Below are 227,398 nucleotides of genomic sequence, written 5' to 3'. Positions count from 1 at the left end.
TCTCGGCACGGGCCCGGTGCACCGGCTTCAGGTGCCGTCGACTCCGGATCCGTACGACGACACGGCGAGCGAGGGGCACCGCAGCGCGGTGCTGGCGCTGCTGCCGCCGCGGATCACGCCGGCCGACCAGGAGTCCGCCGACGCCAAGCCCCTCCCCGCGGTGCCCGTCGAGGCCGTGCCGGTCGAGGCGGTACCCATCGACGACGACCCGGCCGAGGCAGAACCGGTGCCTGCGGAGGCCATGGCGGCGGAGGCGCCCTGAGGCCCCACCGCCGGATGCCCGAGGCCTGGAGAACGGCGCCTCGGCCCATGGCTACGCCACGAACGTCCGCGGCGACTCCCCGCCCCCCGACGCCCCGCTCGCCACCAGCCGAGCCGCCGCGGCCAGCCGCATCGCCGCCTCGTCGGCGACCGCGCCGCCCACGGTGAACGGCAGCCGCACATATCCCTCGAAGGCGCCGTCGACCCCGAAGCGCGGACCGGACGGCACCCGCACCCCGACCCGCTCCCCCATCTCGGCGAGCCGGGAGCCCGACAGTCCCCCGGTCCGCACCCACAGCGTCAGTCCGCCCTCCGGGACCTCGAACTCCCAGTCGGGCAGCTCCCTCCGCACCGCGGTGACCAGCGCGTCCCTGTTCTCCCTGGCCTGCCCGCGCCGCAGTTCCACGGCCTCCTCCCAACCCCCCGTGCTGAACAGCCAGTTCACGGCGAGCTGCTCCAGCACGGGGGTGCCCAGATCGGCGTACGCGCGCGCGGCGACCAGGCTGCGGATCACATCCGGTGCCGCCCGCACCCAGCCGATGCGCATCCCCGCCCAGAAGGCCTTGCTGGCCGATCCGACGGTGATCACCGTGGACCCGGCGGGGTCGAAGCCGCACACGGGCCGCGGCATCTCGACACCTTCGTCCAGCCACAGCTCGCTCATCGTCTCGTCGGCGATCAGCACCGTCCCCGCCGACCTGGCCGCCTCCACGAGCTGACGCCGCTGGTCGTCGTCGGCGAGTGCGCCCGTCGGATTGTGGAAGTCGGCGACGATGTACGCGATCCGGGGTGCCGCGTCGCGCAGCACCTGCCGCCAGCGGTCCAGGTCCCAGCCGGCCAGGCCCTCGGCCATCGCCACGGGTACCAGCCGCGCCCCCGCCTCCCGCATCAGCTGGAGGATGTTGGCGTACGACGGCGACTCGACGGCGACGCGCTCGCCCCGGCCGGCGAAGAGGTGACAGATCGCGTCGATCGCCCCCATGGCCCCCGTCGTCACCATGATCTGCTCGGGCATCGTCGGGATCCCGCGCGCGGTGTACCGGTCGGCGATCATCGAACGCAGCGCGGGCAGCCCTGCCGGGTAGTCGCCGTGCGTGTGCGCGTACGGCGGCAGCTCCTCCAGGGCGCCCTGGACGGCGCGGGTCAGCCAGGGCTCGGGCGCGGGCAGCGCCGCGGTGCCCAGGTCGATCATCGACCCCAGGGCCTCGGGCGGCAGGGGCTCCAGGCCGCGCGCGGGCAGCGGGTTGCCGGCCGGAACGGCGGTCCAGCTGCCGGCGCCGCGCCGGGACTCCAGGAATCCCTCGGCGCGCAGCGCCTCGTAGGCCGCCGCGACCGTCGTACGGCTGACGGACAGGGCCAGGGCCAGCTCGCGCTCGGCGGGCAGCCGGGCGGCCACCGGAACGCGGCCCTCCAGCACCAGCAACCGGATGCCGTCGGCCAGCGCGCGGTAGGCGGGCGGGCGGCGCGTGCCGGGCCCGGCCGGGCGGTCCTGCTGGGAGTTGAGCAGCCGGGCGAGCTGCGCCGCCCCGATCGCCGAAGTCCACGTGGCCATGGAAATCAGTCCACCTTCCCCGAATTGGCCATGGATGATGCTTCCACCCAAGCCACAGGGTGTCACGAACCAGGCCACTGCGACCACAGGGGGGCACTTCTTGTCCACGAGGAACCGTCTCGGGCGACGGTTGATCCAGCTCTACGTCGGCCTCGCGCTGTACGGCGCGAGTTCCGCGCTCCTCGTCGAGGCGGGCCTGGGCCTCGAGCCCTGGAACGTGCTGCATCAGGGCCTGGCCGAGCTCACCGGACTGACCATCGGTGTCGTGTCGATCGTCGTGGGCGCGGCGGTGCTGCTGCTGTGGATCCCGCTGCGCCAGCGCCCTGGCACGGGCACGGTCTCCAATGTCTTCGTCGTGGGCATCGCCATGGACGGCACGCTCGCGCTCGTCCCCGACGTGCGCTCCCTGGCCGTACGGATCCCTCTCCTGTTGGCAGGCATCCTGCTCAACGGCATGGCCACCGGCCTCTACATCTCCGCCCGCTTCGGGCCGGGCCCGCGGGACGGACTGATGACGGGCCTGCACCGGCGTACCGGCCGCTCGATCCGTCTGATGCGGACGGCGATCGAGGTGGCGGTCGTCGCCACGGGCTTCATCCTCGGCGGCACCGTCGGCATCGGCACGGTCCTCTACGCGGTGTCGATCGGCCCGCTCGCCCAGCTCTTTCTGCGGGTGTTCGACGTCCCGCCGGCATCCGGCGGCAGCACGGTCGTTGCCGAAGGGCAACCCCGCGGGGCGATACTTCGACGGTGACCACCCGGATACGCCATCCCTATCTCGACCATCCCGGCCCGATCGCCTTCGCCCACCGGGGCGGGGCCGCGGACGGTCTGGAGAACACCGTGCTGCAGTTCCGGCGGGCGGTGGAGGCGGGCTACCGCTACATCGAGACCGACGTCCACACCACGGCGGACGGCAAGCTGGTCGCCTTCCACGACTCGACCCTGGACCGGACGACGGACGGCGCCGGGCGCATAGCCGACCTGCCGTGGAAGGACGTGAGCCACGCGCGCGTGGCGGGCAGGGAGCCGGTTCCGCTCTTCGAGGAGCTGCTCGAGACCTTCCCCGAGGTTCGCTGGAACGTCGACCTCAAGGCGGAGTCCTCGCTGCACCCCTTCCTGGACCTGATCGAGCGCACGCGCGCGTGGGACCGGATCTGCGTCGGCTCGTTCTCCGAGGCACGCGTCGTGCGCGCCCAGCGGCTGGCCGGGCCGCGGCTGGCGACCTCGTACGGCACCCGTGGCGTGCTCAACCTGCGGCTGCGCTCCTGGGGCGTCCCGGCCGCACTGCGGGCCTCCGCGGTCGCCGCCCAGGTGCCCGAGTCGCAGTCCGGCATCCAGGTGGTCGACCACCGCTTCGTCCGCGCCGCCCACGCGCGCGGGCTGCAGGTGCACGTGTGGACGATCAACGAGCCCGATCGCATGCACCGGCTCCTGGACCTGGGAGTCGATGGCATCATGACCGATCACATCGACACGTTGCGCAAGGTCATGGAAGAACGCGGCGTCTGGGTCTGAGCGCCCGGCGACCCCCTCCCCCGAGCCTTCGCACGGCACTTCAGCGGGGAAGCGAGGGCACGGGTGAGCACCGACACCGTGCGGACGGACGTCATCGACCGGCAGCGCGAACAACGCGGCTGGTACTTCTACGACTGGGCCTGCTCCGTCTACTCGACGAGCGTGCTCACCGTGTTCCTGGGCCCCTATCTGACGGCCGTCGCCAAGTCCGCGGCGGACACGGACGGTTTCGTGCATCCGCTGGGCATCCCCGTGCGGGCCGGCTCGTTCTTCGCGTACTGCGTCTCCGCGTCCGTGATCGTGTCGATCCTCGTGATGCCGCTGGTGGGCGCGGCCGCCGACCGCACGGGGCGGAAGAAACCCCTGCTGGCCGCCTGCGCCTATGTGGGCGCGACGGCCACCACGGGACTGTTCTTCCTGTCCGGGGACCGCTATCTGCTGGGCGGCCTGCTGCTGATCGTCGCCAACTCGTCCGTGGCCGTCTCGATGGTCGTCTACAACTCCTACCTGCCGCAGATCGCACCGCCCGAGGAGCGCGACCGGGTCTCCTCGCGCGGCTGGGCCTTCGGCTATGCGGCCGGCTCGTCGATGCTGATCGTGAACCTGGTGCTGTTCACCGGGCACGACTCCTTCGGCGTCTCCGAAGGGACGGCCGTCCGCATCTGCCTGGCCTCGGCGGGCCTGTGGTGGGGCGCCTTCACCCTCGTACCGCTGAAGCGGCTGCGCGACCGGCGTACGACGTCCTCGGCATCCTCGGCGCCCGCCGTGCACGGCTGGCGGCAGCTGGCGTCCACCGTCCGGGACATGCGCGGCAAACCGCTCACCCTGGCCTTCCTGCTCGCCTACCTCATCTACAACGACGGCATCCAGACGGTGATCTCGCAGGCGTCGGTGTACGGCTCCCAGGAGCTGGGCCTGAGCCAGTCCACGCTCATCACGGCCGTACTGATGGTCCAGGTGCTGGCGGTGGCGGGCGCGCTGGGGATGGGGAGGCTGGCCCGGACGTACGGAGCCAAGCGCACCATCCTCGGCTCACTGGTGGCGTGGACGGTGACCTTGGCGGCGGGATACTTCCTGCCGGCCGGGGCGCCGGTGTGGTTCTTCGTGCTGGCGTCCGGGATCGGCCTCGTGCTGGGCGGCAGCCAGGCCCTGTCCCGCTCCCTGTTCTCGCATCTGGTCCCGCCCGGCAAGGAGGCCGAGTACTTCTCGGCGTACGAGATGAGCGACCGGGGCATGAGCTGGCTCGGACCCCTTCTGTTCGGGATCACCTACCAGCTGACCGGAAGTTATCGCGACGCGATCATCTCGCTCGTGGCCTTCTTCGTCATCGGATTCGCCCTGCTCGCAAGGGTTCCGGTACGGCAGGCGATCCTTGATGCGGGCAATCCGGTTCCTGAGAGGATTTAGCGCTCATGGCGAAAGGGCTGTAGTGTACGCGTTTGGCCTGCCAGGCGTACCGTTACTGCGCGTCAAAGATGCCGAAACGCTGGGTGACATCTGCTAGCAGATGTGACAAACCGGGCGCTGGTGGGTACAACAAGGGGCGGCTACGACGGCGACGCATGACCCGGAACGGGACACGGAACGGGAATCTTTACCGCCGACCGGACGTTGACCGGATGACGACGACAGCGACACCTGTCCTGTGGGCGACAAGCCCGGGAGGCACGATTCATGAGTGAGCGAGCTCTTCGCGGCACGCGCCTCGTGGTGACCAGCTACGAGACGGACCGCGGCATCGACCTGGCCCCGCGCCAGGCCGTGGAGTACGCATGTGAGAAGGGGCACCGGTTCGAGATGCCCTTCTCGGTCGAGGCGGAGATCCCGCCGGAGTGGGAGTGCAAGGTCTGCGGGGCCCAGGCACTCCTCGTTGACGGCGACGGCCCTGAGGAAAAGAAGGCCAAGCCCGCGCGTACGCATTGGGACATGCTGATGGAGCGGCGCACCCGCGAGGAACTCGAAGAGGTCCTCGAGGAGCGCCTGGCCGTTCTCCGTTCGGGCGCGATGAACATCGCGGTTCACCCGCGGGACAGCCGCAAGTCGGCCTAGTTCCTGCCGGGGTCGGGCGGACCAACTACGCACGCAAGCGACTGCGGGCGTCCACGTGGATTCACGTGGGCGCCCGCAGTCGTGTGTCCTGCCGCGGCTCTCAGTGGGTCAGCGGCGGGCGCGGACCCTGCGGGGTGTCGCCACCCGGCTCGTCCCTGATGACCTCGCCCTGGACGACCTTGCCGTCGGGGCGGTGGATGCGCGCCTGCTGGAAGGCGTCACCGAAGCTGCCGGGACCGGCCTCGCGCAGCTTGCGGTCGAGCGTGCGCCCGGTGAAGCGGCTCAGGGCCTTCTGGACCGGGGGGATCAGCAGAAGCAGGCCCACCGCGTCCGAGATCAGGCCGGGGATCATCAGGAGCAGACCGCCGAGCATCAGCAGGCCGTTGCCGCCGCCGCTCTGCGGGGTGCCGCCGCGCTGCAGCGCTTCGTTGAGGTTCTGGAAGGCCCGCCGGCCCGCCTTCTTGATCACCGCAGCTCCGAGCACGAAGCCCGCGACCAGCAGCAGAAACACCGTGAAGCCGCTCGACGCGCCCGCGACCACGGTCAGCAGCCAGATCTCCAGCACCAGCCAGGCCGCGACGCCGAGCGGCAGGAAGGTCCGCAGCCTGGAGCGCCGGGGCCGGGCGGGATACGTGGGGGTCGGAGCACCTGTCGTCATGCGTCCAGTGTGCCTGGACCCGCCTCAGTGCGGCATAAGCGGATGATCAACCGTGCCTGTGAGGCCGTCAGCGGCCCTGTGCGGACGGACGACGGTCAGGCCTTCTGGCCGCGGCCCGTGACCTTGGCGACCCGTTCGCCCACGCCCCATGCCGTGACCCGCCACAGGGCCTCGACGAGGATGTCGCGGCTCATCTTGGAGTCGCCCAGCTCTCGCTCGACGAAGGTGATGGGCACCTCGACGACGTGGTAGCCGGCCTTGACCGCGCGGCGGGCCAGGTCGACCTGGAAGCAGTAGCCCTGGGAGGCGACCTCGTCCAGGCCGAGGCCCTCGAGGGTCTCGCGGCGGAAGGCGCGGTAGCCGCCGGTGATGTCGCGCAGCGGCAGGTCCAGGGCGAGGCGGGAGTAGAGGCTGCCGCCGCGGGAGATGAACTCGCGGCTCTTGGGCCAGTTCACCACCCGGCCGCCGGGCACCCAGCGGGAGCCGAGGACCAGGTCGGCGTTCTTGAGCGCGGTGAGCAGCCGGGGCAGTTCCTCGGGCTGGTGGGAGCCGTCGGCGTCCATCTCGACCAGCACGCCGTAACCGTTGTCCAGGCCCCAGCGGAAGCCCGCGAGGTAGGCGGCGCCGAGGCCCTCCTTGCCCTTGCGGTGCAGTACCTGGACATGGTCGTCCTCGGCGGCCAGTTCATCGGCCAGCTTGCCGGTGCCGTCGGGGCTGTTGTCGTCGGCCACGAGGACGTGAGCCTCGGGGACCGCCTTCCGCACCCGGCCGACAATGGACTTGATGTTCTCCGCCTCGTTGTAGGTCGGAATGATCACCAAGGCCGTGCCGAGCGGGCCGAACTGCCTCCCCCGGGCCTTTGCCGCGAGGGTCCCGTCGCCGTCGTTCACTGCTGCCCCTTCGTGTCCGTACGCAGACGTCCACCATAGTGGCCACGGCCTGCGATGACGCGACAGGACGTTCGTATAGTGGTGTCGATTCCACAAGAGCGGGGTAAGAGCGCGTTTTCGGGCATGTTCGCGGTTCTGCGGATGGGGGCCCGGCGCCCTTCGGGCCGACCTGGGGCCCGCTGGCTGCGGGTCGACCGAAAGCCGTTGTCTACTGAGCCCGGGCCCCACCCGGGTCACACCTCCCGACCGGCCAAAACGGTCCCCCCGTCGCGGCGCGGGCGCTGAGCCTGGCTCCCAGTGGCGGTGCCCCGGTGCGGCACACCGTCCCTGACCCAGCGGCGCTGCGACGAGTGCGCGGAAGTTCCCCGGTCGGGCGTCCGGTGGTGGACTCGGCCGAACCTACCGGCCTCCTGCCATCGGCTGTCAACAGCCGTTTGACCTGCGCATTTTGCATCAATGCCCTGGTCAGGGCGGAGGATACGCAGGTCGTGCGACGCCGCTGGGCGCGTCGATCGGCGCCGCGCCACCCCGGGAGATCACTCGCCCGGCCGTACGAACACCGTCCGCCCGCCGACCACGGTGCGCAGACAGACCGGCAGGTCGCGGCCGGGGCTGAGGTCGGGCAGGCCCGGGGTGCCGGAGCGGGGATCGGTGGACCAGCGGGCGACCCGGTCGTCGGGGGCCTGGACGACCAGTTCGTCGGTGCGCCACACGGCGTAGTCGGCGGGTGCGCCGGGCACCAGGACGCCCGCGTCGTCCCGCCCGATCGCCCGCCAGCCACCGCGGGTGTGGGCCGTGAACGCGGCCCGTACGGAGACGCGGTGCTCGGGCGTGCGGTGGAAGGCGGCGGCGCGGACCGTGCCCCAGGGGTCGAGCGGCGTGACCGGGCTGTCGGAGCCGAACGCGAGGGGGACGCCCGCCCTGAGCAGGGCCGCGAAGGGGTTCAGGGTGCGGGCCCGGTCGGCGCCCAGGCGCTGGGCGTACATGCCGTCCTCTCCACCCCACAGCGCGTCGAAGGCGGGCTGCACGGAGGCGGTCAGGCCGAGCTCGGCGAAGGCCGCGATCGTTTCGGGGCTGAGCATCTCGGCGTGCTCGACGCGGTGGCGGGCGGCCCTGACGCGGGACAGTCCGATCTTCTCGGCGGCGGCGCGCACACCGTCCACGACCGTGGTCACGGCCGCGTCGCCGATCGCGTGGAAGCCCGCCTGGAGGCCCGCCTCGGTGCAGGCCACGACATGGGCGGCCACCGCGGCGGCATCCAGATAGGCGGTGCCCGTGTGGTCGGCGTCGGTGTACGGCGTGTGCAGACAGGCGGTGTGCGAGCCGAGGGCGCCGTCGACGAAGAGGTCACCGGCGGCGCCTACGGCACCCAGTTCGCGCGCCTTCTCCACGTCCTGTTCCGCCCAGTACCCGATCACTCGTGGCGCCGTCTCCTCGGCCGCGAGCCGGAGCAGTCCGGTGAAGTCGTCCTCGGAGGAGATCTCCGGTCCCGCGCACTCGTGGAGCGAGCCGATACCCAGCGAGGCGGCGTGCGCGAGCGCGGTGCGCTGGGCGTCGGCGCGCTGGGCCGGCGTCACGGCTGCGAACGCGGCGGCGCGTACGGCGTGGTGGGCGTCGGCGGTCAGCGGGCCGTCCGCCGCGCCGACACCGTGGGCCAGGTCGAGCAGGGCCGTGGAGACGACCGCCGAGTGGACGTCGATGCGGGAGAGATAGAGGGGACGGCCTGCGGCGGCCTCGTCCAGTTCCGCGCGTGTCGGGGGCCGGCCGCCGGGCCAGCGGGCGGCGTCCCAGCCGTGCCCGAGCAGCACCCTGTCCTGCGGGCGGGCCGCCGCGAAGTCCCGTACCAGAGCGAGGGCGGCCTCCAGGGAGGGCGCGTCGGACAGGTCGAGGCCGGTGAGCGCGAGGCCGGTGGAGGTGGTGTGCACATGGGCGTCGGTGAAGGCCGGGGTGACGAGGGCGCCGTCCAGGTCGACCACCTCGTCGACACCGTCCGCGAAGGCGTCCGCGGCGCCCTCCGAACCGACCCAGGCGACCTGGCCGCGCTCCACGACCATCGCGGTCGCGAAGGGGTCGGCGGGGCTGTGGACCTCTCCGCGGCGGAGCAGGACGGTGTTCGGCTGGTCGGTGCGATCGCTCATGACCGACAGTTTCTCGCGCCGGGCCACCGGCGCCGCACCTGGGGCCGGGCGGAGACGGCGCCCGGCGCTGTCGGCTGTGCCCACCCGTTGCGCCGCAGCGGAAGCAGCGGTCTGCCGCCGTCCCGGCCTCAGATGCGCGGCGGCCGCGCCTCGTACGGCGTGGAAAGGACCACCGTCGTACGCGTCGAGACACCCGCCAGCGTGCGCAGGCGCGCCAGCAGCTCCTCCAGCTCGTGCGGCGTGGCCACCCGCACCTTGAGGATGTAGTTCTCGTCGCCCGCGACACTGTGGCAGGCCTCGATCTCCGGGACCCCGGCCAGGCGGTCCGAGATGTCGTCGGGGGCGCTGGGGTCGAAGGGTTTGACCGAGATGAACGCGGTCATGGGCAGCCCGACGGCCTCGGGGTCGACCACCGCGGCATAGCCGCGGATGACGCCACGCTGTTCCAGCCGGCGCACCCGCTGGTGCACGGCCGACGTGGACAGCCCCGTGGCCTTGCCCAGGTCTGTGTAGCTCATCCGCCCGTCCTTGACGAGCAGCTGCACGATTTGACGGTCCAGCTCCTCCATGACGCAAGAACCTACAGTGCGCTTGATCTCCTCGGATACCTGAGCAGTCCAGGTCATACCCGCTTTGTGATGTGCCCGAGAGCTGTCTGTGAGCCCTCCGTGAGCCGTCCGAGGGACAAAACGTCCGCCCCCGGGCACCTGCGGGCGGCATGTGACGAAGGACACAGCCGTCGAGACGTCTCCGTGATGCTCCCGTGATTACCGCCGAGACGGGGCGGGAAGTGCTTGCTGTGGTCGAGGCCGCAGTGCCCGAACGGCCCAGCCCGAGGGGGAGAACCCATGCAGAGTCTTAAGCGCCCTGGTCGTACCGCACCCAAGCGGCTCCAGGCCGTCGTCGAGCCCGAGCCGGAGGGCGTCGAACCCGACGCCTTCGAGGACGAACTCGACGCGTACGACACCTTCGAGATGTACCGGGTGATCTGCCCGGACTGCGCGCAGCCCATCGCCCTGCTGGCGGACGAGCAGGTCCTGCCGGAGCACGCGCTGTGCGCCTCGCCGTGGAACCCGTTCGGCCTCACGGTCTGCCCCGGCACCGGCCGCGGGGCGACCGAGGCCCGCTCCGCGGACGAGTCCGCCGAGCCCCAGGAGCAGGACACCGCCCTCCTGTTGACGCTCCCTCAGGGCCTCGACTGGCGGACGCAGCCGTTCTCGCACGTCGGTGGCCCGGGCTCGCGCCCGATGCGCGTGCCGGCGATGCGCCGCCAGGCCGCCTGAACCGCCTCGCTCAATTCCAGTAGCTGCCCTGCACCATGGCCCGCAGGCTGCCGTGGTGCAGGATCAGTGTGTCCGGATCCGCCGGAACGGCCGCCTCCCCGAAGTGCACCTGCCGGTAGGCGACCCGCAGCATGACGATCGCGTGCCGCAGCGCGGCGTACAGGGTGTGGAAGTCCATGTCGCGCGGTGTGTGGCCGGTGAGTTCGGCATAGCGGGCCTCGATGCGGTCGCGGCGCAGGAAGTCCGGCAGACCGCGCTGGCCGAAGGCGACCGTGAGGTCCTGGAAGAAGCGGTGCAGATAGACGGTCCAGCCGAGGTCGACCTCGCGCGGGGCCAGGGCGGCCATCTCCCAGTCGAGGACGGCGGCGGGCTCGAACCCGTCGTAGACGACGTTCCCGATGCGTGCGTCGCCCCAGTTGAGCACCGGTGTGCCCGGATCGCCCGGCCAGAGTTCCTCCAGCCGGTCGAACGCGGCCTCGATGAGCGGTGAGCGGGGGCGGCCGTCGACGACCCAGTCGTAGTAGGCGCGTTGGGCGGTCACATGGCGGCGCAGGGCGTCGCCCTCGCCGGGGAGCGCGAGGAACTCGGAGGCCTCCGGCGGCACTTGGTCGTGCAGTCGGGCCAGCAGTCCGATGGAGGCAGCCTCCAGGTGCTCGCGCTCGGCGTCGCTCGCCGCGTGCAGCCAGTTGCCCTCGTAGGTGTAGGGCATGACGTCGGGCGGCACACGTCCCTCGACGCGCTCCATCACGAAGAAGGGCGCCCCGAGCGGCCCGGGGTCCTCCTCCAGCCACAGCACCTTCGGCACGGGCAGGTCCGAGTGCTCCGCCACGACGCGCATCGTGCGGTACTGGCGCGGCATGTCGTACACCGGGAAGACGGTGTACGCCGCCGGGTCCGCCGCGAGTCTCAACGCGCAGCGGCGCACCGGTGGTTCGGGGTGCTCGATGTCGAAGAGCAGGGTCTCGCTGGACATGCCGTTGGACTCGGGGACGGCGACGCCGGCCGCCTTGGCGCCGGGCAGACGGGTGGAGAGCCAGGCGGTGAGGCGGCGGGCGAGCTCCTCCGGGTCCCGGGTGGTGGTGCGGGGGCGGGGCGTAGTGGGTGCCATGTCGGATACCGCCTACGGTGCGACCGAAGTGAAGTCCGTGAACCCGCTCGGATCGTGCCGCCCGAACGAGCCGTGCTCGAAGATGCCGTGGCCGATCCGGCCGTCCAGCCGGAAACGGGCGGCATGGTCGGTGACCCCGTAGGCGGCCAGGGCGTGCGGCTGCGTCAGGTCGTAGGTACGGCGGTCCGTCCAGCCGCGGCCGCGCCAGGTGCCGTGCTGCCAGTCGTCGGCGGGCGGGTAGCCGGCGCCGATCGCGAGCGGCGAGGAGGTGAGGATCTCGACCTCCAGCTCCTGCGGTTTGCGCAGGTCTCCGAGGTGAATGAGGGCGCGGTCGGGGTGGCGGGTGCCGGAGCGGTACGTGATCTCCGGCTGGGGCCAGCCGAGTTGGCGGTCGCGGTGGCCGGGGCGCACCAGGGTGGCGTCGTTCAGGGAGCGGTAGCCGTCGGCGTCCTCCTGGACGACGACCATGAGGAAGCGGTCCTCGAAGCGCACCGGGCACCACAGCCAGTGGAAACCCTCGGTGGGGTGCTCCTCCGCCAGTCGGCCGCCCTCCTCCCCCGGTATGGGCCGCACGCCCCAGCTGCGGTCGCGGGTGCCGGTCCACCCGCCGGCGGTGACCCGGAACTCCTCACCCGCGGCGCGGATCACGCCCTTCACGCCGCCCGCCTGGACGAAGCGGCGCCCTTCGAGGGTGAGCCGGTCTCCGCGGCGCTGGAGGTGGTGGGGTTCCCACAGGGCGGGGAAGCCGGCGGTCCAGGTGAGGTCGTACGACAACAGGTCGTCGTCGGCCGTCAGCCGCAGCCGCCGCAGCGGCTCCTCGACCTCGATCCTGAGCGGACCGACGGCGAGCCGCATGCGGTCCTCGCCGAGGGCGTCGGAGGCGCGCACCGCGTGCAGGGCGTCTCCGGTCCGCAGGGTCGCGTAAGCGTCGATCACACCGAGGTTGGGGTAGACGCCGAGGCCCACGATGAGCAGGGCGCGCCCCTCGTGGTCGAAGACGTGGAAGATGCAGCGGTCGTAGGCGTTCCGGTCCCCGGTGGCCACGTGCTTCATGGATAGCGGGACCTGGTGCACGGGGTACTCGTCGAGCGGTACGGGGCGGTCGTCGGCCACGCCAAACCTCCCTGGAGACGGCTGGGCTGACGGTACGTCAGACAGCTGGCGGAGGCCAGAGCCCGGAGCCGGACGTCCGGGAACTCACGCTCGATTCCGCGGATGGGTGACCTGTCCGCCTACCTCCGCGTTGCCCTGGTATGACCCCCACCTATTCCGTGATCGGGCGTCAGCGCCGCGTGTTCGTTCCGCCGCCCGCAGGAACGGCCGCGCCGGTGCCGCCGCACCTGCAGGATCCGCCGATCTACCGCGCTCTGATGCGCGCCTGGGCCGACCGGGGCCGCACCCTGCCGGGCCGCCACGATCCGGAGTGGATCAGGCTGGCGGCCCCGCAGGTCACCCGAGGCCAGTTCAGCGCGTTTCAGGACCCGCAAGGTGACGGGCGATGACCATGCGCTGGATCTGGTTGGTGCCCTCGACGATCTGCAGCACCTTGGCCTCGCGCATATAGCGCTCCACCGGGAAGTCCGCGGTGTAGCCGTAACCGCCGAGGACCTGGACGGCGTCCGTGGTCACCTTCATCGCGGTGTCCGTGCAGTGCAGCTTGGCCATGGCCGCCTGCTTGGCGAACGGCCGCCCCGCGTCGCGCAGCCGTGCCGCCGCCAGATACAGGGCCCGGCCCGCCTCGATCTGGGTCGCCATGTCGGCGAGCATGAAGCGCAGCCCCTGGAAGTCGGCGATGGGCCGCCCGAACTGCTGCCGCCCGGTGGCGTACGCGACCGCCTCGTCCAGCGCCGCCTGGGCGAGGCCGATCGCACAGGCGGCGATGCCGAGCCGGCCGGAGTCGAGCGCGGACAGGGCGATCGCGAAGCCCTGCCCCTCCTCGCCGATGCGCCGCTCGTCCGCCACCCGCACACCGTCGAGGTGGACCTGCGCGGTGGGTGAGCCCTTCATCCCCATCTTCTTCTCGGGCATCGCGCCGCTCAGCCCCTCGGCGTCACCCGGGACCAGGAAGGCGGTGATGCCGCGCGGCCCCTCCTCCCCCGTGCGGGCCATGACCGTGTAGAAGTCGGCGATCCCGCCGTGCGTGATCCAGGCCTTCGTGCCGTTGATCACCCAGTGGTCGCCTTCGCCCACCGCCTTCGTACGAAGAGAGGCGGCATCGGAGCCGGACGACGGCTCGGACAGGCAGTAGGCGCCCAGCAGGCCGCCGCCCAGCATCGCGGGCAGGTGCTCGACCTGCTGTTCCTTGGTGCCGTAGGCGGCGAGCGCATAGCAGGCGAGCGTGTGCACGCTGACGCCGAGGCCGACGGTGAGGCGGGCCGCGGCGAGCTCCTCGAGGACCTGGAGATAGACCTCGTAGGGCTGGTCGCCGCCGCCGTACTCGGAGTCGTACGGCAGGCCGAGCAGTCCCGACTCCGACAGCAGTGTGAAGACCTCGCGCGGGAAGCGTCCGGCGTCCTCCTCCTCGGCCGCCTTCGGGGCGATCTCGCGCTGGGCGATGTCACGGACGAGCGAGATCAGATCCCGGGCCTCGTCCGTGGGCAGTTGACGGTCCACCGGCTGCGGGGCGCGGTCGGGCATGGCGACGCTCTCCTCCCTGTTCGGGCACATCGGCCGACGTGCGCCTTGGGTGTGGGCGGCTCCGCCGGGTCTGACTGGGGCCGGCCGATGCTCTGCTCTCCCGGGTCTCGGAAGCTGCTGACCAGCGGCTGTGCGCTGTGAGTATGCCCGATTGCCGGCATCCCGTCACCAGTTAACGACCGCTCACTTCAAGAATATCCCGGACACTCGCCGCACGCGATGCGCGGCGGAACGTGACGGGTCGCGCCTGGGCCTCGGCGCGACGAGGCGGCGTAGAAGAACCAGCAGGTACGGGCGTGCGCGAGCCTGCGCTCCTCGCTCAGGCGTCCCGGCGGGCCGGGGCCGGAGCGGGGTAGGCGGGGTCCAGTTCCTCGATGGCGCGCATGGCCCCGCCGAGCTGCTTGACCAGGAGTTCGCGCATCTGTTCGCGGGACAGCCGGGGCCGGTCGATCCAGTCGAGGGTGGCGCCCTCCACTCCGCACACCCAGGCGAACAGGCCCATCCGGGCCAGCGGGGCGATGTCCGTGCGGCCGTACGCCCCTTCGGCGACGGTCGCGACTATCGCCTCACGCACACCGTCGCGGATGGCGTGCACCTCGGCGTCGAAGCCGACGCCGCCGCTGACGACTGCACGGAAGGCGGCCTGGTTGTGCTCGGCATAGCGCAGATAGCCCTCCATCGTGCGATGGACGCGGTCCAGTTGCTCCAGTTCGATCTCGCTCGCCGCGAAGGTGACCAGGTCGGCGACCGAATCGTTGATGATCGCCAGGTAGTAGCCGCGCTTGGACTGGAAGTAGTAGTAGATCAGCCCCTTGGCGACATGCGCCTGCCGTGCGATGTCGTCCATCGAGAGCGCGTCGTACGACGTGTCGGCGAACAACTTCCGCCCGATGGCGATGAGTTCGGCTCGGCGCGCCAGCGAGCGCTCGGTGCCGCGCGCCCGGGGCCGGGTGGCGTCGCTCTGTTCGCTGATCTTCAATTTCGACCCTGGTCTCGGGCAGGCTGCGGGACATCCGCAGTATGTCAGAACGACAACGTCCACTCGTTCGAGTCCATTCGACGTGTGGCCGCCGGGAAGAGCGGGGCTCTGCTTGGGTCAGATCACAGCAGGCCGAGCTGGGTGACGAGCATCGCGACGACCATGACGAGGGTCCAGCCCATGACGTGCTCGAGGAGCTTCGGGCCGTCGTTCTCCGGGCCGCCGGTGCGGGTGCGGGCGGCGGTGGCGGAATGTGCGGTCATGGCGTCTCGCTGAGATCGGGCGGGCGGTGGACTCCCCCAGGGCTTCTGTCCACCTTGCCATCGGGAGGGGCTTTTGCGGCGGAGACGTCGGTCACAGGCGGAAGGTCCCGGCCCCGGGCCTTCCGCCTGGCGTTCAGCGGACGCCGACCCTCGCGAGCGCCTTGCGCCGGCGGGGCGTGGGCCGCGCCGGGAAGTACAGGTAGCAGACGCCGCCGGTGCCGGAGACGACCTTGCCGGAGGCGTTGTACCGCTTGGTCCTGAGCCAGATGTTCTCAAATTCGCGCCGCTTGTAGACACGGCGTACCGCGTCGTCGCTCGGCGAGAACGGATCGTTGGCGATCACATCGCCGTCGGCGGTGAAGCCGATGACGGTCATCAGGTGTCCCGCGGTGCCGTAACCCGCCCCCGTCAGCTCCTCCTTGAGGAACGACTGGGACGTTATGGCCGGGATGCCGGCCGCGATCAGTGTCTCCAGGTCGGTGAGCGAGCCGAGCCGGGTGACCACGCCCTGAAGATCCTTGTACGTGGCCGCGTAGGCGGCGTTGAACGGCCAGTTGCCGCAGCCCTGGTACTGGTAGTCGTAGGTGAAGCGGGCCGCGTGGTCGACCTGGGGGTCGGCGTAGCTCGGGTCCACCCAGGCCAGTTGCTCGCGGGTGAGCCTGCCTCCCCAGTACTCGATGATCATCTGCGAGGAGGTGGGGCTGCACCAGGCCTCGCCGCCGTTGTCGTACTCGGGGTACTGGCCCTTGTGGATCTCCTGCGAGTAGCGCGGGACGATCAGTTCCTTTGCGAGGCCGGGCGTGGAGGCCGGGACGGTGAAGCGGTCGGGGATGTCCGAGCCCATCGCACCGAGCCGCCACACGGTGGGGGTGAGCTTGGTGCCGGACTTGCGGTAGAGGGTGAGACGGAGGCGGTACGAGATCAGACGCAGGCCGGTCGAGGCGTCGTCGATGGCGAAGGTGTCCGTCCAGACGGCGCTCTTGCCGTCCTTCTGGTCGTCCACCGAGGTCCGCTTGATGTCCTGGTCGCCGGCCGCCCAGCGGCCCATCACGTACCAGGGGGTCCGCGTGCCGTCGGAGTACGTGCCGTGCAGCTCGGCCTGGAGCCAGGTGCCGGCCGGGGTGTGCGCGTTCCAGGAGGCGATCGCCTCGGTGGCCGGGACGCGGAGCCGGTGGACGGGGGACGTCCAGGTCGCGTACTCCCAGGTGGCGGTCTTGCCGGTGTGCGGGTCGGTGTAGTCGGTGGTGCCGGCCGGGGCGGCGATCACCACGCCGGGGCGGGCACCCGCGACGGCACGAGTGCCGTGCGCGGCGCCGGCGCGCCAGTCCTGGTAGGAGGTCCAGGAGCGGTAGTCGACCGTGGAAGGCCCCGCGGAGTGGGGGCGGTTCGGGATCACGGCGGACTCCTCGGCGTCGGCCACGTCGGCGGTGACGGCGGGGCCCACCACCGCGGCGGCCACCGCGGCGGCGAGGACGGTTCTGCGGGACGGCTGTTCGGCTCTGCTCATGGGTGGAACGACCCCCGGGTCTCCGAGTCGGGCAGGTCCAAATGCGCGGTTCGTGCGCCAACTATGGCCGCAGGGGGCACCTCCTGCCAGCACTTCGGGCCATGCCACGCCCACCAATATTGGTCCTGACCACTGGCATGACCTGCCGGTCCGTCCGTCCCGGCGCACAGGGGCGCGCGCCGGGCCCGGGGCTCAGATCAGGTCCATCGCCGCGACCTCGTCGGGGCGGCCGTAGCTGACCGGCCCCTGGAAGCGGCTGCGGGCGGTGGCGAACCACCAGACGGTGGCGACGACCAGGACGACGGCGAGGGCGATCGGCGCGTAGTTGAAGGAGTCGACGGTGATCGGCGAGGCCTGCGGGAGCATGAACAGCACGCTGCTGAGCAGGATCCAGGCCACCGCGATCACCCCGACGGGCGTGCTCCAGCGGCCCAGGTGCCACGGCCCCCGCTGGAACTCGTCGCCGAGGCTCAGCCGGAGCAGGATCGGCACGGCGTAGGCGAGGAAGAGCCCGACGACGTTGACGCTGACGATGGCGGTGAACGCCGTGTGCGACCACCAGCCGGGCAGGACGAGCGCCAGCGAGCAGGCGACCGCGAGCCAGACGGCCTTGACGGGGGTACGGGTGCGCGGCGAGACCGAGTGCCACAGCCGGGAGCCGGGCATGGCGCCGTCGCGGGAGAAGGCGAAGATCTGCCGGGTGTTGCTGGTGAGATTGGCGAGACCACAGAAGAGCATCGCGCCGATCACGATCAGCAGGAGCACCTTGGCGGCGGTCAGGCCGAGACCGTCGATGAGTATCTGGACGGGCGGGGCGGATGCGCTCGCCACATGGTCGTAGTCGTGAATGCTGTAGACCAGTGCGAGCATCAGGATCAGACCGGTGATCGCGGAGTAGCCGATCGCACGCGTGATCCCCTTCGGCGCGTTGACCGTGGCCCGCACCGTTTCCTCGGACATGTGGAAGCTGCCGTCGAAGCCGGTGAAGGTCCAGCTGGTCACGAGCAGGCCGAGCATCCCGCCGTAAAGCCCGTTCGTGAAACCGGTGTTGTTCGCGAAATGCGTGACGAACGAGGCCGACTGGTGCCGGTCGGGTCCGACGATCAGGGCGCCCACGATCACCACGAGACCGATCAGCAGCCACCACACGGAGATCCGGTTGAGCAGCGCGACCAGCTGGACGGTGTAGGTGTTGGCCAGCCCTTGCAGCACGATGAGCAGTGCCGTGATCAGCACCGTCTGGTGGGTGGTCGGCACATAGGAGGGCCACTGCAGGGCGAAGAAGGCCTGGATGAAGGTGGCGGCGGCGTAGCCGGTGGCGGCGGTGCCGCCGATCTGGCCCACGAAGTTCAGCCAGCCGGTGTACCAGGACCAGGCCCCCTTGTGCCGTCTGGCGAGTTTCCCGGCGGAGAAATACAGGGCGCCGCTCGTCGGATAGGCGGAGGCGACTTCCGCCATGGCGAGACCGACGAAGAGCACCATGACGGAGACGCCGATCCAGCCGAAGACGAGAATGCGGGGGCCTCCGGCATTCAGCCCGAACCCGAAGCTGGAGAAGATTCCCGAAATGATGTTGATGATGGTGAATGAGATGGCGAAATTGTCGAACGCCTGAAAGCGACGGGTGAGTTTTCTCGGGTAGCCCATCTCATGAAGTACGGCGTCGTCGTCCGATATCCGTTCCGGCACAGTTCGGCCTTTCTCTCTGCGGGGGGTCTACGGGGGGACGGGGAGGCCGCAGGCGCGGCGGGCGCGGGACAGCTGGTCGGCCGGCTCCCCGAAGGCGGACCAGGGCATACGGGAGGCGTACGGCCCCATCGCCGCGAAGACCGCGCGGGCCTCGAACTCGCGCTTGCCCATGACCAGCGCGTGCGCCAGGTAGGCCAGGTCGAGCACCGGGGTGAAGCGGTAACCCGGCATCGTGGGCAGCCAGTTCTGGTAGATCGCCAGGGCGGTGGAGCGCCACTGCGGCTGCTCCCAGACCCGGTCGGCGAGCAGCTGGGTCGGGTTGTAGCTCTCGACGAGGGCGACGAGGGGCAGCAGCCGCAGCGGGGAGTCGGCGGGTGCGCGCTGACCGAGGAAGGCGGCGACGTCCCAGGCCGCGTTCACGGAGCCGCCGTGGCGGGTGAAGAAGCATGCCAGGAAGCGGTGGTGGGCCTCGCGGTGCCATGGGTCGAGGGACAGGACGTGCGCGAACAGCCGCCAGGGGCCGGGCGGCGCGGTGAGCAGCCCGCGTGGGGCGGGGTCGGTCAGCCGGTGCAGCCGGGCCATGGCCAGCCGGGCCGCCCAGGGCGTGGGATCGGCCGGGTTCATCGCCGCCGCCCGGTCGCAGGCGGTCAGCGCGATCCGCTCCAGGGCCTCGGCCCGATCGTCCCTCGCGTCGGCGGCGCGCACCGCCCGCAGCACCGCCACCCGCGCCCACAGCAGCGCCGCCTCGGGGCTCGGCTCCTCGGCCAGCCAGCGCTCGGCGAGGTCGGAGTCGGCGGCCTCGGAGGCGAGGACCAGGGAGCGGTGGGCGCGCAGACCGAAGTCGCCGCGTGTTTCGGCGAGGGCGTCATGGGCGCTCCGGTATCGGCCGGCGCGTACGTCGACGCATACGCTCGCGAGCAAGCGGTCGTCGGCCGCCGGATGCCACACATACTGCCCCTCGAATAACCCAGCGGCCATCTGCTCCTGTCTCCCCGTTAGACGCCTCGCAGTTGTGCACTCAGCACCTTACTCAGCGACGAGCGCAACCGGAACGCGGTTTTCGAGATGGCGGCCCGGGTTTCGGTCCCGGATTAACACTGGCTCACAGCCAGCCAACGACTGGTTCAATGTGGCACTATTTTTCGTCCCACCCATTCGCCCCTATTTCGCCCACCACTAGAATGTTCCCGTCGAATATGCCCAACTCTCCGACCGGCCAAGGAACGACCATTCACGACCTCGCCTCCCGGCTCCGCCGACTGCCCCCGTCCTGCGGCCCGGTCCGCCTGATCGGCATCGACGGACATGCCGGCTCGGGAAAGTCCACGTTCGCCGGGCGGTTGTCCCGTGCCCTGGACGGGGCGCCCGTGCTGCACCTCGACGACATCGCCAGTCACGACGAGCTGTTCGAGTGGACCGGACGGCTGCTGGCCCAGGTGATCGAACCACTCAGCCGCGGCGAGAGCGCCCACTACGCCCCCTACGACTGGCATCTGCGCCGCTTCGGACCGCCCCGCACACTGCCGCCCGCCCCGGTGGTCCTCGTCGAGGGCGTCGGAGCGGGCCGCCGCGCACTGCGCCCGCACCTCGCGGCGCTCCTGTGGATGGAGTTGCCGCACGAGGAGTCCTGGACGCGCGGACGGCAGCGGGACGGAGAGGAGCAGCGGGAGTTCTGGGCCGATTGGGTCAGGGCGGAGCGACGACACTTCGCCGAGGACCCCTCGCGACCGTTCGCCGACCTTTTGATACGGCAGTCGGAGAAGGGGTACGAGGTGCTGCCGGGACCGGTGAAGACCATTGGACCGGACCAGACACTCACGCACGGTGACGGGCCATCGGCAGTGTGCTGAACTTGTGAAGACGCCCGCCGGGGAACTTCCCGGAGTGCCTCAACTCCGCTTGACCGAGGGGCCGTACAGGACTTACGTTCTCAATGTGCGGCCATTCGAAGCCGCCCACCTTCGCGAAGCCCCCGGTTGTTCCCCCGTGATCGGGGGCTTCGTTCTGCCCACACCCCGTTTTCCGGACGCTCCGCGGCACATTTCGCTCACACACCGTTACCGTCCGAAGTGCGCCCCGTCTGCTCCCACCTCGCCAAACGGCCCGTGCGGCACCCTTCGGCGGGCGACACCCCCGCAGGTACGATGCCCTCGGTGCGACCTGATGGACGGCTGCGCGCACCGCAACTCCGGTCCGCGGCACGGCGGTTCGATCAAGGCGGCCGGCGGGCATCGGTCCGGCGGTCAACCGACGGGGGCACGGTTTGTGGGGGACGTGATGGATTTCGGCACGCAGGGCCCCGAGGCCCCGGCCGACCTCGCCTGGCTGCGAGGTGTGGACGCCTACACGATGGGCGCCTATCCACAGGCGGAGGAGGAGTTCCGGACCGCGGTGCGGATGGATCCCGGGATGGCCGACGGCTGGCTCGGACTGCACGCGCTGCGCGTCGACACGACGACCGCGCTGTTACGGATGTTCCGGCACCGCGACCGCTTCGGCGAACAGCGAGCACGGCACCGCCGCTCCCTCAACTCCTGGTACTGGCTCGGCTGGTGGGTGCAGCCCGTGCTGGAGAGCCCGCGCGACCTGCTGCTCGCACACGCCTCCCACTGGCTGGACGGCCGCCATGTGCCGGAGCTGGACCGGGCGCTCGCCGGACTGCCGCCCGTGGACACCGACCCGCAGGTCCGCTTTCTGCATGCCTGCCGCGCCTATCTCGTCAAGGACTGGGACCAGCTCGTCCGCCACACCGACCCGCTGATCGACGACGCCCTGCTCGGTATCGAAGCGGGCCTGTTCGGCGGCATGGCGCGGGTCCGCCTGGAGATGTACGGACAGGCCGAGCCGCTGCTCTCGGCGGCCCTGATGCGCTGCCGCAGCGAGCAGCCGCAGCGCAAGGAGCTGCGCTACTGGCTGGCGCGCGCCCACGAGGGCACGGGCCGCTCGGCCGCCGCCCTCCCCCTCTACCGGGCCGTGCACCGCGTCGACCCCGCCTTCATGGACACCTCGGCCCGGCTCGCGGCGATCGCAGAGGGCGACGGGTACGACGAGGCCACCGACCTCGCCGCGATCACGCTCTCCGGCGGCCAGGACGCCCTGGAGGGCCCCGACACCCTGGACCCGCTCTTCGGCGCCGAGGGCCGGGACCTGAGGCTCTCCGAGTCCGACCTCCCGCCGGTGGCCCCGCTGCCGTCGTCGATCGACCCGACGGTGCGCGAGAAGACCGCCGGCCCGCCGGGGTCCCCGCTGCCGGCAGGCCCCACCGACCCCGCACTGCTCGAGGAGGCGCTCGCCGAGCTGGAGCGCATGGTCGGCCTGGAGCCGGTGAAGCGGCAGGTCAAGGCACTGTCGGCGCAGTTGAACATGGCGCGGCTGCGCGCCGGCCAGGGCCTGCCGGTCCAGCCGCCGAAACGGCACTTCGTCTTCTCCGGCCCCTCCGGCACCGGCAAGACCACGGTCGCCCGCATCCTCGGCCGCGTGTTCTACGCCCTCGGACTGCTCGGCGGCGACCACCTCGTCGAGGCACAGCGGGCCGACCTGGTGGGCGAGTACCTGGGCCAGACGGCCGTGAAGGCCAACGAACTGATCGACTCCGCGATCGGCGGTGTGCTGTTCGTCGACGAGGCCTACTCGCTGTCCAACTCCGGGTACGGCAAGGGGGACGCGTACGGCGACGAGGCGCTTCAGGTGCTGCTGAAGCGTGCCGAGGACAACCGCGACCACCTCGTGGTCATCCTGGCCGGCTACCCGGAGGGCATGGACCGCCTCCTGGCGGCCAACCCCGGGCTGTCGTCCCGCTTCACCACCCGCGTCGACTTCCCCTCGTACCGGCCACTCGAACTCACCTCTATCGGTGAGGTGCTGGCTGCCGAGAACGGCGACGTCTGGGACGAGGAGGCGTTGGACGAGCTGCGGTCGATCGCCGGGCATGTGGTGGATCAGGGCTGGATCGACGAGCTGGGGAACGGGCGGTTCTTGCGGACGCTGTATGAGAAGAGCTGTGCTTATCGGGATCTGCGGCTGTCCACGTATCCCGGGGTTCTGTCGCGGGACGACTTGTCGACCTTGCGGTTGCCCGATCTGATGCAGGCGTATGGAGAGGTGCTGTCGGGGCGGGGGCCGCAAGACCCTTCGGCGATGTGAGCTGCGCCCACGGGCCCGGTCGAGTCTGATGTCTTGCGGGTGCGTCGTGGCTTGCCGCGCCCACGCGGCGGAGCCGCAAAGTGACACAGCCCCGCGCCCCTTTCGGGGCGCGGGGACCCGGCGCTAACCTGCCAGGGCCTGTTCCGGCTCGCCGCTCGCCCGTGGCTCCGTCACCCGTACCTCCGGCACGTCCCGGTGGGCCGGGTCCGTGACCTCGCCGACCAGGAGTTCCAGTACGTCCTCCAGGGCCACCAGGCCAAGGACCTTGCCGGAGGCGTCGGCCACCTGGGCCAGATGGGTGGCGGCGCGGCGCATCACCGTCAGGGCGTCGTCCAGGGGGAGTTCGGAGCGCAGTGTCGTCATCGGACGCCACAGCTGCTGCGGCACCGCCCGCTCCGAGTCCTCCAGGTCCAGTACGTCCTTCACATGCAGATAGCCCATGAAGGCGCCGTTCTCCGCGGCGATGGGGAAGCGGGAGTACCCGGTGCGCGCGGTGAGTTCGACGATGCGGCCCGGGGTGACCGACGGAGGAACCGTCACCAGGGACTCACGCCGCAGCAGCACATCCGTCACCGGGCGGGAGCCCAGTTCCAGGGCGTCCTCGAGGCGTTCCTGCTCCTCGGGGTCGAGCAGGCCCGCCTGGCCGGAGTCCTCCACCAGGCGGTTGAGCTGCTCGCTGGTGAAGACGGCCTCGACCTCGTCCTTGGGCTCGACCCGGAAGAGCCGCAGGATCGCCTGGGCGACGGCGCCGAGGGCGACGGTGATCGGCTTGCACAGGCGGGCGAAGGCGACCAGGCCCGGGGCGAGCCACAGTGCGGCCTTCTCCGGGGCCGCCATCGCGAGGTTCTTCGGGACCATCTCGCCGATGACGAGGTGGAAGAAGACCACGGCGGCGAGCGCGATGACGTAACCCAGCGGGTGGATCATCCCGTCCGGGAGGTGGATCCATTCGAAGACCGGTTCCAGCAGGTGCGCGACGGTCGGTTCGGCGACCGCGCCCAGGGTCAGCGAGCAGACGGTGATGCCGAACTGGGCCGCGGCCATCATCTGCGGCAGCCGCTCCAGGCCGTAGAGGACCTGGCGGGCGCGGGCCGTGCCGAGCGGTTCGATCTGGCTGCGGCGTACGGACACGAGGGCGAACTCGGCGCCGACGAAGAAACCGTTGGCGAGCACGAGCAGGCCGGCGAACAGGAGTTGGAGCACGCTCATCGGGCGACCTCCACGACCAGGCCGGTCCGCACCAGCCGGACCCGCTCGGCGCGGTAGTGGCCGACGCGGCGCACGGTGAGCCGCCAGCCGGGCAGTTCGGCCTTGTCGCCGACGGCCGGGATGCGGCCGAGGCGATCGGCCACCAGTCCGGCGACGGTCTCGTACGGCCCCTCGGGCACGTCGAGTCCTATGCGCTGCAGGATGTCGACGCGGCAGCTGCCGTCGGCGTCCCAGGCGGGCCTGCCGTCCTCCGGCGGGGCGGCGGCGAGCTCGGGCACGTCCTGCCCGTCGTGCTCGTCGCGGACCTCGCCGACGATCTCCTCGACGATGTCCTCCAGCGTCACGACGCCCGCCGTGCCGCCGTACTCGTCGACGACGACGGCGATGGGCTGCTCGCTGCGCAGCTGGGCGAGGAGCGGCTGAACCGGCAGGGTCTCGGGGACGAGCAGCGCGGGACGGGCGATGCGGCCGACGGGGGTGCGCAGACGCTCGTGCGCCGGGACCGCCAGGGCGTCCTTCAGATGGACCATGCCGACGATTTCGTCGATCCGCTCCTTGTAGACGGGAAAGCGGGACAGGCCGGTGGCGCGGGTCAGGTTCACCACGTCCTCGGCGGTCGCCGTCGACTGCAGCGCGCTCACCTTCACCCGCGGGGTCATGACGTGCTGCGCGGTCAGCTCGGCGAGCGACAGCGTCCGTACGAAGAGGTCTGCCGTGTCCTGTTCCAGGGCGCCGGCCTGCGCGGAGTGCCGGGCCAGGGACACCAGTTCGCCGGGGGTACGGGCGGAGGCCAGCTCCTCGGCGGGCTCGACGCCCAGGGCACGGACGAGCCGGTTGGCCACCGCGTTCAGGGCGGCGATGACCGGGCGGAACAGCCGGGCGAACCGGTGCTGCGGGCCGGCGACGAAGCGCGCGACCTGCATCGGCTTGGACACCGCCCAGTTCTTGGGCACCAGCTCGCCGATCACCATCTGCACGGCGGAGGCCAGCAGCATGCCGACGACCACCGCGACACCGGAGACGGCGCCTTCGGGGATGCCGATCGCGGTGAACGGGCCGTGCAGCAGCTCGGCGAGTGCGGGCTCGGCGAGCATGCCGACGACGAGGGAGGTGATGGTGATGCCGAGCTGGGTGCCGGAGAGCTGGAAGGACAGCTCCCTGAGCGACTCGGCGACCCTTCGGGCCCGTTTGTCGCCTTCGGCGGCGGCCTTCTCGGCGTCCGTCGACTCGACCGTGACCAGGCCGAACTCGGCGGCCACGAAGAAGCCGTTGGCCAGGATCAGCAGGAGGGCCGCTCCGAGGAGCAGCAGGGGGGTGGTCATGATGCCGCCGCCTCGATATGTCGTGAGGGGGCGGCGCAGGTACTACAGGACGATCCGTCCATCGCTGGAGGGAGTCACTCCTCGGGTAGCAGGGGGCCTCTGAAGCCCGGCGGGAACTTCAGCGGCGGAGGCGCGACGAAAACGCCTCCGCCAACAGATTAATCAAGACAGGGGCCGTTACGGCAGATCCCTTGTCGAGCGGGCCTCGGCGAGTGCACGCAGGGTGCGCGCATCGGCGATGGCGCGCTCCTTGGCGATGCCCGGCTGGATGCCGAGCGCGGGCAGACTCGTACCGTCGCTGAGGTTGAGGAATACCCAGGGATCACCGGGGCGCAGGTTCACATGGAGGATCTCGGCCCACTCCAGGTGCCGCCTGCTGGCGATGTTGACGACCGTGACGCCTGTCTCGTCGGCGACGACCTTCACCCGGGCGAGCAGCGCGAGGACACCGAAGAGGATCGCTCCGGTGAAGACGAAGCTGAGCTTCTCGCCGGGGCTGAGCTGCTCGAGGAGCAGCGCGACGGTCGTGATCACCGCGAAGATCACCGCACCGGACGTGAGCAGGACGGCGCGGGTGCGGCCCGGCCGGAAAGTGACGGGAAGAGCGGGCAGGTCGGACATCTCTGTGTGCCTTTTCTCGTGCTCTCAGAGACGGCAGGCGTGGATGGCCGTGGTCAGGATGGCCCGGGCGCCGATGGCGTACAGGTCGTCCATGATCCGCTGGGCGTCCTTGGCGGGCACCATGGCGCGGACGGCGACCCAGCCCTCGTTGTGCAGCGGCGAGACGGTCGGCCCTTCCAGGCCGGGGGTGATGGCGACCGCTTCTTCCAGGTGCTCGGCGCGGCAGTCGTAGTCCATCATCACGTACGTCCGCGCCACCAGGACGCCCTGCAGACGGCGCAGGAACTGCTGGACCTTGGGCTCCTCGCCGTTCTCGCCGGTGCGGCGGATGACGACGGCCTCGGACTTCATGATCGGCTCGCCGATGACCTCCAGACCCGCGTTGCGCAGGCTGGTGCCGGTCTCGACGACGTCCGCGATGACCTCGGCGACGCCCAGCTCGATGGCGGTCTCGACGGCCCCGTCGAGGTGCACGACGGAGGCGTCGACGCCGTTGTCGGCGAGGTGCTTGGCGACGATGCCCTCGTAGGAGGTGGCGACCGTCATGCCGTTCAGGTCCTCGACGCCCTTCGCCGTGCCCGGCTTGGTGGCGTAGCGGAAGGTGGAGCGGGCGAACCCGAGCGGGAGGATCTCCTCGGCGTTGGCACCGGAGTCGACCAGCAGGTCGCGGCCGGTGATGCCGATGTCGAGGCGGCCGGAGGAGACGTAGATCGCGATGTCGCGCGGGCGCAGGTAGAAGAACTCGACCTCGTTGGACGGGTCGACGATCCTGAGCTCCTTGGACTCCCGGCGCTGCTGGTAGCCGGCCTCATGCAGCATCTCCGCCGCAGGGCCTGACAGGGAACCCTTGTTGGGGACGGCGATGCGCAGCATGAGGTCGGCTTCCTTTGTTCGTGCGTACGGAGATGTGTGCGGGGTCTCTTGCGGCTGTGACGGCTCAGAGGTGGGCGTAGACGTCGTCCAGGGAGATGCCGCGGGCGACCATCATCACCTGGACGTGGTACAGCAGCTGCGAGATCTCCTCGGCGGCCGCTTCCTTGCCCTCGTACTCGGCGGCCATCCAGACCTCGGCGGCCTCTTCGACGACCTTCTTGCCGATGGCATGGACGCCCTTGCCTACCAGCTCGGCGGTACGGGAAGTGGCGGGGTCGCCGGTGGCGGCCTTGTGCTGGAGCTCGGTGAAGAGCTCCTCGAACGTCTTATTGGACATGGTGACGCTCAGCCTATGCCAAACCCCGCATACCTCAGTGCCACGGTTCAGATACTGAGCGGAGGGTCGCCGCGGTCGCCACCGCCGCGGTCACCGCCTCGTGCCCCTTGTCCTCGTTGGAGCCCTCGATGCCGGCCCGGTCCAGGGCCTGCTCCTCGGTGTCGCAGGTGAGGACGCCGAAGCCGACGGGGACGCCGGTCTCGACGGAGACCTGGGTGAGGCCCTGGGTCACGCCCTGGCACACGTACTCGAAGTGCGGGGTGCCGCCGCGGATGACGACACCCAGGGCGACGATCGCGTCGTAGCCACGGCCCGCGAGAACCTTGGCGACCACCGGGAGCTCCCAGCTGCCGGGGACCCGGAGCAGGGTCGGCTCGTCGATGCCGAGGTCGTGCAGGGCGCGCAGGGCGCCGTCCACCAGGCCGTCCATCACCTTTTCGTGCCACTGTGCCGCGATGACGGCGACCCGCAGGTCACCCACATTGCGTACGGAAAGCTCCGGTGCGCCCTTGCCGCTCACGTTCTCGTGTCTCCTCGGTGTGCTCTGGTCTTACTGGTTGCTGCAGGTGGACACGGGGGTGTCCAGCCAGGGCAGGTCGTGTCCCATCCGGTCCCGCTTGGTGCGCAGGTAGCGGAGGTTGTGCTCGCCCGCCTGTACGGGCATCGGCTCGCGGCCGGTGACCTTGAGGCCGTGGCGGACGAGCGCGTCGGTCTTGTCGGGGTTGTTGGTCATCAGGCGAACGCTCGTGACCCCGAGGTCCTCCAGGATCTGCGCGCCCGCGCCGTAGTCCCGGGCGTCGGCCGGCAGGCCGAGCTCCAGGTTGGCGTCGAGGGTGTCGCGACCGCGCTCCTGGAGCTCGTACGCCCGCAGCTTGGACAGCAGGCCGATGCCGCGTCCCTCGTGGCCGCGCAGATAGACGACCACTCCCCTGCCCTCTGCCTGGATGCGCTCAAGGGAGGCGTCCAGCTGGGGGCCGCAGTCGCAGCGCAGGGAGGAGAAGATGTCGCCGGTCAGGCACTCGGAGTGCACACGGACCAGGACGTCCTCGCCGTCGCCGATCTCGCCGTGGACGAGGGCGACGTGCTCGACGCCGTCGACGGTGGAGCGGTAGCCGTAGGCCGTGAACTCGCCGTGGGCCGTGGGCAGTTGGGTCTCGGCCTCGCGGCGGACGGTGGGCTCGGAGCTGCGGCGGTAGGCGATCAGGTCCTCGATGGAGATGATCGTCAGGCCGTGCTTGCGTGCGAAGGGGATCAGCTCGGGCAGCCGCAGCATGCGGCCGTCCTCGCCGGCGATCTCGACGATCGCGCCGGCCGGGCGCAGTCCCGCGAGGCGGGCGAGGTCCACGGCGGCCTCGGTGTGGCCGTTGCGTACGAGCACACCGCCGGACCTGGCGCGCAGCGGGAAGATGTGACCGGGGCGGACGAAGTCGTCGGCGTGGGTCTCTCCGCTCGCCAGCAGCTGGAGGGTGGTGGCGCGGTCGGAGGCGGAGATGCCGGTGGTCACGCCGTGCGCGGCGGAGGCGTCCACGGAGACCGTGAACGCGGTCTTCATCGACTCGGTGTTGTCCTCGACCATCTGCGGGAGCTTCAGCCGCTCCAGCTCGTCGGCCTCCATGGGCGCGCAGATCAGGCCGCGGCACTCGCTCATCATGAAGGCGACGATCTCGGGGGTGGCCTTCTCGGCGGCGATGACGAGGTCGCCCTCGTTCTCGCGGTCCTCGTCGTCGACGACCACGACCGGACGGCCGGCCGCGATGTCGGCGATGGCCTGCTCGACCGGGTCGAGCGACCAGTCCTCGATGCCGTCGGTGCTGTACAGGATCGGTGCCGTGGTCATGCCGGCGCTCCTTCCAGGACGGGCTGCGACGCCCTGCGGGAGCGCAGCCACCAGTCGCGCATGCCCCACAGGACGAGTGCGCCGTAGATGACGTAGACGAAGCCGGAGAAGGCGTAGCCGTTGGCGAAGTTGAGGGGGACGCCGACCAGGTCGACCAGGAGCCAGGCGATCCAGAACTCGGTCATGCCGCGGGCCTGGGCGTACATGGCGACGATGGTGCCGACGAAGATGTAGGCGTCCGGCCAGGGGTCCCAGGAAAGGGACGGGTAGGCCTTGAAGAGCAGGGCGACGGCGACCGTGCCGACCGCCGCGGCGGCGATCATCGCGCCGCGCTCGCGCCAGGTGGCGAAGCGCGGGGCTATGTGACCGTCCTCCGCCTGCCCCTTGTTGCGGTTCCACTGCCACCAGCCGTACAGCGCCACGACCATGACGACGACCTGCTTGCCTGCGCTGCCGGCGAGATGGCCGTAGAAGGCGATGAACAGGACCAGGCCGGAGAGGAACTGGACCGGCCAGGTCAGCAGGGACCGGCGCCAGCCGAGGGCCAGGGTGATCAGGCCGAGGATGTTGCCGATCATGTCCGACCAGATGATGCGCTGGCCGAGGAGGGTGAAGGCCTGCGAGTTCAGCCAGTTCACCGGTCCGCCCCCTGACCGGCCCCGAGCAGGCGCTCGACGTACTTGGCGACGACGTCCACCTCGAGGTTGACCGGGTCGCCGGGCTGCTTGATGCCGAGCGTGGTCAGGGCGAGGGTGGTGGGGATGAGGCTGACCGTGAAGTAGTCCGGGCCGGCGTCGACCACGGTGAGGCTGATGCCGTCGACCGTGATGGAGCCCTTCTCCACGACGTAGCGGGTCAGCTCCGCGGGGAGGGAGATCTTGATGATCTCCCAGTGCTCGGAGGGCTTGCGCTCCAGCACCTGGCCCGTGCCGTCGACATGGCCCTGGACGATGTGGCCGCCGAGGCGGGCGCCCACGGCCATGGGGCGTTCCAGGTTGACGCGGGAGCCGACGCCGAGGGCGCCGAGGCTGGAGCGGTCGAGGGTCTCCGCCATGACGTCGGCGGTGAACTCGTCGCCCTCGTGCTCGACGACGGTGAGACAGACGCCGTTCACGGCGATGGAGTCGCCGTGCTTTGCGCCATCGGTGACGACGGGGCCGCGCAGCCGGAAGCGGGAGGCGTCGCCGAGGTTTTCGACGGCCGTGACCTCGCCCAGCTCTTCGACGATTCCGGTGAACACTTCCCGGGTCCTCCTGCCTCTTCGGGCACGGACTCCGGGGCCTGTCGATGACGACAGAATGAACGAGCGAGGACACCGGGTGCGGCGCCGGACGGGACCCGCCCCGAGGACGAGCCCAGATACGGCGGCGCGCATACGTGGATGCCCGCCCGCCGCGCACTGCCTCCCATCCGGACTTTAACCGTCGGTCCAGGAATTTCACCTGGTCAACCGGCCGCTGGAAGCGGTCGGGTCGCGGACTGTAACCGCCGGTTCGGACTTTCACCGACCCCGGAGTGCGCTGCTTCTGGTACAGGGCCAGTGTGCCACGCCTGATCGAGGTCCATACGGGCGAACGGTGTGGGTTGGCTCACAGGCGCTGTCGATGGACTTCTCAACCCGGCCCACCTGGTGGACCCTTTGGTCTAGTCCTTTTCGGATCTTCGCAGACCGGTCCGGCGGTGGTGACGACGGCCCTTGCCCACCGCCGGGCCTCTCAACTCCCCCGCGCACGGGCTCTGGCAGGGTGGTGCGCATGAGCAGCGCGACCGCCGACGAGTTCGAGACGCACCGCCCACGGCTGTTCGGCCTCGCCTACCGCATGCTGGGCTCGGCCGACGAGGCCGAGGACGCGGTACAGGACGCCTATCTGCGCTTCAGCGGGGCCGACCGCACGGGCATCGAGTACCCGGCGGCCTGGCTGGCCAAGGTCGTCACCAACCTCTGTCTCACCCGTCTGACCTCGGCCCGCGCCCGGCGCGAGCACTACGCCGGAACCTGGCTGCCCGAGCCCGTGATCACCTCGGACGGCACGCTCGGCCCCCTGGAGTCGGCCGAGCAGCGCGATGCCGTGTCGATGGCGATGCTGATCCTGCTGGAGCGGCTCAGTCCGACCGAGCGCGCGGTGTACGTGCTGCGGGAGGCGTTCGGGTACGGCCACCGCGAGATCGCCGGTGTACTGGACCTGAGCGAGGCCAACTGCCGTCAGCTGTACCGCCGGGCGGTGCAGCGGGTGGGCGAGGAGCGGCCCCGTTTCGAGCCGGCGCCCGAGCGGCAGGAGGAACTGGTCAGGTCGTTCCTCACGGCGGCCCGGGACGGTGATCTGGCCGGGCTGGAGAAGCTGCTGACCGCGGACGTGGTCTGGTCGAGCGACGGCGGCGGCAAGGTCAGCGCGGCCCGGCGGCCGGTCGTGGGGCTGGACAAGGTGGCGCGGCTCTCGGTGGGCGGCGCCGAGCGGTTCGCAGCCGGGCTGGACTTCACGGCGGCCGAGGTCAACGGCGAGACGGGGCTGGCCGCGTGGGCGGGCGACACGCTGGTCGGCATGGTGGCGTTCGAGGTGCGGGACGGCCGGATCTCGCATGTGCGGGTGGTGGTGAACCCGGACAAGCTGGGCTTCGCGCGCCGGCAGCTCACGCGGGCGGCGTAGTGGCATGTCACATTCCACGCGGCTGCCCGGTCTCAGCTGACACAGGGCGCTCCACCCCGGGGCGCCCGGCGTCCGAAGGGGCTGAACAGCATGACCACGATCCTGGTGACCGGCGGCACCGGAAGCCTCGGCCGGCTCGTCACCGAGCGGCTGCGTGCGGAAGGGCACGAGGTGCGGGTGCTCAGTCGTCACAGCCGGCCGTACGCCGTCGATCTGCGCGAGGGCGGTCCCGGACTGGATGCGGCGGTCGCGGGCGTGGACACGATCGTGCACTGTGCGACGACGCAGACCGGCGGTGACGAGAAGGCGGCCGGGAACCTGGTCGCGGCGGCGCGGCGGGCCGGGGTGGGGCACCTGCTCTACATCTCGATCGTCGGCGTGGACCGGGTGCCGTATCCGTACTACCGGACCAAGTTCGCCGTCGAGAAGCTGATCGAGGAGTCGGGGCTCGGCTGGACCGTGCTGCGTGCGACCCAGTTCCACGACCTGCTCGTGATGGTCTTCAAGGCACTGGCGAAGCTGCCGGTCATGGTGCTGCCAGGGCATGTGAGCGACCAGCCGGTCGAGGTGGCGGAGGTCGCGGAACGGCTGGCCGAACTGGCCGCCGGTGCTCCCGCCGGACGGGTCGAGGACATGGGCGGGCCGGAGATCCGGACGTTCGAGTCGCTGGCGCGGGCGTATCTGAAGGCGACCGGGCGGCGGCGGGCGGTGGTGAACGTGCCGCTGTGGGGCAGGGCGTACCGGGCGTTCCGCAGTGGTGGACACCTCGCACCGGAACACGCCGTCGGCAAGGGCACGTTCGAGGAGTACCTCGCCGACCACCACGGATGAGCCGACGCGACCGGAGCCGCGGGGGCCTGGGTCTCGCTGCGCCCGCCCAGCGACGACCATCTGCTGCGGGACTTCGCGGGGACGAACCTCGCGCTCGCGGCGTGGTGAGCAGCGCTCCGCGGAGTACGGCGCAGCACTGCCGTGACCGGCGGCAGAGACCTCCACCTTCGCGGCACCCGAGCCCATCGCCCATCACCCAGGAGACACGCAGCACCACGCGGACTACCGGCCGGGCGGCGCGAACAACTCGTCCTGGGCACGCTCCCGCGCGGTGAGCAGGGCTCCGCGGAGTACGGCACTGCCGCCGAGGGCACTCGCGCGGACCTCGGTGGGCAGCGGGGACATACGGCGGACCCGTTCGGCCACGCGGGCGGCGAGTTCGTCGCCGCCGGCCTGGCCGACCTCACCGCCCAGGACGAGGCAACCGGGGTCGAGGACCGCCACCACGGAGGCGACCCCTACGGCAAGCCGATCGGCGAGGGCGTCGAGGAAACGGCCGGCGGAGGGGACATCGGGGCCGCGGACGCCGTCACGCGTCGGCGCTGCGCCCCTGGTGTCACCGGTCTCCCCGGCGCGCTCGCCGCCTCCGGCCGACGCGGGCCCGACCGCCCCCTCGGCCTCCGAAAGCAACCCCACCGCCGCCCGCACCACCCCCGCGGCAACCGGCTCATGTCCCGGGTCCTGCGCCGTCAGGCCGTGTTCGCGCGCCAGGGACACGATCGCCGCCGAGCCAGCCAGGGAGTGGAAGCCCCCCTCGCAGTCCGTCGCCGAAGGCAGGGCGGTGGTGCCCGGGACGGGCAGGAAGCCGATCTCCCCCGTGCCGCCGGAGGCGCCGCGGCGCAGGGTGCCGTCCAGGACCACGGCCGCGCCGGTGCCGTGTCCGAGCCACAGCAGGACGAAGGTGTCGCGGTCCCGGGCCGCGCCGTCGCGCTGCTCGGCGAGTGCCGCGAGGTTGGTCTCGTTCTCGACGCTGACACGGGCCTCGGGAAGGCGCTCCTGAAGGGCGGCGACCAGACGGCGGTGCCACTCGGGCAGGCCCGAGGAGTCGCGGAGTTCTCCGGTGGACGGGTCGATCAGGCCGGGGGCTCCGATCCCGACGGTGTGGAGCCGGTCGGCGCCGGCCTCCTTCGCCACCCGCTCGACCAGCGCGACCGCCTGTTCCACCGCCGGGCCCGTTCCCGTGTCGCCGCCGATCGGCAGGGACGCCTCGGCGAGCACCCGGCCGAGCAGGTCGGAGACGACCACGGCCACGCCCTCGGTACGGACGTCCAGGGCGGCGAGATGCGCGCGGTCGGCGACGATCCCGTACAGCTTCGCGTTCGGTCCGCGCCGCTGCTCCCCCGCCTCCCCGACCACGGTGATCAGGCCGGACGCGGTGAGGCGCTCCACCAGGTCGGCGACCGACGGCCGGGACAGACCGGTCAGCTGCTTCAACTGGCCTGCCGTCAACGGGCCCTCCTGTTGCAGCAGACGCAGGGCGAGCCGGTCGTTGATGGCCCGGGCGGTGCTGGGGGATGCGGGCATGCCGGGATCCTTCCAGATCGGCGGGGCCGGTCGGACGAGGCAAGCGAGCGCCCGGGGCGGCCGTAAATCCCCTATCTATCAGGCAGGGTTCCTGATAGTTTACGCGACGCCGAGGGGAACCGTGCGGGAGAGGGTGGGGCCGACAATGGGCGACGTGGTCTACGACCTGCGCGAGGTGAGGCGGAGCCGGTACGCCGTGGCCGCCGTGTTCACCGTGCACGGGGCTGTCACCGGTTCGTTCGCGACCCGCGTGCCGTGGGTCCAGGACCATGCCTCGCTGAGTGCGGGCCAGCTCGGCTTCGCCCTCGCCTTCACCGCGTTCGGCGCGTCCTGCTCCATGCCGCTGGCCGGGCGGATCACTCACCGCTTCGGCAGCCGTACGGCGCTGCGCGGCCTGATCGCGCTGTGGACGCTGTCCCTCGTCCTGCCGTCGCTCGCGCCGAACATGCTCACGCTGTGTCTGGCGATGTTCACCTACGGGGCGAGCGCGGGCATGGCCGACGTCGCGATGAACGCGCTCGGTGTCGAGGTGGAGCGGCTGCTCGACAGGTCGATCATGTCGAGCCTGCACGGCATGTGGAGCGCGGGTGCGCTGATCGGCTCGGCGGCGGGCACTCTCGCCGCACACCTCGGTTCGGACGCGCGCCTGCACTTCGCGCTGGCGGCGGCCACCCTCACCCTGCTCGGCGTGCTGGCCTGCCGCTGGGTGCTCGACGTACAGGCCACCGAGGACGAGGAGCCGCCGCCGAGGTTCGCGCTGCCGCCGAAGTCCGCGCTGCTGATCGGCACCGTCGGTTTCTGCGCGGTGTTCGCCGAGGGCGCCAGTCTGGACTGGTCGGCGGTCTATCTGCGCGACCAGCTCGACACCTCGGCGGGCCTCGCCGCCGCGTGCACGACCGGTTTCATGCTCACCATGGCGGTGGCCCGGCTCGTGGGTGACGTGGTGGTCGACCGCTTCGGCGCGGTCCGCACCGTGCGGGCGGGCGGCGCACTGGCGGTCCTGGGCGGGCTGCTGATCGTCGTCGCGGGCCATCCGGCCGTGGCGATGGGCGGTTTCGCGCTGCTCGGCCTCGGCATCGCGGTGGTCGTGCCGCTGTGCTTCGCGGCGGCGGGTCGCAGCGGCCCGAACCCGAGTCAGGCCATCGCGGGCGTCGCAACCATCACGTACACCTCGGGCCTGGTCGCACCCAGCCTCATCGGCGGGGTGGCGCAGGCGACGAGCCTGGTGGTGTCGTTCGTGCTGGTGACCGTTCTGGCCTGCGGTCTTGCGGCCTTCGCGGGCGTCCTGCGCACCGGCGACCGCAGCCGCTCGGAGGTCAGCCGTCCGAGCGCAGCAGTTCCCGACCCGCGGCCCTGAACCGCTCGCTCCACGGCGCGGGGCGCATCGTCTCGGGGTCGAGCCGGACCAGCACCCGGATGCCGTGCGCGTAGGTCACCGAGCCGTCCGCGGAGCAGAACCGGAAGCCGTAGGTCAGTCCGGTGGTGCCGAGCCGTTCCAGCCAGAGGTGGACGGCGTAGGGGCCCGGCCGGGTGACCGGGGCCTCGTAGCTGATCCGGAGTTCCTTGACCGCGTTGCATGCGTCCCCCGCCGCGGCCCAGTCGCCCTCGAAGCTGAACCCGTACTCCTGGAACAGCTCGGCCCAGGCCCGCTCGACCATCAGCGGGTAGCGGGCGTTGTGGAGCAGGCCGAGAGCGTCCAGGTCGTCGAAGTGGACGGTGACGGGGATCAGCCGGCCGTGCGAGAGGACGGGGGCGATCGTGGCTTCGGCGGTCACGGGTGGGGCTCCTGAGCAAGGGGACGAAGCGGTGGGGACGCTCCATCCTAAGCGGATGCTCAGGAGCCCCGGCCGGAAGGGCCGCCGGGAAGACCCTGGTCAGCCCGCTATCGAGTCCAGCTGCTCGGCCGCCGGGCGCAGCGCCCAGAGGTCACCGCCGGGCGGTGCGTCCAGCTTCGGGACGGCCTGCTGCGCGGCTTTGTCGCCCGCGTCCGCCGCCGCGTGTACGACGTCGCTCGCCGCGTAGCGGTGGAACTCCAGCTCCGGGTGCGGCCATGCGGTGGAGCCGGTGGCGGCGGGCAGGAGGTAGTCGACGGCCTTGAACAGGCCCTGCCCGTCCGGGCCCTGATGGGCCCACAGGTTCACGCCGACGTCCCGGCCGATCGCCGCGAGCCGCGTGTACGCGACCAGGTCGAAGGTCGAGTAGTGCCAGCTCCGCGTCCGGGCGAGCTCCTGCGGCTGGCTGCCGTCGGCCGCGATCTGCGCGTCAATGCGTTTGGTGCGCGCGTCGACGACGGTTCGCCGGGCCAGCGCCCGGTCGCCGGTCGCGTAGGCGAGGGCGGCGAGCTGCATGTCGTAGAAGGTGCCGTGGTTGTTGGCCGCCGCACGCTCCTCCTTGCCGAAGGCGCTGTTCTTCAGCCAGCCGAGGAAGTCGGCGTTCCACTGCGCCATCCCCGTCCGGTCGGCCTTCGTCCAGCCGGGGGCGCCCGTGCCGAGGATCGCGAGGGCGTCGACGACGCTGGTGTACGACTGCGAGAAGTCGATGATGCCGATGGCCCGGCCGTCGTACTTGCACGGGATGAACTGGGCGTGGGCGAGGTGGGGGTTCATGCGCGTGGACGGGTCGAGGAACCAGGTGCGCAGGACCTGGGCCGCCTTCTCGGCGTATGCGCGCCTGCCGGTGTAGTACCAGGCCAGGGACAGGTCGTACGTCGAGTCGAAGACCTTCTCGACGTCCTGCCGGTCGGTGCCGGAGTCGACCTCGGGGTTGCGCTGTCCGTCCCTCTGAACGTACGGGCAGCCCCACGGGTTGTCGGCCGTCGGGGCCCGGGTGGGCCACCAGTAGGGGGCCTGGCTCAGATAGTCGTGGCGGTCGCCGCCGGGTGCCGGTCTGGGTTTGTCGACGACCGTCCACGGGCCCTGGGTCAGCCAGTTGTCGGCACGAGCCGTCAACTCCCCCAAGGCCCGGTGCAGTTGGGGATCTCCTTGATCCAGGAGGAGTTTCGTCCGCTGCAGCCGGGCGCCGTCGAGGACGGCGGTGTCGGGAGCCCTGGGTGCCGCGTGGGCGGAGGGGACGAGGACGGATGCGAGGGTCACCACCGCGGCCAGCAGGACGGCGGCACGGGATCTTCCACTCATCGAGCACTCCGATCCATCGAACGAAGGGTCAGGAATGTGAACGCAGTTCATGAGAAGGACCGTGCGAGCGTAGAGGCGCCAGGTGGCCGTGACAATGGTCCGGACCGTCTTCATGCGCAGGGAAAGAGAGACCCCACCGTGGATCTCGGCGTGCGAGGGCACGTCCTGCTACGACGAGGCCAAGTCGTAGGCGTACGACGGGCTGAACGCGCCCGGGGCCCCGTTGCAGCCGTCCGACTCCCCCGGCAGCTTCACCCACAGATAGGCGTCGATGCGCGCCTCGCCGGTGCTGAGCGTCGGCGTCCGGCCGATCCTGCGGCCCGCCGGGTCGCACCACTCGCCGTCGGCCGGGGCGCCGTTGCCGTTGCGGCTGGTGTCGATGACGGCGCCAAGACCCGCGGGGCCGCCGAGGGCGGCGAGGACCTGACGGTCGTAGGCGATCTCGTCGGGTGTCGTGTGGAAGTTGGAGACGTTGCTGAAGATCCCGTCGGAGGACACGGCCGAGGCGGCGCCCGCCTGCTTCAGCAGCGCCGCCTGTTGCGCGGCCGGGTGCCAGCCGGAGTGCCCGGCGTCGTAGTAGACCCGGGCCTTCGGGTCCGCGGCCTTCAGGACGCGGCCGGCGCGGGCCAGTGAGGCGAAGCGGTCGGCGCGGGCGCGGTCGGAGAGGCAGTCGGACTGGGCTATGGAGTCGGGCTCCAGGACGACGACGACCTCGCCGGAGCCGAGCCCCGCCGCGAAGCTGTCGATCCAGGCGTCGTACGCGGCGAGGTCGGGCGCCCCGCCCCTGGAGGCGCCCCCGCAGTCGCGGCCGGGTATCGCGTACGGCACGACGACGGGCACCCGGCCCTGCGCCGCGGCGTCCGAGGTGACCGCGCGGACGCGGGAGGCGATGGTCGCCGGTGTGTAGTCGGCGAACCACACGGCGGCCGGCTGGTCGGCGATACGGGACTCGATGACCGGTGTGCGCGGGTCGTCCGGATGGGCGCGGACCCAGTCGAGCACCTTCGAGTCGGAGTGGCGGTAGAGGCGGGCGGACACCGTGGCGGGCTGCCGCTTCTGCTCCGTCCTGGTGGGCGACGGACTGGCCTTCGGGGACGAACTCGGCTTCGGGGGCGCGGACTTGGTGGCCGTGGCCGACGCGGAGGGCACCACCGGCACCTGCTGGAGCCGCGGCGAACTGGTCACCTCCGGCTTCGCCTGCCGCGTGCCGCGTCCGTCGTCGAGCGCCGACATCATGCCGGTCGCGGTGCCGACGGCGACCACCACGGAGGCCACCGCGACCATGGCGCCGCGCCGGTGGGCCCGTCTGCGTTCGGCCCTGCGTGCGGCCAGCCGCTGCGCGCGTAAGCCTGACACGGTGCTGCTCCCCCCACTCCGTTCCCCCGTTCTGGGGAAGCGCCGGGCCCGCCGACACCTCCGTCAGCCTAGGACTGGGACCCTTCCCCCATGGCGCAATTGGAACAGTTCACCACTTCTGTAGACGCAGTCGTCTCCCGGATGCGCGCCCTCGACGCGGCCCTGCCCGAACGGGACGGTGTCGCGGTCTTCAACCGCGTCTACCTCGCCGTCACGGAGGCCGTCGACCGGAGCATCGACGCCCATCGGTTCGCGGACGCGCGGGCGGCGACCACGCTGGACGTACGGTTCGCCGAGCGCTATCTCGCCGCCGTCGACGCGGTCACCGCCGAGCGGCACCCGCCGGCCTGCTGGCGGCCGCTGTTCCAGCTCCGCCGCCATCCGGGAGTACGACCGCTGCAGTTCGCGCTGGCGGGCATCAATGCGCACATCGGCCACGATCTGGCGCTCGCCGTCGTGGACAGTTGCCGTACGTTGGACTGCGAACCGGCCGAGCTGGAGGACGAGTTCGACCGCGTGGGCGACCTCCTCGTCTCGCTGGAGGAGCGCATCCGCGAAGAGCTGATGCCGGGCCCGGACCTGCTCCAGATCGCCGACCCGCTCACCCATCTGCTCGGCGCATGGAGTCTCGAGCGCGCCCGGGACGCCACCTGGACCGCGGCGCGGGCGCTGTGGGCGCTGCGCGGACTGCCCGAGGTCGCCGCGGAGTTCACCGAGCGCCTCGACGCGGCGGTGGGCTTCGCGGGACGCATGCTGCTGACGCCACTCCCGAGTTAGGTTGAGTGTTGAACTGACGCAAAGGAGCGGACGTATGGCCATTCGGCTGGGACTGAGCCTTCCTCAGGCGCGGCAGTACGACATCGGACGCGATGTGCCCGACGTGGCACGCACCGCCGAACAGATCGGCTACCAGAGCCTGTGGGTCTATGAGCGTGCCCTCTTCCCCGAACCCGCGACCCAGGGTCTGTACGGCGTCGAGGGCCTGCCGTGGCCCGACGTGTACCGGGGCGTGCCGGACCCGCTGGTGACGCTGACCCTGGCGGCCGCGGCGACCGAGCAGGCCCGGCTCGGCACGAGCATCCTGGTGGCCCCGCTGCACAACCCCTTCCAGCTGGCCAAGTCGCTCGCCACGCTGGATGCGGCGAGCGGCGGCCGGGTGCTGGCGGGCCTCGGCACCGGCTGGTCGCTCGACGAGTACGCGGCCGCGGGCGTGGCGCCCTTCGAGGAGCGGGGCCGGGTCCTGGACGAGATCATCGACGTCTGCCGGGCGGTGTGGGGCCCGGACCCGGTGAAGTACGAGGGCCGGATCACCAAGATCGCCTCGGCCGTGGTCGGCCCCAAGCCCGCCCGTCCCATCCCGATCCTGCTGCCCACCAACAGCAGGAAGGCGATGACCCGGCTCGTCGACCGCGCCGACGGCTGGATGCCGATCGCCATGGGGGCCGGGCAACTGGCCGCGCAGTGGCGTCAGTTGCAGGACCTGGCGGCCGAGCGCGGCCGCACCGCGCCGATCGAGACGGTGGTCCGGGTGAACGCCCGGTACACGCCCAAGGCGTACGACGGGGACGACCGCTCCCCGTTCCAGGGCAGCGTCGCCCAGCTCGTCGAGGATCTCGCCGCCCATGCCGAAAGCGGCCTCGACGAGTTCTTCTTCGAGCTCCAGGGCGGCGCGCGGGACGCCCAGGAGCTGAAGGACGTGGCCGCCGAGCTCTACGAGTCCGTGCGCGCCGCCGGTCTCTAGTCCTCCGGCAGCTCGACCGGCGCGATCTCGTCGTACACGTCGCCCGGCCCCGGGTTGGCCGCGTCGGTCTCGCCGCCGAAGTGGTGCATGACGCCCCAGACCGCGTTCAGCGCGGTCTGGATCGCGCCCTCGGCCCAGCCGGCCGTCCAGGAGATGTCGTCACCCGCGAGGAAGATGCCCCGCTTGTCCTCGGGCAGCCGGTCCTGCATGAAGTGCGTGAACAGGCGCCGCTGGTAGCGGTAGTGGCCGGGCAGGTTGGCCTTGAACGCGCCCATGAAGTAGGGCTCGTTCTCCCAGGAGACGGTCACCGGGCTGCCGATGATGTGCTTCCTGATGTCGACCTTCGGGTAGATCTCGCCGAGCGACTTCAGCATGACCTCCATCCGCTCGTTCGCGGACAGCGGCAGCCACTTCAGGCTGTCGTCGCACCAGGTGTAGGAGAGGCAGATGACGGCGGGCTTGTCCGGGCCGTCGTCCAGCAGGTAGGTGCCGCGGGTCATGCGGTCGGTGAGCGTCATCGACATGACGTCCCGGCCTGTCTCCTCGTCCTTGTCGAGCCAGAAGGGCCGGTCGACCGGGACGAAGAGCTTCGAGCTCTCCATGTAGTGGGTGCGCTCGATCGCCGTCCAGTGGTCGATCGGGAAGAGCGAGTCGTCGCAGGCGATCTTCGACAGCAGCATCCAGGACTGGGCGGTGAAGATCGCCGCCCGGTAGGTGCGGATGTCGCCGTTCGCGTCGGTCACGGTGATCCGGTTGCCCGCCGTGCGGTGCAGCCGGGTCACGGCCGGGCGGGGCTCGCCGTCCACGTGCAGGGACTTCAGGGACGTCCCGTAGGGCCAGTGGACGATCTTCTCGGGCTCGCGCTCCCAGAGCCGCAGCGGGAGCTGCTGGCTGCCGCCGACGATGCCGCGGTGGTGGTCGTCGGCCTCCGTGTAGACGACCCGCAGGATCTCCAGGATGGAGTTGGGGAAGTCGGTGTCCCAGCCGCCCGTACCGAAGCCGACCTGTCCGAAGATCTCGCGGTGGCGGAAGGACTTGAAGGCCTCGGAGTCGCAGAGGAAGCCGTAGAAGGTCTGGTTGTCCAGCTTCTCGACCAGCTTCGCCCAGATCTCGCGGATGCGCGGCACGTCACGCTCGCGCAGGGCACGGTTCATGTCGGAGAAGTCGGCGCCCTCTTCGAGGCACCTGTTCCAGGCCTCGGCGACATCGCGGTAGACCTGCGGCAGGTCCTCGACCGTCTCGGCGTAGTGCGACTCCCCCTTGAGGTCGACGACGGTCGAAGGGGTCGCCTCCGCAAGGGGGTTGGGGAAGGGCCGGGTCTCCAGTCCCACCAGGTCGATGTAGTGCTGAAGCGCGGTCGAGGACGGCGGGAAGCGCATCGCGCCCATCTCGGCGGTGAGGGACGGGTCGCAGCCCTCGAACCCCACGGTCCTCAGACGCCCGCCGATCCGGTCGGCCTCGTACACGACCGGCTTGAGGCCCATCTTCATCAGCTCGTAGGCGGCCACGATGCCGGACAGTCCGCCGCCGATGACCGCGACCTCGGCGCCGTGCTCGGTCGCCGGTATCTGGCCGAGACCCGCGGGATGGGCGAGGAAGTCGTCGTACGCGTAAGGGAAGTCCGGGCCGAACATGGTGATCGGCGGCAGCTGCTGCTCGTCTGCGTGCTCGACGGCGTTGGGCACGGTGGACGTCATGGGGTACGGACTCCTTGCACGGAAAGACAGAAAGTTCGGGTACGGGGTGAGGGGTTCAGACGAGGGACCCGTAGAGGCCGGGGCGGCGGTCCTTCAGATATGGGTTCGCCTCGCGGGAGGCGGCGAGGAAGGCGGGGTCGGCGTCCGCGAACACCAGCTCCTCGCCGCGTCCGGCGCGGGCACGGGCGACCCCGTCGGGACCGGCCAGCGCGGAGAGCCCGACGAAGTCGAACTCCCCTTCCTGACCGACCCGGTTGACGTACGCGACGTACAGCTGGTTCTCCCAGGCCCGGACCGGGATCATCGACTCGGCGACGAACTGGAACGGGTGCATCTGGGCCGTCGGGACGACGAGGAGGTCGGTGCCGGCCAGGGCGTGGGCGCGGACGTTCTCCGGGAACTCGACGTCGTAGCAGATCATGAGGCCGACGGTGAGCCCGCCGAGCTCGGCCTGGACGACCGGCTGCCCGCCCGGCGTGAAGTGGTCGCGCTCGAAGCAGCCGAAGAGGTGGGTCTTGCGGTAGTTCGCGAGGCGGATGCCCTCGGCGGAGATCATCTGCGCGGAGTTGAAGACGGTCTCGCCGTCCCGCTCCGGATACCCGTACGCGATCGCGAGCCCGTGCCGCCCGGCGATGTCGGCGATCGCGTCGGCGGAGTCGCCGTCGGCGGGCTCGGCGAGCCGGCCGATGTCGTCGCCGATCGCGTACCCGGTCAGGAACATCTCCGGCGCGGCCAGCAGCAGGGCACCCGCGGCAGCGGCCCGCCCGGCAGCCGCGTCGAGCACCTTGAGGTTCTCGGCAACGGACCCGGGACGACCGGAGCTCTGGAGCAGGGCGGTACGCATGCGTGTTCCTCAGCGGTACGGAGGGGTTCTGGGGCCATTTAGACGGTACGGTCGCGGGGCTGGGCCCAGCAAGAAGGAGCCGTTGCGCGCCGGTAAGCAGTTCGTTGCGTACGAGGCCGGTCAGACGGCGATTCGTTGCGTGCCCCGAGCGGGCGCGGGGCTGTGACATCAGCGGCTCCGCCGCGGGGCGCGATCAGCCACGACGCACCCGCGGACAACCGACGATCCCGCCCCGCGCTAAAGCTCCCGCAACCGCTCGATGATCTCCCGCAGCAACGCAGGATCACCCGCGGGCCCGCCCGCAGGCACGCGCCGCGGCGCATCGACCCGCACAAGCCCGGCCTCGGCCAGATCACCCAACAGCACCCGCACCACCGTCAGCGGCAGATCCGCGTCCGCGGCAAGCTCGACGACGGGCCGGGGCCCGTGGCGCACGAGCGCGAGCAGGGCGGCACCGACATGGTCGACACCCGGCCGCAGCTCGCTGTGCACGGCGCTGACCTGCGACATCAGATCGATCGGGTGTCGTTCGGACGGCCGGGTCCGCCCCCGCGTGACGGTGTACGGCCGAACCATCGCCCCCGTCTCGTCCTCGTACCAGTGCTCGTCGCTCACGGCACTGACGCCCGCGCCGCCACATCCTCTTCCGCCAGCACCCCCTCCGGCAGGGTCACCATCGCCGTCGTCCCGCCGTACGGCGACGGGCCGAACGCCACCTCGATCCCGTGCCGGGCGGCGAGGCGCCCCACGACGTACAGCCCGAGCCGGTCGTGCCGGGTCGGATCGAAACCGGCGGGATTCCTGATCGTCCGTTCCGCCTCCGCCAGCTGCCCGGCGTCGAACCCGAGCCCCCGGTCGTCGATCTGCAGGACGAAGCCGCCGTCGGCCCGTGCGGTGCGCATGGTCACACGGGTGTCCGGCGGCGAGAACACCGTGGCGTTCTCGACGAGCTCGGCGATCAGATGAACGACGTCGGCGACGGCGTCCGCAGCGACGCCCACCGGGGCCATCGGCGGCACCTCGACCCGGGCGTACGCCTCGATCTCGCCGACCGCTGAGGCGACGACGTCGGCGACGGGCACGGGGCGCCGCCATCTGCGGCCGGGCGCCGAGCCGGACAGGACGATCAGGTTCTCGGCGTGGCGCCGCATCCGGGTGGTGAGATGGTCGATGCGGAAGAGCTGTTCCAGCACGTCAGGGTCGTCCGTGCGCCGCTCCAGGGTGTCGACCAGCTTCAGCTGCCGGTGCACGAGCGATTGGTTGCGGCGGGCGATGTTGAGCAGCACCGCGGAGAGCCCGCGGCGCAGGTTCGCCTGCTGCACGGCCGCCTCGACCGCGGCGAGACGCGCGGAGTTGAAGGACCGACCCACGTCGCCGATCTCGTCGGCGCCCGCCTCCCCGTCCGCGAGCGGCGGCGCCTCGGTGACCGCGTCCACGTCCTCGCCGGCACTCAACCTGGCCATGACGTCGGGCAGTTGGCTGGTGGCCAGCAGATCGGCGGCATCCCGCAGCGATTCGAGCCGCCGCGAGATCCGCCGCGCACCCCGCACCGCGAACCACAACGACAGCCCTACGGCGGCCAGCCCGACCACCCCGACCACGGCGGCCCTGGCCAGCTCGCGGTGGGCGAACTCCCGCCCGCGTCCGGCGGAGTTCATGGCGGACCGGGTGCACAGCCGCATGTACTGCTTGACCGCCCGGTCGGTGGTGGAACGCCAGGAGTCGGCCGCGACGGCGTCCCCGGCGCCGGCCGCTCCGGCCCGCAACAGCGCGTCCTCACTCGTCACCAGCTTTCGGTGCAGCTGCCCGTGCTGGAACCCCTCGAACAGCGCCCGCGAGTCGCCCGGCAGGTCGGGAACATACGTCCGCTCGAAGACCCGTCGGTCCTCGACGGTCGCCGTGAGCGTGTCGTACTGCCGGTCGGTCAGGGTCCCGGCGGCCCGCGCTCCGGCGACCAGGGCGTCCTCCCGCGAGACGAACTCCCGTACCCGGACCAGCTCGACGACGACCTGGGCCTCCCGCGCGAGCTGCCCGGCCTGCAGGGCGGTGAGCGTCGACTCGACGTCGAAGCCGGGTTCCACCAGCGCGCTGTACTCGCTCACCGCCAGGTCCCAGGAGATGTCCCGGGACAGCACCCGCTCCCGCAGCCCCTCCAGCCGGCCGGCGGTCGTGACCATGGCGTCCAGCGCCTGACGCTGCCGGTCGGAGAGCTCGTCGCGGTCCCCGGAGCGGATCGCCTCGCGCATGGCGTCCACCGCCCGGTCCGTACGGCGCTGCTGTTCCAGCAGGCCGGCGACGGGCGGCGTACGGCTGTCCGTGCCCAAGTACGCGGCGGACAGCCGCCGTTCGATCTGGATCTGCCCGATCGCCGTGTCGACGGGGGTGCCGAACTCCTCGTAGACCCCCTGCACCCGGACGAGCGCGCGCAGCTCGCCGGTGACGGAGACCATGGCGAAGCTCCACAGCACCAGCAGCGCCAGCACGGGAGCGAACGCGAGCGCGACGATTCGGGCCCGTACCGTGCTGGGACGGCCGATGAGCCGGCGCATGCTCCCTCCCCCGGAGTTACTCGCCAGTGCTACCCGTCGGTAACGACGCCGCACAACCTACGGGAAGCTCCGCCGGGACCGCAATGGCCACTTGAGCACCAGCAGCATCGCCGTCACCAGATAAGCCACCGCGAACAGGGCGAACGCGGTGCTGTGCGCGGCTCTCGTCTCGATCGCCGCGTAGACGCCGTACGCCGCGACCGTGGCCAGGTCGCTGCCCAGGCCCGCGACCGAGGTCAGGGTGGCCCGGCGGGCGTCGTCGATGCGCTGCTGGAGGCGGACGTCGGCCAGTACGGTCGCCAGCTGGAAGCCGCCGAAGGCGAGGGCCAGCAGGACCAGGGCGCCCGGGGTACGGGCCGCGGCGCCCACGGCCATGGCGAGGGCGGCCGCCGCGAGGACCGCCGCCAGTCCGGCCGTGCCCATGCGTTCCCAGGGCCCGGCCAGCAGGCCACCGGCGGTCGCTCCCGCCCAGATCAGCAGCAGCAGATACGGGACTGCCCTCTCCGCCACGCCGGTGTCCCGCACCAGCAGCGGCGTGTACTCGTCGAGCGCTTCCCACACGGCTCCCACCGCCGGGACGAGCAGCAGGGCTCCGCGCAGCGACCGGTCGCGGCGGACCGCGGCGAGCCCCTCCCTCAGGGTCGTGGACCAGTCCTCCGCGTCGGCCTTCGGCAGTGCCCGGTCCTCCGGGAAGCGCGTCGCCGTCGCGGCGCTCGCCAGGCAGGCCAGCACGCTCGCCGCTCCTACGGCGGGGTAGCCGCCCCAGGCGAACACGGGTCCGGCGAGCGCCATGGCCGCCATGATCGCGACATGTCCGGCAGCCCGTGCCCGGCCCATGATCCTGGCGTACCGCTCGGCCTCACCGAGCCGTTCCAGTTCCTCGTACACCAGGGCCTCCAGCGCTCCGGAGCCGAGTGCTCCGCGGGCGCCCCACAGCACGAAGCCGAGGGCGAAGGCCCAGTACGACGGGGTGAGCACCCACAGGGTGAAGCCGGCCGCGGTGAGCAGCGGGCCGAGCCGGAGCAGCCGCCGCCGGGAGACGGCGTCGGCCCAGGCGCCGGAGGGCACCTCCAGCACGACGCCGGTGAGGGACCAGAGGGCGAAGAGGGAGGAGATCTGCCAGACGGACAGACCGGTGTCGCTGAACAGCAGCGCGTACACCGGGTAGAGCAGGACGAAGTCGTCGAGGAACGCGTAGCCGTACAGCGCGGCCGTGAGCCGGCGGACGCCGGCGGTGACGGGCACGCGCGCAGGTGAGAGTGTCATGAGGCCTTCCCGCAGGGACGGATCGGATGCCGGAGGTACGGCGTCCGAGGCGGTCCTCGGGAGGCACGGCTGGTGGATCAATGTCGCCAGGTCATGGCACCGATGGTAGGCGCGTGCGGCGATCCCGTCCGGTGATTATGTCGGTGACCCCGACGAGAAGCGGCGCAGCAGCGGCGACAGCACCAGCACGGACTTGGTGCGCTCGACGAAGGGCTCCCCCGCGATGCGCTCCAGGACCCGCTCGAAGTGGCGCATGTCGGAGGCGAAGACCTGCACGATCGCGTCCGCGTCACCGGTGACCGTGGAGGCGGCCACGACCTCCTGGTAGCGCTCCAGCCCCCGCCGGATGACTTCCGGCGAGGTGTTGTGCCGGCAGTAGATCTCGACGAACCCCTCGGTCTCCCAGCCGAGCGCCCCCGGGTCCACGCGTACGGTGAAGCCGGTGATGGCGCCGGTGGCGCGCAGCCTGTCCACGCGCCGCTTCACGGCGGGCGCGGACAGGCCGACGAGCTGCCCGATGTCCGCGTAGGAGCGGCGGGCGTCCTCGGCGAGGGCGTGCACGATGCGTTCGTCGAGATCGTTCAGCACTGCTGGTGGTTCACTTCTCTGGAGTCGCGAGTACTTCTGGAGTCGCGAGTTCTTCTCGCGTGGCAAGGCGGGAGCGGCGATAGCCGTACCCGAAGTAGAACACGAGCCCGACCGCCATCCAGACCCCGAAGACCACCCAGGTGACGGCGGAGAGGCTGCCCATCATCCAGACGCAGAAGGCGAAGCCCACGGCGGGCAGGACCGGGGAGAGCGGCACCCGGAAGGTGCGGGGCATGTCGGGCCGGGTCCGGCGCAGCACCACGACGGCGACGTTGACCAGGGCGAAGGCGAAGAGCGTGCCGATGCTGGTGGCGTCGGCGAGCTGGCCGAGCGGGATCGCGGCGGCGAGGACCCCGCAGAACAGGGAGACGATGACCGTGCCCGCGCGGGGCGCGCCGGTCTTCGGGTGGACCTTGCCGAACACCTTGGGGACCAGCCCGTCCCGGGACATCGCGAAGAGGATGCGGGTCTGGCCGTAGAGCACGGTCAGCACGACGCTCGCGATGGCGATGACGGCGCAGGCGGCGAGCAGGGTGCCCCAGAAGGACTGGCCGGTGACGTCGCGCATGATCGCGGCGAGTGCGGCCTCCGAGTCGTTGAACCGGCGCCAGGGCCTGGCGCCGACGGCGACGGCGGCGACGAGGACGTACAGCGCGGTGACGATCACGAGCGACAGCATGATGGCCCGCGGCAGGTCGCGCTGGGCGTTCTTGGCCTCTTCACCCGCGGTGGAGGCGGCGTCGAAACCGATGTAGGAGAAGAAGAGCGTGGCACCGGCGGCGCTCACGCCCGCCATGCCGAGCGGCATGAAGTGCTCGTAGTTCCCGGACCTGAAGCCCTGGACGCCGATGGCGCAGAACAGCACCAGCGCGGCGATCTTCACACAGACCATGATCGTGTTGGCGCGGGCGGACTCCCTCGCACCGCCCAGCAGGAACGCCATGGCCAGCAGGACCACGATCAGCGCGGGCAGGTTGAAGATGCCGCCGTCGCCGGGCGGGGCGGACAGCGCGTCCGGGATGGTGACGCCTATGGTCCCGTCGAGCAGTTCGTTGAGGTACTCGCCCCAGCCGACGGCCACGGCGGCGACCGAGACGCCGTACTCGAGGACCAGACACCAGCCGCAGATCCAGGCGATCAGCTCACCCATGGTTGCGTATGCATACGAGTACGAGGACCCGGCGACCGGGATGCTGCCCGCCAGCTCGGCGTACGAGAGGGCCGAGAAGAGCGCGGTCAGACCGGCGATCACGAAGGACAGGGTGACGGCGGGACCGGCCTTGGGCACGGCCTGGCCGAGAACCACGAAGATACCGGTGCCGAGGGTGGCACCAATACTGATCATGGTGAGCTGCCAGAGCCCGAGGGAGCGGCGCAGGGCCCCTCCCTCACCCTGGCCGCCCTCTGCGACCAGGCGTTCCACGGGCTTGCGACGCATGAGGCGCGCGCCGACGCCCGGGGACGGTGGAGCGTTCGTGGTGCGGTCCTGCGGGGGTGCGCCTTGATCGAGCACGCGCTGACTCCTTCGTCACTGCGGTCAGGGCGGCGGGGACCGGCGGCATCCCCGCGCGAGCAGGAACCCACCGAGCGGGGTCCCTGCCACGCCACGTACAGGGCATGACCCTACGGGGCATGACTTCGCAGGCGAAATGCAGCAACCTTGCGCGTCTGTGCAAGTTCGTTGCGTTCATCGGGAGTGCGTGCCCATTCGTTGCGCATGAGCGGGCCGCTACAGCTTCTTGGTCAGGAAGGTGCAGGGTTCGGCATACTCGTGGATCACGCCGTCGCGACCCTCGTACGACCAGCGGGCGATGTAGCCGAGCAGAGGCCGGTAGCCGAGGCGCGTGTAGAGGGCGGCCGCGCGCCGGTTGTCCTCCGCCACGCCCACCCCGACGACCAACAGACCCCGCTCCCGGGCGAGTTCCTCCGCCGCGCCGATCAGGACGGAGCCGATCCCGCGCGAACGGAGTTCCTCGGGCCAGACTCCCAGCGCGCCGATCTCCGGACAGCCGGTACTCGCGGTCAGCACCTGGGGGTCCTCGTTTCCGGTCCAGCGCATCTCCGCGTGCCCGACGGGCCGCCCGTCCAGCCAGGCGACGAGGTATGTGGTCTCCCCCGCCTCCTGCCGCGTGAAGCGCCGGGCGTGGAACGAGGTGGCGCCGGGCGAAGGAATGTACTGGTCGAGCAGCGCCACATCGGCGGCCCGGCAGACGGTGATCTCCATGCGCCCGACAGTAGAGGCCGGGCATGCCGACGGCCCCCGAATTTCAACGGGGGCCGTCGGCAGGGGACTTGGCTCAACTCCAGCTGGCGTGCAGCGGCTTGCCCTCCGCGTAGCCGGCCGCGCTCTGGATGCCGACCACGGCCTTCTCGGCGAACTCCTCCAGGGAGCCCGCACCGGCGTAGGTGCAGGAGGAGCGGACGCCCGCGATGATCGCGTCGATCAGGTCCTCGACGCCGGGACGGGCCGGGTCGAGGAACATGCGGGAGGTGGAGATGCCCTCCTCGAACAGTGCCTTGCGGGCGCGGTCGTACGCCGACTCGTCCGACGTACGGTTGCGGACCGCCCGCGCGGAGGCCATGCCGAACGACTCCTTGTACAGGCGGCCGTTGGCGTCCTGCTGAAGGTCGCCCGGGGACTCGTAGGTGCCCGCGAACCACGACCCGATCATCACGTTCGACGCACCGGCCGCCAGGGCCATGGCGACATCGCGCGGGTGGCGGACACCGCCGTCGGCCCACACGTGCTTGCCGTACTTCTTCGCCTCGGCCGCGCACTCCAGGACCGCGGAGAACTGCGGCCGGCCGACGCCGGTCATCATGCGAGTGGTGCACATCGCGCCGGGGCCGACACCGACCTTGATGATGTCCGCGCCGGCCTCGATCAGGTCGCGCACGCCCTCGGCGGCGACGATGTTGCCAGCGACGATCGGGACCTGCGGGTCGAGGGCGCGCACGACCTTGATCGCGCTGATCATCGACTCCTGGTGGCCGTGCGCGGTGTCGATGACGAGCGTGTCCACGCCCGCGTCCAGCAGCTGCTTGGCCTTGCCCGCGACATCGCCGTTGATGCCGACGGCGGCGGCGATGCGCAGCCTGCCCTGCGCGTCGGTGGCGGGCGTGTACAGCGTGGCGCGCAGGGCGCCCTTGCGGGTGAGGATGCCGGCCAGCCTGCCGTCCTTGTCGACGGCGGGCGCGTAGCGGCGGTTGGCGTGGTCGAGCCGGTTGAACGCCTCACGGGGGTCGATGTCCCCGTCCAGGAGCAGCAGATCCCGGGACATGACGACCTCGAGCTGCGTGAAGCGGTCCACGCCGGTCAGGTCCTGGTCGGTGACGACGCCGACCGGGCGGCCGTCCTCGTCCACGACCACTCCGGCGTTGTGCGCACGCTTGGGCAGCAGGGCCAGCGCGTCGGCGACGGTCTGGTGCGGGGCCAGCACGATCGGGGTGTCCAGGACGTGGTGGCGGCTCTTCACCCAGGAGACGACCTCGGTGACGACCTCGATCGGAATGTCCTGGGGGATGACGACGAGGCCACCGCGCCGGGCCATCGTCTCGGCCATGCGGCGGCCGGCGATGGCGGTCATGTTGGCGACGACCAGCGGGATCGTGGTGCCCGTGCCGTCCGGGGAGCTGAGGTCCACACCCTGCCGCGAGCCCACCGCACTGCGGCTCGGGACCATGAAGACGTCGTCGTACGTCAGGTCGTACGCGGGCTGGATGTCGTTGAGGAAACGCACGTGCTGCACATCCCAGTCGATCAGAGGTGGCCCCCGGACAGGTCAGCCAGGGGGAAGAGCACGTACTTCATTGTCCCATGTCGACCGGAATGCGATGCACGGGCAGATCATCCAGGCTGGTCAGAGGGTCCCTCGGAGGAACCTCCAAGCACTATCGCGCCGCACCCCCGAGAGCCAGCGCCACACAAAGCTCCGGGGTACGGTCCGCCGCCTCGGCGAACACCTCCCGGGCGGTCTCCCACTCCCGCGGGCTCGCCTCGGCGTACGCCTGCCAGTTCCGTACGACGACCAGCAGGCCCTGCTCCACGGCTTGCCGGGGCCAGACGGTGTGGTCGCAGAGGCTGTCGGCCAGGGCGTCCCAGTTGCGTCCGAACCAGTCGGGCAGTTGCAGGGCACGGGCGGAGCGGTCCATCAGGCCCGCCTTGTCCGTGACCCCGTCCAGGTCCAGCGTGACCACGAGCTGCGTCATCTCAGTACCGCCCCGAACGAGTCGCGGTCCTTGTCCTGACCACCCGTCAGAGCCCGTCCGGGTCGGCCCTGTTGAGCGCCGGCTTCGGCGTCGGGCCCGCCGTCATCAGGACGTCCGCGGCCGACGTGTCCGTCACCAGGCTGGTGACGAGCCCGGAGCGCAGCACCGCGTCGATGGCGGACGCCTTGCGCGCCCCGCCCGCGATCGCGACGACCTCGGGGATACGGCGGAGCTGGTCGGCCTTGACGGTGATGCACCGCTCGCCGAGGTCCCGGCCGACCCGGCGGCCCTGGGCGTCGAAGAGGTGCGCGGACATCTCGGCGGCGACACCGAGCGAGGCGTAGTGCGCGCGCTCCTCGTCGCTGAGCATGTCGTGCACCGTCGAGATGCCGGGCTCCCAGGAGCCGATGGAGACGCAGGCGACGGTGACCTTGTCGAAGTACTCGAAGGCCCGGGCGATCCCGGTCTGGTTGCGCAGCGCGGCCGCGGTCGCCGCGTCCGGCAGCAGCATCGGCGCGTAGATGGGGTGGGCGTCGCCGCCGGAGACCTGGGCGGCGCGGCGCACGGCCTCCACGGAGCCGCGTTCGGCGGTCCCGGCGTCGTACACGCCCGTCAGCTGCACCACCGTGCACGGCGGCAGCCGGTCCAGGGCCGCGGCCATGTGGATGGTGGAGCGGCCCCAGGCAAGGCCCAGCACATCGCCCTCGTTGACGAGCTCGCCGAGCAGGTCGGCGGCCACTTCTCCGAGGTTCTCGGGGTCGGGCGTCTCCTCGGCCTCGGCCGGGGACTCCACCACGACGGCATGCCTGAGGCCGTAGCGGGCGCGCAGCGCGTCCGAGCGCTCGGCGTCCAGCTCGGCCGGGACGCGGATCTCGATACGTACGAGATCCCGTTCGAGAGCGGTCTCCAGGACCCGGGCCACCTTGAAGCGGCTGACGCCGAACTCCTCCGCGATCTGGATCTTGGACTTGCCCTCGAGGTAGAAGCGGCGGGCCATGGCCGCCGCCTGCACCAGCTCAGCGGGTCCCATCCGCACTGCTGACCGGCCCGCCGACATACCCGACACGGCGATCTCCTCACTGCTGTTCACACTCTGGATTCGCCGTTCATCCTTGCAGATTCGGCGCACTTGATCCGCCCTGATGGGCGCCGTTCACGTTGTCTTGGCTCAGTGGTCGCAAGCCCAGCTCGCCTGGGCGGTCACCGTCTCCGCCTGGGTGCGCAGTGCACGTACCGCGTGCGCCGGGTCCTCCGCTCCATACACCGCCGAACCCGCGACGAAGACGTCCGCGCCGGCCTCGGCGCAGCGCTCGATGGTGGAGGCGGAGACTCCGCCGTCCACCTGGAGCCACAGTTCGAGGCCGTGCTTGCTGATCAGCTCGCGGGTGCGGCGGATCTTCGGAAGCATGATGTCGAGGAACGCCTGCCCGCCGAACCCCGGCTCAACCGTCATGATCAGCAGCATGTCGAGCTCGGGGAGCAGATCCTCGTACGGCTCGATGGGCGTGGCGGGCTTCAGGGCCATGGAGGCGCGGGCGCCCTTGGCCCGGATCTCCCGGGCGAGGCGGACCGGCGCGGCGGCCGCCTCGACGTGGAAGGTGACGGAGGAGGCCCCCGCTTCGACGTACTGCGGGGCCCAGCGATCGGGGGCCTCGATCATCAGATGGCAGTCCAGCGGGGTGTCCGTCGCACGCGCCAGGGACTCTACGACCGGCACGCCGAGCGTGAGGTTCGGGACGAAATGGTTGTCCATGACGTCGACGTGGAGCCAGTCGGCTCCTTCGACCGCCTTCGCCTCGTCCGCAAGGCGGGCGAAGTCGGCGGACAGGATGCTGGGGTTGATCTGCACGGCCATGCCCCAAGCCTGCCATGTCCGGGCACGTTTGTTCGCGCCGGTCCGGACCTGAGACGTTCATACGATGCTGAGGACGGCGCTCCGGGCAGCCCGCGGGCCGGCGGGGACCGGCCCTGGGCCCTCGCCGTCTCCCCCGCGGCCATCGCGTTGATGGCCCGTGCGATCCCGCACGACGACCCGCCCGAGCAGGCGGGAGCGGCCCGCTCCGAGCCGACTGCGCTGCACTCCGGCCGCCTGCGCCACGGCGACAGCTCCGCGACCTCAGCCCGTCCTGCGGATGAGCGCCAGATACATGGCGTCGGTCCCGTGCAGATGCGGCCACAGCTGTACGTCGGGGCCGTCACCGAGGTCCGGTACGCCCGGCAGCAGGGGCCGCGCGTCGATCAGCTCGGCCTCGGGGTGCTGCTTGAGCAGGTCGTCGACGACGGCCCTGGTCTCGGCGAGGTGCGGCGAGCAGGTGGCGTAGCCGACGACCCCGCCGACGCGTACGGCGTCCAGCGCGGTGCGCAGCAGGGCGCGCTGGAGCGGCCCGAAGCCGTCCAGGTCCTCGGGACGGCGCCGCCAGCGCGCCTCGGGCCGCCGGCGCAGGGCACCGAGCCCGGTGCAGGGCACGTCCATCAGGACGCGGTCGAAGGAGCCGGGCCGCCACGGCGGGCGGGTGCCGTCAGCGGCGATGACCTGGTACGGCCCGGGGTTGCCACGCAGGGCCTTCGCCACCAGACCGGCCCGGTGCGGCTGCTTCTCGGAGGCGAGCAGGGTCGCTCCCCGCTCGGCGGCCAGCGCACCGAGCAGCGCCGCCTTGCCGCCGGGTCCGGCACATCCGTCGAGCCACTTCTCGTCCGGCCCGTCCAGCGGAGCATTGGCCAGCGCCAGGGCCACGAGCTGACTGCCCTCGTCCTGCACGCCCGCGCGGCCCTCCCGTACGGCCTCGATCGCGCCGGGTTCACCGCCTTCGGTGAGCCGCACGGCATACGGCGACCAGCGCCCCGCGACGGCGGCCTCCTCCCGGAGCAGCTCCTCGGTCGTGGCCCGCCCGGGGCGCGCGACCAGGGTCACCTCGGGCCGCTCGTTGTCCGCCTCCAGCAGCCGCTCGATGCCGGCCCGGCCGCCGCCGAGCGAGTCCCACAGCGCGGAGACGACCCAGCGCGGATGCGAGTGCACGACGGCCAGGTGATCCTCGGGGTCCTCGTCATAGGGCGGCGCGACGCGCTCGATCCAGGTGTCCAGGTCGTGCTGCGCGACCTTCCGCAGCACGGCGTTGACGAACTTGGCCCGCCCGTCGCCGAGCACGACCCGGGCCAGCTCGACGGAGGCGGAGACGGCGGCATGGGTCGGGATCCGCGTCCCGAGCAGCTGGTGCACGCCGAGACTCAGCACGTCCAGCACCGGCGGGTCGACCTCGCGCAACGGCCGGTCCACACAGGCGGAGATGACGGCGTCGTACGTGCCCTGCCGGCGCAGCGTCCCGTACACCAGCTCGGTCGCGAGCGCCGCGTCCCGCCCGTCGAACTTGTCGGGTCCCTCCTTCTCCCGCGCCTTGCGCAGCAGGGGCGGGAGCACGAGGTTGGCGTACGCGTCCCGCTCGTCCACGGCCCTCAGCGCCTCGAAGGCGAGGATGCGGACGGGGTCCTTCTTGGGCCGACGGTAGGGCTTGCCGGGCTTACGGGGCCCACGGGAGGTGTCGCTCACGAAAAAGGTGCTCCGGATGTCTGATGTGGATACGCACCAAGGGTACGTCCCGCCCACCGGCCCGCTACCCGCCGAGCGTCTCCCCGTCCGCGATCCGCACCCCGCGCGCCCAGTCCGCCGCCCGCATCGGCTTCTTGCCCTGGGGCTGCACCCACAGCAGCTCGACGGCGTACGAACCGGTGCCGACGTGGACGCTGTTCTTGCCGACGGCCGGCTGCGCCGGTGCGAGGTCGGTCCGGTCCGGCACGGGCGTCACTTGGATGAGCTTGAGCCGCTCGCCGCGGAAGGTGGTCCAGGCGCCGGGCGCAGGCGTACAGCCGCGCACCACCCGGTCGACGCGCAGCGCCGGGGCGGCCCAGTCGACCCGGGCGTCCTCGACGGTGATCTTCGGGGCGAGGGTGATGCCCTCGTTCGGCTGCGGTACGGCCTTCAGCGTGCCGTCCTCGATGCCGTCCATGGTCGCGGCGAGCAGTCCCGCGCCGGCGAAGGCGAGCCGGGTCAGCAGGTCACCGCTGGTGTCGGCGGGCCGGATCTCCTCGGTGACGGTGCCGTAGACGGGCCCGGAGTCGAGGCCTTCCTCGATGAGGAAGGTGGACGCGCCCGTGATCTCGTCGCCCGCCATGATGGAGTGCTGCACCGGCGCCGCCCCCCGCCATGCGGGCAGCAGCGAGAAGTGCAGGTTGACCCAGCCGTGCGCGGGGACGTCGAGCGCGACGCGCGGCAGCAGCGCCCCGTAGGCGACGACGGGACAGCAGTCGGGGCCGATTTCCCGCAGCCGCTCGAGGAACTCCGGGTCCCGCGGCTTGAGCGGCCTCAGCACCTCGATCCCGGCCTCCTGCGCCCGCTGCGCCACGGCCGAGGCGACCAGCCTGCGCCCCCGCCCGGCCGGCGCGTCGGGCCGCGTGACGACGGCGGCCACCTCGTGCCGCCCGGAGGCGATGAGAGCGTCCAGAGCGGGAACGGCGACCTCGGGGGTACCGGCGAAGACGAGCTTCATGGGTGGGCGGGGCCTCTCGGACGGGGGCTGTTGTGGCAACGCACAAGTCTATGACCACGCACGAAAAGCTCTATGCCTGCGCCCGCAACGCTCTGCCACCGCGCCCGCAGCCGCCGGACGGACCCCGAGGCGCAAACCGACTCCACGGGGGGCGTACGCATATGCCCCTACGCCCCCAGACCGTGACCCCCGGAGCAAAAACACGTTGGTCAAGAAAGAGTTGACCACAACGGGCCGCAATCGCGCGGCCCGGATCCTTTTCAACGCCGGTTCGAGAGGCTTGTTCATGGCCGACCACGCAACCCACGACGCCCAGGCTCGGGCCAGCCTGCACTTGCTGGTGCGGGACATCGAGCGGGTCCGCCGGCAGGTGGACGCACTGCGCACGCTCACCGCGCAGTTGGGCAACGTCTACCGCCCGCGCCGCTCCGGCCCCTCCACGGGCTTCGTCGTGTACGGACGCGCTCCCGCCCCGACGGTCCGTCTCGCGCAGGAGCTGCGGGACAGTGTCGAGACCCTGGTCACGGCTGCGGTCGACTTCGACCGCTCCCTCGGCTTCTCGTGGGACGCGGTGGGTTCCGCACTCGGAGTCACCAAGCAGGCGGTGCACCGCCGTTACGGCGCCCGTCGCGCCGCGGCCCAGGCGGCCGCCGAGACCGATCGGGCCACCGAGCCGGCAGGTTCCCGGACGGTCAGTGTGAACACCGGCATCCCTACGGTGCCGACGGTCCCCGCCGCGCGCTCCATGCCGACCCAGCCGACCGCCGGCAGCCCGTCCCTCCGCGACGAGGCCAGGCCCACAGCCTTCCCCGGCCCCCGCAACGGCTGAACCACCACTTCCCCTGCCCTCCCGGACGGCCCCGGGAGGGCAGACGCACGTCGGGGGACGGAGATGGCGTGCACCTCGGGGAACGCGGCAGGGCACGCCTCAGGAAACGAGGCGGGCTGCGCAGCCTGTGCCGCGGCCCGGCAAATTCACCGCAGTCACGCGGGTTCACCCGCCCTCCGGCCGCCTCACTCGATGTTTAACGGCCCAGCGGCCCCGGCCTCCAACCGCCTCACCCGATGTCAGGCGGATCGATCCGCACCCGGACCAATGCCTCTGCCGTCCCCCGTGCCATCCGCGCGGCCTGTGCGGACTTCAGTGCCGAGGCCAGTGCGGCTCCGCGCCCCGGTGGTACGCGAACGAGTGCCCGCTCCCAGTGCTCCCCGGGCGGAGGCGCTCCCACCCGCCGCGGCCGCCCGGCTGCCGTGACCGGCAGCGGCACGGGTCCCAGCACCTCGGCCTCCGGGGGCAGTTCGGCCGTGCGCAGGAATTCGGCGACCGCCTCGCCTTCCCCGGACACCGCCGCCATCCGCGACACCGGCGGGAAGCCCAGCTCGGCCCGCTCGGCGAGCTCCCGCACGGCATGCCCGACGGGATCCCACCGCACCAGCGCCTGCACGGGCCGCAGCGTCGGCTCGGCGACGACCACCACGGTGCCGCCGGCACCCTGCGGCCGGACGAGGGCGGCGGCCGCGAGCCAGCGCCGTAGCGCGTCCTCGCCGGCGCGCAGGTCGGGCCGGCCCAGCATCGCCCAGCCGTCCAGCAGCAGGGCCGCCGCGTAGCCGCCCTCGGCAACGGGCTCCGCCCCCGGTGTGCTCACGACCAGCGCGGGCGCGCCCGGCACGGTGTCCAGCACATGCTCACGCCCCGACGTCCGCACCGGAACGGCGGGAAACGCCCGCCCCAACTCCTCGGCGGTCCGCCGCGCCCCCACGATCTGCGCCCGCAGCCGGAATCCGCCGCACTCCGGACAGTGCCAGCCGCCCTCGTCCTGGCCGCACCATCCGCAGCGCAGCGCGGCCCCTGCCTCCTGTCCCTCCAGGGGGCCCGAGCAGTGCCGGCACCGCGCGGGCGCCCGGCAGTTGGCACAGGCCATCCGAGGGACGTAACCCCGCCGTGGCACCTGCACCAGCACCGGCCCCTGCCGCAGCCCGTCGCGCACGGCCTGCCAGGCGAGGGTGGGCAACCGGGCGGCCCGCGCCGCCTCGTCCCGCGCGAGGTCTCCGTCCCCCACGGTCCGCACCAGCGGCGCGGCCCCCCGCACCTGCTCCCGCCCGGCGACGATCGGCCGGGCCCAGCCACTCTCGACCAGCTGGGCCGCCTCGACGGTGCAGCTCCAACTGCCGAGCAGGAACGCGCACTTGTCCAGGGCGGCCCGCAGCAGCAGCACTTCCCTCGCATGCGGCTGCGGCGCGTGCAGCTCGCTGTGGCTGTCGTCCCCGTCGTCCCAGATGGCGACGAGGCCGAGCTCCTGGACCGGGGCGAACATGGCGGCCCGGGTCCCGATGACGGCCCGGACGGCGCCCCGCCGCACCGCGAGCCACTCCCGGTAGCGCTTCTCGGGACCGGCGTCGGCGGTGAGCACCGCATGCCGCCCCTCCCCCAGCAGCGCGGTCAGCGCGGCATCGACCCGGGCGACCGCCCGCCCGTCGGGCAGCACCACGAGCGCACCGCGTCCGGAGACCAGCGTCGCCGCCACGGCCCGCGCCAGCTCGTCGCTCCACTCGGGCCCCGGCAGCGCATTCCATACCGCACGGGGCGCGCCCCCCGACGCGAGCGACTCCAGAAAGGCCGCCCCCCGCTCGTACCGCACCCAGGAGCCCGCCTCCGGCATCGCCGGCGGCGGCAGCGGCTCGGGCGAGGGCCGCTGCTCGGCCCGCGCGCTGCGCGGCGGCACGGCGAGCTGGAGCACATCGGCCAGGCTCCCCGCATACCGGTCGGCGACGGCCCGGGCCAGCCCCAGCAACTCCTCGCTCAACACCCGCTCGGGAGACACGACCTGGGCCAGGGCGGCAAGCGGCCCGGAGTAGTCCGACTCGGCGAGCCTCTCGACGAGGAACCCGTCGATCAGCCCGCCGCCCTCGCGCCGCCCTTCCCGCACCCGATGCCGCCCGGCCCCGAACCGCACCCGCACCCGCACCCCGGGCTGGGCATCCGCATCGAGCTCCTCCGGCACCGCATAGTCGAAGAACCGGTCGAGGTGCAGCACCCCCTTGTCGACCAGCACCCGGGCGACAGGCAGCTCCTTGGCCAGCGCGGCCCCGCGCCAGGTCCGCGGCTTGGCCCTGGGCACCTCGGCCTTGCGCACGCTCTCCCTGATGAGCGCAAGCTGCTCGGGCGGCGCACCCTCCGCCCCGCCGTCCGTCGGCCCGTTCTCGCTGCTCACGCTTGCATTCTTACCAAACGCCACTGACAACCGACGTCGCCCGAGATCAGTCCGGCCGCGGATCACGAACGCCGTCAGGCGCCTCCGCCTTGGGCCACTCGGCCATACCGATACAGGACCGGCAGCAGGATTCGAACCTGCGAGGGGTCACCCCAGAAGTATCCGCAACCATCGCACCGGACCACGTCGGATCTCCCGAGATCGGCACGGCAGCGGCACACCGTTTCCAGAATCACCGCGCGCTCGGAGCGCACTCCACCGAAGGAACCGCGGCCATCGCACCGGGAGACGATCAGCGTAGGGAGCGACCGGCACCGCGGGCGAGCGATTTACGGCCGGAACGCACCGAGGCCCGGCTCCACGAGGAGCCGGGCCCGGTGAAGAACCGCGGAGCCTACAGCCCCGCCGCCTTGCGCAGCGCGTCCACGCGGTCGGTCTTCTCCCAGGTGAACTCGGGCAGCTCGCGGCCGAAGTGGCCGTACGCCGCCGTCTGGGCGTAGATCGGGCGGAGCAGGTCGAGGTCGCGGATGATCGCGGCAGGGCGGAGGTCGAAGACCTCGTCGATCGCCTTCTCGATCTTCTCGGTCTCGACCTTGGCGGTGCCGAAGGTCTCGACGAACAGGCCGACGGGCTCGGCCTTGCCGATGGCGTACGCGACCTGGACCTCGCAGCGGGAGGCGAGGCCCGCGGCGACCACGTTCTTCGCCACCCAGCGCATCGCGTACGCGGCGGAGCGGTCGACCTTGGACGGGTCCTTGCCGGAGAAGGCACCGCCGCCGTGGCGGGCCATGCCGCCGTACGTGTCGATGATGATCTTGCGGCCGGTGAGGCCGGCGTCGCCCATCGGGCCGCCGATCTCGAAGCGGCCGGTCGGGTTGACCAGGAGGCGGTAGTTGTCCGTGTCCAGCTTGATGCCGTCGTCCAGGAGCGCCTTGAGCTCCGCCTCGACGACGAACTCGCGGATGTCGGGGGCCAGCAGCGACTCCAGGTCGATGTCGCTCGCGTGCTGCGAGGAGACCACCACGGTGTCGAGGCGGACGGCCTTGTCGCCGTCGTACTCGATGGTGACCTGCGTCTTGCCGTCGGGGCGCAGGTAGGGGATGGTGCCGTTCTTGCGGACCTCGGACAGGCGCTTCGACAGGCGGTGCGCCAGGAAGATCGGCAGCGGCATCAGGGTGGGCGTCTCGTCGGTCGCGTAACCGAACATCAGGCCCTGGTCGCCGGCGCCCTGGCGGTCCAGCTCGTCCTCGTCGCCCTCGACCCGGGACTCGTACGCCGTGTCGACACCCTGGGCGATGTCCGGGGACTGCGCGCCGATGGACACCGAGACACCGCAGGAGGCGCCGTCGAAGCCCTTCTTCGAGGAGTCGTAACCGATCTCGAGGATCTTGTTGCGGACGAGGGTCGCGATGTCCGCGTAGGTCTTGGTGGTGACTTCACCGGCGACATGCACCAGGCCGGTGGTGATCAGCGTCTCGACGGCGACCCGGGAGGTCGGGTCCTCGCGCAGAAGCGCGTCGAGAATCGTGTCGCTGATCTGGTCAGCGATCTTGTCGGGGTGACCCTCGGTCACGGACTCCGAGGTGAACAGGCGACGGGACACAACGCTCCCTGGGGTTGCAGCGGCTGCTGGCTGATCATTGGCGGACGGCCCGGAGGCTGCGCCCGTGGTCGTCCGAGAACAGTTTATCGGTCGTGCTCGGCCACCGACCCCCCATCTCGCCCCTCGGGAGTGCTGTGACCTGCGGCACGGGCATTCTGCCCAATTCCGAGCGGCCTTGGCCAGGGTTGCCACGCCCCTGTCGCAGAGGTTTGAGGGGACCGAGAAGCGAATGAAACATTCAGGCGAGCCGCTCCGCCACCAGGTCCCAGACAGTTTCGGCCAGATGTTCCTTCGGCCCGCGCTGCACGGGGGTCTCGCTGCCGTCGGCGCCCAGCACCACCGCCTCGTTCTCCTCCGAGCCGAAGGTCTTGCGCTCCCCCACCTCGTTCACGACGAGGAGGTCGCAGCCCTTGCGCTCCAGCTTGGTGCGGCCGTTGGCCAGGACGTCGTCGGTCTCGGCGGCGAAGCCGACGATCACCTGTCCGGGGTGGGCGCGCTGTGCCGAGATCTCCGCGAGGATGTCCGGATTCCGCACCAGCACGATGGGGTCCGGGTCCTGGCCGTCCTTCTTCTTGATCTTCCCGGTGGCGTAGGTCTCCGGCCGGAAGTCCGCGACCGCTGCGGCCATGACGACGGCGTCCGCGTCCGGGGTCGCCTTCAGCACCGCCTCGCGCAGCTGCACGGCCGTGCCCACCTGGACGACGTCCACGCCCGCCGGGTCCGGCAGACCGGTGTTCGCGGCGATGAGCGTGACGCGGGCGCCGCGCGCGGCGGCGGTGCCGGCGAGGGCGTAGCCCTGCTTGCCGGAGGAGCGGTTGCCGAGGAAGCGCACCGGGTCGAGGGGTTCGCGGGTGCCACCGGCACTGACGACGACATGCCGGCCCTTGAGGTCGGGTTCGGTGACACCCCTGGACAGCACGCGGCGGCAGACCGCGTAGATCTCCGCGGGATCGGGCAGGCGGCCCTTGCCGGTGTCGACGCCGGTCAGACGGCCGACGGCCGGTTCGATGACGACGGCTCCGCGGCGGCGCAGCGTCGCCACGTTCTCCTGGGTGGCCGGGTGTTCCCACATCTCGGTGTGCATGGCCGGGGCGAAGACGACCGGACATCGGGCGGTCAGGAGCGTGTTCGTGAGCAGGTCGTCGGCCAGGCCGTGGGCGGCCTTCGCGAGGATGTCCGCGGTTGCCGGGGCGACGACGACCAGGTCGGCGTGCTGCCCGATGCGGACGTGCGGGACCTCGTGGACGTCGTCCCAGACCTCGGTGGAGACGGGGTTGCCGGAGAGGGCGGACCAGGTGGCGGCGCCGACGAAGTGCAGCGCGGAGGCGGTGGGCACCACGCGTACGTCATGGCCGGACTCGCTCAGCCTGCGCAGCAGCTCACAGGCCTTGTAGGCGGCGATGCCACCGCTGACCCCCAGCACGACCTTGGGCTTGTCCACCGTCTCTCCCCGGCTCGGCAACGTACGAGTCCATCAACGACTCCATCACACACCACAGGCCCGACAGTCGCGCTGTCGGGCCTGTGGAAAAGCCAACTGCAATACGAAAGTACTACTGCGCCGGACCCTCGATGGCCTCGGACGTCAGCAGACCCGCGTTGATCTCGCGCAGGGCGATCGAGAGCGGCTTCTCGTGGACGTGGGTGTCGACGAGCGGACCGACGTACTCGAGGAGGCCCTCGCCGAGCTGCGAGTAGTACGCGTTGATCTGGCGGGCACGCTTGGCCGCGTAGATCACGAGGCTGTACTTCGAGTCGGTGGCCTCGAGGAGCTCGTCGATCGGCGGGTTGATGATGCCCTCGGGCGCGGAGATGGAAGAGGACACGCTCTACCTTCCGATGGATGGGAAAAGATCGGTCGTGATCACATCACTCGTGATCACAGGACATCCATCAAGGCTAGCAGCTCGCGAGCCACGTCCTCGACGGAGGTGTTGACCAAGGTCATGTCGAACTCCGGCTCGGCCGCCAGCTCGATCCTGGCCGCGTCGAGACGGCGCTCGATAACCTCGGGCGGCTCGGTCCCCCGGCCGGTGAGTCTGCGCACGAGCTCCTCCCAGGAGGGCGGAGCCAGGAACACCAGCCGGCCGTCCGGCATGGTCTCGCGGACCTGCCGGGCGCCCTGGAGGTCGATCTCCAGGAGGACGGGCACGCCGTCCTCCAGGTGCTCCAGCACGGCCGCACGCGGCGTGCCGTAGCGGTTGCCGGCGAACTCGGCCCACTCCAGCAGCTCGCCGTTGGCGATCAGCTTGTCCATCTCCTCGTCGGTGACGAAGAAGTAGTGGACTCCGTGCTTCTCGCCGGGGCGGGGCTTGCGGGTCGTCGCCGACACCGAGAGCCAGACCTCGGGGTGCTCCTTGCGCATATGGGCGACGACCGTGCTCTTGCCGACCCCGGAGGGGCCGGAGAGCACGGTCAGCCGCGGACGTACGTCCGGGGGCTCGGGGGTCGTCCCCCGGAATGTTGCAGCCATGCAGCGATTATTCCAGCAATCCCGGAGTGCCCGGGACTCCCGGTCCTCGGGAGCCGGACTCAGGAGCCGGTGCTGCCGAACTCACGCTCCAGGGAAGCGATCTGGTTGGAACCGAGGCCGCGTACACGGCGGCTCTCGGAGATGCCCAGACGCTCCATGATCTGCTTGGCGCGGACCTTGCCCACGCCCGGCAGGGACTCGAGCAGGGCGGAGACCTTCATCTTGCCGATGACGTCGTTCTCCTGGCCCTGCTTGATGACCTCGTGCAGGGAGGCGCCGGAGTGCTTGAGTCGATTCTTGACCTCGGCCCGCTCCCGGCGAGCCGCGGCGGCCTTTTCGAGCGCGGCTGCGCGCTGTTCAGGGGTAAGGGGCGGAAGAGCCACGCCTACGTCACCTCGGATGTCGAACTGTCGGATACGGACCGGTGAGGAACCTAGTCGCCCCACACCTGGGGAGCCACGAGCAACACGCTTGCCCGTTGTCCCCCACTACCTAAGGGTGTGGGGGTGTCCCCACTCGTCGGAGACTAGCGGGCGAGCGCGCCAGAGTCAGCGAGAACAGCGGAAAAGTCCTGGTCAGCCTCTGTCAGGCCGGACATTTAGGACATAATGCCCCGGATTTGAGGATGTATCCAGACTCAAGCAGGCCTGGAAGCGCCCGGCGACCACTCATCGGAGGACTCGAGCGAGCGCCTCGAACACCCGCGACGACCGTCGCGAAAGCCTCACAGGGCTCCGACGGCGGCCCTGATCTCCTCCGCGAAGCGCTCCGCGGCCGCGCGCAGCGCCCCGGCGTCGGGACCGTGCCGCAGCACCCCCCGGCTGACGTTCGGCACGACGTTGCCGACCGCGGTGCCGAAGACGGCGGGAAGGTCGGCCGCGGTGGCGCCCTGGGCGCCGATGCCAGGCGCCAGGAGCGGCCCGTTGATGTCCAGGTCGTACGACGACAGGTCACCCAGCGTGGCGCCGACGACGGCCCCGAAGGACCCCAGGGGCTCCTCCCCCGTGTTCTCGGCGGCGAGATGCGCCAGCATCGTCGCCCCGATGGTCCGCCCGTCCGTGCGCACCGCGTGCTGCACCTCGCCGCCCTCCGGGTTGGAGGTCAGCGCGAGTACGAACAGGCCGGTGCCGCTCTCGCGGGCGAGCGCGACGGCCGGGGAGAGCGAGCCGTAGCCGAGATAGGGCGAGACGGTGAGCGCGTCCGAGAAGAGCGGGGAGTCCTTGTGCAGGAAGGTCTCGGCGTACGCGGCCATGGTCGAGCCGATGTCGCCGCGCTTGGCGTCCATCACGACCAGCGCACCGGCCGCGCGGGCCTCCGCCACCGACTTCTCCAGGACCGCGATGCCGCGCGAGCCGAAGCGCTCGAAGAACGCGCTCTGCGGCTTCAGGACCGCGACCCGGTCGGCCATCGCCTCGACGACCGTGCGGCTGAACCGCTCCAGACCTGCGATGTCGTCGTTCAGGCCCCACTCGGCCAGCAGGGACGCGTGCGGGTCGATGCCGACGCAGAGCGCCCCGCGCTCGTCCATGGCGCGGCGAAGCCGTGCACCGAAGGGTTCGAGGCCACTCATGCGGTCTTCCTCACGTCGGCGCCGACCGCGTCGGCGAGGGTGGCGTACGGGCTGGTGCCCAGACGGGCGGCGAGGCCCTTGTGGATGGCGCGGCCCCAGAAGGGGCCCTCGTAGACGAAGGCGCTGTAGCCCTGGACCAGCGTGGCACCGGCCAGGATGCGCTGCCAGGCGTCCTCGGCGTTCTCGATGCCGCCGACACCCACGAGGGTGATGCGGTCGCCCACGCGCGCGTAGAGGCGGCGCAGCACCTCCAGGGAGCGCGACTTCAGGGGCGCGCCCGACAGTCCGCCGGTCTCCTTCACCAGGGAGGGTTCGGATTTCAAACCGAGACCCTCGCGCGCGATGGTGGTGTTCGTGGCGATGATCCCGTCCAGGCCGAGCTCGACGGCCAGGTCGGCCACGGCGTCGACGTCCTCGTCGGCGAGGTCCGGCGCGATCTTCACCAGCAGCGGGACACGGCGGGAGGTCACCGTACGGTCGGCGGCCTCGCGGACGGCGCTCAGGAGCGGTCGCAGCGCCTCCGTGGCCTGCAGGTTGCGCAGACCGGGCGTGTTCGGCGAGGAGACGTTCACGACCAGGTAGTCGGCGTACGGTGCGAGCCGCTCGGTCGACTTCACGTAGTCGCCGACGGCCTCCGCCTCCGGGACGACCTTCGTCTTGCCGATGTTGACGCCCACGACGGTCCTGAAGACCGGCTCACGGGACGCCAGACGGGCCGCGACGGCCAGGGAGCCCTCGTTGTTGAAGCCCATGCGGTTGATCAGCGCGCGGTCCTTCACGAGCCGGAACAGCCGCTTCTTGGGGTTGCCCGGCTGGGCCTCCCCGGTGACCGTGCCGATCTCGACGTGGTCGAAGCCGAGCATCGACATGCCGTCGATCGCGACCGCGTTCTTGTCGAAGCCGGCGGCGAGCCCGAAGGGCCCGTGCATGCGCAGCCCGAAGGCCTCCGTGCGCAGCTCCTCGTAGCGGGGCGCGAGGGCGGCGGCGACGAAGGTGCGCAGGACGGGGATGCGGGCGGCGAGGCGGATCCAGCGGAAGGCGAGGTGGTGGGCCTGCTCCGGGTCCATCCGTTTGAAAACCAGACGGAAGAAAAGCTTGTACATGTCGGTGTCCTCTTGAAGTCTCAGGCGACCTCATGAAGAGGGGGACACCGTTTCCGGTGTCCCCCTCGGGGCTGCTAGTCGCGGGCCGCGGTCAGGTGTTCCGCGTGTTCCTGGAGCGAACGGACGCCCACGTCACCGTGGTTGAGGGCGTCGATGCCCTGGACGGCCGCCGCGAGCGCCTGGACCGTCGTCAGGCACGGGACCGACCGCGCCACGGCCGCCGTACGGATCTCGTAGCCGTCGAGGCGGCCGCCGGTGCCGTACGGAGTGTTGACGATGAGGTCGACCTCGCCGTCGTGGATGTGCTGGACGATGGTCTTCTCGCCGTTCGGGCCGGTGCCCTCGGACTGCTTGCGCACGACGGTGGCGTTGATGCCGTTGCGCTTGAGGACCTCCGCGGTGCCCGAGGTGGCGAGCAGCTCGAAGCCGTGGGCGACGAGTTCGCGGGCCGGGAAGATCATCGAGCGCTTGTCGCGGTTGGCGACCGAGATGAACGCGCGGCCCTTGGTGGGCAGCGGGCCGTAGGCTCCCGCCTGCGACTTGGCGTACGCCGTGCCGAAGACGGAGTCGATGCCCATGACCTCGCCGGTGGAGCGCATCTCCGGGCCGAGGACGGTGTCGACACCGCGGCCGTGGATGTCCCGGAAGCGGGACCACGGCATGACGGCCTCCTTGACGGAGATCGGCGCGTCGAGCGGGAGCTCGCCGCCGTCGCCGTTCGCCGGGAGCAGGCCCTCGGCGCGCAGCTCGGCGATGGTGGCGCCCAGGGAGATCCGGGCGGCGGCCTTCGCCAGCGGCACAGCGGTCGCCTTCGAGGTGAAGGGGACGGTGCGGGACGCGCGCGGGTTGGCTTCGAGCACGTAGAGGATGTCGCCCGCCATCGCGAACTGGATGTTGATCAGTCCGCGGACGCCGACGCCCTTGGCGATGGCCTCCGTGGAGGCGCGCAGCCGCTTGATGTCGAAGCCGCCGAGCGTGATCGGCGGCAGGGCGCACGCCGAGTCGCCGGAGTGGATGCCGGCCTCCTCGATGTGCTCCATGACGCCGCCGAGGTAGAGCTCCTGGCCGTCGTAGAGCGCGTCGACGTCGATTTCGATGGCGTCGTCGAGGAAGCGGTCGACGAGGACCGGCCGGGAGGGGCTGATCTCGGTCGACTCGGCGATGTAGGACGCGAGGCGGGTCTCGTCGTAGACGATCTCCATGCCGCGTCCGCCGAGGACGTACGACGGCCGCACCAGGACCGGGTAGCCGATCTCGTCGGCGATGGCCTTGGCCTCGGCGAAGGTGGTGGCGGTGCCGTGCTTGGGGGCCGGCAGGCCCGCCTCGGCGAGCACCCGGCCGAAGGCACCGCGGTCCTCGGCGGCGTGGATCGCCTCCGGCGAGGTGCCCACGATCGGCACGCCGTTGTCCTTCAGCGCCTGCGAGAGGCCCAGCGGGGTCTGGCCCCCGAGCTGGACGACCACGCCCGCCACCGGGCCGGCCTGCTGCTCGGCGTGGACGATCTCCAGCACGTCTTCCAGCGTCAGCGGCTCGAAGTACAGGCGGTCGGAGGTGTCGTAGTCCGTGGAGACGGTCTCCGGGTTGCAGTTGACCATCACCGTCTCGTAGCCCGCGTCGCTCAGCGCGAAGGAGGCGTGGACGCAGGAGTAGTCGAACTCGATGCCCTGACCGATGCGGTTGGGGCCGGAGCCCAGGATGATGACCGCGGGCTTCTCGCGGGGCGCGACCTCGGTCTCCTCGTCGTAGGAGGAGTAGAAGTACGGCGTCTTCGCGGCGAACTCGGCGGCGCAGGTGTCGACCGTCTTGTAGACCGGGCGGATGCCCAGCGCGTGCCGGACCTCGCGGACGACGTCCTCGCGCAGGCCGCGGATCTCTGCGACCTGCTGGTCGGAGAAGCCGTGCCGCTTGGCCTCGGCCAGCAGCTCGCGGGTCAGCTCGGGAGCCTCGGCGAGCTCGTCCGCGATCTCCTTGATGAGGAAGAGCTGGTCGACGAACCAGGGGTCGATCTTCGTGTACTCGAAGACCTCCTCCTGGGTGGCGCCGGCGCGGATGGCCTGCATGACGGTGTTGATACGGCCGTCGGTCGGGCGGACGGCCTCTTCGAGCAGCTGCGTCTTGTCGCCGGGCTCGCCGACGAAGGTGAACTGGCTGTTCTTCTTCTCCAGCGAGCGCAGCGCCTTCTGGAAGGCCTCGGTGAAGTTGCGTCCGATGGCCATGGCCTCGCCGACCGACTTCATGGTGGTGGTGAGCGTGGAGTCGGCCTGGGGGAACTTCTCGAAGGCGAAGCGCGGGGCCTTCACGACCACGTAGTCGAGCGTCGGCTCGAAGGAGGCCGGAGTCTCCTGCGTGATGTCGTTCGGGATCTCGTCGAGCGTGTAGCCGACGGCCAGCTTGGCGGCGATCTTGGCGATCGGGAAGCCGGTCGCCTTGGAGGCCAGGGCCGAGGACCGCGACACGCGAGGGTTCATCTCGATGACGATCACGCGACCGTCCTCGGGGTTCACGGCGAACTGGATGTTGCAGCCGCCGGTGTCGACGCCGACCTCGCGGATGACGGCGATGCCGATGTCGCGCAGGATCTGGTACTCGCGGTCGGTCAGCGTCATCGCGGGCGCGACGGTGATGGAGTCGCCGGTGTGCACGCCCATGGGGTCGAAGTTCTCGATGGAGCAGACGACCACGACGTTGTCGTGCTTGTCGCGCATCAGCTCCAGCTCGTACTCCTTCCAGCCGAGGATGGACTCCTCCAGGAGCACCTCGGTGGTGGGCGAGAGGGTCAGGCCCTGGCCGGCGATGCGGCGCAGCTCCTCCTCGTCGTGCGCGAAGCCGGAGCCGGCCCCGCCCATGGTGAAGGAGGGGCGGACGACGACCGGGTAGCCGCCGAGCGTCTCGACGCCCTTGAGAACGTCGTCCATGGAGTGGCAGATGACCGAGCGGGCGGACTCGCCGTGGCCGATCTTCTGGCGGACGGCCTCGACGACCTCCTTGAAGAGGTCGCGGTCCTCGCCCTTGTTGATGGCCTCGACATTGGCGCCGATCAGCTCGACGCCGTACTTGTCGAGGGTGCCCGCCTCGTGCAGCGAGATGGCCGTGTTGAGGGCCGTCTGACCGCCCAGGGTGGGCAGGAGCGCGTCGGGGCGCTCCTTGGCGATGATCTTCTCGACGAACTCCGGGGTGATCGGCTCGACGTACGTGGCGTCGGCGATCTCCGGGTCGGTCATGATCGTCGCCGGGTTGGAGTTGACGAGGATGACCCGCAGGCCTTCGGCGCGCAGGATGCGGCACGCCTGGGTGCCGGAGTAGTCGAACTCGGCGGCCTGGCCGATGACGATCGGGCCGGAGCCGATGACCAGGACGGACTGGATATCGGTGCGCTTAGGCACGCTGGCCCTCCATCGAGACTGTGCTCATCAAAGACGTGAAGCGGTCGAACAGGTAGGCGGCGTCGTGCGGGCCCGCTGCCGCTTCGGGGTGGTACTGGACGCTGAAGGCCGGCTGGTCGAGGAGCTGCAGACCCTCCACCACGTTGTCGTTGAGGCAGACGTGGGAGACCTCGGCGCGGCCGTAGGGGGTGTCGGAGACCTTGTCGAGCGGGGCGTCGACGGCGAAGCCGTGGTTGTGCGCGGTGACCTCGACCTTGCCGGTCGTGCGGTCCTGCACCGGCTGGTTGATGCCGCGGTGGCCGTACTTCAGCTTGTAGGTGCCGAACCCGAGGGCGCGGCCCAGGATCTGGTTGCCGAAGCAGATGCCGAAGAGCGGGGTCTTGCGCTCCAGTACGCCCTGCATGACGGAGACGGCGTGGTCGGCGGTGGCCGGGTCACCGGGACCGTTGGAGAAGAAGACGCCGTCGGGGTTGACCGCGTACACATCCTCGACGGTCGCCGTGGCGGGCAGCACGTGCACCTCGATGCCGCGCTCGGCCATGCGGTGCGGGGTCATGCCCTTGATACCGAGGTCGATGGCGGCGACGGTGAACTTCTTCTCACCGATCGCCGGGACGACGTACGCCTCCTTGGTGGCGACCTCGGCGGACAGGTCGGCGCCCTTCATCTCGGGGGCCTGGCGGACCTCGGCGAGCATGGTGCCCTCGTCGGGCAGCGCGTTGCCGGAGAAGATGCCGACGCGCATGGCGCCGCGCTCGCGCAGATGACGCGTGAGCGCGCGCGTGTCGATGCCGGAGATCCCGACGACGCCCTGGTGGCGCAGCTCCTCGTCCAGGGAGCGGCGGGAGCGCCAGTTGGACGGCACGCGCGCGGGGTCGCGCACGACGTATCCGGCGACCCAGATCTGCTTGCTCTCCGGGTCCTCGTCGTTGACGCCGGTGTTGCCGACGTGCGGGGCGGTCATCACGACGACCTGGCGGTGGTACGAGGGGTCGGTCAGGGTCTCCTGGTAGCCGGTCATACCGGTCGAGAAGACCGCCTCGCCGAAGGTCACCCCCACGGCCCCGTAGGCGCGACCGCGGAAGATCCGGCCGTCCTCCAGGACGAGTACGGCGGGAACCTTGGCGGCTCCCCTGGTGGAGGTTGTCATCGTGCGCCTTCCGTCTTGTTGATCATGTGGTTCAGGGTCTCGACCCACTCGGTGTGCTCGGCCGCACGGTCGGAGCGGAACCCGGAGTCGATCAGCCGCTCGCCGTGCGCCCAGGTCACCACGAGCAGGCCGCCCTCGGTCAGCACCTTGCCGGCGATGCCCTTGTCGAGCCGGGCCTCGCGCAGTTGCGCGGCCGGGACGAAGAAATCGCTCGCACCGGGGCGTACGACATCCAGTCCCGCGTCCGTCAGGGTGAGCTCGACCCGGCTGCGGGTGCCCAGGCCGTGCGCCACGATGCGGTCGAGCCACTGCCCGGCGGTGGTGGAGCCGTGATAGCGGCCGCTCATCGTCAGTCTCGCCTCGCCGGGCTCGTCCGGCGCGCTGGGCAGCTCCGGCAGGTCGCCCTGGAGCGTGCCGCGCCACTTCCAGCCCTCGCGCATCAGCCAGTAGACGAGCGCGATGAACAGGGCGAGTCCCACGAGCCAGCCGACACGGGCGGCCCAGTCGGTGACCTCGGCCGACTTCTTCTCGGCTGCGAGCAGGATTACAGGTGTCACGTGAGCTTCCCGTCGACGAGCGTGGCCTTGCCCCGGAGCCACGTGTGCGTGACACGGCCCGGCAGCTCACGCCCCTCGTACGGAGTGTTGCGGCTGCGCGAGGCGAAGCCCGCGGGGTCCACGGACCCACGGTATTCCGTGTCGACGAGCGTGAGGTTGGCGGGCTCACCAGCCGAGACGGGACGCCCGTGTCCCTTGGCCTGCCCGATCCGGGCGGGCTTGAAGGACATGCGGTCGGCGACCCCGGCCCAGTTGATCAGCCCGGTGTCCACCATCGTCTCCTGCACCACTGACAACGCGGTCTCCAGCCCGACCATCCCCATGGCGGCGGCGGCCCACTCGCAGTCCTTGTCCTCGTGCGGGTGCGGGGCGTGGTCGGTGGCGACGATGTCGATCGTGCCGTCGGCGAGCGCCTCACGCAGGGCCATCACGTCGCGCTCGGTGCGCAGCGGCGGGTTGACCTTGTAGACCGGGTTGTACGTCCGCACCAGCTCATCGGTGAGGAGCAGGTGGTGCGGGGTGACCTCGGCGGTGACGTCGATGCCGCGGGACTTGGCCCAGCGGACGATCTCGACCGAGCCGGCGGTCGAGAGGTGGCAGATGTGGACGCGGGACCCCACGTGCTCGGCGAGCAGCACATCCCGGGCGATGATCGATTCTTCGGCCACCGCGGGCCAGCCCCCGAGCCCCAGCTCGGCGGAGACGATGCCCTCGTTCATCTGGGCGCCCTCGGTCAGCCGGGGCTCCTGCGCGTGCTGGGCGACGACCCCGCCGAAGGCCTTCACGTACTCCAGCGCCCGGCGCATGATCACGGCGTCGTCGACGCACTTGCCGTCGTCGGAGAAGACGGTGACACCGGCGGCCGACTCGTGCATGGCGCCCAGCTCGGCCAGCTTCTTGCCCTCCAGGCCGACGGTGACGGCGCCGATGGGCTGCACATCGCAGTAGCCGTGCTCCTGGCCGAGCCGGTAGACCTGCTCGACGACGCCGGCGGTGTCGGCGACGGGGAAGGTGTTGGCCATGGCGAACACGGCCGTGTAGCCGCCGCTCGCCGCCGCGCGCGTGCCGGTCAGCACGGTCTCGGAGTCCTCGCGGCCGGGCTCGCGCAGATGGGTGTGCAGGTCGACGAGGCCCGGCAGGAGGACCTTGCCGGCCGCCTCGACGACCTCGGCACCCTCGTCACTCAGACCGACGCCCACCTCTGCGATGGTCGGGCCGTCGATCAGGACGTCCTGCGGCTCGCCGCCGAGCACCTTCGCACCACGGATCAGGATCTTGCTCATGGGTCCTACTTCTCCTCGGAACCGGCGGGGCGGGTGTGGGTGACGGCGGGTTCGTTCCCACCGAGCAGCAGATACAGAACGGCCATCCGGATGGAGACTCCGTTTGCGACCTGCTCGACGACGGTGCAGCGCTCGGAGTCGGCGACCTCGGCGGTGATCTCCATGCCGCGGACCATCGGGCCGGGGTGCATCACGATGGCGTGCTCCGGCATCCTCGCCATGCGGTCGCCGTCGAGGCCGTAGCGCCGCGAGTACTCGCGCTCGGTCGGGAAGAACGCGGCGTTCATGCGCTCGCGCTGCACACGCAGCATCATCACCGCGTCGGACTTGGTGAGAGTGGAGTCGAGGTCGTACGACACCTCGCAGGGCCAGGTCTCGACCCCGACCGGCACCAGCGTGGGCGGCGCGACGAGGGTGACCTCGGCGCCCAGCGTGTGCAGCAGGTCGACGTTGGAGCGGGCGACCCGGCTGTGCAGCACGTCGCCGACGATCGTGATCCGCTTGCCGGACAGGTCCTGCCCTATCCCGGCGTCCCGGCCGACCAGGCGGCGGCGCATGGTGAACGCGTCGAGCAGGGCCTGGGTGGGGTGCTGGTGGGTGCCGTCGCCGGCGTTGATGACGGCCGCGTCGATCCAGCCGGAGTTGGCGAGGCGGTAGGGAGCGCCGGAGGCGCCGTGCCGGATGACCACGGCGTCGACGCCCATGGCCTCCAGGGTCTGCGCGGTGTCCTTCAGGGACTCTCCCTTGGAGACGCTCGACCCCTTGGCGGTGAAGTTGATGACGTCCGCGGACAGGCGCTTCTCGGCGGCTTCGAAGGAGATGCGCGTGCGCGTGGAGTCCTCGAAGAAGAGGTTGACGATCGTGCGGCCGCGCAGGGTCGGCAGTTTCTTGATCGGCCGGTCGGCGACCCGGGCCATCTCCTCGGCGGTGTCGAGGATCAGGACGGCGTCGTCGCGGGTGAGGTCGGCGGCCGAGATGAGATGACGCTGCATCTTTCAGGCTCCGTAAGGCAGTTCAGGTTTTCGGGAGGCCGGGGGTCTGGGGGTGTCCCCCAGAAAGCACAGCCGGGCAGACGGGCTCGCGCAGAGCGCACGGAACAGACGTACGGCGGTGACGTACGCGCGCGTGCTACTGCTGCTCGCCCGGGGCGGCCGGCTTCGCACCGAGCAGCACGGTGTCCCGACCGTCCTCCTCGGCGAGCTGGACCTTGACCGTCTCCCGCAGCGACGTGGGGAGGTTCTTGCCGACGTAGTCGGCGCGGATGGGCAGTTCGCGGTGACCGCGGTCGACGAGGACCGCGAGCTGCACCGCGCGCGGACGCCCGATGTCGTTCAGGGCGTCGAGGGCCGCGCGGATGGTGCGGCCGGAGAAGAGCACGTCGTCGACGAGGACGACCAGGCGGCCGTCGATGCCGTCACCTGGGATGTCGGTCCGGGCCAGCGCACGCGGCGGATGCATGCGCAGGTCGTCGCGGTACATGGTGATGTCGAGAGAACCCACCGGGATCTTGCGGTCGGTGATCTCCTCCAGCTTGGCGGCGAGCCGCTGGGCGAGGAAGACCCCTCGGGTCGGAATGCCGAGGAGCACCACGTCGTCGGCGCCCTTGGCGCGCTCGACGATCTCGTGGGCGATGCGGGTCAACACCCGCGCGATGTCGGGGCCTTCGAGAACCGGCCGCGCATCGGACGCCGGAATTCCGGCCGTGTCCTGCTTGTCCATACGAAACGGACCTCCTTCTCCGCCTCACGGGACGGACCTTAAAGGACGTCGGATTTGCGCCATCCACGGTAGCAGGCCACGACGACGCCCCTGATCACCCCCCTGGCGTAATCGGCCACTGCGATCACGGAAGAGTCGGTGTGGACCATTCGGCTTGACGCAGAAGAGTCACGCTGCGTAACCTCACAGTGAGTTACCAGACGCGCGGTTCGGAACCTCTTCGGCCGCGTCGACACAGTGTCCGGGGAGCTATATGTCCAGCGAATACGCCAAACAGCTCGGGGCCAAGCTCCGGGCCATCCGCACCCAGCAGGGCCTTTCCCTCCACGGTGTCGAGGAGAAGAGTCAGGGACGCTGGAAGGCGGTCGTGGTCGGTTCGTACGAGCGCGGCGACCGTGCCGTGACCGTACAGCGCCTCGCCGAACTGGCGGATTTCTATGGGGTCCCGGTGCAGGAGCTCCTGCCGGGCACCACCCCGGGCGGCGCCGCCGAGCCGCCGCCGAAGCTGGTCCTGGACCTGGAGCGGCTGGCGACCGTGCCGGCCGAGAAGGCGGGCCCGCTGCAGCGCTATGCGGCGACGATCCAGTCGCAGCGCGGTGACTACAACGGCAAGGTGCTGTCGATCCGCCAGGACGACCTGCGCACACTCGCCGTCATCTACGACCAGTCCCCCTCGGTCCTCACCGAGCAGCTGATCAGCTGGGGCGTGCTGGACGCGGACGCGCGCCGCGCCGTCGCCCACGAAGAGGTCTGACATCGTCCGAGACCCCTTGGGGGCTCTCAGCAGAAACGTGCCGCCGGGGTGGCTGGAACTTCACGGTTCCAGCCGCCCCGGCGGCTTTCTGCGGCCCTCGGGGGCCACGCGGGTACGGGAACGCCAGGGGGCCCGCAGCAGTCACGCTGCGGGCCCCCTGGCAATGCCTGCCTCTTATGACCTGGAGTGCAAAAGGTCGTTACGCCTCGTCCCGGCGCAGTGAGGGCTTCAGCTCCTTGAGACGGCCGAGCAGGCCGTTGACGAACGCGGGCGACTCGTCCGTGGAGAACTCCTTCGCCAGCTGCACCATCTCGTCCAGCACGACGGCGTCCGGGATCTCGTCGGCCCAGATCAGCTCGTAGGCGCCGAGCCGCAGGACGTTGCGGTCCACGACCGGCATCCGGTCGAGCGTCCAGCCGACCGAGTACTGCGCGATCAGCTCGTCGATGCGCTTCGCGTGCTTCGCGTAGCCCTCGACCAGCTGCATCGTGTACTCGCTCACCGGCGGCTGGCGGGTGTCGTCCCGGGACAGCCGGATCCAGTCCGCGAGGACCGTCAGGACATCGGCGCCGCGCTGGTCGCCCTCGAAGAGGATCTGGAAGGCGCGCTTGCGGGCCGTGTTGCGGGCAGCCACGGTTAGCTGTTCACCCGGCCGAGGTAGTCGCTCGTACGGGTGTCGACCTTGATCTTCTCACCGGTGGTGATGAAGAGCGGGACCTGGATCTGGTGGCCGGTCTCCAGCGTGGCGGGCTTCGTGCCTCCGGTGGAGCGGTCGCCCTGCAGGCCCGGCTCGGTCTCCTGGACGACGAGCTCGACGGCGGCCGGGAGCTCCACGAAGAGCACCTCGCCCTCGTGCTGCGCGACGGTGGCGGTGAAGCCCTCGACGAGGAAGTTGGCGGCGTCGCCGACAGCCTTGCGGTCGACCATGAGCTGGTCGTAGGTCTCCATGTCCATGAAGACGAAGTACTCGCCGTCCATGTACGAGAACTGCATGTCGCGCTTGTCGACAGTGGCCGTCTCGACCTTGACGCCGGCGTTGAACGTCTTGTCGACGACCTTGCCGGAGAGCACGTTCTTCAGCTTGGTGCGCACGAAGGCCGGGCCCTTGCCGGGCTTGACGTGCTGGAACTCGACGACGGACCACAGCTGGCCGCCTTCGAGCTTGAGCACCAGGCCGTTCTTGAGGTCGTTCGTGGAAGCCACGGTTGCGGAATCTCCTGGACTGACGTGGACGACCCCGGCGCACGCACCTGCCTAGAGTGCGAGCAGCTCCTTGGTCGTGATGGTGAGTAGCTCGGGTCCGCCGTCCGCCTCGGGGCGGACGACGAGCGTGTCATCGATCCGGACGCCGCCCCGGCCCGGGAGGTGGACCCCCGGTTCGACGGTGACCGGCACGCAAGCGTCCAGTTTACCCATGGCCGCGGGGGCCAGCTGCGGGTCCTCGTCGATTTCGAGCCCCACCCCGTGCCCCGTCAGGGCCGGGAGCCCCTCCGCGTACCCCGCGGAATCCAGCACCTGACGTGCGGCGCGGTCCACATCGCGGCAGGCCGCGCCGGGCACCAGCGACTCCCGTCCGGCGCGCTGGGCGGCGAAGACGAGGTCGTAGAGGTCGATCTGCCAGTCCGCCGGAGACGTGCCGATGACGAAGGTGCGGCCGATCTCGCAGCGGTAGCCGCGGTAGGCGGCGCCCAGACAGACGGAGAGGAAGTCGCCCTCCTCGACCCGGCGGTCGGTGGGCCGGTGGGCGCGTCTGCCGGCGTTGGGGCCGGTGGCGACGGAGGTCGGGAAGGCGGGGCCGTCGGCGCCGTGGTCGACGAGTCGGCGCTCCAGCTCGAGCGCGAGATGCCGTTCCGTGCGGCCGACGAGGATGGACTCCAGGAGCTCACCGAGGGCCTGATCGGCGATTTCGGCGCCGATGCGCAGGCAGGAGATCTCCTCCTCGTCCTTGACGACCCTGAGCTGCTCCACGGCTCCACCGAGGTCGGTGAGCCGCAGCCGCGGGACGACCGAGCGGATCTCCCGGTGCCGGGCCACCGTGAGGTGGTGTTCCTCCACGGCGAGGGTGTCGGCGCGCTGGGCCTCGGCGAGGTCGGCGGCGGCGACCGCCGGATCACCCGCGCTGCCGGGCAGGGTCTGCACGCGCAGCGCCTCGTCCGGCCGGCCCTCGGCGGGGCGGTCGTCCGGCGGGCCGGCGCACAGCAGCAGATCGTCGGTCTTGCCCAGGAGCAGGACGGCGCCCCGCGGGGCGGTGCCCGCGAGGTAGCGGACATTGGCGGGCCGCGAGATCAGCGCGGCCTGGCTGCCGCCGGCCTTGCAGCGGTCTCGCAGCCTTGCTCGGCGGAGTGCGTACACCTCTGACATGAGATGAGCGTAGGAGCGGTGGGGGATTTGTGCCGGTTGGGGTGCCGATTGGGGGACGGGGGGTGCGACTGGGTGTTGTTTGCCGGGTGCGGGCCGGTGGGGGTTTCTCGCGCCCACGCGGCGGAGCCGCATGTCGAAACAGCCCCGCGCCCCTCAAGGCCCTCCGGTCCCCGGCGGCTACCAGTTCGGGGGGCTTGCAATTGATCGTGCCAGGACGTCGTCCAGGACCCGTGCCGTCTGCGGTACGTCCAGTTGGCTGTTGTCGATGATCGGGAGGCCCGAGCCGTACCAGCCCGCCATCCGGCCGTGGATGCGGGCGACCTCCTCGTCGGTGAGGCGGCGGTTGCCGGAGCGTTCCGCGTTGCGCTCCAGGACGATCTCCAGGCCGGGGAGGAGGACGACCGGGAGGAGACCGGGGCCCACATGGCGCTTCCAGCCGCCGAGGCCGACGACCGGACGGTCGGGGAAGACGGCGTCGTCGAGGATGCAGGAGATGCCGTTGGCCAGGAAGTTCCGGGCGGCGAAGCCGCAGGTGCGGCGGGCCAGGCGGTACTGCGCCTCCGAGTGGTCGTTCCACCCCGACTGGGGGTCTGCGAAGCCGGAGCGGACCCACTCTCGTACGTCGTCGAGGCTGATGTGGGCGGTGGGGACCCGGCGGTGGTCAGCCCAGTACTTGGCGACGCTCGTCTTGCCGGCGCCCGCGGGGCCGATGAGCAGCACGGCGAGGGTCGTGGCGGCGGGGTCGGGCGCGCTGGTGGCGGGCGGCGCGCTGGGCATCGCGACGGGGCCGCCCGGTGGCAGCGGGACATGGCCGGTGGTGTCCGGCGGCGGAGGCCCCGGGGCATGCTGCGGCGGGGGCGAGGGTGCCTGCGGGTAGCCCGGTGCCGGGGGCGGCGGGGGCACGGGGGCGGAGCCCTGGTGCGGGCCCGCCTGGTGCGGACCCGGCTGGTGCGGACCCGGCTGGTGTGCGGCCGGCGACCAGCCTCCGGCCGGTCCGTGCCCCGGCTGATGGGGCGGCGGCAGCGGAGAACCCACTGCGTGCTGCATCCGGTGCCACTCCGTCTCGTTCTTTTGGGCTCGGTTCACCTCCGGGACGCTGCAGCCGGTCCCGGTAGCCCGACCGTGCTCAGCCCTTCGGGCCTCCGCGCGCTCGACCTCTCGACACCGGCGCGTCCCTTCGGCTCGCTCGCCTCAGGCAATTGGCGCTGGCAGCGGGGCCCGAGGCCCGCTCCCTACCGAACGGTACCTGCCCCGGCCGCCGTTTGGTGAACGGCCGGGGGCGGCCCGAAGTGCCCATGTCCGTAAGGCAAATCGGGCGGATGACACTCCGGCGGACCTACTCGCCCACTTCGCCGTACGCGGCCAGCAGGACGGCCGGGTCGGGGCTCTCCAGGACGGTCGGCTTGGCCAGGCCGTCCAGGACGATGAAACGCAGCAGGTCGCCGCGGGACTTCTTGTCGACCTTCATCGTCTCCAGCAGCTTGGGCCACTGGTCGTAGCGGTAGTGCAGGGGAAGGCCGACGGATTCGAGGATCGTGCGGTGGCGGTCGGCCGTGGCGTCGTCCAACCTCCCTGCCAGGCGGCCGAGTTCGGCGGCGAAGTGCATGCCGACCGAGACGGCGGCGCCGTGCCGCCACTTGTAGCGTTCGTTCTTCTCGATGGCGTGGCCCAGGGTGTGCCCGTAGTTGAGGATCTCCCTGAGGCCCGCCTCCTTCAGGTCGGACGAGACGACCTCGGCCTTGACCCTGATGGAGCGCTCGATGAGCTCGGCGGTGTGCGGCCCTGCCGGGGTGCGAGCGGCCTGCGGGTCGGCCTCGATCAGCTCCAGGATGGCGGGATCAGCGATGAAGCCGGCCTTGATGATCTCGGCGAGCCCGGAGACGTAGTCGTTGACCGGCAGGGAGTCCAGGGCCGCCAGGTCGCACAGCACACCGGCGGGCGGGTGGAAGGCACCGACGAGGTTCTTGCCCTCGGCGGTGTTGATGCCGGTCTTGCCGCCGACCGCGGCGTCCACCATGGCCAGCACGGTGGTCGGGATCGCGATCCAGCGCACCCCGCGCAGCCAGGTGGCGGCCACGAACCCGGCCAGGTCGGTGGTGGCACCGCCGCCGACGCCGACGATGACGTCGGTGCGGGTGAACCCGGACTGGCCGAGCGCCTTCCAGCAGTAGGCGGCGACCTCGGCGGTCTTGGCCTCCTCCGCGTTCGGCACCTGGATGGCGACGGCCTCGAAGCCCTGCCCGGCCAGGTCGGCGCGGAGCGCGTCACCGGTCTCGGCGAGCGCCTCGGGGTGGACGACGGCGACCCGCTTGGCCTTGTCGCCGATCAACCCGCCGAGCTCGCCCAGGAGTTGACGGCCCACCAGAACCTCGTAGGGGTCGCTGCCCGCGCTCCCGCCGACCTGGATCCGGGTGACTGCCTCGCTCATGCTTCCTTCAACTCCAGTGCGTCCAGGGCTACTTGGGTGACCTCTTCGGGCGTACGGCCGTCGGTGGCCACGACTGCCGTGGCCACCTCCTCGTACAGCGACCGCCGTGCCTCCATCAGCTCGCGCCACTGCTTGCGCGGGTTGACCGCGAGCAGCGGACGGGCCGCGTTCAGCCCGGTGCGCTTGACGGCCTCCTCGACGTCCATCGAGAGGTAGACGACCCGCTGTCCGGCCAGCAAGGCGCGGGTGTCGGCGTCAAGGATGGAGCCGCCGCCCAGGGCGAGGACGCCGTCGTGCTCGGCCAGCGCCTTGTGCACGGCGGCCTTCTCGATCGCCCGGAAGGCCGGTTCGCCCTCGTCGACGAAGATCTCCGCGATCGAGCGGCCCTGCTCGGCCACGATGTCGTCGTCGGTGTCCCGGTAGGCCACGCCGAGCCGCTCGGCCAGCAACCGCCCGACGGTGGACTTGCCCACACCCATCGGACCGACCAGCACCACCTGCACAGCACTCACCGGATGGCCAGATTGTCGAGGTAGGACTGCACGTTGCGGCGGGTCTCGGTGACCGAGTCGCCGCCGAACTTCTCCGCCACCGCGTCCGCCAGCACCAGCGCCACCATGGCCTCCGCGACGATGCCGGCGGCCGGCACCGCGGACACGTCGGAGCGCTGGTGGTGCGCCTGCGTCGCCTCACCGGTGGTCACGTCGACGGTCTGCAGGGCGCGCGGCACGGTCGCGATCGGCTTCATGGCAGCGCGCACCCGCAGCAGTTCACCGGTGGTCAGACCGCCCTCGGTGCCACCCGAGCGGCCGGAGGTGCGCTTGATGCCCTCGGGCGTGCCCACGATCTCGTCGTGCGCCTTGGAGCCGGGCACCCGTGCCAGCTCGAACCCGTCGCCGATCTCGACACCCTTGATCGCCTGGATGCCCATGAGCGCGCCGGCGAGACGGGCGTCCAGCTTGCGGTCCCAGTGCACATGCGAGCCCAGGCCGACGGGGACGCCGTAAGCGAGGATCTCGACGACGCCACCGAGGGTGTCGCCGTCCTTGTGGGCCTGGTCCACCTCGGCCACCATCGCCTTCGACGCGTCCGCGTCGAGGCAGCGCAGCGGATCGGCGTCCAGCTTCTCGACGTCGGCCGGCGTCGGGTACACACCCTGCGGGGCCTTCACGGAGCACAGCTCGACGACGTGGCTGACGATCTCGATGCCGGCCGTCTCCTTCAGGTACGACCGGGCCACCGCGCCCAGCGCCACCCGGGCCGCCGTCTCCCGCGCCGAGGCGCGCTCCAGGATCGGCCGGGCCTCGTCGAAGCCGTACTTCTGCATGCCCGCGAGATCCGCGTGGCCGGGACGCGGACGGGTCAGCGGGGCATTGCGGGCCAGGCCCGCCAGAATCTCCGGGTCGACGGGATCGGCCGCCATGACCTGCTCCCACTTGGGCCACTCGGTGTTGCCCACCATGATCGCGACCGGGGAACCGAGAGTGAGGCCGTGCCGCACACCGCCGAGGAAGGTGACCTCGTCGCGCTCGAACTTCATGCGCGCACCGCGTCCATAACCGAGCCGGCGCCGGGCCAGGTGGTCCGCCACCATCTCCGTGGTGATCGGCACACCGGCGGGAAGACCCTCCAGCGTCGCCACGAGTGCGGGACCGTGGGACTCCCCCGCGGTCAGCCAGCGCAACCTGCTCAACGGTGCTCCTCAGTCGCTCGCGCCCTGGTACTGCCCTGCGTACGCGCGTCCTCGCGTACGGCGACGGCGCGACCAGGTGCGCGGCCCTGGCCCGCCACCCCCGATCCTCCCACGTCCGGGCGACGGGTCCGATCCGAGTCCGACAAACGGACAGATCAGCCCAGCTGGGCGGCCTCGCGCATGGCGGCGAGCGGAGAGCGCGGGTCGCCGGTGAACTGGCGGAACTGGAAGGCCGCCTGGTGCACCAGCAGGTCGAGGCCGCTGAGCACCTGCCCGCCTCGCTGCTGCCAGGCGGCGGCGAGCGGGGTGGGCCAGGGTTCGTAGAGCACGTCGAAGAGGGTGCCGACCTGTGCGGGGACCTGCGCGGCCAATGCGTCGGTGCCCCCGGCGGGCGTGGTCGAGATGACCACGGGCGCCTCGAAGGCCCGTACCGCTTCCGTCCAGTCGGCCGGGCGCACCTGCACGCCGAGCCGCTCGCCCCACTGCCGCATCTCGTCCGCGCGCCGCTCGCTGCGCACGTACACCGTGACCTCGCCGGAGCAGATCCGGGCGAGCGCGGCCAGGGCCGAGGAGGCGGTGGCACCGGCGCCCAGGATCGCCGCCGACTCGGCCTTCTCCACGCCCCGCTCGTGCAGCGCCGCCACCAGGCCGGGGATGTCGGTGTTGTCGCCGACCTTCCGCCCGTCGGGACGGAACACCACGGTGTTGACCGCCTCCACCGAGGCCGCCGTGTCGGTGATCTCGTCGAGCAGCGGGATCACCGCCCGCTTCAGCGGCATGGTCAGCGACAGCCCGGCCCACTCGGGGCCGAGCCGCGCGAAGAACCCGGGCAGCGCCGCCTCGTCGATCTCGAACCTGTCGTACGACCAGCCGTCCAGGCCGAGCGCCCGGTATCCCGCGTTGTGCAGCTGCGGGGACAGGGAGTGGGCGATGGGCGAGCCGAGCACGGCAGCCCTTCGGGTCGCAGTCATCAGTTCTTATTCCTCGACGCATTGAATTCGTCGACCAGCTTGTTGTGCTCGGCGAGCGTCTTGGTGAACTTGCTGGTCTTGCCGTCCAACGAGATGAAGTAGTACCAGCCGTCGTGCGTCGGGTCGAGCGCACCCTTGAGGGCCAGCTCGCCGGGGTTGTCGATCGGGCCGGGCGGCAGCCCCTTGACGTAGTACGTGTTGTACGGGTTGTTGTACTTCCGCAGCTCGGCGATGCTCAGGTCGATCTTCGTCTGGTTCTTGATGTAGTTGTACGTGGAGTCGAACTCCAGCGAACCGTAGGTCTCGGGGTTGCCCGGCTTGAGGCGGTTGTAGACGACCTCGGCCATCTTGCGGAAGTCGTCGTGGCTGGTGCCCTCGGCCTGCGCCAGGCTCGCCACGGTGAGCAGCTGCCAGGGGCTGCCGAGGCCCAGGCTCTTCGCCTTCTTCGTGAGGCCGAGTTCCTCGTACTTGTCGTTGGCCCGCGTGACCATGTCCTTCAGGACGTCCTCGGGCTTCTGACCCTTGCTGACCGCGTAGCTGGAGGGGTAGAGGAATCCTTCCAGCGGATCCTTCACGTTCGGGTGGTTCAGCGCCCAGGAGGGCAGGCCGAGGTTCTTGTAGTCCTGCTTCGCGACCTTGGCCGTGGTGCCCGCCGCCACGCCCAGACGCGCGTCGATCAGCTTGTAGATCGACGCGTTGCGCAAGCCCTCGGCGAGGACCAGGTTGCTGCGGCTCTTCGGGCTGAGCATCAGTTCGACCGCGCTGGCGGCCGACATCTGCTTCTGCAGCGTGTAGACGCCGTCCTGGATCTTCTTGCCGTCAGGGTTCGCCTGCTGCGCGTGGACGAACGCGTCGACGCTCTCGACGACGCCCATCTCCTTGAGCTTCTGGCCGATAACATAACCGCCGGCGCCCTTGGGGATGACGACGGTGACCAGCTTGCCGTTCCCGTCTCCCGCGTAGTCGGGAGACGGGCCGAAACGATCCTTGTAGAAGTGGTAGCCGAAGTAGCCGACCCCGGCGGTGCCTCCGGCGAAGATCACGACCAGCACGAGGCAGGCGCAGCCGCTGCGGCGCTTCTTGGGCTTCTTGCCGCCGCGGGCCTTGCGGCCGGCGCGCGGGTCGTCGTCCTCGTCCTCGTCGTCCTCGCCACCGGCGAAGAAGGCGTGTTCGCCCTGGTCGGGGCCCGGGTCCCAGTCGGTCTGCGGCGGCTCGGGCTCGGTCTGCCTGCGGCCGGGCGGCTCGGGCGGTGGGTACGCGTCGGGCGTGCCGTAGTAGTCGTGCTGCTCGCCGCCGTACGCGGCGGCCTGCTGGGCATACGGGTCCGAGGGATCCGTGTACTGGACATGCGTGTGCGTGCCGGTGCCCCAGCTGCCCTGGTCGTACGACTGCTGCTGGCCCTGACCTGCGTAGTACTGCTGGTCGTAGCCCTGGTACTGCTGCTGCGGGTAGTGCTGCGCCTGACCGTATGCGGACTGTTCGCCGTTGCCCCAGTCACCGTAGTGCTGCTGCTGCGGCTGCTCCGGATAGTGCTGTGGCTGGCCGCCGTAGGGGGACTGCGGGCCCGCCTGGGCCTGCTGTCCGCCCCATCCGTCGTTCCCGTACGACGACGGGTCCTCCGGATGCCACGGTTCGGAGCCTGGGCCCCGGCCATACTCAGTCATCGATCCCCTAGAGCCGCGAGGCGGCGGTCACGCGGCTTTCGGCCGGGTTCCGTCCCGCCTCTTGCTGTGCAGCCGCTGTTCGAACAGCGGCGCAGACGCGCGGAACGTTACCGTATCGCGATCAGATGACCACTTCGACGCCCTCGCCGGGTGCTTTACCTGACACCCGTTCGGATTCGAGGGCCTGCTGGAGGATGATCACAGCGGCTGCCTGGTCGATGACCGAGCGGCCCTTCTTCGACTTCACGCCCGAGGCGCGCAGTCCCTGACTGGCCGTCACCGTGGTCATCCGCTCGTCCACGAGCCGGACCGGGACGGGGGCGATGCCCTTCGCGAGCTCCTGTGCGAAGCCGCGAACCTTTGCCGCCGCGGGGCCCTCGCCCCCCTTGAGGGAGCGAGGGAGGCCGACGACGACCTCGATCGGCTCGTACTCCTCGACGAGTTGCTTGAGCCGTCGGTGAGCTGCAGGGAGGTCCCGGCCGGGGACCGTCTCCACCGGGGTGGCGAGGATCCCGTCGGGGTCGCACGAGGCGACCCCGATACGGGCGTCCCCGACGTCGATCGCGAGCCTGCGGCCTCTGCGCATCGTCACTTCGCGGTGTCCGTGACCAGCCGCTCGACGGCGTCCACGGCCTCGCCGATCGCGGCCGGGTTCTGGCCGCCGCCCTGGGCGACGTCCGGCTTGCCGCCACCGCCGCCGCCGAGGGTCTTGGCGGCCGTGCGGACCAGGTCGCCGGCCTTGAGACCGCGCTCGCGGGCGGCCTCGTTGGTGGCGATGACCGTGAGCGGCTTGCCGTTGTTGACCGTGAACAGGGCCACGACCGCGGCGCGTCCGCCCTGGATGCGGCCGCGCACGTCGAGGACCAGCTTGCGCAGGTCGTCGGGGGTCGTGCCGTCCGGGACCTGGCCGGTCACGACAGCGACGCCGCGGATGTCCTTGGCGGACTCGACGAGACCGGCGGCGGCCTGCAGCACCTTCTCGGCGCGGAACTTCTCGATCTCCTTCTCGGCGTCCTTCAGCTTGCCGAGCATGGCGGAGACCTTCTCGGGCAGTTCCTCGGGACGGCCCTTGAGCAGCTCGGTCAGCTGGTTGACGACCGTGTGCTCACGGGCAAGGAAGCTGTAGGCGTCGACACCGACCAGGGCCTCGATACGGCGGACACCCGAACCGATCGACGACTCGCCGAGCAGCTTGACCAGGCCGAGCTGGGCGGTGTTGTGCACGTGCGTGCCGCCGCACAGCTCCTTGGAGAAGTCGCCGATGGTCACCACGCGGACCCGCTCGCCGTACTTCTCACCGAACTCGGCGATGGCGCCCTGCTTCTTGGCCTCGTCGATGCCCATGACGTCCGCGCGGACGTCGAGGTCGCGGGCGAGCACCTCGTTGATCTTCTGCTCGACGTCGGTCATCACAGCCGTGGGCACGGCGGACGGCGAACCGAAGTCGAAGCGGAAGCGGCCGGGCTGGTTCTCGGAACCGGCCTGGGCGGCCGTCGGGCCGAGCGCGTCACGCAGCGCCTGGTGGGTGAGGTGGGTGGCGGAGTGGGCGCGGGCGATGGCCTTGCGGCGGCGGGCGTCGATGGAGGCGACGGCCTTGGCGCCGACGGTGACCTCGCCGACCTGGACGGTGCCCTTGTGGACGTAGACGCCCGGGACCGGCTTCTGGCAGTCGCGGATCTCGATGACGGCACCGGAGTCGACCTTGATCTTGCCGGTGTCGCCGATCTGGCCGCCGCCCTCGGCGTAGAACGGGGTGCGGTCGAGGACGATCTCGACCTCGTCGCCCTCGGTGGCGGCCGGCGAGGAGGCACCGTCGACGAGGATGCCGACGATGGTCGACTCGCCCTCGGTGTCGCTGTAGCCGATGAACTCGGTCTCGCCGGTCTTGTCTGCGATCTCACGATAGGCACCGGCACCGGCGTGGCCGGTCTTCTTGGCCTGGGCGTCCGCCTTGGCGCGCTCCCGCTGCTCCTTCATCAGGCGGCGGAAGCCCTCCTCGTCCACGGACAGGCCCTGCTCGGCGGCCATCTCCAGGGTGAGGTCGATGGGGAAGCCCCAGGTGTCGTGGAGCAGGAACGCCTTGTCGCCGGCGAGGACCGTGCCACCGGAGGCCTTGGTCTCGGTGACGGCGGTGTCGAGGATGTTGGTGCCGGCCTTCAGCGTCTTGAGGAACGCGTTCTCCTCGGCGAGGGCGACCTTCTCGATGCGCTCGCGGTCGGTGACCAGCTCGGGGTACTGCTGGCCCATCATGCCGATCACGGTGTCGATGAGGTCCAGGACGACCGGGCCGGTGGCGCCGAGCAGGCGCATGTTGCGGATGGCGCGGCGCATGATGCGGCGCAGGACGTAGCCACGGCCCTCGTTGCCCGGGGTCACGCCGTCGCCGATGAGCATCACGGACGTACGCATGTGGTCGGTGACCACGCGCAGGGAGACGTCCGAGTCGTGCGCGTCGCCGTATTCGACACCGGTCAGCTCGGTGGCCTTCTTGATGACGGCCATGGAGGTGTCGATCTCGTACATGTTCTGCACGCCCTGCAGAATCATCGCGAGCCGCTCGAGGCCGAGGCCCGTGTCGATGTTCTTGCTGGGGAGCTCGCCGAGGATCTCGAAGTTGTCCTTGCCGATGCCCTCGCCGCGCTCGTACTGCATGAACACGAGGTTCCAGATCTCCACGTACCGCTCGTCGTTGACGGCGGGGCCGCCCTCGACGCCGAACTCGGGGCCGCGGTCGTAGTTGATCTCGGAACAGGGGCCACAGGGTCCGGGGACGCCCATGGACCAGTAGTTGTCCTTCATGCCGAGGCGCTGGATGCGCTCCTTGGGCACGCCGACGACCTCGTGCCAGATGCGCTCGGCCTCGTCGTCGTCCTTGTAGACGGTGATCCACAGACGGTCGGCCTCCAGGCCGTAACCGCCCTTGTCCTGGGGCGTGGTGAGCAGCTCCCAGGCGTACTTGATGGCGCCTTCCTTGAAGTAGTCGCCGAAGGAGAAGTTGCCGCACATCTGGAAGAAGGTGCCGTGCCGGGTGGTCTTGCCGACCTCTTCGATGTCCGGCGTGCGCACGCACTTCTGCACGCTGGTGGCGCGCGGGAAGGGCGGCTTGACCTCACCCAGGAAGTAGGGCTTGAAGGGCACCATGCCGGCGGGGACCAGGAGCAGAGTCGGGTCGTCCGCGATGAGCGACGCCGAAGGGACGACGGTGTGACCGCGCTCCTCGAAGAAGCTCAGCCAGCGGCGGCGAATCTCGGCCGACTCCATCAGTGGTCCTCATTCCGGTTGTACGAGTTGTTCGAGTACGTCTGGTACGTCGAGCCCTCGACGTACTTCGGGCTGTTGCGGTTCTCGATGGCGGGGTACCGCCGGGGCGCGGGGAGTTCGGGGGCTGCGTTGATACCGAGGGCCTCCCCCAGCTCCTCCTCGCGCAGGGCCATGTTGTCCCGGACGTCCAGCGCGAAGCCGACCGCGCGGTCCTTGAGCCGGTGACCGGCCTCGAGCGCCTTGTTGGCCGCGGAGGCCGCAAGGTTCTCGGGGGTCAGCTGCTTGAGCTTGCGATTGACCTTGGTGGTGGCCCACACACCGGCGGCGACGCCCGTGGTGAACCAGAACGTACGACGGAACATCGCTGGTCTCAGTCCCTCTTCCCACGGAGGTTTCGCTTGCCCCGCCGCGCGGCCGGGACGGTCCGGCCCACGATCACGGTACGCCTGGACTCCTTGGCGGGCACGTCGTCCCGGCGGGCGCCCAGGGCCCGGCGGACGCCGTAGCCGAACGCCGCGACCTTGACCAGGGGACCGCCGAAGGTGGAGGCGACGGTGGTCGACAGCGCCGACGCGTTCGACGTCACCTCCTGGACGTCCGTGGCGATCGCGTCGACCCGGTCGATCTGGGTCTGCGCGGAGCGCACCGCCGCGGAGGCGTCGGCCAGCAGCGGGACGGCCTGGTCGGTCACGTCCGCCACCAGCTTGGTGGTCGCCTTGAGCGTCTGGGCCACCCTCGCCAGCGCGACGGCGAGGAAGGAGACCAGGATCGCCCAGAAGACGGCCACCAGGATCCCGGCCACCTCTCCACCGGACACCACGCGCACCCGCTCCCTGGAACATGCCTGAACATCGAAAAGTCGTAGGCCGAGCCTATCGCGCCGGGGACGGGGCTCCGCACCGGATTACCGTCAGCGCGCTGCCGAGTTGCGCGAAGCGATTGTACGGACTGAATACGGGTCAGTACGCTCCGTATTTCGTGCGGGATCAGTGCGGCGGCGGCTCCGTGCACGGCAATCTCCCCCTGGGGCTCCATGCGTTCATGGGACGCTCGGCCGAACTCGCCGGGCTGGAGGGGGCGCTCGGCGCGGGCGGCCGTGCGGTGCGCGCCGCGCGAGACGCTGCTCGCGCTCCACCGCCGAGCGTCAACCCCCCGGTCGTACTGGACGTTTCGAGCATCTGGTGGAGGCGTGTGCCGGTCTGGTGGGCGAGTTTGCGCTGGCGCCCGCCACCGGACCCTGTGGCCGGCCATCGGCTGGAGCCATGAACTGTGCACGCCCGAGGAGCGGTTGCCGTGGTCGCGGCCGCACATGCACGAACCCGCCGCCTCCCGCGCCCACAAGGGCGGGGAGACGGCGGGCTGAGGTGGTGCTACCGCCTGCTGGTGATCAGCGGGCGTAGTACTCGACGACGAGCTGCTCGTCGCAGATCACCGGGATCTCCTTGCGGTTCGGCTCACGGTCCAGGCGGAACGCCAGGGCCTTGAGGTTCACCTGGAGGTAGCGCGGGGTCTCGCCCTCGGGGGCGAAGCCGCCCTCACGGGCGATGGAGAAGAGGGTCTTCTCGCGGCTGCGCTCGCGGACCATCACGACGTCGTCGGGACGGACGCGGAAGGAGGGCTTGTCGACCTTCTGGCCGTTGACCTCGATGTGGCCGTGCACGACCATCTGACGGGCCTGGTAGATGGTGCGGGCGATGCCCGAACGCAGGACCAGGGCGTCGAGACGGCGCTCGAGCTCGATGATCAGGGCCTCACCGGTCTTGCCCTGGACCTTGGAGGCACGCTCGTAGGCGCGGACGAGCTGGCGCTCGGACACGTCGTACTGCGCGCGCAGACGCTGCTTCTCGAGCAGACGGACCTTGTAGTCCGAGTTCTGCTTGCGGCCGCGGCCGTGCTCACCCGGCGGGTAGGGGCGGGCCTCGAAGTACTTGACGGCCTTCGGGGTCAGCGCGATGCCGAGGGCACGCGACTTCTTGACCTTGGGGCGGGACTGGTTCGCCACAATCTCTCATTTCTCAGTGTTCGGCTTGTCAGAGTTGAGGGAGGTCGCATCCGCAGCCGGGGAAACCCGCCGGGTCCGTTGCCGGGCCTGGTGGGCAGCCGCTCCCCTGGTCTGGGCACATATGTGCAGCACGCGAGTGGCCCACCGACCGGTCCCGCCGTGCGACGAGTGGTGGTGGGCTGCCCGCGACACCATTCGAACGGTGCGCGACGCTCCTGGAATCCGGTCCGGGGACCGGGCTCCGGCTGACCGTCCCGTTCTGACTGCACGGGACACAGCACTCCAAGGGAGTCTACAGGGCGCTCAGGACCGCTTGCGACCGAGGTGCTGTCGGGTCCATTCGACCGCGTCCGCGTACCGGGCCTCGGCCCCGTGTCTGGTGGGGGTGTAGTACTCGCGGTCCTTGAGGGCATCCGGGGCGTACTGCTGCTCGGCGATGCCCTCCGCCAGGTCGTGCGGGTACACGTACCCCTGCGCGTGCCCCAGCTTGGCGGCGCCCTTGTAGTGCCCGTCGCGCAGATGCGGGGGCACCGGACCCGCAAGACCCTTGCGTACGTCTTCCATGGCGGCGCCGATCGCCGTCGTAGCGGCGTTCGACTTCGGGGCCAGGGCGAGGGCGATGGTGGCGTGGCTGAGGGTGAGGGCGGCCTCGGGGAAGCCGATCATGGCGACGGCCTGGGCGGCCGCGACGGCGATCGGCAGGGCGTTCGGGTCGGCGAGGCCGATGTCCTCGCTGGCGGAGATCATCAGGCGGCGGGCGATGAACCGGGGGTCCTCACCGGCCTCGATCATGCGGGCCAGGTAGTGCAGCGCGGCGTCCACGTCGGAGCCGCGGATGGACTTGATGAGGGCGCTGGCGACGTCGTAGTGCTGGTCGCCGTCACGGTCGTACTTCACCGCCGCCCGGTCGACCGTCTCCTCCAGGGTCGTGAGGGAGATCTCCGTCTCGCCCTTGTCGAGGGCGGCTCCTGCGGCCGCCTCCAGTGCGGTCAGGGCGCGGCGGGCGTCACCGCCGGCGATGCGCAGAAGGTGGTCCTCGGTGTCCTCGGGGAGGGTGACGGCGTCCTTCAGGCCGCGCTCGTCGCTCAGCGCGCGCTTGAGCAGCCCCCGGACGTCGTCGTCGGTGAGGGGTTCGAGGGTGAGGAGGAGGGAGCGGGACAGGAGCGGGGAGATCACCGAGAAGTACGGGTTCTCCGTGGTCGCCGCGATCAGCGTCACCCAGCGGTTCTCGACCGCCGGGAGGAGGGAGTCCTGCTGGGCCTTGCTGAAGCGGTGGATCTCGTCGAGGAAGAGGACGGTCTCCTTGCCGAAGCCGCCCGTGGCCCGGCGGGCGCCGTCGATGACCGCGCGGACCTCCTTGACGCCCGCGGTGATCGCCGAGAGCTCGACGAAGCGCTTGTTGGTGGCCTTGGAGACGACGTACGCCAGGGTCGTCTTTCCGGTGCCGGGCGGGCCCCAGAGGATCACCGAGGACGGTCCCGCGGGCCCGCCCGCGCCCTCGCCGACCAGGCGGCGCAGGGGCGAACCGGGCTTCAGCAGGTGCTGCTGGCCCACCACCTCGTCGAGGGTGCGCGGGCGCATCCGCACCGCCAGGGGACTGCCGGTCGGGTCCTTCTCCTGGCGTTCTTCTGCGGCTGCGGTGAACAGGTCGGGCTCCACGTCCAAAACCCTAAATCACCGGACTGACAATCCCCTCGGGCCCGGGAAGCCCGGAGCCTCGAAGCCGGGGCTCAGCTGGTCCAGAAGTCCCACCAGCGGGTCAGCACCAGCATGCCGATGATGCCGACGTGCAGCACGGGCAGCACCCAGGTGAACTCGCCGAAGAAGCTCTTCAGCCAGCGCGGGGCGGGCAGGAAGCTGTGGCGGATGTTGAACGAGGTCACGTACCAGAACATGGTGATCGTCGCGACCCAGGCCAGGGAGCACCACAGGCACAGCGCGTTGATGCGGTACAGCGACTGGAACTGCAGCCAGGTGCAGAAGCCGACGCCGAAGAGCGTGCCGAAGTTGAAGGTGAGCCAGTACCAGCGCGGGAAGCGGGCGCGGGCCAGCAGGCTCATGCCGACGCAGATGACGATGCCGTAGCAGACCAGGCCCAGCATCGGGTTGGGGAAGCCGAAGGCGGCGGCCTGCTTGGACTCCATCACGCTGCCGCAGGAGACGACCGGGTTGAGGCTGCAGCCCGGGGTGAACGTCTTCCCCTCGACCTTGGCCTCGAGCAGCTTGAACTTGTCGATCGTGATGACCCACGCGGCGAGCAGACCGGCCGCGCCCGTGATGATCAACAGCAGGGCGAAGGCCCGGCTGCCGCCCACTGAGCGTGATCCCTCGGGGCCCCGGTCCCCGGCGGGTTCGGGCTCGGTGGAGACGTCTTTGAGTGTGGTCTTGCTCATCACGCCGATTCCGTCTGCTTGAGAGTTGGACCTTCTTCGGGCAGGGGCCATTGTGCCGCACTAAGGCCACTGTCCACCGTTCGGTGGACATAAGGAAGTACGCACGGTCGTCCCGGAGCGTTCGGTTCCGGCCGAGGCTGAACCGCATGACAGCACACGCAGACGAACTCGCGGTGGACGTACGGGGGCTGCGCAAGCAGTACGGGGACGTGACCGCCGTGAACGGCATCGATCTGGGCATTCGGCGTGGCGAGGTGTTCGGCCTGCTGGGACCCAACGGCGCGGGCAAGAGCACCACGGTGGAGATCCTCCAGGGCAACCGCAGCCGGGACGCGGGCGAGGTCTCGGTACTCGGCTCGGACCCGGCGACCGGCACGCGCGCGTGGCGGTCACGTGTCGGGATCGTCTGGCAGGACGAATCGGCGCCCGCCGAGTTGACGGTCCGCGAGACCGTACGGCACTTCGCCCGCTACTACCCGAGACCGCGCGACCCGGAGGAGGTCATCGGCCTGGTGGGGCTCGAGGCGAAGGCGGGCAGCCGGATCAAGGCGCTCTCCGGAGGCCAGCGCCGCCGTCTCGATGTCGCCCTGGGGGTGATCGGCGACCCCGAGCTGCTGCTCCTGGACGAGCCGACGACCGGTTTCGACCCGGCGGCCCGTCGGCAGTTCTGGGACCTGATCCGGCTGCTGTCCGAGGAGGGCACGACGATCCTGCTGACCACGCACTACCTGGAGGAGGCGGAGGCGCTCGCCGACCGGCTCGCCGTCGTCGCCAAGGGGCAGGTCGTCGCCGAGGGGGAGCCCGCCGCCCTGCGGGAGCGGTACGGCACGGAGGCCACCGTCGAGTGGACCGGGCCGGACGGCGTCACCCGCAGCGAACGCACCGACACCCCCACCAGGACGGTCGCCGAGCTCATGCGCCGCTTCGACGGCGAGATCCCGGGCCTCAGGGTGGCCCGTCCCACCCTGGAGGACGTCTACCTCCGGCTGACCGGGCAGGAAGACGCGCGATGACCACGACCCCCGTAAGGACCAGGGCCGAGGCGCCCGCCCAGCGGCTGCCGGGAGCCTGGGGGCTGGGCCTGCGCCGGGGCGCGCTGGAGATCAAGCAGTTCTTCCGGCAGCGCGACCAGGTGGTGTTCACGTTCGCGTTCCCGGTCGTGTTCCTGTTCCTGTTCGCGTCGATCTTCCACGACGACGTCCACGGCTCCGGCGTCACCGCCTCCCAGCTGTACGTTCCCGCGATGATGGCCTCCGGCATCATGTCGACCAGCTTCCAGTCGCTGGGCATCTCGATCGCGGTCGAACGGGACGAGAAGGTGCTGCGCCGGCTGCGCGGCACACCGATGCCTCCGTCGGCGTACTTCCTGGGCAAGATCTGGCTGGTTCTGTTCACCGGTGTCGTCGAGACCGCGATCCTCCTCCTCGTCGGCACCACCCTGTACGGCGTCGACCTGCCGTCGGACGCGTCCCGGTGGTTCGACTTCGCCTGGATCTTCGTGCTGGGGCTGACGGGGTGCGCGCTGCTCGGCATCGCGATCAGCTCGGTGCCCAAGTCGGCGAAGAGCGCGAGCTCGGTGGTCGTACTCCCCTTCCTGGTGCTGCAGTTCATCTCCGGGGTGTACATCTCCATCGACACCATCCCGGACTGGATGCTGAACATCGGGGCCCTGTTCCCGCTGAAGTGGCTGTGCCAGGGTCTTCGGGGCGTGTTCCTGCCGGATTCCGCGCGGGTCCTGGAGCAGGCCGGGAGCTGGGAGTTCGGGAAGGTCGCGCTGGTGCTGGCCGCCTGGTGCGTCGGAGGATTGGTGCTGTGTCTGCTGACCTTCCGCTGGAAGACCCGGCGCGACGGATGAACCCTCCGGGCGCGGCCCGCGAGGAGCACGCCTGGGACCGGACGATCCGGCTCTGGGACGGCTACTTCGCGGTCGCCTGGGCGGCCACCCTCGCCTTCGTGCTCAACGCGGCCCACCCGGACTCGCCGGTCCGGATGGCCGCCGCGGCCCTGCTGGTCCCCCTCGTGCCCTGGTACGTGGCGGTGGGGCGCCCGCTCCTCCAGGAGGACCCACCGGAGCAGGGCCGGGCACTGCGCTATCTCGGCGGGGCGATGGCGCTGTTCCTGCCGTCGGCCGTGCTGGTGGGCGAGACGCGGCTGATGGCGTTCGCACTGATCCCGCAGTGCTTCATGACGCTGCACACGCGGTGGTCCCTGGTGGCCGTCACCGTGATCAACCTGGTGCCGGTCGCGGGCTGGGCACTGCTGTGGCGGCCCAACGGGGAGGACCTGTTCGGCAACTTCCTCTTCTCCGTCGTCACCCTCGTCTTCTCCGTGGTCATCGGCAGCTGGACCATCCGCATCATCGAGCAGAGCATGGAGCGGGCCGAGCTGATCGCCGAACTCGACGCCAGCCGACACGAGATCTCCCGTCTCTCCACCGCGCACGGCGCCCTAGCCGAGCGCGAGCGGATGGCCCGCGAGATCCACGACACCCTCGCGCAGGGCTTCACCAGCCTGCTGATGCTGATCCAGGCGGTGGAGGCCGAACTCGACCACGACGTGCCGCAGGCCCGCCGCCATCTGGCGCTGATGGACGAGACCGCCCGGCAGAACCTCGCCGAGGCCCGCGCCCTGGTCGCCGGTGCCGCGCCCGCCGACCTCGACGGCAGCTCCCTGCCGGACGCCCTGCGCCGCCTGGCCGCCCGTCACGAGGCGACGCTGGAGGTGGAGGGCCGCGTGCACCCGCTGCCCGCCGCCGCGGAGGTGGTGGCCCTGCGCTCCTGCCAGGAGGCCCTGGCCAACGCCCGTAAGCATGCGGGGAGTTCGGCGGCGGTGGGCATCGCGCTGGCGTACTCCGACGAAGCGCTCACCGTGTCCGTACGGGACGACGGCTGCGGCTTCGACCCCGGTGCCCCCTGCGACGGCTATGGTCTGGCGGGGCTGCGCGCCCGGGCCGGAGAGGTCGGCGGAACGGCTCAGATCCGCAGCGCGCCGGGCGACGGCACGACGGTGACGGTCAGGCTGCCCGTATCAGTGCCCGTCTCACCGGGGAGGAGCTCATCGTGATCCGGATCGTCCTGGCCGACGACCACCCCGTCGTACGGGAGGGTCTACGGGCGATGCTCAACGCCGAGCCGGACCTGGAGGTCGTGGCCGACGCGGCGAGCGGTCCGCAGGCGGAGACGCTGGCGGCCGAACTCCGGCCCGACATCGTGCTGATGGATCTGCGGATGCCGGGCGGCGGGGGCGTGGACTCGATCGTGCGGATGGGCGAGGCGGGGCTGCCGTGCCGGGTGATCGTCCTGACGACGTACGAGACGGACCGGGACATCCTGCGGGCGGTGGAGGCCGGCGCGGCGGGCTATCTGCTCAAGGACATGCCGCGGGCGGAACTGGCGGAAGCGGTACGGGCGGCGGCGCGCGGCGAGACGGTGTTGGCGCCCTCGGTGGCGGCCCGGCTGGTCGACCAGCTGCGCACCAGGCCGGAGCGGCCGCGGCTGTCGGAGCGGGAGACCGCCGTGCTGCGGCTGGTGGCGGAGGGGTGCACGAACGCGGAGATCGGGCGGCGGCTGTTCATCGGCGAGTCGACGGTGAAGACCCATCTTCTGCGGGCCTTCGGGAAGTTGGGGGTGGACGACCGGACGGCGGCGGTGACGAGTGCGATGCGGTTCGGTCTGCTCGACTGAACTCTTTCGCCCCCGCCGCCCCTTCCCTCCCCCAGAGGGGGGACCCCCACTGTCCCCTGGGGGCTGCCGCCCCCAGACTCCCGCTTTCGGCCTGAACGGCCTCGTCCTCAAACGCCGGACGGGCTGAAAAAATTCAGCCCAGCCGGGCTTCCAGCTCCGCCACGATCTCGTTCACACCGACCGCAGCCTGCTCACCGGACTCCATGTCCTTGAGCTGGACGACACCCTCGGCGAGATCCCGCTCCCCGGCGACGATCGTGTACCGCGCACCACTGCGGTTGGCGTTCTTCATCGCGCCCTTGAGCCCCTTGGCCCCGTACGAGAAGTCCGCGGCGATGCCCACCTTGCGCAACTCGGTGACCTTGGCGAACAGCACACGACGCGCCTCCTCGCCCAGCGGCACCGCGAAGACGCTGGTGGTGGAGGGGAGTTCGAGCTCGACCCCCTCCGCCTCCAGGGCGAGAACCGTGCGGTCGACGCCCAACGCCCAGCCGACCGACGGAAGGGCGGGACCGCCGATCATCTCCGACAGACCGTCGTAGCGGCCGCCGCCGCCCACCGCGGACTGGGAGCCCAGACCGTCGTGGACGAACTCGAAGGTCGTACGGGTGTAGTAGTCCAGGCCGCGGACCAGCTTCGGGTCGTCCTCGAAAGCGACGCCCGCCGCCGTGATCAGCTCACGGACCTCCTCGTGGTACGCCTTGCAGGCGTCGCAGAGGTAGTCGCGCAGCAGCGGGGCGTCGCCCAGCTGCTTCTGGACCGACTCACGCTTGTCGTCCAGGACGCGCAGCGGGTTGATCTCGGCGCGGCGCAGGGTGTCCTCGTCGAGGTCCAGACCGCGCAGGAAGTCCTGCAGCGCGGCCCGGTAGACGGGGCGGCACTCCTTGTCGCCCAGGCTGTTGAGCAGGATCCGGAAGTTGCTCAGCCCCAGTGACCGGTACGCCTGGTCCGCCAGGATGATCAGCTCGGCGTCGAGCGCGGGATCCTCCGCACCGATCGCCTCGGCGCCTACCTGCGAGAAGTGCCTGTAACGGCCCTTCTGCGGGCGCTCGTAGCGGTAGTAGGAGCCCGAGTACCAGAGCTTGACGGGCAGGTTGCCCAGCTTGTGCAGGTTGGCCTCCAGCGCCGCGCGCAGCACGGACGCCGTGCCCTCGGGGCGCAGGGCGAGCCTGTCCCCGCCCTTGGTCTCGAAGGCGTACATCTCCTTGGTCACGATGTCGGTGGACTCGCCGACACCGCGCGCGAAGAGCTCCACGCTCTCGAAACCGGGGGTCTCGATGTAGCCGTAACCGGAGTTGCGCAGCGGCGCGGCGATCGCCTCGCGGACCGCCAGGAACTTGGCGCTGTCCGGCGGGATCAGGTCGTACGTGCCCTTGGGGGCCTTGAAGGTGCTCACGGAAAGTCTCGTCACATTCCTCGTCGGGGAGCGTCCACGCTCCCGAGGCCGGCGGCCACCTGCCGCAGATACGGGTTGGTGGCGCGCTCCTGGCCGATGGTCGTCTGGGGGCCGTGGCCGGACAGCACCACGGTCGAGTCCTCGAGCGGCAGGCACACGCGGGCCAGCGAGTCGAGCATCTCGGCCATGTCACCGCCGGGCAGGTCGGTGCGTCCGATGGAGCCGGCGAAGAGCAGATCCCCGGAGAAGAACACGGAAGGGATCTCCGTGGTCTCCGGCATCTGGAAGGTCACCGACCCCTTGGTATGGCCGGGCGCGTGCGCGACGGAGAACTCCAGACCCGCGAGCGCCAGCTTCGCGCCGTCGGTCAGCTCCTTGACCTCGTCGGGCTCCCCCACCGTCAGCTCGCCCATCAGCTGCATGCCGATGGAGCGGCCGAGCGCCTTCTCCGGGTCCGCCATCATGTAGCGGTCCTCGGGGTGGATCCAGGCCGGTACGTCGTGCGCGCCGCACACCGGGACGACCGAGGCCACATGGTCGATGTGACCGTGGGTGAGGACGACCGCGACGGGCTTGAGCCGATGCTTCTTCAGCGCTTCCTCGACTCCTTGGGCGGCCTGATGGCCCGGGTCGATGATCACGCACTCCTCACCGGCGGCGGGGGCGACGAGATAACAGTTCGTCCCCCAGGCCCCGGCGGGGAACCCGGCAATGAGCACGATCGTCCTTCGTTGTGTCGATACGGGCGGCTGCTGCTGACCTCAGAGCCTACCGGCGCTGCCGATTCCTCAGCGAACCCATATACGGTACGGGGCACACGCAGGCGGTCGGCTCACAAGACGCACGCGTACCGCGGTCGACGTACGAGACGCATGAGGAGAGAACCCGGTGGTCACCCAGGAACAGCGCAAGCGTCAGCTCGCCCGGGAGAAGTTCTTGCGCCAGCAGCAGCGGCGTACGGCCGCGCGGCGCAAGGCGAAGATGCGCAACTCTGTGATCGCGTCGGTGCTCGGTGTGGTCGTCATCGGCAGTGTGGCGCTCTACACGACCGGGGTCCTCAAGGGCGACAAGAGCGACGACAAGGCCAACGCGAGCTCGCAGACGTCCCCGAGCGCCGCCCCGACCAGCAAGGCTCCCGACCCGTGCGCGAAGCCGGCCAAGGGCTCGGTGAAGAAGCTGAGCTGGAAGAAGGAGCCGGCGATGACCATCGACAAGTCGGCGAAGTACACGATGGATCTCGCCACCACGTGCGGTGACATAGGCATCGCGCTGAAGGCGTCGGCGGCGCCGCACACCGTCAACTCGTTCAACTTCCTCGTCGGCAAGGGCTACTTGGACCACACCAAGTGCCACCGGCTGACCGATCAGGGCATCTACGTGCTGCAGTGCGGCGACCCGCAGGGAACCGGAATGGGCGGTCCCGGCTACACGATCCCGGACGAGAACCTCAAGGACAAGAGCCTCAAGGGGCAGGTGTACCCGGCCGGCACCGTCGCCATGGCCAACCAGTACAACGCCCAGACGAAGCAGGGACGCAACACCGGCGGCAGCCAGTTCTTCCTGGTCTACCAGGACAGTCCGCTGCCGCCCGACTACACCCCGTTCGGCACGATCTCCCCTGCGGGCATGAAGGTTCTCAAGAAGATCGCCGCCGCGGGGGCCCAGGCCGCCGACCCCACGACGGGCAACACGGCACCCAATGCGACCGTGGTGATCAACAAGGCGACGATCACCAAATCCTGACCGTCAAGTGCGAAATTTCGGTCGCGCGGGATGCGGACAGGCAACCCGCCGGTCGCCTATGTTGGCCGTGACGAAACTGTGGACGATGCCCGGGGCACTGAGGCCCCTCGCAGGCATCATGTGGAGGAGGCGCTGTGAGCAGCGACCCGTGGGGCCGCGTCGACGAGACGGGGACCGTGTACGTGCGTACGGCCGACGGCGAGCAGGTCGTCGGTTCATGGCAGGCCGGCTCCCCCGAGGAGGCGCTGGCCTATTTTGAGCGCAAGTACGAGGGCCTGGTTGTCGAGATCGGCCTCCTCGAGAAGCGAGTGAAGACCACCGACCTGTCCGCGAAGGACGCGCAGACCGCCATCGACCACATCCGCGAGCAGGTCGACGCGCACCACGCGGTGGGCGACCTGGACGCGCTGCGGAAGCGGCTGGACAAGCTCGTGGCGACGGTCGAGGCACGCCGCGAGGAGCGCAAGCAGCAGCGCGCGAAGCAGTCCGACGAGGCGCGCAGCGCCAAGGAGGCCCTGGTCGCCGAGGCGGAACAGCTGGCGCAGTCCGACCAGTGGCGGGCGGCCGGTGAGCGGCTGCGCTCTCTGGTGGACACCTGGAAGGGGCTGCCGCGGCTCGACCGCAAGTCGGACGACGAGCTGTGGCACCGTTTCTCGCACGCCCGGTCGGCGTTCTCCAAGCGCCGCAAGGCGCACTTCGCCTCGCTGGACGCGCAGCGCGAGGAGGCCCGCAAGGCCAAGGAGCGGCTGGTCGCCGAGGCCGAGGCGCTGTCCGGCTCGACGGACTGGGGCCCCACGGCCGCGCGCTACCGCGAGCTGATGACGGAGTGGAAGGCCGCGGGCCGCGCCCAGCGCGAGCACGAGGACGACCTGTGGAACCGCTTCCGCGGCGCCCAGGACGTGTTCTTCGCCGCCCGCAGCTCGGTCTTCGCCGAGCGGGACGCCGAGCAGTCGGAGAACCTGAAGCTGAAGGAGGAGCTGGCCGAGGAGGCCGAGAAGATCCTCCCGGTCACGGACCTCAAGGCGGCGCGTGCCGCGTTCCGCTCGGTCAACGAGCGCTGGGAGGCCATCGGCCACGTACCGCGGGACGCGCGCCCGAAGGTCGAGGGCCGGATGCACGCCGTGGAGCGGGCCATCCAGGAGGCCGAGGAGACCGAGTGGCGCCGGACGAACCCGGAGGCACGCGCGCGTGCCGAGGGTCTGACCGGTCAGCTCCAGGCCGCCGTGGACAAGCTGAAGGGCCAGATCGAGCAGGCCCGCGCCCAGGGCAACAACGCCAGGGCCGACAAGCTGGAGCGCGAGCTGGAGGGCCGCCAGGCCCTCCTGGACCAGGCGCTGAAGGGCCTCCAGGAGTTCGGCGGCTGACCCGCCAGTGGCGCGAGGAAGGGGCCCGTACCGGAAGGTACGGGCCCCTTCTCGTCGTACGTCTGGTTCTACGACCTGCTGCGCGCCGAGGTCACGCGGTACACGTCGTAGACGCCCTCCACGCCACGCACCGCCTTCAGGACGTGGCCCAGATGCTTCGGGTCGCCCATCTCAAAGGTGAAGCGGGAGGTGGCCACCCGGTCGCGGGAGGTCTGGACGGCCGCGGAGAGGATGTTGACGTGCTGGTCGGACAGGACACGGGTGACGTCCGAGAGGAGCCGGGAGCGGTCCAGGGCCTCGACCTGGATGGCGACCAGGAAGACCGAGGACTGGGTGGGCGCCCACTCGACCTCCAGGATGCGCTCGGGCTCGCGGGACAGTGACTCCACGTTGACGCAGTCGCTGCGGTGAACCGATACTCCGCTACCGCGCGTGACGAAGCCGATGATGGGGTCGCCGGGAACGGGCGTACAACAGCGGGCCAGCTTGACCCACACGTCCTCGACGCCCTTGACGATGACGCCCGGGTCGGCGCTGGAGCGCCGCTTGCGACTGCGGCTGCGGGACGGCGGGACCGTCTCGTCGATCTCCTCGGTGGCCGCCTCCTCGCCGCCGAGCGCGGAGACCAGCTTCTGCACGACGTTCTGCGCGGAGACATGGCCCTCGCCGATCGCCGCGTAGAGCGCGGAGATGTCCGGGTAGCGCATCTCGTGCGCGAGCGTGACGAGCGAGTCACCGGTGAGGATGCGCTGGATCGGCAGGTTCTGTTTGCGCATGGCGCGGACGATGGCGTCCTTGCCCTGCTCGATCGCCTCGTCGCGGCGCTCCTTGGAGAACCACGCGCGGATCTTGTTGCGGGCGCGCGGCGACTTCACGAAGCCGAGCCAGTCGCGGGAGGGGCCCGCGCCTGCCGCCTTGGAGGTGAAGACCTCGACCAGGTCGCCGTTGTCGAGGGTCGATTCCAGCGGTACGAGACGGCCGTTGACCCGTGCTCCTATGGTCCGGTGGCCGACCTCGGTGTGCACCGCGTACGCGAAGTCCACCGGGGTGGCCCCGGCCGGGAGCGCTATGACATCACCCTTCGGGGTGAAGACGAAGACCTCGTTGCGCGACAGGTCGAAGCGCAGGGACTCCAGGAACTCGCCGGGGTCCTCGGTCTCCTTCTGCCAGTCGAGGAGCTGGCGCAGCCACGCCATGTCGTTGAGGTGATCGTCCTTGCCGCCGCTCCTGGGAGCGTCCGAACGCACCTTGGAGGCGCCGGCGACGGCCTCCTGCTTGTACTTCCAGTGCGCGGCGATGCCGTACTCGGCGCGGCGGTGCATGTCGAAGGTGCGGATCTGCAGTTCGACGGGCTTGCCGTTGGGGCCGATGACCGTCGTGTGCAGCGACTGGTACATGTTGAACTTGGGCATCGCGATGTAGTCCTTGAACCGGCCGGGGACCGGGTTCCATCGCGCGTGCACGGTGCCGAGGGCGGCGTAGCAGTCGCGGACGGTGTCGACGAGGACGCGGATGCCCACCAGGTCGTAGATCTCCGCGAAGTCACGGCCGCGGACGATCATCTTCTGGTAGACGCTGTAGTAGTGCTTCGGGCGGCCTGTGACGGTCGCCTTGATGCGCGCCGCGCGCAGGTCCTGCTGCACCTCGTCGGTCACTATGGCGAGGTACTCGTCCCGCTTGGGCGCCCGCTCGGCGACGAGTCGCACGATCTCGTCGTACATCTTGGGGTAGAGGATCGCGAAGGCGAGGTCCTCCAGCTCCCACTTGATGGTGTTCATGCCCAGGCGGTGGGCGAGCGGCGCGTAGATCTCAAGGGTCTCGCGCGCCTTCTTCTCCTGCTTCTCGCGCTTGAGGTAGCGCATGGTGCGCATGTTGTGCAGGCGGTCGGCCAGCTTGATGACCAGGACGCGCGGGTCCTTGGCCATGGCGACGACCATCTTGCGGACGGTCTCGGCCTGCGCGGCCTCGCCGAACTTCACCTTGTCCAGCTTGGTGACGCCGTCGACGAGCAGGGCGACGGAGTCGCCGAAGTCGCGGCGGAGCTGGTCGAGGCCGTACTCGGTGTCCTCGACGGTGTCGTGCAGCAGACCGGCCATCAGCGTGGCCGGATCCATCCCCAGCTCGGCCAGGATGGTGGTCACGGCGAGCGGATGCGTGATGTACGGGTCGCCGCTCTTGCGCTTCTGGCCACGGTGCCAGCGCTCGGCGACCTGGTAGGCATTCTCTATCTGCCGCAGCATCGACGTCTCGATCTTCGGATCGTTGCTGCGCACTATCCGCAGCAGCGGCTCCAGGACCGGGTTGTACGGGTTGGAGCGCTGGACGCCCAGGCGGGCGAGGCGGGCGCGGACGCGGTTGGAGGAGCCTGAGCGGGCGGGCTGGCCGGTGTTCGGGCGCACCGCGGGAGAGGGTGTGGGCCGCTCGGGTGGCGCGGGCTTGGGGCGCGACTGCTCGGCCGACTTGTCGACGGGCGCGGACTGGGCGTGCTCGACCGGCCCGCGGGTGTCGTTCTTCGCGTGCGGCGCGGTCGGCGCGGGCTTGGCCGCGGCTGCCGAGGCGGACTCGGGCTTGGCGGCGGTCAGGTGCTGGGCCTCGTCTGGCAAGAGGACTCCTCGTGCGCGATCCGGGTCCCCCGGTCAGGCTCCGGAGACCCCATGGTAGCGATCCTGGGCCGCAGGATCGCCTTCAGGCCAATGTGAGGGCCGTCTACGGGAGAAACACAAGGGGCTGCCGCGGGATTCCGGGAGGCGGCTTCGGGGGGATCCGGGGGTGTCCTGGGGGTGGCCGGGGGCTTGCCACCGGCGTGGAATCGCGGAGGCTTGCGGGGGTCGCGCGGGAGGAGCAGACCGGCGCTTGCGCCGGAGCGGAGCTTCGCGGCGCGACAAGGGCCGCCCACGGAATACCTGCGCAGCGCCACAGCCCAGCGCGGGAAGAGCAGGCCGGGCGATTGCGCGGGAGCGCGGGACGACAGCGCCGAAGCGGAGCTACGCGGCGCGACAAGGGCCCCCCGGAATACCTGCGGAGCACCACAGCCCGGCGCGGGAAACGCAGGCCGGGCGGACTGCGTGGGAGTGCGGACGACAGCGCCGGAACTCGGGCCGGAGCGGCGCTGGGAAGGCGTTATCGCAGGTCGGTGATGCGCGAACGGCCGCCCCGGGGGCCGGGGCGGCCGTTCGGCTGTGGGTGTGTGCCGTGGGGTCACACGGTGAGCAGGGCCTCCAGCGGGGCTCCGGTGAGGCTCGGCTCCAGGCGGGCGCGGCCGCCGAGGAAGCCGAGTTCCATCAGGACGGCGAGGCCGGCGACCTCGGCTCCCGCGCGGCGGATCAGCTGGATGGAGGCCTCGGCGGTGCCGCCCGTGGCGAGGACGTCGTCGACGATCAGGATGCGGTCCTCGGCGAGCAGGTCCTCGGCGTGCACCTCGATCTCCGCCGAGCCGTACTCCAGGTCGTACGACTGGCCGAGGGTCGCTCCGGGGAGCTTGCCCGCCTTGCGTACGGGGATGAAGCCGAGGCCGGCGCGGACGGCGACCGGGGCGCCGAGGATGAACCCGCGGGCCTCCAGGCCGACGACCTTGGTGGCACCCGTGTTCGCGGCGATCTCGGCGAGCGCGTCGGTGAGCGCCGTGAAGGCCGCCGGGTCCGCGAGCAGCGGGGTGATGTCCTTGAACATCACGCCCGGCTCCGGGTAGTCGGCCACGTCACGGATGCGGCTGAGCAGCAGCTCCTCGATGTCCGTCATCGGCGCTTCCCGGAGGGACGGCCACGGCCGCGGTTGCGCGACGCGGGCTGGTGGCGCGGGCCGACCACCGCGTGAGCGGCGTCCTCCGGCTCGTCGTCGTAGCGGTCGTCGGCGGTCTCGGCCTCCAGCGGCCCGCCGTCCGCCGCGGCCTGGGCGCGCTTGGCGAGGACGCGCTTCTTGAGCGCCTTCATCTGCGGCTCGCGCTCCTTGAGGTCGGCGACGAGCGGTGTGGCGATGAAGATCGAGGAGTACGCACCGGCCGCGAGGCCGACGAACAGCGACAGCGAGATGTCGTTGAGCATGCCGGCGCCGAGGAAGCCGCCACCGATGAACAGCAGGCCCGCGACCGGCAGCAGCGCCACGACCGTGGTGTTGATGGACCGCATCAGGGTGCTGTTGATCGAGCGGTTGGCGACGTCGCTGAACGTCCAGCGGGTCTGCTTGGTGATGTCCTTCGTCTGCTCCTTGAGGCTGTCGAAGACGACGACCGTGTCATAGAGCGAGTAACCGAGGATCGTGAGCAGACCGATCACCGTGCCCGGCGTGACCTCGAAGCCGACGAGGGCGTAGATGCCGGTCGTGATGGTGATGTCGTGGATCAGGGCGACCAGCGCGGCGACCGCCATCCGCCATTCGAACGCGATCGCCAGGTAGATCACCACGAGGATCATGAAGATCGCCAGGCCCTGCCAGGCCTTGTTGGCGATCTGGTCACCCCAGCTGGGGCCGACCAGGTCGGCGTTGATGTTCTCGGTGTTGACGTTCAGGTCCTTGGCGAGCTTGTCCTTGATCGCGTCGGACTTGTCGGTGTCGATACCCGCGATCTGGATGCGCAGGCTGCCGTCGCCGAGCTTCTGGACGACCGCGTCGTGCCCGGACGCGTCCTGGGCGTACCCCTCGGCCTTCGCGACCGAGGCGGTCATGTGCTTCGGGGTGGTGAAGACGGCACCGCCCTGGAACTCGATGCCCATGTTCAGGCCGCGCACCGCCAGGCCCAGGACGGCCGTGATGGTGATCAGGATCGAGATGCCGTACCAGATCTTGCGGTTGCCGACGAAGTCGTAGCCGACCTCACCGCGGTGCAGACGGGCGCCGAGGCTGCCGAGTTTCGACATCTCACGCCTCCTTCGGGTCGACGGGGGCGGAGGGACGACGAGTGCGGCGCAGCGGGGGCTTGGCGCCCAGTGCCTTCGGGTCGAGGCCCGACCACTTGTGGCCGCCGTAGAAGAACCTCTTGCGGGCGAGGAGCGTCATCAGTGGCTTGGTGAACAGGAAGACGACGACCACGTCGAGCACGGTGGTCAGACCGAGCGTGAACGCGAAGCCCTGGACCTTGCCGACGGTGACGATGAACAGCACCGCGGCGGCGAGGAACGACACGAAGTCGGAGACCAGGATGGTGCGCCGGGCGCGCGGCCAGGCCCGCTCGACGGCGGGGCGCAGCGATCGGCCCTCGCGGATCTCGTCCCTGATGCGTTCGAAGAACACGATGAACGAGTCCGCCGTGATACCGATCGCGACGATCGCACCGCAGACCGCCGGCAGGTTCAGCGCGAAGCCGATGGCCTCGCCGAGCAGCGACATCAGCGCATAGGTGAGGATCGCGGAGACCAGCAGCGAGGGGATGGCGATGACCGACAGGCCCCGGTAGAAGATCAGCAGGTAGACGACGACCAGCGCGAGGCCGATGGCGCCCGCGATCAGACCGGCGTGCAGCTGCTCGCCGCCGAGCGCGGCGGTCACCGTGGTGACGCTGTCCTCCTTGAAGGTCAGCGGCAGCGCACCGTACGACAGCATGTTGGCGAGGCTCTGCGCCTCCTGCTGGGTGAAGCTGCCGGTGATCTCCGCGTTGCCGCCGGTGAGCGCCTGGTTGACGGACGGGTCGGAGACGACATTGCCGTCGAGGACGATCGCGAACTGGTTCTGCGGGGACTGGTTCTTGGCCAGCTTGCCGGTGATGTCACCGAACTTCTTGGAGCCCTTGCCCGTGAACTCCATGGTGACGGTCCAGCCGGCGGCCGTCTGCGTGTTGAAGCGGGCCTGGGCGTTCTTGACGTCGGTGCCGTCGACCTCGGCGGGGCCGAGGATGTACTTCTGCCACTGGCCCGCGGAGTTCTGGCCGCAGGCGACCGTCGGGTCGCTGGACTTGGCGCCCCTGCCCGCGGTGGCGCGCTGCTTCTTGTCCGTGCAGTCGAGTGCGCTGTACTGCGCCTCGAGCTTGCCGGCGGCCGCGCTGCCGGAGGAGCTGGCGTTCGGGGACGGGGAGGCGGAGGTCTTCGCGCTCGAGGAGGCGGTGGCGCTCGGCGTCGCGTCGGCCTTCAGGGCGCCGGTGACGGCGCGGCCCTGCGAGGTGGCGGTCGCCGACGGCGTCGCGGAGGAGGACGGGGTCGACTTGCCCGTGGCCTTCTCGGTGGCCTTGCCGGAGGGGCTGCCGGAGACGCTCGGCGACGGGCTGGTCGCGGGGCCGCCGGAGACCTCGGTGGCGAGCACCGGGCGGAAGTACAGCTTGGCGGTGGTGCCGACCTGCTGCCGCGCTTCCTTGGAGTTCGTGCCCTTGGGGATGTTGACGATGATGTTCTTGTCGCCCTGGGTCTGAACCTCGGCCTCCGTGACACCAAGACCATTGACACGGTTGTTCATGATCTCAACCGCGGTGTCCATGTTGGTCTTGTTGATCGCGGACTCCTGGCCCGGCTCTGCGACCGCCCGGAGGGTGATGCTCGTACCACCGGCCAGGTCGATACCGAGACGCGGAGTGGTGTTTCCGGAGGCGAACATTCCTCCGGTGAGCGCCACGATGGCGATCAGGATGAGGGCCAGCGAGCGCCCCGGCTTGCTCTGGGCGCTCGCGCTCCGGCCCTTTTTAGGTGCTGCCACCTTCTCGTACTCCCTCTCGGGCCGATCCGCGCCGGGTCAGCGCGGTGTCGGCCATGACATGGTGTCGGGATCCCCGTGTGCGAGATACGCACGTCCCGGGGCGCGCGAGGTCGGCCGCGCGCGCCGGGACGTGACTACTTCGCCTCGGAGTCGCCGTCGGTTTTCTTCGGCTCGTCGTCCGACTTGGCCTCGGCGGCCGGGGTGTCGTCGGCCGGCTCCTCGGGCGCGTCCTTCTTGTCGAGGTCGACGGACTTGTCGTCGGAGGCGGCGGCAGCTTCGTCGGCGGAGTCGTCGGTCTCGGTGAGGGAGGAGGCGTCGTCCGGGACCAGGTCGGAGTCGGACTTCAGGTCGTGCTCGATGCCGTGCACGATGCGGTTGTACTCGTCGTCGCTGAGCACGGAACCGATGGCGTTCTTCGCGAAGAGGAGCTCGACGCCCGGGCCGGCGTCGAGGAGGACCGTGTCCTCGTTGACCTCCTTGACCGTCGCGTACATGCCCCCGATCGTGCGGACGCCGCTGCCGGGCTGCATCTCGTTGCGCATCTGGGCGGCCTGCTGCTGCTTGCGCTTGGCCGAGCGGGTCATGAGGAACATGGCCCCGATGAGCACGATGAACGGGAGGAGCATGGTGATATTCACGGGACGGAATTTCCTTCGCACGACCGCGATGGAGAGCGGCCTCATGGATGGGGGTATGTATACCGCCGACAAAGGCGGCATCGGCGGAGTCTAAGCGAGTCCGCGCGCATGGAACAACGCTCAGCATGGCACCTGGGTTCCTGGCCCGGCCAATGCCCGCGCCGTCACAAAGGCATCACGTCCCGAACAGGTCCTGTTGTCCGTTTCCCGCAGTGGCCGGGCGGGGCGGGGTGAGACCGAGATGCGCCCAAGCGGCAGGCGTGGCGACCCGGCCTCGCGGGGTACGCGCGAGCAGTCCTTCCCGTACGAGGAAGGGCTCGGCGACCTCCTCGACTGTCTCGCGCTCCTCCCCCACCGCGACGGCGAGGGTGGACAGGCCCACGGGCCCGCCGGCGAAAAGCTTGAGCAAAGCCTCCAGCACACCGCGGTCCAGCCGGTCGAGGCCGCGGGCGTCGACCTCGTACACGGCGAGGGCGGCCGCCGCGATGTCCCGCGTGATGATTCCGTCGGCCTTGACCTGGGCGTAGTCGCGCACCCGGCGCAGCAGTCGGTTGGCGATACGGGGCGTGCCGCGGGAGCGGCCGGCGATCTCGGCGGCACCGTCGGCCTGGATCTCGACGTCGAGGAGGTTGGCCGAGCGGTGGATGACGCGCTCCAGCTCGGCCGGCTCGTAGAACTCCATGTGTGCGGTGAAGCCGAAGCGGTCACGCAGCGGGGGCGGCAGCAGTCCCGCGCGCGTGGTGGCGCCGACCAGGGTGAACGGGGGCAGTTCGAGCGGGATGGCGGTGGCGCCGGGGCCCTTGCCCACGATGACGTCGACGCGGAAGTCCTCCATCGCCATGTACAGCATCTCCTCGGCGGGCCGGGACATGCGGTGGATCTCGTCGAGGAAGAGGACCTCGCCCTCCTGGAGGGAGGAGAGGATCGCGGCGAGATCGCCGGCGTGCTGGATGGCGGGGCCGGACGTGATGCGGATCGGGGCGGCCATCTCGGCCGCGATGATCATCGACAGGGTGGTCTTGCCGAGGCCCGGGGCGCCGGAGAGCAGCACGTGGTCGGCGGTGGCGCCACGCGCGCGTGCGGCGCGCAGCACCAGGTCGAGCTGCTCGCGGACCTTCTCCTGGCCGATGAACTCGTCCAGGTCCTTGGGGCGCAGGGCCGCCTCGACGGCCTGGTCCTCACGGTCGGCGACGGAGCCCACCAGCCGCTCGGGGCCGGGGGCGTCGGTCGGGTCGTCCCAGTTCACTGAGATCTCTCCTCACTGGGGTGGCGCAGGTGGGTCAGCGGGCACGGTTGAGGGTCTGCAGGGCCGCCTTCAGCAGCTGACCGACCTGGGGCGTGCCCCCGGCCGCCTCGGCCTGCGGTGCCACGGCGGACACGGCCTCGTCGGCCTCGCGGGTGGCGTACCCGAGGCCGATCAGCGCGGCGTGCAGCTGGTCGCGCCAGCCGGAGGTGACCGCCGTACCGACGGCCGGGGCGCCGATCGGCTCGCCGAGCCGGTCCTTGAGCTCAAGCAGCAGCTTCTGGGCGCCCTTCTTGCCGATGCCGGGGACGGCGATGAGGGCCTTCTCGTCGCTCGTGGACACCGCCCGGCGCAGGGCGTCCGGGGTGTGCACGGCCAGCATCGCCTGCGCCAGCCGCGGGCCCACCCCGCTCGCCGTCTGCAGCAGTTCGAACACCTGGCGCTCGTCGTCGTCCACGAAGCCGTAGAGCGTCAGCGAGTCCTCCCGTACGACGAGGGAGGTGGCCAGCTTGGCCGGCTGGCCGAGACGGAGCGTGGAGAGGGTGTTCGGCGTGCACTGCACGGCCATGCCGACACCGCCGACCTCGACCACGGCGGCGTCGGGGGCGAGTGCGGCGACCGTGCCGCTCACGAAGGCGATCATGCCGTACGGCCTTTCGTTGCGTTGGCTGCGTGCAGGGCGACCGCCTGCTGGAGTCGGTTCTGGGCGGGGGCGCGCCAGATGTGGCAGATGGCGAGCGCGAGGGCGTCGGCCGCGTCGGCCGGTTTCGGGGGTGCGTCGAGCCGGAGCAGACGGGTCACCATGGCGCCGACCTGGGCCTTGTCCGCGCGGCCGCTGCCGGTGACGGCCGCCTTGACCTCGCTCGGGGTGTGCAGGGCGACGGGCAGGCCGCGGCGGGCGGCGCACAGCATGGCGACGGCGCTGGCCTGGGCGGTGCCCATCACGGTCCGTACGTTGTGCTGGCTGAACACGCGCTCCACGGCGACGACTTCGGGCCGGTGCTCGTCCAGCCACTGCTCGATGCCCTGCTCGACGGCGACGAGGCGCTGCCCCAACTCGGCGTCCACGGGCGTCCGTACGACACCGACGCCCACCATGGTGAGCGGTCGGCCCGCGACCCCCTCGACCACGCCGACACCGCATCGCGTGAGCCCAGGGTCCACCCCCAACACCCGCACGCGCCCCTCCCCTCAGTGATCTTTGACTTCACGCCAGGCTAGCCGCTGCCACCGACAACGGCGGCGGGCCGGTGGGACGTGTTGTCCCACCGGCCCGCCGAAACCGCTTCGTTCGCGGCAGCGTTACGCGTCGACCTTCTCCATGACCTCGTCGCTGACGTCGAAGTTGGCGAAGACGTTCTGCACGTCGTCGCTGTCCTCGAGCGCGTCGATCAGCTTGAAGATCTTCTTGGCGCCCTCCTCGTCCAGTTCGACCTGGACGGACGGCACGAAGCTGGACTCGGCGGAGTCGTAGTCGATCCCGGCGTCCTGGAGTGCGGTGCGGACCGCGACCAGGTCGGTGGCCTCGCTGATGACCTCGAAGGACTCACCGAGGTCGTTGACCTCCTCGGCGCCCGCGTCCAGGACGGCACCCAGGACGTCGTCCTCGGTCAGCTCCCCCTTGGGGACGATGACGACGCCCTTGCGGCTGAACATGTAGGACACGGAGCCCGGGTCGGCCATGTTGCCGCCGTTGCGGGTCATGGCGACGCGCACGTCGGAGGCGGCGCGGTTGCGGTTGTCGGTGAGGCACTCGATGAGCACCGCGACGCCGTTCGGGCCGTAGCCCTCGTACATGATGGTCTCGTAGTCGGCGCCGCCGGCCTCGAGACCACCGCCGCGCTTGATCGCGGAGTCGATGTTCTTGTTCGGCACCGACTGCTTCTTGGCCTTCTGGACGGCGTCGTAGAGCGTCGGGTTGCCGTCGAGGTCGACGCCGCCCATGCGCGCCGCGACCTCGATGTTCTTGATCAGCTTCGCGAAGAGCTTGCCGCGCTTGGCGTCGATCACGGCCTTCTTGTGCTTCGTCGTGGCCCATTTAGAGTGGCCGGACATCTGCCTGTCTCCTTCGCGTAACCCATCTATGAACGAACGCCAGAGATCCTACAAGGACTCCGGTGTTACTCGGCTGTCCGGTTCGCGCGCACCATGTCGACGAACAGGGAGTGCACACGGTGGTCGCCGGTCAGTTCCGGATGGAACGACGTGGCGAGCGCGTTGCCCTGGCGGACCGCGACGATGTGGCCGTCGTGCTCGGCGAGCACCTCGGTCTCGGCGCCGACGGACTCGACCCAGGGGGCGCGGATGAACACGCCCTCTACAGGATCGCCCTCGACGCCCCGGACGTCGACCGCCGCTTCGAAGGACTCGTTCTGCCGTCCGAAGGCGTTGCGGCGCACGATCATGTCGATGCCGCCGATGGTCTCCTGGCCCGAGCGCGGGTCGAGGATCTTGTCGGCGAGCATGATCATGCCCGCGCAGGTGCCGTAGACGGGCATACCGTCACGCACGCGCGCGCGGAGCGGCTCCATCACGCCGAAGAGGACGGCCAGCTTGGAGATGGTGGTGGACTCGCCACCGGGGACGACCAGGCCGTCCACCTCGGCGAGTTCCTCGGGGCGCCTGACCGGCCTGGCCACGGCGTCGGCCGCGGCCAGGGCGATGAGGTGCTCCCGTACGTCGCCCTGGAGGGCCAGGACGCCTATGACGGGGGTGTTCATGTGATCCAGTGCCTTACCAGCCGCGGTTGGCGTAGCGCTCGGTCTCGGGCAGGGTGTCGCAGTTGATGCCGACCATGGCCTCGCCGAGGTTGCGGGACGCGTCCGCGATGATCTTGGGGTCGTCGTAGAAGGTGGTCGCCTTCACGATGGCGGCGGCGCGCTTGGCCGGGTCGCCGGACTTGAAGATGCCGGAGCCGACGAAGACGCCCTCGGCGCCGAGCTGACGCATCAGAGCCGCGTCGGCCGGGGTGGCGACACCGCCGGCGGAGAACAGCACCACGGGGAGCTTGCCGAGCTCGGCGACCTCCTTGACCAGCTCGTACGGGGCGCGCAGCTCCTTGGCGGCGGCGTACAGCTCGTGGTTGTCGTAGCCGCGCAGCCTGGCGATCTCGTTCTTGATCTGGCGCAGGTGGCGGACGGCCTCGACGACGTTGCCGGTGCCGGCCTCGCCCTTGGAGCGGATCATGGCCGCACCCTCGGCGATGCGGCGCAGGGCCTCGCCCAGGTTGGTGGCACCGCAGACGAAGGGGGTGGTGAAGGCCCACTTGTCGGAGTGGTTGACCTCGTCGGCCGGGGTGAGGACCTCGGACTCGTCGATGTAGTCGACGCCGAGGGACTGCAGGACCTGGGCCTCGACGAAGTGGCCGATGCGGGACTTGGCCATGACCGGGATGGAGACGGCCTCGATGATGCCCTCGATCATGTCCGGGTCGGACATCCGGGCCACGCCGCCGTCCTTGCGGATGTCGGCCGGGACCCGCTCCAGGGCCATGACGGCGACGGCGCCCGCGTCCTCGGCGATCTTCGCCTGCTCCGGCGTGACGACGTCCATGATCACGCCACCCTTGAGCTGCTCGGCCATTCCGCGCTTCACGCGCGCGGTGCCGGTCTCGGGGGCCTGGTTTTCGGAGAGCGTGCTGGACACGGGTTGACCTCACTGAGTGAAAGAGGGCTTCTGCAAGCACCGAGGAAACGTGAGTGGACCAGTCCACGGCAAGGGCCAATGGAAAGCCGGTGGATCCTTTTCGGGGCCGCGGTGGCGTTACGGCTGCTGGGCGACCCGGTCGGCAAGCGCGGCCGGTGGCTCGTCGTCCATCTCGAAGGCCATCGGGAAGGGGGCGTGGCCGGCCAGGCGGAACCAGCGGACCTTGCGGTGCTCGCGCAGACGGCGGGCCGCGCCCACCGCGTCGTTGTGGAAGCGGCGTGCCATCGGGACCCGTCGTACGGCCTCGGTGAGCTCGCGGGCGGCCGCCTCCCCGCCGGGTGCCTCGCGGACCGCCTCCACCTGGGGCGCCTCCGCGAAGACGGCCCGCAGCGCCTGGCTCAACTCGCTCTCGGCGACCTCCCGTTGCTCCTCCTCGGCCTGCCGGGCGGCGTGCGCCGCCTCGTACAGGACGATCGAGGCCGCAGGGTCGAGGACACCGGAGGTGGCGAGTTCCTGGGCCACGGAGGCCCTGCGCAGCAGCTGTGCGTCGAGCGCGGCCCGGGCGGCGTCGATACGGGCGTGCAGCCGGTCCAGGCGGCCCGCCGTCCAGCTCAGGTACAGGCCGATCGCCAGGAGGGCGACGAGGATCCAGATGAGTGTTGCGGTCACGGGCGGCAACCCTACGCTCCGCCGGGTCGGCCGAAAGACGTGCGGGGCATCGACGCGACCGTCCCCGGGGGCTGCCGCCCCCGGACCCCCGCGTCGGACCGAACGGCCTCGTCCTCAGACGCCGGACGGGCCGCCGACCGGCGCCAGCAAGCGCCCCTCAGTCCCGCGCCAGACCCAACCGCGACCGAAGGCCCGGCCGCTCGTCCTCCGCAGCCGCGACCGCGGCCGCTCCCGCCGTCACCGTCTCGTACACCGACAGGATGTCCGCGCCGACCGTCGACCAGTCGAAACGCCGTACGTGGGCGCTGCCCCGCTCGCGCAGCTCCGCCCGGCGCTCCGAGTCCCCCAGCAGCCGCAGGGCCGCCTCGGCCAGTGCGTCGGAGTCCTCGTTGGCGAACAGCTCGCCCGCCGCGCCCTGGTCCAGGACCTGGGCGAAGGCGTCCAGGTCGGAGGCGAGCACGGGGGCGCCCGCGGACATGGCCTCGACGAGGATGATCCCGAAGCTCTCGCCGCCGGTGTTCGGCGCCACGTACAGGTCGACGCTGCGCAGGAAGCGGGCCTTGTCCTCGTCGCTGACCATGCCGAGGAACTCCACGCGGGGGCGCAGTTCGGCGGGCAGCGACTCGACCGCCTCCTCCTCGTCCCCCCGCCCGGCGACCAGCAGCCGGGTCTGCGGGCGCTCGGCGAGGATCCTGGGCAGCGCCCTCATGAGCACCGGAAGTCCCTTGCGGGGCTCGTCGATGCGGCCGATGAAGCCGATGGTGTCGCCCTGCCACTGGGCCTTGGGCTTGGCCCGGGCGAAGAAGTCGACGTCGACGCCGTTCGGGATGACGACCGCGTCGCCGCCGAGGTGTTCCACCAGCGTGCGGCGGGCGTACTCGCTCACCGCGATCCGGGCGCTGATCTTCTCCAGGGCCGCCTGGAGGATCGAGTAGGCGGCGATCATCGCCCGCGAGCGCGGGTTGGAGGTGTGGAAGGTGGCCACGATCGGGCCGGACGCCGCCCAGCAGGTCAGCAGACCCAGGGAGGGCGAGGTCGGCTCGTGGATGTGCACGACGTCGAACTCGCCGTCGTGCAGCCAGCGCCGGACCCGGGCGGCGCTCAGGAAGCCGAAGTTCAGCCGGGCCACCGAGCCGTTGTACGGCACCGGGACCGCGCGGCCGGCCGAGACGACGTACGGCGGCAGGGGCGTGTCGTCGTCGGCGGGTGCCAGGACCGACACCTCGTGGCCCAGGCGGATGAAGTACTCGGCGAGGTCGCGGATGTGGAACTGGACGCCGCCCGGCACGTCCCAGGAGTACGGGCAGACGATGCCGATCCTCACGACATGCCCTTCTCGGGAGCCGGGGGTTTCCTCGCAGGATCGAGGTCCTTGAGCCACAAGCGCTGGAGCATGTGCCAGTCCTCCGGATGGTCGGCGATCCCGGTGGCGAAGGCATCGGCCAGCGCCTGTGTCATGACAGACGTCTTTTCGGCACGGCTACCTGTCTCGGGTACCTCGACCGGCGGGTGCACACGCCCCTGCATGACGGGCGAGTCGTCGTACCAGAGCGTGACCGGCAGGAGCAGTGCGCCGGTCTGCTGGGCGAGAAGGGCGGGGCCGGCCGGCATCCGGGTGGCCTCGCCGAAGAACTCGACCTCGACGCCCGAGGACGACAGGTCGCGCTCGGCGACCAGGCAGACCAGGCCGCCGTCGCGCAGCCGCCGGGCGAGCGTGCCGAAGGCGGTGCCGCCGCTGTGCGGGAGCACCTCCATGCCGAGGCCCTCGCGGTAGGCGACGAAGCGGTCGTAGAGGGTCTCGGGCTTGAGGCGCTCGGCGACCGTCGTGAACGGCGTCTCCAGCTCGGTGGTGACCCAGGCCCCCGCGAGGTCCCAGTTGGCCATGTGCGGCAGCGCCAGGATGACGCCCTGGTCGGAGGCGATCCCGTCGGTCAGGTAGTGCACGTCCTTGGGGTCGAAACCGGCCCTTATCCGCTCGGCGCTCCACGCCGGGAGCCGGAAGGACTCCATCCAGTAGCGCAGGTACGAACGCATGCCCGCGCGCGAGAGCTCGGCGAGGCGCTCCGGGCTCGCATCGGGCACCACGCGCGCGTAGTTGCTCTCCAGGCGCTGCACGCCCTTGCCGCGCTGCTTCCAGGCCAGGTCCGCGATGGAGCGGCCCAGCCGTACGGCGACCGGCTCCGGGAGCTTCTTGACGGTGCCCCAGCCGAGGCCGTACAGCGCGTCCGTCAGCTGATCTCGGGGGCTCACTTCGCCGCCTCGCTCCCCTGTGAGGCGTTCTCCGGGGCGGCCGCCGCGGCCTCCGCCTCCGCCGACTCGCGACGGACGGTGACCACCCGCTGGATCAGCGTGACCAGGCTGCCGACGGCGACGATCCACAGCGCGACCGGCAACAGGTACTGGATGCCCGGCACACCGAACTTGTGCAGTCCGGCGAACCCGGCCGCGACCAGCGAGATGACCAGGCGCTCGGCGCGCTCGACGAGACCGTTGACGGCGACCGGCAGGCCGATCGACTCGCCGCGGGCCTTGGTGTACGACACCACCTGGCCGCTGGCCAGGCAGAAGATCGAGACGGCGCACAGGACGTTGTCGTCGCCGCTCCCGGCGTACCAGAGGGCGAAACCGCCGAAGATCGCGCCGTCGGCCACCCGGTCGAGCGTGGAGTCCAGGAAGGCGCCCCAGCGGCTGGTGCGGCCCAGCTGGCGGGCCATGTTGCCGTCGACGAGGTCGGAGAACACGAACAGCGTGATCACGACCGTGCCCCAGAAGAACTCACCCCGGGGGTAGAAGACCAGTGCGCCCGCGATCACGCCGGCGGTGCCGAGGAGCGTGACCGTGTCGGGGCTGACGCCCCGGCGGATGAGAAACGCGGCGAACGGCGTGAGGACACGCGTGAAGAATGCACGCGCGTACTTGTTCAGCATGGCCTTCCCGACGGTCGGTGTGGCCGCGGCCCCTGCTGGCCTCCGGCTGGCCCATCGTAGCCACGCGCGCGCGTGTGCGACTGCCGGGCACCCGGACGTCTGCGGGGAGATCCGGCGGAGGGCCCGCGCGGGCGGCGGGCGGCGCGATCACGTCCTTCGTATGGACGCACCGTGACGGGAGTGGAAAGCTCGAAGAACCGCGGGCGTCATCGGAGCCGCCACCGCACGCGGCCCGGCATGCCCGCGCCCACAGTGACCTCACCGTGCACGGGAGGCAAGGCCATGGGCGACAAGGCAAGCGCACACCCCGGAGCCGCCGGCAGGGCTACAGCGGCCGACCACCCCGCGTCCGTACGGAATGTGGTGCTGGTCGGCCACAGCGGATCGGGCAAGACAACACTGGTGGAAGCTCTCGCGCTCACCACGGGAGCAGTGAACCGGGCGGGCCGCGTGGAGGACGGCGGCACCGTCTCCGACTACGACGAGATCGAGCACCGGCAGCAACGCTCGGTGCAGCTCTCCCTGGTGCCGGTCGAATGGGACGGCATCAAGGTCAATCTTCTCGACACCCCCGGATACGCGGACTTCGTCGGGGAGCTGCGGGCCGGTCTGCGAGCGGCGGACGCGGCCCTTTTCGTCGTCTCGGCCGCCGACGGCGTGGACGGCTCGACCCGCATGGTGTGGGAGGAGTGCGCGGCCGTCGGCATGCCACGGGCGATCGTGATCACCCATCTGGAGGCCGCCCGGGCGGACTTCGAGGAGATGACGCGGACCTGCGCGGAGGCCTTCGGCGGGGACGATCCCGACGCCGTGCTCCCGCTCTACCTGCCGCTGCACGGACCGCAGGGTCCGGACGGGCACGCGCCCGTGACGGGGCTGACCGGGCTGCTGTCGCAGAAGGTCTTCGACTACTCGTCCGGCGAGCGCAAGGAGTCGGAGCCGGGTGAGGACCAGCTGCCCCAGATCGAGGAGGCCCGCAACCGGCTGATCGAGGGGATCATCTCGGAGAGCGAGGACGAGACCCTCATGGACCGCTATCTGGGCGGCGAGCAGATCGACTTCAAGACGCTCGTCGAGGACCTGGAGCGGGCCGTCGCACGCGGGGTCTTCTTCCCGGTCCTGGCCGCCGCCCCCGCGGCCGGGGGCGCCCGCCAGGGGCTCGGCACCGTCGAACTGCTGGAGTTGATCACGGGCGGCTTCCCGACGCCGTTCGAGCACCCCACACCCGGGGTCACCACGATCGACGGCAAGCCGCGCGAGCTGAAGGCCTGCGACACGGACGGTCCGCTGGTCGCCGAGGTCATACGGACCACCTCCGACCCCTACGTCGGCCGGATCTCGCTGGTCCGCGTCTTCTCCGGCACGCTGCGCCCCGACGAGACGGTGCACGTGTCCGGGCACGGGCTCGCCGACCGCGGGCACGAGGACCACGACGTGGACGAGCGCATCGGCGCCCTCTCCACCCCCTTCGGCAAGCAGCAGCGCACCGTGACACACGCCATCGCGGGCGATCTGGTGTGCGTGGCGAAGCTGAACCGCGCGGAGACCGGCGACACCCTCTCGGCCAAGGACGACCCGCTGCTCATGGAGCCGTGGCAGATGCCCGACCCGCTGCTGCCGCTCGCCATCCAGGCGCACAGCAAGGCGGACGAGGACAAGCTCTCGCAGGGTCTTTCCCGGCTGGTCGCCGAGGACCCGACCATGCGGCTCGAGCAGAACCAGGACACCCACCAGGTGGTGCTGTGGTGTCTGGGCGAGGCGCACGCGGACGTCGCGCTGGAGCGGCTGCGCAGCCGCTACGGCGTCCAGGTCGACGTGATCCCGCACAAGGTCTCCCTGCGGGAGACGTTCGCGGGCAAGTCGGCGGGCCGCGGCCGCCATGTGAAGCAGTCCGGCGGGCACGGGCAGTACGCGATCTGCGAGATCGAGGTGGAGCCGCTGCCCGGCGGCTCGGGCATCGAGTTCGTGGACAAGGTAGTCGGCGGCGCGGTGCCACGGCAGTTCATCCCGTCGGTCGAGAAGGGCATAAGGGCCCAGGCCGCCAAGGGAGTTGCCGCGGGCTACCCGCTCATCGACGTCCGGGTGACCCTGCTGGACGGCAAGGCGCACTCCGTGGACTCCTCGGACGCGGCCTTCCAGACGGCGGGCGCGCTGGCGCTGCGGGAGGCGGCGGCCGACGTGAAGATCCATCTGCTGGAACCGGTGGCCGAGGTGACCGTCCTGGTCGGCGACGAGTACGTGGGCGCCGTGATGAGCGACCTGTCCGGACGGCGCGGCCGGGTGCTGGGCACGGAGCAGACCACTGGAAACCGGACACTCATTCGGGCCGAGGTGCCGGAGATCGAGATCGGACGGTACGCCGTGGACCTGCGCTCCCTCTCGCACGGCACCGCGCGCTTCAACCGCGCCTACGCACGGCACGAGCCGATGCCTCCGCAGATCGCAGAAAGGATCCGTGAAGAGGCGCGCGACGCCTAGTAGTTGGCGCCGGGCGCTTCCAAGTCGCTTTTGTGGAACGCTCCCCTCCGTCGGCGGGCGGCTTCGGCCGTCCGCCGACGAATGTCCGTGCCTGCGGATACGCTGATGACGTGATCAAGTTGTCGGACGAACACCGTGACGACGTGATCAACAGGTGTGCGGAGCAAGGAAGTCGGGAAAGCCGCAGAAGCGACGTCGGCGGCGATCGGGGGCGGGAATGACCGTTGAGAGCGGCTACGGGGACATCTTCGGCCCTCAGGTGCCCCGCACGGGCAACGAGGGCCAGACGGCCACGTTCGCGCTGGCCTCCGCGGCCTACCGGGACAACCCGGTCGCGGACATCAAGAAGGCGGACAACGAGTGGCATCAGACCACCGTCAAACCGGGCCTGAAGTGGGCGCGGATATTCCGGCCCAACCTGGGTGAGGCCTTCTCGCGGGCGGTGGTGGACCGCATGGTGGGGTCCGGCCGCAAGCCGCTCATCCAGTCCTTCGGCGCCGAGCCGCCGGTCGTCGTCGAGCACTGCCTGGCGGCGAACAACATCCGCAAGGACCGCGACAATCTGCTGACCATCGTGATGGTGCTGTGCGGCCTGCTGTTCCTGCCCGGCCTCCTCGTCTGGCTGCTGGTCTTCTCGATCCGCACCACCATCGCCAAGCGTGACGACAAGCGGGCCGGGGCGCTGGGCACCACCCTGCTGGTGGCCGTGGGCGCGCTCGCCGTGATCTTCCTGATCCGCATGCCGTTCACGGGCTTCTGGGCCTGGTATGCGCGGGCCTCGGTGGTCATGCCCGTGATCGGCTGGTTCTGGGCCAGGCAGATCTGCGAGCGGACGGCGAAGGACCTGCGCGAGCGCTGGGACAGCCTGCTGGCGGGCAGCAGCATCGGGGCCAAGGTGCCCGAGGCGGTGCCGACCAGCCCGGGCGAGACGAAGGCGGACGCGCTGCGCCAGTCGCTGGCCAAGCTGAGCGCCGAGCAGCAGTCCAACTCCGTGTTCTACGCCGGCCCCAAGGGCATCCTCGGCATGGGCACCCGCTGGGGCAGCTGGCAGCTCGCGGAGGACCTGGTGCCCGCCGATCCGACCCGGGAGATCCACCCCTTCCGCAGCTGGGACGTCATCCGCTCCATCCACGACCAGCTGCGCATGCTGGAGCGCAACACGCTGAACACCGGCGGCTTCCCGACCCCCTCCGTACGGCACTGGATCGTCACACCGATCGGTGAGGGCGCGAAGGAGGTGTCCCGGCCCGAGGGCACGGACGTGGACGCGTACCAGGTCAAGTCCCACGCGATACAGGACATCTGCAACAAGCAGCAGTTCGGCGCGGGCGACCGGCACTACCTGGGCGTGCAGTGGACCCTGTGGGACGGGCAGCTGGTCATCACCATGATGATCACGGTGACCGTGCTGCACGAGACGCTGCGCATCGAGGTCACCGGGCATGCGCTCGGCCCCGTGAACTCCCTGTTCACCAGCAAGCCCGAGGCGCCGACCAAGGAGGTCCAGAAGTCGTTCAAGCCGTGGGAGACCCGCAAGGTGTCCCTCCCGCTGGTCACCACCGACGAGGTCGTACGACTGGCCGTCCGCGCCCCGCTCTCCTGGTACCCGCCGCTGCTGAACTGGCTGGGCGGCACGATAGCCCTGCCCGAGCCCTTCGGCCTCCGGCACGCCTGGGCCGACCAGCCCTGGCGCCACCGCTTCATGGCCGACGACGCGCTGCGCGCCGCCACACCGGTGCTGCGGGTGGTGCACGCGGCGGCGATACGGGTCCTCGAGGAGAACGGCGTGGACACGGAGAAGTTCGGCACGAGGTCGGCGTTCCTGAGCACGCAGATCCAGGACCCCACGCCCAAGAAGGCGGACGTGTACGACGCGTAGGGCCTACGCCGAGGGCCAGGCCTCCGCCAGCATCTTCCGGGTGTCCGCCAGCAGCTGCGGCAGCACCCTCGTGTGACCGACGACCGGCATGAAGTTCGTGTCGCCGCCCCAGCGCGGGACGATGTGCTGGTGCAGGTGGGCCGCGATGCCGGCGCCGGCGACCGTGCCCTGGTTCATGCCGATGTTGAAGCCGTGGGCGCCGGAGGCGGTGCGCAGGGCCGTCATGGCCTGCTTGGTGAGGGCGGCCAGCTCGACGGTCTCGGCGTCCGTGAGGTCCGTGTAGTCGGCGACATGGCGGTAGGGGACGACCATGAGGTGGCCGCCGTTGTACGGGTACAGGTTGAGCACGGCGTAGACCTGCTCACCGCGCCGGACGACCAGCCCGTCCTCGTCGGACTTGGCCGGGATCGAGCAGAAGGGGCAGCCGTCGTCGGCACCGGGGCCGGTCGGCTTGTTCTCGCCCTGGATGTAGGCCATCCGGTGGGGCGTCCACAGGCGCTGGAACGCGTCCTGGACCCCTACTCCCAACTGCTGCTCCGGCTCACTCGTCATGCCATGCAGCATATGGCGTCGCCCGTTCGCAGCGTGTCGGCGGGGTTGTGCGAAAAGCCCGCCGGGCCAAGCTGGGCCGGTGGACGATGACACTCGCGCAGATCGCTGGGAGCAGCGGACCGAGCTTCCGCTCGCCGTCGCGTCGCTGGCCTTCCTCGCCTCGTACGCGATCCGCGTCCTGGCACCCGGTCTGACGGACCCCGTGCAGGACCTGGCTCTCGTGGTGCTGCTGGTCTCCTGGGCGTTGTTCGCCTTCAACTACGCGGTGCTGTGGCGACTGAGCGGGCAGGGGCACAGGTTCGTGCGGAAGCACCTGCTGGACACGGCGGTGGTGATCCTTCCGCTGCTGCGGCCCCTTCGGATCGTCAAGGTCTACGAAGCCGTACAGCGGCGGCACGGCAAGCCCCGGCTCGCGCTGCACGCGCGCGTGATCGCGTACTCCGGGCTGGCGACGGTGCTGCTCGGCTTCGCCGGTGCCCTCGCCGTCTACCAGCAGGAACGCGGCGCGAAGGGCACGTCGATGCGGACGTTCGGCGACGCCGTCTGGTGGACCTGCGAAACCCTCACCACCGTCGGCTACGGCGACATCACCCCGGTGACACCGCTGGGCCGGCTGATCGCGGTCGGAATGATGGCCATTGGTCTGGCCCTGCTGGGTGCGGTGACCGGCACCTTCGCCTCCTGGCTGCTGCAGGTCTTCGCCCGCGGGGACGACTGAAGGCCCCCGGGGGGCTGAGCCTCCCGGGGGCCTCGGACACCGGCGGACCAGGCCGACCGGACCGGACGGTCAGACCTGCGTCCGGTCCTCCACGACCTTGGCGATCTTCGCGATGGCCTCGTCGAACGGGATGCCGTTCTCCTGCGAGCCGTCGCGGTAGCGGAAGGAGACGGAACCGGCCGACATGTCCTCGTCGCCCGCGATGACCATGAAGGGCACCTTCTGCTTCTGGGCGTTGCGGATCTTCTTCTGCATGCGGTCGGAGGACGAGTCGACCTCGACCCGCAGGCCCTGCTTCTTCGCGGCCGCGGCGAACTTCTCCAGGTACTCGACGTGCCCGTCACCGATCGGGATGCCCACCGCCTGCACCGGGGCCAGCCAGGCCGGGAAGGCGCCCGCGTAGTGCTCGAGGAGCACCGCGAAGAACCGCTCGATCGAGCCGAACAGCGCGCGGTGGATCATGACCGGGCGCTGCTTGGAGCCGTCCGGACCCGTGTACTCCAGGTCGAAGCGCTCCGGCAGGTTGAAGTCGAGCTGGATCGTCGACATCTGCCAGGTGCGGCCGATGGCGTCCTTGGTCTGGACGGAGATCTTCGGCCCGTAGAAGGCGGCGCCGCCCGGGTCCGGGACCAGGGGCAGGCCCTGCTTCTCGGCGACCTGGCGCAGCGTCTCCGTGGCCTCCTCCCAGACCTCGTCGGAGCCGACGAACTTCTCGGGGTCCTTGGTGGACAGCTCGAGGTAGAAGTCGGTCAGACCGTAGTCGCGCAACAGGCCGAGGACGAAGGTGAGCGTCTTGTCGAGCTCCTCCGACATCTGCTCACGGGTGCAGTAGATGTGCGCGTCGTCCTGGGTGAAACCGCGGGCGCGGGTCAGGCCGTGCACGACGCCCGACTTCTCGTACCGGTACACGGTCCCGAACTCGAAGAGGCGCAGCGGCAGTTCACGGTACGAACGCCCGCGCGCATCGAAGATCAGGTTGTGCATCGGGCAGTTCATGGGCTTGAGGTAGTAGTCCACGCCCTCGTCGAGCTGCATGGGCGGGTACATGCCCTCGGCGTACCAGTCCAGGTGCCCGGACGTCTCGAAGAGCTTCCCCTTCGTCGCGTGCGGGGTGTAGACGAACTCGTAGCCCTCCTCCTCGTGCCGGCGGCGCGAGTAGTCCTCCATCACGCGGCGGACAATGCCGCCCTTGGGGTGGAAGACGGCGAGGCCGGAGCCGATCTGCTCCGGGATGGAGAAGAGGTCGAGCTCGCTGCCCAGCTTGCGGTGGTCGCGCTTCTCGGCCTCGGCGAGGAAGTCGAGGTAGCCCTTGAGCTCGTCCTTGGACGGCCAGGCGGTGCCGTAGATGCGCTGGAGCATCGGGTTCTTCTCGCTGCCGCGCCAGTAGGCGGCCGCGTTGCGCATCAGCTTGAACGCCGGGATGTTGCGGGTGGAGGGCAGGTGGGGACCGCGGCAGAGGTCCTTCCAGCACAGCTCGCCGGTCTTGGCGTCCAGGTTGTCGTAGATCGTCAGCTCACCGGCGCCGACCTCGACGTCGGCGCCGTCGTCGTGCGACGCCGAGCCCTTGAGGCCGATCAGCTCCAGCTTGTACGGCTCGTCCGCCAGCTCCTCGCGGGCCGCCTCGTCGGTCACCACACGACGGGCGAACCTCTGCCCGCGCTTCTGGATCTCCTGCATCTTCTTCTCGATGGCCTTGAGATCCTCGGGCGTGAACGGCTTCTCGACGTCGAAGTCGTAGTAGAAGCCGTCCTTGACCGGCGGGCCGATGCCCAGCTTGGCCTCGGGGAACAGCTCCTGCACGGCCTGCGCCATCACATGCGCGGTGGAGTGGCGCAGGATGTTCAGGCCGTCCTCGGAGGAGATCTCCACCGGCTCCACGACCTCGCCCTCGGCCGGCGCGTAGGCGAGGTCCTTGAGCTCGCCGCCCACGCGCGCGGCGACGATCGAGCGCTCGCCGGCGAAGAGCTCGGCGGCCGTAGTGCCCGTCGTCACCACGCGCTCTTCCCGCTCGGAATCGCGTTGGATGATCACACGGACGTCTGACACCGGTCTCTCCTGACTGAAGGTGGAGTGCGGCGCCATACCAGGAGCGCGCGCAATAGGGGATCGTACCGACCCGGACCCTCCGACCGCGAAACGGTCGCCCTTCGTGCAGGCAGGCCCGCGCTCAGTCGTCGTCCTCCCCGGCGCACGCCTCCTCGAAGAACTCGCCCTTTTCCGCGTGCTCCTGCATCGACTTCATCAGCCGGTCCCGCTCCGCCTCCTCCACCTGCACCGGTGCGACCCCGGCCGCCCCGGTCAGCCGCCGGAAGCCGCCCCGGCTCTCCAGCCGCCCGTGCAGCCGTACGGGCAGCCCCACAAGGTGGGCGTGCCCGGCGATGCGGTAGTCCTCCTCGTCCAGCGTGATCCGGACGTGCGGCACCTCGGCTCCGGCGATCACCCGCAGCCGTACGCTGCCCTCCCCGCGCGGCCCCGACCTGCGCATCCGCACCACCGTGCCGGTGATCCGCACGGGCACGGACGGCTCCTCGCGCAGATAGCGGGCCCCGGCCTCGCGCAGCGCGGGCAGATCGCCCGGTGAGAACTCCACCGGCTCGACGCCCGCCACGCAGTCCTCGGGCACCCCGGCGGCCGGTGCCCACTCGACGGCGATCCTGGCGCCCTCTGTGCCGCGGACCAGGGCGATCAGCGCCTCGGTGAGTTCACGGCTGACGCCCGCCTCGACGGCGCCGTCGAAGGCGTCCATGCCGCCGGTGGCCCGCCGGTAGTCGATGGCCTCGCGGGCGGCGTACAGGGCCTGGTGGAGGCGTACGGGCAGCTGTCGGCCCGTGCCGACGGGCACGAAGGCGGTCAGCCGGCCGCCACCGGCCGCGGAGCCGACCAGGACGCTCTCCAGGAGCGCGGCGGCGGCACGGCGGTGCCGGGCGCCGTAATAGCCCGCACGCGCGCGCGTGGCGAGCGCTCCGGCGAGCAGCATCTGGCGGGCCGAGGCGCGCAGCTGCTCCTCGACCACCCAGGGCGCGGAGCCGGCGGGACCGCCCGGCACATCCCGCCACCAGCGGATCTCGTCGCTGGGCACCGCGAGCCCCACCAGCACCTCGCGGGCGGAGGGCGTGCCGCTGCGGGTCAGCGCGACGAGCGCCTCGCCGAGCAGGTCGTCACTGTCGGGGAAGGCGCGGCTCTCGGGGACGAGCAGGCTCGTCCCGCTGCCGCCGGGGCCGGGCGGGGTCCAGCGGCCGTAGCGTCCGGCGGCCCCGCCGCGCCGCTCCCAGCCGTGCCGGTGCAGCAGGGCGCTGAGCACGGCGGGGTCGACCTCGTCGGGCTCGGGGGGACGGTGCCAGGAGGCGTCGGCCGGGTGCGGCCTCACGGGCCGCAGCGGCTCCTCCAGCGGGCGGTGCGTCATGGTCTGCCTCCGGCCCCGACCCGCGTCATGATCTCGCACAGCGCCCGGTCGTCGAAGATGCGTGAGGTCGGTATCCGCACGGTGGTCCGGGTCCGCCCGGTGACCGGACGGCCGGCCAGGTTGACCCAGTAGCAGCAGTGCCGCAGGTCGAGGCGGTCGTGGCTGGCGCGCAGCCAGTCGTCCTGGGACCTCGGGACGAGCATCACGACCAGGATCTTGTGCACCGAGACCGGCGTGCGCGCCAGCTTGCGCAGATGGTCGTTGTCGAGCGTGAAGGAGAAGAAGCGCCCCGGCGGGTTCGGCGCGATCTGGTACGTGCACTTCAGCTGCACCTTGATGGTCACCTCGTCGTCGACGGTGTGCCCGGGCGAGCCGTGACTGACGTGCCAGTCGATGCCGTTGTCCGGAAACGGCTGCGACAGCGAGCAGCCGGCCGCCGCCGCGACCGCGTGCAGATAACCCACCTGCAGTGTCTCCATGCAGGCGGTGGTGGCGAGTGTGCCGCGAAGGGGGCCCGCACGTTCGGGCAGCAGCCCGCCCCGCTCGGGCTGCGCTATCGCCATGACCAACAGCCTTCCACGCCAAGAGTTTCCCCGCTGCGGGCCGCTGAACTGCAAAGACCCGTACTCCTGTTGTGTCCTTCCGGCGTACGGCGCAAACAGCCCGGGTATCACCAAACAGGCAGAAGACGGGACGTCAGCTGCCGTGGGTGAACGAGGAGTTGTGTAGGCATGACGACCTGGTACGAGGGGCCCCTGGCCGCCTTCGACACGGAGACCACGGGTGTCGACGTCGAGACCGACCGCATCGTGTCGGCCGCCGTCGTCGTCCAGGACGCCCCGGGCAGCCGGCCCCGGATGACTCGTTGGCTGGTCAACCCGGGTGTGCCGGTGCCGGAGGCGGCGACGGCGGTGCACGGGCTGACGGACGAACACCTGCAGCGCAACGGCCGCTGGCCGGCGCCGGTGATGTACGAGATAGCCGAGGCACTGGCCGAGCAGGCGGCGATGGCCCGTCCGCTCGTGGTGATGAACGCGCCGTTCGATCTGACGCTCCTGGACCGCGAGTTGCGCCGCCATCGCGCCTCCTCGCTGGATCGCTGGTTCCAGTCGTCGACGCTGCGGGTGCTCGACCCGCGGGTCCTCGACAAGCACCTGGACCGCTACCGCAAGGGCCGCCGCACCCTGACCGACCTGTGCGCGCACTACGGCGTCACGCTGGAGGGTGCGCACGACGCGGCGGCGGACGCCCTGGCCGCACTGGACGTCGTACGGGCCCTCGGGCGTCGTTTCGCCGCCCGGCTGGAGCGCCTCTCCCCCGCCGAGCTGCACGCCCTGCAGACCACCTGGCACGCGGCCCAGGCGCGCGGTCTTCAGGCGTGGTTCGCGAAGAGCGGCACGGAGGAGATCGTGAACACGGCGTGGCCGCTGCGGCCGGATCTTCCGGCGGCGGCATGAAGCACGCCGACATGCAGAAGGCCGGTCCGCTGCTGCGGACCGGCCTTCTCCCGGTGGGCGATACTGGGTTCGAACCAGTGACCTCTTCGGTGTGAACGAAGCGCTCTCCCACTGAGCTAATCGCCCGGGAACGCACTGAACCATACAGGTCTTCGCGGGTTTCCTTCAAACCGCTTCCAGGTACGCGACCAGGCCTCGCCGCCCGGCCCGCATCATCAGCCGGTGGTTGGCGCGGAACACCGGCCGGCCCGGCACGGCGAACCGCCTGAGCAGCGGCTTGTGCACGACGACGGCCTGCTCGAAGCGAGCGAGGGTGCCGGCGCCCCCGGCGGTGATCGTCCAGCGCGCCCAGCCCTCGAGGTCGCCGGACATGGCGATCTCCAGGACGCCCGCGGCGGGGTCGCGGCGCGTCTCGCGGGCGGTGAAGTGCAGGTTGTACGGGAGGAGGGAGCGGATCCGGATGACGCCGGAGGTGTCGTCGAGCCGGGTCACCTCCCGCACCTGGGGCCACCAGCGGGGGTACTCCTCGGCCCGCTCCAGCACCTCGTACACGGTGGCGGGCGGGGCGGGCAGGGCCCAGAGGCTTCGGAAGCGGTAGTGCGTCCAGTCCATGGCGGGAGTCTGCCCGTACCCAGGGCGTTCGCCCTCGCATCCGAGCCGCGGTGGCGGGATCTGAGTATGTGGCTGAGTACCTGCACTCATGCCGTACGACGTGACGCGGACCACACTCCCAGGCATGACGCATGTTCCGCCCCCGGCCGAGGAGTTGCGGCTCCTCGACGCCGAGCTCTGGCAACTGGACGCCCGCCGGGCCCAGTTGCTCCATCGCCGTGCCTGGCTGGTCGCCGCGCTCCAGGCGGCGCGCCCCGTGCACCCGGCACCGCAGGCCTCGCAGGCGCCCGTGGAGGCGTCTCGCCCGGAGGCCACCGCGCCCGGCGTGCAGAACCTTCTGCTGCTGCTCGGCGGGGTGCTGCTCACCGTCGCCGCGATGGTGTTCACGCTGGTCAGCTGGGGGCATCTCGGCATCACGGGGCGGGCCCTCGTGCTCGGTGCGGTCACGGTGGCCGCGCTCGCCGCGCCGTTTGTCCTGCTGCGGCGCGGGCTGCGTTCGACGGCCGAGTCGGTGGCCGGTCTGGGGCTGGCGCTGACGGTGCTGGACGCGTACGCACTGCAACAGGTCGCCTTCATGGGGACGGACGGCGCGGGATACACGGCCGTCGTGTCGGCGCTGCTGGCGGGGCTCTGGGCGGCGTACGGTCTGCTGCCGCGTGCGGCGGAGCTGCGGCTGCCGCTGCCCGCCGCACTGGCGGCGGCCCAACTCCCGCTGTTCTTCTGGGCGATCTCGGCCGGCGCGGGGTCGTCCGGGATCGCGGCCGCGCTGCTGGTGACGGCCGGGTTCGACACAGGTGTGGCGCTCCGGGTGACCGCCAGGTCCGTAGGCGTCCCCGCCGCCGTCGGCGCGTACGGCACGGGCACCCTGGGTGCACTGACGGCCGGCTGGCTCTCGTGGGATGCCGCCGGTCCGGGCGCCGCCGCCCGTGCGGCGGCGCTCCTCACCCTTGCGGCGGCGATCGCGCTGGGGGCCGCCTGGCGGCTGCCGAAGCCCGCCCTGGCCACGGGCAACGCCGCGACGGGCGGTCTGCTCCTGGTCACGGCGGTCGGTGGCGTGCTGCGGGTGACGCTGCCCGACGGGTGGACCGTACCGGGGTACCTGGCGTGCGGCGTGGCGCTGCTCGCGGCCCTGCGGGTGCGGCTGCCCGAGCCGGTGCGGCGCGGGCTGGTCCAGGCCTCCGCCGCCGTGCAGACACTCGCCGTCGCCTGTGCGCTGCCGCTGTTCGTGGTCGCGCTGCTGGGTCCGCTGGGCCGGGCGGAGCGCTGGTGGACCGGTGCACCCTCGGACGCGCGGGCCGCGGCGGCCGTCCACACGCCGTGGCCGCCGTATCCCGGTCAGCTGCTCCTCGGCCCGGTGGTCGTCGCGGCCCTGCTGGCCCTGCTGGTCCGCGGCGAGACCCGGCGGCCCCAGGCACTGACCGGCGCGGCGCTCCTCGCCTGGGCCACCGTCATGACGCTGCCTGCGGTCCTCCAACTCCCCTACTCCGCGGCCCTGTTGTTGCAGGGGGCGGTGACCGGAGCGGCCCTCGCGGCGGCGGCCTTCCGGCTCCTGCCCGCGACCGCCACCACGCTCGCCCTGGGCGGTTCGGTCTCCCTCGCCTTCCTCTCACTGGCTTCCCAGACGGCCACCCTCACCGTGCTGTCCGTCCTGACGGCACTGTTCGCCGCCGCCTCGCTGCGGGCGCCCCTCGCGCCCTTCACCGCCCCGGCCGGGCTCGTGTACGCCACCGCGCTGGCATGCGCGACAGGTCTGGCGGCTGACTGGCAGCCGCAGCACACCGCGCTGCTGGTCCTGGTGGTCCCGGTGGCCGCGGCCCTGCTCGCCGCGCGCCTCGGCGAGAGCCACGCGCGCGTGCCGGTCGAAGTCACCGGAGCCGCCGCCGGACTGCTGGCCGTCGGCCTCGCGATCACCGCCCCGCCGATGCTCGCCCTGGTGCTTGCCCTGTGCGGAGTGATCGCCGCGGCCACGGCGGTACGGTCCGACCGCCGCCCCGCGAGCTATGCGGCCGCCGCCCTCTTCCTGCTGGCGGGCTGGGTCCGGCTGGCCGCCTGGGACGTCGGCACCGTCGAGGCGTACACGCTCCCGGTCACCGTGCCGGCGCTGTGTGTCGGCGCCTGGCGCAGGTCCCGCGATCCGCAGGCGTCGTCGTGGACGGCGTACGGCGCCGGACTCGCCGCCACCCTGCTGCCGAGCCTCGCCGCGGCCTGGCACGACCCGCACTGGACGCGCCCGCTGCTGCTCGGCACGGCGGCCCTGCTGACCACCCTGCTGGGTGCCCGCCACCGCCTCCAGGCACCCCTCGTCCTGGGCGGCTCGGTACTGGTCCTGGACTCCCTGCACGAACTGGCCCCGTACCTGGTCCAGATGACCGGCGCCCTCCCCCGCTGGGTACCTTTCGCACTCGCCGGCCTGCTGCTGCTCGCACTGGGGGCGACCTACGAACGCCGCCTCAGGGATGTCCGCCGGGTGCGGGACATTCTGACCACCATGCACTGAAGCGCCCCGCCAGGGGCGCGGGGCGCTGTCAATGTGCGGCTCCGTTACGGCATCTTGTCGCCGAGCAGCGCCAGATTCTCAATGGCCGCGAGGCCGTACAGCGCAGTGTCGTTCGACGACACCCAAGCGGCCTCGCTGCCGGCGACCAACGTCAACGGCCCGCTCAGCTTCTCCGTCTTCCACGGCGAAGCCTCCGTATACCCGTCCGAGCTGTAGAACTTCGTCCACGCCCGCCTGGCCAGCGCAGCGTCACCCGTCCGGACGGCGGCGTACGCGTCCAGGCGCGAGTGCCCCTGGAACAGCAGCAGGGTGCCGAAGTCGGAGCCGTAGCGGGCCTTCTGCTCGGCCTTGGTGGCGTTGAAGTAGCGGCAGTAGTCGAAATAGGCCTGGTTGAACTCGGGCATGTCCACGAGGTCGATGAGCTCGGCGCACAGCTCGCCCAGGCCGAAGACGGCCGAGAGATGCGAGACGGAGACCACGGGCGTCGAGGCGACGGCGAACTTGCCCGTGTCGAGGTCGTACAGCCCGCTGCCCTGGACGAAGCCGTTGGGCTGCGCGGCGATGCCCTCCATCGTCGACAGCACCCGCGCCTTCGCCTTCTCCCACTTGGGGCCCCTGCGCTCCCACTCGGTCAGCCACGCGGACACCAGACCGCTCCAGTCGGTGCCGAAGCCGATCGACAGGGCGTGCCGGTCCGGGGTGTACGGGTCCGTCCGCACCTTGCGCTGCGGATCGAGGACCAGGAAGGTCTCGTCGGAGTCGACGTTGGCGTGCATGAGATCGCCCACGCGTTCGTCGGCCGTGAGGAAGTAGTAGTAGCGCCGGTAGGTGGTGTTGGCGATGCGCTGCTGCTTGGCGCTGTCGGCGTAGTGCTGGACGCCGTGCCGGGTGCCCAGGCCCGCCCAGTCGCCCAGGTGGTAGACGTCGACCTCACCCGTGTGCCGGGTGAGGGCCTCGGCGAAGCGGAAGATGTCCGCGCGGCCGGAGCGGAGGTAGGCCATCCAGAGCCAGATGTCCGGCGAGAGCTCGGAGTTGTCCCAGGCGTAACCGCCCACGTCGTACCGCCACTGGTGGCGCACGGTGTCGTAGGAGTGCATGAAGTCGCCGTAGTCCCAGAAGCCGTACCAGCGGCGTTGCTCCACCTGGTCCTTGTAGTAGGTGAAGAGGAAGTCGAGGTGGTCCTCGATCTTCGCCTTGGCCGGCGTGGAACGGTCGGGTTCGGAGTACAGGCCCGGACCGAAGACCTTGGCCTTGATCAGCTGCCTGGGCGGGGCGGCGAGCTGTGGCAGCGCTCGTACGGCCTCGACCTGTGCCGCGAGCTTCTCGGCGGTCGGGGTCGACTCGTTGGCCCAGAAGAGGAGTTCGGAGGTGCGGGCGATGCCGTAGGGGGTGCCGAACTTCGGCTCGTAGTCCTCGTAGGTGATGTTGAGGCCTTCGAGCTGCTTGGCGTATGTGTCCTGGCCCATGCCGTCGTGGTAGAAGCGCAGGTCCATGGGCTGGGCCTCGGGCGACCAGAGCCAGAGGGTGACCTCGGCCTCGTCGGTGTGGGCGTCGCGGATGTCGAGCTGGGCGGGGTGCTTCTCCCAGAAGTCCCTGAGGCCGAAGGAGAATCCGCCGCTCACGCCGCCGACGTAGCCGAAGCCGGAGGCGCGCCTGCCGCCGCCTGCGCCGATCCAGCCGTAGCCCTTCTTGGTCCTCTTCCTCAGCGTGAAGCCGTCGGCGGAGAGCTGGGAGAGGGTGTAGTCGCCCCACTCCGGGATGTACTGCAGCCGGGTCGTCACCCGCTGGTCCCAGGTGGAGGGGTCGGGCAGCTTCCGGCCCGCGTACTGGGCCGCCTGCACGGCCGCGCCCGGGTCGCGGCGCAGGCCCGTGATGCCCTTGACCGCCTCCCGCAGCAGTCCGGTGCCCTCGCCGCCGATGCGGATGTGCCGGTCGTACGACGCGTCCCGCATCGGCACGCCGAAGCGCACCCCCAGCCCGCGGATGAAGTCGCCGCTCGCCTTGCCGGGCTCCTGGGTGCCGTCGTAGGTGATGGTGTGCACCATGCGGAAGGAGTCGGCGCCGGCATAGAAGTACAGCCTGATGGAGAACGGCAGCCAGCTCCGGCCCCCCTTGCGGTGCTTGCCGTCGATGCGGACGACGGCCCGGACCGGCCCCTCCTGCTCGACCGTCACCGCGCCGATCGCGCCGTCGAAGCGCTCGGTCTTGACGGTGCCCTGGTCCCCGTCCTCGATCTCCGGCTGGCGGATGAGGACGAGCCGGCCGTTCCTGGCGATCTCGGTCGAGCCGCGGGTCACCGACTTGATCAGGGTGGAGCCGTTCTTGCCGATCTTGGCGGTGATCACGCCTGTCGAGACGTCGATGGTGCCGCCGCTCTTGTCGACGGTGACGTTCTTGTCGGGGGTCGCCGCGTCACCGGCCGCGAGGGTGAGCTTGCCGGAGCCCGAACTCACCGCGTGCGCCGACCACTTGAGGGAGCCGTCCGGCCAGTACGCGATCGGCCAGGACTGCACGGGCACAGCCTTGCCGTCCGTGTCCGTGAGCGCGAACGTCTGGTCGGGCTGGAAGGCGCCCTTCGGCCAGGGGACGCCGACGGTGGAGCCGGGCGCGGCCCCCAGGCCGCCGTCCTCCAGCCAGTCCAGGGTCACGGGATCGCCGGCCGCGGCCTCGGCTCTGGGCGCGGCCTGCGCGTCCTTGGCTCCTGGGGCCCAGCTGAACTGCGCGGCTACTCCGGCGACGGCGGCCGCCTTGAGGAGGGACCTGCGGGGGATGGGAGACATGAGCGTTCAGCCTTTCCTTATCCGTGCGGGATTTTTCTTCCGTGCGGTTGGTCAGGGGCATGACAGGGAGAGGTACGGGCGCCTGGGGCGCCGACTTTGCGGGAATGCACCGCTCGTCAGCGGCGCCGGTACCGCTCCTCCACGGCGACGGCCGCGGCCGCGACGGCCCCCAGGACGGGGACCGCCAGGGGCGCGATCAGCAGGGCGGAACAGACGACGAGGACCACTCCGCCGACGAGCAGGAAGGATCCGGCGGGATCGAGGACGGTACGGCGGCCGGCTTCGGCGAGCAGCGTCCGCCAGAGCGCCCCCGGCTCCCACACCGCCGCCGCGCGCAGCCCGGCCACGACGAGTCCGATCAGGGCGAACAGGCCGACGGCCCCCACGAACGGCCCCCCGGGCAGCCCGGCCCGCACGGCCTGGACGTCCACCCAGACCACGCCCGCCGCGAGCCACCCGGCGAGCCCGGCGACCCACCCGCCCCGCACGGCCGTACGGAAGTCGGAGGCGAACTCACGCCGGCCGCCGCCCTCATGGCCCGTGCGACGGCGCAGATGCCGCGCCCCGGCGGCGAAGGCGGCCGGGAAGGTCACCACTCCCAACGAGGCCACCGCGATCCACACCCCGGTGAGCAGACACTCGGCGAAGACCCCGAACCGCTCCGCGAACACCGACTCCTTGCGTGCCTTGACCCGCACTCCGGCCATGGTGACCGCCTCAGCCCTTCAGTCCGGAGGTCGCCATTCCGTCGATCAGATAGCGCTGGAAGGCGAGGAAGAACAGCAGCACGGGCAGCAGCGCGACCAGCGACATCGCGATGAGGCCGCCGTAGTTGGCGGCGACGCCGTCGGAGTCGCGGAACATCATCATGCCGAGGGAGACGGTGTACTTGCCGGGCTCGTTCAGGTAGATCAGCGGGCCCATGAAGTCGTTCCAGGCGTTGATGAAGGTGAAGATGGCGCTGGTGATGAGCGCGGGCCGGCACAGCGGCAGCACGATCGACCAGTAGATCCGCAGGTGCCCGCAGCCGTCGATGCGTGCGGCCTCGTCCAGCTCCCTCGGCAGGTTCCGCATGAACTGCACCATGAGGAAGACGAAGAAGGCCTCCGTGGCCAGGTACTTGCCGAGCAGCAGCGGCACATAGGTGTTGATCAGCTCCAGCTTCTGGAACATCACGTACTGCGGGATCAGCAGCACGTGATACGGCAGCAGGAGCGTGCCGATCATCAGCGAGAACAGCAGGTTCCGGCCGGCGAACCTGATCCTGGCGAAGGCGTACGCCGTCAGCGAGCAGGAGATCAGGATGCCGACGACGGCACCGCCCGCGTACAGGAGGGAGTTCTGGAAGAACGTCCAGATCGAGATGTCGGCCATGCCGTCGGCCAGGCCCCTGAAGTTCTCCAGGACGGGATGGGCGGGGAACAGCTGAAGGCTGTTGATGATGTCCTTGCTCGGCTTGAAGGACGCGCCGATCACCCAGACGACGGGATACAGGACGACCGCGAGGACCAGCAGCGAGCCGATGTGCCAGACGAGCGAGCCGGCGCGTTTGCGGCCGAGACCGCCGAGCGGCTTCGGGGCGGCGGGGGTGGTGGCGCTCATCGGGCGTCCTCCGTGTCGTTCTCGTAGTGCACCCACTTCTTCTGGGACCAGAACAGGACGGCGGTCACCAGGGCCACGGCGAGCAGCAGCATCCAGGCCATCGCGGAGGCGAAGCCCATCTGGGCGTTCTTGAAGCCCTGCTGGTAGAGGTAGCAGGTGTAGACGAGCGTGGCGTCGGCCGGTCCGCAGTAGGTGTTGGAGACGACGTAGGCCGAGCCGAAGATCTGGAACGAGTGGATGGTCTCCAGCAGGACGTTGAAGAACAGCACCGGGGAGATCATCGGCAGGGTGATGCTCCAGAACTTGCGGAAGGCCCCGGCGCCGTCCAGTTCGGCGGCCTCGTACAGCTCCCTGGGCACCTGCTTGAGCCCGGCCAGGAAGATGACCATGGGAGCGCCGAACTGCCACACGGTGAGCGCGACCAGGCAGTAGAGGATCCAGTCGGGGTTGCCGACCCAGCCGCCGACGTGGAAGCCGAAGGCCGACATCGCACGGTCGACGACGGCGTTGTCGGAGAAGATCGACCGCCAGACGAAGGCGACCGAGACGCTCGCGCCGATGAGCGAGGGTGCGTAGAACGCGGCCCGGTAGAAGGCCTGTCCGCGGCGGCTCTGCGCGAGGAGCAGGGCGACCCCGAGGGCGAGCAGCAGCTTCAGCGGGGTGCCGATGACGACGTACTTGGCCGTCACCTCCACCGACTTCTGCCAGCGGGGGTCGTCGAACATCCTGGTGAAGTTGTCGAGACCGACCCACTTCGGGGTGTTGAAGAGGTTGTAGTCGGTGAACGCGAAGTAGAGCGAGGCCACCATGGGGCCCGCGGTCAGGAGCAGGAAGCCCGCGATCCACGGGGACATGAAGAGGTAACCGGCGAGGTTCTCCCGCCGCCCCCGCTGTTTGACGGCGGCTGGGGCGGCAGAGCGGGCCCTCCGGGCGGCGGGCGGTGATTCCTTGACGAGCGTCACGGTGCTTCCCAATCGGTTCCAGGCAAGGTGACTGCGGTTGCAGCGCCCCGAAGGGGCGCGGGGCTGTGCCCGATATGCGGCTCCGCCGCGTGGGCGCGACCAGCCACGACGGCGCAGCAGACAAAACTCAACGACCACCGCGCCCCCAGCGGAGCGCCTACGCCTGGAAGGCGGCCTGCGACTCGTCGAAGAACTGCTTCACCGCGGCGGAGGGCTTCGTCTTGCCCTGGGCCAGGTCGCCGCCGATGCGCAGAAAGGCCGCCTCGATGGTGTCGGCACCGGAGGGGTGCGGGGTGATCGTGCCGAGGACGCCGGCCTTGGCGGTGTCCGCCTCGTACTGCGCGATCTCCTTGTTGACCGGGTCGGTCGGCTTGAACGCGTCGTACTGCTGGGTCGAGGCGAGGATGCCCCGGTCGTAGCCCATGATCTTGCCGACTTCCGGGTCGTGGACCATGAAGTCGATGAACTGGGCGACCTCCTTGGGGTGCTGGGTGCGCGCGGAGGCGCTCAGCATCAGCGAGGCCAGGTACTGCCCGGTGTGCTTTCCGTCCATGGTGGGGATCGGCGCGAGGCCGTACTCGCTGCTGCCCTCGGCCGTGTAGCGGACGGTGAAGTTGTCCCAGGTGAATTCCGAGGCCCCGTGCCCGGCGGAGAGGGACGACTTGGGCCGGTCCTGCTCGACGGTCCTGGGGTCGGTGATGATGCCGGCCTTCACGCGGCTGTAGCCGTCCTGCCACCACTCCGTCAGATCGGCCTTGTCGAAACCGAGGCCGTCCTTGGTGTAGAACGCCTTTCCGTTCTGCCGCAGGTACAGGTCGTACAGGTACATGATGCTGAAGTAGCCCGTGTCGCCGGGCACCTTGGTCCTGTCGTGGACGGTCTTGAGGGCCTTGAAGTAGTCGTCCCAGGTCCAGCCCGTGGCCGGCTCGACGCCCGCCTTCTGGAAGACCTTCTTGTCGATGACCAGCGCCATGGTGTTGGAGCCGACGGGGATGCCGAGCTGCTTGCCGTCGACCTCGCCCACCTTGGTGACACCCGCACGGAAGTTGTCGAGGCTGAGATTACCCGCGTCGATCTGGGACCCCAGGTCGAGCAGGACGCTTCTCTTGTCGTACTTCCTAAGGAAAGTGACGGCGTTTTGAAAAACGTCCGGGGGATTTCCGCCGGCCGCCTGCGTCTGGAACTTCTCCCAGAATGAGACGTAGTCCTGGAAGTCCGTCTTCACCTTGATCTTCGGGTACTTCTTCTCGAAGAGCCCGATGGTCTGGTTGATCTTCTTGGCCCGTTCTTCGGCACCCCACCACGAGTAACGGATCGTCACCGTCCCGTCGGCGGAGGTGCCGCTGTCGCCGCCGCAGCCCGTGGTCGCGGCCAGGCCCAGCGCGGCCGCCGACGCCCCGGCGGCCTTGAGGATCGTACGCCTCTCAACATTCCTGCTGGTTCCCACAGTCGGGCCCCTCCCCGGCATCATTGCCAGCTGCATGAATCGTTTCAAGTAAGCGCTTGCCGCCACAAGCTACGGAGGGCCTCGGGGTGCGTCAATGATTCGGACAGGAATTTCTTACCGGGCGCCCCGACGGGTTGACGGCACATCGGCATCAGAACGCGCCGCGAGAGGGGTGATGTCGCAGGTGAGAGGCGTGCGCTCGACGGACCGGACATCAACTGGCCATCCGTGCACGGACGTTGCCCGGCCGAAACTCACCGGAGTACGGGACCCGTCCGAGGGGGCTCACACGACGGCGGCCCGCCTGCTCTCGCAGACGGGCCGCCGATCCGGGTGGGCGATACTGGGTTCGAACCAGTGACCTCTTCGGTGTGAACGAAGCGCTCTCCCACTGAGCTAATCGCCCGGACGCAGGAAGAACATTACCCCATGTCAGGGGGTGCCTGTGACCAGCACGAAGCGGCGGCCGCCGAGGCTCGCGCCGCCCGCGCGGATCACTGTTCCTTGATCTTCCAGGGCATCACGACGCCGAACTTCCACAGATAGATCCCGACGAGCACGCCCACGATCACGAGACCGATCGCCGTCAGCGTGATGTTCCGGCGCCGCACCCTGGGATCGAGGGCTCGCTGGGCCGCCTCGGTGACCTTGCGTTTCGTCCAGCGGAGCACCAGCTGGGCCCAGACGAACTCGGTCGCCCAGATGGCCATGCCGCCGAAGATCACCACCCAGCCGGGCCCGGGCAGCGGCAACATGACGATGCCGGCGCCCACGACCGCGAGACCGACGACGAAGACCCCGACCTGCCAGCTCAGATGCAGGGCGCGACGCCTCTTGATGAACGCCGGCGCCTTGGAGCCGAGGCCGTGCTCGCCCTGCGTCCCGTCCGGCTTCGTCTCGTCCGATGCCACGGTGGCCTCGCCCGGCAGTCCCTCGGTCCGGTTACTCCCCGTATTCATACGGCCAAACTTTACCTTACTTTACCGAGCGGAAACCAGTCACCGGAATGGCCGTACCTCACGAACGACCCATGGGCCGGAAGAGTTACGTAAAGGCACGCAAAACACTCAGAGGGGTTTACAACGGCACCGTAGGTGGCATGTCGATTTCGCCGACGTGCGAATCCCCGAGCGCACACTGAGCGAAAGGCCCTGGCGCTTATGAACACCACGGTCAGCTGCGAGCTGCACCTGCGCCTCGTTGTGTCGAGCGAGTCCTCCCTGCCTGTCCCCGCAGGCCTGCGGTACGACACGGCCGACCCCTACGCCGTGCACGCCACCTTCCACACCGGAGCCGAGGAGACCGTCGAGTGGGTGTTCGCCCGCGACCTCCTCGCGGAGGGGCTGCACCGGCCCACCGGCACCGGCGACGTCCGTGTCTGGCCGTCGCGCAGTCACGGTCAGGGGGTCGTGTGCATCGCGCTGAGCTCCCCGGAGGGCGAGGCCCTGCTGGAAGCCCCGGCGCGGGCACTGGAGTCCTTCCTGAAGCGAACCGACGCCGCCGTGCCCCCCGGCACGGAACACCGGCATTTCGATCTCGACCAGGAGCTCTCGCACATCCTGGCGGAGAGCTAGGGCGAGGCACCACGAAGCCGCCCGGCGCCGTCGACTCGGGGAGACGGCTCGGGCCAGAACAACTGCATACGGTACGCATCAGCGCCGCCGCCGCGATCGAGTCGTGGGGCGGCGCCGGTGTGTGCGGCGGGGCAGGGGGAAGGTGCCTGGTGGCACGACCGCCCGCAGCCGGGCGGCAAGCCACTAACATCGGCCAGCATGAGGCGGGCGTCCGCCCGACCCCCAGGCCAGGGAGCGAAACGTGCTGATCACCCACGACACCCGGTGCGCGCTCGACACCGTGGTGGATCTGGTGAACACCGCACCGGAGGACAACGCGGCACCGGACGGACTGCCCGACGTCGCGGCTCTCGAGGATTTCGTACGAACCCACGACATCAGCGATGTGGGGGCGCTCTCGGAGTTCGACCTCTCGGCCGTGCGCAAGATCCGCGGCCGGTTCGCCTCGGTCTTCGCGGCGCGCGATGCCCGGACCGCCGCCGGCGTGATCAACGAGCTGGTCGCCGCCGCGGGCACCACTCCGCGCCTCACGGACCACGACGGCTACGACTGGCATGTGCACTACTTCGCGCCCGGCGCCTCCGTCGCCGACCATCTCGCGGCCGACTGCGGGATGGCGCTGGCCTTCTTCGTGGTGGCCGGTGAGCAGGAGCGGCTGCGCCGCTGCGAGGCCCCCGACTGCCGGCGTGCGTTCGTGGACCTCTCCCGGAACCGCTCGCGCCGCTACTGCGACAGCCGTACCTGCGGAAACCGCCTGCACGTGGCCGCGTACCGGGCACGGCGCAAGGAGGCGGCGGGCTAGGCAGGGCCCAGGGCCTGGCCGGACAGGGATGTCGACGTGGTCCCCCGCGGGTGTCGCCGGGGACCACGGGTACGGCTCACAGCATCAGCAGGTCGTGCAACGACGCCATGAGCAGCAGACACCCGATCACCGCAAGGAAGATCATCAGCGGTGGCTGGGAAAGGGCGAAGAGGCATCCGCGCGGCTCATCCTTCGGCGGCGCGGAATCGCCGTGTTCCGTGTCCAGCATCTCGCGGCGATGATGGCGCATTCCGTACGTCCGGTGCGCTCAACACGCGCGGAATGACCGGCAGTTCGCCGGATCCCGTGAAGTCCGGTTCCGGTCGTGATCACTTCACGTCACAGCCTTGATCCACTGTGTCGTTTCAGTCGTCATGCGCGGGTCATATGCCGTGCTTCTTCAGGATGGCCTCGATGTCGCTGAAGTCGTCCGCCGACTCGGTGCGGGGTGCGCTCGCGGGCCGGGTCGCCGGCCGGGCCCCCGGGCCCAGGGAAGGCGCGGAAGCCGTCGGAGCGACCGCTTCGCGCTGCCCCGCGGCCCTGGCTTCCCTGCGCTCCTTGCGGGCGCCGCCCCGGCGACGCTCCACCGCGCGCGTGCTGGAGAACAGCAGCCAGGCGGCGCCGAGCACACCGAAGCCCGCCCAGGCCGTCGGACTGAAGGCGGTGTCCGCCAGCCACTGCACGGTGCCGGTCATCACCAGACCGATGGGGACGAGTGAGTAGGCGGCGATGCGGGCGGCCGCGAGGAAGCGCTTGCGGTAGGCCGTGACCACCGCGATGCCCAGGCCGGCCGCGGACACGGCGGAACAGACGGTCTCGGCAATCATCCGGTCCTCCAGGCAGGGCTCGGTCGGGCAGGGGGCACTTCGTCCCTTCCATCCTGCACCGCCCGGACCTCGTGCGGCCATGGTCCGGGCGGACATCAGGGACATCTCCGGGTCGGCTCCTCCGAAGGTGCCGGTCCGGGGCACTCCCCCAGGTGGGGATCAGGGTCCCGGGCGCAGGTCACCGAGGCCGGGGTCCGATTGGGTCGACCGCGTCCGAGCTGGGAGACTGACGGCATGAGCGACTCCTCCCCCGCGCCTACCGCCGCGCCCGTCCTCGACGTCTGGTGCGACCTCCAGTGCCCGGACTGCCGTAGCGCCCTCGACGATCTGCGTGCCCTGCGCGCCCGCTACGGCGACCGGCTGGAGCTGCGGCTGCGGCACTTCCCGCTGGAGAAGAACAAGCACGCCTTCGCCGCCGCGCAGGCCGCCGAGGAAGCCCTCGAACAGGGCAAGGGCTGGGCCTACGCCGAGGCCGTGCTGGCGCGGGTCGAGGAGCTGGGCCGTAAGGGAGAACCCTTCCTGGTCGAGGTGGCCGCCGAACTCGGTCTGGACGCCGAGGAGTTCGACACCGCGCTGATCGACGGCCGGCACATCCTGATCGTCGACGCCGACCAGGCCGAGGGCAAGGCGATCGGCGTGACCGGCACCCCGACGTACGTCGTCGACGGTCAGCGCCTGGACGGCGGCAAGAGCCAGGAGGGGCTGCGGGAGCGGATCGAGGAGATCGTGGACCGGCTGCTGGCCGGGCAGGACGCCTGACCGGCGCCCGGGCACTCCGCGGGATGCGGAGCCACGTGTTGTCGTCTGCGGCGCCGTCGTGGCTGGTCGCTCCCCCACTCTCGGCTTCGCTCGAGCGGGGGGACCCCCATTGCGGCGGAGCCGCACATCGGGCACGGCCCCGCGCCCCTTCGGGGGCGCTGCCGAGGGTCGGCGGTCCTCGGCAACCGCTCAGAGCAGCGGCTTGTACAGGACGTACTGCGTCGTCCGGTAGCCGAGTGACTCGTAGAGCCGCTCGGCCGGGGTGTTGCCGGCGAACACGTTGAGGCCGAGGGCGCTCCGGCCGGCGCCGATCGCCTGAGTCTCCGCCAGGTGCATCAGCGTGCGGCCGTGTCCCTGTCCGCGGTGGGCGGCGTCGGCCTCGACGTCGTAGACGTAGGCCTTGCCGTCGGTCAGCGCCATCCAGAGGGTGCCCACCCGGGTCCGGTCGTGCTCCAGCACGCTGAACCGCATGCCCTCGGTGGCGAGCCCCCGGGGCAGCAGCATCGCGTGGCCGCGCCGGGACATCTCGTACGCCTCGGACTCGGGCACGCCCCGCTCGATCCACACGCGCGCGTACCCGTCGATCTCAGCCGCGAGCCATGCCTCGAACTCGGCCTCGGTCATGGGACGGGCCCGGCTGCCGGCCGGCAGCCGCGGCGGTGTGTCGCCGATCTGCTTCTCCATGCCGCGGTTGCGGTGCACGTAACCGAGCGCTGCTACGAGCCGCAGCGCCGCCTCGGCGTCGGCGGGCACCAGCGCCTCGATCTGCCGGCAGCCCCAGCCGCGCGCCACCTCCTCCGCGGCGAGTGCGGCCACCGTGCCCCGGCCCCGGCGGCGGTCCGGCTCCTCGATGCGCAGATCGAGGATGCGGGCCATGAAGTCACCGAACTGGGGCAGGGTGCCGAGGCGGACCGTACCGACGGGCCGGCTGTTCACGCACACCTGGTAGCGACGGGAACGTGTCCCGTCCTCGGCACGCTGAAGCGGCTCGGTCGGCCGCAGGGTCGTGGTCATCAGGGGTGTTCTACCCGCCTGACCCGCCCCTTGGCAGCCTGTTTTCCCGGGCTCTCACGGATCCAGGTCGTTCCCGGACCGCTCGTCGAAGATCCGCATGGCCTTGGCGGTCACCGGGCCCGGGGTGCGCGGCAGTACGCGGTCGTCGACGCGGTGCACGGCCTGGACGTCGCGCAGGGTGGAGGTGAGGAAGACCTCGTCCGCGCGCTCCAGGACGTCGAGCGGCAGGTCGGTCTCCTTGGCGCCGGTCCACTCGACGGCGAGCGCGCGCGTGATGCCCGCGAGGCACCCGGAGGCGACCGGCGGGGTGTGGATCTCGCCGTCGAGGACGACGAAGACGTTCGAGCCGGTGCCCTCGCAGAGTTGGCCGACGGTGTTCGCGAACAGGGCTTCCGAGGCGCCGTGTTGGTGGGCGCGGGCGAGGGCGACGACGTTCTCGGCGTACGAGGTCGTCTTCAGGCCGGTGAGGGCGCCGCGTTCGTTGCGGGTCCACGGGACCGTGATCACGGCGGTGGAATCGGGGCGGCGGCTGGTCTCGCCCAGGGCGACGACGAGGGTCGGGCCGTGCTCACCGCGGTCGGAGCCGAGCGGGCCGTGGCCGCCGGTGTAGGTGATGCGCAGTCGGCCGAGCGGCATCGGGTTGGCCTCGAGGACGGCGGCGCAGGCGCGGCGGATCTCCTCGTGGTCGGGGTCGGGCAGGCCGAGGCCGCGCGCCGAGCGGGTCAGCCGGTCGAGGTGCCGGGTGAGCGCGAACGGCTTCCCGTCCGTCGCCTTCACCGTCTCGAAGATGCCGTCGCCCACGGTCAGCCCGTGGTCGAAGACGGAGACGCGGGCGGACTCGCTGTCCTGCAGCCCGCCGTCGAGCCAGATCTTCACGTCTGTAGTCCCTCTCCACTCACCTGGTACGTCCCCGACGCTACCGCGAGGAGTCGGGCCGCCTTCAGCTCGGTCTCCCGCCACTCCGCCTCCGGGTCGGAGCCCCAGGTGATGCCCGCGCCCGTCCCGAAGCGCAGGACGCCCTCGGCCCGGTCGATCCAGAAGGTGCGGATGCCGACCGCCAGCTCACCGGCCGTCTGGTCCGCGTCGACCCAGCCGATGCCGCCGCAGTACGGGCCGCGGGGCGCCGTCTCCAGGGCTTCGATGATCCGCAGGGCGCTGGACTTGGGCGCACCGGTGACCGATCCGGGCGGGAAGGCCGCGCCGAGCAGTTCGGGCCAGCCGGCGTCGGCGCGCAGCTCGCCGCGGACCGTCGACACGAGATGGACGAGCCCCGGATGCTTCTCGACGGCACACAGATCGGGAACGCTCACGCTGCCGGTGGCGCAGACACGCCCGATGTCGTTGCGGACCAGGTCCACGATCATCACGTTCTCGGCGTAGTCCTTCTCCAGCAGGTCCGCCTCGGTGCGTCCGGTGCCCTTGATCGGCCCGGACTCCACGACACGGCCGTCGCGCCGCAGGAAGAGCTCGGGCGAGGCCGTGGCTATCTCGACCCCGTGGGCGGGCAGCCGGATCGTTCCTGCATACGGTGCCGGGTTGCCGCGGGCCAGCAGCGCGGTCAGGGCGTCCACGTCGGCGTCGGGCGCGACGGGCGCGGAGAGCACCCGGCAGAGGTTCGCCTGATAGACCTCGCCGGCCGCTATGTGTTCGCGGATCCGGCGCACACCCGCCGTGTACGCCCCGCGGTCGAGGGAGGACGTCCAGTCACCGGCCGCCGGTCCCCGCCACTCCCCCGGCACCGGGGCGGGCACGGGCTCCACTCGTACGTCCCGGAAGCGGGCGCAGGTCAGGCGGCCCTCGAAGTCCGCCACGACGGCCCAGAAACCGGTGGAGTCGAGGGCCGCGGGATCGCTGGTGACGTCGAGGAGTCCGGTGGCGACGCGGTCACCGAAGCGGGCGAGAGGAGGGAGGTCGAGCACGCAGTCGAGTCTAGGGCGGGTGTCGTGAAGGTGGTCCGGGCATGTCCCTTCGGGGGCCCTGACCACGTACGCGAGCAGGTGCAGCGCAGCACGCTGCGCAAACGCGTTTTTGTGCTGGCCCGGGAATCCGCTAGAGTTCAACTCGTCGCCGGGCCGCGAGAGCGGACCGAAACGACAAGCGGACGTAGCTCAGTTGGTAGAGCGCAACCTTGCCAAGGTTGAGGTCGCGAGTTCGAGCCTCGTCGTCCGCTCGATGGAAACAGGGGATCTTCCCGAACCCCTGCACTCCTGGTGGAGTGGCCGAGAGGCGAGGCAACGGCCTGCAAAGCCGTCTACACGGGTTCAAATCCCGTCTCCACCTCCAAGGACGATTAGCTCAGCGGGAGAGCGCTTCCCTGACACGGAAGAGGTCACTGGTTCAATCCCAGTATCGTCCACTGGATCTTCCAGCACGTACGGAGAGATCCACACCCGCGCGATTAGCTCAGCGGGAGAGCGCTTCCCTGACACGGAAGAGGTCACTGGTTCAATCCCAGTATCGCGCACGCAGTACGCATCACATGCAGGTTCACCTGCGCGATTAGCTCAGCGGGAGAGCGCTTCCCTGACACGGAAGAGGTCACTGGTTCAATCCCAGTATCGCGCACCAGCCGAAGCCCCCGGCCGTCTCGTACGGCCGGGGGCTTCGTCGTGTGCCGTCAGCTCGAGAACAGCATGTGGCCGAAGCTCTTGTGGCGGTGGTGACCGCCGTGGTGGCCGCCGTAGTGACCTCCGTGGCCGCCGTGCTGGGCGCCCCAGGCGGGAGCGGGCGGGGCCGGGTACGCCTGCGGGACGCCCGGCGGCGGCGGTGCGGGCTGCTGCCACTGGGACTCCAGGCGGGTCAGCGCCTCCAGCTCGCCGTAGTCGAGAAAGATCCCGCGGCAGCCGCTGCACTGCTCGATCTGGACACCGTTGCGGTTGTACGTGTGCATCGGCGCATGACACTTCGGACACTGCATGGTCGGCTCAACTCCTCGCCGGTCGGTCCTGCTTCGCGTTTCGCCAGGACAGACTCTGTCAGGCTGCGGTCGGTTGCACCCTACTTCGCGAATCCCGGGGTCAACTGCAGCGGGAGGGAAGCCATTCGGGCACATGCGTCGATCATGGACAGTTCGACCTCGTCCAGGGGGCGGTCCTCCGCTGCCGCCTTGGCTGTCGCGCGGGCGGCCGTCTGCACCGTGAGGGCGCGGGCCGGGACGTCCAGGGCGGGCCAGGGGTCGCCGTCGGCGGGGACGGCCGGGCCGCCGGCCGTGCGGTAGGCGGCGAGGAAGCGGGTCCACTCGTCCGGTGGCAGGAGGCCGCAGGCGTACCAGGCGGCCGGGCGGGCCAGGTCCCAGGCCGGGACGCCGGTGCCGAGGTCGTCGACGTCGATGAGCAGCCACGGGCCGTCGGGGGCGGGGTGGCGGACGAGCTGGCCGAGGTGGAGGTCGCCGTGGCACAGGGTGGTGGTGTCCGGCATGGGGGCTTCGGCCCGGGCCCAGGGCGGGAGGGTGTTCCAGGCCTCCAGGATCGGCGGGGTGGCGGGGTGGGCAGCGGCTGTCGCCCTGAGGCGGGCGATGGCTCGGGCGGCCTTGGCGGGGCCTCGCATGGGCGGGAGGGGGGTGGGGGCCGGGGTGCGGTGGAGGCGGGCGAGAAGGGCGGCTGCGGGCTCCCAGGGGGCGGCGTCGGGGGTGTCCGGGTCCACGGGTGTGCCGTAGGGCCAGAACGTGACGAGGCGGCCGTGCAGGTCGACGGGGGTAGGGGTGAGTGGGGGCAGGAGGATGCCGGGGAGGTGGGTGGCGGCGGTGAGGCGGGGGGTGAGGTCGGCGCGGGGGGTGTTCGGGGCGTGGGCCTTGGCGACCGTGTCCGCGTGGCGGACGACGGTGGCGTCGGGGCGGTCGGCGAGGGTGGCTGCGCCGCAGGGGCAGGTGTCCGTGCGGGAGTGGGCCTTGGCCTTGGCTCGGGTGGTCAGTTCGGTGAGCAAGGGGGTGGTCACGGGGCTCCCTGGGGTGGCGGGTCTCTCGCGAGGGTACGGCGGGGTGGTGGGGGTGGGTATGGCAGCCGGCCGTGCCGGGGCCGTCCGTGGTGGGGCCTGTGAGGGATGCGCCCCCGCCGCCCCTACCCGTCCCGTCCCCAGGGGCTGCCGCCCCTTCGACCCCGCCGGGGGCTCCGCCCCGGACCCCGGCGGGGACTGCATCCCCCGCACCCCTCGCGGGGCTCCGCCCCAGCACCCCGACCCAACGGACCTGCCTGACCCACCGCAGGCCCCCGCCCCTCAACCCCCGCAGACACTGCATCCCCCCGCACCCCGTTTCGGGGCTCCGCCCCGGACCCCTATCGGCCTGAACGGCCTCGTCCTCAAACGCCGGACGGGCTGAAAGGCCTGACCGGTGCCTGGTGGAGAGGGCACGCCCTCGGCCCGGGCATGTGGCCGTAGGCGGGGGTGGTTGGGAAGGGGAAAAAGCAATGCCGGCGCAGCTCCCCAGCTGCGCCGGCATTTTTGCCGTCCGCCGCACCCCCGTCCCCACGGGGTTTCATGGGTGGATGTCCCCGCCCGGACCGCTCTTCCGGGCCTGGGGTCGCCGCTCAGCGCCCCAGCATCACGCCCACGGACGACGCCTGTGTGGCCACTGTCTCCCAGCCGTCGAAGACGAAGAAGAGCAGGGCCGCCAGGGGGAGGACCATGAGCGTCGCCACCAGGGGGTGGCGGCGGCCCGTGCGGCGGCGGAGTGCGGTGCGCTCCTGGGTGCGGATCAGTGTCCGCGGTGCCGTTAGGGCCATGGTCCCTCTCCTGACCGTCTCAGTTGTCGTTGGCAGCGGCGGGTGTCTGACCTCGGGGGACGAGTGCTGCACCCGCCGCTTGACCTCAAATCTAGGCGTCCGGCGCTCGCCGCACGTCATGCCCTCGTACCGATTGCCGGGCCTCCCGGAGGATGAGCCGTGAGCTGGGGCGTACTCCCCTGGGTGGAGACGAGGTCCTAGGTCTCAGGGTCTTCCCGGAGGGGGCGCCCGGTGTGCCCTGCCTTTTCCGAGCCGTCCTCCCTGGGGATCGGCTGCTCGACCAGGGCCAGCACCCGGTTCGCCATGAAGCGGGCTGTGCGGACCACGGAGCCGTTGCGGGTGACTTCGCTCACTTCCACGACACCTCGGCGTACCGCCGTCTCCACCCGGCGGCCCGCCCTGCTGGCCACCACCTCGTAGGTACGGGTCGTGTCCCCCGCGTCCACGACTATTTCCACGCGATCACCCTTCACGTGTTCAATCCCCCTTCGTCGATGGGTGGTTGAGGTCCCCGGACCGACGAAGTCCGCCTGCTCGACCGGTCCCTGACCACCCTTCAAGTCTCCCACCCGGCACTGACAATCGATCTGGGCGAGAGGGCGCGGCCTCTGCGCGCGGGCGGCCGTGGAAACGTAAGCTGTGCCACGTCACACGGACCGGGCAGCGGGGATGAACATGGCGATGATGCGCCTGAGGCGCGAGGACCCGCGCGTCGTCGGCTCGTTCAGGCTTCACAGACGGCTCGGCGCGGGTGGGATGGGCGTCGTGTACCTGGGCTCCGACAAGAAGGGCCAGCGGGTCGCACTGAAGGTCATCCGGCCGGATCTGGCGGAGGACCAGGAGTTCCGATCCCGGTTCGCGCGGGAGGTCTCGGCCGCGCGGCGGATCAGGGGCGGGTGCACGGCCCGGCTCGTCGCCGCCGACCTCGACGCGGAACGGCCCTGGTTCGCCACCCAGTACGTGCCCGGCCCGTCGCTGCACGACAAGGTCGCAGACGGGGGGCCGCTGGGGGCGGCCGATGTCGCGGCTGTGGGTGCCGCCCTGTCGGAGGGGCTCGTCGCCGTGCACGAGGCGGGGGTCGTCCACCGGGACCTCAAGCCGTCGAACATCCTGCTGTCCCCGAAGGGCCCGCGGATCATCGACTTCGGCATCGCCTGGGCGACCGGGGCGTCCACTCTGACGCATGTCGGTACGGCCGTCGGCTCCCCGGGTTTCCTCGCGCCGGAGCAGGTGCGCGGTGCCGCCGTCACCCCGGCCACGGACGTGTTCTCGCTGGGGGCGACCCTGGCGTACGCCTCGATGGGTGACTCGCCCTTCGGGCACGGCAGTTCCGAGGTGATGCTGTACCGGGTCGTCCACGAAGAGGCGCAGCTGCACGGCGTCCCGGACGCGCTCGCTCCACTGGTGCGGGCCTGTCTGGCGAAGGACCCCGAGGAGCGGCCCAGCACGCTTCAGCTGTCGCTGCGGCTCAAGGAGATCGCCGCCCGTGAGGCGCAGGGGCTCGCCGACCCCCGTCCGCCCGCGCCGCGTTCCGCGGAGGCGGACCGGCCCACCGGGCGGCTCGTCGACACCTATCCGGAGCAGCAGCGCGAACACCGTCGTCCCCCGGGCCCGCAGGGTGCTCCGCCGTCGCGGGGTGGTTCCGCCGGGTCGCGTGGGGTGCCTCCGGTACGGGGCGGAGCCGCGCCTTCACGGGGCGGCAACGTCTCCCGCGGTGGGCCCCCGCCGCCCCAGCGCTCCGGGCCCCGGCCCGCCCCGGGGGCGAGGAACACGAGCCGCCAGGGCACGGGGGCGCGGCCCGCGCCGCGCAGCGGTACCGGACGTCCGGCTCCCCGGCCCACGAAGACGGGGCGGCGGCCTGCCAATCCCCGGTTGCTGCGGCAGCGGCTGTTCGTGTTCGTCGTCGTGACGCTGCTGGTGGCGCTGGGCATCGCCGCGGCGCAGGGGTGCCAGGGGCCGTCGCGTGGGCTGGGCGGTGGCGACGGCGTCGTACCGCAGCGGCAACAGCACGTGGAGCCGGGGCGCGCCCAGGTGGACTGAGGCGTCACAGCCCCGGCAGGATCCGTTCGAAGAACTCCCGGTCGCCGTCGAAGACGGGGGTGAGCGCGAGGAACTCCTCGGGGGTGACCCAGCGGGTCTCGGCGACCTCGACGGGATCGGGGACGACCTCGCCATCGGTCGCGTCCGCCGTCCACCAGTGGAGGCGGAAGAGACCGTCGTCGGTCTCCGACTCCCAGACCTTGGCGAGGGGCGAGACGGTGAGGCCGACCTCCTCCCGGACCTCTCGGACCACGGCCTGCTCCTGGGTCTCCCCCTGTTCGACCTTGCCGCTGAGGGGCTGCCAGTAGCCGGGCCGGGAGACGCCGGGGCCGCGGCGGATCGCCAGTACCCGGTCGCCCCGGCGCAGGACCGCGACGATCGCCTCCCGCTTCGGCACCGGACTATCCCGCCGGGCGGCCCGTGGCCACCGCGTAGAAGGCGACCGCGGCCGCCGCGCCCACATTGAGGGAGTCGACGCCGTGGGACATGGGGATGCGGACCCATTCGTCGGCGGCGACCAGGGCCTGGGTGGACAGGCCGTCGCCCTCGGCGCCGAGCATCAGGGCCACGCGGTCCATCTTGTGCGGGGCGGCCTCGTCGAGGGACCTGGCCTTTTCGTCGGGGGTGAGCGCGAGGAGCGTGAAGCCGGCCTCGCGGACCGACTCCAGGCCCTTGGGCCAGGTGTCGAGGCGGGCGTAGGGGACGGAGAAGACCGCGCCCATCGAGACCTTGACGCTGCGGCGGTACAGGGGGTCCGCGCAGTCCGGGGACAGCAGGACCGCGTCCATGCCCAGGGCCGCCGCAGACCGGAAGATCGCGCCGATGTTGGTGTGGTCGTTGACCGACTCCATGACGACGACCCGTCGGGTGGTCTGGAGGAGGTCGGTAGCCGTCGGCAGCGGTTTGCGCTGCATGGAGGCGAGCGCGCCGCGGTGCACGTGGTAGCCGGTGACCTGTTCGGCCAGGTCCGGGCTGACCGCGTACACGGGGGCCGGAAGCTCGTCGATGACGTCGCGCATGACGTCGACCCACTTCGCGGACAGCAGCATCGAGCGCATCTCGTACCCGGCGTCCTTCGCCCGGCGGATGACCTTCTCGCCCTCGGCGATGAACAGGCCCTCGGCCGGTTCGCGCTTGCGGCGCAGCTCCACGTCGGTCAGGCCTGTGTAGTCGCGCAGGCGCGGGTCGTCGGGGTCGTCAACGGTGATGAGATCGGCCACAGGGTGATACTGCCTTGTCCTGGGTGTGGTGCCAACGGCTGTGTACGAGTTGGGTTACCCGCGGTTACGCGGACGTCCGCGGTCCTACGCCGACGACCTCGCCGATGACGATGACCGCCGGCGGCTTGACCTCCTGCGTACGCACGGTCTCGCCGACCGTCGCCAGGGTCGCGTCGACGCGGCGCTGGGCGGCCGTGGTGCCCTCCTGGACCAGGGCGACGGGGGTGTCGGCCGGCTTGCCGTGTGCGACGAGCGTCTCGGCGATCTTTCCGATCTTGTCCACGCCCATGAGGATCACGAGCGTGCCGGTGAGCTTCGCCAGGGATGCCCAGTCGACCAGGGAGCGTTCGTCGTCGGGGGCGACATGGCCGCTGACCACCGTGAACTCGTGCGCGACGCCCCGATGGGTGACCGGGATGCCGGCCGCGCCCGGGACCGAGATCGAGCTGGAGATGCCGGGCACGACGGTGCAGGGGATGCCGGCCTCGGCGAGGGCGTTCAGCTCCTCCATGCCCCGGCCGAAGACGTAGGGGTCGCCGCCCTTGAGCCGTACGACCGACTTGCCCTGCTTGGCGTGCTCGATCAGGGCGTTGTTGATGGCCTCCTGGGCCATGAAACGGCCGTACGGGATCTTCGCCGCGTCGATCACCTCGACGTGCGGCGGGAGTTCGGCGAGGAGGTCGCGGGGGCCGAGGCGGTCGGCGATGACGACGTCGGCCTCGGCGAGGAGGCGGCGGCCGCGGACCGTGATGAGGTCCGGGTCGCCGGGGCCGCCGCCGACGAGGGCGACGCCGGGGGTGCGGGTGCGGTGGTGGGGCGCCACCAGGGTGCCGTCGCGCAGGCCCTCGACGACCGCGTCGCGGATCGCGGCGGTGCGGCGGGGGTCGCGGCCGCGGGCCTCGGTGGTCAGGACGGCGACCGTGACGCCCTCGCTGTGGCCGGTCGCCGGGGTCCAGGCCGTGGCGGCGTCGGCGTCGTCGGAGCGGACGCACCACACACGGTGGCGTTCCGCTTCGGCGGAGGCCCGGGTGTTCGCCTCCGTGTCGCCGGTGGCGATCAGGGCGTACCAGGCGTCCGCGAGGTCGCCCTCGGCGTACGGGCGCCGCTGCCAGGTGATCTCGCCCGCGTCGGCCATGGCCTCGACGGAGGGGGTCGCCTCCGGGGACACGAGGAGGATGTCCGCGCCTGCTGCGATGAGGGCCGGGAGGCGGCGCTGGGCGACCTGGCCGCCGCCCAGGACGACCACTTTGCGGCCGGTGAGGCGGAGGCCTACGGGGTAGGCGGGGTTTTCGGCCATGAGGGTGCGGCTCCTCTGGGGGCTTGGCGGGGGCCCTGACGTGCAGATTTTAAGGGTCGGGTGGGCTTGGCGGCTCAGGTGTCCGGTGGTTGGGCGCCGTTGCCGGGCGCGGGTGCGTGGGTCGGTGCCTACCCGTTCCGCCCTGCGGAACGACTGCCCACCGACCCATGGGCGAGAGGGCTCGGGGGGATGCCCCCGAGCCCTCTCGCTCCTGCCCTACTTCTCGGTTACCCCTGCGGAGTCGAACGTCGCCACCTCGTGCATGGCTCTCGCCGTGCTCTGGACGAGCGGGAGGGCCAGGAGGGCGCCCGTGCCCTCGCCGAGGCGGAGGTCGAGGTCGACCAGGGGGCGCAGGCCCAGCTTGTTGAGGGCGGCCACATGGCCGGGCTCCGCGCTGCGGTGGCCCGCGATGCAGGCCGCGAGCACCTCGGGGGCGATCGCCCGGGCGACCAGGGCCGCGGCACCGGCGCTGACGCCGTCCAGGATCACCGGGGTGCGCAGCGAGGCGCCGCCGAGCAGAAGGCCCACCATCGCCGCGTGCTCGAAACCGCCGATCGCGGCGAGCACGCCGATGGGGTCGGCCGGGTCCGGCTGGTGGACCTCGATGGCGCGGCGGACGACCTCGGTCTTGCGGGCCAGGGTCTCGTCGTTGATGCCGGTGCCGCGGCCGGTCACCTCGGCCGGGTCGGTGTCCGTGAAGACCGAGATCAGGGCGGCGGACGCGGTGGTGTTGGCGATGCCCATCTCGCCCGTCAGCAGTGCCTTGTTGCCGGCCGCCACCAGGTCGCGGGCCGTCTCGATGCCGACCTCGATGGCCTGCTTGGCCTCCTCGCGGGTCATCGCGGGGCCGGTGGTCATGTCGGAGGTGCCCGCGCGGACCTTGCGGGGCAGCAGGCCGGGGGTCGCGGGCAGGTCGGCCGCGACGCCGACGTCCACCACGCACACCTCGGCGCCCACCTGGCCGGCGAAGGCGTTGCAGACCGCGCCGCCGCCGAGGAAGTTGGCCACCATCTGGGCGGTGACCTCCTGCGGCCAGGGGGTGACCCCCTGGGCGTGCACGCCGTGGTCGCCCGCGAAGATCGCGACGGCCGCGGGCTCCGGGATGGGCGGAGGGCACTGGCGCGAAAGCCCGGAGAGCTGCGCGGAGATGATCTCCAGCATGCCGAGCGCACCGGCCGGCTTGGTCATGCGCTTCTGCCGCTCCCAGGCCTCGCCGAGCGCCTTGGCGTCCAGCGGGCGGATCTGGGCGACGGTCTCGGCGAGCAGGTCGTGCGGCTCCTCACCGGGCAGGGCACGGCGGCCGTACGTCTCCTCGTGCACGACCCACGACAGCGGGCGGCGCTTGGACCAGCCGGCCTGCATCAGCTCGGGCTCGTCCGGGAACTCGTCGACGTATCCGACGCACAGGTAGGCGATGACCTCCAGGTGCTCGGGCAGGCCGAGGGCGCGGACCATCTCGCGCTCGTCGAAGAAGCTGACCCAGCCGACGCCGAGGCCCTCGGCGCGGGCGGCGAGCCAGAGGTTCTCGACGGCGAGCGCGGCGGAGTAGGGCGCCATCTGCGGCTGGGTGTGGCGGCCGAGGGTGTGGCGGCCGCCGCGGGTCGGGTCGGCGGTGACGACGATGTTCACCGGGGTGTCGAGGATGGCCTCGATCTTCAGTTCCTTGAACTGCTTCGCCCGGCCCTTGGGCAACGACTTCGCGTACGCGTCGCGCTGGCGCATGGCCAGTTCGTGCATGCTGCGCCGGGTGTCGGCGGAGCGGATGACGACGAAGTCCCAGGGCTGGGAGTGGCCGACGGAGGGCGCGGTGTGCGCGGCCTCCAGCACGCGGAGCAGCACCTCGTGCGGGATGGGGTCGCTGCGGAAGCCGTTGCGGATGTCGCGGCGCTCACGCATGACCTTCATGACGGCCGCGCGCTCCGCGTCGTCGTAGGCGGGCGCGGCCGGGCCGGTGGACTGTCGTGCTTCTTCCACTGCGGCCGTGCTCTCTTCTTCCTGGTCGGCGGCCCGGGTGTCCAGGTCCTCCGCGTGCTGTACGAGGTGGGGGTCGGCCTCCCGCGGGGCGGGGACCCTGACGACGGGCTCCGGCGCCTGCTCCGCCTCCGGGGGGAGGGTGAGGGCGTGCGGCGGGGTCGGGGCGAGGTGCGGGGTGGTCGGCACCGAGCCGTCGACGAGGACGAACTGGCCGACGGACGCGTCCGGTTGCGGATCCGCGGGCTCCGCGGCCGTCGGCTGGGGCGTGTCCGTGCCGGGGCCGGGAGGGGCCGGTTCCGCAGTCTCGTCCGTCGGGAGCGCGGCCGGGGCCTCGGCGGAGCTTGCGGCCGGCTCGGCTGCGAGGGGCTCCGCGGGGGGCGCCTGGTCCGTCGGGGAAACCGCGTCGGCCGGTTCGGCGACGGCAGCGGCCTCGGGCTGCACTTCCGCGTCCGGGACGGTCTGGACGGGGCTGCTCCGGTGCTCTGCTGCCACGCCGTGGACTGCGGGCTCGGGGGCGGCGGTCGCGCCCTCGGCCGGTGCCACGGGCTGTGCCGCGTCCGGGGCTGCCGGGAAGGGCGCTGCTCCTGCGGCCTCCGCGGTGGCGGGCACGTGCGCGGGCGCCTCGGCGGTTTGCGTGGGCTCGACGGCGATGGCCTGAGCGGGCTCGACGGCGACGGCCTGAGCGGGTTCAGGGACGAAGGGCTGGGCCGCAGCCTGGTCGGCGGCGTGGGCAGCATGCGCGGTGTCCGGCGCCACGGTCTCGGGTGCCGGTACGGCCTCGGGGGCGACTGCCTGAGGTGCCTGTTCGGTATGCAGTGCGGCCGTCTCGGGGCGCTGCGCAGCTTCCGGTGCGCTCGTCTCGGAGAGCTGACCGGCCTCGGCGGCCACTGCCCCGGGGAACTGCCCGGCCTCGTGGGCGCCCGCCTCGGGGAACCGCTCGGCCGCGACCGCCTCGGGCGACGGCCGGCTCGCGGGTGCCACGGCCTCTGCGACCTGCGGTGCTTCGGGCGCCACGGCCACGGCGGGCTGTTCGCCGCCGGGCGCGGCGGCCTCGGTGATCGGCGCGGCCTCAGACGTGACGGGCTCGGTGATCGGCGCGGCCTCTGATGCGGGCCCCTCGGCGACCGGGCCGGTGCCGGGCGCGAGGCCCTCGGCGACCGGTGCGCCCTCGACCGTCGGCGCCTCTTGCGGCGCGTGGGTCACCTCCGGAACCTGGCCGGCCTCCGGCGCAGGCGCCGCTCCGGGAGCCGGGACGGCCTCGGGACCGGGAGCGGATACGGCCTCTGCAGCGGGCACGGCAGCGTCGGGCTGCCCGCCTTCGGGGGAGACTCCGGCAACGGGGACCGGCCCGGCCTCCGGCGCGGAAGCGGCCGGTTCGTCCTGCCCGGCGTCCGAGGCAGCCGGGGCAACCACGCCCTGCTCAGCCGCCTGCGCACCATCCGCGGCAGCCCCCACCGGAGCCGTCTGCGCGCCGTACGCGGCGAACTCACCGGGAGCCCCGTGCCCGCTGCCCGCGGCGGGGAACCCGCCGTGAGCGACATGCCCGGCCCCGGCAACCGGTCCACCGGCAGCCACCGGTCCACCGTCCGCAGCCGGCGCACCCGCGGCGGCTCCGGCGATCTGCCCGCCCTCCACGGCGGACATCCCCGTCGGAACGTGCCCGCCTTCCGGGCCGTGGGCCACGCCGAGGTCACCGTTCTGCGCCGCCGGAGCGGTCTCCGTGGCGACGTGAGCCATGGCGGGCTGTGCGGCGGCCACCGGCTCCGCGCTCGGTTCGGCCGCCGGAACAACCGTTTCGGCAGCCGGTGCCTCGGTGTTCACCGGTGCCGCCGTCCGCACCGCGGCCTGCGCCGGGGCGCCCCAAGGGGCCGCGCCCTGCGGCGGCATCTCGTGCAGCTGCGGGGTCTCGAAGTACTCGGGGCCGGTGGCCGGCGGGGCGGGCTGGCGTACCGGTGCGCCCGCGGGGCCGCGGTCGGCGAGGGAGCGGACCGGGCTCGCCGAGGTGTCGGGGATCGGCGGGCCGAGGTGCAGGGGGCGACGCGGCGTCACCGGCCCGGGGGCGGGCGCCGGGTTGGGCAGGCGGACGCCGCCGAGGTCGACCGAGCCGCTGTCGCGCCCCGCCGTCTCGTGCGGACCCGGCTCGTGGACGGCCTCCACGACCGGCTCGGGCGCGGGCGGGGCGACCTCGTTGCCCCACGGGCTCTGGGCCCCCGGCAGCAGCAACAGGTCTTCGTCCTCGGCGGTGGTCTCGGAGAGGTAGGTGTACGCACCGTGCGCGTGGACGCCCGGCTGTTCCACCATGCCTGCGCTCTCCGGCAGCTCCTCGCCCGGGACCTGGCCGGTGTCGGTCATGCGTACCCCTCGCCCATCGGTTAGTGCTTCTACGTCCAGCCCACCGGGAGCGGCGCACCGACCGCCCCCGCAGTGAAGAACGAGCGTGCCTGCCCAGCGGCACGAACGACCCGCCCGTAAAAGGCGACAAAGCCATTCAGTGGCATTGTCCCGGCCGTTCCTCCGTCACGACAGGTTGATCCGTGACGACCCGCTGTGGACTGCGCCACGTTGCGCGTCCTCCGGTTCTGCCGTACCGCATCCACCCCAAAAGGGGTGGGTTTTCCGGACATTGACGAACGAAGTGCCGGGTCACCCGATGCGGTACAACGGTCGGCCAGCCTACCGCGAGCGGTACGACTACAGGATCACCGGGACGGCAGAAACCAGGATCACTGGGACGGCGCCAGGGTCACGATGCGCGCCCCGGGAGCGTGCCGCTGAGCAGGAACGCGACGCTCCGCTCCGTCTCCGTCCAGGCCCTGGTGTCGAGTTCGACGGACTGGATCAGGGCGCACTCGACCTGGTAGCCGTGCTCGGTCAGGTCCCGGCCGACGAGTTCGGCCGCGTCACGGGTGGCCGCGTGGGTGACGATGCGCTGCGGGCGGCGGTCGGCGACCGCGGAGACCACGGCCGCTCCCCCACCGCCGACGCGGACGACGTCCGGCTCGGGGAGGTTCTCCAGGACGTGCGGGGCCGTTCCCTGCACGATCTGCAACTGGACGCCGAAGTGCCGGGCGGCGGCGTCCGTGCGGGCACAGGCCTCCAGGGCACGGTCGACGGCGATGACGGCGGCCCCGGCGCGTGCGGCCTCGGTGGCGAAGGCGCCGCTGCCGCAACCGATGTCCCAGACGAGGTCCCCCACACGCGGGCCCAGCCGGGCGAGTTGGGCGGCGCGCAGCAGATCCGTCTCGCCCTCGCCGAGCGGGCCGTCGTAGGCCTCGGCGGGCTGGGTCCAGCCGCGCGGTCCGGCTGCCGGGTCGCGGCCGGACAGCCAGCCGCCGCCCTCCGAGACGCCCGGCCCGGCGGGTCCGCCGATGACGATGACGACGTTCGGGTCGCGCCAGGTGTGGTCGGGGGCCTTGTCGGAGGTGACGACGGTGACCTGTTCGCGTTCGGTACCGAGTTCCTCGCAGATGACGAAGGTGCGGTGGACGCCTTCGAGGAGGAGGCCGAGTTCGGCGGGGCCCGCACCGGGTGAGGTGAGGACGGCGACCTTGGTGTGGGCGCGGCACACATTCACCGCACGTCGCAGGGTGCGGCCGTGGGCGACGACCACTTGGGCGTCGTCCCAGGGCATACCGGCCCGGGCGAAGGCCGCGGCCACGGAGGAGACGGCGGGGACGACCTCGACCTCGAGGCCGAACTCGGGCGCGCGCAGGGTTCGTACGACGCCGAAGAATCCGGGGTCGCCGTCGGCCAGTACGACCGCGGTGCCGCGGTGGCCGGCGATGCGGCGGGCGGCTAGGGAGACGCTGCCGAGGCGGATGCGCTCGGCGCGGGGCGGCACTTCGGGGAGCGCCAGATGGTGGGCGGCACCGGCCACCAGCGTGGCGGCGCCCAGGGCGGAGCGGGCCGCGGCGGTCAGGGGCGAGCCGTCCCAGCCGATCACCGTGACACGGTCGGCCATCGTCGTCGGTCTCCAGGGGTTTTACGCAGGTCGGGCTCCGTGAGGGTACCTGGTGTCAGGTGCGGACCCTCGAGCCCCCAGGTTTCAGTTCCAGTCGGTGAAGCCCGTGAAGCCGCCGCTGTCGGCCAGTTCCTCGCCCGCGCCGTCGAGGTCCTCCGGCAGCAGGCTCCACACGATGAAGTCCGTGCGGACGTCGCTCCAGGTACCGTCCTCGGCGCGGACGTGGGCTATGCAGGCGTTGCGCAGGACGCCCTCGCTGATACAGCCGATCTTCTGGGCGACCTGCTGGGAAGCGGTGTTGTCGGCGGCCGTGCGCAGTTCGATGCGCTCCAACTTCTGGTCCCCGAAGAGCCATTGGGCGGTGGCGAGCGCGGCCTCCGAGGCATAGCCCTCGCCGCGCGCCCACGGGGCGATGATGTACGACAGCTCGGTGGACCGCACATGCCAGTTGGTCTTGGCGAGCTGGACGATGCCGACCAGGCGCTGGGTGAGGAACTCGGTGACGGCGAGATCGAGTCCGCGGCCCGCAGCCCGCTCGGTCGGCGCGTACTCGGTGATCCAGTGGCGCGCCTGGTCCTCGGTGAAGGGCTGGGGGACGTCGGTCCAGGCGCCGACCTGCTCGTCGTTCATCATCTCGGCCAGCCCGTTCACGTCGTCCTCGTCGAGGGGCCGCAGCACCAACCGCTCCGTGCTGATGGAGATGTTGGGGAAGGTGCTAGTCATGCGCCACTCCGTAACCTTCGGAAAACCTGCGGGGCCTGCTGAACTGCCCAGCATGCAGCATCAAGGCACGGAACTGCACCACGGGGTCCACCCGCGGTGAGCGAGCGGACCCCGTGCGTGGCGATACGCCGTATACGTGAGGTTAGAAGGACGGGATGACCGAGCCCTCGTACTTGTCCTCGATGAACTTCTTCACCTCGGGCGAGGTGAGGAGCTTGGCGAGCTTCTTCACCCGCGGGTCCTTCTCGTTGCCCTTCTTCACCGCGAGGAAGTTGCCGTAGGGGCTGTTCTTCGCGGACTCCAGGACCAGGGCCTCCTTGGCGGGCTTGATGCCCGCGGAGATGGCGTAGTTGCCGTTGACGACCGCGGCGTCCACGTCGTCCAGGGAGCGTGCGGTCTGGGCCGCCTCGACCTCCTTGAACTTGAGGTTCTTCGGGTTCTTGGCGATGTCCTGGGGGGTCGCCTCGCTGCCCGCGCCGTCCTTGAGCGTGATCAGGCCGTTGGAGGCGAGCAGCTTCAGGGCACGGGCCTCGTTCACGGCGTCGTTCGGGACGGCGATGGTGGCGCCGCTCTTCAGCGCGTCGGCCTTCTTGATCTTGTGGGAGTAGAGGCCGAGCGGCTCCAGGTGCACGGTGACGACGGGCACGATGTGGGTGCCGCGCTTCTTGTTGAAGTCGTCGAGGTACGGCTGGTTCTGGAAGTAGTTGGCGTCCACCGAGCCGTCCTCGGTCGCGGTGTTCGGGACGATGTAGTCCTGGAACTCCTTGACCTCCAGGTCGAGTCCGGCCTTCTTCGCCAGGTTCTTCTTGACGAAGTCCAGGATCTCGGCGTGCGGGGTCGGGCTCGCGGCGACGATCAGCGGTCCGCTGTAGTCGGAGGAGCTCGAGGCGGAGTCGGTGCCCGAGCCGCAGGCGGTGAGCCCGAAGGTGAGGGCTCCGGCGGCGAGGACGACGGTGGTGAGCTTTGCGGTGTTACGCACGAAAAGTGCCTTTCCTTATGGGTGGAGCGACCCCGCGGTTGGTGGTGCGGGGAGTCTGTGGGGTGCCTACGCGGCGTGGCCGACGTCGGCCGAGGCCGGCTCCTCGGCCTTCAGCAGGCGCAGCTTCGGCACCGGGCCAAAGCGGCCGCCGCGTCCGTGGAGCGAGCGGGCCGCGTAGTCGCCGGCGAACTGGATGACCGAGATCACGACGGCGAGAATCGCCACGGTGATCCACATGAGTTCGGTCTCGAAGCGCTGGTAGCCGTAGCGGATGGCGATGTCGCCGAGACCGCCCGCGCCGACCGTGCCGGCCATGGCGGAGTAGCCGATGAGGGCGACGATCGTGGTGGTGGTGCTGGAGATCAGCGAGGGCAGCGACTCGGGGACGAGGACCTTGCGGACGACGGTCCAGGTGTTGCCGCCCATCGACTGCACGGCCTCGACGAGCCCGCCGTCCACTTCGCGGACAGCCGTCTCGACAAGGCGCGCGAAGAACGGGATGGCCCCGATGGCGAGCGGCACGATGGCGGCCTCGCGGCCGATGGTCGTGCCGGTGATCCAGCGGGTGAAGGTCATCAGCGCGACCATGAGGATGATGAAGGGCATCGAGCGGGCGACGTTCACGATCTGCCCGATGACCTTGTTGGCGACGACGTTCTGCAGCAGCCCTCCCCGGTCGGTCAGGACGAGCAGGATGCCGAGCGGGAGCCCGCCGACGACGGCGATCAGCGTGGACCAGCCGACCATGTAGAGGGTGTCCCAACACGCCTGCGACAGCAGCGGCTGCATTTCCGTCCAGGTCACAGCTGGGCACCTTCCTTGAGCAGTACGGGCTCCTGGCCCAGCACCTCGATCTGCAGGCCCTGTTCACGCAGGAAGCCGATCGGCACGACGTTGTCCTCGTAGCGGCCGGGCAGTTCGATGCGCATCCGGCCGACCTGGAGTCCGCCGACGGTGTCGATGGCCGCGCCCAGGATCGAGATGTCGATGTTGTAGGTGCGCGAGAGCTGCGAGATGACGGGCTGGGTCGCGGCCTCGCCCTGGAAGGTGACGTCGACGACGGTTCGGCCGTCACCGGTGGCCTCGCCGTCCACCGGGAAGAGGGCGGAGGCCAGCTCGGAGCCGGGGGTCGCGAGCAGCTCGCTCACCGTCCCGGACTCGACGATGCGGCCCTTCTCCATCAGGGCGGCCGAGTCGCAGATCGACTTCACGACGTCCATCTCGTGGGTGATGAGCAGGACGGTCAGGCCCAGCTGCCGGTTCAGGTCGCGCAGCAGCTGGAGGATGGAGCGGGTGGTCTCCGGGTCGAGGGCGCTGGTCGCCTCGTCGGAGAGCAGCACCTTCGGGTCGCCGGCCAGGGCGCGGGCGATGCCGACGCGCTGCTTCTGGCCGCCGGAGAGCTGGGCGGGGTAGGCCTTCGCCTTGTCCGCGAGGCCGACCAGGTCGAGCAGCTCGAGTGCCTTGCGGGAGCGCTCCTTGCCGGACCGGCCGAGGATCTCCAGCGGCAGCTCGACGTTGTCCTGGACCGTCCGCGTGGACAGCAGGTTGAAGTGCTGGAAGACCATGCCGATACGGCTGCGTGCCCGGCGGAGCTCCTTGCCGGCGCGGGGGCCGCGCCCCGCGAGGGCGGTGAGCTCCTGCCCGGCGACGGTCACCGTCCCGGCGGTGGGCCGCTCCAGCAGGTTGACGCAGCGGATGAGGGAGGACTTGCCGGCGCCGGACTGGCCGATGACGCCGTACACCTCGCCTTCGCGGACGTGCAGGTCCACGCCGTCCAGGGCGGTGACCTCTCGGCCGCGTGAGCGGTAGACCTTGGTCAGGCCTGAAGTCGTGATCACTGGGTTTTCCGTCACTGTCGAGTACGCGGGCGTGGGTGTGCCCTGGTACGGAAGGGAAAGTCATGCGCGGGCGCTCGGTCGCATACGGCAAAGGGCGTACGGACATGCCACGGCGGCTCGCTTCGGGGCGCGAGGCTCAGGGTGGTGCAGGGGCCCTCTAGAAGGCGCGCATTCGACACGTACAACGAGCACCGGGCGTCATGGTCGCCTCGGTCGCAAGGGTGCGGCAGCTCGTCGTGGTCATGCGATCAGTAAAGCAGACGTATCGGAGCGACCGAGAACCCGCTGTCCACATGGCGGACAGCGATGGACGGGCGTCGGCCGCGGAGGGAGCGCCCGGGCCGGGCGCGGCAGGTCTTTTGGGCCGTAATAAGGTCGCTCCATGCTTGATGCCCTGACGCTGGTGACCGGTGTCGCCGCGCTGCTGCTCGCCGCCTGGTGCGGGTGGGCCGCCTATCGAGACCAGCCGACGAAGGACTGGCACTTCATCGGCATGGCCGTGGTGTCGCTGCTGGCCGTGGTGCAGCTGGTGATCGGGATCGTGCAGCTGGCGCGGGGCGAGAAGCCGGAGCAGGGCACGACGATCTTCGTGGCGTATCTGCTGGGCGCGTTCGCGTGTGTGCCGGCGGCGGGGTTTATGTCCTTGGCGGAGCGCACCCGTTGGGGTTCGGTGACGGTGGCCGCCGGCGGTATCGTCCTGGCCGTTCTCGAAGTGCGGCTCTACGACATCTGGGGAGGCTGAGGTGACCTCGGTGCAGGAGAAGCCCACGAGGACGCGGCTGATCAGCGGGCCGGGGATGCTGCTGGTCTGGTTCTACGGCGTGATGGTCGTCGGCGCCGTGTCACGGTCCGTCTACCAGATCGCGACCGAGTTCGACCGGGCACCGCTCGCCTACTCGCTGTCCGCCGTGGCGGGTGTCGTCTACGGCTTCATCACGTACTCGCTGGTCCGCGGCGGCGAAACGGCCCGCAAGGCGGCACAGGTGTGCTGCGCCGCCGAACTCGCGGGTGTACTGGTGGTCGGCACCTGGACCCTGGTCGAGCCCTCCGCCTTCCCGGACGCGACGGTGTGGTCGGACTACGGCATGGGGTACGTCTTCATCCCCGTACTGCTGCCGCTGTCCGCGCTGTACTGGCTGCGCAGGAACCGCGCCGTCACGCAGTAGCCACGTACGCCTCGGCCGGCTTCTCCAGCACGATCATCGGCACCCCGTCACTGCCCTGCGAGGTGCCCACGGCCTGGTAGCCCACCCGGCGGTACAGCCGCAGGTTGCCCTCGCTGCGGTGGCCGGTGTGGAGGCGGAAGACCTTGGCGCCGCGCTCCTCCGCCAGCGCGGACTCGGCCGCGCGCAGCAGCCGCGCGCCGATGCCGTGGCCCTGCAGACGGGGGTGGACGCAGAGCTTGCCGATGGAGGCGGAGCCGTCCTCGGTGACGCGGCCGCGGACCGAGCCGACGACCTCCTCGCCGAGCCGCGCCACATAGACGCAGTCGGCGGCCACCTCCTGGCGGACCGAGTCCAGGCTCTGGACGAGCGGGTCGATGCGGTAGTTGCCGTACAGCGCCGCCTCGCTCTGGAAGCACAGGTACTGGAGCCTGAAGATCTGCTCTGCATCCTGCTCGGTCGCCACCGAGATGGTCACGCTCATGCCCATGTGCGCACGCCTCCCGCTCACCTGATCGCCACGTTGTCCCTCACTCCTATCCCCGCGGTTCGCGGGCCGCAACCTCCGGCGAGAGCAAACGACGAAGACATCCCAGGCATCTGGAACGTTCCGGGCCCAGACTGCCCTGTGAGATACCCAACTCCCCCGCGATTTCCCGGTATGTCAGGTCCTTCGGGGACAGCAGGGCCTCCATCAGGCTGGGGCAGCGGCCGGGCAGGCGGCGGACGGCGTCCCGCAGGGCCCGGCCGCGGGCCGCCGCCAGGGCGAGCTGTTCGGGGTCGCGCTCGCCGTCGTCGGCCGGCTCGATGTCGTACGGCCGTTCGTGTCGGCTCGTACGGCGGGTGCGGCGCGCCTCGGAGCGGACGGCGCTGCGCAGCCAGCGCTGGGGGTCGTGCGGCGGGCCGTCCGCCCGGAGGTGTTCCAGGAGGCGGAGCCAGACCGCCTGTTCCAGGTCGCCGGGCTCGGCTCCGGAGGCATGCGCCTCGGCGGAGGCCTCGGCGGTGAGCAGTGGGCGCAGAGCGGCAACCAGGTCGTGCGTCATATGCGGTTCGACGCGGCCGCCCGGGGCCCAGTTGCCCGGACGGCCGACTGTTCACCCCAACCGGGGTAGGGGGCTCAGCCGTTGACGAAGTCCTCGCGGGCCAGCACACCGGTGTCGGCGTTGTCCGTGAAGACGCCGTCGATGCCGGTGGCGAAGTACGTCCTGAAGGCGCCGAAGGGGTCGCCGTACGCGTCCGCGGCCGTGCCCTTGCGGTACTCCGCCGGCAGGAACGGGTTCTCGTTGCGCATGGTGTAGGGGTGCAGGATCAGGCCGACCTTGTGCGCGTCGGCGACGAGGGTGGTCGGCTTGTCGAGGCTGCCGTCCGCCTTCTTGGTGATGATCAGGTCGAGGGTCGGGCCGAGGCCCTGCGCGTAACCGGCTATCTCCCTGAGGCCCTTCGGGGTGATCAGGTCGGCGACGGTGCGCGGGTCGCCCGCCTCGACGAAGTCCCAGGGACGGCTGTTCGCGGCGGACAGGAGCACCACCAGCGGGTTGTCGACCAGCTTGTTCAGGCGCTGGATGCTGCTCGGCTCGAAGGACTGCAGGATGACCGGCGAGTTCCGCCTGTCCTTGCCGTACTTGTGCAGCAGCTTGGCGACCCGCTCCTCCAGGCCGAGGCCCAGCTTGCGGAAGTAGGTGGGGTGCTTGGTCTCGGGGTAGATCCACACCTGCTTGCCCCGCTTGCGGGTCTGCTCGTCCTGCCACTTCAGGACCTCTTCGAAGGTGGGGATCTCCCAGCGGCCGTTGTAGATCGTGTTGTGCGGGCGGTTGGCCGGAATCCGCTCGATCGCGCGCAGCGTCTTCAGCTCCGCGAGGGTGAAGTCCTCGGTGAACCAGCCGGTGACGGAGACGCCGTCGAGGACCTTGGTGGCCTTGCGGTCGGCGAACTCGGGATGGTCGGCGACGTTCGTCGTCCCGCCGATCTCCGGCTCGTGGCGGCAGACGAGATGGCCGTCCTTGGTGGGCACCAGGTCGCCGGCCTCGACGATGTCGGCGCCCAGGTCGAGGGCCAGGTTGTAGGAGCCGAAGGTGTGCTCGGGCCGGTAGCCGCTGGCTCCGCGGTGGCCGATGATCGTCGGCTTGGGCAGGCTCTTCAGCCCGCCGCTCCCGTGGCCCGCGCCCGCGGCTCTCGCCGTGCCGGACAGACCGAGTACGGCTCCGCCCGCACCGAGTACGGCCGAGCCGAGGAAGGCCCGTCGTCCGGCGCCGCCTGTCTGCTCGTTCTCCTGCGTTCCCATGAGCGCCTCCCCTGACGTCGGCTCGATCTGTTCTGTCGGCGCGCCGATCGTAGGGGCGTGGACATGACGCGAGGGAGGCGTTGGCCGGAACATGCGGGTGACTCGGGATGTCGTATGGGGTCGTACGGGGAACGGGATGCGGCGAGGGGTGAAGTTGCCCGCTCCGCTCGCCCGTTCGGCGGCGAGTCGTCCGTCACATCGTTCCGGCCTGTTACCGGCAGGCAACGCGGTGTCACCCCAGGTAAACCCGCGTCAACAGTGCGTAAGACCTCCGTGAACCCGATGTGCAAGACCCCGGGGACCGCGAGTATCGTCCTCACCTGCACATACTCATACCGAATCCCTTGACACCGGAGGGCCCGTTGTCCCGCTTCGCGCTCATCAAGGCAGTGCTCGGACCGATCATGCGCCTGATGTTCCGCCCACGGGTGGAGGGCGCGGAGCACATCCCGGGCGACGGTCCGGTCATCCTGGCCGGCAACCACCTGACCTTCATCGACTCGATGATCCTTCCGCTCGTCTGCGACCGCCAGGTGTTCTTCATCGGCAAGGACGAGTACGTCACCGGCAAGAGCCTCAAGGGCCGGCTGATGGCCTGGTTCTTCACCGGTGTCGGCATGATCCCGGTGGACCGCGACGGCGGCCGGGGCGGGGTGGCCGCGCTGATGACCGGGCGCCGCGTGCTGGAGGAGGGCAAGGTCTTCGGGATCTACCCCGAGGGCACGCGGTCGCCCGACGGACGGCTGTACCGGGGGCGCACCGGTATCGCGCGGCTGACGCTGATGACGGGGGCGCCGGTGGTTCCCTTCGCGATGATCGGCACGGACAAGTTGCAGCCGGGCGGGGCGGGGATGCCCCGGCCCGGGCGGGTCACGGTTCGTTTCGGCGAGGCGATGGAGTTCTCGCGCTACGACGGGATGGACCGGGATCGGTATGTGCTGCGGGCTGTTACCGACTCCGTGATGGCTGAGGTCATGCGCCTGTCGGGGCAGGAGTACGTGGACATGTATGCGACCAAGGCGAAGGCTGCTTAAGGGTTCGTTGTCGAGTGCGGGTCGGTGGGGGGTTGCTCGCGCAGTTCCCCGCGCCCCTTAAGGGCGGTTGTCCAACCGCGTGTTACAAAGCAGGAACCATGCCGCTGCTGCCGTCGCCAACAGGACCGCTGCACCCGCGCCCGCTGCGATAGCGAGGCCGTCGACGAAGGCGTCTCGGGCCGACGTGAGCATTGCCTGTGCCGTGTCCGTCGGCATGCCGGCCGCCGCCTCCACCGCGCCCCCCAGTGACTCGTGCGCCCCTTCCGGCGTGCCCGCCGGAGCCGCGAAACCCCGGTAGACGCCCGTCACGATCGAGCCAAGGGTGGCGATTCCCAGGGCCGCGCCCAGTTCGTACGCCGTCTCCGATACGGCGGACGCCGCGCCCGCCTGTTCCTTCGGTACGGAGGAGAGGATGACGTCGGCCGTCACGGTGAAGGAGAAGCCGGCGCCGATGCCCACCACCAGCAGGGCGGCGCCCAGGACGGGATAGCCCGTCGACTGGTCCAGGGTCGTGAGGACGGCAAGCGCGAGGCCCACCGCCGCCAGGCCGCCCGCGACGACCGTCCGAACGGAGAAACGACGGGCCGCGCGACCGGCGACGAGACCCGCCGCCACCGCACCCACCGCCGCGGGCAGTTCGGCCAGGCCCGCTTCGAAGGGGTGCCTGCCCTGGACGAGTTGCAGGTACTGGGAGAGGAAGAAGACCAGGCCGGACAGGCCGAGGATGGTCAGCAGGTCGGCCAGGACAGCGGCGCTGAAGCCGCGGTTGCGGAACAGACGCATGTCCAGCAGCGGGGTGGGGAGCGTGAGCTGGCGGCGGATGAACCAGTACAGCGCCGCCGCGCCCAGTGCGCCCGCGGCGAGCGTGGGCCACGCGAAGCCGTGGGTCGCGGCCTCCTTGACCGCGTAGACGATACCGATCACACCGACCAGTGAGAGGGCGACGCCGGCCAGGTCCCACGGGCCCGGGTTCGGGTTGCGGGACTCGGGCAGGGTGCGGATGCCGACGAGGACCAGGACCACCATCACGGGCAGATTGATCAGGAAGACCGAGCCCCACCAGAAGTGCTCGAGGAGGAAACCGCCGGCGATCGGGCCGATCGCCGTGCCCGCGGACGCCGTCGCGCCCCAGATGCCGACCGCGAGGCTGCGTTCGCGCGGGTCGTGGAAGAGATTGCGGATCAGGGCGAGGGTGGCGGGCATGAGGGTGGCTCCCGCGACGCCGAGCAGCGCGCGGGCCAGGATCATCAACTCCGGTGTCGTCGCATAGGCGTTGAGGACGGATATCGCGCCGAACGCCGTGGCGCCGCCGAGCAGGATCCGCTTGCGGCCTATTCGGTCGCCGAGGCTGCCCATCGACACCAGCAGGCCCGCGATGACGAAGGAGTAGACGTCCCCGATCCACAGGAGCTGGGTACCGGAGGGCTTGAGGTCCTCGCTGATGTAGGGGGTCGCGAGACCGAGGACGGTCGCGTCGACGGCCACCAGCAGCACGGCAAGCACCAGGACGGACAGCGCGAGCCAGCGGCCCGGGCGCTTCACCGCCTCGGTCGTGGTCGCCGGCTGCAGGGTGCTGGTCATGATTCCTCTCTCCGTAGCGCGCCGCCGAGCAGGAGCTCGGCGACCATGTGGGTGAAGTCCTTGGGGGCGACGCGGCCGTCGTGCATGGCCCAGGCGCACGAGGCGATCAGGCCGTAGAGCGCCTCCGTGAGCCAGACGGGGGTGAGGTCGATACGGAACTCGCCCGCCTGCTGTCCGCGCACGAACAGCGCGCCCATGCGGGCGTCGAGCCGCTGCCAGCCCGCGTCCTGGCCGGTTTCCCAGAGCTGGCTCTCGCCGTACAGGAAGGCGAGCAGTCCGGCGGCGGGCTGGATCTCGCTCACCAGCCGGCGCACGGCCTCGCTCGCGGTTCCCTCGTCCAGCCGGGCGGCGTCCAGCGCCGCCTCGCACTCCGCGATGCCGAGCGCCTCGAGCGCCCGTACCAGTGCGTCACGGCCCGCGAAGTGGCGGTGCAGCGTGGCGCGGCTGATCCCGGCGGCCTTGGCGACCTCGTCCATCGTCGCGGTGGAGTTACGGGTCAGCAGGGCTGCGGCGGTGCGCAGTACGTGGTCACGGTCGACGGCCATGAGACGAGCTTAGCGCATGTGAGACATTGATGTCTCATTATGGGCGCGCGCGTCTCACGGAGAGGGGGGCCTGACTGTTTCAGTGCCAGGGCAGCTGTCCGCGCTGCTCCCAGTACGCCTGCGGCTTCTCCACGAGTTCGGCCAGGCGGGCCAGCTGGTCCTCGTCCAGGTCCACGACCGCCGCGTGCAGATTGGAGGCGAGTTGGACGGCGGTCGCCGCGCCGGACAGCACGACCCCGGCCCAGGGCTGGCGCAGGATCACGGCGAGAGCCACCGCGTCGCAGCCCAGGGACGTCTCTGCGGCTACGGCCTTCAGGGCGTCGGGTGCATAGGGGTCCGCGAGGCGGCCGTTGGCCATGCCCTCCTTGACGATCACCGTGAGCCCGGCGTCGTGCGCCTCGGCGAGGGCGGGGGCGGCCGAGGTCTCCAGGATGTTGTACGTCGACTGGACGGTACGGAAGAGGGGCTCGCCGTCGACCGTCAGGTCGAGGGCGGCGCGGATGGCCTCGGCCTGCGCCGGGCCGCTGGTGGAGAAGCCGATGGTGGTTCCCTGGGCGGCCGCCTCCGCCAGCTTGGCGTGGAGTTCCTTGTCGGTGAGGGCCGGACTGTCCGGGGTCACCGAGTGGATCTGGTAGAGGTCGAGGCGGTCGCCGAGCAGTTCGGCGCTCTCGGCGCGCTGGCGCTCGTAGGTCTCGACGCTGTGGTCCTTGACCTCGTGCTTCTCGGCGTCGGTGGTCCAGTCGGCGGTGTAGGTGTAGCCCCATTTGCTGCCCACGACGATGTCGTCGAAGGAAGGGCGGGCGTTCAGCCAGTCGGCGAGGAACTCCTCGGAGCGGCCGTAGGAGCGGGCCACGTCGAAGTAGCGGACGCCCTGGGCGTAGGCGGCGTCGAGGAGTTCGTGGGTGCGGGCGCGCATCGCTTCGGCGCTGCGGTCCTCTCCGAGGTCCTGGTCCCGGCCGAGGTTGATGTAGCCCGGACGGCCGACGGCGGCGAGACCCAGTCCGATGTGCGCGGTGGGCGTGGTCGCGTGGGCCAGGCGACTGAAGGGCATGGTGGCTCCCTGCACGTTCGGCGGAGGAGATCCCGCCTCAGGAGGGGGATCTCGCACCAATCTACCCAGCCCCGTGCGGTTCAGCCCGCCCTGCTCAGACGCAGTGCGGCATGAAGGCGGGGTCGGCCGGCCCCTTGCGTTCCAGGGCGTTGAGCACCCACTGCTCGACCAGTGGCGACTTGGGCGCCTGGTCGTGCTCGGTGGTGTCGAGCGGGCAGCGGTCCTGGAGGCGGACGTTGGTCACGTACGAGCCGGGGCCCTTGAGGAAGGCGCTGGTGTACGGCACCACGACCTCGTCGTACTGGGTGGCGATCGCCGTGTAGTCGGGGCCCACCGGGGTCTCCGGGTCGGAGTTGAGCTTCTGCAGGAAGTCCGAGCCGGCGGTCTGGTCGACGCAGGAGTCGCAGACGGTGGCGCCGGCCGCGAGGGCGAGGGGGTTGGTGGTGCCGTGGTTGGACGGCACGATGCCGACGAGGTCGTCGACCTTGGTCGCCCCGCCGAGGAACTTCACGTAGTAGCGGGGCATCATGCCGCCCTGGCTGTGCCCGACGATGTCCACCTTCTTCGCGCCGGTCGCGCCGAGCACGGCGTTCACGAAGTCCCGCAGCTCGGCCGCCGAGTCCGGGATCGGGGCGGTCTCCAGGCCGCCGTACTCGAAGGAGAAGACGCAGTAGCCGGCGTTCGCCAGCGCGGGCGAGAGGGTCAGCCAGTTCTCGTACGAGGTCTTGAAGGTGCCGTTCACCAGGACCACGGGCTGCGGATGGGCCGAGTCCGGCTTGCAGGACCAGTCGTTGGAGCCGGGCGGTGGGGTGTCGGCGGCGCCCGCGGGAGCGGTGAACCCGAAGGCGCACAGGGCGGCTGTGGCGGTGACGGCGAGAAGGCGGGCTGTTCGTCTGGTACCTCGGGCGCGCATGACGTCCCTTTCATGCTCGGCTGCGATCGACCGGCGTTCGGCATTGTCGACCGGGTAACCGGAATAGTTACCTCCGAGTAGAGCCACGTCAAGGTTTCAGCCAGTGGCCGAATCTCATCTGTTACCAAGCGGCCCGGGAGCACGAAGGGCCCGGACGTGCCGTCCGGGCCCTGCTGTGCGCTGCGGTGCGGCCGTCAGGCCTGCTTGGCCGTGGCCCATGCGTGCTGTGCCGCCACGTCCACCTTGACCTCGGCGAGCTGGACGGCGACCGCGCTGGGCGCCGTGCCGCCGCGGCCGCTGCGGGAGGCCAGGGCACCCGGCACGTTCAGGACCGTCCGCACCTCGGGGGTCAGATGGGCGGAGATCTTGGCGAACTGCTCGTCCGTCAGCTCGTCCAGTTCCTTGCCCTCGGCCTCGGCGGCCTTCACGCACTCGCCGGCGACCTCGTGCGCCACGCGGAACGGGACGCCCTTCTTGACCAGCCACTCCGCGATGTCGGTGGCCAGGGAGAACCCGGCCGGGGCCAGCTCCTCCATGCGCTCGCGGTGCACGGTGAGCGTCGCCATCATGCCGGTGAAGGCCGGGAGCAGCAGCTCCAGTTGGTCGATGGAGTCGAAGACCGGCTCCTTGTCCTCCTGCAGATCGCGGTTGTACGCGAGCGGCAGGGCCTTGAGCGTGGCCATGAGGCCGGTCAGGTTGCCGATCAGACGGCCGGACTTGCCGCGCGCCAGCTCGGCGATGTCCGGGTTCTTCTTCTGCGGCATGATCGACGAGCCCGTGGAGAACGCGTCGTGGAGGGTCACGAAGGAGAACTCCTTCGTGTTCCAGAGGATGATCTCCTCCGCGATCCGGGAGATGTTGACGCCGATCATCGCGGTGATGAAGGTGAACTCGGCGACGTAGTCGCGGGAGGCCGTGCCGTCGATGGAGTTGCCGACGCTGCCGTGCTCGAAGCCGAGGTCCTTGGCCACCGCCTCCGGGTCCAGGCCGAGGGAGGAGCCCGCGAGGGCGCCCGAGCCGTACGGCGAGACCGCCGTGCGCTCGTCCCACTGGCGCAGCCGCTCCGCGTCCCGGGACAGCGCCTGGGCGTGGGCCAGGACGTGGTGGGCGAAGAGGACCGGCTGGGCGTGCTGGAGGTGGGTGCGGCCGGGCATCGCCACGTCCGGGTGAGCCTCGGCGAGACCGATCAGGGCGTCCTGGAGCTCGGCGATCAGTCCGGCGATGGTGCGGGCGTGGTCCCGGAGGTACATCCGGAAGAGGGTCGTCACCTGGTCGTTGCGGGAGCGGCCCGCGCGGAGCTTGCCGCCCAGGTCGGGTCCGAGGCGCTCCAGGAGACCCCGCTCCAGCGCGGTGTGGCAGTCCTCGTCGGCGATCGTGCCCACGAAGGAGCCGTCGGCCACGTCCGCCTCGAGCTGGTCGAGTCCGGCGATCATGCGGGTCAGCTCGTCGTCCGTGAGGAGGCCCGCCTTGTGCAGCACGCGCGCGTGGGCTCGCGAACCGGCGATGTCGTAGGGCGCCAGCCGCCAGTCGAAGTGGACGGATGCGGACAGCTTGGCCAGGGCCTCGGAGGGACCGTCTGCGAAACGGGCGCCCCAGAGCCGTACGTCACCGCTGTTGCTGCTCACTTGCGTTGCTCCTAGGGAGGGTTGGTCTTGCGCACAGTCTCGCTCACGCGAGGTCACGTCAGGCTGCGCCCGCCATTGGCGCCGGGCTGCGATCTTCGACAGCGGACGACATGCATGAGTATGCAGTGCTCTGCATGATTCGTCAATCAGCCTCAGGAGTCAGGAGGGGTGTGGAGAAGTTCTGAAGGACGGTTGAACAAACGAAACCGCTTACCCGTACTTCACCCCGAACGCCGGCGCCGCGTCTGTAAACCCACTCCTGACCCAAGTGAGGCATCCGCATGTCCAGGGCTCTTCCGAAGTACAACAAGCGTCGCGTCGCGATCATCGGCGGCGCTGCCGCGGTGGCGCTGTCCGGAGCGGTGATCGCCGGTTCCGCCCTCGCCGGGACGCCGTCCAAGAGCAGCGGGAACAACGCCCGGACCCTGGCCGCGTCCCCCGGCACCATCACCTGCCAGGACGTCGCCTCGAAGCTCCCGGCGATCCCCGCCTCCGCGCAGGCCGAGGTCACCCGCAACCTCACCCTGCTGCAGACGCAGATCCAGGAGGCCAACAACCGGTTGCAGAGCACGGTCGGCCAGGGCGGCCCGAACTTCGTGAACAACGCCATCCTGGGGCCCCTGAAGGACAAGCGGGTGGCCACGATCAACCGCATCGCCACGGCCATCGGGCGTACGGCGGCCAAGCCGACCGGTCTGGACGCGCTGGCGCCGTGCACCCTCAACGCCGCCGGTGCGAACGCCGGTAACACCGGCAACGCCGGCAAGGGCAAGGGCAACGCCAACAAGGGGAACGCCGGCTCCGGTGCCGCCGCGAACACCGCGGCGGGCGGGCAGGCGGCCGGCTCCGGCGCCTCCGCCGCCGGGACCATCACCTGCCCGGACGTCGCCTCCAAGCTCCCGGCGATCCCCGCCTCCGCGCAGAACGAGGTCACCCGCAACCTCACCCTGCTGCAGACGCAGATCCAGGAGGCCAACAACCGACTGCAGAGCACGGTCGGCCAGGGCGGCCCGAACTTCGTGCAGAACGCGATCCTCGGCCCGCTGACCGACAAGCGGAAGTCGACCATCGACCGCATCGCGATCGCCATCGGCCGCACCTCCGCCAAGCCGACCGGCCTGGACTCCCTGGCCGCCTGCACGCTCACCAAGTAACGGGCGTGACAGGCGCTGTGGCCGCCCCGATGCAGCGCCGGCCGGGGTGGCCACGGCCGATGGCCTGCAAGCGGAGCCCGTAATTCCTTTAGACAGTCGAAAGGTTTGCGTTCATAATCTTGAGGCGTGGGAAAGACTTATGAACGCATAGACGGCAGGCTGCGCTCCTTCATCGAGGCGCAGCCCCTCTTCTTCACCGCGACCGCGCCCCTCTCCGGCGACGGCACGATCAACCTCTCCCCCAAGGGCCTCAAGGGCTCCTTCGCGGTGATCGACGAACTCACCGTGGCCTATCTGGACTTCGCGGGATCCAACGCGGAGACGATCGCGCATCTGCGGGAGAACGGGCGCATCACCCTGATGTGGTGCGCCTTCCAGGGCCCGCCGAACATCGTGCGGGTGCACGGCCGCGGAGAGCCAGTCTTCCGCGACGACCCGCGCTTCAAGGAACTGCTCGCCCATTTCCCGGACATCGACCCGACCCCGCACGGCCTGCGGGCGGTCATCGTCGTGACGGCCGAACTCGTCCGGGACACCTGCGGTTACGCCGTGCCCTTCATGACCTACGACGAGGACCGCGACCTGCACAGCAAGCGCTTCGCACGGGAGGACGACGCCTCGCTCGGCGCGTACTTCGCCAAGAAGGAGCACATCGCCACGAGCCTGGATGGCCTACCCGGGCTGCCGTTGCCGCTCCCCCCGTCTACGGTCTGAGCCATGCGATCAGCTCTCGCCGCCGGCGCTCTGGTGTGCGCCTCGCTCCTGGTCCTCGCCGCCGTGCCGGCCGCCTCGGCCTCCGGTGCGCCCCTTCCCGCCCGGATGGCCGACACGGGCGGCGGTACGCAGCTGATCACCGCCGTGGCCCCGAGTACGCGCTCGACGACCGGCAAGGTCACCTGGTGGGACCTGCGGGACGGCCGCTGGGTGAAGGCCGGTTCGGCGTCCGCGCGGTTCGGGGCGAAAGGGCTTGTGGAGGGGGCGTCGCGCAGGCAGAACACGAACACGACTCCGACCGGGCTGTACGACCTGCCGTACGCCTTCGGGATCGAGGCCGCGCCGCGCGGGGCCCGATCCAAGTACCGTGCGGTGAAGCAGAGTTCATGGTGGTGCGAGGACATCGCCTCGGCGTCCTACAACCGTTGGACCGATCCGCGTCCGGCCGACTGCCGCGCGTCCGAGTCCGAGCACCTTGCCTCGTACACGACTCAGTACGCCTATGCGTTCGTCATCGGGTTCAACTACCACCAGCGCGTACGGGGGCGGGGCGCCGGCATCTTCCTGCATGTCAACGGGCGGGGGGCCACCGCGGGTTGTGTGTCCGTGCCCAGGTCCGCGATGCGGGCGATTCTCAGGTGGGCGGTTCCCGGGAAGGGGCCGCACATCGCCGTCGGAACGGCGAGCGGGAGTACGGCGATCACGCGGTACTGAGCCGTACGGAGAAGGTGGTCGAGCCCGCTGTGCTCTCCAGGCCGACACTCCCGCCGTGTGCCTCGGCCACCGCTGCCACGATCGACAGACCCAGCCCGGCGCCCCCGCCCGGGGCGTTCTTGCGGCGGCGGTGTTCGGCGCGGGTGAAGCGTTCGAAGACGCCCGGCTGGATGTCCTCGGGGACGCCGGGGCCGTCGTCGTGGACCTTGAGGACGGCCGAGGCGCCGTCGGTCTCCAGTGACGCCGTCACCTTGGTGCCGACCGGGGTGTGCAGCCGCGCGTTGGCCAGCAGGTTGGCCAGTACCTGGTGCAGACGGTGCTCGTCGCCGGTGACCGTGACCGGTTCCTCGGGGAGTTCCAGGGTCCAGCGGTGGTCGGGGCCGGCGGCGCGGGCGTCGGACACGGCGTCCAGGACCAGGCGGGTGAGGTCGACGGGAACGCGTTCGAGGGGGCGGCCCGCGTCCAGGCGGGCCAGGAGCAGCAGGTCGTCCACCATCGCGCCCATACGGCCCGACTCGGCGGCGATGCGTTCGAGGGCCCGGGTGATCTCCGGCGGCACCGGGCCGGGGTGCAGGAGGGCCAGCTCCGCGTGGCCGCGGACGGAGGCGACCGGGGTGCGCAGTTCGTGGCTGGCGTCGGCGGCGAAGCTGCGCAGCCGCTCCTCGCTCGCGTGCCGTTTGGTCAGGGCGTCCTCGACATGGCCGAGCATGCGGTTGAAGGCGCCGGCGACCCGGCCCACCTCGCTGCGCGGGTCCGACTCGGGGGCGCGCGGCGGCAGGGCCACTTCGCCGCTTGCAAGGGGGAGTTCGCTGACCCGGGTGGCGGTCGCGGCGACCCGGCTCAGCGGCCGCAGGGACCAGCGCACCCACAGCGCGCCCGCGACGCCGGTGAGGGTGAGGGCGGCGCCGAAGACGATGCCGGCGACCAGTTCGAGGCGGTGGACGGTGGCTTCCACGGGCTCCAGGGGCAGCCCGGTGATCAGGACGTCGCCGTCGAGGCCCCTGGACGCGGTCACCCGGTAGCCGTGCAGGGCGAAGAGCCGGACGCTGTGGCCCTTGCCGTCCACGGGGACCGCCGCGAGCTGCCTGGTGTCCCCGGCCGTCAGCGTGACATCGACGACTCCGCCGGTCCGGATGACCGCGGCGTTGGTGGCCGTACCGTCGACCAGGCGGGCGCCGAAGGTGCCGGCGGCCTGTCTGCGGTCGTCGCCGTGTTCGTCGCCGTCGTGGTCGTCGGGGAGCTTGCCCCCGTGTTCCAGGCTGGCGGCGAACCGGGGTCCGACCTGGCCGAGCTGCTCGTCGAGGCGGCTGGTGAGGAAGCCGTTCAGCTCGATCACGGCGGCGAGGCCCACCGCCGCGCAGCTGACCGCGAGCAGCACCACCAGGCCGACGGTGAGCCGGGCCCGGAGCGTGCGTGGCCGGGGCAGGCTCCGCCACCGCAGCCTCATGGCGTCACCGGCTTGAGCACGTACCCGGCCCCCCGCACGGTGTGGATCATCGGCTCGCGGCCCGCGTCCACCTTCTTGCGCAGGTAGGAGATGTACAGCTCGACGACATGGGCGCGGCCGCCGAAGTCGTAGGACCAGACGCGGTCGAGGATCTGTGCCTTGCTGAGCACGCGGCGCGGGTTGCGCATCAGGAAGCGGAGCAGCTCGAACTCGGTGGGTGACAGCTCGACCAGCTCGCCCGCCCGTGTCACCTCACGGGCCTCCTCGTCCATCACCAGGTCGCCCACCGTCAGTCGCGGGCCCTCGTCCAGCTGGCGTGCCATGCCGGCGCGGCGCAGCAGGCCGCGGAGGCGGGCGACGACCTCCTCCAGGCTGAAGGGTTTGGTGACGTAGTCGTCACCGCCCGCCGTGATACCGGCGATGCGGTCCTCGACCGCGTCCCGCGCGGTGAGGAAGAGGACGCACACATCGGGTTTCACGGTGTGCAGGGAGCGCAGCACGGCGAAGCCGTCGGTGTCGGGCAGCATCACGTCCAGCACCACGGCGTCCGGCATCAGCTCCCGCGCCTCGGCCAGTGCGGTGGCTCCGTCTCCGGCCGAGCGGACCTGCCAGCCCTCGTAGCGCAGGGCGCCCGAGAGCACCTCCGCGAGATCCGGGTCGTCGTCGACGACGAGGACGCGCAGGGGAGTGCCGTCGGGGCGGGTGAGGGCGGGGCGGCCGGAGCGGGTGGTGTTCATGGCTCTACCAGGATCACCCCTCGGTGGGGCGGTCGGCGGCCGCCGAGGCTCTGAGTTTCCTCTGAGTGGGCTCGGAGAGTGCCGGTTCAGAGGGTGCTGAGAGGTTGCGGCGGCACAGTTGCGTCCGGACACAGGCGAAAGGACGCACACATGACCACCGTGTACGAGCGGCGGACGGCACCGGCCGTGGCGCCGGCCGCGCGGCGCTCCCCCGCGGGCCCCGTGCTAGCCCTGCTGTGGGCCGGGGCGGCCGCCGTGGTCGCCCTGTGGTGGACGGACACCGGCTCGGTGGTGGGGACGGCCGGCTGGCTGACCGGGGCCGGGCGGATCGCGGGGCTGCTGTGCGGCTACGCCTGCGCCGTGCTGGTCGGTCTGATGGCGCGGGTGCCGCTGCTGGAGCGGCGGATCGGCTCGGACCGGGTGGCGCGCTGGCATGCGATGGCCGGCCGCTACACGGTGTGCCTGCTTCTCGCGCACATCGTGCTGATCCTCCTCGGGTACGCCGCCCAGGACGGCGCCCCGGTGTGGCACGAGACACTCACCGTCGTCCTGGACTACCCGGACATGCTCAAAGCCACCTTCGGCACAGTCATCCTGTTCGCGGTCGGCATCACCTCGGCACGCGCCGCCCGCCGTCGGCTCTCCTACGAGTTCTGGTACTACGTCCACCTGCTCACGTACCTGGCCGTGTTCCTGGCCTTCTTCCACCAGCTGACCCTGGGCAACGAGTTCAACGGTCACACCGCGGCGACGGCCGCCTGGTACGTGCTGTATCTCGGTGTCGCGGCCCTGGTGCTGTGGTTCCGGGTCCTGGTAGCGCTGCGGCTCAATCTGCGGCACCGGCTGCGGGTGGAGTCGGTGCACAAGGAGGCGCCGGGGGTGTACTCCGTCGTCGTACGGGGTGAGCGGCTGGACGAACTGGGCGTGCGGGCCGGGCAGTTCTTCCGCTGGCGGTTCCTCGGCGAGGGCATGGGCTGGACGTCGACGCCGTACTCCCTGTCGGCGACACCCCGTCAGGACCTGATGCGGATCACGGTCAAGGCGCTGGGCGACCACAGCGCGGCGGTCGCGCTGCTGCGCCCGGGCACCCGGGTGTGGGCGGAGGGCCCCTACGGGTCGCTGACCCAGGACCGGCAGACCGCGCAGAAGTCCCTGCTGATCGCGGGCGGCGTCGGTATCACACCGCTGCGGGCGCTGTTCGAGACGCTGCCCGGCGAGGTCACCCTTCTGTACCGGGCGCGCACGGCCGAAGACCTCGCCCTGGGCGGGGAGTTGGAGGCCATCGCCCGCTGGCGCGGGGCCAAGGTGCTGTACGCGCTCAACGGACCGGACGGGCGGCGCCCCAGCCTCAGCGCCCAGTCCCTGCGCGCCTCCTTCCCCGACCTCGTGGGCCATGACGTCTACATCTGCGGCCCGCACGGCTTCGCCCGCGAACTGTACGAGGCGCTGCGCACCGCGGGGGTGCCGGACCGCCGTATCCACCACGAGTCGTTCGAGCTGTGAGGCAGGCGAAGTGCACGCGTTGAAGAAGAACCGCCCGCTGCGCCGGATCGTGCTGGCGAGCGCAGCCACCGTCTCCGGGATGGTGCTGCTGCTGTCCCTGAAGCCGCACTCGACCCCGGCGGCCGCCCTGGCGGTGCCCGCGCCCTCCGGCAGTTCCAGTGCCGCCGCGACGACCGGAACGAAGACCGTCACCGGCGACACGGTCCAGACCCGCTGGGGCCCCGTCCAGGTCCGCATCACCGTCAAGAACGGCAGGCTCACCGAGGTGACCGCCGTCACCTACCCGACGGAGAACCCGAGGGACCAGGAGATCAACAGCTTCGCCCTCCCCCGGCTCAGGAGCGAGGCGTTGCAGGCCCAGAGCGCGGACATCGACACCGTCTCCGGAGCCACCTACACAAGTGACGGTTACCGCCAGTCACTCCAGTCCGCACTGGACTCGGCACGCGGCTGAACACACCGGCGTCGCGGCACGTATCTCTGGGCCAAGGGACCACGACAGCCCCCTTGCCCCCGCCCCGGAGGAACAGTGACCACCACGCTCGCAGGCGGCCGCGCCGCCCGCCGCCAGACGATGCGCCGCATCCGCCCGCGCCGCTCCCCGGCGACCGTCCTGCTGCTCGCCGTATGGGCGGGCGCGGTCGGTGTGCTGTGGCTGTGGTGGCACAACACGCCGTCCATCGCCGACCAGAACGGCAAGATCCTCAACGCGGGCCGGATCACCGGTCTGCTGGCCGGTTATCTGATGGCGCTCGTGGTGCTCCAGATGGCCCGCGTGCCGGCTCTCGAACGGCGCGTCGGCTCCGACCGGGTGGCGCGCTGGCACGCGATGAGCGGCCGCTACACGCTCTGCCTGGTCTTCGCGCACGTCTTCCTCATCATGTGGGGCTATGCGCTGCAGGCGGGCAAATCGCTCGGCGACATCGTCCAGCAGACGATCGACTCCATCAACCAGCTGCCGGACATGGGCAAGGCGGCCATCGGCACCGGCCTGTTCGTGGTCATCGGGCTGACGTCGATCGGCCCGGTGCGGCGCAGGATCCCGTACGACACCTGGTACCACGTCCACCTGCTGACGTACGGCGCCGTGTTCCTGACGTTCTGGCACCAGATCACCACCGGCAACGACTTCGCCGTCGAGCCGACCGCGAAGACCTTCTGGTACGTGCTGTACGGGTCGGTGACCGCGCTGGTCGTCTGGTACCGCATCCTCACGCCGATCCGGCTGAACCTGCGGCACCGCATGCGCGTCGAGGCGGTCATCGAGGAGACTCCGGGCATCGTGTCGGTGCTGATCGGCGGGCGGAAGCTGCACCGGATGGGCGCGGAGGCCGGGCAGTTCTTCCGGTGGCGGTTCCTCGCACCGGGCATGCGGTTCTCCTCCCACCCGTACTCGCTGTCGGCGGCCCCCCGGCCGGACATGCTGCGGATCACCGTCAAGGCGATCGGTGACCACAGCGCCCGGCTGCGCGAGCTGACGCCCGGCACCAAGGTGTGGGCCGAGGGCCCCTACGGCGCGATGACCGCCCAGCGGCGCAGCCGCGGCAAGGTGCTGCTGGTGGCCGGCGGCGTAGGCATCACGCCGATGCGGGCGCTGTTCGAGACGCTGCCCGGCGCCTCCGGCGACATCACGCTCCTGTACCGGGCCAACACCACGCAGGACCTGGCCCTTTGGGACGAACTCGCCGCCATCGCCGACGACCGCGGCGCCCGGCTGATGTACGCAGTCAACAGCCCGGACGGGGAGCGCCCGGACATCTCGGCGGAGCGGCTGCGGCAGAAGCTGCCGGACATCGAACAGCACGACGTCTTCATGTGCGGCCCCGCCGGGTTCGCGCAGACCGTGTACGAAGCACTGCGCGGTGCGGGAGTGCCCGCCCGCCGCATCCATCACGAGTCGTTCGAGATGTGAGCGACGGGACTTCAGGAGTCTGGGAAAGCGATGAAGAAGAGTCACCCCATCCGGCGTGTCGTGCTGGCCACCGCCGCCACCGTGTCGGGCGTCGTACTGCTGCTGTCGCTGAAACCGGCGTCCGACCCGAACGCCCAGGCGGCCGGTGCGGCCCCGCAGCAGACCGCGGCCGCGCAGGAGTCGCCCCAGGGCGGCACCGCGGGCGCCGGGAGCGGCACGGTCGACGGCAGTGTGGCCCAGACCCAGTACGGCAACGTCCAGGTCCGGCTGACCGTCAGCAACGGAAAGATCACCAAGGCCGAGGCGATCCAGGCGCCCAAGGGCGGCACCAGCGACCAGAAGACCGCGCTGTCCATACCGAAGCTGACCAAGGAGACGGTCGCCGCGCAGAGCGCGCAGATCGACTCGGTCTCCGGGGCGACGTACACGAGCAACGGCTACAAGCAGTCGCTGCAGTCGGCGATCGACAAGATGAAGGCGAGCGCCGGTTCCTCGCAGGGCGCCGGTTCCTCGCAGAGCGGCGGCGGCGGTTCCGCGTCCGGCAGCTCCCAGGGCTCGGGCTCCGCGGGCACCCAGGCCAAGACCGTCACCGGCAGTGTCGCGCAGACCCAGTACGGGCCGGTCCAGGTCCGTATCACCGTCAGCAACGGCAAGATCACCAAGGCCGACGCGGTGCAGGCGCCCAAGGGCGGGCTCAGCGACCAGAAGACGGCGATGGCCATTCCCAAGCTCAACCAGGAGGCGGTGGCGGCCGGCAGCGCGAAGATCGACGCGGTGTCGGGTGCCACCTACACGAGCAGCGGTTATATGCAGTCGCTGCAGTCGGCGCTGGACCAGGCCGGTGGCTGAGTCGGTGGCCGAGTCGGCAGAAGCTCCCGCCGCGGTGCGTCATGCGGAGGAGGTCATGGGGACCGTCTTCTCCTTCGACGTCCGCGGCGGGGAGCCCGGTGCGGTGCAGGCGGCGCTGGAGGAGGCGATCGCCGGACTGCACCGGGTGAACGAGGTGTTCAGCACGTACCGCGACGACAGCCAGGTCTCCCGGCTCGCGCGCGGTGAGCTGACCGTGGAGCAGTGCGCCCCCGAGGTCGCCGAGGTGCTCGCACTGGGCGCCGAGGCGGAGCGGGTGAGCGACGGCTGGTTCAGCATGCGCTACGAGGGGCGGCTGGATCCGACCGGCATCGTCAAGGGCTGGGCCGCCGAGCGCGCGGCCCGGCTGCTGGCGGCCACCCCCGGCGTGAGCGGCGTGAGCATGAACGGCGGCGGGGACGTCCAGCTGCTCGGCATGCCCGAACCGCACCGGCCCTGGCGGGTCGGGGTGGCGGACCCGCTGCGCCCGGGCGGGCTCGCGGCGGTCGTCTCCGCGGCCGGCACGGACGAACTGGCGGTGGCCACCTCCGGCACCGCCGAGCGCGGCGCCCACATCGTCGACCCCCGCACGGGCCGCTCCGCGGTCACCGACCTGGTGGCGGTGACCGTGGTGGCCCCCAAGCTGACCTGGGCGGACTGCTGGGCCACGGCGGCCTTCGCCATGGGCTCCAACCAGGGCCTGCGCTGGCTGGAGTCCCTCCCGGACGTGGAGGCCCTGCTGATCACGGCGGGCGACGAGGTGAGATGCACAGGAGGCCTCGCTGCTCGCCTGGGCTGACCGGAGCGCCCCTTTCAGGGGCGCGGGGCTGTGTTGAATGTGCGGCTACCGCCGCGCGGGCGCGACCAGCCCCCACGACCCGCACTCGGCGAACGACCGCAAGTCCCTCTTCAGTGGCCGTTCTGAGCCAACCTCAACAAGTGCTCGGCCAGCGCACTTCCCCCACTGGGATCCCGGCTGATCAGCAACAACGTATCGTCACCGGCAATCGTGCCGAGAATGTCGTGCAGTTCGGCCTGGTCGATCGCCGAGGCCAGGAACTGCGCGGCCCCCGGCGGCGTCCGCAGCACCACAAGATTCGCGGACGCCTCCGCAGAGATCAGCAGCTCCTGCGACAACCGCCGCATCCGCTCTTCCTTCGCCGACTCCCCCAGCGGCGCCCGGGGGGTCCGGAAACCCCCCTCGCTCGGCACCGCATAGATCAGGTCGCCGTCGTTGTTGCGGATCTTCACCGCGTTGAGCTCGTCCAGGTCCCGGCTCAACGTCGCCTGCGTGACATTCAAGCCGTCGTCGGCCAACAGCTTCGCCAACTGGCTCTGCGAGCGCACCGGTTGCCGGTTGAGGATGTCCACGATCCGGCGGTGGCGTGCGGTGCGGGTCTGCGGCACGGCAGGCCCGGCGTGCTGTGCGTCGTCCTGCGCGTGACTCATCGTCGTCTCATTCTCCGGATCCGTCCCCGTTGGCCTGGTCCAGGATGCCGGGGAGCGCCTGGAGGAACGCGTCCACCTCGTCGTCGCCGAGCGTCAGCGGCGGCATCAGCCGTACGACGTCGGGGGCGGGTGCGTTCACCAGGAATCCGGCCTCCTGAGCCGCCTGGCGCGCCTGGGGCGCGAGCGGCTCGGTGAGCACGATACCCAGGAGGAGGCCCGCGCCCCGGACATGGGCGATCAACGGGTGGCCCAATGACTCGATTCCGTCCCGCAACTTCTCGCTCTGCTGCTTGACGTTCTCCAGCAAGCCCTCGTTCGCGATCGTGTCCAGGACGGCGAGCCCGGCGGCGCAGGCGACCGGGTTGCCGCCGAAGGTCGTGCCGTGGTGCCCGGGCTGCAGCAGCTCCGCGGCCCGCCCGAAGGCGACGGTCGCGCCGAGCGGCAGTCCGCCGCCGAGGCCCTTGGCGAGCGTGACGACGTCCGGCAGGACGCCCTCGTGGGCCTGGTACTCGAACCAGTGGCCGGTACGACCGACTCCGGTCTGCACCTCGTCCAGGACCAGCAGCGCACCGGTCGCGGCGGTGATCGCACGGGCGGCCTTGAGATAGCCGGCGGGCGGTACGACGACGCCGATCTCGCCCTGGATCGGCTCCAGGATCACCAGCGCGGTCTCCTCGGTGACCGCGGCCGCCAGCGCCTGCGCGTCGCCGTACGGCACATGCGTGACGTCACCCGGCAGCGGCAGGAACGGCTCCCGCTTGCCCTGCTGGCCGGTCATCGCGAGGGCGCCCATGGTGCGGCCGTGGAAGGCGCCCTCGGTGGCGACGGTGTGGGTCCGCCCGGTCAGCCGGCCGATCTTGAAGGCGGCCTCGTTGGCCTCGGCGCCCGAGTTGCAGAAGAAGACCCTGCCGTCCCGCCCGAACAGCTGCAGCAGCCGCTCGGCAAGGGTCACGGTCGGCTCGGACATGAAGAAGTTGGAGATGTGGCCCAGGGACGCGATCTGCGTGCTGACGGCCTCGACGATCGCCGGGTGGGCGTGGCCGAGCGCGTTGACCGCGATGCCGCCGACGAAGTCGACGTACTGCTTGCCATCGGCGTCCCACACCTTGGCGCCCTCGCCGCGCACCAGGGGCAGCAGCGGGGTGCCGTAGTTGTTCATGAGCGCGCCCTGCCATCGCGCGGTCAGTTCCTGGTTGCTCACGACTCCCCCTGTACGTGCGGATTCTCGTCGGGCACGACCATCGTGCCGATGCCCTCGTCGGTGAAGATCTCCAGCAGGATCGAGTGCTGGACCCGGCCGTCGATGACGCGGGCGGTGGTGACACCGTTGCGCACGGCGTGCAGACAGCCCTCCATCTTCGGCACCATGCCGGAGCTCAGCTCCGGCAGCAGCTTCTCCAGCTGGGAAGCGGTGAGGCGGCTGATCACCTCGTCGCTGTTCGGCCAGTCCTCATAGAGACCCTCGACGTCCGTGAGGACCATGAGAGTCTCCGCTCCCAGAGCAGCAGCGAGTGCCGCAGCCGCCGTATCAGCATTGACGTTGTAGACATGTCCGTCGTCCTGGCTGCGGGCGATCGACGAGACGACCGGGATGCGGCCGTCGGCGAGCAGTGCCTCGATCGCGCCCGTGTCGATCGCGGTGATCTCGCCCACCCGCCCGATGTCGACCAGTTCGCCGTCGATCTCGGGCTGGTGCTTGGTGGCGGTGATGGTGTGCGCGTCCTCGCCGGTGAGGCCGATGGCCAGCGGGCCGTGCTGGTTGAGCAGCCCGACCAGCTCGCGCTGGACCTGTCCGGCGAGCACCATCCGTACGACGTCCATGGCGTCCTCGGTGGTGACGCGCAGGCCGGCCTTGAACTCGCTGACGATGCCCGCCTGGTCGAGGGCGGCGCTGATCTGCGGGCCGCCGCCGTGCACGACGACCGGCTTGAGACCGGCGTGGTGCAGGAAGACGACGTCCTGCGCGAAGGCGGCCTTCAGGTCCTCGTCGATCATGGCGTTGCCGCCGAACTTGATGACGACCGTCTTGCCGTTGTGCTTGACCAGCCAGGGCAGCGCCTCGATGAGGATCTGGGCCTTGGGGAGCGCGGTGTGCTTACGAGTGGTGCTCATGACGAATAGGCGCTGTTCTCGTGGACGTAGTCGGCGGTGAGGTCGTTGGTCCAGATCGTGGCGGTCTCGGACCCGGCGGCGAGGTCGGCGACGATGTGCACCTCGCGGTAGCGCATGTCGACCTTCTCGCGGTCCTCGCCGACGCCGCCGTTCTTGCACACCCAGACGCCGTTGATGGCGACGTTGAGCCGGTCGGGCTCGAAGGCGGCCTTCGTCGTGCCGATCGCGGAGAGCACACGGCCCCAGTTGGGGTCCTCGCCGTGGATCGCGCACTTGAGGAGGTTGTTGCGGGCGATGGAGCGGCCCACCTCGACGGCGTCGTCCTCGCTCGCCGCGTTGATCACCTCGACCTTGATGTCCTTGCTGGCGCCCTCGGCGTCCCGGATCAGCTGCTGGCCGAGGTCGTCGCAGACCTGGCGTACGGCCTCCGCGAACTCCTCGTATTGCGGGGTGACTTCGGAGGAACCCGAGGCGAGCAGCAGCACGGTGTCGTTGGTCGACATGCAGCCGTCGGAGTCCACGCGGTCGAAGGTCGTGCGCGTCGCCGCCCGGAGCGCCTTGTCCAGTACGTCACTGTCGAGGGCCGCGTCGGTGGTGAGGACGACGAGCATGGTGGCGAGGCCGGGCGCGAGCATGCCGGCGCCCTTCGCCATGCCGCCCACGGTCCAGCCGTCCTTGGTCACGACGGACGTCTTGTGGACGGTGTCGGTGGTCTTGATGGCGATGGCGGCCTTCTCGCCGCCGTGCTCGGAGAGTTGGGCGGCGGCCGTCTCGACTCCCGGGAGCAGCTTGTCCATCGGGAGCAGCACACCGATGAGGCCGGTCGAGCAGACCGCGACCTCGATGGCGCCCCGGCCGAGGACCTCGGCGGCCTTCTCGGCGGTGGCGTGCGTGTCCTGGAAGCCCTTGGGACCCGTACAGGCGTTGGCGCCACCGGAGTTGAGGACGACCGCGGAGACCTGGCCGCCCTTGAGGACCTGCTCGGACCACAGCACCGGCGCGGCCTTCACACGGTTGGAGGTGAAGACACCGGCGGCGGCGCGGCGCGGACCGTTGTTGACCACGAGGGCCAGGTCCGGGTTGCCGTTCTCCTTGATTCCGGCGGCGATGCCCGCAGCCTGGAATCCCTTGGCTGCCGTGACGCTCACGGTGCGACTCCGATCGTGGAAAGCCCCGTGGACTCGTCGAGTCCGAGGGCGAGGTTCATGCTCTGGACGGCACCGCCCGCGGTGCCCTTGGTCAGGTTGTCGATGGCACTGATCGCGATGATGCGGCCTGCCGCCTCGTCGTATGCGACCTGCACCTGAACGGCGTTGGAACCGTAGACGGACGCCGTCGCGGGCCACTGGCCCTCGGGCAGGAGGTGGACGAAGGGCTCGTCGGCGAAGGCCTTCTCGTACGCGGCGCGCACGGACTCGGCGGTCACGCCCGGCTTGGCCTTCGCGCTGCACGTGGCGAGGATGCCGCGGGGCATCGGCGCGAGGGTCGGGGTGAAGGAGACGGAGACCCGCTCCCCGGCCGCCGCGCTGAGGTTCTGGATCATCTCGGGGGTGTGCCGGTGGCCGCCGCCGACGCCGTAGGGCGACATGGAGCCCATGACCTCGCTGCCCAGCAGATGCGGCTTGGGCGCCTTGCCCGCGCCGGAGGTGCCGGAGGCGGCGACGATCACGGCCTCGTTCTCGGCGAGGGAGGCGGCGTAGGCCGGGAAGAGCGCCAGGGTGGCGGCCGTGGGGTAGCAGCCGGGTACCGCGATGCGCTTGGACCCCTCCAGCGCGGCGCGGCCACCCGGCAGTTCGGGGAGGCCGTACGGCCAGGTCCCGGCGTGCGCGGAGCCGTAGAACCTCTCCCAGTCGGCCGCGTCCTCGAGCCGGAAGTCGGCGCCCATGTCGACGACGAGCACGTCCGGGCCGAGCTGTTCGGCGACGGCGGCGGACTGGCCGTGGGGCAGGGCGAGGAACACCACGTCGTGCCCGGCGAGGACCTCGGGGGTGGTCTCCTGGAGTATCCGGTCGGCCAGCGGCAGCAGATGCGGCTGCAGCGCGCCGAGCCGTTGGCCCGCGTTGGAGTTGCCGGTCAGGGCCCCGATCTCGATCTCCGGGTGCGCCAGGAGCAGACGCAGGAGCTCTCCGCCCGCGTATCCGCTCGCTCCGGCCACTGCCGCACGTACCGCCATGTCATCCTCCTCCTGGATGGCATGACTATACGTATCGATGCACGTTTATGCAATCGGGGCCGGGTCCGCCTTCGGGAGCATGATCCGGCGGGAGACCAGGAAGGTCACCGGGATGGCCGCCAGGGACGCGAGCAGCGGGGCGAAGCGGCTGCTCAAGTGCAGAAGGTCGACGAGGACATAGACGCCCGCCGTCGTGCTGAGGAAATTCGCGGCGTTCGTCAGCGGGAACAGCATGAATTTCCGCAGGGTCGGACGGGTCCGGTAGGTGAATCGCGCATTGAGGAAGAATGAACCGGTCAGACTGAGTGCGGTCGCGAGGATATGCGCGAGGAGGTAGGGCAAACGGGCGAGGAGGAGCAGATAGGCAGCGTAATACGTGCCTGTGTTGACGACACCGATCACGGCGAAGGTGATCATCTGCCTCGAGACAAGTGCGCTGCGCATCAGGGAATGAGGTCCTTCGCCCGGTCCACATTGCTCGCCTTCACCAGGAAGTGCGGGCGCCGTTTGACCTCGTAGTAGATACGGCCGGTGTACTCCCCGATGACCCCGAGCATGATCATCTGCACTCCGGCGACACCCGTGACCGCGGTGATGATCGTGACATAGCCGGGCGTCTGTACGCCGTTGACGAGCGCCGCGCCCACGATCCACGCGGTATAGGCGAGGGCGCACAGCAGCAGGCCCATGCCCAGATAGAGGGCGAGGCGCAGGGGCCTGTTGTTGAAGGAGAGGAGTCCGTCGATGCCGTAGTTGAGCAGGCTGCGCAGGCTCCAGGAGCTGCGGCCGGCCTCACGCAGGGCGTTCTCGTACTCGAAGGTGGTGCTGGGGAAGCCGACCCAGGCGAACAGGCCCTTGGAGAAGCGGTTGTACTCGGTGAGCTCGAGGACCGCGTCCACCACGCGGCGGGACATCAGCCGGAAGTCGCCGACGCCGTCGACGAGTTCCACGTCGACGAGGCGGTTGATGAGCCGGTAGTAGAGGCGGGCGGTGACGGTGCGGGTCATCCGGTCACCGGTCCTGGTGCGCTTGGCGATGACCTGGTCGTAGCCCTCCTTGCGCAGGTCGACCATGCGTTTGATCAGTTCCGGCGGATGCTGGAGGTCCGCGTCCATGACGATCACGGAGTCGCCCGAGGCGTGGCGCAGGCCGGCCAGGAGGGCGGCCTCCTTGCCGAAGTTGCGGCTGAAGGAGACATAGCGCACGCGCGCGTCCCGGTCGGCCAGCCGCTCCAGCGCGGCGAGCGTGCGGTCGCGGCTGCCGTCGTCGACGTACACGAACTCCATGTCGTGACCGAGCGGAAGGAGCTCCTCCGCGACCTTCTGGACCTGGTCGTGGAAGCGTTCGATGACGTCTTCCTCGTTGTAGCAGGGTGCGACGATCGATATGAGCATGGTTTTTCCCCTGGGGACACGGTCAGAGAACGCCCGTCATGGGCTCGCGCGGGCGGGTGTGGGTGGTCGGTGGGGTGGGCGTGGTGGAACGTCGTCGGCGTACGGCGCTGACGGCGCCGAGCAGGACGAGGGTCAGCAGCGAGACGCCCCCGACGGCCGTGCCGAGCCGCAGGCCGGGCGGATGGAACTGGCAGGTGACGCTGGTCGAGGTGCCGTCGAGGGGGACGGCGATCAGGCCGTGGTACTCCTTGGCCGGTACGGCGGTGCCGTCGCCCGCGGCGCAGCGCCAGCCCGCGATGCGGGGAGCCGCGACGACCGCGAGTCCCCTGCTGCCCGCGGGGAGGTCGGCCCGGACGGTGGCGTCGGAGACGGTGACATGGGTGGCTCCGGTGGCCTTGAGGTCTTCGACGGCCTTGTGCAGCCGGGCGGTGTCCAGGCAGCCGACGGCGCCCCGCGGGATACGGCCCGGGCGGTCGGGGGTCAGTGCGATGCGCAGCCGGCCGGAGGCCGGGGCCGTGCCCAGCGGCGCCATGGCGGCGCGGTTGCGCGGGTACTGGGAGCGGAAGAGCACGGTGTGACCTGCGAGGCTCGCGGTGCCGGAGTAACGCGGGGCCCACAGGTAGACCCGGCTGCCGGCCGGACATGCGGCCGTGATCGTCGGGTGGGTGAGGGCCGTCCCGTAACCGACCCAGTCCTTCTCCCGCAGCGGCTTTCCGTCGTCGTCGTGGACGGCGGTCCGGGGCACGGTGTAGACGCGGGCGCCGAGCAGCAGCTCCTGGTTGCGATACGGCGAGGAGCCGAAGGCCGCCCGGTCGGGCCTGCTGCGCACGGTCACCAGAGGCGGCACGTCCTGCCGGGACACCGACAACGGGCCGCCGAGCTGCGGCAGGTAGGCCTGGTGCGGGTCGATCGGCGAGTGCACCCGCGCTCCGACGGAGAAGATCGCGTCGGTGACGAGGTTGTCGAGGCTCTGCAGATTGCGGCCCCGCGAGGTCCAGCCGTCGCCGAGGGCGGTGAGGGTGCGGGTGAGGACGTCGGCGGTGAGGCTGCTGTAGTACTGGGCGCCCTGGCCGCCGACCGTCATCGGGTCGTTGGCGACGGTCTGCTCCCGGCCCGGCTCGGTGCGGTACCGCGGCCAGCCGTCGGCCCGCGCGATGGCCTCCGCCTGGGTCTCCTGGCGGGCCCCCCAGGGCGCGTAGTCGTCCATGTGACCGAAGCGGACCCGGGTGGCGACGGCGGCGGTGGCGGCCGTCTCTCCGAACTGCCCGCCGAACAGCAGCACCAGGGCGAGCGCGGCCAGGGCGGTACGGCCCCGCCCGTCGGCGCGGCGCAGGAGCAGCAGCCCGCCGGCCGCACCGATGAGGGCGAGCACCAGGATCGGCCAGGCCACCGGCTTCACCAGGTGGCTCCGGCTCGCCACGGCGGTGATCAGGGCGAGCAGCGCTCCCGCGGCCCCCAGCGCGCGCCGGTCGGGAAGGCCGTACGACAAGGCGTGCCAGGCGGCCGTCACCACCAGCGCGCACAGCACGAAGGCCTGCCGGTAGGGGCTGCCCTGGGGGGTGGCGAAGGCGTGCCAGACCAGATGGGTCGGCCCCCACTGCAACGACAGCGCGACCGCGAGGACGAGCAGCGTCCAACCGCTGCGCACCCGCCCCGGAACCGCCCGGTGGAAGGGCAGCGCGAGGGCGAGCAGCAGCGCCGTCATGCCCACGTAGAGGGCGGGACTGCCGAAGCTGTACGTCGTGGGCAGCAGCCGGGCCAGCAGGTCCTGGGTGCCCACGGGCGCGAACTGCACCGTGCGGCCCGGGTAGGCGTGCTTGGTGCCGAAGTACACGACGGTCACCAGCGGTGCGGCCAGGCCCACGCCGAGTGCGACCGTGGCGGCGGCCCGACCCGCCGCCGCCAGTCGCTGCCGGCGGGAGAGGTCGCACAGCCACAGCCGGAGCAGCAGCACCAGGCCGGCGCAGAGGGTGGCCATGTACGCGGTGTAGAAGTTGGCGATCCACGCGAGGGCCACGATCAGCACGGCGAGCAGCGGACGCCGGCGCCTCAGGGTCCACTCGCCGACCAGGCACAGCAGCGGCAGGGCGACGAGGCCGTCGAGCCACATCGGGTTGTAGTCGCCGACCGCCACGCTCCAGCCGCACAGGGCGTACGAGGCCCCCAGCAGCCCGGCGCCCCACCAGCGACCGGGGCGCAGACTCAGCAGGAGCCAGGCCATGGCCGCGCCCGCGGAGGCGATCTTCAGCACGGTGATCACGTACACCGCGAGGTCGATCCGGTCCCTTGGGAACAGGCCGACGAGCAGGGCGAACGGGCTGCTGAGGTAGGTGCCCAGGTCGGGCAGGAAGCCGGCGCCGAAGCCGGACTGCCAGTTGACGAAGAGGCCGCCGTCGGCCCGGCCGTGCAGCAGGTCCCACAGGTGCGTGTGGAAGGGCACGTACTGGTTGCCGAGGTCGTTGACACTGCGGGTGCGGGGGCCGAAGGGATAGCTGCCGGCCACGGCGTCGGCGGCGCAGAACACGGCGGTGGAGATGACGGCCGCGAGCAGTGCCGCGGCCTTCTTCGGTGAGAAATGACCGCTCGAAACGGCTGTGGACACGGTCGAGCGATCCATTCCTTGTTTCTCCCCGCAGGTCATCGATTCGACGACTTAGACGGACGGTGTTTCCGTTCGGTTGTGCCGTCCACCAAAAGTGGTGAAACCAATTCCGAATACGAGCGGGTATTTATGGAATGGTGAACAGCCGGGAAACAAAAGCCTCCCGGCTTGTTATTTGATGGTTAAGTTCGGCGAGTGCGGCCTTGAGGGTCGGCCTTGCCTTGGAGCGCACTCCAGCCCATACGGTTCTCGTCACGGGCGGTTCGGTCCGCACCCCACAGGGGCGCGCGGAACCGCGTCGAGATCGACCTCCCCCACGCCTGAAGGGCGCGGGGACCCCATCGAACGACTGCTCGGCGAGCAGTCGGGATCGGAAGACCGAAATGAGCGAGAGCACCACCCGTGAAGACCGCTTCGCCCACGGCCTGGAGGTCCTGAAGAGGGTCGACGGCGAGGCCGGCCAGCGGGTCGTCGACTCCCTCGCCGACATCAACCCCGAACTCGGCCACCAGGTCGTCGCCTGGGCCTTCGGCGAGATCTACGACCGCCCGGAACTCGCCCCGCGCGACCGCCAGTTGGTCACCCTGGGCATGCTCACCGCGCTCGGCGGCTGCGAGGCCCAGCTCGATGTGCACATCAACGCGGCCCTGAACGTGGGCCTCACCCCCGAGCAGATCATCGAGGCCCTGACCCACTCGGCGGTGTACTGCGGCATGCCGAGGGCGCTCAACGCCACCTTCGTGGCGAAGAAGGTGTTCACCGAGCGCGGGCTGCTGCCGCTCGGACAGCAGCCCGCGCAGGAGAGCCCGGCTACCTCTGCCTGATCCGCAGGAAGGTGATCGAGTTCGCCGGGAAGGTGTAGGAGAACCTGTCGGCGACCCCCTCGAAGGTGGATGTCACGGGCGCGACCGCCGTGGACGACTCGGTGTTCACCGCGTCGGGCGCGGCGGCGAGCGTGGTCACCCGGGCCCTGGACGCGACCTTCGCGCCACCGAGGTCGATCGCCGTACGGGCCGCGGACGCCTGGGCGTTGACCACCTTGACGATCAGGTCACCGCTCTTCGCGTCCTTGGTGACGACCTGGCGGAACGGCTCGGCCGGCTTGTCGTCCTCGAAGCTGCCCCACTCCTGGCCGTCGAGGTACAGCGTCACCTGACGGCCGCGCACCTTGACGTCGATGTCGTAGGCACGGCCCGTCTCGACCGACCCCGGTTTGGCGATCAGCGTCGACTTGCCACCGTCCACGGCCTGCTCGACGGCGGACTGGGTGTTGCCCCAGCCGCCGAGGTTCCACCAGTAGTAGGTGCCGGTGTCCTTGACGCCGAAGGCGACGAGGAAGCCCTCCCTGCCGGACCTCTTGGTGGCCTTCACGTGCAGGTCGTAGTCGTGCCAGGAGGGGTCGCCTGCGGAGACCATGGTGTTCTCCGCGGCGGTGTCCGTCTGCACGTACTGCCCGTCCTGGAGGCTCCAGCTGCCGCCGCCGGTGTGCGTCCACTTCGAGGCGTCACCGGAGAAGTCGTCGCCGAGCAGCGTCTTCCCGTCGGCGTCGGTCACCTTCACGTCGTCGTAGGCGGCGCTGGTGGCCCAGGTCGAGAGGCCGACCGCGCCGCTGATGGGGGCGAGCAGCGACGGCGTGGCGGTGGCGGTGGCGGTCGAAGGAACCACGCGGTCACCGACGTTGTTCATGAACAGCTTCTGGACCTCGTAGTCGGCCGAGCCCCAGGAGGCGTGGTTGTTGAACCACACCATGTCCGGACGCCACTGGACGTAGTCCTCGTTCGCGAACAGCGGGGCGTACGAGGCGAGTTTGACGACGTCGGCGTTGCGCTCCAGGCCGGTCACGTACGCGGCCTCGGCGAGCCCGTTCCTGAAGGCGTTGCCGCCGGAGGCGTACTCGCCGAGGAAGACCTTGGGCCCGCCGCGGTCGTAGGAGTCGTAGCGGTCGTTGTTCTGCAGGAACCACTGCGGGCTGTTGTAGTAGTGCTCGTCCACCATGTCGACCCTGGCGTCCTTGTTGAGCTTCCAGGCCGTGTCGAAGGTCGTGCCGGAGTCGTCCGGGCCGGCGTTGGAGATCACCTGCACGGATGGGTACTTCGCCTGGACGGCGGCGCGGAACTGCTTGAAGCGGGCGAAGAACTCGTCGGGGAGGTTCTCCTCGTTGCCGACCTCGATGTGCGTGAGGTGGAAGGGCTTGGGGTGGCCCATCCGGGCACGCTTCCTGCCCCAGGTGGAGGTCACGGGGCCGTTGGCGAACTCGATGAGGTCGAGGGTGTCCTGGATGTGCCGCCGCAGCAGCGCGTCGTCGTCGACGGCCTTGTTCTGGCCGCAGCCGGTCACCAGGGCCGGGACCACGGGCAGCGGCATGGCGCCGATGTCCTCGGCGAGGCGGAAGTACTCGTAGTAACCGAGGCCGTAACTCTGGTTGTAGCCCCAGAAGTTGGAGTTCGTCGCGCGCGTCTCGACCGGGCCGATGGTGTCCTTCCACTGGTACGAGCGCTTGCGCTGCCAGCCGGAGGCCTCGCTGTAGTCCTGCATGGAGCCGGTGTTGACCAGGCAGCCGCCCGGGAAGCGGACGAAGCCCGGGTGCAGGGCGGCGATCTTCTCGGCGAGGTCCTTGCGCAGGCCGTTCGGCTCGTGCCTGTAGGTGTCGCGCGGGAACAGGGAGACCATGTCGAGCGCGGCCGCGGCGGAGGAGGCGACGGTGAGGCGGCCGCCCGAGCTGGTACGGGTCGCGGTGAAGGTGGCCCCGTACCGCGCCCAGCCGTTCTTCTTCACGGCCACCTGACGGGCGGCCGCGAGCGTGCCGCCGGCGTCCCGCAGGGACACGGTCAGCGTCGTGCCGGTGTCCGCGCGCGCCCACACCGAGAAGTCGTACGTCTTTCCGTCCTCGACCCGGATGCCGGTGTTGTAGCCGGAGTTCGTGACGGACGAACCGGCGCCCAGCAAGAGGTAGTTGCGGTTGCGGGCGTTCAGCCGGCCGTCGTCGTTCACGACCTTCGCCGTGCCGTCGGCCGTCCAGGCGGTCAGGGGCGTGTACGAGGTGTTGTCGTCGGTGGAGTACTCGAAGGACCGGTTCTGCACGAGCTCGGCGTACAGGCCGCCGTCGGCGGCGCGGTTGATGTCCTCGAAGAAGACGCCGTACATCGTGCGGTCGATCTTCGCGCCCTTGGTGGCGGGGTCCACGGTGATCGAGTAGTCGGTGACCTCGTCGGCGTGGGCGGGGGCCGGAACGAGCCCGGCAGCCAGGAGGAAAGCGCTTGCTCCTAGGCCGAGTCTCAGCCGGTTGCGGGTGGTGCGTGACATGGATACTCCGCGGCTCTGGGGATGGGTGCGGGGACTCGCATCGTTCGAAATATCAGACAGCGGTCAGCACTTCGAACGGCAAGATAAGGAAGGGGTGTGAGCACGTCAATGGGGCGAGCATGCGCCGGGCGTAAGGTCGACGACATGGATGCGCTGCTGCCCTACTTCGCCCTGGCGGGCTTTGTGGCCGTTGTGATGGCGGCCTTCACCTGGCCGGCGCGGCGGATCCGGCGCCGTGGCACCGCCGGCGGCGGGCTGGGCGGGGCGCTCGCCGCGTACGAGGAGGCCTTCCGCGCCACCGGTCACGCCGCGCACCACGAGATCCGCGCCCAGTCCGACCGCAAGACGCCCACCGATTCGCCCGATCCCCTGCGGCCCCGGGGAAAGAGGCGCTGAGCATGGACGAGTTCTGGCCCGTGGCCGACGTCCTGGCCCACCTCGCCGGATGCTGGCGCGTGGAGCGCACCGTGCGGGATCTCGCGAGCGGCGACGAGGGCCGCTTCGCCGGCACGACACTCTTCAGTCCGCTCCCCGAGGGCGGGCTGCTGCACGAGGAGTCCGGCATGTTCACCTGGCAGGGCGTGGCGCGCCCCGCCGAGCGCACCCTGCGCTTTCTGCCCGGCGGTTCACCGGGCACCGCGGACGTGCGTTTCGCCGACGGGCGGCCCTTCCACCATCTGGATCTGACCACCGGGCACCATGTCGCCGACCATCCCTGCGCGGCGGACCTCTACCGCGGCGAGTTCACGGTCCGGGACGCCGACCAGTGGCGGACGGTGTGGCGGGTGGGCGGCCCCGCCAAGGACCTCGTCCTGACCACCGACTACGCCCGCGAGGGCTGAACCGGCGCCCCGTCGAAGCGCAGGTTCCAGCGCCCGGCGTGCCCCGTCACGGTCGTCGTCGACAAAGGGCGCACATCGATGTTCCAGTACGTCGACGGCGGCGCCTTCAGCGCGTACACCAGAGCGGCGCGGACCACGGACGGCTCGGCCACGGCGACGATGCGGCCACCGTCCTCGACGGGCCGGGTGTCGAGCCAGTTGCCGACGCGGGCGATGAAGGCCATCAGCGACTCGCCGCCGTGCGGGGTGGCCCGCGGATCCGCGAGCCAGGCGTCCACCGCCTCCGGTTCGCGAGCCATCGCCTCGCCGAGGGTCAGCCCGCGCCAGCGCCCCATGTCGCAGTCCCGCAGGGCGAGTTGGACCAGCGGCGCATAGCCGAGGGCATCGCCGGTGGCGCGGCTGCGCGGCGTGGGCGAGCAGTAGCGCAGCTCCGCCGCCGCGAGCGGCACCAGATCGCGGGCGACGCGCTGCACCTCTTCCCAGCCGGCCTGGTCCAGCGGACGGTCGTCCTCGAAGCGCTCGGCGAGCAGCGGGGAGCTGCGCGCGGCGGCGACGAAAGTGACCCGAAGTTGCATGCGGCGATGGTGTGTCGGGAAAGTGCGCAGGTCAAGGGGCATTGGTCAGCATTCACCGACGGTGGCCAAAACCTTACTTCAAGGTCAGGACCTGCCGGACAAGTCACTCGAAAACGAGAGCCATCCAGATGTCCGGCTGGGCCAGCGGCTCGAATCCCAGCTTCGCGTAGACCCCGTGCGCGTCGGCGGTGGCGAGCATGATGCGCCGCAGCCCGTACGGCTCCAGGTGATCACGCACGGCGCCCACCATGGCCGTACCGATGCTCTTGCCGCGCACGGACCGGTCGACATACACATCGCACAACCAGGCGAAGGTCGCCCGGTCGGTGATAACCCGGGCATAAGCCACCTGCTCCCCCGAAACCACCTCGTAGACCCCGAAGTTCAACGAGCCGGCCATCGCCCGCTCCTGCTTCTCCCGGGCCCGGCCCTTGGCCCAGTACGCGTCGGTGGCCAGCCACCGGTGCACGCGGTCGACGTCGAGACGGTCGGGGTCGGTGGAGATCTCATAGCCTTCGGGAAGGCTCGGGGTGTCGGTCATGGCGGGAGACTCGCAGGCCGGGGCCGGAGGCGTCGAGCAGTTTTCGCCCCGCGCGTCAGAACACCTCGTCGTAGGCCACCCGCAGCCGCCGCACACCCTCCGCGATCTCCCCCACCCCCGCGACCGCCGCAAAGCTCAACCGGAGGTGAGCGGCCGAAGACTCCGCACTGAAGTACGGACGACCAGGGGTGATGGCAACCCCCGCACGCAGCGCCGCCGCCGTAAGGGCCGATTCTCCCCCAGAGCCGAAAGCCTGGGAGGTGCCCCCAGTGCCGTCGGGCAGCCGCAGCCACAGGTGATAGCCGCCCGACGGGATGTGCGGCAGGGCGAGTTCGGGGAGGCGCAGCCGCAGTGCTGCCGTCATGGCATCGCGGCGGCTCTTCAACTCCGCGGAGATCGCCCGCAGATGCCGCGGCCAGGCCGGCGAGCCGACGAGTTCGAGGGCCGCCTCCTGGAGCGGGCGGGGGACGAAGAAGGTGTCGACGACCTGGATGGCACGCAGCCGTTCCAGGACCGGCCCGTGGGCGGCCAGCGCGCTCACCCGGAAGCTGGGCGAGGTCGCCTTGGTGAGCGAGCAGACGTGGACGACGACTCCGTCGGGGTCGTCGGCGGCCAGCGGACTGGGCAGCGGCCCCGCGTCCTCGTGCACGAGCCGTCGTACGAAGTCGTCCTCGACGACGAACGCACCGGCCTCGCGGGCGATCCGCAGCACCTCCCCGCGCCGTTCGGGGGCGAGCACGGCGCCGGTCGGGTTCTGGAACAGGGGCTGGCAGACGAAGACCCGCGCGCCGGTCGCCCGGAACGCGTCCGCGAGCAGCGCGGGCCGGACCCCGTCCGCGTCCACCGGGACCGGCACCGGCCGCAGGCCCGCCGCCCGCGCGATCGCCAGCATCCCGGGATACGTGGGCGACTCGACGAGCACCGGCGCTCCGGGCGGGGCGAGCGCGCGCAGTGCGGTGGTCAGTGCGGACTGGCCGCCCGCGGCGACGAGGACCCCGGCGGCGGTGACCTGGCCGCCGATGCTCCGCGCGAACCACTCGCGCAGCTCCGGCAGCCCCTCCATCGGCGGTCGCCCCCACGCGCCGGGGCGACGGCCCGCCCGGGACAGGGCCGCCGCCATCGCCCGCTCGGGCTGCAACGACGGGTGCAGATAGCCGCCGTTGAACTCGACGACCCCGGGCGGCGGGGCGGCAAGGGAGACCGTGACCCCGGAGGCGTCCACGGAACGCGGTACGAGGTCGGCGGCGCCGTCCGCGCTGAGGGCGACCTCCTGCCAGGAGGTGTCACCGGAGGGAGCGGCCCCGCCGCGCGGTTCGGCACGGAAGGCTCCGGCACCCGGCCGGGTCACCACCAGCCCCTCGGCGGCCAGTTGCCCCAGGGCACGCGAGACGGTCACCGGACTGACCCGGAACCGCTCGACGAGGGACCGGCTCGACGGGAGCTTTCCTCCGGGAGAGTAGCGGTCCAGCTCTCCCCGCAGCTGTTTCACCAGTTCACCGACACTGCTACGCTCTTGCATGAGAGCACAGAGTAGCGCTACCGCCCACAGCCGGATAGCGGTCGCCGGCGAGACCCGGCCGACCGGCGCGGACACCCCGGTGACCGCGGCGAGCCGCCGCTCCGGCACCCTTCTGGCCGCCCTCGGCGTGGTCGCCTTCTCCCTCACCTTCCCCGCCACCGCCTGGGGCCTGGAGGGCTTCGGGCCCTGGTCCCTGGTGTCCGTGCGCAGCGTTCTCGCGGCGCTGATCGCGGGGGCCTGTCTGCTGGCGCTGCGCGTGCCGCTGCCCGGCCGCGGGCACCTGGCGGGCCTGGCCGTCGTCGCCGCCGGTGTCGTCGTGGGCTTCCCGCTGCTGACCACGCTGGCCCTGCAGACGTCGACGACCGCCCACGCCGCCGTCGTGGTCGGCCTGCTCCCCCTCACCACCGCCCTGTTCTCCGCGCTGCGCATGGGCAGCCGCCCCTCCCGCACCTTCTGGACGGCGGCCCTGGTGGGCGCGGCCGCGGTCGTCGCCTTCACGGTGCAGCAGAGCGGCGGCGCGCTGACCACCGCGGACCTGTATCTGTTCGGCGCGCTGCTGGTGTGCGCCGCCGGCTACACCGAGGGCGGCCGGCTGGCCCAGGTCATGCCGGGCTGGCAGGTGATCGGCTGGGCGCTGGTTCTCTGCCTGCCGCTGAGCGTGCCGGGCGCCGCGCTGGCGCTGTCGTACGAACCCGTACGGCTGGGTGCGCACAGCGTGGCCGGGCTGTTGTGGGTCGCGGCGGGCTCGCAGTTCCTCGGCCTGGTCGTCTGGTACCGGGGGATGGCGGCGATCGGCATTCCCAAGGCCAGCCAGTTGCAGTTGGCTCAACCCCTGCTCACACTGGTGTGGTCGGTGCTGCTGCTGGGCGAGCACCTGACGGTGGCCGCCCCGCTGACGGCCGCGGCGGTGCTGGTGTGCATCGCCGTCACGCAGCGGGCGCGGGGCTGACGGCGCGGGTACGCGCCGGTTCCAACCGTGGCCCCGCGCCGTAGACTCAAAGGCCACGGACCGCTGCTCCCGCACCTGGTGAGGAGGCCCTACAGATGCGTGCAACCGTGGGCGACCAGCTTGTCCAGCACGGCAGGGTGGTAGGCCAACACGACAAGGTCGGCGAGATCGTCGAAGTACTGGGCCAGGAGGGGAACCCTCCCTACCGGGTCCGCTTCGAGGACGGGCACACGGGCATCTGCTCGCCGGGCCCGGACACCGAGATCCGCCACAGGGAAATCCAACACTGAGTGCTCCGCCGGGCGCAGATCAACGCGGGGGCTTCGCCGGCTGCTGGTAGTGGTCGGCGACCACCCGTGCCATCGCACCGATCCGGTCCGTCGCCACGTCCTTGGCGGCGAAGAAGATGTGTCCGCGCACCTGCGGATGGTCCTTGGCCAGGGTGAGGTGGCGGGAGAGCTCGGCGACGTCCTGCCAGGGCGCCGCCTGGGCCGGGTCGCCGGCCTTGTACAGGGCCTCCCCGACGTACACCTGCGTCCCGGTGCCGCGCGCGACCTCCGACCACCACGGCAGCAGCTTGGCGTAGTCGGCGGCGGCGAAGCCGATGTTCCAGTAGACCTGCGGGGCGATGTAGTCGATCCAGTTCTCCCGCACCCATTTGCGGGTGTCCGCGTGCAGGTCGTCGTACGTCTGCACGCCCGCCCGGGTGTCGGAGCCGCGGGCGTCGGTGGCCGCGTTGCGCCACACCCCGAACGGGCTGATCCCGAAGCGCGCGCCCGGCCGCACCTGCTTGATCCGCGCGGCGGTCTCGACCACCAGCTTGTCGATGTTGTTGCGGCGCCAGGCGTCCCGGTCGGGGAAGGACTTGCCGTGCCGGGCGTAGGCCGCGTCGTCGTCGAAGGTCTGGCCGGTCACGGGATACGGGTAGAAGTAGTCGTCGAAGTGGACGCCGTCCACGGGGTACTTCCGCACCGCGTCGAGCATCGCGTTCTGCACGAAGGCACGGACCTTCGGCAGCCCCGGGTTGTAGTAGAGCTTCCCGCCGTACGGCACCACCCACTCCGGGTGCTTGCGCGCGGGATGGGAGGCGACCAGCTTCGTCACGTCGGTGGTGTTGGCGATGCGGTACGGGTTGAACCAGGCGTGCAGTTCCAGGCCGCGGGCGTGGGCCTCCTTCACCGCCGTGCCCAGCGGGTCCCAGCCCGGGTCCTGGCCCTGGGTGCCGGTGAGCACCTGCGACCAGGGCTCGTACGGGGAGGGCCACAGCGCGTCGGCCGTCGGGCGCACCTGGAACATCACGGCGTTGAGGCGGCTGCGCACGGCACGGTCCAGGACGGCGATCAGCTCGGCCCGCTGCTCGGCCGCGGTCAGCCCCGGCTTGGAGGGCCAGTCCCGGTTGGCGACGGTCGCCACCCAGACGCCCCGCATCTCCCGCTCGGACCGCCGGCGCCCGGGATCGCCGCCCGCCATCGCCGCACTCGCCGCCACCGCACCGCCCCCCGCCACGAGAGCCGACAGGGCCGTCACCGCGAACGCCCGCCGCGACAGCCGAGACCTACGGTGCAGCATTCCCCTACCTCCATGCGCCGATGTGCGTGACCGGGGGAGATTCTCGACCCCGGCCGCTCCCGCGTCAGGCTGCCACGCGGACCCGAACGATCGATCAACGATCGCCGGAGGTAACGTGCAGGTTTGGAGCAGGCACCGAACCACCGGGGCGCTGCCGCATTCGTAGATCAGCGAAGGGGTCGATGTGACGGACTTCCCAACGGGAGACATCTCGCGCGTCGGAGTGGTCGGCTGTGGCCAGATGGGAGCGGGCATCGCCGAGGTGTGCGCCCGGGCCGGACTGGACGTCAAGGTGGCCGAGACCACCGGGGAGGCCCTGGAGATCGGCCGGACCCGGCTGTTCAGCTCCCTGGGCAAGGCGGCCGAGCGGGGCAAGATCACCGAGCAGGAGCGGGACGAGACGCAGGCGCGGCTGAGCTTCACCACCGACCTGGGCGAGTTCGCCGACCGGGATCTGGTGATCGAGGCCGTCGTCGAGAACGAGCAGGTGAAGACGGAGATCTTCCAGGTGCTCGACCAGGTGGTGACCCGCCCGGACGCCATCCTGGCCTCCAACACCTCCTCCATCCCGCTGGTGAAGCTGGCGGTCGCCACCTCCCGACCGGACCACGTCGTCGGCATCCACTTCTTCAACCCGGCCCCGGTGCAGCAGCTGGTCGAGCTGATCCCGGCGCTCACCACCTCCGAGGGCACGCTCGGCCGGGCGCAGCTGTTCGCGGAGAAGGTGCTCGGCAAGCACGCGATCCGCGCCCAGGACCGCTCCGGGTTCGTGGTCAACGCGCTGCTCGTGCCGTATCTGCTGTCCGCCATCCGCATGTTCGAGTCGGGCATCGCGGGCCGCGAGGACATCGACAACGGCATGGAGATGGGCTGCGCCCACCCGATGGGCCCGCTGAAGCTGTCGGACCTGATCGGCCTGGACACCATCGTCTCCATCGCCAACTCCATGTACGCCGAGTACAAGGAGCCGCTGTACGCCGCTCCCCCGCTGCTCCAGCGCATGGTCGACGCGGGCCGGCTCGGCCGGAAGACCGGCTCGGGCTTCTACACCTACGGCTGACGCCGACGGGGATTTTGCACAGTGCCCGTTCCAGGGTGCTGATTACACAGTGCGACCGATGCGGGCCCGGCACTCTTCGGAGTGCCGGGCCCGCGTCATTCACACACCGTGTGCGCGTCGGGCCCGCATATGCCCGTCGCACACGCTCCCCACGCACCCACCAGGCGAGTTGACTCTCCATGCGCAATGCAAGGGATGTGACGACTACGGAAAGGAGCGGACTCGTGACCGCCGACCCGGAGCATCCCGTGGTCCATGGAGAACTCGCAGAGTTACGCCGCCGCCTCGATGTCGCCTATGCGCGCGTCGAGGGAGGGCTGGCCCTGCTCAACCATCGCACCGAGGAGACACACAAGGAAGTCGACGATCTCAGCGCACGGATCATCGCCCTGGAGCACGCCCGCTGGCCGCTGCCCGCGGTCGCGGCACTGACGGCAGTGGGCGCGCTCGTCGTGACGATATGGCAAGCCCTGGGCCACTGAGAAAGGGCCAGGACGCGGTGGGGGGATCAGGGTCCTAGGCGTCCTGCCCGAGCCTGAGGTGGTGCAGGAGCAGTAACGCGGCCGCCATGTTGGCGGCCGGGACCTCGCCGCGGGCGACCATGTCGGGGACGAGTTTGAGGGGGACCCATTCCCGGCGGTCCGATTCGAAGTCGTCCACGGGATGTCCGACGTACTCGCCCTCGTCGGCCCAGTAGATGTGATGCCGGGCGTCGGTGAGGCCGTTGGACGGCTCGACGCTCATGAGGTGCTGCAGCGGTCCCGGTCGCCAGCCGGTCTCTTCCTCGAGTTCCCTGGCGGCCGCGACGGCGATGTCCTCGCCGTCCTCGACCACGCCCGCAGCGAGTTCCCACCCCCAGCTGTCGGTGATGAAGCGGTGGCGCCACAGGAGGAGGACTTCATTGGCCTCGTTCACCACCGTGGCCACGGCGACGGGCCGCAGCCGTATCAGAAAGTGGTCCAGGTGCCGCCCGTCCGGCAGTTCCACATCTGCCAGGTTGACGGTGAACCAGCGGTTTGCATACACAGTTTGTTCGTTCTGTTTCGTCCACTGCACGGTTCTGCCACCTTCCGTCGAGTAAGTGGCAATATCGCAGCAGGGACTGTGGGTGGCGGCTCTCAGGAACCCGACTACAGCGGTACGCGCAGTGCCCCATCGATGAGTTCGGCGGCTTCGGCGGTGCCCGCACAGCCGCTGCGCACCAGGTACTCGCGTACCGCGCGGAGTCTGTCGCGCAGCCGCTGGGACTCCATTCCGCGGGCCTGTTCGGCCATCTGCACCGCGGTGGCCACCGCCTTGTCGGCATTGCCCTGGCGCAGTTCGATCGTGGACAGCATGGCGAGCCGGTGCACCCGGCCGCGGTCGTGCGCGGGGTTGTCGACGGCCGCCGCGGCATGCTCCCCCGCGGCCACGAGTTCGCCCAGGCTGAGCAGGGCCTCCGCCACCTGGACGTTGACAAGACCCGGCTGGACATAGCCGGTTTCGTCGGGTTCGTACCCGCGCCGGATGCGTTCGGCGGCCTGCTCGGCACGCCGGATGCAGGACAGGGCGCTCGTGCCGTCGCCGAGGTGTGCGTACGCCTTCGCCTGCATCGCGTACAGATCGGAGGCGAGGGCGGGCGTGATGTGCTTGCCGGCGGCGCGCAGCGCGGCCTCCGCGAAGGCGACCGCCTGACGGTACTCCCGCATGAACAGGGCCTGGTTGACCAACAGCGCGATCACATAGGCGCCAAGACCCCGGTCCCCGCTGGCCTTCGCCAGCCTGAGCGCCTGGTGGAAGTAGCGCTGGGCGAGCCCGTGCGCGTCGGAGTCGTACGCGCAGATGCCCGCGATGGCCACCAAGCCGCCCGTGGCCCGGTGCAGTTGGCGGCCGGTGGCGTCGGTGTAGCTGCCGCGCAGCAGCGGGGCGGCCTCGGCATTGAGGAAGCCGACGATCCGCGTGCGCGTGGCGATGCCGCCGGCCTTGCGGTACATCTGCTCGTAGTGGGTGCGGGCCGCGCGCAGCATCTCGATGTCGCCGGGGGTGACCCGGTGCCGGCCGCCGCGCGAGACATCCACGTCCTCGGGCGGGTTCTCCCACTCCCACACGGGCATGACGGCGGGCGTGCCGGTGACCGCGGGGGCGCCCAGGATGTGCGGGCGCTGCTGCTCGTCGGAGCGCCACAGGGCGGTGGCACGCTCGACGAAGCCGGACAGCGAGGTGCCGTGCGGAGTGGACGGCTCACCGGGCACACCGAGGCCGATGTCGTCGAGGGTGACCGGACGGTGCAGCCGTCCCGCGAGCACCTCGCAGATCAGGTCGGGCACCTGACCTCGGGGCCGCTGCCCCTTCAACCACCGTGCCACGGCGGTGTGTTCGTACCGGAGCGCGAGACCGCGCGCCCGCCCCGCCTGATTGACGTGTGCCGCCAGCCCCGCATGCGAGATCCCGGCCTCGTCCAGGATCGCGTCGAGCAGAGTGTTGGGCTGCATAGGTGCCCCCCGGATCGCTCGGTGCCGTCAGCGTAGTGCGAACGCCTTCACACGGGGTGTGAACGGAGTGCCCGAATCCGCAGCGTACGCGCACTGTCGCGGAGAGTTTCCAGCCGGTTGACTGAAATGCCTCGCAAGAGGCCGGCCGGGCCGCCGGCTCCCCCTCGTACAGTGCGGCGGCCCGCTTCCGCGCCGTCCGCCCAGCTGCCTGCCCGACACTCCGTGGCGGGGCGGACGGTGCGCCGGCGGCAGCTTGGCGGTGCGACTAGACGCCGTGGCGTTGACGGTACGTCGTCGGCTGCGGGTGCGTCGTGGTTGTTCGCGCAGTTCCCCGCGCCCCTGAAAGATGGCGGCGGTCGTTGCGGAGGACGAGGAGTGCGACGTCGTCGGCGGGTCTTCCCCCTGCGTGGCGCAGCAGCCCGCCGAAGACGGCGCGCAGTACCGACTGCGGGGAGACCGGCCCGGCACCCACGGCCTCTGCGAGCGCGGCCGGCAGCGGAAAGAACCGGCCACGTCCGTCACGGGCGTCCTCGACACCGTCCGTGTGCAGGAAAAGTGCCTCGCCGGGCAGCAGCCGACCACAGGGGAGGGCCGGAAGCTCGGCGGGCAGCGGGAACGGCCCGAGGGGAGGGAGCGGTTCGGCCCGGGTCAGCAGTTCGGCCCGGGCCGGACCCAGCAGATACGGCCAGGGGTGCCCGCAGTTGAGGACGCGCACCTCGCCGTCCCGCTGGATCTCCAGCAGCAGTACGGTGACGAACTCCTCGGCGACCGGGTTGTCCGGCTCCGCTCCGGCCGAGGGGTGCTCCGCCCGCGCCCGTTCCCGCAGATGCCGGGCCAGCGCCCGCTCCAGCCGCCGCAGCACACTGCCGAGTTCGGCCTCGTCGTGGACGGCCTCGCGGAAGCTGCCGAGCACGGCGGCGACCGTACCGATGGCGGCGAGCCCGTGCCCGCGCACATCGCCCATCACGACCCGCACACCGTGCTCGGTGGCGATGACCTCGTACAGATCCCCGCCGATGGTCGCGCAGCGGTCCGCGGACAGCTGGGCCGCGGCGATGTTCAGCCCGTCGATCCGCGGCGGCAGCGGCCGCAGCAGCACATTCTGCGCGGCACCCGCGACCTGCCGGACCTCTCTGAGCTCGCGCAGCAGCACATGCCGGACGTGGAGTATCAGCCCGGTCCCCACCGCGAAGAAGACGGCACTGGTGCCGATGCGCGCCCCCAGCCCGTTCTGCTGGGCGAGCGGACAGGCCAGTTTGTACGTGATCGCCATGGCGCCCCACACCGCGGGGAGCCCCAGCGCGAGCACCCGGCGCAGCGGCGGCCGCCCTGCCGCGCGGGGAACCCCAGCCTTGATGCGGATCATGCCGATTGGCCCCCCACTCAGGCCGTGAAGCACAGACGGACCGACCCCGAAAGGCCGGTCCGATTCTGTCGACCGCATGGCCGGACAGGGCCAGATCGCCCGAGGTTGCCACCCAAACGAGTGACAACCTCCAGGCCACCTGCACTTATGCAGCTAGGGGGGCTGATGCGCCCCAAAGGGGCGCGGGGAACTGCGCGACAAGCCACAGAAGTCCCGCAGCCGCCAACGAAGCAACAGCTCCCCGCCCCTTGGGCGAACTAGCCCCGAAGCACTGCTCCCGCCCGCTCGCCCGCGAGGGCAACCGCTGCGTCGCGCGCCGCGGAGGCCTCGTCAACGGTCAGAGTCCGGTCGGGCGCCCGGAACCGCAGCGCATACGCCAGCGACTTCTTCCCCTCACCCAACTGCTCGGCGTTCTCATACACGTCGAACAGCCGGATCGCCTCCAGGAGCTCACCCGCCCCGTCCCGCAGCGCGGCTTCAACGTCGGCGTGCGGCACGAACTTGTCGACGACCAGCGCGACATCCTGCGTGGCCACCGGGAACGTGGAGATGCCCGGCGCCTGCGGGGTGTCGTTGCCGACCTCCTCCAGCACATCCAGGTCGATCTCCATCGCACTGGTGCGCTCGGGCAGCCCGAGGGCCTTCACCACACGCGGGTGCAGCTCACCCGCGTGGCCGACGACCGTCTCCGTACCGTCGACGACGACCACGAGTTCGGCGCAGCGGCCGGGGTGCCACGGACCGTACTGCCCCTTGCGGACGATCAGTTCGGCACCGGCTTCGCGCGCGGCGACGCGTCCGGCCTCGACCGCGTCGGCCCAGTCCGCCGGACGGCCCTTGCCCCACCAGCCGGCCTGCTCGCGGGCGCCCGCGAGGACGACGGCGACATGGCGCGGCTGCTCGGGCAGCGCGGCGTTCAGCTCGGCGATCTCCTCGTCGGTGGGACGCCGGTCGACGGGCAGGGCGACGGCGGTCCTCTGCTCCTCGCGCGGGAGGAACACCAGCCCGGTCTCGAACAGCGCCAGGTCGTGCGAGCCGCGGCCGTTGTTGCGCCGCAGGGCGCCGAGCAGCCCCGGCAGCAGCGAGGTGCGCAGCGCGGGCTCCTCGTCGCTGAGCGGGTTGGTGAGCTTCACGACGCGGCGGTTCGGGTCGTCGGCCTCCAGCAGCAGCTGGTCGAAGACCTGCTCGCTGACGAAGGGGTAGTTGGGCGCCTCGACATAGCCCGCCCCGGCCAGCGCGCGGCCGACCCTGCGGTGCAGCCGCTGCCGGTGGGTGAGGCCACGGCCCGAGGGGAGCTTGGGCAGCGTGGAGGGCAGGTTCTCGTAGCCCTCCAGGCGGATGACCTCCTCCGCGATGTCGTTGACCTCGAGGAGGTCGGGCCGCCAGGACGGGACGGTGACGATCAGCTCGTCCTGCCCGTACACGTCGCAGCCGATCTCCTGCAGCCGCCGTACGACGGTCTCGCGGCCGTAGTCGACGCCCGCCACCTTGTCCGGGTGGTTGGCCGGGACGGTGATGGTGTGCGGGGCGGACGGCGTGATGACCTCGGTGACGCCGGCCTCGGCGGTGCCGCCCGCGAGCAGCACCAGCAGGTCGACCGTGCGCTGTGCGGCGGCGGCCGCGGCCTGCGGGTCGACGCCGCGCTCGAAGCGGCGGGACGCCTCCGAGGACAGCTTGTGGCGGCGGGCCGTGCGCGCGATGGAGACCGCGTTGAAGTGGGCGGCCTCGATCACTACGTCGCTCGTGGACTTCTCGGTGTCGTCGTGGTCGGCGATCTCGGTGTTGGCGCCGCCCATGACACCCGCGAGACCGATGGGGCCGCGGTCGTCGGTGATGACGAGGTCCTCGGCGTCCAGGGTGCGGGTGACTCCGTCGAGCGTGACGAGCTTCTCGCCCTGTTCGGCGCGGCGCACGCCGATGGTGCCCTGGACCAGCGAGCGGTCGTAGGCGTGGAGCGGCTGGCCGAGCTCCATCATCACGTAGTTGGTGACGTCGACGGCGAGCGAGACGGGGCGCATGCCGACCTTCTGGAGCCGGCGCTGCAGCCAGATCGGGGAGCGGGCCTCGGGGCTGAGCCCGGTGACCGTGCGCGCGGTGAAGCGGTCGCAGCCGAGCGGGTCGGAGACCTGCACCGGGTAGCCGAACGCGTTCGGGCCGGGGACGTCGATCAGGGCCGGGTCGCGCAGCGGCAGGCCGTAGGCGATGGCGGTCTCACGGGCGACGCCGCGGATGGACAGGCAGTCGCCGCGGTTGGCGGTGACGGCGATGTCCAGGACCTCGTCGACCAGCTCGAGCAGCTCGATGGCGTCCTTGCCGACCTCGGCCTCCGGCGGCAGCACGATGATGCCCTTGGTGCCGTCGTCGCCCATGCCCAGCTCGTCGCTGGAGCAGATCATGCCGTGGGACGTCTTGCCGTAGGTCTTGCGCGCGGAGATGGAGAAGCCGCCGGGCAGGGTGGCGCCGGGCAGCACGACGACGACCTTGTCGCCGACGGCGAAGTTGCGGGCGCCGCAGACGATCTCCTGGGGCTCGCCGGTGCCGTTGGCCTGGCCGACGTCGACGGTGCAGAAGCGGATCGGCTTCTTGAACTCCGTCAGCTCCTCGATGGTCAGCACCTTGCCGACGACGAGCGGGCCCTTGAGGTCGGCGCCGAGGTGCTCGACGGTCTCGACCTCGAGCCCCGCCGAGACGAGCTTCTCCTGGACGTCACGGCCGGTTTCCGTCGCCGGCAGGTCGACGTACTCCCGCAGCCAAGAAAGCGGGACCCGCATCAGATCTCCATCCCGAACGGCCGGGTGAACCGGACGTCACCCTCGACCATGTCTCGCATGTCCTCGACGTTGTGGCGGAACATCAGCATCCGCTCGATGCCGAACCCGAAGGCGAAGCCGCTGTACTTCTCCGGGTCGACGCCGCAGGCGGTCAGCACCCGCGGGTTGACCATGCCGCAGCCGCCGAGCTCGATCCAGCCTTCGGAGGAGCAGGTGCGGCAGGGGCGGTCGGGGTTGCCCACGGACTCGCCGCGGCAGACGTAGCACACCATGTCCATCTCGGCGGACGGCTCGGTGAAGGGGAAGAAGTTGGGCCGCAGCCGGGTCTTCATGCCCTCGCCGAACAGCGACTGGACCATGTGGTCCAGGGTGCCCTTGAGGTCGGCCATGGTCAGGCCCTCGTCCACGGCGAGCAGCTCGACCTGGTGGAAGACGGGGGTGTGCGTGGCGTCCAGCTCGTCGGTGCGGTACACCCGGCCCGGGCAGATCACGTAGACCGGCAGCTCACGGCTGAGCAGCGAGCGGATCTGGACCGGCGAGGTGTGGGTGCGCAGCACGACACCGGACTCGGTGCCGCCCTTGGGGCCTTCGACGAAGAAGGTGTCGTGCTCACCGCGGGCCGGGTGGTCCGGGCCGATGTTGAGCGCGTCGAAGTTGAACCACTCGGCCTCGATCTCGGGGCCCTCGGCGACCTCGTAGCCCATGGCCACGAAGACGTCCTCGATCCGCTCCGAGAGGGTGGTCAGGGGGTGGCGGGCGCCGGCCGGTACGCGGTCGTACGGCAGCGTGACGTCCACCGACTCCTCGACCAGCACGCGCGCGTCCCGCTCGGCCTCCAGCTCGGCCTGGCGGCCGGCGAGCGCCTTGTTGACGGCGCCGCGGGCCTGACCGACCAGCTTGCCGGCGGCGGCCTTGGCGTGCGGGGGCAGGGCGCCGATCTCGCGGTTGGCGAGGGCCAGCGGGGAGGTGCCGCCGGTGTGGGCGACCTTGGCCTCCTGGAGCGCGTCGAGGGAGTCCGCGGCTGCGAAGGCGGCGAGCGCCTCGTCCCGCATGCGCTCGATCTCTTCCGGTTTCAAGGCCTCGACCTCTACCGGGTCGTACGACTTATTCGGTGCCGACATCTCTTCCCGTGCTTCCGATTGGCTGGCTGAAGGTCCCCGTCACCGACTCACACAGAGGTCAGAGGGCCGTCCATGGGACACAAAGGTGCCAAAGGCCGAGTCTAACGGGGTGGAGGTGTACGAATGCGCCCGTGGGCCGCTCTCCGGCTCTCAGGTGAGATACGCCGGGGCCGCCACGGGCAACGTAAATCGGAACTCCGCCCCTCCCTGGGGGCCGCGGCCGACCGTGATGGTGCCGCCGTGGGCCTCGACGATGCCCTTGACGATGTAGAGCCCGAGGCCCGTGCCACCGCGCTTGCTGCCCCGCCAGAAGCGGGTGAAGACGCGGTTCATGGACTCCTCCGGGATGCCGGGCCCCTCGTCGCTCACGGTGACCGACGTGCCGGTGTCCTCGTCCTCGCGGGGGGACTCCGTGGCCGTGATGTCAATCGTGACGGTTCCCTCGCCGTGCCGCACCGCATTTTCCAGCAGGTTGCTCAGCACCTGGTCGATCTTGTCGGGGTCGGCCCACAGCGAGGGCAGCGGCTGCTCGATCCTGAGCAGGAACCGGTCGGCGGGCTGTCCGGCGGCGACGTACGCCTGGATGTGCCGTCCCACGGCCGCGCCGATGTCGACGGGCTGGCGCCGCACCTCCAGCCGGCCGCTGTCGATCCGCGAGATGTCCAGCAGCTCGGCGATGAGCCGGGTGACCCGGTCGGCGTCGGCGTCGACGGTCTCCAGCATCAGCCGCTTCTGGTCGTCGGTGAACCGTTCCCACTTGGCCAGCAGCGTGGCGGTGAAGCCCTTGACGGAGGTCAGGGGCGACCTGAGTTCATGGGCCACGGTCGCTATCAGCTCCGCGTGGCTGCGCTCGGTGCGGCGGCGGGCCTCGGTGTCGCGCAGCGAGACGACGACCCGGCGGACCGGGCCGGTGGGTTCACTGCGGACGTACCGGGCCGATACGAGGACCTCCCGCCCGCCGGGAAGCAGCAGATTCCGCTCGGGCTGCCGCCGGCGGATGGCGAGCCCGCCGTAAGGGTCGGTCAGCTGCCACCAGCGCCGCCCTTCCAGGTCCTCTAACGGCAGCGCCTTCTCCAGCCGCTGCCCGAGGGCGTCCCGGGCGGGGACGGCGGAGATGCGCTCGGCGGCGGCGTTGAAGCAGATGACGTGGCCGTGCTCGTCGGCGACGACGAGGCCGTCGGGCAGTTGGTCGGGGTCGATGCCGAGCTCGGCGAGATCACCGTGGCGGGGCGCGGGTGCGCGCCGCGCGTCCCGTGATCCCCGTGCCCTGCTCGTGCCGACACTCATTCCCCGCAAACCCACCCTTCAGACGGCGCAGGTGGCCCCCGAGCTGGTCACCCTACTAGCTGTCAGTGACGGAACGGCACCCTGTGGAGGCGCGCTGTGCACGGGCCGACGCATACAGACATACGGCGGCCGCGGTGGCGAGGTTCAGGCTCTCGGCCTTCCCGTGGATCGGGACGCGCACCACGGCGTCCGCGAGTGCGCGGGTCTCCTCCGGAAGCCCCCACGCCTCGTTCCCGAACACCCAGGCGGTCGGCCCGCCCATGGTGCCCTTGTCGAGCTCGTCGTCCAGGTCGTCGGTCCCGGCCCCGTCGGCGGCGAGGATCCTCACACCGGCCCGCCTGAGCCCCTCGACCGCCTCCTCCACGGGGACGCCGACGGAGACGGGCAGATGGAACAGCGAGCCCACGGAGGCCCGTACGGCCTTGGGGTTGTAGAGGTCGACGGACGCGTCGGTCAGTACGACGGCCTCGGCGCCGGCGGCATCGGCGCACCGCAGCACGGTCCCGGCGTTCCCGGGGTCGCGCACGTTGGCGAGTACGGCCACCAGCTTCGGCTCGGCGGCCAGGATCTCCTCGAAGGGCGTGTCGATGAACCGGCAGATCCCGACGAGCCCCTGCGGGGTGACGGTGGTCGAGATGTCGGCGATCACGTCATCCGCGGCGAGATGCACCCGGGCGCCGGTGGCTCGGGCCTCGCCGATGATGTCGGCGTACCGCTCGGCGGCCTCGACCGTCGCGAACAGCTCGACCAACGTGTCCCCGTAGGCCGCCGCCTCCCGCACGGCCTGCGGCCCCTCGGCGAGAAACAGCCGCTCCTTGCTCCGGAAGTTCCGCCGGGCGAGCCGCCGGGCGGCCAAGACACGGGGGGAACGGGGGGAGATCAGCTCGGGGCTGGCGGAGGGCATGGGGCTCACTTTCGGAAAACTACACAACAGGACCCGCAAGCCCTCAGGCCTGCGGGTCCCTCATGTCACGTCGGCTCAGAGCCGGCGCGGCGTCACGCGGCCTTCGGCGCGTTGACGTCGGCCGGAAGGGCCTTCTGCGCGACCTCGACCAGCGCGGCGAACGCGGTGGCGTCGTTGACGGCCAGCTCGGCCAGGATCTTGCGGTCGACCTCGACGTTCGCGGCCTTCAGACCCTGGATGAAGCGGTTGTACGTGATGCCGTTGGCGCGGGCAGCGGCGTTGATGCGCTGGATCCACAGCTGGCGGAAGTCACCCTTGCGCTTCTTGCGGTCGTTGTAGTTGTAGACCAGCGAGTGGGTGACCTGCTCCTTGGCCTTGCGGTACAGGCGCGAACGCTGACCGCGGTAGCCGGAGGCCTGCTCGAGGATCGCCCGGCGCTTCTTGTGGGCGTTGACTGCCCGCTTGACGCGTGCCACTTGTTAACTCCTTGTAGCGGGGCCGTGGTTGGACTCACACGGCCCGGAAACGATTGGGTCCCGGTCCAGACGTACGGCGCTCGGCGATCGAACGATCAGGCGCCGCTCACGTCACTTGCCGAGAAGCTTCTTGATCTTCGCGGCGTCGCCCGGGGCCATCTCGGCGTTGCCGGTCAGGCGACGCGTCACGCGGGACGACTTGTGCTCGAGCAGGTGGCGCTTGCCGGCGCGCTCACGGAGCACCTTGCCGGAGCCGGTGACCTTGAAGCGCTTGCTGGCACCGCTGTGCGACTTGTTCTTCGGCATAGCGCCGTTCTCTCCTCGTCGGTGGCGCTCCGGTGCCCGGTCACGAAAACCGGGCACGGTGGAGCGTCGTTCGTGTTTCGGTTACATCCTGGGGACCTGCGTCCCCCGGGATCACGCCTCGGCGGAAGCCTCGGCAGGGGCCTCGGTCTCCACGGCGTTCTCGGTCTCCGCGGCGTTCTGCGACTTGCCGGGGTTGGCCTTCGCTTCTGCCTTGCGGGCTTCCTGCGCCTGGCGGGCCTCGGCCATCGCCTCGGTCTTCTTCTTGTGCGGACCGAGGACCATGATCATGTTTCGGCCGTCCTGCTTCGGGTTCGACTCCACGAAACCGAGGTCCTGGACGTCCTCCGCGAGACGCTGCAGCAGTCGGTAGCCCAGCTCGGGCCGGGACTGCTCGCGACCACGGAACATGATCGTGATCTTGACCTTGTCGCCCTGCTTGAGGAACCGGACGACGTGACCCTTCTTGGTGTCATAGTCGTGCGGGTCGATCTTCGGCCGGAGCTTCATCTCCTTGATGACCGTGTGCGCCTGGTTCTTGCGCGCCTCACGGGCCTTCATGGCCGACTCGTACTTGAACTTCCCGTAGTCCATGAGCTTGCACACGGGCGGACGGGCGTTCGCCGCGACCTCGACCAGGTCCAGGTCGTACTCCTGCGCAAGCTCCAGTGCCTTGGCCAGCGGGACAATGCCCACCTGCTCGCCACTGGGACCGACAAGTCGCACCTCGGGAACGCGAATCCGGTCGTTGATGCGGGGCTCGGCGCTGATGGATCCTCCTCGGTTAGCACCACACGGCGGTCTGGCGGACAGCCGCGTATGTCTCTTTCGTTAGACCTAACCGCGCCGAAGCATGAAAAATGCCCCGGACGATCACAGGCGGGGCTCCAAAGCACTACCGGAGCACCGCCGCGATGACGCGGGGCGCGCTTTCGGGCGACTCCATCGTCCGTACGGAACGATGGTGGCCGCCTGACCGGGGTGACCCGCCGTCCCGGAGGACGGTCAGGTGGGAGATCGGAGCCTCCACTTGTGGGCCGGACACGTGAGCGTCCAGCCGGTCGTCACACAAGGTTAGCAGCAACCCGGGGGTGGTGCTAACCGGCCTGCTCCGGGCCCTATCGTGTGGGGCATGAGTGACACCCCTCCTGAGTCTTCCGAGTCCCCCGCCGACTTCGACGCCATGACGCGCGACATCGCCGAGGTCCCCGCCGTCGAGGTGATCGTGACGGTCGCCGTCAACCTGATGAGCGCCGCCGCGGTGAAGCTCGGGCTGACCGAGGAGGGCGACAAGTACAAGGACCTGGACGAGGCCCGCAAGCTGGTGACCGCGCTGGCCGGTCTGCTGGACGCGTCCACGACCGAGATCAGCTCCTTCCACGCGGCGCCGCTGCGCGACGGCCTGAAGTCGCTGCAGCTGGCGTTCCGCGAGGCCTCGCTGGTGCCGGACGAGCCGGGCCAGGGGCCGGGCGAGAAGTACACGGGTCCCGTTTACGGCTAGTCGATCACCGTACGTACAAGGGCTCGCCCGGCGGCGTCGCCCCGGCCGGCAGCAGTGCCAGGTCGAGGCCGCGCACCAGGCGGGCCCTCAGTGTTTCGTCGGCGGCCAGGCGCTCGGCGACCGCACGGGCGGCCTCGGCGGGTGCGGCGGACTCGTCCACTACCAGGGCGAGGGTGCCGTCGGCCTGGCCGGGCCCGAGGTGGGCGCGCAGCACGGCGGGCTCGGCGGCGACCGCGGTCCGTACCGCCTCCCGTACGGCGGGGTCGGCGAGCGGATCGTCCGTCGTACGGCCCTCGGCGAGCGCGAGCAGCGCGGAGCCCGTCAGCTCGAAGGGCACGGGTCCGGCCAGGTCCAGTAGTACCGTGTCCGCCTTCTCGTGCGCGGCGGCCTGGAGCGCCTGGTGCAGGGGTACGGCGACGGGGCGGGCCGCCGGGTCCCAGCGGGCCAGGGAGTCGGTGGAGGTGAAGGCCGGCAGGGCGGTGCGGGACCCGGCCTTGAGGGTCGGTACGGCCATGTCGCTGGTCTTCTCGCGGCGCAGCCCGTTCTCGTCCTCCTCGACCTCGCCGAGGACGGCCACCACGGGGACGAGCAGCCGGGCGCCCTTGAGTGCCTCCAGGACGGGGCCCACTGCGGTGCGGTCCTCGGCCCAGGCGGTGAGCGCGGCGGCCAGCCGGGGGTCGGCGGTGCCGTCGTCGTCGGAGAAGCCGGAGTCGGGAATGTTCTTGTTCGCCACGGTCACCGACCCTATCGGGCGGATATCGGGGGGATGCTGCTGGGCTTGTGCGGTTCCGGAAACCGCTGGTTCACACGGTTCACGGATTTCTCAGATTTCCCTGACGCACATCTAACTTCCGTCTAACAGGGCGCACAGTCGCCGCCTCCAGCATCGCGGGATGGAGTCCCCCAGAGCCCGTCGCAGCCGCGCTCGTCCCTCCAGGACGCGCACCCTGCTCCACACCACCCTCGCGGTCGTGGCCGTCGTCGGCGTCACGGCCGCCGGGACCGTGTATGTGAAGGCGCGCGCGCACTCCGGTGCGAGCCCCGTATCGTCGTCGGCGACGGCGTCGGCCTCCACCCCGGCCACGGCGGACGGGGAGGATGCGGTGGAACCTGTGGCGGAGCCGGCGGTGGACTACGACGCGCTGCTGGCCAAGGCCCTGAAGCCGGTGTCCGTCGAGGACGGCGCGAAGGTGTCGGTGGCGGTGCTCGACCTGGACTCGGGCGAGAGCGCCACGTACGGGGACGGCGCGTTCGACACGGCGAGCATCGTCAAGGTCGACATCCTGGCGGCGCTGCTGCTCCAGGCGCAGGACGCGGGCCGCCGCCTCACGGCGAGCGAGAAGTCGTACGCCACCACGATGATCGAGAACAGCGACAACACCGCCGCGTCCGCGCTGTGGCGGATCATCGGCAGGGCGGAGGGTCTCGACGCCGCGAACAAGCGGCTGGGGCTCACGGACACCGAGGGCGGCGACGGCATGCTGTGGGGGCTGACGCAGACCACGGCCGCCGATCAGCTCACTCTGCTGCGGCAGGTGTTCGGGGACGACTCGGAGCTGAGCGAGTCCTCGCGGACGTATCTGCGGGGGCTGATGGGGCGGATCGAGGCCGACCAGCAGTGGGGCGTTTCGGCGGCGGCCGACGGCTCCGCTTGGGCGCTGAAGAACGGCTGGCTGCCGCGCAGCACGACCGGGCTGTGGGACATCAACAGCATCGGGCGGGTGACGGCCGACGGCCGAGGCCTCCTGGTGGCGGTGCTGTCCAAGGGCAACCCGACGCAGGCGAAGGGGATTTCACTGGTCGAGTCGGCGGCGAAGGCGGCGGTCTCGGCGCTGGCAGGGGGCGCCGCGTCCGCTTCCGCTTCGCCCTCCGCGTCCGTCCCGGAGTGACGGGCCGGCGGCTCAGAAGCCGTCGAAGCGTGGGCGGCGGCCGCGCCACAGGACGACCGCCGCGACGAGCAGGACCCCGCCGAGGCTGCCCGCGAGCGGGGCCGCCCAATCGCTGGTGCCGCCACCGGACTTGGACTCGTCCGGTCCTGGGCCGAAGTACTTCTCGCCGTACGACGCCGCCCGCAGGCCCTTGGGCTTGAGGCGCCCGGCGGCCTTGATCGCGGCGGCCGGGTCGATGAGGCCGAAGCCGCGGGAGTCGTCGCGTCCGCCGGCGGGAGGGTTGCGGGCGGTGTCCTCGAGGAGCTGCTTGATCTGGGCGGGGGTCAGCCCGGGGTGGGCGGCCTTGATGAGGGCGACCGCGCCCGAGACGAACGCCGAGGCCGCGCTGGTCCCCCAGCCCTCGTAGTACTTGTGGTCGGGGTCGGCGATGACGATCTTGTCGCCGGGGGCGCTGACGGTGGCGTACCAGCGGCGGGTGGAGAACGAGGCGCGGACGCCGAAGCGGTCGACGGCGGTCGCGGCGATGACGCCCGGGTAGGCGGCGGGGTAGGAGACGTGGTCGCCCTTGTCGCCGCCGTTGCCGGCCGAGGCGACGACGGTCACGTTCTTCTTCAGGGCGTACTGGACGGCCTCGTCCTCGGCGGGTTCCGGGTGCGCGGAGGCGGAGTCGTCGCCGAGGGAGAGATTGATGACGTCGGCGCCGTGGTCGGTGGCCCAGCGGATGCCTTCCGCGAGGGCGTTGCCGCGGGTGGAGCGGGCCTTGCCGCGGGCGGTGTCGCCGTCCTCGAGGATCACCCGCACCGGCAGGATCTTCGCCTCGGGGGCGATGCCCATGACACCGTCGCCGTCGCCGGGGCCGTGTCCGTGCCCCGCGATGATGCCGGCCATGGCGGTGCCGTGCCGGGCCCATGCCCGGTCCCCCTGCCGGGCCCCGAAGCCGATCATGTCCTTGGCGGGCAGGACGTTGCCGACGAGGTCGGGGTGGTCGGCCTCGACGCCGGTGTCGAGGACGGCGACGGTGATGCCCCTGCCCTTGGTGGTCTGCCAGGCCTGCTGGGTGTGCATGGCGTCGAGGGCCCACTGCTGGGCGCGGATGCCGTCGGCGTGCGCGACGGTGGACGGCACCAGGGCGAGGGAGGCGGCGAGCAGGACGCTCAGACCTGCGATGCGGCGCGTCACGAGGGGTTCTCCGTGGGCGAGGTGACGTCTTTGCGCAGGGCCCGTTCGATGCGGTCGGCGAGGCCCTGCGCCTCGTTGCCGAGGCCCGCCTGGGCGGGGGCCGCGGTGGCGCCCGCCTGGGTGGCCTGCTCGGCGGGGACCGGGGTGTCGACGCTGCGGCCGTCGGCCCAGCCGGAGACGGCGTAGACGACGACGGGTGCGTCGGTGAGGACGGAGACGGTCCAGGAGGCGCGCTGCTTGCCGCCGAAACGGGCGGCGGCGGTGTTCTTCGCGGCGTAGGGGCGGGGCATGAGGTCGGCGCGGGTGCCGAGGCCCTGGCTCTGGAAGCGTTTGGCGAGGGAGGTCATGGATGCGGCGTCGCCCTCGGTGAAGAGGAGGCCGACGGTGGTGACGAAGCTCTGGGTGGCGTCGGTGTAGGTGGCGCGGAGCAGCCGCCGGCAGCCGACCGGTGCGAGGGCTTTCTGCAGCAGCGGGTCGAACGCGTTCCTGCATCCGCTGTCCGGTGCGACGGCGATGCGGGTCCAGGTCCGGTCGGCGCCGCCGGGTCCGGCACCCGTGCCCTGCACGGTGCGCGGGAACAGCTGGTCCACGGGCGCGCTGTGCCACAGGCTCCCGGCCGCGGCGAAGGTGCCCTGCCCGCCGTCGTCCCCGGAGCCACCGACCAGCCAACTCCCGGTGACGGCCCCGCCGATGAGACCGAGGCCGAGCACGACACAGGCGGCGACGGCGACGGTGCGCGAACGCAGCCGCCTCCCGAGCGGTCGCGGGCGGACCCGCTCGTCATACCCCTCGGGCTCCCCGAACGACACCACGGGCCGTCCGCCCCCGAGCCCTCCACCGGACGCCCCCGGAGCACTCCAGGAAAGCGCCGGGTCGGGCCCCGCGCCCACACCCTCCACCCGGCTGCTCGGCAAGGGCGGCATGGGCGGGGACTGCGACACGTGACCGGAGCTCGGGCGCGTGGCGGGCATGGGAGGTGTGGCCCCGCCGGGCGTCGAGCCCGGCCGGGCAGGCGGCACCGACGTGGACGAGCCGGGCCGGTGGCTCGGCTGGGCAGGGGCAACGGTCGGGCGGGGTGGCGGCGTGGCCGTGCCCTGGCGGGCCTGCGCCGGCGGCGGGGTGCTGCCGGACGGCTGCGCGGCCGCACCGGACCGGGAGGCCGGACGGGCAGGAGGCATGGGCCCGGCAGTCGAGCCGGGGCGCCGCGTGGGAGCCGGGCCGGCCGTCACCGGAGGCGTGGTCGAACCGTCGGGGCTCCCCGCCGGACGGGCAGGAGGCACGGAAGCGCCGGCCGACTCGGCAGGGCGCCGCGGATCGGCAGACGGTCCGCCCGACCGCGCACCCGAACCCGCCGAACCATCCGGACCCGGCGGAACAGCCGAACCAGAACCCGTGGCCGCGCGCGCAGAGGACATCCGGCCGGCAGGCGAATCGGCACGGCGGCGTGGGTCGGCAGGCGGTGGTCCCGGTCGCGTGGCCGAGTCGGCGGGAGCGTTCGACGTGGTCGGGGCGATCGGGCGGAGGCGCGTGGTGGATTCCTGGGCGGTTTCCGCGGGGGCATTGGTGGTGCCGGGCGCGGGTGTGGGGCGGTGGCTCGGGCGTGGGGGTACGGCGGCGGTGCCCGGTGCGGGCGTGCCGGCGTTGTCGCGGTCCTCCTCGGGGCCGGACGCCGGAGGGGCGTCCGGGAAGCGGGCCGAGGCCGACGGCGGGGGCGCGGTCTGCGGACTAGACCAGGGCTCGCCCCCAGCGACACCGTCCCGGCTGGGCTCGGGCGCGGCTTCGGTGTTCGAGCCCGTGGAGCCGGTGGAGGGGGTGCGGCGGCCGAACGCCTCGAAGCGTTCGGAGCCTCGCCACGGGGACCACGCCCCGCCGGAGGCCGTGGTGGCGTCCTGCGGCCGGCTTTCCGACGGCGACGACCCGACCGTCGGCGGCTGGGGCGGGCGCGGCGGAATGGAGGCGTGCTGCGCTTCCGTGCTCATGCGCCCCCCCGTTTCCTCGCGCCCGGGCCGTCTACCTGTACGCGGGCCGTCGTCCTTGCGCTCAACCGACCGACGCCGGGCCAGTCCGTCCCGGGCACGCATACCCGCACGAACGGACCGGCATCCGGATGCATGTGCAACCGCCGCCGTTCCGCCGTACGTGCGCGTCACTCTACGGGCTGCCCCTGTCGATACGGGAACCAGTCCACGAGCACGAGGCATCTGCCCGGAACGTCCCCCTACCCTGCGGTAATCCTGTCTGGCAGGCTTCGTTCATGACTGCGCGCGCCGCCGACCGGGTCCGTTACGACCGGGCCACCGCCCATCTCGACGCCCCTCTCGCCATCGTGGACCTGGACGCCTTCGACGCCAACGCGGACGATCTCGTCCGCCGTGCGGGCGGCAAGCCGATCCGGGTCGCCAGCAAGTCCGTCCGCTGCCGGGCCCTGCTGGAGCGGGTCCTCGCGAAGGACGGCTTCGCGGGCATCATGTCCTTCACCCTCGCCGAGTCCCTGTGGCTGGCGCGCGGCGGCTTCGACGACGTCCTGCTCGCCTATCCGTCCGCGGACCGCGCCCGCTTCGCCGAGCTGGCCTGTGACCCCAAACTGGCCGCCGCGGTGACCGTCATGATCGACGATCCCGCACAGCTGAGGCTCATCGACGAGGCCCGCGACGGCGGGAGTGAAGTCATCCGCGTCTGCCTGGAGTTGGACACCTCCCTGAAGCTGCTCGGGGGGCGGGTGCGCGTCGGGGCGCGCCGCTCGCCGCTGCACTCGCCCGCCCAGGTCGCCGACATGGCCCGGCTCGTGGCCCGCCGGCCGGGGTTCAAGGTCGTGGGGATCATGGCGTACGAGGGGCACATCGCCGGCGTCGGTGACTCGATCGCCGGGCGGCCGCTGCGGTCGCGTGCCGTACGGCTCATGCAGGCGACGGCCCGCCGGGAGCTCGCCGAGCGGCGCGGCGAGGTGGTGCGTGCGGTGCGGGCCGTCGTACCGGATCTGGAGTTCGTCAACGGCGGCGGCACCGGCAGTGTGCAGCACACCGCCGCCGAGGACGCCGTCACCGAGATCGGCGCCGGCTCGGGGCTGTACGTGCCGCGGCTGTTCGACAACTACACCTCGTTCAGCGGGCGCCCGGCGGCCCTGTTCGCCCAGCCCGTCGTACGGCGCCCAGGGGTCGGGGTCGTCACGGTCCTCGGCGGCGGCTACCCCGCCTCCGGTGCGCCCGGCAGCGACCGGCTGCCCGTCCCGCACCTGCCCGAGGGGCTGCGCTACGACCCCCAGGAGGGGCCCGGCGAGGTGCAGACCCCGCTGCTCGGCTCCCCCGCCGACGACCTGCTGATCGGCGACAAGGTGTGGTTCCGGCACGCCAAGGCCGGTGAGCTGTGCGAGCGCTTCGACGTGCTGCATCTGATCGAGGGGGACGCGGTGACGGCGACCGTCCCGACGTACCGTGGGGAAGGCCACACCTTCCTGTAGCCGGTGCACGGTCCCTCGCGTCGGTCAGTACACGGTGTCCGCCTGGTCCGGGACGACGAAGCCGTCGTCCCGCAGCAGGGCGTCCTTGGCCCCGTCGGAGGCGTTGTGGGCCTTGGTCGAGCACGGGTACGGGTCCGGCCTGCGCGGCAGGGGTTCGATGAACATGGGGTTGATCAGCCAGCGGCCGTCGGCGTTGTCGTAGGCCCGGCACATCAGTTCCGGCTTGTTGCGGTTGAGGACGAGGTGGGCGCCGGTCGCGTCGCCGACGAAGGTGACGTCGGTGTCGGCGTCCCCGGCCGCGAGGACCGGGCGCCGCGGCCACGGCTGCCGCTGCCAGGCGGCGGCGCCCCGGACGCCGTAGATCTCCTGGTTGATCCAGCAGCGTTTGCCGTCGATGTACGGGATCACCGTGCCCCGGGTCGCGGGGACGTTGCCACAGCCCTGGTTGCTGGGTGTGATGCGGCCGCGGTGGTCGAGGAGGGAGCGGATGGCGATGGTGTGGGCGGGGTCGATGCCGATGGCCCGGGACCAGACCTCGGTGATCGGCTCGGAGCCCGCGGAGACGATGTAGACGTCGAATCCGGCCCGTTGGAGGGTGTGGATGAGGTCGCGCTGCTGGTCGTAGTAGCGGACGTAGGCGGGCACGGTGTGGGTCCCGAGGGTGCGGGTGGCGCCGATGGGGGCCGCCAGGGCCTCGGTGCGGGCCTGGCGGGCGTAGGAGGCGAGGTCGGCGGGGGTGCGGCCGGCGAAGAGCTGGGGGATCCAGGCGTACTGCGGGACGGTACGGCGGTGGTTCCAGGTGCCTGCGAAGGCGGGGGCGCCGCTCGCGGTGGTGGCGTTCTCGCGGATGTCGAGGATCTCGTCCGTGCAGCGGGGGTTGGTCGAGGTGCGCAGGGGCTCGGGGGTGCCGGTGCCGCAGGCCTCGGCCAGGGCGCGGTCGGCGGCGTCGGTGAGCCAGGGGCTGGTGTCCTTCCAGCGGGCCGGGCGCAGGAGCCGGTCGTGTCCGAGGGCCCAGGAGAGGGTGGCGTCGGTGACGTCGTTCTTGGTGACGGTGTTGTCCCAGTCGAAGACGGCGACCGGGTGGCCGCCGGCTCCCGAGCAGGTGCCGCGCTCGTCGATCACCTGCTGGAGGCGGGCGCGGTTGTCGCCGTACCAGATGCCGGTCAGGCGGGGGCAGTTCGAGGGCGGGGAGACGGGGGGTGCGGTGGGCGCGGCCGCCAGTGCGGCGGCCGCGGCCAGGGTCCACGCGAGAAGGGGTCGCATACGCGTGGACCGTACCGTTTCGTCCCTACAGGGGCGTGACGTACGCGCCCGCGATTCCGCCGTCCACCAGGAAGTCGGTGGCGTTGACGAAGGAGGAGTCGTCGCTGGCCAGGAAGGCGACGGCGGCGGCGATCTCCTCGGCCTCGGCGAACCGGCCGACGGGGATGTGGACCAGGCGGCGGGCGGCCCGCTCGGGGTCCTTCGCGAACAGTTCCTGGAGGAGCGGGGTGTTGACCGGGCCCGGGCAGAGGGCGTTCACGCGGATGCCCTCCCGGGCGAACTGCACGCCCAGCTCGCGGGACATGGCGAGCACGCCGCCCTTGGAGGCCGTGTACGAGATCTGGGAGGTGGCGGCACCCATCCGCGCCACGAAGGACGCCGTGTTGATGATGGAGCCCTTGCCCTGCTGCCGCATGTAGGGGATGGCGGCCTTGCAGCACAGGTAGACGGAGGTGAGGTTGACCTCCTGGACGCGCTTCCAGGCCTCCAGGCCGGTCTCCAGGATGGAGTCGTCGTCGGGCGGGGAGATGCCCGCGTTGTTGAAGGCGATGTCGACGCTGCCGTAGGTGTCGAAGGCCGTCTTGAAGAGGGCTTCGACCTGCTCGGCGTCGGTGACGTCGACCTTGACGAAGGTCCCGCCGACCTCGTCGGCGGCCGCCTTGCCGCGGGCCTCGTCGACGTCGCCGCAGACGATGTTCGCGCCCTCGGAGGCGAGCCGGCGCGCGGTGGCGAGGCCGATGCCGCTGCCGGCTCCGGTAATGACGGCCGTACGGCCCACCAGACGGCGGCAGATGTTCTGTTCGGTCATGAGCGGTCAGGCCTCCGTGCTGATGAAGACGTTCTTGGTTTCGGTGAAGGCGGCCAGTGCGTCCGGGCCGAGCTCGCGGCCCAGGCCGGACTGCTTGTAGCCGCCGAAGGGGGTCCAGTAGCGGACGCTGGAGTGGGAGTTGACGGAGAGGTTGCCCGCCTTGACCGCCTGGGAGACGCGCAGGGCGCGGCCCAGGTCGCGGGTCCACAGGGAGCCGGCGAGGCCGTACGGGGTGTCGTTGGCGAGGCGGATCGCGTCGGCCTCGTCGGTGAAGGACAGCAGGACGGCTACGGGCCCGAAGATCTCCTCGCGGGCCGCCTCCGAGTCGTGCCGCTCGCCGGTGAGGACGGTGGGCGGGAACCAGAACCCGGGCCCGTCGGGGGCGCTGCCGCGCAGGGCCGGGGCCTCGTCGGGCACGAACGACCGTACGCGGTCCAGCTGTTGACGGCTGATCAGCGGGCCCATCTGGGTCTTCTCGTCGGCCGGGTCGCCCACCACGACCGTGGACAGCGCGTCGGCGAGCAGTTCGCGGACCTCGTCGTACACGGACTCCTGGACCAGGATCCGGGTGCGGGCGCAGCAGTCCTGGCCGGAGTTGTCCAGGAAGGAGAAGGGGTCGACGGCGGTCTTGAGGTCGGCGTCGGCGAAGACGATGTTGGGGCTCTTGCCGCCGAGTTCGAGAGTGACCGGCTTGACCAGCCGGGCGCAGCGCTCCATGATCTCGCGGCCGGTGCGGGTGGAGCCGGTGAACACGATCTTCGCCACGTCGGGGTGGTCGACGAGGGCGCGTCCTGCGATGTGGCCGTAGCCAGGGACGACCTGGAAGAGGTGCTCCGGCAGGCCCGCCTCCAGGGCGAGTTCGGCCAGCCGCAGGGCCGTCAGCGGGGTGGTCTCGGCGGGCTTGAGGACGACCGCGTTGCCCGCGGCGAGCGCCGGGAAGGAGCCCCAGGCGGCGATGGGCATCGGGAAGTTCCAGGGCGCGATGACGCCGACCACGCCGAGCGGCTCCTGGAAGGTGACGTCCCAGCCGCCGGTCACGGGGATCTGCTTGCCGAGGAGGCGTTCGGCACCGCCCGCGGAGTACAGCAGGAGGTCGCGGGCGTTGCCGGCCTCCCAGCGGGCGTTGCCGAGGACATGGCCCGCCTCGCGGACCTCCAGCCGGGCCAGCTCCTCGACGTGCGCGTCGACGACGTCGGCGAAGCGGCGCAGCAGCCGGGCCCGGTCGGCGGGTGCCGCGGCCGCCCAGGTCCGCTGGGCGGCCGCCGCGCGGGCGACGGCGCGGTCCACGTCGGCCGCGTCGGCGGCGGGGACGGTGGCGACGACCTCCTCGGTGGCGGGGTTCAGGACGACGAGTTCGTGCTCGGCAGACAACAGGGGCCTCACATGCGTTCGAAGGAGCGGCGCAGCTCCCAGTCGGTCACCGCGGCGTCGAAGGCCTCGAGCTCGACGCGCGCCATGTTGCGGTAGTGCGCGACGACCTCGTCGCCGAAGGCGGCCTTGGCGATCGGGCTGTTCTCCCACAGCTCGGCGGCCTCGCGCAGGGTGGTCGGGACGTGCTCGTACTCGGCGGTGTACGCGTTCCCCGGACAGGGCTCGGGAAGCTCCAGCTTCTGTTCGATGCCGTACAGCCCGGCCGCGACCAGCCCGGCGACGGCGAGGTGCGGGTTGACGTCACCGCCGGGCAGCCGGTTCTCGAACCGGAGGGACCGCCCATGGCCCACGACCCGCAAGGCGCAGGTGCGGTTGTCGTGGCCCCAGGCGACGGCGGTCGGGGCGAAGGAGCCCGGCTGGAAGCGCTTGTAGGAGTTGATGTTGGGGGCGTAGAGGAGGGAGAAGTCGCGCAGCGCGGCCAGCTGTCCCGCCAGGAAGTACCGCATGACGTCGGACATGCCGTCGGGACCGGCCATGGCGTTGTTCCCGGCCGCGTCCGCCAGCGAGAGGTGGATGTGGCAGGAGTTGCCCTCCCGCTCGTTGTACTTGGCCATGAAGGTGATCGACACGCCTTCCTGGGCGGCGATCTCCTTGGTGCCGGTCTTGTAGATCGCGTGCTGGTCGCAGGTGACGAGGGCGTCGTCGTAGCGGAAGGCGATCTCGTGCTGGCCGGGGTTGCACTCGCCCTTGGCGGACTCGACGGTCAGGCCGGCGCCCGCCATCTCGTTGCGGATACGGCGCAGCAGGGGCTCGATGCGTCCCGTCCCGAGCACCGAGTAGTCGATGTTGTACTGGTTGGCCGGCGTCAGCCCTCGGTAGTTGGCGTCCCAGGCCTGCTCATAGGTGTCCTTGAAGACGATGAACTCCAGCTCGGTGCCGACCTGGGCGGTGAAGCCGTGCTCGGCGAGGCGCTCCAGCTGGCGGCGCAGGATCTGCCGCGGGGCGGCGACCACGGGCGAGCCGTCGTTCCAGGCGAGGTCGGCGATCAGCATGGCGGTACCGGCGTTCCAGGGCACCCGGCGCAGGGTGCGCAGGTCCGGGTGCATGGCGAAGTCGCCGTAGCCGCGCTCCCAGGAGGACATCGCGTATCCGTCGACCGTGTTCATCTCGGTGTCGACGGCGAGGAGGTAGTTGCAGCCCTCGGTGCCGTGGTGGAGGACCTCGTCGAGGAAGAAACGTGCGGCGAACCGCTTGCCCTGGAGCCGACCTTGCATGTCGGGGAAGGCCAGGACGACAGTGTCGATCTCACCGCTCGCGACGAGGGCATGCAGCTCCTCGACGCTGAGCGGGGGTGTGCGGTCTGCCACGGGAGAGCTCCTTCGACTTCTGCTCGCTTTTTCGACCGGGCCGGAAGCCATAAGGTATTGCGGAGAACCATTGCTTGGGAAGGGGGTGCGGCGGGATGTCGCTGGATCCGGACGGCAGCCTGGAGGACCGGCTCACACCGGTACTGCGGCCGGTGCGGGCGGGCAACGGCTTCGAGGAGGCACTGGAGCAGATCCTGCAGGTCGTACGGCTGGGCCTGGTGCCGGGGGGCGAGCGGCTGCCCGCCGAGCGGGAGCTGGCGGAGCGCCTCGGGATCAGCCGGGTGACCCTGCGCGAGGTGCTGAAGGTGCTGCAGGACCAGGGTCTGGTGGAGTCCCGGCGCGGACGCTACGGCGGCACGTTCGTCCTGCCCCGCGCGGACGCGGGCGGCGAGGACGAGCTGCGGCGCCGGGTCGCCGAGGTCGACATCGAGGACGTCCTGCGTTTCCGTGAGGTCCTGGAGGTGGGGGCGGCGGGGCTGTGCGCGACGCACGGCCTGGGAAAGGAGCAGGCGGACCGGCTGCGCGAGGCGCTGGCCCGCACGGGCGACGCACCGCTCGCCGACTACCGGCGGCTGGACACGATGCTGCATCTGACGCTGGCCGAGCTGTGCGGATCGCCGACGCTGACCGCGCAGTACGCGGCGGTCCGGGCGACGGTGAACGACCTGCTCGACTGCATCCCCCTGCTCGTCCGCAACCTGGAGCACTCGCAGCGGCAGCACGTCGCTCTGGTGGAGGCGGTCCTGGACGGGGACGCGGACGGGGCGCGGGAGATGATGCGGGAGCACTGCGCGGGGACGGCGGCGCTGCTCAGGGGCTTCCTGGCATGAGGAGCCGCTTTCTCGGGAGCCTTGCCTTCGAGGGCACCCCTCAGCAAAGGTATGAATACAATCCTTTGCGGGACCGGGAGGACGCATGGCGGACGGGCCGCTGATCGGCATCAGTACGTATCTGGAGGCCGGAGCGCGCTGGGGCGTGTGGGAGCTGGAGGCCGCGCTGCTGCCGGCCGGCTATCCGCGGCTGGTGCAGCGTGCGGGCGGGCTGGCCGTGATGCTGCCGCCGGACGCGCCGGAGCACGCCTCCGCGACCGTCGCACGCCTCGACGGTCTGGTGATCGCGGGCGGCCCGGACGTCGAGCCGGTCCACTACGGTGCGGAGCCCCACCCCCGGACGGGCCCGCCGGCCCGCGCCCGGGACGCCTGGGAACTGGCGCTGATCGACGCGGCCCTGGCCGCCCGGATCCCCCTGCTGGGCATCTGCCGGGGCATGCAGCTCCTGAACGTCGCCCTGGGCGGCACGCTGGTCCAGCACATCGACGGCCACGCCGAGGTCGTCGGCGTCTTCGGCCACCACCCGGTCAAGCCGGTGCCCGGCACGCGGTACGCCGCCGCCGTGCCCGAGGAGACGTCCGTACCGACCTATCACCACCAGGCCGTCGACCACCTCGGCACCGGCCTGATCCCTTCGGCCCACGCGGCGGACGGGACGGTGGAGGCGCTGGAACTGCCGCCCGCCGACGGCTGGGTGCTGGGCGTGCAGTGGCATCCGGAGATGGGCGACGACCTGCGGGTGATGCGGGCGCTGGTCGAGGCGGCTGCTTCGGCTACGAGGCCTTCAGCCGTCTCCTGAGCCAGGCGAGGGCGGCGTCGCCCTGGGCGCGCTGGAAGGAGCGCAGGGTGGGCAGGCCCGGTGGGGCGGGCAGCAGGGAGTGCTCCACGAAGTACCCGGCCAGGGCCGCGAGCGCGGCGGTGACGCCGTCCGGATCCGCGTCCCGGCCCAGCGGATGTGCCGTGAACACCTCCTCCGGGTCCGGACCGCCCTGGGCCCGCACGCACGGCAGCATGACCAGCAGGTCGAACCACGGTGCGGCGCGCACCGCGTGCGGCCAGTCGACGAACACGACGCGGTCGTCGGCGGTGAGCAGCATGTTGTCGGCGCGCAGGTCGGCGTGGGCGAGGGTGTCGCCGCGGGCGGCCCGCGTCCAGTCCGCGGCGATGTCGGCGAGGCGGGACAGTCGGGAGAAGGTCCAGGCGTCGAGGCGGCCGCGGACCTCGTGCTCCGGCTGTGCGCGCAGCCGCTGCCAGCCGGAGAAGTCGTCGGCGAGCGCCTCGGTCGCGGGCGGGGCGTCCACGGGGGACGGGGTGAGGGTGCGGCTGAGTTCTCCCACGGCGTCGAGGACGCGCTGCAACTCCTGCTGCCGCCAGGGGACATGGGGCTGGCGGCCGGGGATCTCCTCCAGGACCAGGGCGACCCAGGTGCCGTCGTCGTAGGTGCCGAGGAGGCGGGGAGCGGGGACGGTGGGCGGGAGGGCCGCGGTGTGGCGGGCCTCCGTGCGGTGCAGGGTGGGGCTGTGCGGGTTGGTGTCCGCGCTCACCGCCTTGACGAAGGCACGGCGGCCGTCGGCGGTGCGGATGCGGGCCGCTGTGCCCGGGGAGAAGCCGCCGGGTTGGGTGACGGCGTGGACGACGGGGGTGCCGCCGAGGACGTCTGCGACGGCATCACGCACGGTGGGTGGGAGTGCCTCCCAGGGGGTGCGGACGCCTGCGGCGGGCGGGGCGGGGGTGGTCATGCGGTTCATGGTGCGGGCCGTCCGTGCCACCGCGCCAAGGGTTTTCGGGCTGATTTTCAGCCCGTCCGGCGTTTGAGGACGAGGCCGTTCAGGCCGAAAGCGGGGGTCTGGGGGCAGCAGCCCCCAGGGTCGGGACGGGAAGGGGCGGCGGGGGCGAGGAAAAGTCGTTACCCGCGGGTGAGCGAAAGGAGATCGCGTGCCGGCCCCACCGGCCGGTGCCCCGTCGGCCACACCGCCCGCAGATCCCTGGCCAGCGCGACGCCGTCGACCGGCACCGACACGAGACGCCGCATAGCGAGCTCCTCCCCCACCGCCAGCTCGCTCAACACCGCCGGCCCCGCCCCACTGACCGCCGCAGCCTTCACCGCAGTCGTCGACGACAGTTCGATCAGCGGCCGCGCCAGCCCACCCAGCGCCGCATCCAGGACCTGCCGGGTCCCCGACCCCGTCTCGCGGAGGATCAGCGGCGTCGCCGCCAGCTCCGAGGCCTCCAGCGGGCGCCTGCGGCGGGCCCACGCATGCCCCGGCGCCGTCACCACGATCAGACGGTCGTGGGCGATCACCGTCGAGTCCAGGCCGGGCGGCACACTCACCCCCTCCACAAAACCCAGGTCCGCCTCACCCGACAGCAACCGCTCCGCCACCGCCGCCGAGTTGCCCGCGAGCAGGGACACCGCCGTGTCGGGCCGCTGGGCGCGCAGCGCCAACAGCCAGCCGGGCAGCAGGTATTCGGCGATGGTCATGCTCGCCGCCACCCGCAGCCGGGAGTCCCGCCGGTCCCGCAGCGCCTGCGCCCCCACGTCGAAGGCCTCCGCCGCCTCGACGATCCGCCGCGCCCAGTCCGTGACCAGCGCTCCGGCGTCCGTGAGGCGGGAACCCCGCGGGGAACGGTCGACGAGAGCCACACCCAACTGCCGTTCCATGGACCGGATCCGGCTGCTCGCCGCCGGCTGTGTGATCCCCACCTCCCGCGCGGCACCGCCCAGGCTGCCGAGCCGTGCCACCGCCAGCAGCAGCTCCAGCGCCCCGAGGTCGGGCACCCGATGCGCCAACGGGACGGCGACGGCCGGCGGCTCCTCCCTGTTACCCATAACTCCAGCTTATGCCCTCATAGAGACATACTCCCTGGTTGCAGGGGACCGGAAGCGAGACCGTGAGGCATGGTCACCGCAGCCCAGCCCCTTCCGCGTGCCACCGCACGCCCTCCGCGCGCCACAGCCGTCCGCCACCTCGGACCCAACTGGTACGCCGCAGTCATGGGCACCGCCATCGTCGCCACCGCAGGGTCGGCACTCCCCCTCGGCATTCCCGCTCTGCGCACCGTCTGGGCGGCCGTGTGGGCTCTCTCCCTAGGCCTCCTGCTCGCTCTCCTCGCCGCCCGCACCCTGCACTGGAGGCACCACCGCGACCAGGCCCGCGCCCACCTCCTCGACCCGGCGACGGCACCGTTCTACGGGTGCCTCGCCATGGCCCTGCTGGCCGTCGGCGGCGGCGCCGTCACCGTAGGCCGGGAGTGGATCGGACCGGACGGCGCGCTGCTCCTCGACGCCGTGCTGTTCACCGCCGGGACGGTGGTGGGGCTCGCGGCCGCCGTCGCCGTCCCGTACCTCATGGCCGTACGGCACAAGGCCGAACCGGCGCAGGCCACGCCCGTGTGGCTGCTGCCCGTCGTCGCGCCCATGGTCTCCGCGGCGCTCGGGCCGCTCCTCGTGCCGCACCTGCCGCCCGGGCAGCCCCGGCAGACACTCCTGTTCGCCTGCTTCGCGATGTTCGGGCTCAGCCTCCTCGCGACCCTGCTGATGCTGCCGGTGATCTTCGGCCGGCTGGTCACCGGTGGTCCGCTGCCCCTCGCCCTGACCCCGACGCTGTTCCTGGTGCTCGGGCCGCTCGGGCAGTCCACCACCGCGGTCGGCAGGTTCGCGGACGTGGCCCCGGGGGTCGTACCGGCGCCGTTCAGCGAGGGATTCGGCATCCTCGCCGTCCTGTACGGCGTGCCGGTCATGGGCTTCGCGCTGCTGTGGCTGGTGTTCGCCACCGCCCATGTGGTGCGGGCGCGGCGGCAGGGCATGGGCTTCGCGATGACGTGGTGGGGCTTCACCTTCCCGGTGGGGACCTGCGTCACCGGCGCCGAGGCGCTCGCCCGGCACACCGGGCTCGTCGTATACGACTGCCTCGCGGTCGCACTGTACGTCCTGCTCGTCGCCGCCTGGGCCACCACCGCCCTGCACACGACCCGCGGCCTGATCAGCGGAGCACTGCTCGCAGCACCCCGCCCAGCACCCGCGGCGCCCCGGCCAACGACGGCCCACACCACGTCAGATGGCACCCACTGACCACAGCGCACCTCAGCCCCAGGAACCGCCCCAACACGGGGCTCGTCGCACACAGCCGGCTCGCGGTCGCACCGTACGTCCTGCTCGTCGCACACAGCCGGCTCACGGCCGCACCGTACGTCCTGCTCGTCGCCACCCGGGCCACCACCGCCCTGCACACAGCCCGCGGCCTGATCAGCGGAGCACTGCTCGCAGCACCCCGCCCAGCACCCGCGGCGCCCCGGCCAACGACGGCCCAC

212 protein-coding genes, 7 tRNA genes, 1 pseudogene and 1 riboswitch (1 of these 221 running past the window's edge) are annotated in these 227,398 nt (G+C 71.0%); of the genes and pseudogenes, 60 read left to right on the top strand and 160 right to left on the bottom strand.

Features of this window, described 5'->3' with window-relative positions:
- Positions 1-262: the 3' portion of an ATP-binding protein gene (locus tag ABT254_RS11070; RefSeq protein WP_351466806.1), read on the top strand. Its footprint begins 1,403 nt before the window's first position; 262 of the gene's 1,665 nt are visible here — the last part of the coding sequence; its start codon lies off the left edge, out of view; the stop codon is at positions 260-262.
- Positions 263-313: 51 nt separating this feature from the next.
- Here ABT254_RS11070 and ABT254_RS11065 read toward each other — a convergent pair whose 3' ends face one another.
- The gene (locus tag ABT254_RS11065; protein ID WP_351466803.1) at positions 314-1,813 is read right to left on the bottom strand and encodes an SCO1417 family PLP biosynthesis transcription factor; all 1,500 of its coding nucleotides are present in this window, start codon (positions 1,811-1,813) and stop codon (positions 314-316) included.
- Between the two features lie 100 nt (positions 1,814-1,913).
- Here ABT254_RS11065 and yczE point away from each other — a divergent pair, with 100 nt between their 5' ends.
- The 4 genes from yczE (at position 1,914) to ABT254_RS11045 (ending at position 5,380) form a co-directional block, all read left to right on the top strand.
- Positions 1,914-2,567, top strand: coding sequence for a membrane protein YczE (yczE, locus tag ABT254_RS11060; RefSeq protein WP_351466801.1), 654 nt, complete (start codon positions 1,914-1,916; stop codon positions 2,565-2,567).
- Complete coding sequence (locus ABT254_RS11055; protein WP_351466798.1) at positions 2,564-3,331, top strand: glycerophosphodiester phosphodiesterase family protein; 768 nt, start codon at positions 2,564-2,566, stop codon at positions 3,329-3,331. Before yczE ends, ABT254_RS11055 begins: the two co-directional genes overlap by 4 nt.
- A gap of 63 nt (positions 3,332-3,394) precedes the next feature.
- Positions 3,395-4,738, top strand: a complete 1,344-nt coding sequence (locus ABT254_RS11050) for an MFS transporter (RefSeq protein WP_351466796.1) — start codon at positions 3,395-3,397, stop codon at positions 4,736-4,738.
- Positions 4,739-5,005: 267 nt separating this feature from the next.
- Complete coding sequence (locus ABT254_RS11045) at positions 5,006-5,380, top strand: RNA polymerase-binding protein RbpA (RefSeq protein ID WP_003977404.1); 375 nt, start codon at positions 5,006-5,008, stop codon at positions 5,378-5,380.
- A 100-nt stretch (positions 5,381-5,480) separates the two neighbouring features.
- On the opposite strand, the gene fxsA is transcribed toward ABT254_RS11045, so the two are convergent.
- From fxsA to ABT254_RS11025, 4 genes are all read right to left on the bottom strand, one after another.
- Complete coding sequence (gene fxsA / locus ABT254_RS11040) at positions 5,481-6,038, bottom strand: FxsA family membrane protein (protein WP_351466793.1); 558 nt, start codon at positions 6,036-6,038, stop codon at positions 5,481-5,483.
- Between the two features lie 95 nt (positions 6,039-6,133).
- On the bottom strand, positions 6,134-6,928 hold the full coding sequence (locus ABT254_RS11035; protein WP_351466790.1) for a polyprenol monophosphomannose synthase: 795 nt from the start codon (positions 6,926-6,928) through the stop codon (positions 6,134-6,136).
- 536 nt (positions 6,929-7,464) lie between these two features.
- Complete coding sequence (locus tag ABT254_RS11030) at positions 7,465-9,066, bottom strand: amidohydrolase (protein ID WP_351466787.1); 1,602 nt, start codon at positions 9,064-9,066, stop codon at positions 7,465-7,467.
- A gap of 128 nt (positions 9,067-9,194) precedes the next feature.
- Positions 9,195-9,635, bottom strand: a complete 441-nt coding sequence (locus ABT254_RS11025; protein ID WP_030946711.1) for an Lrp/AsnC family transcriptional regulator — start codon at positions 9,633-9,635, stop codon at positions 9,195-9,197.
- 279 nt (positions 9,636-9,914) lie between these two features.
- Between ABT254_RS11025 and ABT254_RS11020 the strand changes: the two genes are divergently transcribed.
- Entirely contained in the window at positions 9,915-10,349 is a 435-nt protein-coding gene (locus ABT254_RS11020) for a hypothetical protein (protein ID WP_351466784.1), read from the top strand.
- Between the two features lie 10 nt (positions 10,350-10,359).
- Here the strand turns inward: ABT254_RS11020 and ABT254_RS11015 are convergent, their stop codons facing one another.
- Both ABT254_RS11015 and ABT254_RS11010 read right to left on the bottom strand, forming a co-directional pair.
- The gene (locus ABT254_RS11015) at positions 10,360-11,457 is read right to left on the bottom strand and encodes a phosphotransferase family protein (protein WP_351466781.1); all 1,098 of its coding nucleotides are present in this window, start codon (positions 11,455-11,457) and stop codon (positions 10,360-10,362) included.
- Between the two features lie 12 nt (positions 11,458-11,469).
- Positions 11,470-12,570, bottom strand: a complete 1,101-nt coding sequence (locus ABT254_RS11010; protein WP_351466778.1) for an Rv3169 family protein — start codon at positions 12,568-12,570, stop codon at positions 11,470-11,472.
- Positions 12,571-12,710: 140 nt separating this feature from the next.
- On the opposite strand from ABT254_RS11010, the gene ABT254_RS11005 reads away from it, so the two are divergent.
- The gene (locus tag ABT254_RS11005; protein WP_351466775.1) at positions 12,711-12,959 is read left to right on the top strand and encodes a hypothetical protein; all 249 of its coding nucleotides are present in this window, start codon (positions 12,711-12,713) and stop codon (positions 12,957-12,959) included.
- On the opposite strand, the gene ABT254_RS11000 is transcribed toward ABT254_RS11005, so the two are convergent.
- The 6 genes from ABT254_RS11000 to ABT254_RS10975 form a co-directional block, all read right to left on the bottom strand.
- Entirely contained in the window at positions 12,922-14,094 is a 1,173-nt protein-coding gene (locus ABT254_RS11000; RefSeq protein WP_351466772.1) for an acyl-CoA dehydrogenase family protein, read from the bottom strand. The genes ABT254_RS11005 and ABT254_RS11000 overlap by 38 nt on opposite strands.
- A 319-nt stretch (positions 14,095-14,413) precedes the next feature.
- A complete protein-coding gene (locus tag ABT254_RS10995) occupies positions 14,414-15,073 on the bottom strand; it encodes a TetR/AcrR family transcriptional regulator (protein WP_351466769.1) in 660 nt (219 codons plus the stop codon).
- 122 nt (positions 15,074-15,195) lie between these two features.
- Positions 15,196-15,336, bottom strand: coding sequence for an SCO1431 family membrane protein (locus tag ABT254_RS10990; protein ID WP_351466766.1), 141 nt, complete (start codon positions 15,334-15,336; stop codon positions 15,196-15,198).
- A gap of 133 nt (positions 15,337-15,469) precedes the next feature.
- A complete protein-coding gene (locus ABT254_RS10985; protein WP_351466764.1) occupies positions 15,470-16,843 on the bottom strand; it encodes a C39 family peptidase in 1,374 nt (457 codons plus the stop codon).
- Between the two features lie 192 nt (positions 16,844-17,035).
- Entirely contained in the window at positions 17,036-18,490 is a 1,455-nt protein-coding gene (locus ABT254_RS10980; RefSeq protein WP_351466761.1) for an amino acid permease, read from the bottom strand.
- A 69-nt stretch (positions 18,491-18,559) separates the two neighbouring features.
- A complete protein-coding gene (locus tag ABT254_RS10975; RefSeq protein ID WP_351466758.1) occupies positions 18,560-19,510 on the bottom strand; it encodes a hypothetical protein in 951 nt (316 codons plus the stop codon).
- A 218-nt stretch (positions 19,511-19,728) separates the two neighbouring features.
- On the opposite strand from ABT254_RS10975, the gene ABT254_RS10970 reads away from it, so the two are divergent.
- Together ABT254_RS10970 and ABT254_RS10965 are read left to right on the top strand one after the other, a co-directional pair.
- The gene (locus ABT254_RS10970; protein WP_351466755.1) at positions 19,729-20,382 is read left to right on the top strand and encodes a uridine kinase family protein; all 654 of its coding nucleotides are present in this window, start codon (positions 19,729-19,731) and stop codon (positions 20,380-20,382) included.
- 427 nt (positions 20,383-20,809) lie between these two features.
- Positions 20,810-22,675: an AAA family ATPase gene (locus tag ABT254_RS10965; RefSeq protein WP_351466754.1), complete on the top strand. Its 1,866-nt coding sequence runs from the start codon at positions 20,810-20,812 to the stop codon at positions 22,673-22,675.
- Positions 22,676-22,798: 123 nt separating this feature from the next.
- Here ABT254_RS10965 and ABT254_RS10960 read toward each other — a convergent pair whose 3' ends face one another.
- From ABT254_RS10960 to ABT254_RS10920, 9 genes are all read right to left on the bottom strand, one after another.
- Complete coding sequence (locus tag ABT254_RS10960) at positions 22,799-23,884, bottom strand: hemolysin family protein (protein WP_351466751.1); 1,086 nt, start codon at positions 23,882-23,884, stop codon at positions 22,799-22,801.
- A complete protein-coding gene (locus ABT254_RS10955; RefSeq protein WP_351466748.1) occupies positions 23,881-25,206 on the bottom strand; it encodes a hemolysin family protein in 1,326 nt (441 codons plus the stop codon). Before ABT254_RS10955 ends, ABT254_RS10960 begins: the two co-directional genes overlap by 4 nt.
- A gap of 177 nt (positions 25,207-25,383) precedes the next feature.
- On the bottom strand, positions 25,384-25,827 hold the full coding sequence (locus ABT254_RS10950; protein WP_099927410.1) for a PH domain-containing protein: 444 nt from the start codon (positions 25,825-25,827) through the stop codon (positions 25,384-25,386).
- Positions 25,828-25,851: 24 nt separating this feature from the next.
- Complete coding sequence (hisG, locus tag ABT254_RS10945; protein ID WP_351466745.1) at positions 25,852-26,700, bottom strand: ATP phosphoribosyltransferase; 849 nt, start codon at positions 26,698-26,700, stop codon at positions 25,852-25,854.
- Between the two features lie 64 nt (positions 26,701-26,764).
- On the bottom strand, positions 26,765-27,037 hold the full coding sequence (locus tag ABT254_RS10940; protein ID WP_006378313.1) for a phosphoribosyl-ATP diphosphatase: 273 nt from the start codon (positions 27,035-27,037) through the stop codon (positions 26,765-26,767).
- A gap of 34 nt (positions 27,038-27,071) precedes the next feature.
- Complete coding sequence (ribH, locus tag ABT254_RS10935) at positions 27,072-27,557, bottom strand: 6,7-dimethyl-8-ribityllumazine synthase (protein ID WP_030946752.1); 486 nt, start codon at positions 27,555-27,557, stop codon at positions 27,072-27,074.
- Between the two features lie 30 nt (positions 27,558-27,587).
- A complete protein-coding gene (locus ABT254_RS10930; protein WP_351466742.1) occupies positions 27,588-28,874 on the bottom strand; it encodes a bifunctional 3,4-dihydroxy-2-butanone-4-phosphate synthase/GTP cyclohydrolase II in 1,287 nt (428 codons plus the stop codon).
- Entirely contained in the window at positions 28,871-29,512 is a 642-nt protein-coding gene (pnuC, locus tag ABT254_RS10925; protein WP_351466740.1) for a nicotinamide riboside transporter PnuC, read from the bottom strand. Before pnuC ends, ABT254_RS10930 begins: the two co-directional genes overlap by 4 nt.
- Positions 29,509-30,114 (bottom strand): riboflavin synthase, encoded by a 606-nt coding sequence (locus ABT254_RS10920; protein WP_351466737.1) that lies wholly within the window; start codon positions 30,112-30,114, stop codon positions 29,509-29,511. Before ABT254_RS10920 ends, pnuC begins: the two co-directional genes overlap by 4 nt.
- Before the next feature lie 152 nt (positions 30,115-30,266).
- A riboswitch (FMN riboswitch) is annotated at positions 30,267-30,397 on the bottom strand.
- A 231-nt stretch (positions 30,398-30,628) separates the two neighbouring features.
- On the opposite strand from ABT254_RS10920, the gene ABT254_RS10915 reads away from it, so the two are divergent.
- Both ABT254_RS10915 and ABT254_RS10910 read left to right on the top strand, forming a co-directional pair.
- Positions 30,629-31,519, top strand: a complete 891-nt coding sequence (locus tag ABT254_RS10915; RefSeq protein ID WP_351466734.1) for an RNA polymerase sigma-70 factor — start codon at positions 30,629-30,631, stop codon at positions 31,517-31,519.
- Positions 31,520-31,609: 90 nt separating this feature from the next.
- Positions 31,610-32,350, top strand: a complete 741-nt coding sequence (locus ABT254_RS10910; RefSeq protein ID WP_351466731.1) for an SDR family oxidoreductase — start codon at positions 31,610-31,612, stop codon at positions 32,348-32,350.
- Between the two features lie 222 nt (positions 32,351-32,572).
- On the opposite strand, the gene ABT254_RS10905 is transcribed toward ABT254_RS10910, so the two are convergent.
- On the bottom strand, positions 32,573-33,874 hold the full coding sequence (locus tag ABT254_RS10905) for an ROK family transcriptional regulator (RefSeq protein WP_351466729.1): 1,302 nt from the start codon (positions 33,872-33,874) through the stop codon (positions 32,573-32,575).
- A gap of 145 nt (positions 33,875-34,019) precedes the next feature.
- Here ABT254_RS10905 and ABT254_RS10900 point away from each other — a divergent pair, with 145 nt between their 5' ends.
- Complete coding sequence (locus ABT254_RS10900; protein WP_351466726.1) at positions 34,020-35,231, top strand: MFS transporter; 1,212 nt, start codon at positions 34,020-34,022, stop codon at positions 35,229-35,231.
- Here ABT254_RS10900 and ABT254_RS10895 read toward each other — a convergent pair.
- The 3 genes from ABT254_RS10895 to ABT254_RS10885 form a co-directional block, all read right to left on the bottom strand.
- Positions 35,191-35,649, bottom strand: a complete 459-nt coding sequence (locus tag ABT254_RS10895) for an acyl-CoA thioesterase (protein WP_351466723.1) — start codon at positions 35,647-35,649, stop codon at positions 35,191-35,193. The two genes, ABT254_RS10900 and ABT254_RS10895, sit on opposite strands and share 41 nt — an antisense overlap.
- Before the next feature lie 99 nt (positions 35,650-35,748).
- A complete protein-coding gene (locus ABT254_RS10890) occupies positions 35,749-37,008 on the bottom strand; it encodes an alginate lyase family protein (protein ID WP_351466720.1) in 1,260 nt (419 codons plus the stop codon).
- Between the two features lie 168 nt (positions 37,009-37,176).
- Positions 37,177-38,292 (bottom strand): glycoside hydrolase family 6 protein, encoded by a 1,116-nt coding sequence (locus ABT254_RS10885; protein WP_351466906.1) that lies wholly within the window; start codon positions 38,290-38,292, stop codon positions 37,177-37,179.
- A 162-nt stretch (positions 38,293-38,454) separates the two neighbouring features.
- Between ABT254_RS10885 and ABT254_RS10880 the strand changes: the two genes are divergently transcribed.
- Both ABT254_RS10880 and ABT254_RS10875 read left to right on the top strand, forming a co-directional pair.
- Complete coding sequence (locus ABT254_RS10880) at positions 38,455-39,141, top strand: DUF5995 family protein (RefSeq protein ID WP_351466717.1); 687 nt, start codon at positions 38,455-38,457, stop codon at positions 39,139-39,141.
- Between the two features lie 34 nt (positions 39,142-39,175).
- A complete protein-coding gene (locus ABT254_RS10875) occupies positions 39,176-40,105 on the top strand; it encodes an LLM class F420-dependent oxidoreductase (RefSeq protein ID WP_351466714.1) in 930 nt (309 codons plus the stop codon).
- Here the strand turns inward: ABT254_RS10875 and ABT254_RS10870 are convergent.
- The 14 genes from ABT254_RS10870 to fmt form a co-directional block, all read right to left on the bottom strand.
- On the bottom strand, positions 40,102-41,802 hold the full coding sequence (locus ABT254_RS10870) for a flavin monoamine oxidase family protein (protein WP_351466711.1): 1,701 nt from the start codon (positions 41,800-41,802) through the stop codon (positions 40,102-40,104). The genes ABT254_RS10875 and ABT254_RS10870 overlap by 4 nt on opposite strands.
- Before the next feature lie 55 nt (positions 41,803-41,857).
- A complete protein-coding gene (locus tag ABT254_RS10865; RefSeq protein WP_351466708.1) occupies positions 41,858-42,646 on the bottom strand; it encodes a carbon-nitrogen hydrolase family protein in 789 nt (262 codons plus the stop codon).
- 237 nt (positions 42,647-42,883) lie between these two features.
- Positions 42,884-43,261 carry a DUF742 domain-containing protein gene (locus ABT254_RS10860; protein WP_351466705.1) on the bottom strand — a complete coding sequence of 126 codons (378 nt, stop codon included), beginning with the start codon at positions 43,259-43,261 and terminating at the stop codon, positions 42,884-42,886.
- Positions 43,258-45,195 carry a sensor histidine kinase gene (locus ABT254_RS10855; protein WP_351466702.1) on the bottom strand — a complete coding sequence of 646 codons (1,938 nt, stop codon included), beginning with the start codon at positions 45,193-45,195 and terminating at the stop codon, positions 43,258-43,260. The genes ABT254_RS10860 and ABT254_RS10855 overlap by 4 nt, the downstream gene beginning before the upstream one ends.
- A 57-nt stretch (positions 45,196-45,252) precedes the next feature.
- Positions 45,253-46,461 (bottom strand): MFS transporter, encoded by a 1,209-nt coding sequence (locus ABT254_RS10850; protein ID WP_351466699.1) that lies wholly within the window; start codon positions 46,459-46,461, stop codon positions 45,253-45,255.
- A gap of 135 nt (positions 46,462-46,596) precedes the next feature.
- The gene (locus tag ABT254_RS10845) at positions 46,597-47,049 is read right to left on the bottom strand and encodes an Lrp/AsnC family transcriptional regulator (protein WP_030946804.1); all 453 of its coding nucleotides are present in this window, start codon (positions 47,047-47,049) and stop codon (positions 46,597-46,599) included.
- A 10-nt stretch (positions 47,050-47,059) separates the two neighbouring features.
- Positions 47,060-48,562, bottom strand: coding sequence for an amino acid permease (locus ABT254_RS10840; RefSeq protein ID WP_351466695.1), 1,503 nt, complete (start codon positions 48,560-48,562; stop codon positions 47,060-47,062).
- 216 nt (positions 48,563-48,778) lie between these two features.
- The gene (locus ABT254_RS10835) at positions 48,779-49,273 is read right to left on the bottom strand and encodes a GNAT family N-acetyltransferase (protein ID WP_351466692.1); all 495 of its coding nucleotides are present in this window, start codon (positions 49,271-49,273) and stop codon (positions 48,779-48,781) included.
- A gap of 73 nt (positions 49,274-49,346) precedes the next feature.
- On the bottom strand, positions 49,347-50,789 hold the full coding sequence (locus ABT254_RS10830; protein ID WP_351466689.1) for a GuaB1 family IMP dehydrogenase-related protein: 1,443 nt from the start codon (positions 50,787-50,789) through the stop codon (positions 49,347-49,349).
- Positions 50,790-50,940: 151 nt separating this feature from the next.
- A complete protein-coding gene (locus ABT254_RS10825; RefSeq protein WP_351466687.1) occupies positions 50,941-51,258 on the bottom strand; it encodes a barstar family protein in 318 nt (105 codons plus the stop codon).
- 46 nt (positions 51,259-51,304) lie between these two features.
- Positions 51,305-52,348: a sugar-binding transcriptional regulator gene (locus ABT254_RS10820; protein ID WP_351466684.1), complete on the bottom strand. Its 1,044-nt coding sequence runs from the start codon at positions 52,346-52,348 to the stop codon at positions 51,305-51,307.
- Positions 52,349-52,426: 78 nt separating this feature from the next.
- Complete coding sequence (gene rpe / locus ABT254_RS10815) at positions 52,427-53,113, bottom strand: ribulose-phosphate 3-epimerase (RefSeq protein ID WP_351466681.1); 687 nt, start codon at positions 53,111-53,113, stop codon at positions 52,427-52,429.
- 261 nt (positions 53,114-53,374) lie between these two features.
- On the bottom strand, positions 53,375-54,802 hold the full coding sequence (locus ABT254_RS10810; protein ID WP_351466678.1) for an RsmB/NOP family class I SAM-dependent RNA methyltransferase: 1,428 nt from the start codon (positions 54,800-54,802) through the stop codon (positions 53,375-53,377).
- A 64-nt stretch (positions 54,803-54,866) separates the two neighbouring features.
- The gene (fmt, locus tag ABT254_RS10805; RefSeq protein ID WP_351466675.1) at positions 54,867-55,799 is read right to left on the bottom strand and encodes a methionyl-tRNA formyltransferase; all 933 of its coding nucleotides are present in this window, start codon (positions 55,797-55,799) and stop codon (positions 54,867-54,869) included.
- Positions 55,800-56,085: 286 nt separating this feature from the next.
- On the opposite strand from fmt, the gene ABT254_RS10800 reads away from it, so the two are divergent.
- Positions 56,086-56,628, top strand: a complete 543-nt coding sequence (locus ABT254_RS10800) for a hypothetical protein (protein ID WP_351466672.1) — start codon at positions 56,086-56,088, stop codon at positions 56,626-56,628.
- Between the two features lie 229 nt (positions 56,629-56,857).
- Here ABT254_RS10800 and ABT254_RS10795 read toward each other — a convergent pair whose 3' ends face one another.
- The 14 genes from ABT254_RS10795 to pyrR all read right to left on the bottom strand — a co-directional run bounded on the left by ABT254_RS10795 (position 56,858) and on the right by pyrR (position 73,852).
- The gene (locus ABT254_RS10795) at positions 56,858-59,011 is read right to left on the bottom strand and encodes a primosomal protein N' (protein WP_351466669.1); all 2,154 of its coding nucleotides are present in this window, start codon (positions 59,009-59,011) and stop codon (positions 56,858-56,860) included.
- Between the two features lie 394 nt (positions 59,012-59,405).
- Positions 59,406-60,614, bottom strand: a complete 1,209-nt coding sequence (metK, locus tag ABT254_RS10790) for a methionine adenosyltransferase (protein ID WP_351466666.1) — start codon at positions 60,612-60,614, stop codon at positions 59,406-59,408.
- Positions 60,615-60,852: 238 nt separating this feature from the next.
- The gene (coaBC, locus tag ABT254_RS10785; protein ID WP_351466663.1) at positions 60,853-62,055 is read right to left on the bottom strand and encodes a bifunctional phosphopantothenoylcysteine decarboxylase/phosphopantothenate--cysteine ligase CoaBC; all 1,203 of its coding nucleotides are present in this window, start codon (positions 62,053-62,055) and stop codon (positions 60,853-60,855) included.
- 112 nt (positions 62,056-62,167) lie between these two features.
- Positions 62,168-62,440 carry a DNA-directed RNA polymerase subunit omega gene (gene rpoZ, locus ABT254_RS10780; RefSeq protein ID WP_003977348.1) on the bottom strand — a complete coding sequence of 91 codons (273 nt, stop codon included), beginning with the start codon at positions 62,438-62,440 and terminating at the stop codon, positions 62,168-62,170.
- 53 nt (positions 62,441-62,493) lie between these two features.
- A complete protein-coding gene (gene gmk / locus ABT254_RS10775) occupies positions 62,494-63,087 on the bottom strand; it encodes a guanylate kinase (protein WP_266953461.1) in 594 nt (197 codons plus the stop codon).
- Positions 63,088-63,146: 59 nt separating this feature from the next.
- Complete coding sequence (locus tag ABT254_RS10770; RefSeq protein WP_003977346.1) at positions 63,147-63,470, bottom strand: integration host factor; 324 nt, start codon at positions 63,468-63,470, stop codon at positions 63,147-63,149.
- A 341-nt stretch (positions 63,471-63,811) separates the two neighbouring features.
- Entirely contained in the window at positions 63,812-64,657 is an 846-nt protein-coding gene (gene pyrF, locus ABT254_RS10765) for an orotidine-5'-phosphate decarboxylase (protein WP_351466660.1), read from the bottom strand.
- Positions 64,654-65,760, bottom strand: a complete 1,107-nt coding sequence (locus tag ABT254_RS10760) for a quinone-dependent dihydroorotate dehydrogenase (protein WP_351466657.1) — start codon at positions 65,758-65,760, stop codon at positions 64,654-64,656. Before ABT254_RS10760 ends, pyrF begins: the two co-directional genes overlap by 4 nt.
- A 74-nt stretch (positions 65,761-65,834) precedes the next feature.
- A complete protein-coding gene (gene carB, locus ABT254_RS10755; protein WP_351466654.1) occupies positions 65,835-69,143 on the bottom strand; it encodes a carbamoyl-phosphate synthase large subunit in 3,309 nt (1,102 codons plus the stop codon).
- On the bottom strand, positions 69,136-70,293 hold the full coding sequence (gene carA / locus ABT254_RS10750) for a glutamine-hydrolyzing carbamoyl-phosphate synthase small subunit (RefSeq protein ID WP_351466651.1): 1,158 nt from the start codon (positions 70,291-70,293) through the stop codon (positions 69,136-69,138). The genes carB and carA overlap by 8 nt, the downstream gene beginning before the upstream one ends.
- Entirely contained in the window at positions 70,290-70,850 is a 561-nt protein-coding gene (locus tag ABT254_RS10745) for a PH-like domain-containing protein (protein ID WP_351466648.1), read from the bottom strand. Before ABT254_RS10745 ends, carA begins: the two co-directional genes overlap by 4 nt.
- Positions 70,847-72,133, bottom strand: coding sequence for a dihydroorotase (locus ABT254_RS10740; protein WP_351466645.1), 1,287 nt, complete (start codon positions 72,131-72,133; stop codon positions 70,847-70,849). The genes ABT254_RS10745 and ABT254_RS10740 overlap by 4 nt, the downstream gene beginning before the upstream one ends.
- A 5-nt stretch (positions 72,134-72,138) precedes the next feature.
- Positions 72,139-73,125 carry an aspartate carbamoyltransferase catalytic subunit gene (locus ABT254_RS10735; RefSeq protein ID WP_351466642.1) on the bottom strand — a complete coding sequence of 329 codons (987 nt, stop codon included), beginning with the start codon at positions 73,123-73,125 and terminating at the stop codon, positions 72,139-72,141.
- Positions 73,126-73,261: 136 nt separating this feature from the next.
- Positions 73,262-73,852 (bottom strand): bifunctional pyr operon transcriptional regulator/uracil phosphoribosyltransferase PyrR, encoded by a 591-nt coding sequence (gene pyrR, locus ABT254_RS10730; RefSeq protein ID WP_351466639.1) that lies wholly within the window; start codon positions 73,850-73,852, stop codon positions 73,262-73,264.
- Between the two features lie 253 nt (positions 73,853-74,105).
- Here pyrR and bldD point away from each other — a divergent pair, with 253 nt between their 5' ends.
- Positions 74,106-74,606, top strand: coding sequence for a transcriptional regulator BldD (gene bldD / locus ABT254_RS10725; RefSeq protein WP_030946861.1), 501 nt, complete (start codon positions 74,106-74,108; stop codon positions 74,604-74,606).
- A gap of 199 nt (positions 74,607-74,805) precedes the next feature.
- Here bldD and nusB read toward each other — a convergent pair whose 3' ends face one another.
- The 16 genes from nusB to ABT254_RS10645 form a co-directional block, all read right to left on the bottom strand.
- Entirely contained in the window at positions 74,806-75,240 is a 435-nt protein-coding gene (gene nusB / locus ABT254_RS10720) for a transcription antitermination factor NusB (protein ID WP_030946863.1), read from the bottom strand.
- A 2-nt stretch (positions 75,241-75,242) separates the two neighbouring features.
- A complete protein-coding gene (gene efp / locus ABT254_RS10715) occupies positions 75,243-75,809 on the bottom strand; it encodes an elongation factor P (RefSeq protein ID WP_208781694.1) in 567 nt (188 codons plus the stop codon).
- Between the two features lie 51 nt (positions 75,810-75,860).
- The gene (locus ABT254_RS10710) at positions 75,861-76,967 is read right to left on the bottom strand and encodes an aminopeptidase P family protein (protein ID WP_351466634.1); all 1,107 of its coding nucleotides are present in this window, start codon (positions 76,965-76,967) and stop codon (positions 75,861-75,863) included.
- A gap of 177 nt (positions 76,968-77,144) precedes the next feature.
- Positions 77,145-78,014, bottom strand: coding sequence for a Pro-rich N-terminal domain-containing protein (locus ABT254_RS10705; RefSeq protein ID WP_351466631.1), 870 nt, complete (start codon positions 78,012-78,014; stop codon positions 77,145-77,147).
- Positions 78,015-78,303: 289 nt separating this feature from the next.
- Positions 78,304-79,395 carry a 3-dehydroquinate synthase gene (gene aroB / locus ABT254_RS10700; RefSeq protein ID WP_351466628.1) on the bottom strand — a complete coding sequence of 364 codons (1,092 nt, stop codon included), beginning with the start codon at positions 79,393-79,395 and terminating at the stop codon, positions 78,304-78,306.
- Positions 79,392-79,874, bottom strand: a complete 483-nt coding sequence (locus tag ABT254_RS10695) for a shikimate kinase (RefSeq protein WP_351466903.1) — start codon at positions 79,872-79,874, stop codon at positions 79,392-79,394. The genes aroB and ABT254_RS10695 overlap by 4 nt, the downstream gene beginning before the upstream one ends.
- Before the next feature lie 29 nt (positions 79,875-79,903).
- The gene (gene aroC, locus ABT254_RS10690) at positions 79,904-81,088 is read right to left on the bottom strand and encodes a chorismate synthase (RefSeq protein ID WP_351466625.1); all 1,185 of its coding nucleotides are present in this window, start codon (positions 81,086-81,088) and stop codon (positions 79,904-79,906) included.
- Between the two features lie 155 nt (positions 81,089-81,243).
- On the bottom strand, positions 81,244-82,059 hold the full coding sequence (locus ABT254_RS10685) for a shikimate dehydrogenase (protein ID WP_351466622.1): 816 nt from the start codon (positions 82,057-82,059) through the stop codon (positions 81,244-81,246).
- On the bottom strand, positions 82,059-83,723 hold the full coding sequence (mltG, locus tag ABT254_RS10680) for an endolytic transglycosylase MltG (protein ID WP_351466619.1): 1,665 nt from the start codon (positions 83,721-83,723) through the stop codon (positions 82,059-82,061). The genes ABT254_RS10685 and mltG overlap by 1 nt, the downstream gene beginning before the upstream one ends.
- A 121-nt stretch (positions 83,724-83,844) precedes the next feature.
- Complete coding sequence (gene ruvX / locus ABT254_RS10675) at positions 83,845-84,309, bottom strand: Holliday junction resolvase RuvX (protein ID WP_351466901.1); 465 nt, start codon at positions 84,307-84,309, stop codon at positions 83,845-83,847.
- Positions 84,310-84,311: 2 nt separating this feature from the next.
- Positions 84,312-86,984 carry an alanine--tRNA ligase gene (alaS, locus tag ABT254_RS10670; RefSeq protein ID WP_351466616.1) on the bottom strand — a complete coding sequence of 891 codons (2,673 nt, stop codon included), beginning with the start codon at positions 86,982-86,984 and terminating at the stop codon, positions 84,312-84,314.
- Positions 86,984-87,346, bottom strand: a complete 363-nt coding sequence (locus ABT254_RS10665; protein ID WP_351466613.1) for a hypothetical protein — start codon at positions 87,344-87,346, stop codon at positions 86,984-86,986. The genes alaS and ABT254_RS10665 overlap by 1 nt, the downstream gene beginning before the upstream one ends.
- Before the next feature lie 8 nt (positions 87,347-87,354).
- Entirely contained in the window at positions 87,355-87,801 is a 447-nt protein-coding gene (locus ABT254_RS10660) for a DUF948 domain-containing protein (protein WP_351466611.1), read from the bottom strand.
- A gap of 570 nt (positions 87,802-88,371) precedes the next feature.
- A complete protein-coding gene (gene rpsD / locus ABT254_RS10655; protein ID WP_015661793.1) occupies positions 88,372-88,986 on the bottom strand; it encodes a 30S ribosomal protein S4 in 615 nt (204 codons plus the stop codon).
- A gap of 303 nt (positions 88,987-89,289) precedes the next feature.
- Positions 89,290-90,645, bottom strand: coding sequence for a replication-associated recombination protein A (locus ABT254_RS10650; RefSeq protein ID WP_351466608.1), 1,356 nt, complete (start codon positions 90,643-90,645; stop codon positions 89,290-89,292).
- A gap of 71 nt (positions 90,646-90,716) precedes the next feature.
- Positions 90,717-91,379: a vitamin K epoxide reductase family protein gene (locus ABT254_RS10645; RefSeq protein ID WP_351466605.1), complete on the bottom strand. Its 663-nt coding sequence runs from the start codon at positions 91,377-91,379 to the stop codon at positions 90,717-90,719.
- Between the two features lie 146 nt (positions 91,380-91,525).
- Between ABT254_RS10645 and ABT254_RS10640 the strand changes: the two genes are divergently transcribed.
- Genes ABT254_RS10640 through ABT254_RS10625 form a run of 4 tightly spaced genes read left to right on the top strand, consistent with a single transcriptional unit; the run spans position 91,526 to position 95,062 of the window.
- A complete protein-coding gene (locus ABT254_RS10640) occupies positions 91,526-92,392 on the top strand; it encodes an ABC transporter ATP-binding protein (protein ID WP_351466602.1) in 867 nt (288 codons plus the stop codon).
- A complete protein-coding gene (locus tag ABT254_RS10635; RefSeq protein WP_351466599.1) occupies positions 92,389-93,234 on the top strand; it encodes an ABC transporter permease in 846 nt (281 codons plus the stop codon). The genes ABT254_RS10640 and ABT254_RS10635 overlap by 4 nt, the downstream gene beginning before the upstream one ends.
- Positions 93,231-94,442 carry a sensor histidine kinase gene (locus tag ABT254_RS10630; RefSeq protein ID WP_351466898.1) on the top strand — a complete coding sequence of 404 codons (1,212 nt, stop codon included), beginning with the start codon at positions 93,231-93,233 and terminating at the stop codon, positions 94,440-94,442. The genes ABT254_RS10635 and ABT254_RS10630 overlap by 4 nt, the downstream gene beginning before the upstream one ends.
- Positions 94,439-95,062: a response regulator gene (locus tag ABT254_RS10625; RefSeq protein ID WP_351466596.1), complete on the top strand. Its 624-nt coding sequence runs from the start codon at positions 94,439-94,441 to the stop codon at positions 95,060-95,062. The genes ABT254_RS10630 and ABT254_RS10625 overlap by 4 nt, the downstream gene beginning before the upstream one ends.
- 133 nt (positions 95,063-95,195) lie before the next feature.
- On the opposite strand, the gene hisS is transcribed toward ABT254_RS10625, so the two are convergent.
- Positions 95,196-96,458 (bottom strand): histidine--tRNA ligase, encoded by a 1,263-nt coding sequence (hisS, locus tag ABT254_RS10620; RefSeq protein WP_351466593.1) that lies wholly within the window; start codon positions 96,456-96,458, stop codon positions 95,196-95,198.
- 11 nt (positions 96,459-96,469) lie between these two features.
- The gene (locus ABT254_RS10615) at positions 96,470-97,177 is read right to left on the bottom strand and encodes an MBL fold metallo-hydrolase (protein WP_351466591.1); all 708 of its coding nucleotides are present in this window, start codon (positions 97,175-97,177) and stop codon (positions 96,470-96,472) included.
- A gap of 169 nt (positions 97,178-97,346) precedes the next feature.
- On the opposite strand from ABT254_RS10615, the gene ABT254_RS10610 reads away from it, so the two are divergent.
- The gene (locus tag ABT254_RS10610) at positions 97,347-98,201 is read left to right on the top strand and encodes a peptidylprolyl isomerase (protein ID WP_351466588.1); all 855 of its coding nucleotides are present in this window, start codon (positions 97,347-97,349) and stop codon (positions 98,199-98,201) included.
- Positions 98,202-98,335: 134 nt separating this feature from the next.
- Positions 98,336-99,565 carry a DUF349 domain-containing protein gene (locus ABT254_RS10605; protein ID WP_351466585.1) on the top strand — a complete coding sequence of 410 codons (1,230 nt, stop codon included), beginning with the start codon at positions 98,336-98,338 and terminating at the stop codon, positions 99,563-99,565.
- A gap of 68 nt (positions 99,566-99,633) precedes the next feature.
- Here the strand turns inward: ABT254_RS10605 and relA are convergent, their stop codons facing one another.
- The 15 genes from relA to pgsA form a co-directional block, all read right to left on the bottom strand.
- Positions 99,634-102,168: a GTP pyrophosphokinase gene (relA, locus tag ABT254_RS10600; protein WP_351466582.1), complete on the bottom strand. Its 2,535-nt coding sequence runs from the start codon at positions 102,166-102,168 to the stop codon at positions 99,634-99,636.
- 595 nt (positions 102,169-102,763) lie between these two features.
- On the bottom strand, positions 102,764-103,303 hold the full coding sequence (locus tag ABT254_RS10595) for an adenine phosphoribosyltransferase (protein WP_351466579.1): 540 nt from the start codon (positions 103,301-103,303) through the stop codon (positions 102,764-102,766).
- Entirely contained in the window at positions 103,300-104,418 is a 1,119-nt protein-coding gene (gene secF, locus ABT254_RS10590; RefSeq protein ID WP_351466576.1) for a protein translocase subunit SecF, read from the bottom strand. The genes ABT254_RS10595 and secF overlap by 4 nt, the downstream gene beginning before the upstream one ends.
- A gap of 1 nt (position 104,419) precedes the next feature.
- Positions 104,420-106,180 carry a protein translocase subunit SecD gene (secD, locus tag ABT254_RS10585; protein ID WP_351466573.1) on the bottom strand — a complete coding sequence of 587 codons (1,761 nt, stop codon included), beginning with the start codon at positions 106,178-106,180 and terminating at the stop codon, positions 104,420-104,422.
- A 134-nt stretch (positions 106,181-106,314) separates the two neighbouring features.
- The gene (yajC, locus tag ABT254_RS10580; protein ID WP_502971957.1) at positions 106,315-106,806 is read right to left on the bottom strand and encodes a preprotein translocase subunit YajC; all 492 of its coding nucleotides are present in this window, start codon (positions 106,804-106,806) and stop codon (positions 106,315-106,317) included.
- Positions 106,807-106,993: 187 nt separating this feature from the next.
- Entirely contained in the window at positions 106,994-108,064 is a 1,071-nt protein-coding gene (gene ruvB / locus ABT254_RS10575) for a Holliday junction branch migration DNA helicase RuvB (protein WP_351466567.1), read from the bottom strand.
- Positions 108,065-108,098: 34 nt separating this feature from the next.
- Complete coding sequence (ruvA, locus tag ABT254_RS10570) at positions 108,099-108,704, bottom strand: Holliday junction branch migration protein RuvA (RefSeq protein WP_115909326.1); 606 nt, start codon at positions 108,702-108,704, stop codon at positions 108,099-108,101.
- Complete coding sequence (gene ruvC, locus ABT254_RS10565; RefSeq protein ID WP_351466565.1) at positions 108,701-109,240, bottom strand: crossover junction endodeoxyribonuclease RuvC; 540 nt, start codon at positions 109,238-109,240, stop codon at positions 108,701-108,703. The genes ruvA and ruvC overlap by 4 nt, the downstream gene beginning before the upstream one ends.
- A 123-nt stretch (positions 109,241-109,363) precedes the next feature.
- Positions 109,364-110,116, bottom strand: a complete 753-nt coding sequence (locus ABT254_RS10560) for a YebC/PmpR family DNA-binding transcriptional regulator (protein WP_351466562.1) — start codon at positions 110,114-110,116, stop codon at positions 109,364-109,366.
- Between the two features lie 65 nt (positions 110,117-110,181).
- Positions 110,182-110,781, bottom strand: coding sequence for a pyridoxal 5'-phosphate synthase glutaminase subunit PdxT (pdxT, locus tag ABT254_RS10555; RefSeq protein WP_115909325.1), 600 nt, complete (start codon positions 110,779-110,781; stop codon positions 110,182-110,184).
- Between the two features lie 13 nt (positions 110,782-110,794).
- Positions 110,795-111,706, bottom strand: coding sequence for a pyridoxal 5'-phosphate synthase lyase subunit PdxS (gene pdxS / locus ABT254_RS10550; protein ID WP_196464055.1), 912 nt, complete (start codon positions 111,704-111,706; stop codon positions 110,795-110,797).
- 117 nt (positions 111,707-111,823) lie between these two features.
- Positions 111,824-112,375, bottom strand: coding sequence for a LemA family protein (locus ABT254_RS10545; protein WP_351466558.1), 552 nt, complete (start codon positions 112,373-112,375; stop codon positions 111,824-111,826).
- 157 nt (positions 112,376-112,532) lie between these two features.
- Positions 112,533-113,699 carry a glycosyltransferase family 4 protein gene (locus ABT254_RS10540; RefSeq protein WP_351466555.1) on the bottom strand — a complete coding sequence of 389 codons (1,167 nt, stop codon included), beginning with the start codon at positions 113,697-113,699 and terminating at the stop codon, positions 112,533-112,535.
- A complete protein-coding gene (locus tag ABT254_RS10535; protein WP_351466552.1) occupies positions 113,696-114,625 on the bottom strand; it encodes a phosphatidylinositol mannoside acyltransferase in 930 nt (309 codons plus the stop codon). Before ABT254_RS10535 ends, ABT254_RS10540 begins: the two co-directional genes overlap by 4 nt.
- Positions 114,622-115,302 (bottom strand): phosphatidylinositol phosphate synthase, encoded by a 681-nt coding sequence (gene pgsA / locus ABT254_RS10530; RefSeq protein WP_450751569.1) that lies wholly within the window; start codon positions 115,300-115,302, stop codon positions 114,622-114,624. The genes ABT254_RS10535 and pgsA overlap by 4 nt, the downstream gene beginning before the upstream one ends.
- Positions 115,303-115,584: 282 nt before the next feature.
- On the opposite strand from pgsA, the gene ABT254_RS10525 reads away from it, so the two are divergent.
- Positions 115,585-117,780 carry an elongation factor G-like protein EF-G2 gene (locus ABT254_RS10525; protein WP_351466549.1) on the top strand — a complete coding sequence of 732 codons (2,196 nt, stop codon included), beginning with the start codon at positions 115,585-115,587 and terminating at the stop codon, positions 117,778-117,780.
- Between the two features lie 217 nt (positions 117,781-117,997).
- The gene (locus tag ABT254_RS10520; RefSeq protein WP_351466546.1) at positions 117,998-119,659 is read left to right on the top strand and encodes an AbeC-like domain-containing protein; all 1,662 of its coding nucleotides are present in this window, start codon (positions 117,998-118,000) and stop codon (positions 119,657-119,659) included.
- A gap of 3 nt (positions 119,660-119,662) precedes the next feature.
- On the opposite strand, the gene ABT254_RS10515 is transcribed toward ABT254_RS10520, so the two are convergent.
- The gene (locus tag ABT254_RS10515; protein WP_351466543.1) at positions 119,663-120,223 is read right to left on the bottom strand and encodes an HIT family protein; all 561 of its coding nucleotides are present in this window, start codon (positions 120,221-120,223) and stop codon (positions 119,663-119,665) included.
- 67 nt (positions 120,224-120,290) lie between these two features.
- Here ABT254_RS10515 and ABT254_RS10510 point away from each other — a divergent pair, with 67 nt between their 5' ends.
- Entirely contained in the window at positions 120,291-120,929 is a 639-nt protein-coding gene (locus ABT254_RS10510; RefSeq protein ID WP_351466541.1) for a potassium channel family protein, read from the top strand.
- Positions 120,930-120,998: 69 nt separating this feature from the next.
- Here the strand turns inward: ABT254_RS10510 and thrS are convergent, their stop codons facing one another.
- From thrS to ABT254_RS10495, 3 genes are all read right to left on the bottom strand, one after another.
- Entirely contained in the window at positions 120,999-122,975 is a 1,977-nt protein-coding gene (gene thrS, locus ABT254_RS10505; RefSeq protein ID WP_351466538.1) for a threonine--tRNA ligase, read from the bottom strand.
- A 121-nt stretch (positions 122,976-123,096) separates the two neighbouring features.
- Positions 123,097-124,332 (bottom strand): hypothetical protein, encoded by a 1,236-nt coding sequence (locus tag ABT254_RS10500; RefSeq protein WP_351466535.1) that lies wholly within the window; start codon positions 124,330-124,332, stop codon positions 123,097-123,099.
- Positions 124,329-124,895 (bottom strand): DUF4365 domain-containing protein, encoded by a 567-nt coding sequence (locus ABT254_RS10495; RefSeq protein WP_351466532.1) that lies wholly within the window; start codon positions 124,893-124,895, stop codon positions 124,329-124,331. Before ABT254_RS10495 ends, ABT254_RS10500 begins: the two co-directional genes overlap by 4 nt.
- Before the next feature lie 168 nt (positions 124,896-125,063).
- Here ABT254_RS10495 and ABT254_RS10490 point away from each other — a divergent pair, with 168 nt between their 5' ends.
- Positions 125,064-125,789: a 3'-5' exonuclease gene (locus ABT254_RS10490; protein WP_351466529.1), complete on the top strand. Its 726-nt coding sequence runs from the start codon at positions 125,064-125,066 to the stop codon at positions 125,787-125,789.
- Positions 125,790-125,843: 54 nt separating this feature from the next.
- Here the strand turns inward: ABT254_RS10490 and ABT254_RS10485 are convergent.
- Positions 125,844-125,915 (bottom strand) — tRNA-Val (locus tag ABT254_RS10485).
- A 39-nt stretch (positions 125,916-125,954) separates the two neighbouring features.
- The gene (locus tag ABT254_RS10480) at positions 125,955-126,401 is read right to left on the bottom strand and encodes an SRPBCC family protein (RefSeq protein ID WP_351466526.1); all 447 of its coding nucleotides are present in this window, start codon (positions 126,399-126,401) and stop codon (positions 125,955-125,957) included.
- A 124-nt stretch (positions 126,402-126,525) separates the two neighbouring features.
- Between ABT254_RS10480 and ABT254_RS10475 the strand changes: the two genes are divergently transcribed.
- Positions 126,526-128,898, top strand: a complete 2,373-nt coding sequence (locus ABT254_RS10475) for an SCO7613 C-terminal domain-containing membrane protein (RefSeq protein WP_351466523.1) — start codon at positions 126,526-126,528, stop codon at positions 128,896-128,898.
- 44 nt (positions 128,899-128,942) lie between these two features.
- On the opposite strand, the gene ABT254_RS10470 is transcribed toward ABT254_RS10475, so the two are convergent.
- The 7 genes from ABT254_RS10470 to ABT254_RS10440 all read right to left on the bottom strand — a co-directional run bounded on the left by ABT254_RS10470 (position 128,943) and on the right by ABT254_RS10440 (position 136,648).
- On the bottom strand, positions 128,943-131,678 hold the full coding sequence (locus ABT254_RS10470) for an exo-rhamnogalacturonan lyase family protein (RefSeq protein ID WP_351466520.1): 2,736 nt from the start codon (positions 131,676-131,678) through the stop codon (positions 128,943-128,945).
- Positions 131,679-131,794: 116 nt separating this feature from the next.
- A complete protein-coding gene (locus tag ABT254_RS10465; protein ID WP_351466517.1) occupies positions 131,795-132,385 on the bottom strand; it encodes a hypothetical protein in 591 nt (196 codons plus the stop codon).
- Between the two features lie 10 nt (positions 132,386-132,395).
- Positions 132,396-133,280, bottom strand: a complete 885-nt coding sequence (locus ABT254_RS10460) for a carbohydrate ABC transporter permease (RefSeq protein WP_351466515.1) — start codon at positions 133,278-133,280, stop codon at positions 132,396-132,398.
- A complete protein-coding gene (locus ABT254_RS10455) occupies positions 133,277-134,242 on the bottom strand; it encodes a carbohydrate ABC transporter permease (RefSeq protein WP_351466512.1) in 966 nt (321 codons plus the stop codon). Before ABT254_RS10455 ends, ABT254_RS10460 begins: the two co-directional genes overlap by 4 nt.
- A 157-nt stretch (positions 134,243-134,399) precedes the next feature.
- The gene (locus tag ABT254_RS10450) at positions 134,400-135,689 is read right to left on the bottom strand and encodes an ABC transporter substrate-binding protein (RefSeq protein ID WP_351466509.1); all 1,290 of its coding nucleotides are present in this window, start codon (positions 135,687-135,689) and stop codon (positions 134,400-134,402) included.
- 334 nt (positions 135,690-136,023) lie between these two features.
- Positions 136,024-136,095, bottom strand: a tRNA-Val gene (locus tag ABT254_RS10445).
- A gap of 88 nt (positions 136,096-136,183) precedes the next feature.
- Positions 136,184-136,648, bottom strand: coding sequence for a TIGR02611 family protein (locus ABT254_RS10440; RefSeq protein ID WP_351466507.1), 465 nt, complete (start codon positions 136,646-136,648; stop codon positions 136,184-136,186).
- Positions 136,649-136,849: 201 nt separating this feature from the next.
- Between ABT254_RS10440 and ABT254_RS10435 the strand changes: the two genes are divergently transcribed.
- Both ABT254_RS10435 and ABT254_RS10430 read left to right on the top strand, forming a co-directional pair.
- Positions 136,850-137,263, top strand: coding sequence for an SsgA family sporulation/cell division regulator (locus tag ABT254_RS10435; RefSeq protein ID WP_004002642.1), 414 nt, complete (start codon positions 136,850-136,852; stop codon positions 137,261-137,263).
- Positions 137,264-137,504: 241 nt separating this feature from the next.
- A complete protein-coding gene (locus ABT254_RS10430) occupies positions 137,505-138,065 on the top strand; it encodes a CGNR zinc finger domain-containing protein (protein WP_351466504.1) in 561 nt (186 codons plus the stop codon).
- Between the two features lie 76 nt (positions 138,066-138,141).
- On the opposite strand, the gene ABT254_RS10425 is transcribed toward ABT254_RS10430, so the two are convergent.
- Positions 138,142-138,294, bottom strand: a complete 153-nt coding sequence (locus ABT254_RS10425; protein ID WP_351466502.1) for a hypothetical protein — start codon at positions 138,292-138,294, stop codon at positions 138,142-138,144.
- Between the two features lie 154 nt (positions 138,295-138,448).
- Positions 138,449-138,892, bottom strand: a complete 444-nt coding sequence (locus tag ABT254_RS10420; protein ID WP_351466500.1) for a hypothetical protein — start codon at positions 138,890-138,892, stop codon at positions 138,449-138,451.
- Positions 138,893-139,126: 234 nt separating this feature from the next.
- Here ABT254_RS10420 and ABT254_RS10415 point away from each other — a divergent pair, with 234 nt between their 5' ends.
- Complete coding sequence (locus ABT254_RS10415) at positions 139,127-139,651, top strand: DsbA family protein (RefSeq protein ID WP_351466497.1); 525 nt, start codon at positions 139,127-139,129, stop codon at positions 139,649-139,651.
- A 189-nt stretch (positions 139,652-139,840) separates the two neighbouring features.
- Here ABT254_RS10415 and ABT254_RS10410 read toward each other — a convergent pair whose 3' ends face one another.
- The 3 genes from ABT254_RS10410 to ABT254_RS10400 are packed head-to-tail and all read right to left on the bottom strand — an operon-like array spanning position 139,841 to position 142,584.
- Positions 139,841-140,665 (bottom strand): GNAT family N-acetyltransferase, encoded by an 825-nt coding sequence (locus ABT254_RS10410; protein WP_351466494.1) that lies wholly within the window; start codon positions 140,663-140,665, stop codon positions 139,841-139,843.
- 54 nt (positions 140,666-140,719) lie between these two features.
- The gene (locus ABT254_RS10405) at positions 140,720-141,541 is read right to left on the bottom strand and encodes an aminotransferase class IV (RefSeq protein WP_351466491.1); all 822 of its coding nucleotides are present in this window, start codon (positions 141,539-141,541) and stop codon (positions 140,720-140,722) included.
- Complete coding sequence (locus ABT254_RS10400; RefSeq protein WP_351466489.1) at positions 141,538-142,584, bottom strand: chorismate-binding protein; 1,047 nt, start codon at positions 142,582-142,584, stop codon at positions 141,538-141,540. Before ABT254_RS10400 ends, ABT254_RS10405 begins: the two co-directional genes overlap by 4 nt.
- Positions 142,585-142,762: 178 nt before the next feature.
- On the opposite strand from ABT254_RS10400, the gene ABT254_RS10395 reads away from it, so the two are divergent.
- The 5 genes from ABT254_RS10395 (at position 142,763) to ABT254_RS10375 (ending at position 143,233) form a co-directional block, all read left to right on the top strand.
- Positions 142,763-142,835 (top strand) — tRNA-Gly (locus ABT254_RS10395).
- Positions 142,836-142,874: 39 nt separating this feature from the next.
- A tRNA-Cys gene (locus ABT254_RS10390) sits at positions 142,875-142,948 on the top strand.
- A 1-nt stretch (position 142,949) separates the two neighbouring features.
- Positions 142,950-143,021 (top strand) — tRNA-Val (locus ABT254_RS10385).
- A 36-nt stretch (positions 143,022-143,057) separates the two neighbouring features.
- Positions 143,058-143,129: transfer RNA gene (locus tag ABT254_RS10380), tRNA-Val, on the top strand.
- A 29-nt stretch (positions 143,130-143,158) separates the two neighbouring features.
- A tRNA-Val gene (locus ABT254_RS10375) sits at positions 143,159-143,233 on the top strand.
- A gap of 49 nt (positions 143,234-143,282) precedes the next feature.
- On the opposite strand, the gene ABT254_RS10370 is transcribed toward ABT254_RS10375, so the two are convergent.
- The 4 genes from ABT254_RS10370 to ABT254_RS10355 all read right to left on the bottom strand — a co-directional run bounded on the left by ABT254_RS10370 (position 143,283) and on the right by ABT254_RS10355 (position 145,856).
- On the bottom strand, positions 143,283-143,582 hold the full coding sequence (locus tag ABT254_RS10370; RefSeq protein ID WP_351466487.1) for a TFIIB-type zinc ribbon-containing protein: 300 nt from the start codon (positions 143,580-143,582) through the stop codon (positions 143,283-143,285).
- Between the two features lie 80 nt (positions 143,583-143,662).
- The gene (locus ABT254_RS10365; RefSeq protein ID WP_351466484.1) at positions 143,663-144,598 is read right to left on the bottom strand and encodes a phosphotransferase family protein; all 936 of its coding nucleotides are present in this window, start codon (positions 144,596-144,598) and stop codon (positions 143,663-143,665) included.
- Between the two features lie 590 nt (positions 144,599-145,188).
- Positions 145,189-145,383: a hypothetical protein gene (locus ABT254_RS10360; protein WP_351466481.1), complete on the bottom strand. Its 195-nt coding sequence runs from the start codon at positions 145,381-145,383 to the stop codon at positions 145,189-145,191.
- Between the two features lie 197 nt (positions 145,384-145,580).
- Entirely contained in the window at positions 145,581-145,856 is a 276-nt protein-coding gene (locus ABT254_RS10355; protein ID WP_344405710.1) for a DUF8836 family protein, read from the bottom strand.
- Between the two features lie 196 nt (positions 145,857-146,052).
- On the opposite strand from ABT254_RS10355, the gene ABT254_RS10350 reads away from it, so the two are divergent.
- Positions 146,053-147,423: a serine/threonine-protein kinase gene (locus ABT254_RS10350; RefSeq protein ID WP_351466896.1), complete on the top strand. Its 1,371-nt coding sequence runs from the start codon at positions 146,053-146,055 to the stop codon at positions 147,421-147,423.
- A 4-nt stretch (positions 147,424-147,427) separates the two neighbouring features.
- On the opposite strand, the gene ABT254_RS10345 is transcribed toward ABT254_RS10350, so the two are convergent.
- The 9 genes from ABT254_RS10345 to ABT254_RS10305 all read right to left on the bottom strand — a co-directional run bounded on the left by ABT254_RS10345 (position 147,428) and on the right by ABT254_RS10305 (position 159,415).
- Positions 147,428-147,820, bottom strand: a complete 393-nt coding sequence (locus ABT254_RS10345; RefSeq protein ID WP_351466478.1) for an NUDIX domain-containing protein — start codon at positions 147,818-147,820, stop codon at positions 147,428-147,430.
- 4 nt (positions 147,821-147,824) lie between these two features.
- Positions 147,825-148,643, bottom strand: coding sequence for a TrmH family RNA methyltransferase (locus ABT254_RS10340; RefSeq protein ID WP_351466475.1), 819 nt, complete (start codon positions 148,641-148,643; stop codon positions 147,825-147,827).
- Positions 148,644-148,707: 64 nt separating this feature from the next.
- Entirely contained in the window at positions 148,708-149,940 is a 1,233-nt protein-coding gene (gene cobA / locus ABT254_RS10335; protein ID WP_351466472.1) for a uroporphyrinogen-III C-methyltransferase, read from the bottom strand.
- Positions 149,941-150,156: 216 nt separating this feature from the next.
- A complete protein-coding gene (gene cobT / locus ABT254_RS10330; RefSeq protein WP_351466469.1) occupies positions 150,157-154,266 on the bottom strand; it encodes a nicotinate-nucleotide--dimethylbenzimidazole phosphoribosyltransferase in 4,110 nt (1,369 codons plus the stop codon).
- Positions 154,267-154,657: 391 nt separating this feature from the next.
- Positions 154,658-155,875: a precorrin-6y C5,15-methyltransferase (decarboxylating) subunit CbiE gene (cbiE, locus tag ABT254_RS10325; RefSeq protein ID WP_351466468.1), complete on the bottom strand. Its 1,218-nt coding sequence runs from the start codon at positions 155,873-155,875 to the stop codon at positions 154,658-154,660.
- Positions 155,876-155,959: 84 nt separating this feature from the next.
- Positions 155,960-156,598: a GNAT family N-acetyltransferase gene (locus tag ABT254_RS10320; protein WP_351466465.1), complete on the bottom strand. Its 639-nt coding sequence runs from the start codon at positions 156,596-156,598 to the stop codon at positions 155,960-155,962.
- Positions 156,599-156,740: 142 nt separating this feature from the next.
- A complete protein-coding gene (locus ABT254_RS10315; RefSeq protein WP_351466463.1) occupies positions 156,741-157,577 on the bottom strand; it encodes a MetQ/NlpA family ABC transporter substrate-binding protein in 837 nt (278 codons plus the stop codon).
- Between the two features lie 66 nt (positions 157,578-157,643).
- Positions 157,644-158,381, bottom strand: a complete 738-nt coding sequence (locus ABT254_RS10310) for a methionine ABC transporter permease (protein ID WP_351466460.1) — start codon at positions 158,379-158,381, stop codon at positions 157,644-157,646.
- A complete protein-coding gene (locus ABT254_RS10305) occupies positions 158,378-159,415 on the bottom strand; it encodes a methionine ABC transporter ATP-binding protein (RefSeq protein ID WP_351466457.1) in 1,038 nt (345 codons plus the stop codon). Before ABT254_RS10305 ends, ABT254_RS10310 begins: the two co-directional genes overlap by 4 nt.
- A 382-nt stretch (positions 159,416-159,797) precedes the next feature.
- Here ABT254_RS10305 and ABT254_RS10300 point away from each other — a divergent pair, with 382 nt between their 5' ends.
- Both ABT254_RS10300 and ABT254_RS10295 read left to right on the top strand, forming a co-directional pair.
- Positions 159,798-160,157: a hypothetical protein gene (locus ABT254_RS10300; RefSeq protein WP_123963937.1), complete on the top strand. Its 360-nt coding sequence runs from the start codon at positions 159,798-159,800 to the stop codon at positions 160,155-160,157.
- A gap of 1 nt (position 160,158) precedes the next feature.
- Positions 160,159-160,581, top strand: coding sequence for a hypothetical protein (locus tag ABT254_RS10295; RefSeq protein WP_351466453.1), 423 nt, complete (start codon positions 160,159-160,161; stop codon positions 160,579-160,581).
- Here the strand turns inward: ABT254_RS10295 and ABT254_RS10290 are convergent.
- From ABT254_RS10290 to ABT254_RS10280, 3 genes are all read right to left on the bottom strand, one after another.
- Positions 160,571-161,068 (bottom strand): GNAT family N-acetyltransferase, encoded by a 498-nt coding sequence (locus ABT254_RS10290; protein WP_351466450.1) that lies wholly within the window; start codon positions 161,066-161,068, stop codon positions 160,571-160,573. The two genes, ABT254_RS10295 and ABT254_RS10290, sit on opposite strands and share 11 nt — an antisense overlap.
- 46 nt (positions 161,069-161,114) lie before the next feature.
- Positions 161,115-161,621, bottom strand: coding sequence for an RNA polymerase sigma factor (locus tag ABT254_RS10285; protein WP_351466447.1), 507 nt, complete (start codon positions 161,619-161,621; stop codon positions 161,115-161,117).
- Between the two features lie 74 nt (positions 161,622-161,695).
- Positions 161,696-162,859 (bottom strand): glycerophosphodiester phosphodiesterase, encoded by a 1,164-nt coding sequence (locus ABT254_RS10280; protein ID WP_351466445.1) that lies wholly within the window; start codon positions 162,857-162,859, stop codon positions 161,696-161,698.
- Between the two features lie 362 nt (positions 162,860-163,221).
- Here ABT254_RS10280 and ABT254_RS10275 point away from each other — a divergent pair, with 362 nt between their 5' ends.
- Positions 163,222-163,893, top strand: a complete 672-nt coding sequence (locus ABT254_RS10275) for a lysophospholipid acyltransferase family protein (protein ID WP_351466442.1) — start codon at positions 163,222-163,224, stop codon at positions 163,891-163,893.
- Positions 163,894-163,950: 57 nt separating this feature from the next.
- Here ABT254_RS10275 and ABT254_RS10270 read toward each other — a convergent pair whose 3' ends face one another.
- The 5 genes from ABT254_RS10270 to argH all read right to left on the bottom strand — a co-directional run bounded on the left by ABT254_RS10270 (position 163,951) and on the right by argH (position 169,608).
- On the bottom strand, positions 163,951-165,474 hold the full coding sequence (locus ABT254_RS10270; protein ID WP_351466439.1) for an MFS transporter: 1,524 nt from the start codon (positions 165,472-165,474) through the stop codon (positions 163,951-163,953).
- Positions 165,471-166,019 carry a TetR/AcrR family transcriptional regulator gene (locus tag ABT254_RS10265; protein WP_351466436.1) on the bottom strand — a complete coding sequence of 183 codons (549 nt, stop codon included), beginning with the start codon at positions 166,017-166,019 and terminating at the stop codon, positions 165,471-165,473. Before ABT254_RS10265 ends, ABT254_RS10270 begins: the two co-directional genes overlap by 4 nt.
- A gap of 79 nt (positions 166,020-166,098) precedes the next feature.
- Positions 166,099-167,070, bottom strand: a complete 972-nt coding sequence (locus ABT254_RS10260) for an aldo/keto reductase (RefSeq protein ID WP_351466433.1) — start codon at positions 167,068-167,070, stop codon at positions 166,099-166,101.
- Between the two features lie 94 nt (positions 167,071-167,164).
- Positions 167,165-167,983, bottom strand: a complete 819-nt coding sequence (locus tag ABT254_RS10255; protein WP_351466430.1) for an alpha/beta fold hydrolase — start codon at positions 167,981-167,983, stop codon at positions 167,165-167,167.
- A gap of 194 nt (positions 167,984-168,177) precedes the next feature.
- Entirely contained in the window at positions 168,178-169,608 is a 1,431-nt protein-coding gene (gene argH / locus ABT254_RS10250; protein WP_351466427.1) for an argininosuccinate lyase, read from the bottom strand.
- Between the two features lie 281 nt (positions 169,609-169,889).
- Between argH and ABT254_RS10245 the strand changes: the two genes are divergently transcribed.
- The 3 genes from ABT254_RS10245 to ABT254_RS10235 all read left to right on the top strand — a co-directional run bounded on the left by ABT254_RS10245 (position 169,890) and on the right by ABT254_RS10235 (position 172,190).
- Positions 169,890-170,762, top strand: a complete 873-nt coding sequence (locus tag ABT254_RS10245; protein ID WP_351466425.1) for a hypothetical protein — start codon at positions 169,890-169,892, stop codon at positions 170,760-170,762.
- A 126-nt stretch (positions 170,763-170,888) separates the two neighbouring features.
- Entirely contained in the window at positions 170,889-171,476 is a 588-nt protein-coding gene (locus tag ABT254_RS10240) for a pyridoxamine 5'-phosphate oxidase family protein (protein WP_351466422.1), read from the top strand.
- A 3-nt stretch (positions 171,477-171,479) separates the two neighbouring features.
- Positions 171,480-172,190: a L,D-transpeptidase family protein gene (locus ABT254_RS10235; protein WP_351466420.1), complete on the top strand. Its 711-nt coding sequence runs from the start codon at positions 171,480-171,482 to the stop codon at positions 172,188-172,190.
- Here the strand turns inward: ABT254_RS10235 and ABT254_RS10230 are convergent.
- Together ABT254_RS10230 and ABT254_RS10225 are read right to left on the bottom strand one after the other, a co-directional pair.
- Complete coding sequence (locus tag ABT254_RS10230; RefSeq protein WP_351466417.1) at positions 172,177-173,637, bottom strand: sensor histidine kinase; 1,461 nt, start codon at positions 173,635-173,637, stop codon at positions 172,177-172,179. The two genes, ABT254_RS10235 and ABT254_RS10230, sit on opposite strands and share 14 nt — an antisense overlap.
- Entirely contained in the window at positions 173,634-174,374 is a 741-nt protein-coding gene (locus ABT254_RS10225; protein ID WP_351466414.1) for a response regulator transcription factor, read from the bottom strand. The genes ABT254_RS10230 and ABT254_RS10225 overlap by 4 nt, the downstream gene beginning before the upstream one ends.
- A 150-nt stretch (positions 174,375-174,524) precedes the next feature.
- On the opposite strand from ABT254_RS10225, the gene ABT254_RS10220 reads away from it, so the two are divergent.
- The 5 genes from ABT254_RS10220 (at position 174,525) to ABT254_RS10200 (ending at position 179,434) form a co-directional block, all read left to right on the top strand.
- Positions 174,525-175,877 (top strand): ferredoxin reductase family protein, encoded by a 1,353-nt coding sequence (locus ABT254_RS10220; protein ID WP_351466411.1) that lies wholly within the window; start codon positions 174,525-174,527, stop codon positions 175,875-175,877.
- Between the two features lie 10 nt (positions 175,878-175,887).
- Positions 175,888-176,331, top strand: coding sequence for an FMN-binding protein (locus ABT254_RS10215; protein ID WP_351466408.1), 444 nt, complete (start codon positions 175,888-175,890; stop codon positions 176,329-176,331).
- A 75-nt stretch (positions 176,332-176,406) separates the two neighbouring features.
- Positions 176,407-177,789 (top strand): ferredoxin reductase family protein, encoded by a 1,383-nt coding sequence (locus ABT254_RS10210; RefSeq protein ID WP_351466405.1) that lies wholly within the window; start codon positions 176,407-176,409, stop codon positions 177,787-177,789.
- 30 nt (positions 177,790-177,819) lie between these two features.
- Positions 177,820-178,638, top strand: a complete 819-nt coding sequence (locus ABT254_RS10205; RefSeq protein WP_351466402.1) for an FMN-binding protein — start codon at positions 177,820-177,822, stop codon at positions 178,636-178,638.
- A 55-nt stretch (positions 178,639-178,693) separates the two neighbouring features.
- Complete coding sequence (locus ABT254_RS10200) at positions 178,694-179,434, top strand: FAD:protein FMN transferase (RefSeq protein ID WP_450753317.1); 741 nt, start codon at positions 178,694-178,696, stop codon at positions 179,432-179,434.
- Positions 179,435-179,544: 110 nt separating this feature from the next.
- On the opposite strand, the gene ABT254_RS10195 is transcribed toward ABT254_RS10200, so the two are convergent.
- From ABT254_RS10195 to ABT254_RS10160, 8 genes are read right to left on the bottom strand one after another with little or no spacing between them, the layout of a single operon-like run.
- Entirely contained in the window at positions 179,545-180,084 is a 540-nt protein-coding gene (locus ABT254_RS10195; protein WP_351466396.1) for an arginine repressor, read from the bottom strand.
- 7 nt (positions 180,085-180,091) lie between these two features.
- Positions 180,092-181,285 (bottom strand): acetylornithine transaminase, encoded by a 1,194-nt coding sequence (locus ABT254_RS10190; protein ID WP_351466393.1) that lies wholly within the window; start codon positions 181,283-181,285, stop codon positions 180,092-180,094.
- Positions 181,282-182,196 (bottom strand): acetylglutamate kinase, encoded by a 915-nt coding sequence (gene argB / locus ABT254_RS10185; protein WP_351466391.1) that lies wholly within the window; start codon positions 182,194-182,196, stop codon positions 181,282-181,284. Before argB ends, ABT254_RS10190 begins: the two co-directional genes overlap by 4 nt.
- The gene (gene argJ / locus ABT254_RS10180; RefSeq protein WP_351466388.1) at positions 182,193-183,344 is read right to left on the bottom strand and encodes a bifunctional glutamate N-acetyltransferase/amino-acid acetyltransferase ArgJ; all 1,152 of its coding nucleotides are present in this window, start codon (positions 183,342-183,344) and stop codon (positions 182,193-182,195) included. Before argJ ends, argB begins: the two co-directional genes overlap by 4 nt.
- Positions 183,341-184,369 carry an N-acetyl-gamma-glutamyl-phosphate reductase gene (argC, locus tag ABT254_RS10175; RefSeq protein ID WP_351466386.1) on the bottom strand — a complete coding sequence of 343 codons (1,029 nt, stop codon included), beginning with the start codon at positions 184,367-184,369 and terminating at the stop codon, positions 183,341-183,343. The genes argJ and argC overlap by 4 nt, the downstream gene beginning before the upstream one ends.
- A 45-nt stretch (positions 184,370-184,414) precedes the next feature.
- Complete coding sequence (locus ABT254_RS10170) at positions 184,415-184,813, bottom strand: GtrA family protein (RefSeq protein ID WP_351466383.1); 399 nt, start codon at positions 184,811-184,813, stop codon at positions 184,415-184,417.
- Positions 184,813-185,763, bottom strand: coding sequence for a glycosyltransferase family 2 protein (locus ABT254_RS10165; protein WP_351466381.1), 951 nt, complete (start codon positions 185,761-185,763; stop codon positions 184,813-184,815). The genes ABT254_RS10170 and ABT254_RS10165 overlap by 1 nt, the downstream gene beginning before the upstream one ends.
- Positions 185,764-185,785: 22 nt before the next feature.
- Entirely contained in the window at positions 185,786-188,380 is a 2,595-nt protein-coding gene (locus ABT254_RS10160; protein ID WP_351466379.1) for a YfhO family protein, read from the bottom strand.
- A 368-nt stretch (positions 188,381-188,748) separates the two neighbouring features.
- Here ABT254_RS10160 and ABT254_RS10155 point away from each other — a divergent pair, with 368 nt between their 5' ends.
- Positions 188,749-189,189, top strand: a complete 441-nt coding sequence (locus ABT254_RS10155) for a carboxymuconolactone decarboxylase family protein (protein ID WP_351466376.1) — start codon at positions 188,749-188,751, stop codon at positions 189,187-189,189.
- Here the strand turns inward: ABT254_RS10155 and ABT254_RS10150 are convergent.
- Positions 189,176-191,668 carry an alpha-L-arabinofuranosidase family protein gene (locus ABT254_RS10150; protein ID WP_351466373.1) on the bottom strand — a complete coding sequence of 831 codons (2,493 nt, stop codon included), beginning with the start codon at positions 191,666-191,668 and terminating at the stop codon, positions 189,176-189,178. The genes ABT254_RS10155 and ABT254_RS10150 overlap by 14 nt on opposite strands.
- A 144-nt stretch (positions 191,669-191,812) precedes the next feature.
- Here ABT254_RS10150 and ABT254_RS10145 point away from each other — a divergent pair, with 144 nt between their 5' ends.
- Positions 191,813-192,064 (top strand): hypothetical protein, encoded by a 252-nt coding sequence (locus ABT254_RS10145; RefSeq protein ID WP_351466370.1) that lies wholly within the window; start codon positions 191,813-191,815, stop codon positions 192,062-192,064.
- Positions 192,065-192,066: 2 nt separating this feature from the next.
- The gene (locus tag ABT254_RS10140; RefSeq protein ID WP_351466368.1) at positions 192,067-192,510 is read left to right on the top strand and encodes a DUF6314 family protein; all 444 of its coding nucleotides are present in this window, start codon (positions 192,067-192,069) and stop codon (positions 192,508-192,510) included.
- Here the strand turns inward: ABT254_RS10140 and ABT254_RS10135 are convergent.
- From ABT254_RS10135 to ABT254_RS10125, 3 genes are all read right to left on the bottom strand, one after another.
- Complete coding sequence (locus ABT254_RS10135) at positions 192,492-193,085, bottom strand: histidine phosphatase family protein (protein WP_351466365.1); 594 nt, start codon at positions 193,083-193,085, stop codon at positions 192,492-192,494. The genes ABT254_RS10140 and ABT254_RS10135 overlap by 19 nt on opposite strands.
- 103 nt (positions 193,086-193,188) lie before the next feature.
- Entirely contained in the window at positions 193,189-193,626 is a 438-nt protein-coding gene (locus ABT254_RS10130) for a GNAT family N-acetyltransferase (RefSeq protein WP_351466361.1), read from the bottom strand.
- Between the two features lie 55 nt (positions 193,627-193,681).
- Positions 193,682-195,145 carry an aminotransferase-like domain-containing protein gene (locus tag ABT254_RS10125; RefSeq protein WP_351466358.1) on the bottom strand — a complete coding sequence of 488 codons (1,464 nt, stop codon included), beginning with the start codon at positions 195,143-195,145 and terminating at the stop codon, positions 193,682-193,684.
- Between ABT254_RS10125 and ABT254_RS10120 the strand changes: the two genes are divergently transcribed.
- Together ABT254_RS10120 and ABT254_RS10115 are read left to right on the top strand one after the other, a co-directional pair.
- Positions 195,144-196,094 carry a DMT family transporter gene (locus ABT254_RS10120; protein WP_351466356.1) on the top strand — a complete coding sequence of 317 codons (951 nt, stop codon included), beginning with the start codon at positions 195,144-195,146 and terminating at the stop codon, positions 196,092-196,094. The genes ABT254_RS10125 and ABT254_RS10120 overlap by 2 nt on opposite strands.
- Positions 196,095-196,189: 95 nt before the next feature.
- Positions 196,190-196,384, top strand: coding sequence for a DUF1918 domain-containing protein (locus tag ABT254_RS10115; RefSeq protein ID WP_099927555.1), 195 nt, complete (start codon positions 196,190-196,192; stop codon positions 196,382-196,384).
- 19 nt (positions 196,385-196,403) lie between these two features.
- Here the strand turns inward: ABT254_RS10115 and ABT254_RS10110 are convergent, their stop codons facing one another.
- A complete protein-coding gene (locus ABT254_RS10110) occupies positions 196,404-197,663 on the bottom strand; it encodes a glycoside hydrolase family 10-like protein (RefSeq protein ID WP_351466352.1) in 1,260 nt (419 codons plus the stop codon).
- A 184-nt stretch (positions 197,664-197,847) separates the two neighbouring features.
- Here ABT254_RS10110 and ABT254_RS10105 point away from each other — a divergent pair, with 184 nt between their 5' ends.
- Together ABT254_RS10105 and ABT254_RS10100 are read left to right on the top strand one after the other, a co-directional pair.
- Positions 197,848-198,723 carry a 3-hydroxybutyryl-CoA dehydrogenase gene (locus tag ABT254_RS10105; RefSeq protein ID WP_351466349.1) on the top strand — a complete coding sequence of 292 codons (876 nt, stop codon included), beginning with the start codon at positions 197,848-197,850 and terminating at the stop codon, positions 198,721-198,723.
- 224 nt (positions 198,724-198,947) lie between these two features.
- Positions 198,948-199,205, top strand: coding sequence for a hypothetical protein (locus ABT254_RS10100; protein ID WP_351466346.1), 258 nt, complete (start codon positions 198,948-198,950; stop codon positions 199,203-199,205).
- A gap of 34 nt (positions 199,206-199,239) precedes the next feature.
- Here ABT254_RS10100 and ABT254_RS10095 read toward each other — a convergent pair whose 3' ends face one another.
- From ABT254_RS10095 to infC, 10 genes and pseudogenes are all read right to left on the bottom strand, one after another.
- Entirely contained in the window at positions 199,240-199,779 is a 540-nt protein-coding gene (locus ABT254_RS10095) for an NUDIX hydrolase (RefSeq protein ID WP_030945812.1), read from the bottom strand.
- A gap of 74 nt (positions 199,780-199,853) precedes the next feature.
- Entirely contained in the window at positions 199,854-201,194 is a 1,341-nt protein-coding gene (locus tag ABT254_RS10090) for an NsdA family TPR-like regulatory protein (RefSeq protein ID WP_344405641.1), read from the bottom strand.
- 265 nt (positions 201,195-201,459) lie between these two features.
- Positions 201,460-202,560 (bottom strand): PP2C family protein-serine/threonine phosphatase, encoded by a 1,101-nt coding sequence (locus tag ABT254_RS10085; RefSeq protein WP_351466342.1) that lies wholly within the window; start codon positions 202,558-202,560, stop codon positions 201,460-201,462.
- A 257-nt stretch (positions 202,561-202,817) separates the two neighbouring features.
- Positions 202,818-205,331, bottom strand: coding sequence for a phenylalanine--tRNA ligase subunit beta (gene pheT, locus ABT254_RS10080; RefSeq protein WP_351466339.1), 2,514 nt, complete (start codon positions 205,329-205,331; stop codon positions 202,818-202,820).
- Positions 205,331-206,452 carry a phenylalanine--tRNA ligase subunit alpha gene (gene pheS, locus ABT254_RS10075; protein ID WP_351466336.1) on the bottom strand — a complete coding sequence of 374 codons (1,122 nt, stop codon included), beginning with the start codon at positions 206,450-206,452 and terminating at the stop codon, positions 205,331-205,333. The genes pheT and pheS overlap by 1 nt, the downstream gene beginning before the upstream one ends.
- Positions 206,453-206,602: 150 nt before the next feature.
- Positions 206,603-207,739: a sensor histidine kinase gene (locus ABT254_RS10070; RefSeq protein ID WP_351466333.1), complete on the bottom strand. Its 1,137-nt coding sequence runs from the start codon at positions 207,737-207,739 to the stop codon at positions 206,603-206,605.
- Positions 207,740-207,794: 55 nt separating this feature from the next.
- The gene (locus ABT254_RS10065; RefSeq protein ID WP_351466330.1) at positions 207,795-208,643 is read right to left on the bottom strand and encodes a TrmH family RNA methyltransferase; all 849 of its coding nucleotides are present in this window, start codon (positions 208,641-208,643) and stop codon (positions 207,795-207,797) included.
- A gap of 92 nt (positions 208,644-208,735) precedes the next feature.
- Complete coding sequence (rplT, locus tag ABT254_RS10060) at positions 208,736-209,119, bottom strand: 50S ribosomal protein L20 (RefSeq protein ID WP_004933571.1); 384 nt, start codon at positions 209,117-209,119, stop codon at positions 208,736-208,738.
- A gap of 111 nt (positions 209,120-209,230) precedes the next feature.
- Entirely contained in the window at positions 209,231-209,425 is a 195-nt protein-coding gene (gene rpmI / locus ABT254_RS10055; protein WP_004933563.1) for a 50S ribosomal protein L35, read from the bottom strand.
- Between the two features lie 111 nt (positions 209,426-209,536).
- Positions 209,537-210,218 (bottom strand): annotated as a pseudogene (gene infC, locus ABT254_RS10050) (translation initiation factor IF-3).
- A 336-nt stretch (positions 210,219-210,554) separates the two neighbouring features.
- On the opposite strand from infC, the gene ABT254_RS10045 reads away from it, so the two are divergent.
- Positions 210,555-210,923, top strand: coding sequence for a DUF1844 domain-containing protein (locus tag ABT254_RS10045; RefSeq protein WP_351466327.1), 369 nt, complete (start codon positions 210,555-210,557; stop codon positions 210,921-210,923).
- Positions 210,924-210,927: 4 nt separating this feature from the next.
- On the opposite strand, the gene ABT254_RS10040 is transcribed toward ABT254_RS10045, so the two are convergent.
- Positions 210,928-211,656 (bottom strand): SseB family protein, encoded by a 729-nt coding sequence (locus ABT254_RS10040; RefSeq protein ID WP_351466324.1) that lies wholly within the window; start codon positions 211,654-211,656, stop codon positions 210,928-210,930.
- Positions 211,657-211,816: 160 nt separating this feature from the next.
- Here ABT254_RS10040 and ABT254_RS10035 point away from each other — a divergent pair, with 160 nt between their 5' ends.
- A complete protein-coding gene (locus tag ABT254_RS10035; RefSeq protein WP_351466321.1) occupies positions 211,817-212,812 on the top strand; it encodes a serine hydrolase in 996 nt (331 codons plus the stop codon).
- Positions 212,813-212,824: 12 nt separating this feature from the next.
- Here ABT254_RS10035 and mycP read toward each other — a convergent pair whose 3' ends face one another.
- Entirely contained in the window at positions 212,825-213,991 is a 1,167-nt protein-coding gene (mycP, locus tag ABT254_RS10030; protein WP_351466318.1) for a type VII secretion-associated serine protease mycosin, read from the bottom strand.
- The gene (locus ABT254_RS10025) at positions 213,988-214,800 is read right to left on the bottom strand and encodes a hypothetical protein (RefSeq protein ID WP_351466893.1); all 813 of its coding nucleotides are present in this window, start codon (positions 214,798-214,800) and stop codon (positions 213,988-213,990) included. The genes mycP and ABT254_RS10025 overlap by 4 nt, the downstream gene beginning before the upstream one ends.
- 1,445 nt (positions 214,801-216,245) lie before the next feature.
- Between ABT254_RS10025 and ABT254_RS10020 the strand changes: the two genes are divergently transcribed.
- Positions 216,246-217,448 (top strand): amino acid deaminase/aldolase, encoded by a 1,203-nt coding sequence (locus ABT254_RS10020; protein WP_351466315.1) that lies wholly within the window; start codon positions 216,246-216,248, stop codon positions 217,446-217,448.
- 24 nt (positions 217,449-217,472) lie between these two features.
- Here ABT254_RS10020 and ABT254_RS10015 read toward each other — a convergent pair whose 3' ends face one another.
- From ABT254_RS10015 to ABT254_RS10000, 4 genes are read right to left on the bottom strand one after another with little or no spacing between them, the layout of a single operon-like run.
- Positions 217,473-218,711: an HAD family hydrolase gene (locus ABT254_RS10015; protein WP_351466312.1), complete on the bottom strand. Its 1,239-nt coding sequence runs from the start codon at positions 218,709-218,711 to the stop codon at positions 217,473-217,475.
- Between the two features lie 25 nt (positions 218,712-218,736).
- Positions 218,737-219,519 carry a 3-oxoacyl-ACP reductase gene (locus ABT254_RS10010; RefSeq protein WP_351466309.1) on the bottom strand — a complete coding sequence of 261 codons (783 nt, stop codon included), beginning with the start codon at positions 219,517-219,519 and terminating at the stop codon, positions 218,737-218,739.
- Positions 219,520-219,525: 6 nt separating this feature from the next.
- Positions 219,526-220,890: an aldehyde dehydrogenase family protein gene (locus ABT254_RS10005; protein WP_351466306.1), complete on the bottom strand. Its 1,365-nt coding sequence runs from the start codon at positions 220,888-220,890 to the stop codon at positions 219,526-219,528.
- Positions 220,891-220,898: 8 nt separating this feature from the next.
- Positions 220,899-222,257, bottom strand: coding sequence for a glutamine synthetase family protein (locus ABT254_RS10000; RefSeq protein ID WP_351466303.1), 1,359 nt, complete (start codon positions 222,255-222,257; stop codon positions 220,899-220,901).
- Positions 222,258-222,352: 95 nt separating this feature from the next.
- Between ABT254_RS10000 and ABT254_RS09995 the strand changes: the two genes are divergently transcribed.
- Positions 222,353-223,087 (top strand): FadR/GntR family transcriptional regulator, encoded by a 735-nt coding sequence (locus ABT254_RS09995; RefSeq protein ID WP_351466300.1) that lies wholly within the window; start codon positions 222,353-222,355, stop codon positions 223,085-223,087.
- An 85-nt stretch (positions 223,088-223,172) separates the two neighbouring features.
- Complete coding sequence (locus ABT254_RS09990) at positions 223,173-223,886, top strand: gamma-glutamyl-gamma-aminobutyrate hydrolase family protein (RefSeq protein ID WP_351466298.1); 714 nt, start codon at positions 223,173-223,175, stop codon at positions 223,884-223,886.
- On the opposite strand, the gene ABT254_RS09985 is transcribed toward ABT254_RS09990, so the two are convergent.
- A complete protein-coding gene (locus ABT254_RS09985) occupies positions 223,861-224,826 on the bottom strand; it encodes an aminoglycoside phosphotransferase family protein (protein WP_351466295.1) in 966 nt (321 codons plus the stop codon). The two genes, ABT254_RS09990 and ABT254_RS09985, sit on opposite strands and share 26 nt — an antisense overlap.
- 167 nt (positions 224,827-224,993) lie before the next feature.
- Complete coding sequence (locus ABT254_RS09980) at positions 224,994-225,917, bottom strand: LysR family transcriptional regulator (RefSeq protein ID WP_351466292.1); 924 nt, start codon at positions 225,915-225,917, stop codon at positions 224,994-224,996.
- A 69-nt stretch (positions 225,918-225,986) separates the two neighbouring features.
- On the opposite strand from ABT254_RS09980, the gene ABT254_RS09975 reads away from it, so the two are divergent.
- Entirely contained in the window at positions 225,987-227,159 is a 1,173-nt protein-coding gene (locus tag ABT254_RS09975) for a TDT family transporter (protein ID WP_351466289.1), read from the top strand.
- The last annotated feature ends 239 nt before the right edge of the window (positions 227,160-227,398 follow it).

It is taken from the genome of Streptomyces sp. NPDC001137 (genome assembly GCF_040298885.1).
GTDB lineage: Bacteria > Actinomycetota > Actinomycetes > Streptomycetales > Streptomycetaceae > Streptomyces.
The sequence above is the reverse complement of the archived record's forward strand: the minus strand, read 5'-3'. Positions and strand labels throughout refer to the sequence as shown.

Coding starts and splice junctions, on each gene's coding strand:
- mltG (WP_351466619.1), bottom strand. CDS start 83,723: ATGACTGAGTATGGCCGGGGCCCAGGCTCCGAACCGTGGCATCCGGAG.
- ABT254_RS10020 (WP_351466315.1), top strand. CDS start 216,246: ATGACTGCGCGCGCCGCCGACCGGGTCCGTTACGACCGGGCCACCGCC.
- pheT (WP_351466339.1), bottom strand. CDS start 205,331: ATGCGGGTCCCGCTTTCTTGGCTGCGGGAGTACGTCGACCTGCCGGCG.
- ABT254_RS10370 (WP_351466487.1), bottom strand. CDS start 143,582: ATGCAGTGTCCGAAGTGTCATGCGCCGATGCACACGTACAACCGCAAC.
- ABT254_RS10225 (WP_351466414.1), bottom strand. CDS start 174,374: ATGAACACCACCCGCTCCGGCCGCCCCGCCCTCACCCGCCCCGACGGC.
- ABT254_RS10220 (WP_351466411.1), top strand. CDS start 174,525: ATGACCACCGTGTACGAGCGGCGGACGGCACCGGCCGTGGCGCCGGCC.
- ABT254_RS09990 (WP_351466298.1), top strand. CDS start 223,173: ATGGCGGACGGGCCGCTGATCGGCATCAGTACGTATCTGGAGGCCGGA.
- ABT254_RS11000 (WP_351466772.1), bottom strand. CDS start 14,094: ATGCCCGACCGCGCCCCGCAGCCGGTGGACCGTCAACTGCCCACGGAC.
- ABT254_RS10270 (WP_351466439.1), bottom strand. CDS start 165,474: ATGACCAGCACCCTGCAGCCGGCGACCACGACCGAGGCGGTGAAGCGC.
- ABT254_RS10635 (WP_351466599.1), top strand. CDS start 92,389: ATGACCACGACCCCCGTAAGGACCAGGGCCGAGGCGCCCGCCCAGCGG.
- ABT254_RS10350 (WP_351466896.1), top strand. CDS start 146,053: ATGAACATGGCGATGATGCGCCTGAGGCGCGAGGACCCGCGCGTCGTC.
- ABT254_RS10015 (WP_351466312.1), bottom strand. CDS start 218,711: ATGCGACCCCTTCTCGCGTGGACCCTGGCCGCGGCCGCCGCACTGGCG.
- pyrR (WP_351466639.1), bottom strand. CDS start 73,852: ATGGACAAGCAGGACACGGCCGGAATTCCGGCGTCCGATGCGCGGCCG.
- pheS (WP_351466336.1), bottom strand. CDS start 206,452: ATGTCGGCACCGAATAAGTCGTACGACCCGGTAGAGGTCGAGGCCTTG.
- ABT254_RS10360 (WP_351466481.1), bottom strand. CDS start 145,383: ATGGCCCTAACGGCACCGCGGACACTGATCCGCACCCAGGAGCGCACC.
- ABT254_RS10070 (WP_351466333.1), bottom strand. CDS start 207,739: ATGAGTGTCGGCACGAGCAGGGCACGGGGATCACGGGACGCGCGGCGC.
- ABT254_RS10975 (WP_351466758.1), bottom strand. CDS start 19,510: ATGGCCGCTGGGTTATTCGAGGGGCAGTATGTGTGGCATCCGGCGGCC.
- ABT254_RS10940 (WP_006378313.1), bottom strand. CDS start 27,037: ATGTCCAATAAGACGTTCGAGGAGCTCTTCACCGAGCTCCAGCACAAG.
- ABT254_RS10825 (WP_351466687.1), bottom strand. CDS start 51,258: ATGACGCAGCTCGTGGTCACGCTGGACCTGGACGGGGTCACGGACAAG.
- ABT254_RS10410 (WP_351466494.1), bottom strand. CDS start 140,665: ATGACCACGACCCTGCGGCCGACCGAGCCGCTTCAGCGTGCCGAGGAC.
- ABT254_RS10800 (WP_351466672.1), top strand. CDS start 56,086: ATGGCCGACCACGCAACCCACGACGCCCAGGCTCGGGCCAGCCTGCAC.
- ABT254_RS10875 (WP_351466714.1), top strand. CDS start 39,176: ATGGCCATTCGGCTGGGACTGAGCCTTCCTCAGGCGCGGCAGTACGAC.
- ABT254_RS10515 (WP_351466543.1), bottom strand. CDS start 120,223: ATGCTGCATGGCATGACGAGTGAGCCGGAGCAGCAGTTGGGAGTAGGG.
- ABT254_RS10880 (WP_351466717.1), top strand. CDS start 38,455: ATGGCGCAATTGGAACAGTTCACCACTTCTGTAGACGCAGTCGTCTCC.
- ABT254_RS10115 (WP_099927555.1), top strand. CDS start 196,190: ATGCGTGCAACCGTGGGCGACCAGCTTGTCCAGCACGGCAGGGTGGTA.
- ABT254_RS10950 (WP_099927410.1), bottom strand. CDS start 25,827: ATGTCCGACCTGCCCGCTCTTCCCGTCACTTTCCGGCCGGGCCGCACC.
- ABT254_RS10300 (WP_123963937.1), top strand. CDS start 159,798: ATGCTTGATGCCCTGACGCTGGTGACCGGTGTCGCCGCGCTGCTGCTC.
- ABT254_RS10850 (WP_351466699.1), bottom strand. CDS start 46,461: ATGACACTCTCACCTGCGCGCGTGCCCGTCACCGCCGGCGTCCGCCGG.
- ABT254_RS10900 (WP_351466726.1), top strand. CDS start 34,020: ATGGGCGACGTGGTCTACGACCTGCGCGAGGTGAGGCGGAGCCGGTAC.
- fmt (WP_351466675.1), bottom strand. CDS start 55,799: ATGAAGCTCGTCTTCGCCGGTACCCCCGAGGTCGCCGTTCCCGCTCTG.
- ABT254_RS10520 (WP_351466546.1), top strand. CDS start 117,998: ATGACCGTTGAGAGCGGCTACGGGGACATCTTCGGCCCTCAGGTGCCC.
- secF (WP_351466576.1), bottom strand. CDS start 104,418: ATGTCGAAACTCGGCAGCCTCGGCGCCCGTCTGCACCGCGGTGAGGTC.
- ABT254_RS09985 (WP_351466295.1), bottom strand. CDS start 224,826: ATGACCACCCCCGCCCCGCCCGCCGCAGGCGTCCGCACCCCCTGGGAG.
- ABT254_RS10470 (WP_351466520.1), bottom strand. CDS start 131,678: ATGTCTCCCATCCCCCGCAGGTCCCTCCTCAAGGCGGCCGCCGTCGCC.
- ABT254_RS10425 (WP_351466502.1), bottom strand. CDS start 138,294: ATGCTGGACACGGAACACGGCGATTCCGCGCCGCCGAAGGATGAGCCG.
- ABT254_RS10265 (WP_351466436.1), bottom strand. CDS start 166,019: ATGGCCGTCGACCGTGACCACGTACTGCGCACCGCCGCAGCCCTGCTG.
- ABT254_RS10170 (WP_351466383.1), bottom strand. CDS start 184,813: ATGCGCAGCGCACTTGTCTCGAGGCAGATGATCACCTTCGCCGTGATC.
- ABT254_RS10140 (WP_351466368.1), top strand. CDS start 192,067: ATGGACGAGTTCTGGCCCGTGGCCGACGTCCTGGCCCACCTCGCCGGA.
- ABT254_RS10645 (WP_351466605.1), bottom strand. CDS start 91,379: ATGAGCAAGACCACACTCAAAGACGTCTCCACCGAGCCCGAACCCGCC.
- ABT254_RS10120 (WP_351466356.1), top strand. CDS start 195,144: ATGAGAGCACAGAGTAGCGCTACCGCCCACAGCCGGATAGCGGTCGCC.
- ABT254_RS11045 (WP_003977404.1), top strand. CDS start 5,006: ATGAGTGAGCGAGCTCTTCGCGGCACGCGCCTCGTGGTGACCAGCTAC.
- ABT254_RS10525 (WP_351466549.1), top strand. CDS start 115,585: ATGGGCGACAAGGCAAGCGCACACCCCGGAGCCGCCGGCAGGGCTACA.
- cbiE (WP_351466468.1), bottom strand. CDS start 155,875: ATGGCCGACCGTGTCACGGTGATCGGCTGGGACGGCTCGCCCCTGACC.
- ABT254_RS10195 (WP_351466396.1), bottom strand. CDS start 180,084: ATGAGTCACGCGCAGGACGACGCACAGCACGCCGGGCCTGCCGTGCCG.
- ABT254_RS10500 (WP_351466535.1), bottom strand. CDS start 124,332: ATGACGCACCGCCCGCTGGAGGAGCCGCTGCGGCCCGTGAGGCCGCAC.
- cobA (WP_351466472.1), bottom strand. CDS start 149,940: ATGGCCGAAAACCCCGCCTACCCCGTAGGCCTCCGCCTCACCGGCCGC.
- ABT254_RS09980 (WP_351466292.1), bottom strand. CDS start 225,917: ATGGGTAACAGGGAGGAGCCGCCGGCCGTCGCCGTCCCGTTGGCGCAT.
- ABT254_RS09995 (WP_351466300.1), top strand. CDS start 222,353: ATGTCGCTGGATCCGGACGGCAGCCTGGAGGACCGGCTCACACCGGTA.
- ABT254_RS10435 (WP_004002642.1), top strand. CDS start 136,850: ATGAACACCACGGTCAGCTGCGAGCTGCACCTGCGCCTCGTTGTGTCG.
- ABT254_RS11020 (WP_351466784.1), top strand. CDS start 9,915: ATGCAGAGTCTTAAGCGCCCTGGTCGTACCGCACCCAAGCGGCTCCAG.
- ABT254_RS10460 (WP_351466515.1), bottom strand. CDS start 133,280: ATGAGCGCCACCACCCCCGCCGCCCCGAAGCCGCTCGGCGGTCTCGGC.
- ABT254_RS10980 (WP_351466761.1), bottom strand. CDS start 18,490: ATGGGCTACCCGAGAAAACTCACCCGTCGCTTTCAGGCGTTCGACAAT.
- bldD (WP_030946861.1), top strand. CDS start 74,106: ATGTCCAGCGAATACGCCAAACAGCTCGGGGCCAAGCTCCGGGCCATC.
- yajC (WP_502971957.1), bottom strand. CDS start 106,806: ATGCTCCTCCCGTTCATCGTGCTCATCGGGGCCATGTTCCTCATGACC.
- ABT254_RS10235 (WP_351466420.1), top strand. CDS start 171,480: ATGCGATCAGCTCTCGCCGCCGGCGCTCTGGTGTGCGCCTCGCTCCTG.
- gmk (WP_266953461.1), bottom strand. CDS start 63,087: ATGGCTGCAACATTCCGGGGGACGACCCCCGAGCCCCCGGACGTACGT.
- ABT254_RS10045 (WP_351466327.1), top strand. CDS start 210,555: ATGAGTGACACCCCTCCTGAGTCTTCCGAGTCCCCCGCCGACTTCGAC.
- ABT254_RS10960 (WP_351466751.1), bottom strand. CDS start 23,884: ATGAGCGTGCTCCAACTCCTGTTCGCCGGCCTGCTCGTGCTCGCCAAC.
- ABT254_RS10085 (WP_351466342.1), bottom strand. CDS start 202,560: ATGATCCGCATCAAGGCTGGGGTTCCCCGCGCGGCAGGGCGGCCGCCG.
- pdxT (WP_115909325.1), bottom strand. CDS start 110,781: ATGAACACCCCCGTCATAGGCGTCCTGGCCCTCCAGGGCGACGTACGG.
- argC (WP_351466386.1), bottom strand. CDS start 184,369: ATGGCGGTACGTGCGGCAGTGGCCGGAGCGAGCGGATACGCGGGCGGA.
- ABT254_RS10915 (WP_351466734.1), top strand. CDS start 30,629: ATGAGCAGCGCGACCGCCGACGAGTTCGAGACGCACCGCCCACGGCTG.
- ABT254_RS10145 (WP_351466370.1), top strand. CDS start 191,813: ATGGATGCGCTGCTGCCCTACTTCGCCCTGGCGGGCTTTGTGGCCGTT.
- alaS (WP_351466616.1), bottom strand. CDS start 86,984: ATGGAGTCGGCCGAGATTCGCCGCCGCTGGCTGAGCTTCTTCGAGGAG.
- rpe (WP_351466681.1), bottom strand. CDS start 53,113: ATGGCCGTGCAGATCAACCCCAGCATCCTGTCCGCCGACTTCGCCCGC.
- ABT254_RS10630 (WP_351466898.1), top strand. CDS start 93,231: ATGAACCCTCCGGGCGCGGCCCGCGAGGAGCACGCCTGGGACCGGACG.
- ABT254_RS10890 (WP_351466720.1), bottom strand. CDS start 37,008: ATGAGTGGAAGATCCCGTGCCGCCGTCCTGCTGGCCGCGGTGGTGACC.
- ABT254_RS10560 (WP_351466562.1), bottom strand. CDS start 110,116: ATGTCCGGCCACTCTAAATGGGCCACGACGAAGCACAAGAAGGCCGTG.
- ABT254_RS10870 (WP_351466711.1), bottom strand. CDS start 41,802: ATGACGTCCACCGTGCCCAACGCCGTCGAGCACGCAGACGAGCAGCAG.
- ABT254_RS10125 (WP_351466358.1), bottom strand. CDS start 195,145: ATGCAAGAGCGTAGCAGTGTCGGTGAACTGGTGAAACAGCTGCGGGGA.
- ABT254_RS10465 (WP_351466517.1), bottom strand. CDS start 132,385: ATGGCCGGAGTGCGGGTCAAGGCACGCAAGGAGTCGGTGTTCGCGGAG.
- ABT254_RS10480 (WP_351466526.1), bottom strand. CDS start 126,401: ATGGACTGGACGCACTACCGCTTCCGAAGCCTCTGGGCCCTGCCCGCC.
- ABT254_RS10855 (WP_351466702.1), bottom strand. CDS start 45,195: ATGCGCCGGCTCATCGGCCGTCCCAGCACGGTACGGGCCCGAATCGTC.
- fxsA (WP_351466793.1), bottom strand. CDS start 6,038: ATGACGACAGGTGCTCCGACCCCCACGTATCCCGCCCGGCCCCGGCGC.
- ABT254_RS10260 (WP_351466433.1), bottom strand. CDS start 167,070: ATGCCCTTCAGTCGCCTGGCCCACGCGACCACGCCCACCGCGCACATC.
- ABT254_RS10320 (WP_351466465.1), bottom strand. CDS start 156,598: ATGACTAGCACCTTCCCCAACATCTCCATCAGCACGGAGCGGTTGGTG.
- ABT254_RS10160 (WP_351466379.1), bottom strand. CDS start 188,380: ATGGATCGCTCGACCGTGTCCACAGCCGTTTCGAGCGGTCATTTCTCA.
- ABT254_RS10290 (WP_351466450.1), bottom strand. CDS start 161,068: ATGGGCATGAGCGTGACCATCTCGGTGGCGACCGAGCAGGATGCAGAG.
- ABT254_RS10150 (WP_351466373.1), bottom strand. CDS start 191,668: ATGTCACGCACCACCCGCAACCGGCTGAGACTCGGCCTAGGAGCAAGC.
- ABT254_RS10285 (WP_351466447.1), bottom strand. CDS start 161,621: ATGACGCACGACCTGGTTGCCGCTCTGCGCCCACTGCTCACCGCCGAG.
- ABT254_RS10865 (WP_351466708.1), bottom strand. CDS start 42,646: ATGCGTACCGCCCTGCTCCAGAGCTCCGGTCGTCCCGGGTCCGTTGCC.
- ABT254_RS10255 (WP_351466430.1), bottom strand. CDS start 167,983: ATGCGCGCCCGAGGTACCAGACGAACAGCCCGCCTTCTCGCCGTCACC.
- ABT254_RS10135 (WP_351466365.1), bottom strand. CDS start 193,085: ATGCAACTTCGGGTCACTTTCGTCGCCGCCGCGCGCAGCTCCCCGCTG.
- ABT254_RS10695 (WP_351466903.1), bottom strand. CDS start 79,874: ATGGGTGTGGGCAAGTCCACCGTCGGGCGGTTGCTGGCCGAGCGGCTC.
- ABT254_RS10970 (WP_351466755.1), top strand. CDS start 19,729: ATGCCCAACTCTCCGACCGGCCAAGGAACGACCATTCACGACCTCGCC.
- ABT254_RS10640 (WP_351466602.1), top strand. CDS start 91,526: ATGACAGCACACGCAGACGAACTCGCGGTGGACGTACGGGGGCTGCGC.
- ABT254_RS10595 (WP_351466579.1), bottom strand. CDS start 103,303: ATGACGGACATCGAGGAGCTGCTGCTCAGCCGCATCCGTGACGTGGCC.
- ABT254_RS10965 (WP_351466754.1), top strand. CDS start 20,810: ATGGATTTCGGCACGCAGGGCCCCGAGGCCCCGGCCGACCTCGCCTGG.
- ABT254_RS11005 (WP_351466775.1), top strand. CDS start 12,711: ATGACCCCCACCTATTCCGTGATCGGGCGTCAGCGCCGCGTGTTCGTT.
- ABT254_RS10710 (WP_351466634.1), bottom strand. CDS start 76,967: ATGTCAGAGGTGTACGCACTCCGCCGAGCAAGGCTGCGAGACCGCTGC.
- ABT254_RS10760 (WP_351466657.1), bottom strand. CDS start 65,760: ATGTACAAGCTTTTCTTCCGTCTGGTTTTCAAACGGATGGACCCGGAG.
- ruvX (WP_351466901.1), bottom strand. CDS start 84,309: ATGCGCAGAGGCCGCAGGCTCGCGATCGACGTCGGGGACGCCCGTATC.
- ABT254_RS10490 (WP_351466529.1), top strand. CDS start 125,064: ATGACGACCTGGTACGAGGGGCCCCTGGCCGCCTTCGACACGGAGACC.
- carA (WP_351466651.1), bottom strand. CDS start 70,293: ATGACAACCTCCACCAGGGGAGCCGCCAAGGTTCCCGCCGTACTCGTC.
- ABT254_RS10740 (WP_351466645.1), bottom strand. CDS start 72,133: ATGAGCAAGATCCTGATCCGTGGTGCGAAGGTGCTCGGCGGCGAGCCG.
- argB (WP_351466391.1), bottom strand. CDS start 182,196: ATGAGCACCACTCGTAAGCACACCGCGCTCCCCAAGGCCCAGATCCTC.
- ABT254_RS09975 (WP_351466289.1), top strand. CDS start 225,987: ATGGTCACCGCAGCCCAGCCCCTTCCGCGTGCCACCGCACGCCCTCCG.
- ABT254_RS10905 (WP_351466729.1), bottom strand. CDS start 33,874: ATGCCCGCATCCCCCAGCACCGCCCGGGCCATCAACGACCGGCTCGCC.
- ABT254_RS10665 (WP_351466613.1), bottom strand. CDS start 87,346: ATGTTCCGTCGTACGTTCTGGTTCACCACGGGCGTCGCCGCCGGTGTG.
- ruvA (WP_115909326.1), bottom strand. CDS start 108,704: ATGATCGCCTTCGTGAGCGGCACGGTCGCCGCACTCGCCCCCGACGCC.
- ABT254_RS10110 (WP_351466352.1), bottom strand. CDS start 197,663: ATGCTGCACCGTAGGTCTCGGCTGTCGCGGCGGGCGTTCGCGGTGACG.
- ABT254_RS10165 (WP_351466381.1), bottom strand. CDS start 185,763: ATGCTCATATCGATCGTCGCACCCTGCTACAACGAGGAAGACGTCATC.
- ABT254_RS11030 (WP_351466787.1), bottom strand. CDS start 9,066: ATGAGCGATCGCACCGACCAGCCGAACACCGTCCTGCTCCGCCGCGGA.
- rpmI (WP_004933563.1), bottom strand. CDS start 209,425: ATGCCGAAGAACAAGTCGCACAGCGGTGCCAGCAAGCGCTTCAAGGTC.
- ABT254_RS10885 (WP_351466906.1), bottom strand. CDS start 38,292: ATGGTCGCGGTGGCCTCCGTGGTGGTCGCCGTCGGCACCGCGACCGGC.
- ABT254_RS10415 (WP_351466497.1), top strand. CDS start 139,127: ATGAGCGACTCCTCCCCCGCGCCTACCGCCGCGCCCGTCCTCGACGTC.
- aroB (WP_351466628.1), bottom strand. CDS start 79,395: ATGAGCGAGGCAGTCACCCGGATCCAGGTCGGCGGGAGCGCGGGCAGC.
- ABT254_RS10495 (WP_351466532.1), bottom strand. CDS start 124,895: ATGGCGATAGCGCAGCCCGAGCGGGGCGGGCTGCTGCCCGAACGTGCG.
- ABT254_RS10475 (WP_351466523.1), top strand. CDS start 126,526: ATGACGCATGTTCCGCCCCCGGCCGAGGAGTTGCGGCTCCTCGACGCC.
- ABT254_RS10705 (WP_351466631.1), bottom strand. CDS start 78,014: ATGCAGCACGCAGTGGGTTCTCCGCTGCCGCCGCCCCATCAGCCGGGG.
- ABT254_RS10130 (WP_351466361.1), bottom strand. CDS start 193,626: ATGACCGACACCCCGAGCCTTCCCGAAGGCTATGAGATCTCCACCGAC.
- ABT254_RS10910 (WP_351466731.1), top strand. CDS start 31,610: ATGACCACGATCCTGGTGACCGGCGGCACCGGAAGCCTCGGCCGGCTC.
- ABT254_RS10985 (WP_351466764.1), bottom strand. CDS start 16,843: ATGAGCAGAGCCGAACAGCCGTCCCGCAGAACCGTCCTCGCCGCCGCG.
- ABT254_RS10155 (WP_351466376.1), top strand. CDS start 188,749: ATGAGCGAGAGCACCACCCGTGAAGACCGCTTCGCCCACGGCCTGGAG.
- ABT254_RS10090 (WP_344405641.1), bottom strand. CDS start 201,194: ATGCAGCCCAACACTCTGCTCGACGCGATCCTGGACGAGGCCGGGATC.
- ABT254_RS10685 (WP_351466622.1), bottom strand. CDS start 82,059: ATGACTGCGACCCGAAGGGCTGCCGTGCTCGGCTCGCCCATCGCCCAC.
- hisG (WP_351466745.1), bottom strand. CDS start 26,700: ATGCTGCGCATCGCCGTCCCCAACAAGGGTTCCCTGTCAGGCCCTGCG.
- pgsA (WP_450751569.1), bottom strand. CDS start 115,302: ATGCTGAACAAGTACGCGCGTGCATTCTTCACGCGTGTCCTCACGCCG.
- ABT254_RS10200 (WP_450753317.1), top strand. CDS start 178,694: ATGGGGACCGTCTTCTCCTTCGACGTCCGCGGCGGGGAGCCCGGTGCG.
- ABT254_RS10930 (WP_351466742.1), bottom strand. CDS start 28,874: ATGACCACGGCACCGATCCTGTACAGCACCGACGGCATCGAGGACTGG.
- ABT254_RS10835 (WP_351466692.1), bottom strand. CDS start 49,273: ATGGAGATCACCGTCTGCCGGGCCGCCGATGTGGCGCTGCTCGACCAG.
- ABT254_RS10245 (WP_351466425.1), top strand. CDS start 169,890: ATGTCCAGGGCTCTTCCGAAGTACAACAAGCGTCGCGTCGCGATCATC.
- ABT254_RS10035 (WP_351466321.1), top strand. CDS start 211,817: ATGGAGTCCCCCAGAGCCCGTCGCAGCCGCGCTCGTCCCTCCAGGACG.
- ABT254_RS11065 (WP_351466803.1), bottom strand. CDS start 1,813: ATGGCCACGTGGACTTCGGCGATCGGGGCGGCGCAGCTCGCCCGGCTG.
- ABT254_RS10735 (WP_351466642.1), bottom strand. CDS start 73,125: ATGCAGCGTCATCTCATCTCGGCCGCCGACCTCACCCGCGACGACGCC.
- ABT254_RS11025 (WP_030946711.1), bottom strand. CDS start 9,635: ATGGAGGAGCTGGACCGTCAAATCGTGCAGCTGCTCGTCAAGGACGGG.
- ABT254_RS10205 (WP_351466402.1), top strand. CDS start 177,820: ATGAAGAAGAGTCACCCCATCCGGCGTGTCGTGCTGGCCACCGCCGCC.
- ABT254_RS10420 (WP_351466500.1), bottom strand. CDS start 138,892: ATGATTGCCGAGACCGTCTGTTCCGCCGTGTCCGCGGCCGGCCTGGGC.
- ABT254_RS10955 (WP_351466748.1), bottom strand. CDS start 25,206: ATGACCACCCCCCTGCTGCTCCTCGGAGCGGCCCTCCTGCTGATCCTG.
- ABT254_RS10230 (WP_351466417.1), bottom strand. CDS start 173,637: ATGAGGCTGCGGTGGCGGAGCCTGCCCCGGCCACGCACGCTCCGGGCC.
- ABT254_RS10280 (WP_351466445.1), bottom strand. CDS start 162,859: ATGGGAACGCAGGAGAACGAGCAGACAGGCGGCGCCGGACGACGGGCC.
- pyrF (WP_351466660.1), bottom strand. CDS start 64,657: ATGAGTGGCCTCGAACCCTTCGGTGCACGGCTTCGCCGCGCCATGGAC.
- cobT (WP_351466469.1), bottom strand. CDS start 154,266: ATGACCGACACCGGCCAGGTCCCGGGCGAGGAGCTGCCGGAGAGCGCA.
- ABT254_RS11015 (WP_351466781.1), bottom strand. CDS start 11,457: ATGGCACCCACTACGCCCCGCCCCCGCACCACCACCCGGGACCCGGAG.
- ABT254_RS10990 (WP_351466766.1), bottom strand. CDS start 15,336: ATGACCGCACATTCCGCCACCGCCGCCCGCACCCGCACCGGCGGCCCG.
- ABT254_RS10010 (WP_351466309.1), bottom strand. CDS start 219,519: ATGACCGAACAGAACATCTGCCGCCGTCTGGTGGGCCGTACGGCCGTC.
- ABT254_RS10440 (WP_351466507.1), bottom strand. CDS start 136,648: ATGAATACGGGGAGTAACCGGACCGAGGGACTGCCGGGCGAGGCCACC.
- ABT254_RS10065 (WP_351466330.1), bottom strand. CDS start 208,643: ATGCCCTCCGCCAGCCCCGAGCTGATCTCCCCCCGTTCCCCCCGTGTC.